The following is a 230686-nucleotide window of genomic DNA, read 5'->3' as shown; positions in this document are numbered from 1 at the left end:
CACGACCAATGGTTCTCTCACTGCGCTGTATTCAGAAGTTTCACAACTTGCTGCGCGGCACACGGCTGACTTGCTAGCGGTTCATCAGCAGATCGACAACCTAACGGATGTTGTCAGCGGCAACACTCAAGCCCTAAATGCGCTTAGCTTAGAGCTAGTAGCAAAAGCGCAGGAACTTAGCACGGCAATAGCCGACAACGCACTGGCAGTAGACGGACTCACCGCCGATTTAGCGCTGCTAAACGCGCAGGCAACGATGCTCAATCTTTCGCTCGTTAATGCGCAGCAATCAATAGCCTCCCTAGAAACGCGTGCATCTACCCACGAAGCTGACATCGCCGGACTGCTGCTTCGAGTGATGACGGTAGAAAGCGAAGTAGCCAACCACTCTCACGGCGAAGTAGATTTAACCGGCGTTGAACTTTCTTACGAATCTGAAGGCCGCGATGTTCATATCTTCAAAACCCCGCAAGCTGCAGTTTTAGCAGATTACACAGAATTCTGTGACGCTCGCGGCCTGCAATGGTGGGGACCAAAATCATCTGCTGATGCACAACTTTTATTAGATAATGCACGCGCCATAGACAACTACCACACTTGGGTACAGGTCTACGGCCTTGTTACTACCACGGGTAACCCCGCAACAATGAATGGGTTTCCCTTTGCGCCAGACAGCCCAAGCTGTGTCGCCGGTTCAAGCTCTGGCTGGGCGGCTGTTCGGGACTGGGGCTGCTCTTTGTGTGACCCTGATGCCGCTGGCAGTAACGGCAAAAGCCATTGCTGGGACACTAGCCATCAGTACGACTGGTTTGCCTGCGAAGCGAAATAATACGTTAGGTTAACTAAAATCCACGCTAATATTGGGCCGGCAATTGCCGGCCCTTGCCGTTTTTTAGGCCGGATAAAAAACCACAACCGGAATCTCTCTGTCGGTTGCGGCTTTATAGCTGGTATAGGGCGCAAAGTATTCTGCCATTAGCTTCCACAACCTTTCTCGCTCATCCCCACTAGTCACTTTAGCGACCGCTTTAAATTCATCATTGGCCACTTTTACTTGGATTTCTTGATTGGCCTGCAGATTTAAAAACCACGCGGGGTGCGCAGCTGCGCCGCCCTTTGAGGCAATCACACAAAAACCACCATCACCGCTGGGCCGGTAAATAAGCGGTATGATTAAGGTCTGACCTGATTTTCGCCCCTTCGTCGTCAGTAACAAGGTGGTTAGCATGCCCACGCCGCCGCCTAAACTGGCATCCCATAAATGAGCCGCTTCGCCATCGGCAAGATACGAATTCACATGGTCACTCATCCACGATGGCAGGTAATCTGGCAGTTTTATGTCGGTCATTGTGATACACCTCAATTGATTTACAGGTCGCTGGCAAAGCTGATTTTCGGTACTAGCAATATAGGCTACTTTACCTGCTCATACTCAGTGGGCAACACAGTTTGGGGCTTGCTGCGAGCGGTGCTGCCGCTCTAAGCGAGCTGTCTAACTAGCGCCTCACCGACTGCATGGGCGCTCGCTGGGTTTTGGCCAGTGATAACTCGGTCTGCCTCAATAACAAATACACCCCAGGGCTGCACCTTGCTGTAACGAGCTGAACTTCGTGCCAGTGATTCTTCCAGCAAAAAGGGAACATCCGCTATCGTGCCGTAATCAATCTCTTCTTCGCGAGTAAAACCGGTGACTGACTTACCGGCGAGTAACCGTTCGCCGGTGCTCAGGGTGATTGGCAGCAGAGCCGCTGGACCATGACACACCGCTGCCAACACCCCCCCATCTTCATAGTGCTTAGCACTGAGCTTGGCGAAGTCTGCATTTGTCGCTAAGTCAGACAATAAACCAAAGCCACCGGGATAAAACACCGCCGCGTAATCGTCGATGTTTACCTGCGAGACTGGCAAGGTGTTGTTAATGCGGTTTTGAAACTCTTCATTACTCAGAATCGCCTCGTTAACCGCATCGCCCTCAATATCGGTGCCATACAACGGCGCCTTACCGCCTTTGATCGAGGCAATATCGTAATCTAGCCCCGCCTCCAAAAACACATGAAGGGCATGGGTAAGTTCCGGCGAGTAGGTACCGTTGGCTTGGTCTGTTGCACCTAAAGTTGCGTGATTAGTCACTGGAATCAGTATTTTCTTCATCGCATTTTCTCCTGCCTTGAATGTGTTGTGCTGGCTTTTTTACACCATGGAGCCATCCTAGTAGACAGCGCTCTTGGCAACAATATGCTAAATTAGAAAACCACTATTGCTAATTAGCAACAATAAGGCAGCCATGGACAACTTTGAGGGCATCATCGAATTCGTAGCCGTAGCAGAAAGCCAAGGCTTCTCGGCTGCGGCTAAGCAAATGGACTGTAGCACCAGTCACGTGAGCAGACAGGTATCCCGGCTCGAAGCGCGGCTAGGTAGCGCATTGCTCGCCCGCACCACCCGCAGTGTAAGCCTTACCGAAGCCGGCCAAACTTATTACCGCCAGTGCCGAGACCTAGTAGACGGCCTGCAGCAAGCCAACGAGCAAATCAACGCCCAGCAAGTACAGCTCAATGGCACGCTACGCGTCAGCGCGGCGGGGCCATTTGCCGAGCGCTATGTTGTGCCAGCACTGATCCAGTTTGCCCAGCTACACCCAGAGCTAACCGTGGATATTGATTTTAATAGCCACAAAGTGAATCTTATTGAAGACGGTATCGACTTCGCCATTCGCTACGGCAAGTTAGAAGACTCCGGCTTAGTGGCACGGCGCTTACTACCGCGCCCCCTAATGGCCGTTGCCAGCCCCCAATACCTTGAACGAAATGGCTGCCCCACTCACCCCACGCAACTTAAAAATCACAACTGCATCATTTCCAACAACAACCACTGGCAATTTGAACACAAAGGCACGGCGCTTTACATAAAAGTGAATGGCCGCTGGAAAAGCAACAACGCCCACGCGGTGGTAAACGCCTGCGAACAACACCTTGGTATTGCCTATATGCCAAAGATCAATTTTTTACAGTCAATTAAAAACGGAAGCCTAAACCCTGTATTAGAACCCTACTGGAGCCAGGGCGCCGGCAGTTGGATTGTGTATCAAAATCGGCGATTTTTGCCCATGCGGGCGCGACTCGCCATTGATCATTTACTTAAGTATTTTCGAGATTGGGAGGAGTAGCAGATTAAATGCAGCCAAAGTAGCATCAGTGTTTATTAACAATAATTAGTCAAAATAAGATTAAAATGTTAATAACTCCTTCTTTAAATCACCGCTTTTATTGAAGCATTCGCACCCGCTAGGTCTCGCGTAAGCTGCCCTGCCAACACCGCCTTGCAGCCGCTAACATTCTGCCCGGCCCACAGCGGCGAAAAATCACCACTATCTTGGCTTTCTGCCTTGGCCCGGAGTGGCGCAATGGCTGTTGTTGCTAGGGGAAAATCTGGGGCTGCAGAGTTTATTGGCCCCAGCTCACGCATTAGCCGATTTACAATGCCCCGCGCTGGGCCGCCGCTGAACAGATTGGTAAGCGCAGTGACGCGGGCAGCGTCGCTTTGCAAGGCTGCGCGGTGTATTGAACTGGTGGTGGCTTCTGGGCAGAGCAAATAAGCGGTGCCGAGTTGAGCAGCAGTCGCGCCAAGGCCGATAGCGGCAGCAACGCCCTTGCTGTCGGCAATGCCACCGGCGGCAATAACGGGAACCTTCACAGCTTGCACCACCAGCGGCAACAAGGCGAAAGTACCGACCTGAGTGCTTATGTCGCGCACCAAGAAACTACCGCGATGCCCACCCGCCTCTAAGCCTTGCGCAATGATAGCATCCACACCACGCGCCTCTAGCCAAAGCGCTTCATCGACGCTTGTTGCGGTAGACATAATTTTTCCGCCCCAACCGCGTATACGCGCCATTAAATCGGCGGCAGGCAAGCCAAAGTGAAAACTCACTACCGGCGGTTTAAATTCTTCCAGCACGTCGGCGGCCTCATGACTGAAAGGTCTGCGACCAGCTTGCTCAGGAATATTATCTACATCTATACCAAGCTCAATATAGTATGGCGCAAGCGCCTGTCGCCACTGCCGTTCACGCTTGGGGTCTGGCACTGGAGGTACATGGCAGAAGAAATTCACGTTATATGGCATTGCTGTTTGCCGAGTAATCGCGCTCAACTCTTTTTGCAGCGCGTCTGAGCTTAACATAGCGCAGGGCAGCGAACCGAGACCACCAGCGTTTGATACTGCGACTGCCAAAGCGTGGTCTTGCACACCCGCCATTGGCGCCTGAATGATCGGCAGATCTATGCCGAGCAATTCTTTTAGATTCATAATCCATCTCTTATAAATACGCATAAACATAAGGCCGTGCGATCGGCCCGCAGCATTGCAGAATGAAGAGAGACTAGCAGATTTGCACGACACGAACCTGCTTAGTCAGCAGAGTTAAAGAAAGATCAGCGAAGTAAAGCAGCCATGACACAGCGCAATGTTAGTGCTTACTTACTGGCCGTACTTAAGCTGCTCCGGCCGTTCACAATACACTCGTTAAGGCCGCGCCCAGTTCCTTATATTTGAACTTAAAACCTGCAGCCTCCAGTTTCACTGGTCGCACTTGTTTGCCCGCCAGCAATAGCTCAGTGCCCATTTCACCCATTAGGGCTTTTATTGCGAGAGACGGCACTGGCAATACAGCTGGGCGCTTTAGGCATTTCCCCAGGGCCTTGGTAAAGTCTTGATTGCTCACCGGCTGTGGCGCGGTGCAGTTGATAGGGCCATGCACGCTATTATCACTAATGCAGTAGTCGATAATAGCTATTAGGTCGTGCAGATGTATCCACGACATCCATTGTGTTCCAGTGCCTATTCTACCGCCTAAGCCCAGCCTAAACGGCGGGATCATTTTTTGTAAGGCACCGCCGCCACAACCTAAAACAATGCCAATACGCAGCAAGCAAGTACGAATACCAAGCACCTCGGCCGCGAGCGCGCTGGCCTCCCATTTTGCACACAGAGTACTAGAGAAACTATCGTCACCAGCACCAAATTCGTCGATTACCGCATCTGTAGCCCCAGTGCCGTAATAGCCTATTGCCGAACCACTGATCAACACTGCTGGCTTTGTTTTAGCGTTCTTTAAAAAAGCGATAATTTCTTCAGTAGTATCTAGGCGGCTATCTACTATTTTCTGTTTTTGCACGGCAGACCAGCGCTTATTTGCAATCGGCTCACCAGCAAGATTAATAACAACATCAAAGCGTTGGTCAGGGCTAACCTCGCTTAAGCTTGTAACGCCCGTCATCTCAAGGCCTAACGATTCCGGGTAACGCGTTTTAACAACAATATGATGCCTTTGTTGGCACAGATGAGCACACAGTGCACTGCCAATAAAGCCGGTGCCACCGGTAATAAGAAAGTTCATAAACGCCCTTGTACATTATGAGTCGTCAATAACATGCGACTTCCGAGCACTAAGAATAGCCCAAGAAAACAATAATTCCTGTTAGGTATACGCCATGCCAGGCCAAGTAGATTATGTTTTCTGGCATCGCTGTGCGGCAGCGCCACATCGCGAAACTCCCTCCCACTATCAGCGCCGCGTATGAAATCTACTAAAGGCCAATAAGATATCAAGGTATTTATTGCCGCCAAACTGGGTGGCTACCCATTGGTCGAATTTGTAACCATAATCGTGAAGCTTGTGGGATGCTGCGGGGCTATGCAGCCAAGCCAACAGACTAAGGTTTAATAATAAGCTTATGGTAAATACCACGCGGAAACTAACTTTCTTGGTTTTATGACGAAGTCTTTGCTGCGCAATAATCGCTCCCGGCCAACCGCACAATAATGCCGATATGTGTAAGGTGCTCTCTTGCACCCGCCATGCTCCTTTCACAGCCGCCCTTTTGTCTTTGGCATATAAGCTGTAAGCAATAACACTGCCGACAAAATAGATCAAAGCTATTAGCGGCGGCGTATAGCCAAGCCAGTAGGAGTAAGCCAAACCGGCGGCTAACAATACTATGGGTAGATACCAAATTTTCATTTTTCCGCCAATTCACGAGTATATTACCGCCACCAGAAGAAACACATATTTACCGTATAGTTGGCAGAACTATAAGTAATTCAAGTACTAAGCATCTTGACCGGCTGGATTTGCCACACCGCTAGGAGTTTCCCCTAAAAGAGACCCAGTGTTGTATAATTCACGCCACCGCAGTACAAGAGAATATGGCTACCATGAAGCAAGATGAAATAAGCACTACCGCCAAGCCCAAGTCTCTCAGCGTCTTAGCAACGTTTAAGCAGGGTATTTCGCTACTGTTTGCGCTTCAAAATAAATCCGGCCGCAAGCAGCTGATGGACTCAGCAGAAACCAACCCTCTGCCAATATTGTTCGCGGGGCTGTCAGCGATGGCTATTTTCTTCCTAATCTGCTTTATCACATCACAACTGGCTATTAAGCTGATTAATTAGCATAGCTGGCTATAAAAAACGGCCGCGTTCGAAAGCACGGCCGTTGCTAATCAAGATTAGTAATTAGGCCTCATAAGTATCAAGCACTTCGCGCGCCACGCGCATAGCAGACAAGGCCGCCGGATAACCACAATACGCGGCTGCATGCATGATTATTTCGCGAAGCTCTTCTGGGCTAACGCCGTTATTGAGCGCACCACGCACATGGCCTTTTAGCTCGCCATGCGCTTGCTGCGCAATGAGAATTGAAACTGTAACGATGCTACGGGTTTTACGGTCTATGCCACCGCGAGTCCATACCCCACCCCAAGCGTGCTCCATTGCCGCTTCTTGCAGTGGCATATCAAATTCAGTGGCGTTGCCCAAAGAGGCATCAACATGGGCGCTGCCCATCACTTCGCGACGAATTACTTCGCCGGCTTGTTGGTCTTCAATACTCATCAATATCCACCCATAACAAGTTGATCTTAAAAAATTTTACTGATTATTGCCGCGTTAGAGCATCGCTAGCACTCCCCGGCTGCAGCCCACATTGAAAATGCTATTCAGGCACACATCAATCGCTCTTGCGCGCCTTAATATTAACGATCGCCTGAAAGCCATCTTGGTTATCGGTAATGGAAACCCCTGACACCGAATACTTTGAATCACTTATTACCAAACCCACACCAGCTCTAACCCTAACTTTGCTGGTTATTGGCTTGGCTTGCTTGGCGAAATCTTGAGATTTAATTTCATAATCATCGGCAATATCTACGCCGGTACTGCTTGCCACCCCAGAGATCACCTCCGACAGCGCTTCTGAGTCGATGTATTGCGAGGAGAGGTCTTTGATTTCGGCGATAGAGGTAATTTCAGAGGAGTTTATTTTCTCTGTTATCTTCTCGTTCAATTCAGCTATTTCTTGGGAGTCTTCTATTTTTGAGCTAATGCCTTTTAATATAGAACCGCATATTTTGGCATAGGATTTAGATGTTGCGCGTGGCGACACTTTTAAAAAAGACTCTATCCAGTACTTGGTTTTTTGGCCAAGATTATCAACCACAAAAACGCCTTGAGAATTCGGTAAAATCAATGCGCCTTTTTGTATCTTATTGAGTGAAATACCGCTGCGCTGAATCACATCGAAAGAGTTTTCGGACTCGGCTATTTCAAGAAAATCGTCTTTGTTCTCTATTTTAAGAACAGCAAGAGCGCGCAATTCCTCGTCGTCTATCTTAACGCCAGAGAAAAGCAGAAATACCAAATCTCCAGCAGCAATGTTCTGATGCGTTGAGGTTGCATATAAATGTTTTGCCACCGCTTGACTGCTTTTCAAAAATTCGCTTGGTTCATCGAATATCTTTCCCGCAATATTCGCTATGGTGTTTAATGACAAATCTGACTCATGAAAAAAATCATATATTTCTTTCTGCTTAGAGAGCGGCAGCAAGTAATGCTTTAAGAGCAGCTCGCCCAATGACTCGCTGGCACTCGATTCATTATCTGCGAGACGCATGCCCTCTTCGCGCGCCTTGTTGCCTACTCGGTGTACTGCAACATTTGTTAGTCGCGCAGAACTTACATCTATCATTATTTACTCCACTCAAAATAAAAATTGATGCCGACCCAGGTTTGAATCAACATCGCAATTGTTAGGCTTATTAGTACTCGACCGCGCTTACTGCCAACAGCCGGATATTTTCGAGGAAATACCAACTCAGGTCACACGATTTTTACTGTCAAAAGGGTAACCAAGGGGAAAACCAGCCTCAAAAGCAGGGTTAACTGCCCTACGGTATGAGTACTTGCGCTATTGTAACGTTACCTGCATACCGAGACAGCAATATGCTCAACATCTGGACTTACACGCCACCAGACCGCCCTCAAGTTGCTTATATTACTAGGCCACCTGCAAAACTTTCCTGAAGAGTATTGGCCATCGCTTGGCATGCCGCCGACAACGGGTAGCTGCGATGCGTAATTAGCCCCACCTGCTGGCGTATAAGCGGCTTAAGTAATGGCCGGCAATGCGCACCAAGCTCATACATCTGCTTTTGGCAAAGCGACGGCACCACGCTCACCCCAAGGCCATTGGCCACCATACGGCCAATCGTGGCCAGTTGATGGGTTTCATAGGCCGGAATGATCGACAGCCCTCGGCTGGCAAACTCTCTGAATATCACTTTGCGAACAACAGACGGCGCTTGTAGGCTGATAAAGTCTGACTTGAGCAGTTCCTCAGCACTCAGCTGCGTCTGCTCTAGCAAGGCGTGCTCAGGGGGCAGCACCGCCACAAAACAGTCATCAAACAGCGGTGTAAATATGAGATCTTCATTGCCTTGGCGCTTGCCGTCGCCGGGGTCAAAACTAATGCCTAGCTCGACCCGCCCGCTGCGAACCATGGCCACAACCTCTTCAGCAATAACATCGTTTAGGGTTATTTGGACCTCTGGGTAATTGTTTTTAAAGCGGCGAATGGCCATCGGCAATTGATTGCTCGCAAAAGCGGGCATCGCGGCTATGCTGATTTTCCCCTCGCGGAGCGCAAAGCGCTTGTGTAAATCATTCAAAGCGCCATCCCAATCGGCGATTAAACGCAGCGCCACTGGATAAAACCCCTCGCCTTCTGGTGTTAGCGCGAAAGTACGTGTGGTGCGAACCAGTAGCTGCCCGCCAATTGTGCTCTCCAGCACTTGTATTGCGCTACTCAAAGCCGGTTGTGACAAGTGCAGAACAACGGCGGCTTCAGCGAAGCTGCGTGACTGCACTACCGCTACAAAGGCGCGCAGCTGCTTTAAGGTAACGTTAATGAGGATGACCTTTTAGTTATTCAATAAATCTATCAATCAATAAAATATATCCATTTGATAAATATATACAGACACGCCATTGTTAGCAAGATAGCGGGCTTAGCCCCTCAACAGAGTTCTTATTTCAGGAGCCCTAGGCCCAGGAATTCCGCCTTAATATTAGGAGCGCGTGGCAATGGCTGGTTTTAATAAAATAGTGGGTAGTTATAGCGAGGCCATGGCTGGTCTAGAAGACGGCATGACCATCATCGCTGGCGGTTTCGGTCTTTGTGGCATTCCTGAGAACCTAATAAGCGAAATCAAACGCAAAGGCTGTCGCGACCTGACCATTGTCTCCAACAACTGTGGAGTAGATGGCTTTGGCTTGGGCATCCTGCTGGAAGACAAGCAAATCAAAAAAATGGTGTCGTCATACGTGGGCGAGAACAAGCTTTTTGAGCAACAGCTATTGGCGGGTGAACTCGAAGTTGAGCTAACCCCCCAAGGCACACTAGCCGAAAAAATGCGCGCTGGTGGCGCTGGCATTCCCGCCTTTTACACAGCGACAGGCTACGGCACGCCTATTGGCGAAGGCAAAGAAGTACGAGAATTTAATGGCCGCAACTATATTATGGAAGAGGCCATTACTGGTGACTTTGCCATCGTTAAAGCTTGGAAAGCAGATTGCTACGGAAACCTAGTATTTCGCCACACCGCGCAAAACTTCAATCCGATGGCGGCTACCGCAGGCAAAATCACCGTTGTAGAAGTTGAAGAGATCGTCGAATTAGGTTCCCTAGATCCAGCCCACATCCACACCCCGGGAATATATGTGGACCGGCTGATTCTAGGCAGTTTCGAAAAACGCATTGAACAACGCACCGTACGCAGCGCATAAGGAGAATCACCATGGCATTAACTCGTGAACAACTGGCGCAACGTGTGGCACGTGAACTACAAGACGGATATTACGTAAATCTGGGCATTGGCATTCCAACCCTAGTCGCCAACTACGTGCCTAAGGGCATCGAGGTGATGCTGCAGTCGGAGAATGGACTGCTGGGTATGGGCCCCTTCCCAACAGAAGATGAAATCGACGCCGATATGATCAACGCCGGCAAGCAAACCGTTACCGCAGCCAAAGGCGCATCGATTTTCTCGTCAGCTGAATCCTTTGCTATGATTCGTGGCGGTCATGTCGACTTAACCGTACTAGGCGCTTTTGAAGTTGACGTAGCGGGCAACATTGCCAGCTGGATGATCCCAGGCAAGTTGATCAAGGGCATGGGGGGCGCGATGGATCTAGTCGCCGGCGCCGATAATATTATCGTCACCATGACCCACGCCAGCAAGCATGGCGAATCTAAGCTACTAAACAAATGCAGCCTCCCCCTCACTGGCGCTGGCTGTATTAAAAAGGTGGTCACCGACCTAGCCTATATCGAAATTGCCGACAATAAGTTTTGGTTAAAAGAGCGTGCGCCCGGCGTTAGTGTCGACGACATTATTCGGCTCACTGAAGGCGAGCTGGTGGTGCCAGAAGTAGTGCCAGAGATGAGCTTTTAAGCTCAACACATCAACATTATTAAGCGTTAAACACCGGAGAAGTAATATGACTGCAGGCCCAGAACGTAAAGTCGTCATTGTTGAGGCAGCTCGCACTGCAATAGGCAATTTCAATGGGGCATTGTCAGCCGTCCCCGCCCATATTCTTGGCGCCACGGTAATTAAAGCGCTGCTTAGCCGCTCAGGTATTAGTGCCGAGCAGATTGACGAAGTTATTTTAGGCCAAGTGTTAACCGCCGGAGCGGGCCAGAACCCTGCCCGGCAAGCCGTTATTGCCGCAGGCCTTCCAGAAACCTGCCCAGCGATGACCATAAACAAAGTCTGTGGCAGTGGCTTAAAGGCAGTGCATCTCGCCGCCCAAGCGATCCTCTGCGGCGACGCCGACATTATTATTGCCGGCGGCCAAGAAAATATGAGCCTATCGCCGCATGTATTGCCTAAATCCCGCGACGGCCAAAAAATGGGCAACTGGGTTTTAAAAGACAGCATGATCGAAGACGGGTTATGGGACGCCTTTAACGATTACCATATGGGCGTTACCGCAGAAAATGTCGCTAAAAAATACGCTATTAGCCGCGAGCAACAAGACCAGTTTGCTGCCGCCTCTCAAGAAAAAGCGCAACAGGCAATCGCCCACAACAAATTTGACGATGAGATAGTGGCCGTCGAAATCCCCCAGCGCCGCGGCGACCCTATCCGCTTTGCAGAAGATGAATTTCCGCGTAAAGGTACCACCGCTGAATCCCTAAGCAAGCTACGCCCAGCCTTTCAAAAGGATGGCAGTGTAACCGCGGGTAATGCATCAGGTCTTAATGATGGCGCTGCGGCACTATTAATCATGAGCGAGCAAAAAGCGAAGGAGCTCGGACTAACCCCCCTCGCCACTATTGCAGGCTATGCAAGCGCTGGCGTCGACCCTGCGATTATGGGCACTGGCCCCGTGCCCGCTTCAAAAAAATGCCTAGCCAAAGCCGGCTGGGATATTAGTGAGCTCGACTTAGTGGAATCCAATGAAGCCTTCTCCGCGCAATCATTGGGGGTGAACTGCGAACTAGGATGGGATACCAGCATCATTAATGTTAATGGTGGCGCAATTGCCCTAGGCCACCCGATTGGCGCTTCTGGAGCACGGGTCTTAGTTACCCTGCTCCATGAAATGAAACGCCGAGGCGCAAAAAAAGGTCTTGCGACATTGTGTATTGGTGGTGGCCAGGGTGTAGCCATCGCGATTGCGCGGTAAATTATTAATACAGAGGTAATAATAAGCTAGATCAATCACAAGCTTTTTATTAAACCCAACAGCCAACACCGGCACATGGACACCCACACCGTGGTGTCCATGTACTCTCCGCGCCAGAACGCTACTCTTTAGCTGTGAGTTGGACCATCATTTTTGTGTAGCCTTTAACAAAGTTTGATTGCACATACTCAGGCTCACCAAGCACTTGAATATTATCAAAGCGTTTCAGTAACTCTTCCCAAAGGATACGAAGTTGCATCTCCGCTAGGCGATTACCCATGCAGCGGTGCACACCAAAGCCAAAGGAAAGGTGGTTACGCGCATTTTTACGATCAATAAGAAATTGATCAGGCTGGTCGATAACGCGCTCATCACGGTTGCCAGAGGCATACCACATCACTACCTTGTCGCCCTTTCTTATGATTTGACCATTCAGCTCAACGTCTTCTTTGGCTACTCGGCGCATATAAGCTAAGGGGGTCTGCCAACGAATAATTTCAGAAACCATATTCGGAATCAGTTCCGGATTACATTTAAGTTTTATAAATTCATCTGGAAACTGACTCAAAGCGTAAACACCGCCAGTCATGGAATTACGGGTTGTGTCATTACCGCCAACAATTAGCAGCGATAGATTTCCCAGAAACTCCATTGGCCTATTTATCATGTCCTTAGTTTCTTCATTGGCGAGCAACATGCTGATTAGATCAAACCCCATGGTTTCACCTGCTGCCTTTTTAGCCGCTTTCTCATGCCACAGCGCCGAGAATGCTTTTCCCGCCTCAGCTGCAGCGGTAAAAGCGGTGTCTGTTACGACATCCCCGCCGGTCAGCTCCACGTTCCCGCCGATAATATCCGACCAGTCGGCGAGTTTACGGCGCTGCTCATAAGGAAAATCAAACAAGGTAGCGAGCATCCGCGCGGTGAGCTCTACCGATACCCGCTCGACCCAATCGAAGGGTTCATCAATGGGAAGATTATCTAAAACATCTTCAGCGCGGCTGCGAATAAGACCTTCCATTTCCTTAAGGTTTTGCGGCGCCACAACACCCTGCACAGCTCGGCGCTGCACATCGTGTTTAGGCGGATCCATGGCAATGAAAGTGTCTGCATGGAGACCACTAGGACGGTCGCCAAGCATAATAATCGGCTCGGCAGAAAATAACTCGTGGTGTTTATCGACAAACATAATGTCTTCATAGCGAGTCACTGACCAGAACGGACCAAATGGGCTGCGCTTTTGATAATGTACAGGCCGTTCATCGCGCAAGCGCTTAAAGTAGGATTCCCAACGCTTCTGCTTAAAAAGAAATGGGTTGCTAACATCAATATCCTGCAGCGCTAACGTTGTTACATCAGGAATCTCAGTTTCTACAAACGACGGAAATTCCTTTTTGTTAAATACTTTTTGCTTGGCTTTCTGAAGTAAATGCGCGCCCCTAATCTGAACATGAATCGGAACAACAGACACAGTTTTCTCAAGCGCTAGCGTACTCTGTTTTAATAAAGTGGCTTTGATACTCATTGGCTTCTCGTTAGACATATTATTGTAATCAGCTATAACGTGATTGTTTCCCTGCTAAAAGCGGAAATTACATTTGAAATTCTGGAAGGCGAACTACCATGCCATCCATTGCCATGGAGGTTTGTACCTGGCAAGACAAGCGCGAAACATCTGATTTTTCTGGCGTCATATCCAGCATCAGCGCCTCCTCCTCACTAGCCGCACCAATGCTTGTAATCCACCGAGGGGTGAGAAAAACATGGCAGGTGCCGCATGCACATGAGCCGCCACAATCCGCATCAATGCCAGGCACAGAATTATCAATGGCAGTTTGCATCAGGGATTTACCCTCTTCAATGTCAACAATGTGTTGGCTACCGTCATGCTCTACAAACGTAATCTTGCCCATTTAATCCTCGCGAAATAGATATTTGATATCGACGTGAGCGCGCGTGTCCAGCACGCCAGCCTCACCCAGCACTCCTGTCAAAATTAATCTACTAACAGGTAGGTTAATTGTCAAGCCACACTAATACTGCTAACCTGAGCGCTTGTATTGCGCAATTTTTGAGCGCGAACACCTACCCATCAGTAGTTAAAGAGATCAAAATGGCACGCCCCCGAAAAATTGATGCCCCAGAAACACGTGAAAAAATATTGCAGGCTGCACGCCTCGAATTTGCGGAACAAGGCATTGCCGCGCCACTAGAAGCGATCGCGGCTCGATGCGGTATTAAGCGCCCGTCATTGCTTCACCACTTCCCCTCCAAGCAAGTACTCATCGCAGCGGTTACCGACGATATACTGCGCATGACCAGAGAGCGCTTGCTTTGCACTATCTCCAACCGCGATGCCGACTACGCTACTACAATGCAGAAAATATTCGGCGTACTGCGGGAACTAGAAACAGAAGAAAAAGGTGTGGGAGGAGTATTGATTCACGCCATGCTAGCGGAAGATGAGAACGGCCCGGTAACAACTAAAATGGCTGAGTTCATAGACATTATCTATGCATCCTCAGTCATGGCCGGCCGCCAACAAAACCACAACCCAGAAGAGTTCAGGGCAGCTATAGCCCACTTGGTTATTGGCGAGGCAACACGTGTTGCATTGGGTAATCGTGCGAACGTCCTATGGGGCACAGGCGATGGTTTAACGCCTTTATTTAGCAGTTACTTTCTAAAGCAAGAAGGCGAGCAATAACCGAGAAAAATAATGCCCTTAGCATCCGCCCAAAATAGTTCTACTTAGCTCAACATTGCACTGAGCGATGTTTCGGGCGAAAAATGCGTGGCGCATTGCGCTTGAAGTAATTCGCCGCAGGCTACGGCATCGGTCAAGGCATTGTGTTGTCGATAATAAGGCAAGTGATAGCGCGCTCGACTGTCTGGCAAGCGAATGGAGCTAGGTTGGCGCGCCATAAGGCTAGCCCAGAGTGTTTTACGTATGGTGCGAGAGAACTGTGCCTCAATAGCCATAGTATCGATGACTGGAAATTCTATTCCCTCTTGGATATGACGCTTAAGCGCAGCATCCAAAAAACGCCGCTCAATCGGACTGTGGTGCACAACCACAATCTTGCCCTGTAAGTGCTCAAGTAGCTTATCGATAATACTGGAAAAATCTGGGGCACCGGCAACCTCTGCATGGGTAATACCATGAACCACAACCGAGCTTGTATGTAAGCGCGTCTCCGGTTTTACTATCCAATGTCTAGCCCCATTACAGCGTATACGATGAAAAGTCATAGGCACTAAACCAATACTGACGATACTGTCGCGATCCGGATCTAAACCTGTGGTTTCAAAGTCGAGCGCGACCATAGGCACTGCAGAAATTGGCGTCGAAGCGGCAATAACGCCCTGTTGATAGAAGTTTTTTAACGCTGGGTATTTACTCGTGTTAGCGAGCAACGCGAAACGACGGGACCAGTCTAACGGTTTAACTCGCGACGCTTTTAAGATTTTGCCAACACGTTGAATTTTAGCCAGATTAAACACACTCGCTCCTCAACTTACCCTCCCAGATTGATACCTGAACTTCAGATATCGCTGAGCACTGCTTAATATTTGAAACGCTTCTTTAAGGTTTTTACGTTCAAAATCGGATAAATGCTCTGGTTCAATATTATTATCTGGCTCGCGCTTTAGCTCAATATCGAAGGCTTGATGGCGAATTCTAACCATCGCAATAAATTCCAGCGCGTCGCGCAAATCCAGCCCTCTGCCCGGCGGTAATATACCTGCCTCGATAATATCTTCTAAGCGCTCAAAAGTGTTGCGCGCTGATGAACCCACAACTAGCGCATGTATACGCACAAGATCGGCAATGGGAGCGGTGCCGCGACGCTTCATATTGATCGAATTAGTCTGACGACCATCCGTTTCCATCACAAAATCCTTAAAGAAGCCAAGTGGCGGCGTTCTAAGCAGGGCATTACGGGCCATACACGCTAAAAATCGAGCATTTTTAGCGGCTTTTTGGCGAATCAATTGATTAAGTTCTTCTGCCCACGGGGTTTGACCCCACACACCCTCTAGGTCGAAGAAAATAGCGCTATGGAGTAAAGCCTCCGCGCTCGGGCGCTCAATCCATTCGCTAAAGTACTGTTGCCAAACTGACAGCGGCTGGCGCCACCGCGTATTGCTTGCCATTATATTCCCGGTGCAATAGCTGTAACCACAGCGCGCCAGACCATCGCTTACAAAAGCTGCCAGTGCACTAAAGTAAGCATCATGTAGCGCAGGCACAAAGCTATTATCAAGAATAAGCGCATTGTCTTGATCAGTTACGATCAATTGCTCACCTCGTGCCATAGACCCCAATGCCAAAAAACAATACGGCACTGGCGGCACCCCTAACTGGGCTTCGGCAAGCTCACACAAACGCTGTTTAAAACTGCGACCAACTACTGCCATCGCACTGCCAATCATTTGCGAGTTGGCGTCTTGGTGGACCATACGTGCAAAGCAGCCCTGGACCTCGGGTGTAAGCGCCGCTAACTCATCGACACTCTGGGCATTAAAAATACTTTTCACTACAAACAAGCTGTTTTGAGATTCGTAACGCAAAATATCAAGATGGCTAATCAAACCAATGGGCTGCTGCTTTTTCAACACCGGCAGGTGCTGCACATTGTGTTTGAGCATTAACATCATGGCGTCAAACACAAACTGATGGCTTTGCACACAGATCAATTCGGTGGTCATTATATCTGCTACAGAAATGTCACTACTTAGACCTTTTGCAACTAGGCGCTCTCTAATATCCAAGTCAGTTACTATGCCGATAACTTGATTGTCTTGGCCTGTATGGACTTTAGCGTGGTCAGAATCGGTAATTAATACCGACGATACGTTTTCTTCAGTCATCCGTATCGCAGCTTGATGTACAGTAGTCGCGCTGGATACGATGACAGGTAAGGCGGTGATTAAGGTACTTACTTTTGCCGTCAGCAAGACATCCTCGTCGTCCTGCTTAGACATGGATTGCCGCAGACGGGTTTGGTCTTCAACTTCGACAAAATCAGCAAAATGCTCAAAATTATCAAACAGGTAATTGAAGGTTGCCTCGCTAACTAGATATACCAAGGTGTCTTCAAGAGCGGTAACAGGAAACCGGACAGGGCGATTAAGCATTAGGCTTTGCTCACCAAAAAAATCACCCGCTCCTAAGCGATTATACAATTTCCCGTCGCGGCGAAAAACCTCGACTGCGCCACTGCGAATCACATACCACTGATGATTATCTTGGCCTAGCGCCAATATCTCTGACTGTGCTCGGTAGTAAGCAATTTCGATATTATTGGCAACACTGGCCAAAACCTCCTCAGGTAAATTTGAGAGAGGAAGGTAACGCCGAAAAAAATCCAGCACTTCGGATTGATCAGCCTGCATTTATTCTGCTCCGAAACTTACTAGTAAGGCCCGCTCCAAGCCATTATTCCCTTAAGAGCGGGCACCTGCCAGCACCCGATTATCTAGGCTCTGACATCAAACCTTTAACCGTGGAGAATGCAGCTACTAACAGCACCAAGGTGAACGGTAAACCAGTAGACACCGCCATAGCTTGTAAGGCAACTAACCCGCCTCCCACAATAAGCGACGCGGCAACCAAACCTTCTACCACACACCAAAATATCCGCTGCGGTGTTGGTACATCCACCTTGCCTCCCGCAGAAATAATATCAATTACCAATGACCCTGAATCAGACGAGGTCACAAAAAATACGATCACCAGCACAATGGCTATAAACGAGGTGATACTAGACAAGGGCAATGCATCGAGCATCATAAATAGCTGTAATGGTAAGTCAGTGTTAACCACTGATTGATAACCGTCCACCACCACTTGCTTGATGGCCGTACCACCAAACGCAGTCATCCAAAATACAGAGGCGATCGAGGGTATCAACATTACTGAAATAATGAATTCCCGTACTGTGCGACCCCGCGAGACCCGGGCTATAAACATACCCACAAAAGGACTCCAGGATATCCACCAGGCCCAATAAAACGCTGTCCAGCCTGAAGAAAAATTACTGTCTTCGCGACCGACAGGGTTAGCAAGTTCTGGCAAATATCGGAAATAGGCTAGGATATTTTCGACAAAACCGGTGGCGATAAGCAGTGTAGGCCCCACGACTACCACAAAAGCCAATAGCAGCACTGCTAAGACCATATTGACTTCAGATAGCCTTTTGACCCCAGCATCCAAACCCTTCACCACTGAAATTGTGGCCAAAGAGGTAACGCCGATCACTATCAGGATTTGGGTGGTTTCCCCTAAAGGGATGCCAAACAAATAGTGCAGGCCGGACGCCGCTTGCGATGCCCCCAAACCCAAAGACGTAGCCAAACCAAAGAGGGTAGCCAATACCGCCAGAATATCGATGATATGACCTGGCCATCCCCAAATTCGCTCCCCCAAGATAGGATAAAATACCGAGCGGATAGTGAGCGGCAAACCTTTATTAAATGAAAACAGCGCCAAGCCCAAGGCCATCACCGCGTAAATAGCCCAAGGGTGCAGCGCCCAGTGATAAATAGTAGCAGCCATAGCCAGGCGTTCCGCCGCCTCCGCATCGCCTGTCGCGCCGCCTAGAGGCGCCCAGTCTGTGCGCACACCGCTTTCCACTCCGGTGTCGGCAAAAGAAGTCGCAAAATGCGTTAAAGGCTCGGAGACACCATAAAACATTAAGCCAATACCCATGCCTGCAGCAAACAGCATCGAGAACCAACCCATATAAGTATAATCAGGCCTCGCCTCGGTGCCTCCCAAGCGCACTCGCCCCAGGGGCGAAACCACAAGTACCAAGCATATCAATACAAAAACATTTGCTGCACTAATGAAAAACCAGTCCAGATTGGAGGTTAACCAGTTTCGCGCCCCACTAAACATCGGCTCAGCTTGTTCCTGAAAAAGCAGGGTAAGTGCGACAAAAGCAATTATCGCAATAGCAGAAATAGCAAAGACTCGATTGTGTATATCTAAGCCAAATGGTCCGATATTAAGCACAATATTGTCTTGGCCTACATGATAGTCGGTATCAATTGGAGTGACCTGTCCATCAGGAACCATAGGATCCTTTTTATCTATCATCTGATTATCCTTGCTTACTGCGTGTATTAATAAAAAAATATCGCGCTAATTGGCTTAAAAGTAGTAACCTATATTGATGTTAAAACGCTGTTCATAATCGCCGCTGCCACCTGCTCCACTGCCGCCCACAAATGGCTGATTTTTAGCATGTACCCAGTCAAAATAAGTAAACAGGCCACCAGCCGCGACCGACACCCCGGTAACATTCATAACGGTATTTGAACTGGCGTCCGACTTATCGTAAACAACACCGTAATTATTATAAAATTGCAGCCCCGTTACCGCGCCAAAGTTTACCGCCAAATCATAAGCTACATTGAGCGTGGTCGAGGTCGCTTCGGCGGCAATGGAGTCATAGAACGAGTAGGCACCTACTGCAATCCGGTCAACTTGATCAATATCATATCGATACTCGCTGTGTTGCAGTTGCAGATGCCAATTTCGATATTGGCTATTAACATGCAACGCCCACGCCTGATAATCGCCCGCGCGATGCACCCCGTCGTGCAAACCGCCACTTAGCGCAGATACACCAAGCTCTGCGGCTAATTCGCCCTGCTTAAAATGATAGGCATAACGGCCACTAAACGTATTATATTCAGCCAACGCCTGAGCTGGCTCATCGTATATCCCCTCGCCTAGCGCGCGAGCCCCAACGATATCGTAGGAATAACGATCGGAGCGATTGTCGACGTAACCGTCGATACCGCCAAGCTCATCATTTTTAAAGAAGCCCAAATCAAGCTGCCAATTATCGGCAACACTACGTTTGAACACGACACCCAAATCAAAATCATCTTCTAAGCCTAGATAATAATTTGTACTGAAAAAATAATTTTGCGAATTATAAGGGCTGTTACCAAAGGGCACTTTCGTAATACCTGCATTCACTTGCCAATTCTGATTAAACCGATAACCCACGTAAGCATATTTAATCGCCGTCATATAATCGAAGAAACGAATTTCGCCATTTAGCGAGACATCCCCAATATCCCCGCGAAGATTCAGCCTAAAAATATCAAAATCAAAATCCCCACCCCGGTCTTTATTACCTTCACTGTATGAGGTATGACTGTAATTGGTGCGAATAGCACCGCCTACCGTAATGCCATCTTCCGGCTCTGCAACAGGAGCAGTTTCAACGGTTTCCTGCGCAGCGAGGGTTTGGGAATGAACAACTACAGTCGAAGTAATCGCATCCGTTTGCTCTTCAATCTCCGCCAGTTTGGCTTTCAACTCGGATATTTGAGCTTTTAACTGAGCCAACTCAGCAGCCGATACTACTGACGACTCAGATTGCGCGTATACCGGACCAGCAAAGCTACTGGCGAGCACAATAGATAATAAATGATGCTTATTCATGACTTTTTCCTGTGACGAAAGATTAGACTAAAACGCCCCATCACTGTAGATACTTCGCATGACTATAATCAGCCATCGTAAAATAATATCGATCAACGTCGAAAAGTTACTAAGCGAATTCCCAAGGTCACAGGTAATGACGAATTAGAATATTCGAGAAAGGAGATGTGCTAACACATTCGAGTGCGCATAGAGAGGTACCGCATTTTTAAAAATTCTAAAAATGCACAAAAACAAGCATGCATTAAATCATCAGAAGTTGCCAGCTTTTTAGAAAACAAAAGCATCCCGCTAACAATTAGAAAAACTTTTATAGAATCGATACCGCGAAACAAACCTAAAAAATCAACTATTATTATTTAAACCAAGCAATACAAGGAGCAACAGCATCATTAACCTAAATAAAATTTACTTATAAATTTCCAGGCCAGTAGCTCCTTACATTAAAAAACCAAAACTCGAAAAATAACTTAACGAGCACTAAAGCCCGACATTGTTCTTTTGCAAAACCTGCTCAGCACGATAACTAGAACGCACAAACACACCGGACACCACCTCTAAAAACCCTTTACTCAAACCTAGCTGGCGGTAATTTTCGAACTCCTCAGGCGTGACATATCGCTCGATTGGCAAATGATTAACCGTTGGCTGTAAATATTGGCCCAAAGTCAAAATATCGACATTTGCAGCGCGCAAATCGTCCATTGTCTCGAGGATTTCCTGATCAGTTTCACCCAAACCGAGCATCAAGCTAGTTTTGGTTAACACTTCAGGCTTATATAACTTCGCGTGGGCTAAAACATCAATGGTCTGCTGGTAACCAGCGCGAGGATCGCGTACTGGATGAGTTAAGCGCTTAACAGTTTCAATATTTTGCGCAAACACTTCAATTCCAGAATCAATCACCGCTTCAACATCGCTTAACACCCCCTCAAAATCAGGGGTCAATGCTTCAACAGCGGTGTCAGGGTTGACTTCTTTCACCCGCTTCACACAGGCGGCATAGTGACCTGCACCACCATCCGCTAGATCATCGCGATTAACCGATGTTAGCACCAAGTACTTTAGCTTCATCAGCTCAACTGAGCGCGCAGTACGCTCTGGCTCATCGGCATCCAATACGCCCTTAGGGTTACCAGTGTTTACAGAGCAAAAACGACAGGCACGGGTACAAACATCCCCCATCAACATGATCGTTGCGGTACCGGCACTCCAGCACTCACTCAGATTTGGGCATTTAGCCTCTTCGCACACCGTAGCTAACTTATGATCAGAAACAATTGAGGCGACTTTCTTATAAGCCTCACTAGACTGGACCTTAATACGCAACCAATCAGGCTTAGCTAAACGCTCTTGAACTTTATTAGTCGCCTTGACACCATCTTTAATGGCCCTTACGCCGCGCTCATTAGTGAATTTTTTACCACTATGGACTTGTACAACCGGTATAAGCTTACTATCTGACATTAGAATGTGACTCTTAAAGAATAATAGGGCGGAACTAAAAACTTATAACGCCAAAGTATACCAGAAACAGGCCTACTTCGAGGTAGAGCTAAGCCAATAATAGCAAGTCCGCTTCCCTCTACCCCACTGGCGCTAGGCTCTGAAACCACTATCATTTTTATTGACTGGCGAGGAGGCAGCGATAATACACAGCTGCAAAATCTGTATTTCAAGTTGCATCGTAATAAGCGTAAAGCCAAATCTAATCTATGCGCCTACGGAGTAATTTATGATTAACCCTATTATGCTTGCCGAGCGCGGCCTCGTACCTGACCCACTGCTGCGCAGAGGTATACGCCGAGAATTAGCAGACCGCCTAGTACAGGAATTTAGCGGCGATTTACAAAGCAATGAGGCCCGCCGACGCCAATTTCGTCGCGAACTTAAGGATTCTGCCATCGCCATCAATACTGGCGATGCAAATGAGCAGCACTACGAAGTCCCTGCCGCCTTGTTCAAACTGATGCTCGGACCTTGCCTTAAATACAGTAGCTGCTGGTGGGACGAAAACTGCCAAAACCTAGCGAATGCCGAGCAAGCCATGCTAGCCATGTACGCCGAAAGAGCACAGCTCGAAGATGGTCTAAAGATACTGGACTTAGGGTGTGGCTGGGGAAGCTTCACCCTTTGGGCTGCAGCACGCTACCCCCACTCGCAAATTACGGCGGTATCTAACTCTAGCGGTCAGCGGGAATTTATTGAGGCACAAGCGGCGTCGCGAGGCTTGAGTAACGTAAAAGTGATTACCTGCAATGTAGGCGACTTAACCCTGACCGAGCGCTTTGACCGGGTCGTAACGGTGGAAATGCTTGAGCATGTTCGCAATTACCGAGAATTACTCGCCAATGTCGCCGGCTGGCTAGAACCAAACGGCCTAATGTTCGTGCACATCTTCTGCCACGCCTACTTACACTACCCCTTTGATGGCGGCTGGATGACCGACAACTTCTTCAGCGGGGGGCAAATGCCCGCCTTCGATACCTTGATGCACTTCTCAGAGCACATGCGCATGGTCGATAGCTGGCGGGTAAATGGCGAGCACTACTCCAAAACTCTCGAAGCATGGCTCGATAAACTCGACGACAATAAGGCTGAGGCCCTAAAAATACTCAAAGATACCCCCAACCCCAAAGTGCAATTCCAGCGCTGGCGTATGTTTATGCTGGCTTGCTCTGAGCTATTTGCCTACCGAGACGGCCAAGAATGGTTTGTTGGCCATTACTTGCTAACCCCAGGCCAGCTAGCGGATTAAGTTTTCTTACAAAAAACGGCCTTTTGGGCTGTATTTCTCCCCATGATTCATGTTAACCACACAGCGTAATGCTGTTAAATATCAATATCTTGGACATTTTTTGAGCAACAAGCATTAAATTCATATTTATTTCATGAAGTCGTTGACAGGGGGGGGCGACATCCATATAGTACGCAGCCTGAAGCGCCCGTAGCTCAGCTGGATAGAGTACCTGGCTACGAACCAGGCGGTCGCACGTTCGAATCGTGCCGGGCGCACCAAACATAAGTCTTTGACTTATATAAAAAAACCTAGACCTTTGGTCTGGGTTTTTTTATGCCTGAAATTTGGCTGTGACGCCCCAGTGACAAATCTGTGACAAAACTCGTTTCAAAGAGTGTCAAATTTGACCATCTAGCTGCAGCCGTTGTCACCGGGAGAAAGTGGTCGTTGACCTCTTGGTATTCAAAGTTTCTAAAACCTGTAATTTCCAAATTGGCCGAAAAGCTTGCCAAACAATACGTAGTGGCCAATGTCTCACCGAGCCATTCCCGCCAGAATCCGCCGTGAGAAATATTCAATGAACAACTTTTAGAGTGATTTCACGGTCACCGGAGCTGCGTAGCCAAACCACGTAACAAAAAGTCTGCCTGAGTTTACGTTCAGGGCAATGCTCTTACTTATAGAAAAATGAGGACCACAATGAAAAAAGGAATCAGTGCCTTTTCCACCCTATTGCCATTAAGTTTACTTGGCAGCCTTGCACATGCGGCACCAATGCTCGAAGAAGTTGTGGTTACCGCCCAACTACGTTCGCAAAGCCTGCAGGATGTGCCGGTTTCCGTTAGCGCCATCGGTGGGGAAAAAATGATGGAGGCGGGTATTGCCAAGATCGAAGATCTGCAGGCCTATGTACCCAACTTCACTATGTCGGAATCCGGCATTGGCACTGATATTTATATTCGCGGCATCGGCTCAGGTGAAAACCAAGGCTTTGAGCAATCGGTGGGTATGTACGTTGATGGTATTGCCTACGGTCGCGCTCAGTTGGCGCGTGCGCCGTTTCTTGATTTGTCTCGAGTAGAAGTTCTCCGCGGCCCACAGAACATTCTGCTGGGCAAGAACAGTATTGCTGGCGCCATCAGCATCCAAACTGCGAACCCAAGCGAATACGCCGAAGGCAGCGTCCAAGTTACCTATGAGCCTGAACAGAACGAGCGTATTATCGATTTGGTTGCCAGCGGCCCGATCAATGATCGCCTAGGCTACCGTTTTGCGGTGCGCAAGCGCGAGCTAGACGGCTTTATGGAAAACCTTGTGCTGGATCGTGACGAAGCTCAACGCGCCGAAGAAACCTTCCGCATCAAACTCAGCTGGGATGTCAGCGACAGCGTCACGGCCAAGTTTAAAATTGAGGCGGGCAGCTTTGATGTTGTCGGTCGTAACTCTGAAATCATTACCAATTACGCTTCTGACTCCGATGTCTTCTTGTTCCAAGGTCGCACCTACGGTGAGATCATGGATCGCACAACATTTCCAGACGCCGGTGGCTTAGCGGCATTGACCGGCTTGCTGCCGGCACCAGTGTTAAATTTTCTACAGGTTCAGCCCAACGGCGCGATTATCGATATCGACTCCGACGAGGGCGTGCTGAACAATACCGCTGATCGCAAGCGCCACAGCAACGGCGACTACAGCAATAACGACACCTATAACTTTACAGCCAATGTCGACTGGTATCGCGACGATCATCAATTCACCTCGATCACCGGCATTATGGGTTATGAGTACGATGAAGACTGCGACTGCGACTTCACCGGTGCACCACTGTTCCAAGTTGAGTTTCAAGAAGAGTACCAGCAGTTCAGCCAAGAACTCCGCTGGATTTCCCCAGCAGGCGAAGCTTTTGAGTATATTGCGGGTGCCTATTTTCAATATAGCAAACTGGATTTTTTCGACTCGCTATATCTGCCCTCCGACCTTGTTCCACAACTGGTTAACGCAGCAGACTTACTCGAAGGCGGCGCTCGTGGTGATACTGACCCCGGCGCTGACGGCTCCACTGGCTTTGAGCTGCTAGGTATTGGTGACGCCGGTAACGCGCTTCGCGGCATTCGCACACCGCGTGACTTCAATAGCGAGTCAACCATCGCCTCAACCTTTATGCAGGCAACGTGGAATATGGCGGATACCTTGCGCTTAACCCTCGGTGGTCGCCTGACGTGGGAAAATAAAAAAGGTGCGCGTAAACTCGAGTTTGGCTTCGACGACGGGACAATTCAGCCGCTGGGTGAAGTCGATACCGCTGCTGCGGTCAGTTTTGCTGCCGAGCGTCACGACCTAAAGGGCGAGCGCGACGAAGTGCAGTTCGCGCCACTGGTAAACTTGCAGTGGGATGCCACGGATGACTTAATGGCCTATTTCTCTGCCAGCCGAGGTTATAAATCAGGCGGTTTTGACGCGCGTTCCAACTCGTCACCTAGCGCAGACCCTACTCCGCTTAACCCCAATGCACCTGCAGGCACTAATCAGCAAGTGTTGATCGGTAGCTTTGAGTTTGAGGAAGAGGAAGCGCTTAGCTTTGAGTTGGGTATGAAGACCAGCCTTCTCGAAGGCGCCGCCGAGCTAAATGCCGCTCTGTTCCGCACCGAGTTCGACAACCTTCAGGTCAGTGTCTTCGACGGCACCCTAGGTTTTAATGTGGGCAATGCTGCCAGCGCTGTTTCTCAGGGTATTGAGCTAGACGGTCGGATGGCCTTGACCGAAAACCTGATGTTGGCCGGCGGCCTAGCCTTCCTCGACTTCGAGTTTCAGGACCACCAGTTTGGCACCTGCATCCAAGATCAGGCACCTGACAATGCCAATGGCATTAGCTGCGACTACAGCGGCAAGACTAACCAATATGTTGCTGACTACTCCGGAAATTTGATGTTGGCCTACGAGCGCCCGCTGGGTAACTCACTGATGCTACGCGCCAATATTGATGTGATATTTACCGACGACTATCACCCCTCGCCAAACTTGGATGATCGCATCAAGCAGGACGCCTACCAAACCTTCAATGGTCGACTTGCCCTCTCGTCAATAGACGGCGAGTGGGAAGTGGCATTACTGGGTAAAAACCTTAGCGATGAGTTGGTTATACTCTACGGCGTCGATGCGCCGACCGCGAAAACCATCACCGGGGCGACGACCCACCACGGTCTGGTCAATAACCCACGTACTTTTGCACTGCAAGCCAGCTACCGCTGGTAGCCCTGCGCCCCGGTACAGCGGCTTATCGCTGCACCGGGGTAAGTATTAAGCACCGACTCTACGATTCTTTTTGGTCACGGGCGGGCTACCTTTTACCAATTCACTGCTCCAAAAAGTCCAGCCATAGCGTGATGGTGTTGGTAAACCCGACCTACAATCTCGGACCATCCGCAGTGAGCGCGGAGCTCTTCATCGCCGCCTTACTTAAAACTACCGCTCGATTTACGCCCCACTCAATATTTAGCCCTGCCCCCTACCATTAACGAGCACTACTTGATTTCACCGTGACGGCGTTTTCCGCCAGCGCTGGCTGGAGCACTGGATGAATAATTTTTAGTAATTGCGTGGCTAATCCGCTGGTGAATTCAAAGCCGGTTGATTGGCTTCCGCCTACATGGGCGAGTATCACACCAAAATAGCGATCACCGATATAAAAGGTGAAAATTGCATTCCGATTCACTGCTTCGCTGCCAATAAGGCGTCCGCCGGCGCCGTAAGATTTAATGCGATGGTCACCAGTACCGGTTTTTCCGCCCACCTGAATGGGGGCGCCAGTGGCGTCGACAAAAAGCCCTTTCAGGCGTCTTGCGGTGCCGTTCTCCACCACCCCAGCAAGGGCGTTCCGCACGGTGGTACTGACTTCAGATGACAGCACTCTCGCTCCCACTGCGGGGGTATATTCAAACTTGGTTTCGTAGGGTGTGCCTTTGGCGAAATGCAGGCTATCGATTTGTCGAAACGGGATTCTCATACCGTCATTGATAATAATGCCCATCAACTCGGCGAGTGCAGTGGGCCGGTCTGCCGATGCACCAATGGCCGTAGCATAGGATGGTACCAAGCTACTAAACGGGAAACCCACGCGCTGCCACTGCTGATGGATGGCCACAAACGCATCGCGCTCTAACAGTATGCGAATACTCCGATCCTGAGCGCGTTGCTTGCGGGACTTCGTCAGCCAGGTGTAGGCATCTTGACGGAGTGGCGCACTTTCCGCAGCAATTCGCTCATAGCTAATCTCGGTATTCTCGAGAAGATATTTAACCAGCCACAGCTCCAGCGGGTGCATATGCGCCAGATAAGCACGGTCATTGCTGTTAAAACGCTCAGGGTCGAATTGACGGTAGAGTTTGCCAACGTCAATTTCAGCAAAGGTTTCCACTGCTAGGCGTGAACGCAGGAATTCAGTCAAGGCGGCCTCATCGGCTTCCGGAAGAACTGAGCGGAATGCCATCGTTAAACGACCAGGGAATGGCTTGGTGCGACTCGCTAGGCGCTCGATAATTTCCTGGCGATTTAACTTACGATATTTGCTGTAAAACTGATTGAGATAAATCTTACCTTCTAGATCCGCAAATCGGCTCAGATAGTCTTTGCGACGAGGATCTGTTCTGTCGAGCAAAAGCTCACGTGAACCGGGTATCTCCATGGAGTAGTAGCGGGTTACGTCGCGCATCATGCGAATGAACACGAGGTTAACAGAGCGGTTTAAGGCTTCCGCTACGGTGAGTACGCGAGAGTTGTCCTGTTTGTCGAAATTATTGAAGGTATGCAGTCCACCGCCGGTGAAAAATGACTCCGCGGGGCTGGCGGAATAGCTTCTCTGCATCGCCGCGTCCAGCACCGTTTGTAAGGGCGTGCTGGGATCGGCGATAAGGCGGTCTAGGGTCCACTGGCGCAGCGGGTCTTCAGCTATGCTTCGAGCAAATGCGAGGTCCTTTGGCGGTAGCTCTCGGTACTTTAGGTATACCTTTTCAATGATGTCTAAATAGGTGATCAAGGTCCGTAATTTAGCGGTTGAACCTAGATCCAGCTTCGAACCGGCATTCATGTCGAAGGGCAGGTCTAGGTTGTCGGTCTGTACCCGTAGTACGTTACCTGTCGGTGTGCGTTCGTAAAGCAGTACACTGTAATTAAGTGCGCTAAGCTGACCTTCGCGTAGCAGTTTTTCACCGAGTAAACCGGATTGTTTGGCGTAGTCTAGGTCAGTTGCCTGCTTGAGTAATTGGGCGATTTGCACTTGGGTGTCGCCAGCAATCGTAGATTGCACGGTGAGATCGAGTCGATCGAGAGTGTACAAGCTGCGAACACCCAGCAATGTCATTAGTTCGTTACGTACATTGTTAACAGCTTTTTTTGAAATAAATGATGTCGCGAGCTGGCCTTTTTCTCGCTCGACGAAGTTCAGTTTCTGAGCCAGCGCGGCGTCTCGGAGCCTCTCGCTAATCACGCCATTGCTGGTCAGTATTCGCAGGTAACTAGTGGTGAGTGCTTCCAGTTCATCGCGGCCGTCCAGTAGATAAAAAGAGGGGCGCCGTTGCGATAACAACAAACTTAAGGCTGCTTTAAACACCCGCGCTCGCTCTTCGATGCTAACGGCATCGTTTGAAGGCGACAGTGCGTAATTGGCGTAGGTAAAGTCAATTCCATACCATTGCTTAAGGCCATCGCCAATGCCATGAATTTCACCGTGGCCCGCGCGGCCAGAAAGCGGTGTCGAATTAAGGTAGCTAAGCGCGATAGCCTTTCTCGCATCGCGCCCGCTTAGCCCTGAGTGGTAATGGCGTACACTGGCGGAAACGATTTGCTTAAGCTTGTCACTGTGATCCGTGGTCATGCCCTTAGGTGAATAACGGTATTTTTCCATTTGGGTAGCAAGGGTGCTGCCTCCAGGGCCGCCCTCACCGGGGTGGAGCAGCCGTGAAAGCGCTGCTTGGGCAAGCCGATCCCATTCCACGACAGGATTTTTACTCGGGTGTTGGTCAACGAGTAATTCGCGGTTTTCAATGAATAGCAGCGGCTTTAGCAGCAGTGCCGGAATGTCTTTAAACTCCGCATACACATTCTCTGGCTCCCGCGAGGAAAACAGCGAGACATTGTTACTGCCTATAATGTTCAGCCCGGTTTGAGCACTCTCGCGATAAGGCGGGTTGCCGCCCCAGCGACTGTACTGGATAAGTCGGTCTGAGAAATTTGCCTGGCGGCTAATGCGATAACCTTTTGCCTGTAATTGCTCGCTAAACGCTGGTAGACGCGTATAGCCATTTTGGATGTTGTATGGGCCGTGATTTGGATGCCAGCTCGCCTCAGCGGGCCCGTCTTTAACTTCAAAGTTGAGAGTAGCCGCCAGTTTGGCGAAGTATCGCGACTGGAAATAGGAGGTGTGATATTCAAAAATACCGACAGCGGCAACCACCACTAGGGTGGTGAGGGCGAGGTACAAAATAGCTTTGCTTAGACGCGTTCGGATAATCACAATATTAAAGCCAGTTTATGTCAGGTTAAGTCGTACTTGATTTTATAGTAGCCTCGCTAAGTCACAGGGATCTAACAAGGGTAATTGCGCGGAGCATAATGCAGCGCCAAACTCTACGATAGGGTTTTCGGAGGTTTATTTTTACGGATGGGCATAGCCTAGTCTCCCGTCAGGTATTGTGTGCCGCTTGGCGATTGGTTTTTATGTGCATCGAACTATCTCCCCCCGCCTGCCCTAGCACTCTAGCGCGAATGTGCTGCATTATCGAACCTTGTAAATTGGCGCCACTTGAGGATAGAACCATCGCTGAACGCTTGTTTTTAACCATGGCGATCAATGCCGTTTGTGTGGTGATTTACACCTAAAACAGCCCCAGACTTTTCGCTCGCTTATAACTCAGTGGCCAGCGTATTTCCTATTCCAAATAAAATACTTGCCGCACGAAAACTAGGGCCATTTACTGAACGAATAATTGGCTGTGCATGATCATAATCCGAGACATTCAATACTCAGGCCTTGCTCAAAGCTCAACAACTTTACAGCGGACTATTCGTTTAGCCTCAAGGTCACGTCTGCGCACGACTCTTTCTGGATGGCCACGGGAACTCCCCAGTGAATTGCTCGTCGTAAAACCAGTTTAATCACTGCTGGCGTCCCCATTAATGATCAAGAGCCTCATCGGCTCCTGTAAAACTTTACGAGACAAAGTTACAATGCGATCAGGCATCGGCTTTCCAGCCCTTACGTGATCCTCCTGAACAACATTTGAGCCGCCAATTAATGTCGAGCCAGCAACTACCCTCCCTGAACTTAATTCGAGTTTTCGAAGTGGCTGCACGTCGAATGAGCTTCAAAGAAGCAGCCGACGAACTATTTGTCTCGCCACCGGCGGTCAGCCACCAGATCAAAATTTTAGAAGAATACCTGGGAGTCGCGCTGTTCAAACGGGAAAACCGAAAAATATCACTAACGGCAGACGGAAAGCGCTATTACCTGCACGTAAAGCGCGGACTGGATTTAATAGACAGCGCAACCCTAGCAGTGCGCCGAGAAAAGAAGAAACAACGCTTCGTTGTAAACACCCTACCCAATATTGCAAGCCTGTTACTGTTTCCCAATATTCATGAATTTCAAGCCGAACACCCAGAGTTGAATATTCAGATCGATTCTGACGTAGCCAGAATTGATTTGGCGAACTCAGAGACCACAGTAGCTATTCGGCATGAATGCGGCAATGAGCCAGAGTTGACCTATCACCCGCTGGTAAAAATTGCCTTAACACCGATTTGTAGCCACGCCTATCTGGAGCAGCACCCGGGTTTGCGCGAAGGCGATTTCAGCAATTGCCGACTCATCAGAATTTCCAGCGACACCTATCAATGGCCGCGTTGGCAGACGCAATGGAACCTGCTCCCTGAAACGCCGAACGAGCTAGTTGTCAGCACCGTGCAAGCTAGTATCGAGGCAGTGAAAAACAATATTGGTATCGCCATGGGCTATCTGCCCACTTCATACCAATTCATGAAAAATGACAGTGCGCTTGTATTGCCTATGCCTAGCAAAGTAACTCCCCACGGCGAATGTTTTCTGACTTACTGCAATAGCAAGGCCGGAGACAAGGTCATAAAGGCCTTCCATGACTGGATGGTAAATATCATTTCTCAAGAGTGGTCAGATAAGAATAACTAAATCGAAACAAGGTATTTTTTCATTTGTCAGCCCCGTGCTAGAGGGGGAAGATACTTGGCAATCACAACGGAAAAGTGAATCCCAAATGCCTTTAAATAGCGCTAAGCAACAATTGATGCACACCGAGCCTCTGCCTCTCACACCACGCGAACAACAAGTGCTCAGGGAGCTTGCGCACGGCAACAGCAATAAGATAATTGCAAAACTCTTATCTATCAGCACGCACACCGTTGATGGTTACGTGAAGGATATTTATCGAAAGTTAGGCGTCCGCAACCGGTCGATGGCGGCCGTTATCGCTCTCCATCACGGAATACTGGACATGAATTCGCCAGCATTGCTCGGCAATCGAAATAATCACGCGTAAACCAAGTCTTACTATTCAAACAACAAAAAAGGGCCCTCCCGGGCCCTTTTAAGTAAATACCAAACCTTGCACTTAACTTAAAACACCTTCAGCACGCAGACTGGCCAAGCTCGCGGCATCGTAACCCGCTAGCTCGCTTAGTACCGATTCAGTATCGCTGCCGGGACGAGGAGCGCCTTTTAGAACTTGCGGCTCAGTGCGACTAAATTTAGGCGCTGGCCCTGGCTGTATTTGGCCTCCTACTTCAATAAAGGATTTTCGGGCGACATTGTGCGGATGTTTTGGCGCTTCAGTCATCGACAGTATTGGCGCAAAACAAGCGTCTGAACCTTCAAATACCTCGCACCATTGATCGCGGGTTTTAGTCAAAAATATTGCTGTAAGCTTCTGCTTCAACTCAGGCCAGCGCGAGGTATCCATTTGCGCGCCGAAGCTGTCTTCGTCTAGGCCCAGCTTTTCTTTAAGAATATGGTAAAACTGGGGCTCGATAGGACCGATCGACACGTGCTTAGCGTCACTGGTTTCGTAGGTCTCATAAAAATGCGCGCCGGTATCCAGTAAATTAACACCGCGTTCGTCTTTCCAAAGATTTTGGTTATAGAAGCAGTACACCATATGCATCAGTGCAGCAGAGCCCTCTACCATTGAGGTATCCACCACCTGACCTTTACCGCTGCGACTGGCCTCTAAAATCGCCGACACCACACCAAAAGCCAAAAACATACCGCCACCACCAAAATCGCCGACCAAATTAGCGGGGGGTACCGGCTTGTCGCCAGCGCGGCCCATGGCATGCAACGCCCCAGACAGCGAAATGTAGTTAATGTCATGGCCAGCGGCCTGCGCCATCGGGCCAGTCTGGCCCCAACCGGTCATGCGGCCAAAAACTAACTTAGGATTGCGAGCTAAGCACTGCTCTGGGCCAATTCCCAAGCGCTCAGCCACACCGGGCCGGAAACCTTCTATCAGCGCATCGGCCGATTCACACAGTTTCAAAACCGCTTCCACTCCGCGAGGATCTTTCAAGTTCAGGGCGATGGATTTCTTGCCTCGCTCACTAATAATATTGGCTACTGGAGCGTCGGCAGCGGCAGATTTGCGGGTAATCGAAATTACCTCCGCGCCCATATCTGCGAACATCATGCCAGCAAAGGGCGCAGGTCCTAACCCTTCTAGTTCAATAATACGTATTCCGCTAAGGGGTCCCATAATCGTTTCCTGTCTGTGCGTTAAGTAGTGAGTGCGCCCGCGATGGGCTTTATTTCGGATTAACCCGATTATTATTGAGCAGCCATAATTAGCCATTAGCCGCCAAGCCGGCTATTTTGCACCGCCCACCCAAATTAGGCAAAACACAGGTCATTTAAAATGGCGTCCAGGACCAATATTTGAGTCTCCAGCGACTTTTTTTACACATATCCACGCAAACAACTGCGACACCAGACAGGCCTCGACAAAAATGCCATGATAAGCCGCGAATAAAATATAAAACCTGAGGCATTCATGACGTCAATGACGCAGATTCAAATCGACCGCCGCCCACCGCTGCTGTGGGTCACGATTAATCGTCCCCTAGCGCGCAATGCTGTCGACGGTAAAACCGCACACGAGCTCGCGGAAGCCTTCCAAGCCTTTGATAGCGACCCAGAACTATCTGTCGCCATCCTCTGCGGCGCCGAAAACAATTTTTGTGCAGGCGCAGACCTAAAGGCAGTGGCCAGCGACGACCCTGCGCGATGCAACCCGCTCAACACAGAGGGAATTGGCCCCATGGGGCCGAGCCGAATGGAGCTTAGTAAACCAGTTATTGCCGCCATTGACGGCTACTGTGTGGCTGGCGGTCTCGAGTTAGCCCTGTGGTGCGATATGCGCATTGCCACCGAACGCGCCATTTTCGGCGTGTTTTGCCGACGCTTTGGCGTGCCGCTTATCGACGGCGGCACCGTGCGCCTGCCGAGGTTAATAGGCATGAGCCGAGCCATGGATATGATTCTAACTGGTCGCGCCGTCGACGCCGCAGAAGCCCATGGATTTGGGTTAATTAACCGAGTAGTGAGTGTTCACAATCTCCGCGATAGCGCCGAGCAACTCGCTCTGCAAATTGCCGCTTTTCCCCAGCAATGTTTGCGCAACGACCGGCTCAGCGCGCGCCAGCAATGGGGTGTGGATGAGGAACAAGCAATTCGCAATGAGTTTGCCCTAGGTATGACCACCCTCGCTTCCGGTGAAACCCTTGCTGGCGCGCAAAGCTTTAGCCAAGGTCGGGGCCGCCACGGCGAAACAGAGAGTTAATGCCGGCGGGCTAACCGCCATGCTGTTAAGCTAAAGCCGCAATCAAAGCGCGGCTTTAGGGTCAAACTCAGGGCCAAAGGGTTTAGTGATTAATAATAATGCGGGCATAAATAGCATATCAGCCAATAGCGCCACACTAATTGCCACACACAGCAATACCCCGAAGCTAGAAATAATAGCCATATTCGACAGCAAATAGCAGGAGAAAGCGCCGATCAGTATCACGGTAGTAATCACCAGCGCGGGGCCCACATCACGCATGGCGTCTTCAAGCGCACGGCGATAATTACCGGTTTGCAAAAAACAGCGCCGAAAGCGAATTACCAGATGCAGGGTGTCGTCCACAGCGATACCAATGGCAATGGTCGCCAACAATAACTTCATATAGTCGAGGTGAATGCCCAGCCAACCCATCAGCCCTAACACCACAACCACCGGTGCCAAATTGGGAATCATCGCCAACATACCCACTTTTACTGAACCAAAGGCCACACACAAAAATCCAGCAACCATAATAAATATAAGGCTATAACCATAGAGCTGAGTCTCGGCAATATACTCACCCATCTTCACCCACATTAGGCCAATACCAGTTTTACGCACTTGGGCGTTAGGCAATGGGTTTGCCGCGATATAGTCATCGATGGTTTTTAGCAGTTCGGTAATTGCCGCCGAGCCGGTCATCTCTACCCGCAACTCCATCACCGTGCGGCTATAATCCTGTGACACAAATTCCTGCAACTCTTCGCCACCCGAAATCTCGTAAACCAAGAAATATTGCGCGATTAAATCCCGCGCTTCCGGCAGTCGGTACCAAGCGGGGTCGTCGCCGTGAAAACTGCGATTGAGGTCTTTTTGTATATCCACTACCGAGTAAGCTTTTTTAACCAGCGGCTGCGACTCGGCAAAGTTTTGCACACTTTCAATAGCCTTTAATAAATCAGGGCGTTTAACACCTTCGGCGTCATTGGTGTCGATGATATAAGTCACATTTAGAATGCCACCCATAACACTTTCGGCCACTTCGGTATCTTGGCGCCACTCAACGTGGGGCTTAAAGTCTTCTAAGAAGTTGAAATCCACTTTGATCTGGGCCAAACCAATCAAGGACACCAGTAGCACCGCACCGCCCAGCATCAACAACATCATTGGTCGCTTGAGATTGACCGCAATACAGGCTTCAACAAAACTCAGCACCGCAGGTAATACGGCCGGCTTGTCGCTATGAGTTGGCGCTGACTCACCCCCAGATCTAGCGCCAGACTTACCCGAGGCAAGCACCACCACCAGCAAGGTCATTGACAATACAAAGGTAAAAATCACGCCAGACGCCGCGTACAAGGCCATTTCACTCAAGACCTTGAGCTGCGAAACCGTCATTACCAAAAAGCCAACTGCGGTGGTAATTGAGGCTAGCAAGCAGGCGCCCCCTACCTTGGCTATAGCGGCCTTGACTGAAGCCTTGCGATCACCGGTTTCGCCGTAGGCGCGCTGAAACTCCAATAAAATATGCACCGCTTGCGCAACACCAACTGCGCAAATCAAGGTTGGAACAATGCCAAAAAACAAACCCAGCACCCAGCCAAAGGCGCCCATCATGCCCATCACCATGACAATACTTAGGACCACTACCGCCAGCGGGCCAAACAGCGCCACTAAGCTCACCCTAAACAAAAGCGAAGACAATATCGCCAACACCACGAGCGTTACTAAAGTGCCAATGGCGGCGTCTTCCATAAATACATGGTTATAGGCCGAGTTCATCGGTACATCGCCGGTCACAAAAAAGTCGATACCCGCGTACTCTGGCCGCGCCAATATTTCGCGTATTTTATTGTCGCTGACCTGTGGGTAGAGATTCTCTAGTTGATTACCCAGGGCCTCGTCGTAAATAATCTTTTCCAGCGGGTCAACGCTGCTGCGTTCCATTTCTAAAATAATAGCGGCGTAGTCCGCCTTGGCGTTAATCAGGTAATTGACATACAGGGGGCGATTTAAGACCTCTTTGCGCAGCTCCAGTAGTTCAGACTGGCTCTCAGGAAAATCCAACATCAGCTCATCAACGCTAATCGAGTCGCCATCGGCACGAATAAACTCCACGGTCGGCAAGCTAATCACATCACGCACATAGGGAACCTCGTCAGCGAAGGCCTGACTTAGCTGGGCAACCTGGCGCATGGCATCAATATTAAAAGGGCCGTGGGTACGCTCTGGCACCTTATAGACAATATAAGTGACTTCGTCCGACAGGAACTCATCCAAATATTCACTGTAGGCGATATAGGCCGGATCACTTTTATCAAAATAAGCATCAAGGCTATTGTCACTCTTCACCATACTAGCGAAATACAAACCCGCGCTTAAAAACAGCAGGGACAACAGTAAAACGATCGCGCGATGGTTAACCGCCCACTCGGCTAAATGGCCAAATAGCTGATCCACTTTGTCGACAAATTTATTACCCTGAATAGCCATACTCGGCAGCAACTCCCCTGTTTATTATTATCGCCTAGCGTGAGTCCAGTGAAGGCCACTGCGCCATACAAACTAAGCAAATTTGATTTATGGCCCGATTATGCTTTAAGTTCACCCGTCCATACAAATGTATAATTGCTAAACCCCTGTCGCTCCGGAGCTTGCCACGTGACCATAACAAAACCGCTAGCACTTAGTATTAGTCTCGCTTTCAGCCTATTACTAGCACTTCCCAGTACCGCGCAAGAATCATTATCTGCAGACACTCAACAGCTTTCTCCACAAGCCAAAGGCCTCACCATTGCCAAAGAGATGAAAGCCCGCGACCGCGGCTGGCAAGACAGTAGCGCCGACATGGAAATGGTATTGCACATTGGCAAGCGCGAAAGCCGCCGAGAGATGCGCATACTCGCCTTGGAAGTTGCCGATGATGGCGATAAGTCAATGACCATCTTCGACAGCCCCAACGACGTTAAGGGCACAGCATTTCTCAGTTTCACCCACACCAATGCCATGGATGACCAATGGTTGTACTTGCCCGCGCTTAAGCGAGTTAAGCGCATCTCGTCCAAAAATAAGTCCGGACCGTTTATGGGCAGCGAATTTGCCTACGAAGATCTGAACTCCTTTGAAGTAGAACAATACGACTACCGCTGGCTGCGCGACGAAACGGTGGATGGTCAAGACTGCTTTGTTATTGAATCCACTCCCCGCGACCAGTACTCCGGCTACAGCAAACAAGTAGCTTGGGTAGATAAGACCCACTATCGCGTCCTAAAAATTGATTTCTACGATCGCAAGGACACCCTGCTTAAAACCCTCACCCTGTCGGACTATAAATTACATCTCAATAAATTCTGGCGCCCCACCACTCAAAGCATGGTTAATCACAAAAACCAGCGGCGCACCGAGGTATTTTTGCGCAACTACCAGTTTGGCACGGGTCTCGACGAGAGCGACTTTACCGAAAACAGTCTGAAACGGGCGCGCTAAGGGCGAGTTTATGAAGTATTGCCTCACTACCTTACAAGCTCTTAGCTTAGCTACAATCACGCTGCTGCCCTTATGCGCACACAGCGAATTACTCGGCTATATCGGTTTACAAGGCCGCACTTACCCGATGTCGGCCGCCGAGTCGGCGCAAGGTTCCGAAACCCTCTCCGTGGTGATTGCACCCGAGTGGTTTAGCCAGTGGAATGACGGCGACGACAGTTTTAATATCAAGGCATTTTACCGCTACGACTCCCTAGACGAGGAGCGCAGCCACGGCGATCTGCGGGAATTTTACTGGCAGCACGTCGGCGCCGACTGGGAGCTGAGCGTGGGTATTAACACCGTATTCTGGGGCGTTACGGAATCCCAGCACTTGGTCGACATTATTAACCAGACCGATTTTGTCGAGTCCGCCGATGGCGAAGACAAGCTCGGCCAGCCCATGATTCACTTCGCCAGTATTAAAGATTGGGGTGTGATCGATGTTTTTATACTGCCCCAGTTTCGGCCCCGGCAGTTTGCGGGCGAAGCGGGCCGCCTCCGCTCTACCCCCCTCACTATCAATAATCAAGAGGTTTACCAAAGTAGCAAAGAGGAGAGCCATATCGACTACGCCCTGCGCTGGAGTCATTATTTGGGCGACTGGAATTTGGGGCTATCCTGGTTTCAAGGCACCTCGCGGGAACCCCTCTACCAAGCAATAAGCTATAAGGACGGCATCGCCCTAGCGGCCTATTACCCACTAATTGAACAAAGCGGCATCGACGCCCAATACATCAGCGGCGATTGGCTGTGGAAGCTAGAAGCCATTCATCGCCGTGGTATTGGTCACTCTCCGACCGAAGATCTTAGCGCCAGTACAGCCGGTTTTGAATATACCTTCACCGGCATTAATAGCCGCTTCTGGGATTTAGGCCTGCTGCTAGAGTATTCTTGGGACAGCCGCGGCACAGCACAGGCGGGGATTTTCCAAAATGATCTATTCACCGGTGGCCGCCTCAGTTTGAATGACATTGCCTCCAGTGAAGTTTTATTTGGCCTGAGCCAAGACCTCGACGACGCTCAAAGCCGTTCAGCCGTCATCGAAGCCAGCACCCGTATTGGCGACACCATGCGCCTAGTTGGCGAGCTATATCACTTCCACAGCACGCGTAGCGATGACCCACTGTATATTATTCGCCGCGATAGCTATCTTGAATTAGGCTTGGAGTTTTATTTCTAACGCGTGATCTCAAGACAAACGGCAAGCACGGTAGCAAGCACCCATTTTATTGATTATTATTGCCATTCACTGCATTTATATCGTGCATTGATGTGGCAGACACGGAATGTCCGACACATGAAATTAAAATTGGCACTCAACATCGAGACGGACCCCGATGCAAATAATTCATAATTTTCTCAAATATTACTTAATCGACCCGTGGCTACCCAACACCAGCGATCTGAGTAAGTATCAGCGCTATCGAAATCGCTTTGTCGTCAGAATCCTATGGGGAACGCTGCTCTACATTGCGGCAGTGGTACTCATCAGTCAATTTACGGTAGAAATCGAGTTTGAAAGCCGCAATTTGTTGAGCGTATTTTCTTTAACAGCTATTGGCGGCATCACCATCGCACTACTTACCATCCGATTCGCCGGCCGCTTGTTTCTCGCTGTGAATATATTCATCACAACCCTCGGTTGCGGACTACTCTATGTTGTTCTAAAAACTGGCGGCCTTTACTCCCCCATCGCGCCCTGCATAGTAATTATCCCCGCCTTGGCAACACTTAGTATCAGCGCAGTTGCGGGAATTATATGGAGCCTTATTGTACTCATCACCAGCGCGGCGCTTTACGTCGCAGCACAAAACAATGTGATTGGAGCTTCGCTTCTTGCGCCACAAACTGAAATGCTTGCCGAATTTGTTGGTATGTTCACCGCCACCACATTTATTATATTCATTACTGTGCACTACGACTTATCAACCCGTAAACTGCGCAAACTTGTCGACGCTGAACACCGCAATGTTATTCACTTAGCACATCATGACAGCCTCACGAACTTAGCCAATCGTCGTCATTTTATTAATGAAATCGAGCGCGCAATATTTCACGCTAAGCTTAACGACAGCGTCTTCTGTGTTTTGTATTTTGATTTAAATAATTTTAAAAAAATTAATGACACCCTAGGCCATCACTGTGGCGACATTATACTGATTGAGTTCGGCAGACGTTTACGAGCCCAAAGTCGCAGCAGCGACATTGTTGCTCGGCTTGGCGGCGATGAGTTTTGCATGCTATTACCGAGCCTTGGCGACAGTGACACAATCACAAATAAAATACTGTCATACTCCAAAGCCCTAGCGGAGCCCTTACTATTAGAAAACGTCTCTTACCAAATTTCCGCTAGCATCGGTTATGCAGTTTATCCTCACCACGGCAAGGATTACGAATCCTTGCTGCAAGTGGCCGATCGCAGAATGTACGAAGTAAAACGCGGCAACACCGGGCTGGCCCCAAGTGCAAGCCAATCCTAATAATGTAAGTCTTATAGGCTCCCCGCTACCGCTTGTACAATTATGGGTGAATCCCCGGCTGACACCCATACCGCCAAAACACTCTGCTGCTGGCCTCGTTCAGGGATATTGGCCGGTTTAAATCGCGCGTGATGTCTATCAGAGCTATCGACGGAAAGCAGCTGACGCTCGAGGCTCAACACCACAAAGTCGTGGGCCAAGGTTCTACCACTATTTTCACCGCGCTGTACTCGTGTTGTTAAGCCCATACCCAATACCGCAATATTTGCCCACAGCGGCTTATCTGCTAACACCTGAGGCTTAAAATCCACCGTAATGAAATCGTCTGGGCTTTCCCATAGCGCCGTTAGCACGCCTGCGTCTCGGTTTTGATTCACAAGCTGCGCCGCCGACGGCTTACTGCCGCGTTTAAACCACCCCCGCCATTCTGCGTTGTTCACCACAAAACCTGGGGTATACACCTGCGACAACACATCGTGAGCCTGCATTTGTCGCTGGCGAGCAGAGTAAGCCGCTGCGGAAAAACGATCTCGCCAACCCAGCTGATTCCAGTAGTCGACATGAAAGGCCATGGGAATAAAGCGCGTAAATAATTGGGGATCGTTTTTAAGGGAAGACAACCACGCATCGGCTGGCGGACAACTGCTACACCCCTCAGAGGTGTATAGCTCGATAGTTGCCGTCGCCATTGCAGCGCTGCGCAGCTCTAGAGAATGCGCACTGGCTGTCGCCAGCACACATAAAAGACTCGTTATCGCACCTCGTGTTTTCATCGCACAAACTCCACCGTACAAACAGAGTACAAGGTCAGCAAGCATTGGCTGGACTTGGATATGCAATTGAGACGAAGTGCGTTAGGCCTTGTTACAAAAAAACAAAGACTACAAAACCAATTTACTTATTAATAGCACGCAGCATCCACGCGGTTTTCTCATGTATCCGCATGCGGTCAGACACCAGCGAAGCGGTAGACTCATCATCACCCTGCTGAGCCACTTTTAAGGCCACTCGGCAGGTTTTTACAACTTGCTCGTGGCCACGGGTAAGAATGTCGACCATGTCTTCGGCAGAGGGCACACCGTCGATCTCTTCAATCGAGCTTAACCGCGCAAATTCCTTATAGGTACCAGGCGCAGCAACGTCAAGCGTACGAATACGTTCGGCAATATCATCAACCGCCACCGCCAATTCAGTGTAATGCTCTTCAAACATCAAATGCAGATCGCGAAAGCGCGGGCCGGTCACATTCCAATGAAAATTGTGAGTTTGTAGGTACAAGGTGTAAGAATCAGCTAACAATGCCTTTAGACCACCCGCGATCTCTTCACGGTTTGCTTCGCTAATACCAATATCGATGTTTTCCATGACATACTCCTGTGAATTTCTAAGTCTTGGTGCCAGACTAGCAAAAGCCTATCCATATCTAAAATTTTTAATTACGATAGATACGATAGCTGTTTACTATGATGTCTTTTTAAACTCAGGGTTCCCTAGCCTTACCTGATATTTCTTAACAACGCACAACAATGGACCGACCGATGCCGTCAATTAACTACCTACGCGCTGCAAAACTAAGCTTATTATTACTAGTCGCGGGAGCCTTACTCAGCGCCTGTGCCAGCTCTAAACCGGCAAGCGATACTGCTGTGGTCGAGGGTTTTAAAACTTGCGAAGCGCCTCGCCCAGAAATGTGTACCAGAGAATACAAACCCGTCTGCGGTCATGTTGACACCGGAATTCGCTGCGTAACAACGCCCTGCCCGTCAAAGCGCCACCAAACCTACGGCAATGCCTGTAGCGCCTGTGCAGACGAAAAAGTAATGGGCTTTGAGCTAGGTGATTGTGCTAGCTATGGAAAATAATTAGCCGCAGAAAACAAAAAAGGCCAGCTTCTTTAAGCTGGCCTTTTATTTAAAACGCGAAAGCCTCCCCAAAGAGGCGCAGCGAACTTAACGCTCAATAATCGCTGTTACGCCCTGACCGCCCGCTGCACAGATCGAAATCAAGCCGCGACCGCTGCCCTTCTCTTCAAGCATTTTTGCCAAGGTCGCTACAATACGACCTCCTGTAGCCGCAAAGGGATGACCTGCCGCCAAGGAACTGCCATTCACATTCAATTTGCTGCGATCAATACTACCAAGTGCTTTGTCTAGCCCTAACTTTTCTTTACAGAATGACTCATCTTCCCATGCCTTCATTGTTGCCAAGACCTGAGCAGCAAAGGCTTCATGAATTTCATAATAGTCAAAATCCTGCAAGCTCAAACCCGCTTTAGCCAGCATCCGTGGCACAGCGTAGGCTGGAGCCAGAAGTAATCCTTCTTTCTCAGAGGCGCCATCTTTACCGAAAAAATCCACCGCCGCGGTTTCGACAAAGCTCAAATATGCGCGAACTGGCAAGTTATGCTCAGCAGCCCACTCTTCACTGGCCAATAACACCACGGAAGCGCCGTCGGTTAGGGTAGATGAGTTGCCAGCAGTTAACGTGCCCTGCCCGCTTTCTTTGTCAAAAGCTGGCTTTAAGCCGGCTAACTTTTCTGCGGTGGTATCGGGGCGCAGAATATTGTCTTTGTTCACGCCATTGAACGGCGTAATCAAGTCGCTGAAAAAGCCGCGATCGTAAGCTGCAGCTAAGTTCTGGTGACTTGCCGCCGCCAACTCGTCTTGCTGGTCGCGGGGAATTTGCCACGCCTTGGCGGTAATTTCGGTGTGACCGCCCATCGACAAGCGGGTGCGCGGCTCAGCATTCGCGGGAATCAACACACCCACGTCTTTAGCGCGCAGCTGCAGGAAGGGCTTAACACGGTCGCCGAAAGAGCGCGCTTTATTTACTTGCAACAAAATTTTACGCAGACCTTCGCTAACGCCAATCGGCGCGTCAGAGGTGGTATCAACACCACCGGCAATACCGGCATCAATCTGACCGAGGGCGATTTTGTTGGCCACCAAATTAATGGCCTGCAAGCCAGTGCCACAGGCTTGCTGAATATCAAAACACGGGGTGTTAGCGTGCAGCGAGGTGCCCAATACCGATTCCCGAGTTAAGTTAAAATCGCGGCTGTGCTTCATCACTGCACCAGCGGCCACTTCACCCAGACACTCGCCCTGCAAATTATAGCGCTGCACCAAGCCTTCTATAGCCGCAGTGAGCATTGTCTGGTTGCTGACGCCAAAATACGCAGTGTTAGAGCGAGTAAAGGGAATACGGTTACCGCCAATAATTGCAACGCGCTTGATAGCCTGTGTCATATCTGGACCTCAGTATTAAAAATAAGGGTATTGAGTAAAGCCTAAAGTGCGCGCAGTGTAACAAGCCTGAATCCCCCAGCATTGGCTGAAGCGACGGCCTGCAGGCGCGCCACTGTCAATCATGTTGGCTTAGAGAGTCGTTACAATGCCCTCCACAACACAGTAAGCGAGAAATTGTCGGGCCGGCATCAGCAAAAAATACCCCTCGGTCTAGGCAATGTAAACTGAATTCAGACAATAGTCCTGTAGGGCTGCGGAGCACAGAGCATGAGCGACAAAATCGAAAACTTGATCAATTCCAGCGCCGGCAAAAAAATCATGGGCGCGCTCGGTGTTACCGTACCCACCGAGTTATTGCGCTACCACGCTGAGCAAAATAATTTTTTCTCGGGCGCCCTGCTGTTCGGCGCAGGCAGTAATGCCCAGCTGGTTGACGCCACCTTGCGCAATCTTAAAGACAGCGACGCCAGCCTAGCCCTTACCACCGAGTGCGCCGCTCAGGCCAGCGAGGCCCCGGAAACGGTGGTCGCTGAGCGCTATCAAGCTCTGGTTTTTGACGGCAGTGGTTTTACCGACGGACTGCAATTAATTCAAGCTTACCGCTTCTTTAACGCCAATATTCGCAAATTACGCCCCAGCGGCCGCATTGTTATTCTGGGCCGGCCGCACATGGAGTGCGCCACCCCCGAAGCTGCCGCTACCCAGCGCGCCTTAGAGGGATTGAGCCGTTCACTGGCCAAAGAAGTTGGCAGCAAGGGCGCAACCGCCCAACTAATTACCGTCGCCGAGGGCGCCGAAGCCAATCTCGACAGCAGCCTGCGCTTTGTACTGTCACCCAAGTCTGCCTACATTAGTGGCCAGGTCATAAAAGTGCGCAGCGCCGTAGTAAACGAAACCGCCGATTGGCACAAACCTTTGGCAGGCAAAATCGCCCTCGTCACTGGTGCCTCGCGGGGCATTGGCGAAGCCATTGCCGAAACCCTCGCCCGTGACGGCGCCACCGTTGTCGGTGTCGATGTAGTGCAAATGGAAAAAGAACTCGCATTGGTCATGACTCGCCTTAAAGGCCAGCCAGTTATTGCCGACATTACCAGCAGCGATGCCCCCGCAAAAATAGCCGCAGCCCTTAAAGCTTTGGGCGGCGCCGACATTGTAGTTCACAACGCCGGTGTAACCCGCGACAAAACCATTGCCAATATGTCTGAGCAGTTCTGGCAGATGACTTTAGACATCAACCTAGCTGCCGCTCAACGCATTACCAACGAGCTGCTTAGCAGCGGCGCGCTTAACGATGGCGGCAGCATCATTGGTGTTTCTTCTATGAACGGCATCGGCGGTCAGCGCGGCCAAACCAACTACGCAGCATCTAAAGCCGGTGTTATTGGCTATGTCGATTTTATGGCCAAATCAGAAGAGCTGGCGGCGCGCAATATCACTGTTAACGCCGTGGCGCCGGGCTTTATCGAAACCGCCATGACCGCCGCCATTCCCCTATTCACCCGCATGTTTGGCCGTCGCTTAAACTCCCTATCCCAAGGCGGTTTACCAGTAGACGTTGCTGAAACTATTGCCTTCTTCGGCAATCCTGCTTCACGCGGTGTTAGCGGCAATACTGTGCGTGTTTGCGGCCAATCCTGGTTTGGTGCGTAAGCTTTATTTTTAAATTAAGTTTAGCGCCACAAAAAAAGCCCCGCAGCTGCTTAAGCTGCGGGGCTTTTTTATTGCCAAACAACAATATTGGCAGCCAAGCTCGTCTAACAATACGGCGGCAAAACAGCTATCTTGTAGTTAAAACACCCCTAACAAGGCCTAGCATTGAATATCGAAAACCAGATTCCCTTGCTCGAGAGTATTCTCACTGACTGGAAAGACATCATTGGCAGTGAGTATGACGGCTACCGCAACCATGTTTATCGCATGATTCATTGCTGCCTCGCACTTCGAGACTGCACACCAGAAGAGCGGGATAAAATCATTATTGCTGGGGCATTTCACGACATCGGAATTTGGATTGACGACACCATTGATTATTTACCCCCATCAATTCCGCCAGCATTGGCGTATTTAGAGGCGCACAATCTAGCGGCATGGACGGAAGAGATTAGCTTAATGATCACTGAGCATCACAAGCTTCGCGAGTATAAAAACGAATCCTATCCACTGGTTGAACTATTCCGACAAGGTGACTTAGTTGATTTCTCTTTAGGCTTAGCAAAGTTTGGCCTAACAAAGCCCTACATTAAGCGCCTTAAGGCCGCATTCCCCAATGCGAATTTCCACAAAAACTTAGCGAAACGAGCCGCCCGCTGGTTTTTCAAGAACCCGCTAAACCCCGTGCCAATGATGAAATGGTAATATTGAGCGGGCCGAATTGGAGGACTAAATATGGCGAGCAACTTCACAAAAAAAATTACTCCCCATGTTCAAGCAGAGTTAAAGCTGGCTGAACACGCCCGCACTAATAGCGATATTGCAACGGAGTTTAGCCATTTAGAGAACGCTCATGTAATCGGCCAAGAATCAACCTATTGGCACGTAAATGTACATTGGCAAATGCTGAAATGGGCCGTTAGAAACAGCGGTGGCAAAGAATTTCTTGGTCAAGTCCTTCGCCTAGTTGGCGCGGCGGCATTAACCGCGTTTGGCCTGATACCTCAAGGCAATACTGGCGGCGCCAATGTCAGTCCCTTTAGCGTTATGCCAATTAAAGCTGAGCATCAAACCATTATTAGCAAAGCCAAACGCTAACGTTCATTTCAAGCAGCGGGCACCGGCAATGAAAGCTACAACCACAATAAAAACCGGAGCCTCGCTGAACAATTGGTTCTCTAAAAACCTCGGTGACGCAATGCTGGTATCTGAGGCCATTCCATCCCTCGAAAATCATTTTTTGACTCGATACACCGACGCCAAGCAGCCCAAAGATATGGCAATTTTTATGCGGCATGAATCGGAAGGGCGACTGCATTGCGAAGTAAAGGTCTACTTCTCCCCTGCCGCAGCAGATATTGCAAAAGAACTCAATGCTGAGCCATGCCAAAAACCCTACCCCAACGGCTGAAGCCTGCTCGCTGGTGCAGAAGAGGCTTGGCAAACACTCTTCCCCTTAGCTGAGCCGAGGCTGCCATAAAAATCGGTATCAACAACGCATTATTAACAATGCTTAAATTGGCTCTACTATTGAGCCAATATCTCCCGACTTGGCCAAGGTTAAAAACGCCTCACCCAGCTCTAGGCTCCGTTTCGCAGAATCCCACCACAGGCGTTTGCGCAGCGGATCGTCGCCCTGCATACGCAAGAAATCGCGACGATCAGGAATGCGGCCTAATTCAGTGGAAGCCAAGAAGGATTCCGACGGGCTGATTAACACCACTTTATCAAGCAGGGCTTTGGGGGTTTTGCGCCAAAAAAAGTATTTATCAAACCAGCCAGAAGTAACTTCTGAGTAAAAATGTGGGTAGAGCACCAAGCCATCCCCCTGCCACACGTTACCTGGCACGGGGTGATAATCGAGCAAGCCGCCGTCACGATGCATACCCGCCGGCGCGCCGAGAATGTCCTTCACGCCGTGCATCACCACCGGAATCGAGCCAGAGCCAGTTATCGCAGCACGTAAATTGTCGCGGTTTAACACAACTCTATGGCTCGTGTAGGCGTCGCGACCCGCTAGGGTGCCATCGGCTCTGGCGTCTGCAAATATCACCCGCTGCATGATCTTTGTGTGTATATTGCGGCCAAAACCATTCAATGCGAAGGCCAACGCCATTGCATATTTTTGTTGGCTAACAGAGCTTTGTGCTAGCCAACCTTTGGCCAGCACGGTGCCGCAGTGATAACGAAATACTGGGTGACTGAGAATTTCATCAAGTCCCGCCGCATCAACAACAGAATCTAATAATTTTTGAGTTTCTATGTCGATAAGGTCAGCACTGAAGCCATTGGGGTAAGATTGTTCAATATAAGCGTGTGCCAATTCATCCAGCGCTTTGGCAGAATCCTGCCGGCACGCCCCCGCCAATTTAAAGGCGCCTACCGAGGTACCAAACAGATTTATCGGCTGGTGAGCATCAACCAACCACTCTGAAAATATGGCACGATCCAAACCGTATATTGCCAGCCATTTCGCAGCGCCAGAGGCACCGAACACCGCACTAATATCAGACGGGCTCAGCCCCTTGCTTTGAATATGCTCAAGTGCAGATTTTCCTGCACGGATTCGTAGTAAACTCATTACACCCTATTGAAAGTTATCTGCACCTTGGTGCGCTACATATTACACCACTAGGCACCGAAGCAGATAAGCGCTACAGGGCTGTAGAAATACCACACACTGCTAAATCTCGAAACTATGTACCTAGACTTTGACCACTGCCGCAGTCTTACTTATTACAATACTGGTTTTAAGCGGCCTGATGCTGCCAGCTCTGCGCCACGCTCGCGACTGGCGCGCCACGGTCACACCCTTAGCGTCCATAATCGGTAGCGGTTTTTTGGTGGTCGCGCCGCTCCTCACCTCAAGCTTTGGCAACTATGCCGTGCTCGCAATGCTACTTATTGTCACTACCGCCTATGGCTTGGGTGATGCGATACGTTACAACATATTGCATGTTGAGCCCCTGCTAATAAAACAAACCCCACCGCTTGGCCTAGCTCAGCGCGAACAATTATCCCGAGTAGTGCTCGCTTTTGCCTATGTAGTATCGGTATCGTTTTATTTGCAGTTATTGGCTGCATTTGTGCTTGAAGCGCTACCGGCTAACGTCGTTTTATCGTCTAAATCGATTACCGGCGGTATTTTGTTGGTGATTGGTGTATTGGGTATTTGGCGCGGCTTGCAGATGCTTGAGTCGCTAGAAAAATATGCGGTCTCGGTCAAACTGGCAATTATAGCTGGGCTGTTGGCGGGACTGTTAAGCTACGACATATCGCTGCTAAGTAAGCCCGCGTTAGCCGCCTTCCCAAGCCTGCCAGTATTCAATGGCGATAGCGTGCGCAGCCTGCTGGGCATGTTGATTATTGTACAGGGCTTTGAAACCTCGCGCTATTTGGGGGATGAATACAGCGCCGAAACCCGTGTTAGCAGTATGCGCCGCGCGCAGCGACTATCCTCGCTGATCTACCTACTCTTCATCGTCTTAATCTTACCCGTGGCCGGACTCCAGGATGGCGTAAGCGAGACTGCAATTATTCAATTTGGCGCACAGATCAGCTGGGTGCTGCCGCCATTATTAATTATTGCCGCGTTAATGAGCCAATTCAGCGCAGCGGTTGCCGACACCATTGGCGGTGGCGGTTTATTCAGCGAGGCCACGCACAGCAAAATACCACCGCGCCGCGCCTATTTGCTGGTTACCGCACTCGCCCTAGCAATTACCCTACTCACTAATATTTTTGAGGTTATTAGTCTTGCCTCCCGAGCGTTTGCTCTCTATTACCTATTGCAGTGCATAGACTCAGTGCTGATAGCACATCACCGCAAAGACCGGCGCCGTAGTGTTATTTACGGGTTGCTCGCGCTGATTATGCTAGCGGTTGCTCTATTTGGAATTCCAGCTGAATAAGCCAACGTAATACCACAAAACCTCAATAAAAAAGGCATTATTTGTTATTACGCACTACCGTGGCCAAGTCGATCGCGCGCGCAGCTCAGTGATCGGTTTAGGTTTATCAATGTGGTAACCCTGAACCAGATCCACACCGATGTCGGCAAGGGTGTCCATTATTTCTTTAGACTCGACGAATTCGGCTATGGTGGTGAGGTTCATCAAGTGCCCAACATTATTAATGGTCTCGACCAGCGCCTTGTCGATAGGGTCGTTAAGAATATCCCGCACAAAAATGCCGTCTATTTTTAGGTAGTCCACTGGCAGGCTTTTGAGGTAGCCGAAAGACGAGAGGCCGCTACCAAAATCATCTAGGGCAAATTGACAACCCATCTCCTTAAGCTCGGTGATAAAAACCCGCGCCTTGGCGAGGTCGGCAATGGCGGCAGTTTCGGTGATTTCAAAACACACCCACTCTGGCTTAACCTTGTAGCGCGTAATACAGGCTTTAATTTCGGCAAGGAAGTCGGCATTGGTTATCGACGAGCCCGACAAGTTAATTGCATAGCAAGCTGGCTCGCAGGGCTTGCTGCCGATAAACGCCAAGGTATTGCGCACCACCCAGCGATCAATAGCTACCATTAGGTCGTAGCGTTCCGCCGCGGGAATAAACGAACCTGGCGATACAATTTCATTGTTTTCATCAAGCATGCGCACAAATATTTCGTAGTGGGCGACCGCAGCTTGTGTAGCTTTATCTGCCGGCACAATAGACTGGTAGTAAAGGCGCAGCCGGTCTTCATCTATAGCTTGCTGAATTCGCGCCGCCCAGTGCATTTCGCCGCGGCGCGCGAGTATTTCGGCATCGTCATGCTGATGAATGTGTACGCGATTACGACCGCCGTCTTTGGCCATAAAGCAGGCGGTATCAGCCATACCCATTACCTCTTCCGCGCTCTCTACCTCCTTGGTAATTGCCACCACGCCAAGGCTGCCGCCCACTGAGAAAATCCCCTCGCCCCACTTAAAACGGTAGCGCTCAATTTCCGCGCGAATATTCTCGGCCAATACAGCGCCCTGCTCTAGCGAACAATTTCCGAATATCACACCAAACTCATCACCCCCTAAACGGCCAACGGTATCGCTGCCCCGCACACTCTCGGTAAATACATTGCCGAGCTGGCGCAGGAGTTCGTCGCCCGCATGGTGCCCGCAAGTATCGTTAACAATCTTAAATTGGTCGAGATCGATATAGCAGAGCACATGGCAACTATCATCAATCTTGGCAAGGTGCAGGGCTTCGCGCAGGCGATGCTCAAACTCGCGGCGGTTAATCAAGCCGGTCACCACGTCGTGAGCAGCTTGATAACTCAGTTTCTGCTCCAGCTCGCGCTCCTGCGACACATCCTGAAACACAATAACAGTGCCTACCGGCTCAAAGTGACGATTGCGAATCGGTGACGAAGTGCATTTTACCGTCACCTCGGTGCCGTCTTTTTTACGCCGCAGGGTAAGCGCATTGTGGCGCTCAACTCGCAAGTGAGTGCGCGACAGACGGCCAACTTCTATCGGTTCGCCTGACTGCTCATCTATACACTCAAAGCAATCTGCCAAACGTTTAGGTAGAGCATCGGTTTTTGCTAAGCCTATAATTTTTTGCGCCACCGCATTTAGGTAGGTAACTTCACCGTCGGGGTCAGTGGTAATAACACCCTCGCCCAAAGACTCCAAGGTCACCTGAGCCATTTCCTTTTCGCCAAATAATTGATCCTCAAAACCTCGGCGCTCAGAAATATCACGGATTAGCGCAGTGAACGTGTCCGGCGCGTCATTGCCGTCAATGCGGGTATTAAAGGAAGTAAATTCTAGGACCAGTTCACTACGGCCTTCACTTAACCGCGTTGCCTCGCGCATTACTGGCTCCAAATCAAAGCCTTTAGCGTTACTGCGCGCAGGGTTTAATCGCCGCTGGCAGAGGGTCTCAACAAATTCTGACTCGGTGGTGAATCCAGCATTTTCAAGCACCCCGACTAGGGACTTACCAATCGCGTAGCGGCCCTCTTGGCCAAGTAGTTTTTCGGCGCCAGGGTTTAAGCTCGTAAGCACCCCTTCGCGGGTAAACGTAATAATACCGTCGCGAATATCACGCAAGACCTGCCGAGTTTTTTCATTGGCAGACTCCAAGGCTTCCATTACCCGATTGTAACGGCCGGCAATCTGGCCAACTTCGGTAAACGGCTCAACCGGCACACGCGCACTCAAGTCGCCGCTGGTGCGCTGCAGCTCCATTGCATCGAGCAAATCTAGCATTGGCGTTCTGGCGCCGTGCTCAGCCACATTCAAGCCAATATCCTCGGCTTCGGCGCTAACCCGCAAAGGCCTGCGCCTAGCGCGAATTTTAAGTGCGCAGTAAGTCAATACAAAGGCCAACAGCCCGCAGCTCACAATGCCCTCTAACTGCACTTGCAGTTGCGCCATTCGCGACAGCCCGGTACCGAGTATTTCTAGGTCACCAAATAATGCGACCGCAACCGTACCCCAGATTCCGGCAAATAAGTGTACAGGGATTGCGCCAATGGGGTCGTCAATTTGGTTTTTAAGCAATAAGCGCTCGCCAAGTAACATCACCACCGCCCCGCCCATGCCAATCATCGCCGCCTGCCCCGCGTGAACTGCGTGACAACTGGCAGTGATTGCCACCAAACCGGCAAGCGCGCCGTTAATCAATGCCGTAGGCCCGTCAGTGTCTGGAGACAACCGCGTGCGCAGCATAGCCGCAGTAATCGAACCCACACAGGCCGCAAGAATGGTATTCATGACGATGCCCGGAATCGCCATCGACATTCCTAAAGTGCTACCGCCGTTAAAACCAATCCAGCCAAAGATAAACAACACCAAGCCCAGCATACACAGCGGCAAATTAGAGGCCGGCATTTGCTGGGGTTTACCATCGACAAAGCGGCCGCGACGGGGGCCTATTAGCAATACCGCTGCCAGTGCTATCCAGCCACCAACACTGTGCACGACCGTTGAACCGGCAAAATCGACAAATCCGCTGGCGGCAAGCCAACCCGGAGCACCCACCAGCACACCGCCCCATGCCCAGTGGCCAAACAAAGGGTAAATTACCGCGCTGGCAAGCACAGTGAGAAAAATATAGGTATCAAACCGCGTGCGCTCTGCCACCGCGCCCGAAACTATGGTGGCGGCGGTTGCGCAAAACATCGCTTGGAATAGAAAGAATACCGCTTCCCAAGGGTCAAAACCCGACGACCCAGAGAGAAAATTGGAGAACCCGAACCAGCCGTTAACGCTTTCGCCGAACATAATGCCAAAGCCAAGCACCCAGAACAGAATTACCGCAACGACGAAGTCGACCACGTTTTTCATTGCGACATTAATCGCGTTCTTGGTTCGAGTAAGACCACTTTCTACACACAGAAACGCCGCTTGCATTAGCAGTACCATTCCCGCCGCAACCAGCAGCCACAAAATATCGATATGGTCTTTACCGCTCAAGGACACACCCTCATTCCATATATTCAGCATCCTGCAAAGGTCGCCGCCTTAAACCAATACTGTTTTATCAACAGCAGCGGGTAGTTAAGAAAGCGATAAATTTCAGCAGCTCAACGAATCAGTAAGGAACGCTGGGTAGACGCGACACACATCTGCAAAGTCCAATTTCACACAAGATGCCCTCCACAAACCCAGAGTAGGACAAGGTGGCAAGAAACGTCGATAGGGGATTATCCTTAAGCCTCGCCGCCGTAACGCTGCGGCGCAAAAACTAACGAAATCAAGGAGCGATTCGTTATGCTAGCCAAGCAAGGCGTACTATTGCTTTTGTTGCTCACTGTACTCTGCGGTAACGCAGAACAAGGCCGTGTAGTAACACCAGATTCACACCCAGACAAACCCGCACTGATGCTAGCAAAAGCCTATCGCAGTGATATCAAGCTTAGCGATTACTGGATTAGTGAAAAACTCGACGGCGTTCGCGCCTACTGGAATGGCCGCCAACTTATTTCTCGACAGGGAAACACCTTCGCCGCGCCACAGTGGTTTATAGCCGGTTTTCCAAACAAGCCACTAGACGGAGAACTGTGGATGGGACGCGAAAATTTCGCTGAGGTTTCCGGCGCAGTACGGCGCCAAATGCCCAATCCAGACCAATGGCAAAAAATTCGCTTTATGGTGTTTGACGCCCCCAGTGAATTGGGTGACTTCGACCAGCGGTTGCAGGGCCTCAAGACTTTGTTCCACACTTTCAACTCCCCCTATATTTCATTAATAGAGCAGTATAAGGTCGATGACGAAGCAGCACTGATGCAGGAACTCGACACAGTCATTGCCGGCGGCGGCGAAGGGCTGATGCTGCATTTAGGCAGTGCGCCCTATCGCGGTATACGCAGTGATGATTTATTGAAGTTAAAACGCTTTAGCGATGCTGAGGCGATTGTTATTGGCTACGTACCTGGCAAAGGAAAATTCAATGGCATGCTGGGGGCCTTAATCGTAAAAACCCCAGCGGGGCGCGAATTTAAAATAGGCTCAGGCTTTAGTGATGAACAGCGCCGCCAGCCACCCGCTATAGGCAGCACCATAAGCTATAAACACCAAGGCTATACAAGGACTGGACTGCCGCGCTTTGCGAGCTTTTTTCGGGAGCGAAATGACTTGTAAAACCAGACCAGCGAAGACTATTCAGCCTCGCTGACGCCATTCTGCGCCGCCTTCTTTTGCTGGCGGTATTCGATGGGGGTTAATTCGGTCCAACGTTTAAACGCGCGATAAAATGTACTGGGTTCCGAAAAGCCAGTGAGGTAAACCACGTCGGCGATGCTCTCATCCGTTCTGGCCAACAGGCGTTTGGCCAATACGCAGCGATAGTCGGCCAGCACCTGATTAAAGCTGGTGCCCGCCTCGGTTAATCTGGCCCGCAGCACACGTTCGTTCATATCTAAGCGGGTCGCCACACTCTCCAAGCTCGGCTGACCGAGCTCAAGCATTTCGGCAATGATTTGGCGCACATCGCCTACCACATCTTGGCGCGACAAACGCTCTAATTGCTTACTGGCCAGCTTCTCATGTAAACGCAGTAAATCTGGCTCCGCGTGGGTAGAAGGTGTTGCCAAGATACTAGTGGCAAAAACCAGCGAGGCCTCTTCCTGCTTAAAGTTTACCGGACAGCCCATCACCTTGGCGTACTCGGCCGCATCGCCCACCGCGTCGTGACTCAAATTCACTTCGTCGGCAGTAAAAGCGCCTTCCGTCACAGCTTGAAAATAGCGAATCAAAAAGCGGGTAAAACACTCGTTGCGATGACGAAAACTTTGGTCATCATCACCAGCAAAAGCCAATACCAGTTTGGACTGCTGCTCCCCCAGCTGAAGCTCGAACTGCATAGCATCCGTTACTAAGCGCTGGTAATTCTGGGCGCGTTTAAGGCCCTCCCCAAAATTTGGGCTGCTCAAAAATAAATATTCGAGCACCTGGCCCCTATACACTTGCACAGCATCGGCAAGGTGTAGACCTATATGCAAGTCAGCACTTACCTCCTCTAAAACCCGCCAGAATTGCTGCTGGGCGGCATGAGGGAAGCGCGAACTGCGGTCTTGCAACAAGGTCGGCGATATCCGACACTCGCTCACAATACGCTCTACATCTAAGCCCATCGCCTGCATGGCAGGGTAGACCAGCTGAATTAAAAAACTGGAGTCACTGAGGTCAGAGAGATTTTTCGGCATTGCGTCAGTCATTCAGCATCATTTCTGTTGTTATATAGGTAAACGGAGTTAATTCTACAGTTATTGGCCGAACTGCCAGTAAACAGAGCATAGTCGGGCTAATTAATGCCAGACAGTTTTTCATTATACTGCAAGCTCACGCACCACTGGAATTTTCCCAGTATGGAGATAGAGTTGTATGACCGCAAGTCATGAGTTGAGACTGAAACGCCTCCCCAGCACGCTGCCAATGCTATTAAAAGCGGCGATTACCCGCAAGAAGCCCAGCTCAGCCCCCAAGTTCCCCAGCTACACACTGGAGGTAGATAAAGTCGTCTGCGCCAACAGTCAGTTGCAACGCTACCGCAAAGCCTGTGGATTCAGTACCGACAACACTATTCTGCCCATCAGCTTCTTACACGTTCAGGCCTTTCGCCTGCATATGAAGTTGATGCTAGATAAGCAATTCCCAGTGTCACCCATGGGTTGCGTACACCTAAGCAATAGCATCACCCAACTGCGGCCGATAAATGCCAAAACCCCGATCCGCCTAACTTGCCGTGTTGCTGGCCATCAGGTCACCGACAAAGGCATCGAATTTAGCTTTCACTGTAGCGCTTTTGTCGACAATGAAAAGGTTTGGGAAGACACTAGCCGCTACCTGTCGCGCTGTAAAACCGACGTTGCCGCCGCCCCCAAAGCCGCGCGCAGCAGCCCCCGCGTTTATAGCCACAACCGCAGCATTGCCATTGGCCGCCAAGATGCGCGCAGCTACGCGCGGGCTTCAGGTGATTTCAATCCAATTCATTTGCACGACATCAGCGCCAAGGTCTTGGGCTTTAAGCGCATGGTCATTCACGGCATGTGGAGTAAGGCAGCGTGCCTTGCGGCGTTGAGTTCAGAAATTAACAGCGCGAGCTATTCCTGCGATGTTGATTTCAAGACCCCAATTTTTTTACCAACAAATGTGCAATTGCACTACGACAAGCTTGCAGACGGCGTCGATTTTGAGCTCCGTGATAAATCGGGCGAAAAACCCCACCTCATTGGCAGAATTAGAGCTACTGGTAAGTAACGACGGGTATTTTTAGAGCAGGCGGCACATGCAAAGCAAGGTGCCGCCTAATTTGGCAGGCTTTATTTAAGACTTACAGGTAACTTTGTAACTCGCGCAACCAATCTTGCAGTTTCTTCATATTGTCTGGCCCTAGGCGCCACATCCATTTACTCAGCGGATCGGCATTCTCCAGCACGGGATCAACATATTCATATAAAACTTTCGGCCGCTTAAAAGCGGCATTCTCTGGAATAGGCTCAACCATTAATAAGTGCTCAATCATGGTTCGCAGCTGATTATCAAAGGACTGGGGATTACCCAACTCATTGTAGGTTCCCTCTAAGAACGGCGACCACTTCTTGTAAAAAATTGCCAAGCTCTTGGGTTCAGCGGCGGTTACCGTCGAAATCATACCGTCCCAGCGCTTGTAATTACCCGGATCGTTAACCAAACCCTCTTCCGTTTTGATCACCAAAAAAGGTTCTTTGCTGTACACAATCGGTAAATGCTTAGTGGGCAAGCGGTAAGTAGCTAACTGATCAATGGCCGACACCCATTTACGCACCTGCTCTGCAGGTTGTAACCAACCGGCTAAAGGCGCAGACAATTTCGCCGCGGCAGCGCGCAACTGCTCATCACTACCATTAACCGCAGCTGGAGGCTCGGGCACCTCAGCCGCTTTTTCACTGTAATCGGCTTCGGATTCAACCGCCAAGGTTTCCTTTACGGTCTTTTCAGGTTTTGCAGAGTCGTCCGTCACCGTAGCCATAACTTCATCGTTAAATTCGCTAGTGGCAGAACGATCCAACACAAACCATACGAAGGCCGCAATTCCGACGATGACCGCAACCGCAGACAAGGCTTTCCAGTTCATTACAAAATCCTGTTATTAAATGGGGCTAATATTGCTGTGCCTGTAGTTCAGGCCAGTGGCAGACACCTACCGTAACGCTCAGGGCAACTGCATGCAAATACCCTTATGTTACAGCGATGGTATTACTGCGACAGAAATTCAGCAAGCCGAAGCGCAATGTGACGAGATATAAATGAAAAACGCCACAAATTGTGGCGTTTTGCTGATGAACTTTGTGCTCGCCCCACGGTTGAAAGGCGCAACACATAACTAAAGGTCGAAATCGTCCAACAAATCCAGTTCATCCATCAGGCGTTTGCGCTCTAAGCGCTCCTCGATTTTACGGCGGATACTGCTGTCGCGCCCCCCCATATCACGACGCTCGTCAAAGTCAGCGCCCGAGGAATCGTCGTCAACGATATCGTCGATATCATCATCTGCTAGGTCACTTGCCATTGCTTGCCCACTCCAGTACTACGTCGATACAGAATGAACACCTCGGCTAACCGTGGTGATTCAGGGCACTATTTATGATGATCTCGCGTATCTGTCAATAAAAATTTTCGACTATTTCATTGCGCCAATTTTTAGCTTTCGTCAAAGCCAAAACTCCTACAGCAATATCGCCAACAATCTCTCGCGGCAAGCGCTAGCAGCCACTAACTTTAGACAACCGGTGGTAGGTATATGTCACCACCGGCATTTATGCGATCACAGGCGGTTAAGGCCATTCAAAGCGGCAGTGCGGTAAGCCTCGGCCATGGTCGGATAATTAAATGTGGTCGTCACGAAATAGCGCAGCGTATTACCGCCATTTTCTTGTTTCATTATTGCCTGACCAATGTGGATGATTTCAGCCGCCTCGGCACCAAAGCAGTGAATGCCAAGAATCTCCAAAGTATCAACATGGAATAGCAATTTGAGCATTCCCACGGTCTCGCCGCTGATCTGGCCGCGGGCGGTGTCTTTAAAAAACGCACGCCCCACTTCATAAGGCACTTTGGCCTCGGTGAGCTCACGCTCGGTCAAACCCACTGAACTGATTTCTGGCAAGGTATAAATACCGGTCGGCACATCGTCAACAAATCGGCAGCTCTCTTTACCCCGCGCCGACGCAGCCGCTGAGCGACCTTGATCGTAGGCCGCGCTAGCCAAGCTGGGCCAACCAATAACATCGCCCGCCGCGTAAATATTTGGCACGGTGGTTTGATAGTGCTCGTTCACCACCAACTGACCGCGATGATCAGTTTCCAAGCCAATAGTTTCTAACCCCAAACCGTCGGTGTTGCCGCTGCGGCCATTACACCAAAGTAGCGCATCGGCATGCAAACGCTTACCAGATTCCAAGTGCAGCACCACTTCCTTGTCACTCACCTCTACCGACTTATACACTTCGCGGTGACGAATCATTACCCCGGTATTGCGCAGCTGGTAGCTCAGAGCATCGGAAATTTCATCGTCCAAAAACTCTAATAGGCGATCACGGCTATTGATGAGTTCGACCTTCATGCCTATACCAGAAAATATCGACGCGTATTCACAGCCAATCACCCCCGCGCCATACACAATAATTTTCTTGGGGGTATTATTCATTTTTAAAATGCTGTCGCTGTCGTAAACCCGCGGATGCTTAAAGTCGATATTGGCAGGTTGATATGGCCGCGAGCCGGTGGCAATAACCATCGTCGCTGCCGTAATGACGTCTTCTTGGCCATCTTCGCCCCGCACTGCAACAGTGTGCGCGTCTATAAAGCGACCAACTCCGTAAAGTAACGGAATTTGATTGCGGTGATAGAAGCGGCTACGCATTGCTACCTGGCGAGAAATAACCTCATTAGCATGACTCAGTAGGCGCGGATAAGTGAGGGTTCGAGGATCACCAATTTCGCGAAAAATAGGGGTTTGATTAAAGCGAATGGCCTGCCTAACCATATGGCGCAGGGCTTTAGAAGGCAAAGTGCCCTGGTGAGTGCAAGCGCCACCGACGGTCTCTTGCGCTTCAATCACCACCACACTACTGCCGTGTTTCACCGCATTAAGTGCGGCGCTTTCACCCGCAGGACCACTGCCCAATACCAACATATCGTAATCAAACTTTTTCACCACGGTCCTTCCTCGTATTTCGTAACACACCCAATACTGAGTCAGCGCTGTGCGATAAAACCAGCGCACCAACTCCTTCCGTATAAAATTGCGAGCATGAGCAAAATTACTCGCCAGCTTTGTATTCAAACCATAAAATGCACGCCACACTTAGCGCCAAGCAGGAGATTCTCCATGTCTGCCCCCACCCCCCACAGCCAGCAGTTTTATGGCGTTACCAGCTTGCTAGCCGCCCATCCCGATATGCGCAGACTCAAACGGCGCACCGCGGCTACCCATTTGCATGGCAATAAACTATGGGGCAGTGCCTATCTGTTGATGGACTATTTGCAAGAAAATCCTTTGCCGCTGGGGAGCCGCGTGCTAGAGCTAGGCTGCGGCTGGGGTTTAGCTAGCATATATTGCGCCAAGTACCAGCAGGCGGCAGTAACAGCGCTTGATGCCGACCCTGCGGTGTTTCCGTATCTGTCCCTATTAGCAGAGCATAATCAGGTGACGATCAACACCTTAACAGCTGATTTTACCGCGTTTAGCACTGAAGAACTCGGCGCTTACGACATTATTATCGCCAGTGATATTTGCTTCTGGGACGAGATGAGCGAAACCCTGTTTAATTTAATTGACCGCGCGGTGAATGCTGGGGTTAAACAAATCATCATTGCCGACCCCCACCGCCCGCCATTCATCGACGTGGCCGAAGCCTGTATAGACGAATTTTTTGCCGAACTTCTGCCCAGAGAAGTAACAACCAATCGCCGCCATCGCGGCAGTATCTTGCTAATAGAAAACGCCTAAACGCCTTGTTAAAAAAGCCCACTTTGTCTTAAAAGTGACATAGCACAGTCACACAAATGCAAACAGCGAGGCGTATGGTCTTAAGTGTGAGGACCATACTATGCGCTTAATACAGTCGATAAATCAGTTCGATGTGAGAATGTTTCTGGCCTGCGTAAATACTCGCCACCAGCAACATTTATCTCGTGTAGCCCGCAGTGTATCAAAAACTGGCGACGGCTACGCTCAACTCGGCCTTCCTATCTTGGTGTACGCCACAGGAGTGCAGCAGGGCTTAGCCTATTTTAGCGCAGTGCTAATCAGCTTTGCCGCGTGGTTGCCCGCTTATTGGGTATTAAAAAACACCTGCCGAAGACGGCGCCCACCGGCGGCCATTCCCGCCTTTAGCGCCGCCATCATCGCCTCAGATGAATTCAGTTTTCCGTCGGGCCACACCGCCGCCGCCTTTCTACTGGCAACAATGACCGTGCTGTTTTTTGGCATTATCGGCGCGCCGCTATTCATTTGGGCCACGGCCGTTGGTGCATCCCGCGTCATTTTGGGAGTTCACTTCCCCACCGACACCTTGGCCGGCGCCAGCCTCGGCATTGCCATCGCACATTTAGGCCACAGTATTGCGACCGTCTGACTGCCAGCGCCTGCGCCCAACATCAGCGCTCGCGCATTTTATTTACCCAGTAAGAGAATCTCTATGAAATTGCTTTACGGTGTGCAGGGAACCGGCAACGGCCATATCTCGCGCGCCAGAATGATGGCTCACCACTTTAGCCAACGCGGCATTGAGGTCCAATATTTATTCAGCGGCCGCCCGCCCGAACAGTATTTCGACATGGCCGCCTTTGGTAATTATCAGGTTTATGCGGGACTGACCTTTGTTACCGACAAGGGCCGTATCAGCAATTTAAAAACCGTACTCCAAGCGCAGCCTGTGCAATTTATTCGCGACCTGCGCAGCCTCGACCTCAGCAGCTACGACGCCATCATCACCGATTTTGAGCCCTTAACCGCTTGGGCTGGCCGCCTGCAAAACAAGCCAGTAATCGGCATTGGCCACCAGTACGCCTTTGGCAATGCCGCCGTACCAGAAAGCGGTGTAGACCTGCGCAACCGGCTAATTATGCGTTATTTTGCACCGGCAAAATTTCGCCTTGGCCTCCACTGGGATCGGTTTAACGCCGCCATCGTGCCGCCGATTATAAACCCCGCCGAACAACGCCAAACGGTGGCGGAACATGTTTTGGTCTACCTGCCTTTTGAAGACCAAGCAATTGTAAGCGCCGCGCTGCAAAATATTAGCGGCCAACATTTCATTCAATACGCGCCGCAGCTCAGCCATGCCGAACTAGGCAATGTTAGTCAGCGCCCCACCAGCTTGCACGGTTTTAAAAAGGACCTGTGCAGCGCCAAGGCGGTTATTTGCAATGCGGGCTTTGAATTAATTAGCGAATGCCTGCACATGGGCATACCGGCGCTGGCCAAGCCGGTGGCCGGCCAATCTGAGCAACTCGGCAATGCCGCCGCACTCCAGCAACTCAAATTAGCCACCGTGATGCCCGAGTTTAGCCAAAGCGATATTGAACGCTGGCTTAAGGCCATTCCCGCGCAAGCGCCCCAATACTACCCCGACGTAGCCGAGGCCATTTGCGACTGGCTACTGAGTAAGCAATGGCATAATAGCGACGCACTGGTCGCGCAATTGTGGCAGAGCAGCGGCGCTATTCGCGAGACCTACCCAGCCGCTGTGGCTGGCTAAACGATGCCGCAAAGCCAAATTTATACTGATTTTGACGCCACCAGCGACACCCCTGCCGAAGAGCCCGTCGGCCCCGCGCTGCCCGATCTCACCACCGTTATGGACGCCTGCCGTGGCCGCCTGCATCGGCGCCTGTCTGAGCTGCTGTCGCTGGAGCAGCTCTGCCGCCAAGCCGGCGCGCTGATCAGCAGCCGCACTGAAGCCCTGATTGAGGTTGACGAATTCACCCTGCCACTCACGTCGCTGGTCATAGGTAATCCAGACACCGCCAAGCACTGCCTATTGCTCATTGCCGGCATTCACGGCGTGGAACGTATTGGCACCCAAGTTTTGCTAGCGTGGCTAGAGAGCGTCATTGAGCGCTGTCGCTGGGACAGCCACTGGCGCCGCCAATTCGACGAAGAAATCTGTATTGTCGCCCTGCCCATCGTCAACCCCGGTGGCATGCTCAGGGATTCGCGCTGCAACCCCAATGGAATAGACATCAATCGCCACGCCCCCATCGACGCCGAAGACAAAGTACCCTTCCTCGTTGGCGGCCAACGCCTGTCGCGAAAAATACCTTGGTATCGAGGCCGGCGCGAAGACGACTTTGAACCCGAATTTGTTGCGCTGCAAAATGTAATTGGGCGGCACTGCCGTGTCGGCCGTCCGACGATTGCCATAGACTTTCACTCTGGCTTTGGCTTTCAAGACCATATTTGGATCCCCTACGCCTACCGTCGCCAACCCATCGCCGACATCGGCAGCTACGTGGCGCTAAAGCTATTGTGGGAGCGCAACTTTCCCCACCACAATTATATTTTTGGGCCCCAGGCCATGCACTACCTCAGCCACGGCGACATCTGGGACTACTTTCACCAGCGCTGCCGCAGCGAGGGCATTAGCCTACTGCCGCTAACCTTAGAAATGGGCTCTTGGCTGTGGATTAAAAAACACCCTCAGCAATTATTCAGCTTTGCTGGTTTATTTAACCCCACCGTACCCCACCGCCACGCCCGCGTATTGCGCGGCCACTTACTGCTTATCGATTTTATCCTAGCGGCCGCCCGCAATATTGAGCACTGGCAGCCCCACGGCGAACAGGCCCGAGAAATGCAGCAAATGGCGCAAAGCCTCTGGTACCGACAGCTTTAACATGGCAAACCACATTCAAAGCACTATTGAAGCACCGATTAAAGACTGGGTATTTTTGCGCGGTTTAAGTCGCGAGCACGCTCACTGGGGAGATTTTCTCAGCCGTTGCGAGGCAGAGTTGGACTGGAATTGCCACGCTATTGACCTACCCGGCTTTGGCAGCGAGTACCAGCGGCAATCGCCACGCAATATCAGCGCTATTCGTCGCGACGTGCAAACGCGGCTCCCCCACCCCCTTCAAAACAGCACCAAGCCATTTGGCATAATCGCCCTCTCGCTGGGCGGCATGGTCGCACTAGACTGGCTGGCGAATAGCCCAGAGCAGATCGCCAAAATAATTTTCATCAATACCAGTACCGGCGACTGCCCCTTGTTTCAACGCCTACAGATCAAATCGTTAGGCCCCGCCCTCGGCGCACTGCTCGCGCCCAGCCTTATTAAACGCGAGCGCGCCGCCTTAGCCATGGTGAGTAATTGCCATTCCAATGACCCAGAGCTGTTAAAAGATTGGTGCCAAATAAGTACTGCGCGGCCAATAACAAAAGCAAATGTGCTACGCCAGCTATTCGCCGCCGCCCGCTATCAGGCTCCCGCGACAATATCCGGCGCACCGCAGTTACTCATTAGCAGCCGCGCCGACCATATGGTTTCTTATCACTGCAGTGAATACTTGGCGGCAAAATACCGCTGGCCACTTGTATTGCATAATAACGCTGGCCACGACCTGCCAATTGATGATCCGGCGTGGTTGATTGAAGTGTTTAAGAGGAATGCTTAATGCTGGACGGGAGATGGGAGACGCTTAAATGCGCGCCGGATGTCTGACGTCGGACGCCAGTCCACGGAAGGTATAATACTCAACGGGATGCGGAAAATACAAAATCCACGCGTCCCATATATTAGCGCTTTCCGTCTCCCGTCAAGCGTCTCCAGCGTTGTCAGACTTCAGACGCCTGACGTCCGACGTCGTCCCCCAAATACCGTTTCCGCCTTGCCGCTTTCATTTTCGTAATATCCACCAACACCAAGCCATCAATACAATCAGCAAAGTCGGGATCAACATTAAACGCTGCAAAGCTTACGCCGCCGGGTTCGCACAGCTCCGTGTATTGTTTAAACAAGGTGGGTACCGAGCACGACAGGTCTGCGAGCTCTTGTTTTAGCTGCGTAAACTCTTCGCGGTAATCCTCGCCGGTAAAATTGATATTCGCGGTCTCTGGACGGTAGGGGCTTTTAGCATTGGCCCATACCTGCGTTGTGGGAAAGTGGGTTTGATAAAAGGGTATCAACAGGTCTTTCGCCGCGCGGGGCAAACTGTCGCTTAAGCTCACCGGCCCAAACAAATAGCGCACTTCTGGGTAGCGCTGCAAATAGGTGCCCAGCCCCTGCCATAAATAGTCTAGGCCGTTACGGCCCCAGTAGCGCGGCTGCACAAAGCTGCGACCAAGCTCGGCGCCATGTTCAAAATACTCTTCGGCGTAGGGAATCTGATAATCGAATAAGGATTCGCTGTACAAAGTTTGGCCATCATCAAGACTGGCAATGCGCTTTAGCCGGTAGGCACCCACTAGCTCTAATTGGTTTTCGTCCCAGAGCACAATGTGGTCGTAGTAGGCATCGAAGCCATCAACGTCGCGGCGGCGACCGGTGCCTTCGCCAACAGCGCGAAAACTCACTTCGCGCAGGCGGCCAATTTCGCGCATCACGGTGCAGTCGCCGCTGTATTGATAGCAGTAAATTTCCATACCGTCGCGGGTGCTGCCTAAATGGTCGCAGCGGCGAATCGCAGTGCGCAGCTCCTGTCGGTCTTCTGGGTGAGCCACCGCCTGCGCCACTGGCATAAAGCAGGGTTCGCCACCGCGCTTACGCCGACCGAGCTTATACAAATGTTTCTTGAATAAGCGTGCCTTAGCTGGCGCGGTCACGGGTAAATTTTGATATACCTCATACTCAACTGCCGAGCCAATAGTAACTCGCACCGTGCGGTTATTTTGTTTGAACATTTCGCGAATCAACCACAGGGTCGACAAGGGCTTGGCCAGCAGCGAAAGCGCATAGAAAAACACCGAATTACGGGCGTTAATATGCACAGGTAAAATGGGGGCTTTTGCCTTAGCGGCAAACTTAATAAAACCATTGCGCCAGCGGCCGTCGCGCACTCCTGAGGGGCTAAACCGAGAGACCTCGCCAGCGGGGAAAATAATCACTGCGCCTTCGTCATTTAAATGGCCGTGAATAGCCTGCAAGTTTTCTTTGCGGTTACGCTTGCCACTCATATTATCAACCGGCAGTAATAAGCTGCGCAGTGGTTTTATGGCATAAAGCAATTCATTGGCAACCACCTTTACGTCTGAGCGCACTTCAGACACCAATTTCAAGAGCGCTAATCCATCTAAACTGCCAATAGGATGATTGGAGATAATCACCACACGGCCAGTCACCGGAATGCGCTCTTTATCTAGTGCGCTTACCGCGTAACCAAAATCAAAAAATTCTAAACCCTTTTCAACAAAGTCGAGCCCCTGCAGGTAGGGGTAGTCGCGCTCAAACTGTTTAAATTCGGCCTCGTGAAATAGGTATTTAAGCAAGGCCGCTAAGGTTTTTTTAATGCGCGGGCTACCCTTAGATATCCGGGGAAACTGCTCATCAATGACTGAATCAACCGATATCATATTATTAACTCCTATTGATTAACCGACGCGACGCATAGGCAGAACATCGGCGGTTGCCCGGCCGCCATTGCCGGTCATGCTCTGCAGCAGGGTTTGATGTTCTGTCCACTGCAGTAACTCCAAAGTGCCATCATAGGTCTCACCTAGCAGGGTGCAGTTTTCGATCCAGTCGCCGTCATTGCAGTACAGCAAACCCTTCACTTTCTTAAGCGCCGGCTGATGAATATGGCCACACACCACTCCGTCTAGTCCGCGCCGAGAGGCTTCCCGAATAGCTGCTTCTTCAAACACGCTAATCACTTGGCGGGCGTTGGGAATGCGCTGTTTTATATAGGTAGCCAAAGACCAGTAATTGCGCCCAAAGCGGCGACGTCCAAAATTGGCCCAGCGATTGAGAAACAGCAGTAAATCGTAGGCGGCATCGCCAACTAGATCTTCCCACTTACTTAAACGCATGTGCTCGTCGAGGCAGTCGCCGTGAAACATCAGCAATCGCTTACCGGCAACCGTGGTATGAATAGCTTCGCGTTTAATTTCGATGGGACCGAGAATATGGCCAACATAGTCCCGCAGGGGCTCGTCGTGATTGCCAGGGATGTACACAACTCGAGTGCCCGTGCTGGCTTTTTTGAATAAGCTGCGAACCACCTCATAGTGACTTTTTGGCCAGTACAAGCTGCGCTTTAGTGCCCAAAGATCGACAACATCGCCAACCAAGTACAAGGTTTCGCACTCTGTTTTGGCTAAAAAATCGAGAAGATAGTCCGCTCGGCAATCTTTAAAGCCGAGGTGAATATCAGATAACCAAACAGTTTTATAACGCTGTCTTAGCTCCACCCGTATACATCCTCTTTGCCTATTTAGGGCAAGACTAGGGCTTTACTGTGACAATAGCGGGACTAAAAAAGGACAGTTTTATGACAGAAAGCTCGAGTCACACTGAACTCAAACATTCGTAATAGAGGAGTAATCGTGAGATAGAGGCGATTTACGTTTTCATCACCTGAGGGTAATGCGCCGCGAGTACTTCTTCCAACTTTTTCTCAGTTAGCGGTTTACTTGAAAAGGCTTTAACCTCTACTTTACTCTCTGCCAACAATGCATCGTCGGGGTTTAATGATGTAGTCAGCATTACCACTACCACACCAGCTTGCTGCGCTGTAGATAGAGCGGCGTATTTTTCCAAAAACTGCCAGCCATTCATCACAGGCATATTAATATCTAAAAAAACCAACTCTGGCTTGGGGTAGTAGCCATCCACTTCGGTGGTTAAATAATCTAGAGCCAAACGGCCATTGGTGACGTCTACAACACTCTCGGCGCAGCCGTATTTCTCAATCACTAAGCGATGAATGTAATTTGTTGCCTTACAGTCATCTATAAGCAACACCCGTTTAAGCTTGTTCATTGCAATTTTCCCTGAGCGTAAAATAGAACACAGTGCCCACATTAGGCTCTGATTCTACCCAAATTTCTCCACCGTGTAACTCCACCACTTTTTTACAGTGGGCCAAGCCAATACCACTACCTTCAAATTCATCACGGCCATGCAGACGCTGAAAAATCATAAATATGTGCTGAAAGTGCTCTGCTTCTATGCCAATACCATTATCGCTAACACTGAACTGCCAAGCCTCTGCGCTATGTTCGGCGGTAATGGTTATTACCGGCGGCACACCCTCTCGACTAAATTTGAGACCATTGCTAATCAAGTTTTGAAACAATAAGCGCAATTCCGTTTTCTTGCCTACAATCGTCGGCAAATTATGGTACTCAATGCGCCCCCCTACGTCGTCAATCCGCAACCCCAAATCCACACAGACCGCCGCCACTAATTCTTGGCAATCTACTTCACTCACTGCCGACTCACCACCTAAGCGGCCGTAGTCCAGCAAACCGCGAATCAACTCGGTCATCCGCGCGGTGGATTCATTGATAAAACCTAGAAAGGTCAACCCCTGTTCATCCATCTTGTCGCGGTAGTTCTCTTCAAACAACTCAACGAGGCTTTGCACCGTGCACAGCGGTTCCTGTAAATCGTGCGACGCAATATAAGTAAACTGCTCCAGCTCCTTATAGGCAGCAGACAATTTTTGGTTATTCATCCGCAGTTCAAACTCAGCTGCTTTGCGTTCATTCACCTCGGCGGCCAATAATTTTTGTTTCTGTGATAGTTCTCCCAACAAGTTATCAAAAGCGCGTGCCAATTCGCCCAACTCTCCGCCGTCGTGAATCGGTAAATCTCCGCTCTCAGTTGCCAAACCATTATTATTAAGGGTATTACGCATGGCAACAATCGGTCCCGCGACGCGACGCGACACGTAGATTGCAAGAACCCCAGACATCAATAAGACAAAAATCAAAAACAGGTAAATCTTACTCAATACTTGACTTTTTATCGCCAAGGCTTCTTCAAAATCATGACTAGTAGCAACTATTATGCGATCGGCATTGTTTTCTGGATTGTAGGCAATACTGCGCATGGAATAGATAAATTCATGATCTTTAGAGCGCCCTTTGCCGTTTAGCACTTCAAGCTGAGGGCTAGCTATTAAACGCTGCGCAGCGGGGAAATCATCTAGCACATTGCTGCTACGCCCATATTCGAATGCGAAGCTGCGCTCTGGATTGGGGTGGAGTAAATAGTCACCAGCGCCATTGGTGATCACAAATTGATGTTCATCTCCAGATAAGGACTTTAGCGCATCAAACGTGTCCTGAAGATTGTGGTTAATAATAACTATGCCGAACAAGTCGCCTTCATCGCTATAGATTGGCATAGCTGCGCGAATAACCGGTTGCAAAGGCAGTACAATCTCGCCAAATTCGCGATTTAACTCGATATCAGACAAGTACACGCTGCCACGACTTAAACCAATAGTTTCAATAAAATAGCGGGTCTGACTTTTGTCCTGTAACTCGGGCTGAGCAACAGTGCGAATACTGCCATTGGGACCAAAGCGGTCCACCCGAACCTGCTCAAGTCCGTTGGCACGAATGAAACGAATTTGTAATTTGGGCTTAGCTTTGAGCATCTCGGTAAATATAACTCCCAGCCGCGACACCCACTCCTGAAAAGTCGATCCGTCGCGAGGGTCTATACCTCCATTTCTTTCTGCTCGAATCAGGCCTTGTATAGGCGGGGTGCCCGCAATAAACCGCAAATCTCTAACCAGCTCCAACATATTGGCGCGAAACTGCACCGCCTGTAACTCAGACTCATTAATTAGATTCTGTTCAGTAGCATCGAGCAATTGCTGATCTAATTGGCTCATAATAATGGAGATAATTACCGCATTACTGAGCACAATAAGCGCAACCAGTGGAAACAGGATGCGCCGTGTGATGCTTTTTCGTTTGCCAAGTATCGGCATATGCTCGGAAGCAGGCATATAAAAGCTCGTAATGTAAGATTACCTAACGAGGTAATTGATGGCGGGGCAGAATAATAATTACTCAACAATCCCATTGCTTTACTATAGGCAATATGAACGTCGATAGCTATTACTCACAAGCTAAATTAAATAGGTAGTTATCGCTATAAAAGCGAAATAAATACCCCGACAACCAATCCCAATCGCTGGGGCACAGCTACTAAAAGTGGTAAGCCAATGTCCCCCGATAAGTACGAGGCTCCATTGGGTGCGAGTGGCGGTCAAGCTGGGGCTCAATACCGGCGTTGCGCTCGGATAAAGTCCGTGAGGCATAGTAATAAGTGATATCGTCATCACGTTCATCCAAGGCATTAATGACCTCAAGCCCCAGCGATATACCACTTTTAAAGCGATAGCCAATATTGGCATTAACACTCTTCGAGGCCGCCGATTCAACATCACCGCCTTCGGTAAGCTTGCGAGGGCCGAAATAGCGCAGTCTAAGCCCCCCGTACACGCCGTTATCTAAATCGATACTCGCGCCCATAGCAAAGACCTGTTCAACGCTGTCGGGCACATATTTGCCCAATACCTGCCCCTCGTCGACCTGCAGTTGCTTAAACTCGGTTTCCGACGAGGCAACATCCATATCCAATACAAACCAGTCCACCGGCTGATAAAATACGCTCACCTCAAGGCCTTGGCGACGGCTGGCATCCCGAGGTTCGGTTGTCGACTCATCGCCAACAAACACCAACTCTGAATCTAAATCTAAACGAAACGCCACCACCGACAGCTGAATATCATTGGCCAGCAAGCTGCGCATCCCCAATTCATAGCCGACCGACGAAGATATCAGCGGCACTGCACTTTCCCTTCTCACTACACCCCGCGCATCATTGCTGTGAAAGCCCTCGCCATAATTAATGAAGAACTCCGTGGTCGCGAATGGGCCAAAGCGCAGTGATAATTTGGGCGACAACAAGGCCTCGCGGTCGCTGCCACCCGCCGTCGCGTCAAGCTTATCGGCTACCGCCACATCAATGGTTTGGTAGCGCAAACCCGCGATTGAGGCAAACCACGCCGTCCATTGGCTGTGTACGCTGCTGTATACACCGAGCGCCTGCTCTTCCACCGCCGCGCTGGCAAACAGATCGTATATTAGGCCTCGCTGGCTAAAGCCCACACCCACGTCGTTAATATCGTCCAGTCGCCATTCACCGCCGTAGCGCAATTCATGTACCGCGCTTAGGGCCTGCGTAAAATCTAGCTGGCCGCCGAGAGTCAGGCGATTATCGAATTGGGTAAATTGGTCACCGCGCACCTCGGGGTCGTCACTGTTATCGCGGGAGTAATAACTCGCGTTAGAGCTTAAACGCAGCGCATAATCCACCACGTAAAATTGACTTTGCAGATTCAGACCATCGTTCAATACCGACCAAATTTCAGCCGACAGGCTATAGCGGTGGGTGTCGCCACCCGTGCTGTCATCTAGGGAACCATAGCGATCCACGCTGCCCTCAGCCACTAGGCGCTGGGGAATCTGATCTGTCGAGGTCCAATCCGCTTCATAGGCCATGGCCGTCAGCGAATAACCTTGCTTGCGATCACCACCGCTGTATTTCAATACACCATTGGCTTTATCAAAGCCCTCTGGCAGCTGCCATGGGCCGTCGTTTTGCTGAGACTCAAAAGCATAAACCAGCTGGCCATCTGCCGCCGCCACTCCGCCAAAGGCCAAGAGACGCGCATAATCGTTTTCGCCCGCGGTAAGTTTCACGGTCTGATTTGCCATAGCCCGCGCATAAGATGTTCGCGCTGTACCCGCCGAGGAAAAATCCCCCGCCTCGGCATAATAGGGACCTTTGCGATAAACAATGCGGTCGACCAATTCGGGAATTAAAAAATTAAGATCGGTATAACCTTGGCCATGACCGTGACTCACCATATTGATGGGCATGCCGTCGACATAATTAGCAAAGTCGCTGCCGTGATCCAAATTAAAGCCCCGCAAAAAATATTGATTCGCCTTGCCGTCACCGCTGTGCTGGGTCACCACCATACCCGGTATGGTTTCTAATAACTCGGCGGGACGCAGCGCTGGGCGGTGCGCAATTTGCGCTGCCAGAACCGTACCTACCGAAGCAGCCTCAGCGTCGGCTAGCCCCCTATTGGCGAGCGAGCTACCTGTAACCTGCACTTCTTCAAGCTGACCAGCGCTGCGCTCGCTCACACCACTCAAGCCAGCCGCGTATGCTGGACATGCAAAGACAAAACAACTTATTACTAGCGGATTAAATATCGAATTTTTCAAAGGAATCGCCTCTTGATTGCAACAATCTCAATGGCGGCGGGAAATTAACGAGGAAATAGCAGAAGCCACAGAAATGACTCTGATTATACTCGCCTGATTGCACACCCCGACCATCAGGTAAATGCATATCAGGCAGGTCTACTGGCTCACGACTTCATTCTACGCGTTTAAGAAAACGCCAGAAAATGCGCTAATCGCCTTCCCAAGTTCAGTGACAACACCTTACTCAGTGGCCGTGATTAGCACTCATCGCATACAGTTGCGGGGACAGCTTCAATTAATCTCGCAAAACCGAAAGTCAATTTTACGCACTGAATTCCCTATTAATCGCTACGGTGAAAATATCACCTTGGAACCTAAAAATGCGCAGCGACTTTAACCTAAGTAATATTTAAATTCATCAAAAAAAACTATTTAAAAAAGTTACTTTAAACCGCCAAAAATAAATGAAACAATATGGTATCGAAACCCAAAAACCGAATTAAATGCCTGTAAATAAAAACTATTTTTACCTAAAAAGCACAACACGCAACAATCCAACCGCTCTCAAAACAAAAACTAAAGACGACACAAATCCCTCCAACAATATGGAGCCATTCAAGTACAAATCTATTAAAAAATTAATTTATTTACGCGCCATCAACAAACTTAATCCCTCAATGCTAATCAGTTACATCAATCCTTTTACTTCAATCACTTCTACGCAATGGACACCCGCATGACGAATTTAGAAAACCTGCCCAACAATTGCGGCTTACTTATCTGTGGTCACGGCAGCCGCGCCAAAATCGCTGAGCAGGAATTTAGCCTACTCGCTAAAAACCTGCGCCAGCGCTACCCCAAACTCAAAATCGAATACGGCTTTTTAGAGTATTCCGCGCCCAATATTCACATGGCCCTCGACGCGCTTCGCGAGCAAGGTGTAAAAACCATTTACGCCGTTCCCGGTATGCTGTTTGCCGCCACCCACGCCCAGAACGATATTCCCTCGGTACTCACCAGTTACCAGCAAAAGCACCCAGATCTGCATATTCACTACGGCCGTGAACTGGGCCTACACAGCAATATGATTGCCGCCTTTCAGCAGCGCATTCTCAATTCTCTTGGCCACACTGAGATTCCCGCCCCCGGCGCCCTCTACGACACCATGCTGGTGGTCGTCGGTCGCGGCACCTCGGTCGTTAATGCCAATGCCGACGCCGCCAAGCTCTGCCGTATCGCCGCCGAGAGCCTGGGCTTCGGCTGGTCCGAGACGGTCTACTCTGGCGTCACCTTTCCCTCGGTTGGCCGGGGCTTAGAAATGGCCTGCAAGCTCGGCTTTAAAAAAATTGTTGTCGCTCCTTACTTCTTGTTTGGCGGCCGGCTTATTGACCGCATTCACAGCTATATTGATAAAGTCGCCGCCGAACAGCCCGAGGTGCAGTTCATCAAAGCCGATTATCTCCGCGACCACCCCAAAGTCATCGATACCTTTGTGGCCCGCTTTGCCGAAACCATGAACGGCAGCCAACAACAAACCGGTCTACTCGCCGACTTTAGCGCTCGGCTCGCCCGAGGCGAAGTTGACTTACATCACCACCACGCCGAATACCAAGAACCCAATGCAGCGTATCAGCACAGTCACGATCACGATCACCCCCACAGTCATTCACATGAGCACGAGCATTCCCATGAATATGAAAAGCAACATGAACATGGCCATAGCCATGCCCGCTACCAACATATCGCCCATCCCCACGGCCCCCGCACCATGATTAACGACAATGTCTGCTGCTGTTTTATGAGCCAATTCCCAGCAGAACTCATTGCCGAAGAGCAGGCGCGCAAGCCCGCCCTAGACGGTATACCTGCCTGCAAGAAGCGGTCTGCTTAACACCATTCGGCCCATTCCAAACTTAAAGCACCGGCTGTTTTAAGCTGGGATGGGCGGCGCTGCTATTCACATCGCGCAGACGAGCGGGCTTAACTTTGGGGCGATACACATGGGCCTTATCGTGGTCGTATAAATACGAGTCGCTAAAGTCTTCACTGGCCAAAACCCAGCCCACTAAAATCAAACTGGTGCGGGTAAATTTCTTGTCGCGCACCTTGGCAACAATATCGCTTAAGGTGCCAACAACTTTATCTTGATCCGGCCAGGAGGTGCGGTAGCAAACTGCCACTGGGCAGTCGGCGCCGTAGTGGGGAATTAGCTCCTCCACAATTTTATGAATACGGGTCACCCCCAAATGAATCGCCAAAGTCGCGCCGCTGGCGGCCAAGGCAGGCAGTCGCTCGCGCTCGGGAAATGGGGTTTTGCCTTCGTAGCGGGTGTGAATAATGGTTTGCGACACCCCAGATAGGGTTAACTCCTTGCCGAGCCACGCCGCCGAGGCCGAGGTTGCGGTCACGCCGGGAATAATCTCATAGTCAATATTTAGGGCCTGCAAGCGGCGGATTTGCTCGCCGATGGCGCCGTAAACCGAGGGGTCGCCGGAGTGAATCCGCGCCACATCATGGCCCTCCTCACTGGCCCAAGAAATATGTGCCATGATTTCATCAAGGTCTAAAGACGCGGTATCGACAATCCGCAGGGCATCGCCTTGCCGTCCAGCAAAAATATCGGTGGGCACCAATGAACCAGCGTAAAGCAACACCGGACAGGCACTGATTAAGCGCTGGCCTTTTACCGTGATTAACTCTGGGTCGCCGGGGCCGGCGCCTATAAAAAATACTTTCACAGCGTTTCCTTTTTAAAAATCTTTAAGCAAGCCAGTCGTAAAATTTACGCTTTGCTGGCATAACCGCGAGGCGTGTAAATCCATTCTTTACGGCCGTTAACAATATGACGGGTTTCGCGATTGCCCACCGACACCAAGGTGAACATATCAACGTCGCCGGCCTTAAGATCGCCCAAGCACGTAAAACGAATATCTTCGTCGCTGCGCGTGAGCTGGCGGCCGATTACCACGGGCGTACTTGCAGGGCGGTACTGCAATAAAATGTCGCGGGCAGTATTCAGCTGCCAGTCCCGTTTTTTAGATACCGGATTATAAAAAGACACCACAAAATCGCCGCTGCCAGCGCCGTGTAAACGTTGTTCAATCACTTGCCAAGGCGTGAGTAAATCAGAGAGCGAGATTGTGCAAAAATCGTGGCCTAACATGGCGCCAACACGGCTCGCCGCGGCCTGCATGGCCGAAATACCTGGCACCACTTCAATATCGACCGCCAGCCATTCGGGGTGATGCTCTGCGCCGTTAAGCTGCTGATCTAATAGCTCAAACACCAAGGTGGCCATGGCGTAAATACCAATATCACCACTGGACACCAGCGCCGTGGCCTTGCCACTGGCGGCAAGATCTAGCGCCAAACGCGCCCGACCAATCTCCTCGCCCAAGGGCAAATCATGGCAGCGTTTACCGGTGGTCATGTCTGCCAGCAAATCCAAATACAAGCCGTAGGCCACCACGTCGCTACACTGGGCGATAACGGCGCTAGCCAGCGGCGTAATCAAGCGCTCGTCGCCTGGGCCCATACCTACTAAATATAATTTACTCACAATCGCTCAATGTCCTTTTTGTGCTTCTATCGAATTCAACTTGGGGTAGGCTCGCGCTATCGCGCAGGTCGCCTTGGCATTTTTCTGTTTGCTTAGCAGTAATTCTGGGTTGTCACCGGCGCAATCTTGGGCCGCGTACAAGGCGGCGGATTCGGCCACGCCGTATACACCCACCGCTGCAAACACATAATCCGAGCGCTGGCTAAGCAGACCTTCTACTGTCGCGAGTTGCGGCACCGACCAAGTTTGAAACGGCAGGCTGTGCTTTGCGGCCAAACTGATTAAACCTATTTCGTCGGCCTTAATATCAATGCTGTTCAGGCTGTGAATATCGGCCATCGACAAGCCCGCTTGCTGCAGGCAGCTCGCCAGCAACTCTGTCAAGACGTCTTCGGGGCAATGCCGCTCGCAGCCCATGCCCACGGTATAAATTGGCTTGAGATAGGGTTTGGCAGTGGTTTGCACACATTGCGCGCCAAGCAGCTGCGCCACGTCAAAGCCCCAATCATTGGCGCCGCCCTCGTGACCAGACAATAGCGGAATCACAAACTCGCCCTGCTCATCTAACACCAGTACCGCGGGGTCTTGATGTTTGCTCACCAGCACCGGCGCCAAGCAGCGCACCGCAATACCGGTCGCACAAATTAAAATTAAACGCTCGCCGCGCATAAAGGCCTGCTGCACAGTGCTAGCGAAATTATCGGGACGATAGCTCAGCACAGACAATGGCAGCAGCGACAGTAAGTGCTCACCTAAACACTTTCCCGCTGGCGTTAAGGCAAAAACTCGAATCATGCCCTAGCCCCGCTACGGCTCACCAAAAACAGCGAGAAATACGGCCCCGGCACTGCTTCCAACTGCCTAATATCCTCGACAACCCGCTCATTGGGCCGCCCCACAAATTCAAGATAGCGGGCATCGGCTTGCCGCCCCGTCTCCCTCAGCGCAGCGAGAATTTGCGGCCGCGCCTGCCCCGCTTTTAAAATAACCACCGTATCGTGGCGCTCAAGGGCCGCGCGTAATTCATCTGGGGCGTGGCGACCGCTAAGCACCGCAAACGACTCGGCAAGCATGGCGAGTGGTGTTTTACTGCGAGCAGCGGCGGCATTAATCGAGCTAATGCCGGGCACCACTTCGCAGTGAAATCCCTCAGCCAAACGCGCCATTAAATACGCAAAGGAACCAAAGAACAGCGGGTCGCCCTCACACAAAAACACCACATTACGGCCCGCACTTAGCTGCTCGCTAATCCGCTGCGCCGCATCGTCATAGGCAGCATTTGCCAGCGCGCGGTCGCGGTTCATGGGCATGTAAATGGGCATATAAATAGGCATGTAAATGGGGAGTCGTGAGCCTACAGCCGCCTGAATAGACGCCTCCGCTATCTCAGCCGCCTGCGAGTGACCGTCGGCATTCTCCAAAAAAGCAATTACATCGGCTTGGGCAATTAAGCGATGGGCTTTTAAGGTCAGTAGCTCTGGGTCGCCTGGCCCCACCCCCACCCCGTAAAAAATACCTTTTTCTGGGGCTCGGGCTGGAGCTGGAATTCGAGTGGGAATTTGCGTTAGCGGCAAATGCTCAGACATTATCGATAACCTCGCTGCGCGCCGCTGTTTTTTCAAAACGGTACAAATACACCGGCAATAGCGGTCTAAAGCAGGGTTCACCGGCCAGTTCACCACGGCGACTCACCGCAATTTGCAGGGCTTCGCTGCGATATTGGCCAGCCACTAATTGCTGTTCAAAACGGCGTAACAACTGCTGACTGGTCTCGGTAACCGCGCTCACGACCACGCAGCCCCCACGCGGAATACCCGACCACACTTGCTGTAAAATCTGAGTAAGCTCACCACCACTGCCGCCGATAAACACCTTAGTCGCTGGCGGCAACTCAGCCAAGGCCGCAGGCGCGCGCCCCGCAATAATATGCAGGTGATCTGGCACCCCAAAGTAATCCCGATTTTGCTGCAAACACGCTAGGCGCTGCGCATTAGATTCCACCGCATACACCTGCGCCCCGCCGCCCCAGCGCGCCAACTCTACCGCCACGCCACCGCAGCCTGCGCCTATATCCCACACCACATCGCTGGGCTTAACTTGCATTAGCGACAATATGTTCAAACGCACTTCGCGCTTAGTGAGCATGCCCTGACCACTGGCGCCGTCGGTAAAAAGCTGCGCGTCGGCAATACCAGGAAATACCGGTAAGACGCCACCGCCCGCACCCGCGTGAATCACCGAGACATGGAGCGCAGCAAACTCGCGATGCTGCCCGCTCCCCACCGCCAGCAATTCAGTGACAGTCCAATGGCTGATCGCTTCCTGCGGGTAGCCCAAGTTCTCGCACACGCTGATTCGCGCTCGGCTAAAACCGCACTCCACACAGAGCTGGGCCAGCTGGCGGGGATGACTGTGTTTGTCGGTCAATATCATTAAGCTCGCGCCAGCGCGTAAATAACGCCGTAAAACTGAAACCGGACGGCCATGCAAACTCAGTACGTCTACATCCTGCAGCGACAAAGCCAAGCGATGACAAGCCGCCTGAATACTGGATACCCCTGCGTGGAAGCGCAGCGCATCAGCGCCAAAGTGGGCGATCAAACAGCGACCAATGCCGTAGTACAGCGGATCGCCCGAGGCCAGAACCACCACCCGCTTATCCGGCATTGCTTCAAGCTGGGCGAGTAATTCTGGAATTTTCGGCAGCAGACGCGCTCGCTGCTCAGCAACCCACGGCGCAACCAGCGCCAATTGCCGCGCACTGCCGATAACCCAATCTGCAGCGCCCAGTGCCGCTTGCGCGGTGGCGCTTAAATGCAATTCCTCGCCAGCTGAATTACCCACGCCCAAGCCAATGACATCCACGGGGAAAAGCCGCGTTCGGCTTAATGACGGCATCGCCTTATCTAGCGGCATCAATACAGCTCCCCGCGATTACAGCGCAGCAGGGCATTGCACACCGACGCGGCAATAGCGCTGCCACCTTGACGGCCCAATAGGGTAATACACTCTATACCGAGTGTTTGATGGCAATCCCACAGCGCCTGCTTGGATTCCGCCGCGCCAACAAAACCCACCGGAATACCAATCACCAGTGCTGGGCAGCCCAAACTCGGATCGCTCGCCAGCATTTCTAACAAACGAAATAAGGCCGTGGGGGCATTGCCAATAATCACCACGCTACCCGCTAAGTGTGGCCGCCAAAACTCCAGTGCCGCCATACTGCGGGTTTCGCCCCGCGCTTGGGCTATAGCACTTACGCCCTCGGCATTTAAAAAGCACTGGGCTGGGCGCGCCAACATGCGCCTGGTCAGCCCCTGCTTAAGCATTTCCACATCGCAGAGTATTGGCGCCTGCGCGGCCAAGGCCCGCCGCCCAGCATCGCAAGCGCCCACACTAAAGCGCAGCTGCGCTGCCAATGCGGGATCACCCGCGCTATGAATTACCCGCATTGCGACTTGTGTTTGCTCAGCGTCAAAGGCCGACAAATCAGCCAATTCGCGAATCATCGCAAAGCTATTGCGCTCTATTGCTTGCGGGTCTATTTCGTAATCGAATGTCATTTTAAAACCACGTCCAAAAACTATTCATTAGGGCTATTCGCCAAATAACTTTGTTTAAGCGCTAAAACCAAGGCCTGCTCAGTACAAAATTCTGTGCACCATCTTTCATCACCCGGCACAGGCTCTGGCCGCCGCTGCATATACACCGGCAGGGATAATTGCCGCGCCGCCGCCAATTTTGCTGCCACTGCGGCGCCGCCACTGTTTTTGCAGACGATGGCCTCAATGGCGTAATTGCGCAGCAGCGCAAGTTCGCCCGCCACAGAAAACGGCCCCACCGCCTGCACCCAAAACGCGTTATTTGTTAGCCCGCCTTGCAGCGGAATAGCGCTGCGAATAAGCAGCAACTGGCGATCTTTAAACAGCGCCAATTCTTCGCTATCGAGCTTGCCTAGGCTCATAAACATACGCTGTGGGCTTGTCTGAGCACTGGCCTTAAACAAGCTCGGCAACTCCGCCAAGTTATTAAACTCATGCCAATTATCATTCGGCCCCGCCAGCCACAGCGGGCGCGTAAAGCGCCAACAGGGAATACCTAGTTCGGTACTCGCGGCGCTGGCACTGGCGCGTATTCTGCTGGCAAAGGGGTGGGTGGCATCGACAATGCCCTGCACCCCGCGCCGCTGACACCACGCGGCCAAGCCGCCGTATTGGCTGAAGCCGCCACTAATGACCTCGCAGGGCAAGACTGACTGACGCACGATGCCAGCAAGACTATAAATCAGCGGTCGGCCAAGATTGCCTAACTGCTGGCAAATGGCCTTGGCCTCGCTGGTACCGCCCAATATTAAAATCGTCATTGCGCTAGTGCCGTAGTGTTCGCCGAGAAATCACTGGCATGGCCGACGACTTCACCACGACGATTTATTGCCCAAACTTCTAATTCAGTGGTGTGCGGCACAATGCGCCGCGCTTGAATAAGGGCTTGATTGCAGACAATGGCAGCGAGATCTAGCCCTGCTGCATGGCAGAGGTTTAGCGCCTCTATACTGGTGTTAGCAGTTTTTACTTGGCTGCAAAGCGCGTCATTGGCCCCTGCTTGCGCAGCCCAGTCGGCCAATTGCATAAAGTCGATGCTTGAGGCGCGGCTGTGTAAATCTAAATGCCCCGCCGCCAATTTACTGATTTTGCCAAAGCCGCCGCAGAGACTTAATTTGGCGGTGGGCTTACGGCGCAAGTACTTTAAAACCGCGCCAACAAAGTCACCCATTTCGATGAGCGCCATATCGTCCAGCTGATAATGGCGGCGAATAAAATCTTCGCTTTGGTTACCGGTACTGGCGGCGATATGCCCGTAGCCATTGCTCGCCGCCACATCAATACCTTGGTGAATAGAGGCAATATAGGCGCTACAGGAAAACGGCCGCACAATGCCGCTGGTGCCTAGTACCGACAAACCACCAAGAATCCCCAAACGCGGATTCATGGTTTTTAAGGCGAGGGCTTCGCCGTTTTCTATGCCAATACCAATATCAAAACCGCCGTGATAATCCGCTCCCGCCGCAATACCTTGCAAATGCTGGCTAATCATTTGCCGTGGCACTGGATTAATCGCTGGCTCGCCCACCGCCAAAGCCAAGCCACTACGAGTCACCGTGCCCACGCCGCGCTCGGCACGAAAATGCATGCCGCTGTTGGCGCTTAAAGCGAGATGAACAAACACCGTGGCGCCGTGGGTAACGTCGGGGTCATCACCTGCATCTTTGATGGTTTTGGCCAGTACCCCTGCGCCTGCGGGGGCCAAATACACAATGGGCAAGTCCACTACTTTGCCCTTGGGCAAGGTAATGCTGGCGCAGCTAATCGACTCATTGAAAAACAACTTTCTCGCTGCCGCTACCGCACAGGCTGTGGCGCAGCTACCCGTGGTTAAGCCGCTGCGCAGCGGCGTAACTGGGCTAGCGTTTTGGCTGGCATCTGCGCTCTCTGGCCACATAATTTATAGCGCCTGCACAAACCACACCGCGCCAAACACCACCGTGGCCGCGCCTAAGGCCTGCCTGAACAAATCAAATAAATTGCTGTGGCGTTGGGCCAAATACGATTGCACACTGCCAAGGCCCAAGCCGAACACCACCATACCCAATAACACCGAGCAGGAGAAAACCAAGACATAAAGCAGCGCCGATAATAGCGCCATATCATTAATCAACGGCACCAAGGCCAAGGCTGGCGCGCTGCCCGCCAAGCCGTGCAGTGCGCCAACCATAACTGGGGTATGGGCTTTGGCCGCAGGCATTGCGCTGTGTTTTGTAGAGTTTGAGGAATTGGGACAGGCATCATCCACTGTACTGCTTTTTACTAAGTGAACATGCTCCAGCTCGCCATGCTCGTGCTGGTGCTTATGACGTAACACCACCACCCGCTCCCGTCGTAATTGCCACAACAGCGAGCCGCCAATTACGACCAACACCACGCCCACTGCCAATTCGGCAAAGTGACCTAGGCTCGCAGGCAAGCTCAGCCCCAATCCAAACACCACGCCTGCGCTCAATAGCAATACCGCGCCATGACCCAATGCCCAATGACTACAGTGGCGCAAGGTCAGCGCTAAATTGGCCGCTATGCCGCGCTTTTTGCCATTGTCGCGATGGCGATTACTCAAGGCCGACACCGCCATAACATGATCTGCATCCATGGCGTGAACAAAGCCCAGCGAGAAACCCAAGGCGAGAATTGAAAGACTAATCCCTGACACAATCTGCATCCTTTATTTGGGTATGTGGCAAAAACACCTTGGCGATTACCTCGGGTGCCGAGGGAAAGAACAAGTGCAAATACGAGGCGGTTAAACCCCGCTGCCGGTATATGGACTCGCCCGGTGCGGGGTGCTTTGGCCGCCTGCCGTAGCCAATTGGTTCTGGGGTGTTTTCTGACTGGGAGCGATGATGGGCGTGGGCGCGCAGCTCGCCCTCGGGCAATACCGCGCTCTGCATACCTTGGCAACCGCCACGGCCACGCATGGCCGCTTGACCAGCCAACAGCCCCAACATGGTGTGGCGAATGCCAGCTAAATCCTTGAGGTTTTCTAGGCAATACATAAAGCCGCCACACTCGGCCAAAATCCCTTTGCCGCTTTGGTAAAACTGCTGAATTTCCCTGTGCATTGCGGTATTCGCCGCCAGCGCCTCTGCGTGTAATTCTGGGTAGCCACCGGGCAACCACAGGGCGTCGGCCTCGGGCAATTCAGCATCGTGAATTGGCGAGAAAAATAACAATTCGGCGCCCATCGCGGTTAACAACTGGGTATTGGCGGGGTAAATAAAACTAAAGGCTTCATCCTGCGCAATCGCAATGCTTACCCCCGCCAGCAAGCGCGGCGGTGGCGCAATTGACTGGGCAGAAAATTTCACCGGCGGCGGCAGGCTCGCCAAGCTACTGGCAGCAACCAGCTCGGCGGCGGCATTAAAGCAGGCCTCTAACTCCTCGCGCACTTCACAGGCCTGCACCAAGCCGAGATGACGTTCCGGCAGGCGAATATTCGGCGTATTGGCAAAACTCGCCAGCAAGGGCAGGCTCGCAGGCAGGGCGTCGGCAATCAGTTGCCGATGACGCTCAGAAGCGCAGTGATTGACAATTAAACCCGTCACCGCAACGTCGTCGCGGTAATTGGCTAGGCCACAGGCCAGCGCCGCCGCCGTTTGCGCCATGCCCTTCACGTCCATAATCAGCACAATGGGAATGCCAAAGGTGCGCGCCAAATCTGCACTCGAGGGATCGCCGTCGAACATGCCCATGGCGCCTTCCACCAAAATCAAATCGGCGGTTTGCGCAGCGCGGTAAAACTGATCTCGGCAATAGGCCTCCCCCGCCATCCACAGATCGAGCTGGGCCACGGGGTGGCCAGAGGCCTGCTCTAGAATTTGCGGGTCTAAATAATCGGGGCCCATTTTAAAAATGCGCACCTCGCGGCCCTGCAAGCGATGGTAGCGGGCAATAGCCGCAGTAATCGTGGTTTTACCTTGGCCCGAGGCGGGCGCAGCCAAAAACACCGCCGGACATAAAATATCAGCAGGCATACATCAACCCATCCTTTATTAAACGAGAACGCGCAATAGCCCGCATTTGGGCGTGCAAACGCAGTGTCATTTCCTACTCCTTTAGAAATTCTGAATGTACTTATATCGCCGTTAAATTAACGACGACGCGATACCATAAAACTCAGAACAAACGCGGGGTGTAGAATAAGACCGGCAAACGGAATAGCTTAGTAACGCGAACTACACGCGTTATGAAAAACGAGGGAATATGCGGAATAGCGGCAATAAAGCCGAATTCCAGCGCTGGAAATTGCGCAGAAAACCGAGAGTACATGAAATCTCCTCGCACCCGCCGTGCGATGTTCTGTGAATGAAACCAATGGCCGGTCTTCGGGCTTATAAGCGGATTTCTCCTCGGCTCACCCCTTCCCATGCCGTGGCACAGTGGTTATGGCGAACCTAGCTTAATTACCGATGCGGGGGCAGCGCTGGATTTAAATACACACCAGACTTCCCGATTATCTCTTTACAGAGCACCTTTGGTGGGGCGATTGTAGCGACTTTAGGCAGGCAGGCAAAGGACTAAATGGCAACAAAGGCTCGGCGCATCAAGATTTAACTTGGGCTTGCAATACCCCCATACATGCGCAGAATGATAGCTATGTATTCGGCTAGCGGACTAAATCATGCAGCGCCTATTTGTCCAAAAATCCCCAAAAGAGTCTACAAACTTTGGTTTAAACCACAATTTACTCAAAAAGTGCAGAGACTTAAAAACCAATCTCTCGGCAACACTTGAGCAAGCCCTTAGCGACAAATTAGCAAAGTTAAATTCTGAGAAATGGGCCGATGAAAACAAGAACGCCATACAAGACTACAATCAATTTATAGATGAACATGGCTGTTTTGGTGACGAATTCAGGGAGTTTGATTGCCTTACAGTACGACAATTCGTTCACGCTTTTTTCTAAATGGCTTCATACCCATACAGAGCGATATTAGAAATCACGCCATTGCTCACCCCCGTTGACGACGCCGCCATGCTGTACTTGACCCAACATCTAGTGTGGTGGCCGTGAATCACTCCCGTAGCCTTAGATTCTGAATCAAGTTCAGAGTGAGGCGGCTAGAGGTAATTGCAATAACACACCTCCAGCGATGGCATAACACGAACCCAGTTAGACGTTAGCTCGCTAATTGCGGGCTAGCTGCTATTGAGAAAACCAACAAGCTTCACACCAAGCCAACCCTAAGCAGTCTGTGCCAATTTCGCCGTAAGATGCTGTTTAACTCCCAGCCATTCATTACTGATAATGGTGAACACCACGGAGTCGCGCACGCGTCCGTCGGCCATTACCATGTGGTTGCGCAGAATGCCTTCTTGCTTGGCGCCTAGGCGCAAAATGGCGCTGCGGGAGTTATGGTTGAGGAAGTCGGTAACAAACTCGACGCGATTTACTTTTAGGTTTTCAAAGGCGTGTTCCAGCATCAAGAGTTTGGCTTCGGTATTGATGTGGGTTTTTTGGTGGGATTTGGCAATGAAGCTAAAGCCGATTTCTACGCGTTTATTTGGCGGGCTGGCGCGCATATAGCGACTGGAGCCAACTACCTTGCCACTGCGTTTATCGATAATGGAGAAAACAAGGCCGTCGCCCTCTTCTAGCGCATAGTAGGCGTTGCCGATAAATTCATCGAGGTCGTCAGGGTGAGGGACTTTGGTAACAAAAATATTCCACAGTTCGCCGTCGGATATCGCTTCGCTCAAGCCGTCTTTGTGACTGATTGACATTGGCTCCAGGCGCACTCGTGGACCTTCCAAAATTACTTTATCGAAGACCTTATCAAACACCATAACGTTTCTCGCTTTAATCCATTAATAACGATAGAAAAGCAAAGCTGATGCCAATACTTGGGACGCAAAACATTAGGCACCGAGTTAATTAGCTCGATGCCTATTTAAACAGCTTAGCCCGCAAAGGCTACCATCGCGCTGCCAATAAGACTTCCGAAAACCAGGATAATGGTGGCCAAGCCGCCGATGCCAAAACCTAGGCTGCGTTTTTCGGCCGCAGCCATATATCCTTTGCAATAAAACGCGCGGCCAATCACAAACAGGCCGCCCAAACCAGCAGCCACCGGCGCACTTACATACATGGCAAACAACCACATGGCAGGAATAACTAACACCAGCTGCTCCAAGGTATTTAACTGCACGCGCAGCATGCGCTCTAATTTTGGGTCGCCGGTCATGGCCGGGGCTTGAATGCCGGTTTTACCCCTAGTTACGCCAACCAGCATCACAAACACAAAATACTCAATTAAAATTAAACTCATTACCACCGCGACTAAAGCCATTATGCGTTCCTTATTGTGACGTTATTTATGATTAATTTTATTACTCAGCGTCTGCGCCGCTATTAATAGCCTGTTTGCGAATCAGCTGCTGCATGCTCTGCTGTACGTCTGGCCCTAGTAGAGCCACCCAACGCTTAGATAAAGCCTCTAGACGTTTATCAACGCGCAACAACTGCTGATCGTCGCGCTCTTCTACTAGTAACAAGCCCTGTTGGATGAGGGTGTCCATATAAACACGGAACAAGTTTTTGTCGAAGTATTCTGGCGCCTCGCGGCCACTTAGGATGGCCAAGCGCTGAGCCATTTCAATGGTGTGCTGTTCTATATCCATGCGCGGCGCGGGGGTATCTGAAATTTCTTGCACCAGCAGCAAGCTGGTTACGGTGTAACGCTCAAAGGTTTCTCGCAATATTCGGCCGAGGCCGGTGAGCACCGCATAGGTTTCGGTGCCGACGTTGGCGCGAGTCAGCGTGCCATCTTGCTCATTGCGGCTAAGTAAGTTTAAGGCGATTAAATTATCGATTTGCGCCTTAACATCAGCGGCGCAATCTTCTAGACGCACTCGCAAAAACAACTCTTGCTTCACAAAGGGGTACAGGAGCACGCAGGCCTCAATTAACTCGGCCTCGTTAACGGTTTGGCTGTGCCGAAAGAAGCGCGCAATCAAGCTAGGCAGCGCTAAAACATGCATTACCGAGTTGCGGTAATAGGTCAGCATTACCGCTTCTTTGCCAGTCGCGGTGATGATTGGCCCCCAGGGATGTTCGATTCGCGACAGGCCAGCGGTGCGTGCCGCTTGTTCAAAAATCTCTGCGGCGCCACCTTCCGGCAGGGTTACGTCTGGGCTGTAGGGCAGGCGTTTTAACAGCGCCACAAAATGATCGATTTGCAGTAGCAATTCGTCTTCGGCCATGGCCCGCTGGGGGCTAGACAGCAGGATCATCGATACCAAGCCAATCGGATTGACCACCGCCGCGGCATTGATCCGCTCCATGTTTTCTTGGGCGATGTAATCAATAACCGCGGGCACAAAGCTGCGATCTCCCGCCTGTGCCAATTTCCGCCAGTTGGGCTCAATGAGACTAAAGCACTCATCTAAGCTCAGCGGGTCGCCAAAGGCGACATGGGGGCTGCCGTAGGATGATTTAAAGATTTTGCGCGCTTTTAGCAGGCCGCCAGCGGACTCGCTCTGCTTACTTGCACCACGCAATTCCTTAACATAGGAGGCGCTCTCTACCAGCTTGTCATAGCACACATAAATCGGCACCATCGCCACCGAGCGCCCCGGCTGCTGAAGAAAACTCTCCACCGTCATTTTTAGCACGCCTTTTTTGGGCGGCAATAAACGGCCTGTGCGGCTGCGGCCACCCTCGGGGAAAAACTCCATGGGATAACCACGACTCAGAATTACATCTAAATACGATTTAAATACTGCTGAATAGAGGGGCTGACCGCCAAAGCTACGGCGAATATAAAACGCACCGCCGCGCCGTAGCAAGCCACCCACCGGCCAGAAATTAAGATTTACGCCGGCCGCAATATGCGGTGCCACCAAGCCTTGCACATATAGGGTGTAAGAAATTAGCAAATAGTCGAAATGACTGCGGTGCGACGGCATGTAAATAAGTTGGCGGCTATTGGCGGTCTCGCGCAGGCGATCGATATGATAAATATTGAGGCCGGCAAATATCTTACGAAACACCCAGCTGAGAATCAGTTCCAGCGCCCTAATCATGCGGTCATCGTAGTTTGCCGCTATTTCCTCGGCCATCTTACGGGCCTTTTTATTAACCGCCGCGGCGTTTTCGTCCGGTGACTCCAACGCGCTCGCGATGGCATCACGCACTGATTGTCGACGCAGCACCACGTCTACAATCCGCTGCCGAGACAATAAATGCGGCCCCAAGGTTGCGGTGGCACGCCGCGAAAAATAGAAAGACATCAAGCGCGCCAGCATGGCCGCCGCAGCGGCGGGGTCTTGCTTGCGCTCTACAAACTTGTCAAAGGTTAAGGGCTGGGCAATATGCACTAGAACATTGCGCCGCTGCGCAATAATAATAAGCAGTTTGCGCAGTGCGCCGGCGCGTTCGCCGTCACCTAATAACAACTTAAAAAATGAGGTTTCACTACCGGGGTTGCGACCCCAAAAAATTGACACCGGCACAATCTGAAGGGGGTAGTCGCCCTGTGCAGCTTGCTGAATAAGCCCTGCCATGGTTTGCTGGCCGCGTGAACCGCCGCGCTGACCCGCCAACACTGGCAAATACAGGCAGCCCGCGCGTTCGGTGTCTGGCAGTTTACCCGGCGACGCCCGCAATAGGGGCAGGTTGTGGGCCTTAAAGATGCGCTCTAGCAAGAAACGGTCTGTCCAGCTGTGCAAGCGCAGTACGTAGCACACCGGCTTGCCCTGTAGTTCGTCGTGCAAGGCCTCGTCAAATTGCAGTAATTTGGGCTTTACCCCAGCGAGGAATGGCGCCGACAACAGTCGACACAGCACAAAAAACAAACGGGTAAACCACGGCATGATGCTCAAATCCTTAGTTATATAGGGCGCTCAATTATGCGTTTAGTTTTATCCTTGGGGCAGCGCCTAAATTGGCCCGTTTTAGGCCACTGGCGGCGATTTTACTTGGTCTGGACGCTCCCGTCGCGTATTTCACTCATCTTGCTAACAACTGCCTCAGCGGCCAAGACCAGCAGTACCATTGCAGGAAATACAACACTATTAAGGTACAATCCCCTCCACTGCACCGGCACTTACACTCTACACCCGCCGTTTTACCGTTTTTATACAGGCCAATGTCATGACGCCATCATCCAGCCCTGAATTTGACAATAGCTACGCTGAGCTTCCCGAGCGCTTTTACAGCAAGCAAGCACCCACCAGCGTCGCCAACCCAGACCTAATTCGAATCAACACCAAATTAGCCAAGCAGCTCAATATTTCGCCTGAATGGCTGACCTCGCCCGAAGGCATTGCCACTATGGCAGGCAATCACGTACCTGCCGGTGCCCAAAGCCTAGCAGCGGTCTATGCTGGCCACCAGTTTGGCGGCTGGAATCCCCAGCTTGGCGACGGCCGCGCGGTATTACTCGGCGAACTAATGGCCCGCGACGGCATACGCTACGACTGGCAGCTAAAAGGTTCGGGGCGTACCCCTTACTCTCGGGGCGGCGACGGCAAATCACCGCTCGGGCCGGTAATCCGCGAATATATTCTCTGCGAAGCTATGGCTGCGCTAAATATCCCAACCACCCGCGCCCTTGGTGCAGTGACCACTGGCGAGATGGTATTTCGCGACCAAGGTTTGCCCGGCGCCGTTTTTAGCCGCGTGGCCCAGAGCCATATCCGCGTTGGCACCATGCAATTCTTTGCTGCCCGCCGCGACACCGAAGCATTGCAAATACTGAGCGACTATTTAATAGCGCGACACTTCCCGGCGGCAGCGCAAACCAGCAAACCAGTGTTAAGCATGCTCAATGCGATTATTGACCGCCAAGCCAAACTCATCGCCCAGTGGCAATCTGTAGGTTTTATTCACGGCGTAATGAACACCGATAATATGTTGCTGTGCGGCGAGACCATCGACTACGGCCCCTGCGCGTTTATGGAAAGCTTTGATCCTGCAACCGTATTTAGCTCGATCGACCACAACGGCCGTTACGCCTACGGCAACCAGCCGGCGATTGCTCATTGGAACCTTATGCAGCTCGCCCAAGCGCTGCTGCCTATCTTAGACCCGAGCCCCGAGGCCGATGAAAACACTGCTGTCGCCATCGCCCAAGCAGCCATTGACGGGTTTCAAAACCTCTTTTTGGTGGCTTACCAAGATATTATCAAAGACAAACTTGGCGTGAGCAGCTTCACCGCCGACGACGACAGCCTTTATCAAGACCTGCTGATCTTGATGAAAAAAGAGCGTGCCGACTTTACCCTGTGCTTTCGCCGCCTCAGCGAGTTAGCCAATGAAGGCGCCTGCATCAACACCAGCATTCGTGAAATATTTGAATTTAGCGACGCCTTTACGCCTTGGCTGCAACAGTGGCGCCAGCGCCTAAGTGACGACCCGCAAACTGCTGAACAGCGCCAAGCGCAAATGTTTAAGGCTAATCCGGTGTTTATTCCCCGTAATCATTTAGTGCAAGAAGCCATAACAGCCGCCGAGCGCAATGGCGATTTTAGCTTTTTTAATCAATTGGTCGAGGTGCTCGCCAAGCCCCACGATCTTGACCCACAAAAGCTGCGCTACGCCATGCCCGCCAAAAGCAACGAGCAAGTACTGCAAACCTTTTGTGGAACGTAAGTTTTACAATTCAGAAAATTAACACTCATATCAGGAATACATAATGCGAATTTGTGGTGTAGAACTCAGCGGCAATGATGCCGTTATTTGTTTGCTTAATTTAGAGAAGCAGCAATTTAATATTCCCGATTGCAGAGCTCGCAAATTAAGCCTAGCTAAAGAACATGGCCGCGAAGAACTTGTGCAATTTCAAGCGGCCTTTGCAAAGTTAATGAGCGATTACAGCGTAGACAAAGTAGTTATAAAAGGCCGTTTAACAAAAGGAAAATTTGCCGGTGGCGCCGTCAGTTTTAAACTCGAAGCCGCTATTCAGTTAATTGCCAATCTCGACGTGCAGGTGCTAAACACCAGTCAACTCAAAGCCGCCATTGCCGAGAATCCCTGCCCTATCCAGTTTGCCGATACCGGATTAAAGCAGTTTCAAGAAGCCGCATTTACCGTTGCTTACGCGGCACACGCAGCGTAATTAAGGGCAGGCGACTATGACTGTGAGTGATCTCAATTTAAAATACTTGCAAGCCTACCCTGAGCATTTACAAAACCAAGTGCGCAAACTCATCACTGAGCAGCGCATTGACGCCTACCTAGAGCAGCGCTACGGGCAACGCCACGACATTCAAAGTGACAAAGCCCTATATCGCTATGTCACAGAATTGAAGCAGAAAAACCTGCGCAACACCCCGCAAATCGACAAAGTCTTATTCGACAACCGCCTCGACCTAACCCACCGCGCACTCGGCTTACACACTGCGGTATCGCGAGTGCAGGGCGGAAAGTTAAAAGCCAAGAAAGAAATTCGTGTCGCCTCGCTATTTAAAGCAGCGCCCCCCGAATTCTTAGAAATGATAGTGGTCCATGAACTCGCTCACCTGAAAGAGCACGATCACAACAAAGCCTTCTATAAACTCTGCGAATACATGCTGCCCCACTACCACCAGTTGGAGTTTGATTTGCGGATTTACCTCACCGCACGCGAGCTTTAAAACAACGATTAGGGGCTATTCATCTCACAATCAATGGTTTCAAAATATGAATCTAAAATGGCGTCTTATTCAATTCCACATAAATAATAAAGCCGCAAACCTAAGTATCAACACATTTATCTCCGCGCGCGCTACTAGACAAGCACTACTAATATCTGCCAATATTCTGGCAATTGAATTACCTAAGCTTTGCTGGGCACGGTAATTAAGTACCACGGATTGGTACGATATTTTAGATCAGTGCATTAAGTGTTCTGCAATGATGCAACTGCATAGCAGTAAAGCATTCACGCTTTTTCACTGTAGTTCGATAGTCGCAAATGGAATTTGCCATGACAAAATCTCAGCGCTCCGCAGGCTACAGCCTAATCGAAGTATTGGTCGCCCTTTTAGTGACAGCCACTGGTGTAATGGGCAGCGTCGCTACCCATCTTAACGCCATCAAGTTCAATCAAACTGCCGATGTGCGCTCCCACGCCACCCTACTGGCCTATGAAATAGTCGATCGCATGCGCGCCAATCGCAATGCGGCTTTAGCGGGCGATTACACAATTTCCCTCAGTGCCGAGGCACCCAGCATAACGCCGAACACTATCGCCCAAATAGATCTTCAAGACTGGTTTACCGCTATTGGGTCACGCTTAACGGCGGGCGACGGCGCCATTGCCAAAAAGGGCAATATTTTTACAGTTACCGTGCAGTGGGATGAAAGCCGTATTAGCCGTAGCCGCGAGGCCAATGCTGACGGTGGGAACATGCAGGCTTTTATCTTTTCTACCGAGCTGTGAGGTGGCCGCTATGAAGCTGCGTGCTCAAATTGGTTTTGGCATTGTTGAACTAATGATTGCCATGAGCCTTGGCCTCTTACTCAGCGCCGCCGTAATCCAAGTTACCCTTGCCAGCCAGCGCAGCCAACGAGTACTCGAAGCCGCCGCGCGATTGCAGGAGAGCGGTCGCTTCGCCGCTAGCTTTCTCAGCAGGGATTTGCGGATGTCTGGTTATATGGGCTGCGCAAACCTACAGCGCATTCCGGTAAATATTATTGCCAAGAATCCACCAGATGATTTGAATTTTATTAGCACTGGCGTGTTGGTGGGCGAAGACAATGTCGGAGCCGACAACGACTACGACGCTGTAGAAAATACCGACATGGTGTTTATTCAACGCGCAGTCACCCCAGCCGCCTCGCTTACCGGCAATATGGGAGCTAACAACGCCAACATCCAAATTAACAGCAACCCTGCCGGTATAGGCGCCGACGACTTCGTTTTTATTACTGACTGCATTACCGCCGATCTCTTCAGCGCAACGACGGTATCGAATAGCAATGGCAATAGCGGCCATATCACCATCGCTCACGCCAGTAACAACAATATCACTAACAGGCTAAGCAAGGTTTACGGTAGCGATGCTGAGATTATGGGCTTTCAATCTCTCGTCTATTTTGTGCGCGACACCGGCCGCAACACCCCAGCGGGCAATCCCATTCACTCGCTGTGGGTGCAGGCCCGCAATCTTGGCAGCGGCGCAACACCAGTTGCCACCGAGCTGGTGGAAGGGGTTGAAGATATGCAAGTAAGCTACGGTGAAGACACTAACGACGACCGCAATATTGATGTTTACCGCAGCGCCGCCGAGGTCAGTAATTGGGCTGCGGTACTGAGTGTTCGCGTTGAATTACTCATGCACAGCACCGATGACAACATCGTCGGCGCTGCGGGGGAGTTCGTACAAAATAATCTTATTTTCAACGGTGCGGCTGTGCCCAGTGATCAGCGCTTGCGTCAGGTATATAGCACCGCGGTGGCCATTCGCAATCGTCTGCCGTGAGGACTTATTGTATGGTTTTAAACAAGCGGTCCCAGCATGGCGCGGTACTTCTTATCAGCCTGGTCTTTATGCTGATCCTCACCGCTATTTGCGCCAGCGCCCTGCAATCTACTACCTTACAGGAGCGTATGGCGGGCAATGCCCGCGACACTAACACCGCATTTCAAGCCGCCGAGGCTGCGCTCCGCGCCGGTGAATTGGTATTGCAAGGCGCTTCGGTAGGACCCTTCGACGGCAGCAATGGCATGTACCAGCAATGCAGCGGCACGGGACAAGAATGCACTCCGCCAAACTGGCGCGAGCCTGCTTCCACTGGCTGGCGCACCGCCAACGCCATTGATGACACATCTAGCGCACCGCAATTTTATATCGAAGAACTTAAACAAGTTGACGATGCTAAAGCACCGCTTGATGCCGGTACCGCAGTACAAATAATCACCAATTATCGTGTTACTGCCAGAGGCTTTGGGCTTAGCGACCGCGCCATGGTAGTGCTGCGCACTATATATCGCCGCGAATAAAACAATGGGGACCGAGTATGAACGGGAATGCCGCCTTGCGCTGGACACAGCGAACACTCGGCCCAGTGTTACTCGCTATTAGTTCAGCGTATAGCCTGGCCGAGATCGATATTGCCGACACCCCTTTGTCGCTGGCCACCGGCGTTAGGCCGAATATTATTATCGCTATTGATGACTCGGGCAGTATGGACGCTGAGCTGCTCATGCCCACTAACGATGGCGCCTTGTGGTGGCACACTGGCAATAAAAGTTTTGTCGGCTTAGATAAAAACGATGCCGGTGCGGCTGGCGTCCTCAATTTCAATAAGGTCGGCGGCGCCGACGGCACTTGGAAAAAATATATTTATCTTTTCCCCAATGGCACCGGTGCTGGCAAACGCGTTTATGGGGATGACAACAATGACCACTACGCAGTTCCACCCACGGCGCAATTTGCCTTCGCACGCTCGCCAGATTACAACAAGGCCTATTTTAATCCAGATGACAGCTACCTACCTTGGCCCAGTGTTGGCACCAATATCTTCGCCAACATCACTCCTGCCAGTGCGCCAAGTGATCCCAGCGTAGGCGATTTCACTTTTAATCTCCTACCAAACATAAACATCGCCACCGGAAGTTTCTATTTTCAAACTGGCATGTTATTGAGTAACGGCAACGTAGCAACAAGTGCTGGCAGCCAAATAATTAACTATTACCCCGCTACCTTTTATTTAAAAGAGCCGCTAGCCAGCGACTATGGCTATACCGGCACCACATTAACAGGCTATACCCCAGACGGCGCAAGCGCGCTTTATGGCTATGAAATTAAATCTGCGAATTTCTCAACGTCGGCGGCCTATACCGCGATGGCCCAGAACTTTGCCAATTGGTTTTCCTATTATCGCAAACGTCATTTAGCGACTCGCGCTGGTGTCGCGCTGTCGTTCTTTGACGTGAATAATGTGCGGCTTGGCGAATTCACCATTAATAACCTCCGCGATGTCAGCATGAAAACACTCGCTAATAGTGCCGACCGTAACAGCTTTTACGACACTCTTTACACCCGCGGCGGCAATAGCGGCGGCACCCCAAATCGCGAAGCCCTCAATCATGCCGGCAGCCAGTTTCAGCGCAGCGATAGCGCTGCGCCTATTACCCACGCCTGCCAAGCCAATGCCGCCATCCTCTTTACCGATGGCTATAGCAACGTCAGTAGCATCAGCGGTGTCGGCAATGAAGACGCAGGTAAAGGTGCGCCCTACGAAGACACCGCTAGCTCGACCATGGCCGACATCGCCATGAAATATTACGACAATCCGCTGCGCTTAAATTTCGCCACTGGGCAAGTGCCAATGGCGGCGGCCTGTAACCGTAAGAATCCACCTCCTGCCCTAGACTGCAAAACCGATTTACACATGCTCAGCTATGCAGTCACCTTGGGCACTGGCGGTATTTTATATGACCCCGACAACCCAGCTGATCCCTATACAAGCCCACCAAGCTGGCATACCTCCTTTGAGAATCGCAGCCCCACCGCCATCGACGATTTGTGGCACGCCACTATCAATGGTCGTGGCGCACTGCTGATTGCCAGCAAACCCGTTGAAATCGCCGAGAAATTAAAGTCTGCAATCACCCAAATTCTGCAATCAATTAGCTCATCGGCCTCTATTGCGACTAATTCCACCCGTTTAGATTCCGACACCATAATATTCCAGGCCCGTTACGATAGTCGCGATTGGTCTGGGCAAATACAGGCCTACGAAGTAGACAGCGATGGGGACTTAGCGACTGAGCAATGGGATACTAATTCCAATGGCGGCATCCCCCCGCACGCCAACCGCAATATACTAACGTGGATAAGCCCAATCTCAGGCCCAGGAACTGCCGTAGACTTCAGCTGGGACAATTTATCTGTAACCGAACAGCTGGCGCTCACGGTCGACCTCAATGCTGCCGATATATCAATTGCGGGACCGCAGCGCGTAAATTGGTTACGTGGCGATCAAAGCTTAGAAGGGCTGAACGCCAATTACCGTATTCGCTCGCACCTGCTTGGCGATATCATCAACTCCAACCCCTATTTTCACTGGCAGCAAAACTACGGTTTTAAGCGCTTGCCTGGCAGCGCCGGCAGCAGCTATGAAGCCTACCTAAGTGCAAAAAAAACCAAACCACCCATGCTCTATGTTGGCGCCAACGACGGTATGTTGCATGCTTTAAACGCAACAAGTGGCACCGAGGAATTTGCCTATATACCGGCTAGCGCCTACCCGAATTTAGCATCGCTGAGCAAACCCGATTACAGCCACAAATATTTCGTAGACGGCTCACCCCTCGTGTTAGATGCCTATTGGAATGACTCATGGCACTCGATATTGGTGGGCAGCAGCGGCGCCGGAGGCGGTTCAGTATTTGCAATTGATGTCAGTGACCCCAGCAACGTCGACAGCAGCGATATACTGTGGGATTTCCACACTAGCGCCAGCGACAGCCATAAACTCGGTATGAGTATGAGTAATCCTGTGCTCACGCGGCTGGCAAGTGGCGACTGGGTCGCAATATTTGGCAACGGCTATAACAGCGGCGACACCGTAAAATTATTATTAGTTAATCTTCAAACTGGGGAATTAATCAAAGCAATCGACACCGAGGTCGCCGGCAGCAATAACGGTCTAGGCGATATTTTGGCAGTAGATAGCGACAGCGACCGTATTACCGATTATGTCTACGCCGGCGACCTCAATGGCAATGTATGGAAGTTTGACTTAAGCAGCAACAATAGCAGCCAATGGAAAGTTGCTTTTAAATCGGGGAACACACCAAAGCCATTCTTTGTCGCCAAAGCACCAGACGGCAGCGCGCAAGCTATCACCGCAGGAATGACCTCTGGACGCCATCCCGACGGCGGCATCATGATTTATTTCGGCACCGGCAAATATTTTGAAAACGGCGATTCCCTCGTCACTAGCTCACCACAACTACAAAGCTTTTACGGCCTTCGCGACAACGGCAGCCAAATCCTAGCGCGCAGTAATTTACAGCAGCAGACAATTAGCTATGAGGGCACACCCACGCTGCGCGGTGGCAGTGCCGAATTTGCTGTTCGAGTGGTATCAAATACCACGGTTGATTACGGCGCAAAAGCAGGTTGGTACGTAGATTTAACAAGCCCTTCTGCCGCCAATGGCGCCGGTGAGCGAGTCATCGACCAAGCCATTTTGCGTAATGGCCGCGTGATCTTTGCCACCCTCATTCCCTCGGCCGATCCCTGCAATTTCGGTGGCACTGGCTGGCTGATGGAGATTGACAGCATTAATGGCGGTCGCCTCCCCGACACCGTGATCGACATCAATGGCGACGGTTTAATTAACGACGATGATATGACGAATCTCAGCGACGAATTTTTTCCATCCAGCGCTAAAAAATTTGATCAATTACTCACCCGCCCAGGTATCATTGGCGCCGGCGAAAAGGAGTATAAATACACCTCGGGCTCGCGAGGCGGTATTGGCATTACGCTAGAAAGGGGCTCCGGCCATGAGCTGGGCCGACAGGCATGGTGGCAGCTACAATGATTCGATGACCAAATCCACCTCAAGATTCTTGCACTTTCACTGCCGCAGATAGCCCCGCCACGGTTTATACCGTCACCAAGTGTTGGTGGCGCTAATGAGTAATCGGATGACTATACCCTAAGCAAATTTTTGCTGCCTGCGGTCAATTATTAGCTTATAAAAAAGCCCCACTTTATAAAAAGCGGGGCTTCTGACGAAGACTTAGCTTGGCCTTACAAGCGCAGCTGTAAACGCACAAAGGCGCCTTCTTCAAACTCAAATTTCTTACCGGTGTCGGCATCAAAATCCATACTGCCATAACCGATTTGAATAGCGGAATTTTGGAAGAGGCTAAATTCAGCGCTAACAGACCATTCGTCATAGCCCTCAATATCGCCAAAACCAGTGGCTTCTGGCGCGTAATACAAGCCAGCACGTAAGCGCACAATTTCATTTAAGGGCAAGCTTACGTCGCCGCCAAACGCGACCGCGCCGCCATTAACATCGGCGTCGTCACCTTCAAGACCAATCGCTTTAGCCCCTACGCGACCACTCACTGCGCCGCGCTGGCCATTGGCATACAAACCCAAAGCGACCATATCGGCATCATCATCGTGATGTAGCCAGTCCAGTTGTGCACTGCTTTCTGGGCTCATATCGCCGGCCACTGACACACCAAAGCTGTCTGAGCCAAAGCGAAACGCGACGCCGCCGGCCATTACCGAACTGCTCGCGCTAGCCAATAGTAAAGCTGCAATAAATGGGGCTTTCATGCTACTGATTCTCCTGTTTACAAAAATCTAAAAATAAAATCGCTACCATACACGTTCCTAACCGAAACTGCCTATATGATCGGGATTTTTACTACTACCCCTGAAACCGCACCGGCTCCTTGGCCTTGTCGCTAATGACCACCGTACCAGCAATCTTGTCATGCCAGCCCTGCTTGCGACGATCCAAGCCAACCCAAATAAAACCCAGCATCATTACGAAGGTCGAAAGATAATAGCCAAAATAACGAATCAACCACTGTGACGCGGAGGGCTTGCCGCCAGTTTTGGCATCAACAATACGGAGCTTCAGCAATATCTTGCCCGGCGTAGCCGACTTGTAAAACCAAAACACCATAACGGCCACCGCGGGCAGAACATAGTTTAATAATATTCCCAAACCACTGCTCATCCCCATTGCTTGGAAGGACATTGTTGAGGCGTGCATACCGTCACGCTCCATACTCGACCACTGGGCATCGCCCATGGTGAGGGCAAAAATAGGAATTAGCAGCAGGCCAAACAACATGGTGTCGATAATGGAAGCCAGCACCCGTATCCAAAAACCCGCGTATTCTAATTTATCTGGCTCTGATAACTGCGGTATATCGTCCATAGCTACTCCACTGTGGTGAATTAAGTTTTCTACTGGGGGTATGAATTATTAAAGATAGACAGCGATGATTGGGCTTTGTTTTCGCCAATACACCAGACAGCTACGGCAAGGAATCATAACAAGGGCACATTACAGCATCTACAAATTAGCAGCACGCCCGCCGACATTAACATCTATGGACGCCCCATTTTGTGCAAGTAAAATATTGAAACAATTTGGTTGTGCAGCCATCTGTTCGGACTTTAATTGAAGCACTGCCTCTGTCCCTAATGAATTCCGCTGATCTGGCTCTAAACATTTGAATCGTTCTCGAAGAACAAAGTTAAGATCAGATTTACCAGACCACGGTGCAACCGTCTTGCCATCAATACTATTTCACCTACGCACAAACTGACGTCATCCTTGTTTACATTGCAGTAACGAGATACTGCTCCTCATATCGACGCTGATGGAATAGCAGCGCCCAAGCTATGCGCGCCAACTTATTCGCCAGCGCAACAATTACTACATTACGATGCCGCCGTCTCGACAACGAGTCTAACCACGGCGTGACACTACGTTTCGGGTTCATGTGCCGGAGTACAGCTCTGGCTCCATGAATTAACATTCGCCTCAAATAGGCATCACCGCGCTTACTTATCCCTAGCAGCCGCTGCTTTCCGCCGCTCGAATACTGTCGTGGCACCAGCCCTAGCCACGCCGCAAATTCTCTTCCGTTTTTAAATGATCGCGCATTGCCTACTGAGGCCCGAAGCGCTGAAGCCGTTAATCTTCCGATACCAGGCACTTCCTCCAGTCGACGACATGCCTCATCACTTTGACTCTCAGCATCAATTTCCTCATCAAGTGCCGCTATCGAGCCTTCAAGACTCCGTAGACGCTGCAGTAAGCGCTGGGTATGCCGCTGCAAAATACTTGGTAAGGCTGCCTCGTGGCGGGAATATTCATCCCTGAACCACACTTTTAATTTATTAGGCCCTTTCGGAATAATGACCCCAAACTCACTCAGTGTGCCTCTAATCCGATTTATGAGTGATGTTCGCTCCCTCGTTAACCCTTCACGCTCTCTGTGCAGCAACAAAACTGATTGCTGATCTGCATTTTTTATATCAACGAAGCGCATGCCCAGTCTGGTCACCGCTTCGGCGATCGCTTCTGCATCGGCAGAATCATTTTTGTTGGTCTTAACATAAGCCTTAACATATTGCGGTGCCATGAGCTTAACCTCATGGCCTAAAGCTCTGATTTCTCTTGCCCAATAATGCGAGCTACCACAGGCCTCCATACCAACCAAACATGGCGGCAATTGATTTAGTGCCGACAATAACTTACTTCTTCGAACTTGCTTATTGAGAAGCTTATTTCCAAATTCATCTGCAAAATGTATCTGGAAAACCTGCTTCGCCAGATCGATACCTACTACCGCTACTGTGTTCATAATGGCCCTCCGATTTCCAAAAGTAACTTCGGTACTCACAGTATAGAAGGGGCGTCCATTTCATTATTTATATTGGCGTTTGCGCTGCTTCGTGCACCAGCATAGCTTGCTTGCGCTGGGCACCCCAGCGATATTGACTGAATTCGCCGGTACTACGAATTACGCGGTGACAGGGAATAAGGTAGGCGACGTGATTGCGAGCAATAGCACTGGCCACCGCGCGCACCGACGACGGAATCCCCATCGCCCCAGCTATTTGCTGGTAAGAACACAGTTCACCGTGGGGAATAGCCATTAGCGCCTCCCAGACTTTAAGCTGAAATTCGCTGCCCTTGAGCAATATCCGCAACTGCGCCGAGGGATCACCCCGACCTGAAAACACCTGTGTAAAAACGCCCGCGACGGCCTGCTGATCCCGCTGCAAATCCGCCGCTGGCCACTCTTGCTGCAGTTCGTGCAGTACCGCACCCTCTTCGCCAAGGTCGTCAAAAAAGGCCATTTTGCAGATCCCGCGCTGAGTACTGGCAATAAGGCAGTAGCCAAAAAGCGAAGCTTGAATCCCATAGACAATCTGCAAGCCTGCCCCCAAACTACGGTATTCGCCCGGTGTCATACACTCGGCTTTGATCATTAAATCATGTAAGCGACCGCTACCGCTCAAGCCACAGGCGAGCGCCGCCTCGAGCACGCTGGCTTTACGCAGCTGCTGTTTAGCCCGCTCCTTGGTCAAGAACTGCAAAAACTGCTTGGGCGAGATGCCCGCCCACTCCGAAAATACGCGCTGCAGATGGAACTCGCTCAAGCCAACATGGTTGGCCAGCTCAGCCAAGCTCGGTTGCGCCGCCTGTCGCTCACTGAGATAGTGAATTGCCTTCGCCACCCGCTGATAATTTATATGCTGCTCTGTCATAGCGCCCCAGCCACTACTAGTTGAATAGATCTCAGTGTGACCACCACATCATGATCTTGCCACCCGATTCTTGCGTAATGCTGAGCATCATACCAATGGCACAGCGATTGCTGCACACTTGGCTATACTTAGAGCCCTTACGCTGGCCGACACCAAGCTGCGAACTAATAAGCGGCGATCTGTCAAACCAATACAGCTATTAACATGTGGCGCGCTAAGCTGCTACGACCGCTATACATGGAGAGATAAATGTCCCGCGCAATAAAATACACGCTTATCGGACTGGTCAGTATTGTCATTCTGGCCGGCAGCGCCCTCGCCGCCTTAGCATTTTGGCTAGACCCCAATATTTTCAAAGGTGAAATCGAAAAGCTCGCCGCCGATCAAGGCTTGGTTTTACATCTTGATGGCGATTTATCTTGGCAGATTTTTCCCGACATCCAGATCGCCGTTGGTGCCGCCAGCTTAGCAATACCTGACTCCACCACCACGGCCGACTCAAATACAGGAAAAAGCACTGAGATTATGCGCTTTGAGCAAGCTCAACTCGCCGTAGCCCTCAAACCCTTGCTGCAAAAAAACATTGTTATTAAAGGCGTCACGCTTAAGGGCCTGAATGCCAATTTAGTTGTCGACGACCAAGGCATTGGCAATTGGACCAAGATAGGAAAACAGGCTGCGGCCACCGAAAAAACACCAACAAATGAAGGTAATAAAGCCCAGCAGCTGGGTATTCAAAAATTTCAGCTCGCAAACAGCACTGTGCATTACCGCAACGCCCAAACCGGACAAAACATCAGCCTCGACCAACTCAATTTAAGCGGCGAAAACATTCAGTTGAATAACGAGGCCTTCCCTCTTGAATTAAACGCTGCGCTCCGATTCAAAGATCCTCAACAAAGCTTAGCTGCAGATTTTAGCCTCAACGCCACAATACAAATCAACGACACCTTAGACAATATTATTGTTAATGATGGCGACATCAGCCTCAGCGCCGAACACCAAAGTAAAGAGGCACAGCTCTCTGCAAAAACGCGACTCAAGCTGGCGGCTACCGCCAATTTTAAAGACGCCTTGGTTTGGTCACTGTCAGAACTCGCAGTGCAAGATACCAGTATGCAATACCAGGCCAAAGACGGCACTTTGCTGGAATTAAAATCCCTTGATGTCAGCGGGGCTATTCAGCCTGGCGGCGACGCAAAGCCTTTGCGCTTGGAGTCGGCGCTCAACTACAGCGCAGCGCATCAAACTCCCATTAGTACTAAAATCAAACTCGACACCCTACTGAAAGTTGATGCGGCACTAAACAGCTTCACTGCAAATAACACAGTATTGGCCGCCGATATTGGTAGTGACACGCTAACCCTAAAAGGCGAGGCCAACGCGAGCATTAGTCCTTTGGCATATCAGGCCAGCCTGCAGCTCAGCCCAGCAAATTTCCGCAATATTGCTAAAACCTTGGCCATTAGCCTTCCCGAGATGGCCGAAGCCAGTAGTTTCAGCAAGGTGGGCTTAAAAGCCAAGATCAACGGCGACGACAAGCTTATTGCCATTTCCGATCTCAACGCCGTTTTAGACACAAGCACAATTAGCGGTGAAGTAAGCCTGCCTATGAATAAAGACCAGGCCACCAGATTGAGTTTTGTTGTTGATAAAATTAATCTCGACCATTATTTACCTCCTAAGCCAGCTGCGGACGCAAGTAAGGCCAACGATAAAGCTCCGCCACCAAGCGCCCCGAGCAGCGATGAGCTCGGCCTGCCCAGAGAGCTGTTAAATAGCCTAAACCTTGATGCCAGCCTTAAAGTTGGTGAGCTAGTGGTAAGCGAATTACCCTTTAAAAATCTCAATATCAAACTTGCTGCCAAGCAAGGGCTTAGCCGTATTAGTCCGTTTAGCGGCCTTGTTTACGATAGCCCCTTTAAAATTGAAACCGAACTGGACTCCCGCGCCAGCGCAGCCAAAATTCGCTTCAAGGCCGACAGCGAACAACTGCCGCTAGGTAAGGTCTTAACCGCCTTAGAGATTAGCCAAGAACTGTCTGGGCTCAGCAATGTTAATCTCGACCTCAACACCAGCGGCAGCACTATTAGCAGCCTTAAAAAGAACCTCGACGGTAATATCGCACTAAGCGCACAGAAACTACGTTTAACCAATATGAATATCGAGCGCGCTTTCTGCCAGCTGGTAACTCGCCTGCAGCAGGAAACCTTCGATCCTAATAATTGGCCCTTGTATAGTGACCTGCAAGACACCACCACCAAGATTGTGATCACCAAAGGCGTGGCAAAAATCGAACAGCTAAGCGCTGGGGTAAGCAAGCTGGCCCTGCGTGGCAGCGGTAAAGTTGATTTAACCGAAGACAGCTTTGACGTGGTATTGAATAGCCGTCTCGCCCAAGCCGACCAAGCGGCTATGGCCTGCAAAATAAATAATGAAAAGTTATTGAATCGCGATATTCCTATTCGCTGCAAAGCGAGCTTTGACAAGGTTGGCGCCACCAGTTGCCTGCCGGACTTCCGTGTCATTGAGGACATTGCCAAGGAAAAAGCCAAGAATAAAATCGAGGAGAAAACCCAGGAGTTAATCGACCGTAAAATGGGCGGCGAGAATGGGGAAGCAGCCAAGCAATTATTCAATCAGTTTTTCAAAAAATAAATGCGTTTGAATAGTCTTAACAACCGAGCAAGGAACGAAGGTTAGCGGTGTAGCAGTCTAGAATTGGACGTCTACACCGCCGCTTTTGACCCGCTACTCAGTTAGCCAATCAAAGGATTTACTATCGCAAAGCGCGGCGTGGTTGCTCACTCAAGCACCGCGCTCCAAGGCTTAGATTCCCGCTGCTGAGCGCCAGCAACCGCGGGGCAGGTCAATATTCCCCGCGCCACGCTAAGACCGGCAGCTAAGCCAGGATTAGCACGTAAGCAATCTCGCAAACCACTGCCCGCCAGTTTTTGCACATAGGGCAAGTTCGCCTGACTGAGTGCTTGGGTGGCCGTACGCGCCACCGCGCTGGGGATATTCGCGACGCAATAATGGACAATCCCCGCCTCGACAAAGGTTGGGGCCGAGTGGGTGGTGGGCCGAGTGGTGGCGAAGCATCCGCCTTGATCAACGGCAATGTCAACCAATACGGAACCAACTGCCAAGTACTTGAGGTCCTCGGCGCTTAACAGTTTAGGCGCCGCTGCCCCTGGCACCAATGCGGCGCCAACAACCATATCGACTTCGGCCAGTAGCGCCGACACATCGAGCTCCTCACTGCCAATTGCGGTAAAGCGATCGCTTGTAAATTGGCTGCGCAAACTCTGGCGACGTGGCGCAAAAGGTTCAATTAAAGTAACTTTGGCGCCCATGCCCAACGCCACATCGGCGGCATTACTACCGACGACACCGCCGCCAAAAATTAAAACATGACCAGGATCTAAGCCCGCTACCGAACCCAGCAAAACCCCCGAACCACCTTGGGCTTTTTCCAAGCAGTGAGCGCCCGCCTGAGTGGCTAAGCGCCCAGCAATTTCGCTCATGGGTTTGAGCAGCGGGAGGCGCCCCTGCTCATCGGTAATCGTTTCGTAGGCAATACAGTGGGCACCACTGCCTATAAGGGCATCGGTCAGTATGCGATTCGGGGCAAGGTGCAAAAAACAAAACAAAATTTGCCCTGCGCGCAGCCGCGCTACTTCTTCGGCCTGTGGTTCTTTTACTTTCACAATCAGTTCGGCTTGCCGGTATAGATCGCCCACCCTAGCGACGATGTGAGCACCGCTGGTTTGGTATTCCTCGTCACCGTAACCCGAGCCTAAACCGGCCCCAGCCTCCAATAAAACCTGATGCTCGCACTGCGTGAGCGCTAAGACCGCCGACGGAGTTAAGCCAACACGATACTCCTGAGCTTTGATTTCTTTGGGTACACCGATACGCATACAAACCCCTTTCCATCGTTGCTTAAATCTAGAAAAATATCCTCTCTACTTACAATCTACACCAGCTCCCACTGGCCCTCGTGTTGGCGAGCGCTAGACTCCTTCTCTAATTTAAGCAGATGCGCCCATAAAGACAATTTTGCGATGGGATGAATACTGACATCTACATCGCGATACGCCACCGCCACCAAGTCGTCGAGATCGCCTTTGACGACTTCTTTGAAGGCGGCGACAATTTTCGCTTCCCGTCCCTGACGATGAGCAATCAAGGCCTCGACCTCCGCGCGGGGGTTAGCGATTAAACTGCCGTGGCCCGGCGCCAAATAGTGCATGGGGTAATCGAGTAGCAGGCGAAGCGAGTCAACATAGTCGGCCATATCCCCGGCTGGCGGAATAATCACCACGGTCGAGCCCTGCATAATATGGTCGCCAGTAAATACGGTACCGGTGGCTTCATGTAAAAAACAAAAATGATTAGCAACGTGGCCAGGGGTATAAATTGCACGCAGCGAGCTGTCCTCAATGACAAAACAATCGTCGTGGGCAAGGCCCTGGGTGGGCGCAAAACTCTGATCTTGATGGCCGTCATCAACAATCTGCGCGCCAATCACCGGCACACCGGAATAATGACCCTGTAAGGTGGCGGCGCCCGGCGAGTGGTCTGAGTGGGTGTGGGTGGTCACAATGCGCTCCACCTCGCCCCCCAAACTTGCCACGGCTGCCACAATGGCATCGGTATGCGCTGGCATATCTGGGCCTGGGTCTAAAATAGTAATTGCCTTATTACCCAGTAAATAGGTGTTCGTACCCGGCCCCGTTAACACACTGGGGTTAGGCGCTACCAAGCGGTGAACACCCGGAAGAATTGTCTCCAATACGCCTGCTTGCATCATAAAGCCCATCTCACCTCTAAACTTATCGCGTAATTGACCATAAAGCCTTAGCTAGCAGAGTAAGAGCCTCACTGACCGATAGCAAGCTATGAGTCCAAAACTAAGCTAGCAGGCTAATGTGGCAAGTTATGAGGTCAAAAAACAGCCAGCAAATACTCGTTTATGGTATATTGTGCAAATAGCGCTAACACTGATTAGTGCAACTAGTCTTACCACTGGTTTTCGGGCCGGTAGCGGTCAAAGCAGAGAAACTCGTGACACGCTTATTCTATCTACTGTTCAACACTGACATACCCGAGATTGGCGAACACTATCGGCGACTCGCCAATGCATTGGTGATTGCCTTTGCCCTCAGTTACAGCATCGGATTTTTACAGCTCCTGCACCTAGGCGCGTATCTCGGCCCCGGCCTTGGCGACTTAGTCAGTTTTCAACCCCTACTCAATAGCTTGCAACAGCTGCGCAATGAACAGCCCTCGCTGTGGTATGGCGCTCTTTGCTTATTGGCATTCACCACCCTATTCAGGCTTGTCATGATACTGGCTGGTTATTTTTTATTTAAGCGCGAACAGGGTAAGACCTACCCCATTCAGTGGCTGTCGGTTTTTCTGCTTACCAATATACTCGCCACCGCCGCCATCCCCTTAATACTGCTGGTCATTGCCGTACTTGGCAGTTTATCTGGTTTAGATTTTAGCGTGGGCTGGCATTGGATAAATCTCAATGTAAGTCTTGCTCATCAGCTAGTGATGCAGAATGTTCCGACCCTTTTCAATGCGCCAGCGCCCTTAGCGGTCATTATCATTGCAGTGCTAACGGGATTTTTCCATTACTGGTTCCATCGCCTTGGCCACAGCCAACGGCTGCTATGGCTATTGTTTCATCGTCCTCACCACATGCCACCGGCACTGATCCAGCCCACCACTCTCGCAGTGTTTAGCGCCCTGCCCTTATTTGTGTTTTTAGTCCTGCCCTACAATTTAGTGATGGGCGCCTGCACCAAGCTATTCAGCACTGATCCTCTATATACCGAAGTGATTATTTATAATTGCCTCATTTTGATTCCGGAGATTTTTGGTCATCAGACGGCCTTATATCGCTGGGCATCCCGCAGCCGAATCATTCGCGTGGCGAGTTTTATCTCGGGCGGTGGCGTATATCACTATATGCACCACTCCTCAGAGCCCGAGCACTGCGGGCGCAGCGGCGCAGTGAATCTGGTCAATATTGGCGGTGGCCCACTGTATATTTGGGATATTATTTTTGGCACCTACTGCCCGCTCAGCAACACTACGCCCCGCGTTGGTCTCAGTGGCCAGCCAACTTTACACATGAATCCACTGCGCCTAACCCTAGCGGGCGTGATGCAATTGGGTAATGAGTTACTGGCCAACCCCAGCTGGGCGGTAAAATGGCGTGTAATGAGCGGTAATTCAGACTATAAACCACGTATCAGTCACGATTTTGCTATTCGCAGTAATAAATCGGTTACAGCGCAAGTAATACCCAGCCCGCTCTTTGCGCCATCGCAGCATTATTCACCCGTAAGCACCAAGCCTAGTGCAAGGGCTGGCGTAATCGCCAACGCAGGCGCAGGCCAAGTAATACCGCGGCAGAGCTAAGCCCCGCAAACAAACCCAACCAAAAGCCACTGGGGCCCATCGCCGGCACCGCTAAATCGGTCATGGCGAGTATATAGCCGAGTGGCAGGCCAACACCCCAGTAGGCGAACAAGGTCAATACCATCGGGATAGTAGTGTCTTCAAAGCCCCGTAAACAGCCGTTTGCCGTTACCTGAATAGCATCAGAGATTTGATATAGGGCGGCAAAGAGTAAAAGGTAGCTCGCCAAGCTAATCACCGCGGCGTTATCGGTATAAATTAACGGTATCCAAGCTCTGGTCAGCACCAGTAAGGCCGCAGCCGTGCCGCCGATACAGAGGGTAATTTTAAACGCGATTTTCACTGCGCGGCGCAGCCCCTCGGGGTCATTGCCACCGCGGGCAAGGCCGACCCGCGTGGTCGCCGCCAATGCAAAACTTAGGGGCAGCATAAACACCAGCGAAGTAAAATTAAGCGCCAGCTGATGCCCCGCAACAATTTCTGCCCCCGCCTGGCTGATAAACAGCGCGATAATGCAAAACACACTCACTTCAAAAAAGATGGTCATGCCAACAGGCAGGCCCAGCTTAAGTAAATAAGCGATGGTGCGTGGCTCCCAGTGCCAAGGCTTAAAGCTTAAACGAACCTCTCGATAAACCCGGTGGCGATATACATAGACCAGCATCATTATAGCCATCAGCCACATCACAATTGCTGTAGCCCAACCGCAACCAACGCCGCCCATCGCGGGAACGCCCAGCTTGCCGTAGATCAAAACGTAATTGATAGGGATATTGGCAAGCAGCCCGACAACACTAATGATTAACACTGGGCGGGTGTGGCTCAAGGCCTCGGTATAGCTGCGCAGCGCCAACACCAGTGCTACCGCCGGCATTCCCCAGCTCAAGCCGAACAGGTACTCCAGCACCAGCGGACGCATGGCGGGATCAACATCCATAAACTCGAGTAGCGGCGCGGTATTGCACAACAATACCATGGCGATAAGCCCCACCCCAATCGCGATAGTGGTCACCTGATGCATCAGCGGGTTGATACGCTGCAATTGCTTGCCACCAACGTGGCGAGCCAACACCGAGGTGGCGCTCATCAACATACCGGTCATAAACAAGAACACCGGCACCCAAATACTGGCACCCACCCCCACTGCCGCCAAATCCAAGGCGGACACGCGGCCAGACATCACCGTGTCGACAAAGCCATTGGCCGACTGGGCGAGTTGGCCACCAAAAATTGGCAGCGCCAATTTTAACTGGGCACTCAATTCCTGACGGGATAATTGACGAGACATTAAAGACATGGAAATTCCGACGCAAAAAGCCGCCACACTCTAGCTCAGCGCGGGCCTTGCCGCAAATGCTACGGGCATAAAAAAAGGAAGCCGCAGCTTCCTTTTTAAACAAACAGGGCCAAAATTAGACCATGTTTTTAATCGCTACTTCTGGATTAACATCAGCGTCGTAATCTACGCCATCAATTTCAAAGCCAAACAAGCGCAGGAATTCACGTTTGTAGCCGCTAAAATCAGTTGTCTCGTGAAGGTTTTCAGTAGTCACGGCTTCCCACATTTTGGCAACCGCATCTTGTACTTCTGGCCGCATTTCCAAGCCATCGGCGCGCAAACGCCCCTCGTCATCCCGAATTGGCTCGCTGCCATACAGGCTATTTTTGAACAGGCCGTAAACTTGTTCAATACAGCCTTCATGGCTGCCATCGCCTTTCATGACTTTAAACAGCAGCGCCAAATACAGAGGCATAACCGGAATTGCCGAGCTAGCTTGAGTAACTACCGCCTTAAGGACCGACACCCGCGCGTCACCACCTTTGGCCGCGAGGCGTTCGCGAATATTAATCACGCGCTTGTCCAGGTCTTTCTTGGCTGCGCCAATCGTGCCGTGCCAATAGATATCCCAGGTTAGACGGTCACCTAAATAGGTGTAAGCAGTAGTTTTGGCGCCGTCGGCTAGGACACCGGCGTCGTCCAGTGCATCAATCCACATTTGCCAATCTTCACCACCCATTACCGCAACAGTGTTGCTTATCTCTTCGTCGCTGGCCGCAGCCAAGGTAAAGTTTTCGATGGTTTCTTTATCGGTATTCACGCCGCGCTGGGTAACATCTTTACCAATCGGTTTTAAGGTAGAGTTGTACACCACACCGGTTTTAGGGTGCTGGCGACGCGGCGAGGCCAAGCTATACACGACTAAGTCGACTTGACCAAGATCGGCTTTAATCTGCGCAATGGTCTTTTCTTTAATGGCATCAGAAAACGCGTCGCCATTGATGCTCTTAGCATACAGGCCTTCGGCCTCGGCGAATTTATGAAAACCTGCCGAGTTATACCAACCAGCGGTGCCAGGCTTTCTTTCAATCCCTTCTTTCTCAAAGAAAATACCCAAGGTGGCCGCGCCAGCGCCAAAAGCCGCAGTAATACGTGAAGCAAGGCCGTATCCCGTGGACGCACCAATTACCAGCACCCGCTTAGGACCATCTACAATTGGCCCCTGCGCTTTAACATAATCGATTTGCTGACTAACATTGGCCTCACAACCCTTGGGGTGAGTTGTTACACACATAAAACCACGCACACGAGGCTTGATGATCATAAAGGGTCCCTGCTCCGAATAAATGAATAAAACTTTTAGCGTGGGGGCATTATAACCACCCTTGCCCGCTCGCACTAATACTCAGCGTCAACATCGAGCGCGCATTAAGCGACGCACACGATCAACTATGACCATCACCGCTCACGCCTAACATGCAGATAAATATTACCCAGAATAGCCACTAAGCACTGACTAATTTAGTAATTGTACCTACTTACAGCCAATTATCGCCTACGTCCAGTAGCAGAGCCCCGCGTAGCTACCTATACTGGTGCATAAACTTAAGGTGTGCTGGCGGTTATCAGGATTAAAATTGAACACAACCTTTTACAACCGCGCCCACACGCTATGAGTAAGCCGCCGCCACTAACAAGACTGGTGGAAAGTAATTCCTAAAAGTTATTTGTCCACACTATGACTGAACAGCAAATACCAGAACAGGATCAGGGCGCCATTCTCACTGAGCAGCAAGCTTTAGAAAAGGCTGGCGGCCTGCACTGGGTACACTGGCTAGTGGTGAGCTTATCACTCCTGCTAACCCTTGTCGTATGGCAGTACTCCCGCTATCAAGTGCAAGATAAAATTGAGAACCGCTTTAACCGGGAAGCTGATCAAAGCATTACTCTGATTTCGGAGCGCCTGCAAAAATACGAAGACGCCCTGTGGGCGGGTGTCGCAACCATCCAGTCCCACGATGGCGAAATGAGCCATCACCAGTGGCGAGAGTTCGCCAGCGCCTTGCACCTGCCTCAAAAGTACAAAGGCATAAATGGCATTGGCGTAATTTACAGAGTTAGCCAAAACAATTTAGATCGCTACTACACAGAACAGCGTAGGAACCGAGCCAATTATGAGATACATCCTCAGCACAGCAATGGCTATTTGCTCCCTATCACCTATATTGAACCAGAAAAAGACAACTTGGCCGCAATTGGCTTAGATGTGGCTCATGAAACCAATCGCTTAACGGCAGCGCTCAAGGCCCGCGATACCGGCCAAGCCCAGATTACCGGTCCTATTGTTTTAGTACAGGACGCAGAGAAAACACCAGGCTTTTTATTTTACGCACCGTTCTACCGTGACGCCCCGTCTAATAACAGCCCAATGAACCTAGAAAGCAGGCGTGCGCTATTTGGCGGTATGGTCTATGCCCCATTCGTCACTCATAAACTGATGCGCGGTACACTGGAAAAGAGCCGCCGCCAAATAGGCATAAGCATCAGCGATCAAGGCGAGTCGTTATACGATGAAAACAACAGCGATGAGGCCGATTTTGACGCCGAGCCGCTGTTCAAAAAAACGTATACCTTAGAGGTTTATGGCCGAGAATGGCGGGTCGATGCATGGTCGACTAAAGCCTTTCGTACTGAAACCCAAAACACTCAGCCCATGTTGATACTCATTGGCGGCATTTTCATCGACACCATGTTGCTGAGCCTGTTTCTATTACTATCGCGAGCCAATCGCCGCGCGTTGCAATTTGCACAGCGCATGTCGGAAGGTTACCAAGTCAAAGCGCAGGAACTTCAAAAATCTGTTGTGCGCCTAGAAGCCTCAAATGAAGAGTTAGCTCAGTTTGCCTTTGCCGCATCTCACGACCTTCAGGAACCCCTGCGCACCCTCAGTAATTTCAGCGAATTGCTGCGTGAAGAGATAGTGGATAGCGAAAACAATGAGCGGGTTTTAATGTCAGTTAACTTTATTAGTGAAGCCGCAGAAAGAATGCGCAATTTAGTGTTCGGACTTATGTCTTACAGCCGGATAGGCAGAGCCCCTGAACTCAGCGGGGTTGACTGCGTAGCGCTAATTACGGAGGTCATTGCCGACTTAGACGCCAGCATTGACCAAGCCACCACCCAAATCAATATTGGCAGCTTACCGGCGATAACCGCGTACAGAACCGAATTGCGCATGCTCTTCCAAAATCTAATTAGCAATGCGTTAAAGTTCAAAAAAGCAGACACCCCACTACAAATTGACATTAGCTGCGTAGATAAATCAAATGCTTGGTGCTTTACTGTCAGCGACAACGGCATTGGCGTTGAAGTAGAGTATCTTGACCAGATTTTTATGATCTTTAAACGCCTACACAGTCAAGATGACTATCCGGGCAGCGGCATTGGCTTAGCTAATTGCAAAAAAGTAGTCAACTTGCACGGCGGCAAAATTTGGGTAGAGTCTAAATTAAACCACGGCAGCCGCTTTAGCTTTACTATTCCCAAGGTGATCTCGATATGACCGCTAAGCTCGAAAATATTATCTTGATTGATGACAGTAGCGCCGACAATTACTATCACCAAATGATTATAGAAAAGGCGCGAGCCTGCAAAACCGTCACCAGCTACACCCACGCAGCCGTGGCCTTAACCGCCCTTGATAACGCAGTTAAACAACAGCAGCGACTTCCTGAACTTATTTTTTTAGACATTAATATGCCCGCCATTGATGCCTGGGGGTTTCTTGATCGCTATGAAGGCATTGTTCCACAAGATTTACGTCAGCCAGTGATTATTATTTTATCCACCTCAGCTAATCCCAGTGATCATGAACGCGCAGAATCGCATCCAGCAGTGTCTGCGTATTGCAGCAAGCCCCTGTCCGCTGACAAACTACACGACGTTATCGAGCAATATTTTAATTAGCGGCTAATTCCAAGACATAAAAAAGCCCGCGCATGCGCGGGCTTGATCAAAATAAAATAAACGTAATTTAAAATAACTTACCCAGATTCAATAACTGTGTTTCGCCGTTGCTATCATCAACGCCGTCATTGTCGTTCACCATTAGTAAATCGCCGTTGTCCAGCAGTGCTAAGCCTTCGATTTTTTCGACAACCAGACCACCCGTCGCCTTCATATCTGCAAGTACATCGCGCACGAGGATTTTACTTACCGTGGCACCATCAGCGAGGCCAGTCGTGTCGAACTTATACAAACGCTTGATCACCGCGTCTGGTCCACCCTGATTGTCCCGCTCGATAACCACGAACTCACCATTATCCAAAGCAGTAATTTCCGACAAGCCTACCCAACCACCGTTCTGAGATTCTGGGGCATCTAGCGTATAAAACAAGAAGCTCCAGCTTTGCGCATTAATGTCGTAAATACCAATCCGCACCTTATCTTCTGTCTGCCAAGCACGCTGAAAAGCGACATAGAGTTTACCATCATACTCAGCAAGCCCTTCAAAGCCATTATTGCGCTGCAGTAAATTAACCTCTGTGGGCAAGGTTACCGCCTGCTGAATCACACCATTTGCATCGGTTTCAATCAGCACATTCATACTTGTAACGGGGCCATCAATCAAGCTGCCCTTACCTTCAGAGGCGATCCAAAAACTGCCGTCGGCCAGTTTGGCAATACCTTCGGGATCGATGTTAACTGTCTTGTCTTCATTCACCGTGCCCTCAGGCAAGGTTCCCAACGGCAAGCTAGCAAGCACACCGTCAGTGTCGACAATACGGGTTTCCGCAGTGATTACTGCTGGCTGCGCGCCAACATCTAAGGTAAAAATACGATTTTTCTTGTAGTAACTATCGTCTACCGCGTAAATCAACTTGCTGTCAGATGGATCGGCAGACAAGCCCGACAAGGCGCTCCACGAGATTGGTGAGCCATCCTCGCGATCGTTAGACACGATGGTCGGGTAGCTAGCCGCCGCAGTACTATATTGGTATATATTTAAGCCCGAGCGAATTACATCGCCACGGCTATCTTCCTCGCTAGCCGCAATCAACAGATTGCGCGAGGGGATAGCCAAGGCACCCTCTGGACCCACGCCAGCGGGAAGCACTTGCTTGAATACCGGCTTGGTGTAGTCAGCCACGTCGTACACAAACACAACACTGGCGCGCTCGGAGTTTACAAACAGCAACTGATCATCACCAAATACGCCGTATTCTGCATTTTCTGGCTCATTACCTTTATTTTCAGAGCGCGACTCAGGATAGTGCCCAATGCGGGCGGTGAGCTGATCTAAAGTATTACCTGCCTCATAAACCACTTCTCCAGATGTATTAAAAACACTAAAGCTGCGGCTACCACCGTCGAGGTCACCTTCGTTGGCAGTGACAAAGTATTCAGTAGACAGCCAGCTCACACCATCGGGTTCACGCAGTACGTCGTCGAGCGATTCATTCTGGGTAATAACATCATCTTCATTAGCATCAACTCCTGTCAGGTCGACACTACCGGCGCTGAAATCATTAACGATGCTACCGTCAGAAAGATCGACTAAAACAATGTGATTGTTTTCCTGCATTGAAACAACAGCAATATTATCGGCGTTTATATCAACAAACTCAGGCTCCGGGTCGGTGGGGTACAAATCGGCCAAACCAGTGAGCTCGACGGCATTAGTCGTCCAATCCGCGGGTTCGCCACTTAAGGTAACAATAACCAGTTTGCCTGCTGGCATTTGCGGTAAAGCGCCATCATTAAGGTCTTCGTCACGCTCATTTTCAATGACTACCGCTGCGTAACTACCGTCTGGGCTAACCGCCACCGAGTCTGGCTGACCACTCACATCAATAGAATGCACTATGCTGCGGGTGGCAATATCTACAACAACCAGTAAACCGGAAACACTCACAAAATCACTGCTGGTATTAACGCCCACAAGCGCGTAATTGCCCTTAACGGCCACCGAGGTTGGTTCACCGGCCAGCGGCAATACACCTAGGCCCGCCGGCGTTGCTGGATTGGTGATATCGACAAAACCCAGTTGCTCTTTGGGGCTGTCGGTATAAATAAGGGTCATACCGTCGGTGCTGGCAGCAACAATTTCGGCGGCCGTAGCGTCATCGCTATTACATGTGGGATCCGCTTGCATGCATACCGGATATACCGCAATGCGGTTAAAGCTTTTCGCTTCACTGCTTTGCACCGCGTGAGTTTTGTTGTCATCGCCACCGCAGGCGGCCAAAAACAGAGGCGTTGCCAGTGCAATCCCCCAAGATAATGCTGTTTTCTTAAATTGCATGCTTCCTCCAGAATTACTGCGAAAATAATAATCGCTAAAGACTACGGGGGAATTGCGACAAAACACTGACAGTTTTATGTCAGAAATAAGGCGATTTTATGAAAGCAGCACGCTCAAGAAGTTAACGTAACGCGGAGAAATGTTATTGCCGCTACGCCGCTACGATGTTTATTATGGATCTATCCCAAACGGCTGCGAGCGCATTACCACCGCGCGCTGGCGGTAGCGCGTAGCAAGGTCTTATATGAAGTCTCTTTATAAAACATTTTTAGAACGAGCAATTGTTCAACACGGTAGTATCGCGGCGATTGAAGATCTTCTGCCCAGCAGCCTGAATACTGAAGAATTAAACGCTGTTCCCGATCATCGCTACTTAGCCGAGATGGCCGCCTGTGTGTTTCGCGCGGGTTTTGTATGGCGGGTTATTTCCAATAAGTGGCCTGGCTTTGAGGAGGTGTTTAATGGCTTTCTGCCGATTTGGGTTGCATCTCGCTCTCCCGAACAAATTGAAACCATGGCCAGCGACCGGCGCATTGTACGCAATTTAACCAAAGTTAAATCTGTGCAAGACAACGCCCTGTTTATTCTCGACATTCAACGAGAGCACGGCAGCTTTGGCCAGTTTTTAGCAAGCTGGCCCAGCGAGGACCTTGTCGGTTTGTGGGCCTACCTTAAAAAACACGGCAGTCGTCTAGGCGGCAATAGTGGGCAATATTTTTTGCGTTTCAGCGGCAAAGACACCTTTATTTTAAGCCAGGATGTATGCACTGCACTGATTAGCGTCGGGCTAATTGATAAAACCCAGCTTACTGCGCAGCGCGATTTAAAAATCGCACAACATGCCTTTAATGAAATGCAACAGGAAAGCGGTCGCTCTATGGCGGAATTAAGCATGATTTTGGCCCTGTCGATAGGGCCTCACTAACAACCTGAGGACAAAAAACGAGTAAGAGCAGCTACGCTGCCCTTATGCTTGCTAAGCTTAAGCTAATGCTCCTCAGTGAGCGTGCGCTACCACACCAACCTGGGGCATATTTGCCAAACCGATATCGCGAGCATGCTCTTCGAAATCTTTGTTCTTCCAAAAGAAGGCGCCCGGCATAGTTGTAGGTATAACCAGTACATAGAAGAGGCAGCGTCCTATTATCGCCGTTGCTAATATAGAACCACACAATACCGCGCCACCAATTAAATTCAACACCCCAAGCTCGGAGCCACTGAGCAGCGCCGCCGCCAGAATCAGATTGCCCAGTAATAGTAGGTTACGCAGGGCATAGCTTTTGCCAAACAAGGTGCATTGAATATAGTGCGACACACTACCTTCATTATTACCCTTATCCATCGCCACCCCATGACGCCACAATCCAAAGGCTTCTAAAGCAATACCAATCACCATGACGGCAAGGCACAATTTCAACATTGCTAGGCCGTCGGCGCCAATTAACATCAAGGTTGGCACACCAACGGCGCCCAGCACGACACTGCCCAAGCTAAGCGATGTACCTAAGAATGCGCTACCGGTCTGCCAGTGATTCCAAAACGGCCGCGCGGGGATACGGTAGCAGCGATACATATAGTAAAGCCCCACCGCGCCGGCGATTAGCGCCAAATAACCGCTAGTGATTGCCACACCGCTGAACGTTCCCCAAGTACCAAACAGAGAAATAAACACGGCATTTTCAGGTAGCATCGCTAATAAATGTATTCCAGCAAAGACCATATACAGCAGCATACCCAAGCCTTCACGACACACAGGAGAATGACGCAAATTATTAAAGCCCCGATAAAAACGCCAAGGTTTACCAAGGTGAGTCGCCGACATCAGCATACCCAGCCCAGCTAGACTCACTGTTGCCGCCATAAAGGGGATGTACATCACTGAGTCACGCAGGGCGATAATGCTGTCGATACCTAGCTGCGCGCCAAGGAAGCTCAATAAAAATGCCCCTAGCGAGGTTTGGCTAACCAAGGTAAAAATCACCAGCGGATTTTCGCGAGAGCTAAGTTTGCCGAGACTCCACTTCTTCTCAACGCCTTTCTTCTGATCCACCACAGGGCGGTATTGGCCATCGTCGCCCTTATGATATTTCACCGACATACCATCGGTACGAGTCACCTCATCAGGCATATTCTGAATTTGCTGGAAGCGGATATTAGGGTGAGTGATTTCTGGATCGGGGAAGCCAGGAATGCTCGTTTTACCCTGTTCGCGGTTTTCCGGCAAATCATCGACCACGCCAAAGTTAAGGGCGTTACCCAAGCAGGCTGAAACACAGGCGGGCTTTAGATTTACCTCAAGACGATCTACGCACATATTGCACTTAGAGACCTGACCTTTGATCGGGTCCAGCTGAGGCGCATTATAAGGGCAGACCCAAGTGCAGTAGCCGCAGCCGAAACAGGTTTCCGGATCCTGCAGCACCGCCCCATACTCCACATGTTTGGTGTATGCGCGGGTCGGACAGCCTTTTAAACACACCGGATCGTCACAGTGATTACAGGCCATTGAGATATTCATACGCTTGAAGTCGGGGTAGGTGCCGCCTTCAACATAGCCTACAGAGCGGAAACTGATATGCGCAGGATTGTCGTTTTTCTCACTACAAGCCGCTTCGCAGGCGTGACAACCTATGCAATTATCGGCAGTAAAATGAAATGCATGCTGTTTATTACGATTGGGGTTATTACCCACGCCAGGCTCTTCATTAATAAACATTTCTCGGCCAGCGGGTAAAGCCCCGCCAGTACGCGCAATAAGATCGATGGGCGCCTCGTAATAATTTACCTCAGGAGCCGTAGGCTCTTTGAGAAAGGCGTAACTGGGTTCATCGTCTCTAACTTTCCACATATTTAAGACCCTTTGTCGAACGTATTAGCGCTAAAGCCACAATCGCTCTAAAAACCATATGACAAACTACAAGATGTTCTGCGCGGGCAGCGCCCGCACCAGTCAGTAGGCGCGACGCTCAACGTTTAGTCGCCCAGCTTCTTTTTGATCAATCTGCTCTATGCGCACCGCACACTGCTTAAAGGCAGGTTGCCGTGAATAGGGGTCGAGTAAACCCAGTGACAAGCGGTTGACACAATCGTGGTAATGCATGGGAATAAACACCATATTGTGAGGCACTCGCTGCGTGAGCTGAACCATCACCACTGCATCGCCACGCTTAGATACCAGCCGCACATAACTCTGGTGCTTAACCCCCTGCTCGCGGGCAGAGTCTGGGTTCATTTCCATATAGGGCGTCGGGCTAAACTTATTCAAATTACCAATTTTGCCGGTCTTGGTACGCGTATGAAAATGCTCAACCACTCGGCCGCTATTCAGCCAGAAGGGGTAGCTATCGCTGGGCACTTCGTTGTCTTCGATATAATCCATCGCCAGCAAATTCGCCTTGCCATTCGGGCTGGGGAATATACCGTCGCTATATAAGCGCGGATCGCCGGTTTCTGCACCTTCGCGCATTGGCCATTGAATACCGCGCTGAGCCTCGATTAGGTCGTGGCTCATGCCGGATATATCTAGATTACGGCCGTCACCCTTAGACAGCTGTTTCATCTCGTCAAAAATTTCAGAGGTAGTCTCAGGGAAGACCATAGCTCGACCCTGCTCAAAACGCTTTGCCAACTCACTGAATATCCAGTGATCTGGCTTTGACTGTCCCGGCGGCTCAACAAATTTGCGTACCAAATTAACCCGACGCTCGGTATTGGTCTGCACCCCTTCTTTTTCACCCCAAAGCGCGCCAGGCAAATACACATGAGCAAAGTTTACCGTCTCACAATCTTTATAACCGTCCTGCACCACCATAAACTCGAGTTTTTCCAGTGCCTTCTTAATTCGCGGTTGGTTCGGCATCGACGTTAGTGGATTAGTGGCCACTATCCACAAAGCCTTAATTTCTCCGGACTCAATTGCCGGAAAGATATCTGTTTGCTGCAGGCCACGCTTAGCTGGGAAGAAACTTTCGTCAACGCCCCAGAACTTAGCAACCTCATCGCGGTGCTCTTGCTTCTCGAGGGCACGATAGCCAGGCAAGCCCGAGCATGACGACCACTCCCGCGTGCCCATGGCATTGCACTGGCCAGTGATCGACAGACTGGTACCGCCGGGAATACCGATATTACCGGTGATTAAATTGAGATTATTAATACCGCAAACACCGTCTGTGCCATGAGTACTCTGATTAATACCCATGGTCCAAATACTCATCGCCGATGGCGCTTTGGCGTATATTCTGGCCACATTTTTAATCATGTCGGCATCGATACCACAAATCCGTGAGGCACTGACCGGATCGTATTTCGCCACCGTCGCTTTCAGCTCTTCAAAACCATTACAGTGGGCTTCGATATAAGCCTGATCTTGAAGCCCTTCCGCTAAGATCACGTGAGCTAGGGCATTCAATAGCACTAGGTCTGTGCCAGGGGTAATCGGTAAATGAATATCTGCAAACTGAGCAAACATGGTGACGCGTGGGTCGACCACGATCAGTGGGAATTTACGTTTTTCCAGCGCTTCCTTTAAACGCCAATAAATAATGGGGTGCTGCTCTGGCAGATTAGAGCCAAAGGCCATTAAACAGTGGGTGCTTTCAAAATCGTCGTAGCAACCTGGCGGACCATCTGCGCCAAAAGAGCGTTTGTAGCCCGATACCGCAGAGGCCATGCACAGAGTGGTATTACCATCATAATTATTGGTGCCAATGACCCCACGCACCAACTTACCTAGGGTATAAAATTCTTCTGTAAGCAGCTGCCCAGTGGAAACAACAGCAATACTGTCACGCCCGTATTTCTCTTGAATACGCTTAAACTCTGCAGCGGTTTTATCCAGTGCAGTATCCCAACTCGCGGGCTGAAACTGATCGTATATCTTATTGCGCATCAACGGCTCGGTGCCGCGACCCGGAGTAACACTCAACTCGTGTTCAAAGATACCTTTGATGCAAAGCTTACCTTGATTGACCGGCGCATTCCCTTTTCCACGACTGGCCACAGGCTTGCCTTCGGCATTCAAACCCACCTCAATAGAACAGCCAGTTGAGCAGTAACCACATACTGCGTATTTCCAATCGACAACTTTTTTATCAACGATGGTGATTGGCTTGCGGTGTTTTCGGCCAAAGATCATTTATGTCTCCCCAACATCATGGCGCACCACTAAAGAGCATCCATATAAATACAAGCCACCAATAAGCGCACCATAATGGTGAATCTAGCTCGGTTTATGGCTATCACTACAGGAGATCTACAAGATCCATGCCAGCTGCATCGAATGAGTCAAAAGAGCCAAAATAAGAGGTATTCAAGGGGAGGTAAGGAAAGATCTTCAGCCTATAGAAGGCAGTACAAACTCATTAACAGCGCTTTTTTAGGCACAAAAAAAGGGGCCTAAACAGGCCCCTTTTTTCTTCAGCTTACGGAAGCTTATTCAGCAACTTCAGCCTGCATCACCGCGATAACACGGCGGTTAGCACGACGGCCATCCGCAGTTTTGTTATCTGCAATTGGACGCTCTTCACCGTAACCCACTGCACTTAAACGATTCTCCGCAATATTGTAATCGCGAATCAAAGCATTGCGCACTGCGTCAGCACGGCGCTGTGACAGCTGTTTGTTGTACGCCGCTGCGCCATTGCTATCGGCGTGGCCTTCTACAACCGCTTTAATACCACCAAACTTAGACATAAAGTCAGCAACTTTTTTCAGTTCAACTGAATAGGCAACTGGGATAGCGTCTGAGTTATTGGGGAAGTTAATTTCCAACTTGATGCTTTCGGTGTGCTTAAGTACAAATTTACAACCGAATTTATCAACCTGGCGACCTGCTGGGGTGTTTGGACACTTGTCACGGTAGTTAGGTACGCCGTCACCGTCTTTATCCAATGCACAACCTTTAGCATCGACTGCAACACCGGCTGGTGTACCCGGGCACTGATCAATACCATCTTCTACGCCATCGGCATCCGAGTCATTAGATACAGGCATCGGAGTAGGCGCTGGTGCAGGTGAACCACCAAAGTTATAGCTCAAACCAATAGATACATTGCCATCTTGAGTTTCATGATCAGTACCATAAACCATGCGTGCATCACCACGAACAGACCACTGGTCGTCAATAGTGTAACGAACACCACCACCAGCGTTCAGCTGGGTTTGGCTGTCGTAGCGGCCGTTGTCGTAATCAGCTTCAATTACACCCATACCACCAGCGAGGTATGGAGTGAACTTACTGTCAGTGCTGAAATAACGCAGCATATCTACGCTGCTGCCAAGAATTTTTTGATCTAGCGCTTTAATATTGCGATCACTTGCCGCGACGCTGTACAAACCACGTAGTTCTACACCCCAGTCTTTGCTTAGCACATATTCAGCACCAAACAGTGCTACTTCAGTGCTGGTCAAGTCTCGAGAACCGTCAAAGAAATACTGGCCGATGGCTGGGTTCAAATACCAAGTACCCTCCTCCGCTGCAGAGACCAGAGTTGGCAGCATGCAACTAGCCACTGCTGCACTCAATAGAATTTTACGCATAACTCTCCCCTTCATTTTTTTAGAAACTTCCTTTGCTATGCCGTGAAAGCACGCCATGAGCCCAGAATAACATGGGCATTGACGCTTGCACGCCTGATTTTGTGTAATTTTACCACGCAAGCCCCGATTTTTCCCCCTGCCACTCTAGCGGAAAGAAGCACTCCGAACACCTATTAATAAGCAAGTTCCCATGCTTATGCTAAAAATAGCCGCAATTGTACGTATTACCAGTTTTCCGGTAAAAAATACTCACCAGCCCATCGCCTTTTTTATAAATGGAATAGTGAATTTGCGCTGCTCAGCCAAACTGAGCCGATCCAGAGTATTCAATATTCCAAATAAACTCGCAAGGTCGCGCTGACAACGCATGTAAATATATTCGGCAACAGCATCAGAAATAGTAATACCTCGCAGACTCGCCCGAAACTGAAACGCCGCCAGCCTCGCCGCCTCATCAGAATTGCGCAAAAAATAGCCACTAAAGCTCTGCAAACGCGAACGTAAATCGGGTAACTCAACTGTCTGCTGACTTAGTGGCTTCGCGGATGCTATCAGCATCCGCGATTCCGTAGTTAACATCTGGTTATAGCAATTAAACAGTGCCCGCTCCCAATTAGCGCGTCCCGCAACCGCTTCTAGGTCATCTAAACACAATAGATCTAGGTACTCGGAACCCTCTAATAATGCCTCGGGCTCATAATCCACTACCTCTGCCAACGGGATGTAACGAGCATACAAACCGCGTCCCTCAGCCAAATGACAGCAAGCCTGCAGCAAATGACTACGGCCAGCGCCGCCGCCCAAATAAACCCACTTTTCACCTTCCCCTGAAGCCTGCAGGCGCAGTTGGTTTACCACTAGGCGATGCTCTTCAACCAAGTAGAAATTATCAAAGGTTGCTTCATTATCTAGCTTCAACGCCAATGGCAGCTGCTGACTTGCCATCAATCCCCAAGCTCCTGCTCGTCAGTCAGCGCAGTAACTGCGCCATAGAAACCACTCTGTTTATAATAGTCATGCAAATGATTAATCATTACCTTGATCACGGCCGCGACCGGTAGCGCTAACAAAACGCCGACGAAACCAAACAGCTGACCGCCAGCAAGAATCGCAAAAATCACCACAACTGGGTGCAGTCCTATTTTCTCGCCAACTAGCATCGGGGTTAACACCATCGATTCCAACAATTGCCCCACCCCAAATACCGCCGCCACACCTGCGAGAGGCCAAAGGCTATCAAACTGAAAAAATGCAGCCGTACCGGCGGCGCCGATACCCACAATAACACCCAAGTAAGGCACAATACTCGCCAAACCCGCCGCCAAACCAAGCACCAGCGCCAGATCTAAGCCTACAAGCCACAAACCAACGGTATACACTGCCGCCAGCGCCAACATCACAAGAAGCTGACCTCTGGCAAACGCACCAAGGATCTCATCACACTGGCTGGCAATAAGTACCGTGCGCAACTCCACTGACCTAGGCAGTAAATTGCGAATCGCAGCCATCAACACATCCCAGTCGCGCAACAAATAAAACGTCACTACTGGCACTAGCGTAACGTTTGCCAGCCAAGCGAGCAGCGCAAGGCTTGAACCACTGATCTTGCCCCAGAGATAAAAAAGTATTCCCCCGGCACTGTCCCAATGTTTACTTATCGCATCACGCGCCGCGTCCATGGGCTGAGTTTGCTCAGGTAAATCCAGATATTGGCGCAGTGCGGGTAAGGCAGTGGCCTGCAACCAACGCAAGCCATCATATAAACGCTCCACTAACAACTGCAGCTGCTCAATAAGCAGCGGCACCGTAATCAACAGCATCAACAACCCGCCAAGACTCAGGGTGGAAAACACCGTCACCACCGCCCAAGTCCGACTCATGCCCTTGGCTTCCAGCCTATCTGCTAGCGGGTCACCCATATACGCCAATACCGCCGCAATTAAAAACGGCATTAAAATTGGCCCTAGCAAATGGATTACCAATACTAAAATAGCAAGGCCGATTAGCGCCCATATTGGCTTTGGCAGACTGTTCACAGGCCAGAGCCCGACCAACGATAATACGCCGCCACCGCTTGCGGCGCTTTTGCCTGCATCATCCCAGGCGACTCCTCCAGCAAACGACCATCTAAACTAAGGAAGCGCTTTACCTTTTCCATATCGCCATTAAGCACCAGCTCAAGAATTAACTCATTGCTGGACAACCACACCGTATTAGCGTGCTGAACCACCGCCAAGCCTTCCAAATAGGTAACCATGTCAGCGTAGGCCGCAAAATCCTTAACCCCGCTAATATAAATTAAGCTATTAGCGCTACTGCTCCCAGCACCCGCTACCACGGAGTACTTTGACGCCTGCAAGTTCGCTAGTGCATCTACCGGTACCGCCAATAAATCCCGTCCGTCCAAACCTTCGCTGTCTAGCCGCACGACGTCGTCGCCCTGCAAAACAGCCCAGCTAGCCACCCACTGGCCAGTCGAAAACTGTGAAGCCCGCCCCATCAATACAAAAGGTGCCGAGTAGCGCATTGACGCGGCGCGCACATCATCCACCGACATTTGCCATAATTCATCCGAACTCAAATTGGTCGAATCAGCCAAATCAAACAGCGGCAGTTGCAATACCAAACCTCGGCGCTGGGCAACGTCCCGCAAATCGCGCAGCAATTCAGCCTTGCTGTCGGTCCCTACAAATTGACGGCCATCCGCGGTATCGGCCAGCAACCACACCAATACCGCCGGACGGTTGGCAGACCATACCGGCAAACCCGCCGATTCCAGCTCGGAATTGACCTGCCGCGGCGAGAAGCTGAGGCTTAGCTGCAACACATCAGCGCCTTCGTCATCTTTACTGCGCTGGTAGCGGTACTGGGTAATAAAAGGCTCTGGCTGGGCCAAGGCGGCGGCAAGAGATGGGCTACCACCAACATCTCGGCGCCCCGAAACCCGCACGAAAACCCGCTCGAGGGCCTCGGCAGCCGCTGCTTTTAAGACTTCGCGCGACTGAGATTCCACCACCAGTTGCTCGTCGTATAAATTAGCAACAATACCTGCCATTACATGGCCACTTCCGACCATTACCCACAGGTAGAAAATGACCGACACCCGAATTATTTGCTTCACTTTATTTATGCCCTTTTCCCTGTCGCGAGCGGCTATTGTAGCAAGCCGCCGCGACATCGTCGTGAGTAGTGGCAAAAAGTCGCGTTTTTGCTGCTGAATTAAACTCACAATCAAGCTAGAATGGCGCCCTCTTAGAGGACAGCCAACGACTATGACTGACACCAGTAAGCCCAGCTTAAGCTATAAAGATGCCGGCGTTGATATCGACGCCGGTGATGCGCTAGTAGAACGCATTAAAGATGTTGCCAAACGCACCCGTCGCCCCGAGGTCATGAGTGGCCTTGGCGGCTTCGGCGCCCTGTGCCAAATCCCAACTGGCTATAAAGAGCCGGTACTGGTTTCAGGCACCGACGGCGTAGGCACCAAACTCAAACTTGCTATGGACGTGGGCATCCACGACACCATCGGTATCGATTTGGTCGCCATGTGCGTCAATGACCTACTGGTAACCGGTGCCGAGCCGCTTTTCTTCCTCGACTACTACGCCACTGGCGCATTGAATGTCGACATTGCCGCCAACGTCGTTAGCGGCATTGGCGCAGGCTGCGAGCAAGCGGGCTGCGCACTGGTCGGCGGCGAAACTGCTGAAATGCCCGGCATGTATGAAGGTGACGACTACGATTTAGCGGGATTCTGCGTTGGCGTGGTGGAAAAAGCCAACATCATCGACGGCAGCTCAGTCAAAATCGGCGACAAGTTGATTGGTATTAATTCGTCTGGCCCGCACTCCAATGGTTACTCACTGGTGCGCAAGATTATTGAGCACAGCGGCGCCACCTTAGATCAAGCCTTCGGCGACAGCACCTTAGGGGAAACCCTGCTGGCACCCACGCGGATCTACATCAAACCCGTACTGCGCGTTATTAAGCAATATCGAGTCAATGCCCTCGCCCACATTACTGGCGGCGGTTTGCTAGACAATATCCCCCGTGTTCTGCCCCGCAACACTAAAGCGGTTATCGACAGCAGCACCTGGCAGCGCCCAGCTATTTTCGACTGGCTGCAAGAGCAGGGCAATGTTGAAGCGCGGGAAATGTACCGCACCTTCAACTGCGGTATCGGTATGGTGATGGCGGTTGCCGCCGATGACGCAGAAGCCGTTATCGACATGCTCACCCAGCAGGGTGAAGTGGCACAGGTGATCGGCAGCATCGACGCAGCAGGGGAAGACGAGCCGCAAGTCAATATTGCAGGCATGTAATTCATGCCCTGCAAACTTGTCATACTGCTCTCGGGTAGCGGCTCCAATCTACAGGCATTTATCGATGCCAGTAGCGACGGCCGACTGCCCAACGTGGAAATTTGTGCGGTAATCAGCAATAAGGCGCAAGCCTTTGGCCTAGAGCGCGCCAAGCAAGCTGGTATTGCTACCGCCTGCATCGACCACACCCAATTCGCCAGTCGAGAAGCCTTCGATGCCGAGCTGCAAGCCTGCATCGACAGCTACCACGCCGACTTGGTGGTGCTCGCAGGCTTTATGCGGATACTCACGCCTGGCTTTGTTCGCCACTATTTAGGGCGACTAATTAATATCCACCCCTCCCTACTGCCCAAATACCCAGGCTTACACACTCATCAGCGCGCACTAGACGCGGGTGACAGTGAAGCCGGCGCCACTGTGCACTTTGTAACCGAAGAGCTCGACGGTGGCCCAGCCATTATTCAGGCAAAAATACCGGTATTTGCCGGCGACGATGCTGCAGCACTTGCCGCTCGAGTACTGTCCAAAGAGCATACAATATATCCCCTTGCCGCAAGCTGGTTTGCCGAGGGAAGATTGGTTTTGCAGAACTCAAAGGCGGTATTTGATGAGCAAGTATTACCCGAAGCTGGCATTCTTTTTCAGCCGGACTAGCGCAGCAATCTTAACAATTGGCTGCTTAATGAACGTGGCAAGCGCAGCTGAAACCGCTGAAACTAAGCCGCAGATCCTGCCCTACACTGCAGAATATCGCATTAGCAGCAATAGCCTGACCACCACGGCTACTCGCAGCTTGAGTAAGCGAGGCGACAATTGGCAGCTATCCCAACACGCCAAACTGATGTTTATCAAAGTCAGCGAAGAAAGCATTATTGAAGACGGCGCCATGGGTCTACGCCCATTGCGCTATGAATACAGTAACAATTTCAGCAGCAGACAAGACCAGAAAATCAACTTCGATTGGAAACACGCGCTCGCCAGCGATAAAAAATACCGCAAGCCGTGGTCAGCACCCTTAACAGCAGGCACCTATGATCAGCTCAGCGCCCAATTGCAAATGCGCCAAGCCCTGATTTGCGGTCGATTCGACACTGCCATGGTGCAAACCGTGGTCAACCGCGGCAAACACAAGACCTATGAAATTGAAAAAATCGGCGAAGAAATCATCGACAGTCCCGTCGGTAAATTAAATACCGTCAAACTGCGTCGCGGCCGCGAAGGCAGCGACAGTGAAACCATCGTGTGGCTGGCGAAAGACTGGAATTACTTGATTGTTCGGCTTGAACAAACCGACGAAGACGACACCTACTCATTGGAATTACTCAACGCCACCCTTAACGGTAAAAAAGTTAAGGGCTAGCAGCTTAAGCCGTATCGCCCTTGCGCAGCAGGGGCCTGCTAGCGTATACCGTCCCCCACCAAGCGTTTCGCGCCCGCCCTCAAGTCTTAGGTAGGGTCACGCCAGTTTGCCCCTGATACTTACCGCCGCGATCCTTATAACTCACCTCACAGACTTCATCTGATTCAAAAAACAGCATCTGCGCCACGCCTTCATTGGCATAAATTTTCGCGGGTAGCGTTGTGGTATTGGAAAATTCCAAGGTCACATGGCCTTCCCACTCTGGCTCCAGCGGGGTGACATTCACAATAATACCGCAGCGCGCGTAGGTCGACTTACCCAAACACATGGTTAGCACACTGCGGGGAATCCGAAAATACTCCACGGTGCGCGCCAGCGCGAAAGAGTTGGGGGGGATTATGCAGTAGTCGCCTTTAATATCGACAAAACTCTTTTCATCAAAGGCCTTTGGGTCGACGGTTGCCGAATAGATATTCGTAAACACCTTAAATTCATTGGCGCAGCGCACATCGTAACCATAGCTTGACGTGCCATACGAAATAATCTTGGCGCCGCCCTGCGCCCGCACTTGCTCCGGCTCAAAGGGCTCAATCATGCCCTCGTTTTCAGCCATGCGGCGAATCCACTTATCCGACTTGATACTCATTGTGTCCCCTTGTTTTTTAACAACTGCAATAGTCTAAGCCGCTGTTTAATAAAAATGAATTAATCGTCACTGATGGAAATATTGGGGAAGGCGTTGCTCTGCACCCGCTGCCGCTTCGCCAGCTCGGCAGTCATACCAATAGCCACACCGCGGTACAAGGCAGCTGCATCACCCGACGGGTCTGCCACCATTACCGGCTTGCCGCAATCGGCCTGACTTCGAATTTGCATAGACAACGGCAGCGAACCCAGCATCGGCACCTGGTAATTACTCGCCATCCGCGCACCGCCACCCTCACCAAACACATGCTCATGATGACCGCACTCGCTACAGATATGCACCGCCATATTCTCAACAATACCTAATACCGGCACTGAGACTTTGCGGAACATCTCGATGCCTTTTTTAGCGTCGAGCAAGGCAATATCCTGTGGCGTGGTGACCACAATGGCACCCGACACCGGCACTTTTTGCGACAGGGTCAACTGAATATCGCCAGTTCCCGGCGGCATATCGATAACCAGATAATCCAAATCCTGCCAATAGGTTTGATTCAATAGCTGCTGCAGCGCGCCGGTCGCCATTGGCCCTCTCCACACCATGGGCGTGTCTTCAGTGACCAAATACCCCATCGACATCGACTGCACACCGTGCGCTTCTATCGGCAACAAATAATGAGTGCCGTAGGGTTTGGGACGCACACCATCGGCAACGCCCAGCATCATCTGCACGCTGGGGCCGTAAATATCAGCATCCAACAGGCCAACGCGTGCGCCCTCAGCCACCAGCGCCAAGGCTAAATTCACCGCTGTGGTAGACTTGCCCACGCCGCCTTTACCTGAGGCCACCGCGATAATATTGCGGACATTTTCCATGCTTTTAATATTTTGTTGAGCAGCGTATGCCGCAATTTTCCAAGTGACGCGCACGGTCGCATCGACAACACCATCGACACCCTTTAACGCAGCGCTCAACGCTTGCTCATAGGATTGCTGAGCGCTGCGCGCCGCAAAACCCAGCTCCACAACCGCGTCAACGCGACCATCCTTTACAGCAAGAGATAGAATGTCAGCAAACGCGGCAAGCGGCGCCGACAAACCAGGCAAAACCACTGCTAACAATGCTTCGCGAATGCGAGATTCCAATTCTGTTGCCATTTCCAGTCCCTACTCAAATAAACCTTTTAATCAGCGGGCGAGTATACGCGGCGGACTGACATCGAACAACGCCACAGCAGATGCACCAGAGACCCAAAAACGCTATAGTATGGCGCCTCGGAATCCACCCGCGCCGCCAGTCACACTAACTGTCGCCGCCACGTTCACAACAAGGACACTCATGTCGCGCCAGATCCTCGTTACCAGCGCTCTGCCCTATGCCAACGGCCCACTCCATCTCGGCCATTTGCTGGAATCCATCCAAACCGATATTTGGGTGCGTTTTCAAAAACAGCGCGGCAATGACTGTATCTATTTATGCGCCGACGATGCTCACGGCACCGCCATTATGCTCACTGCCGAAAAACTCGGCATTACGCCAGAGGAGCAAATTGCCCGAGTAAAAGCCGAGCACGAGCGGGATTTGGCGGGATTTTTAATCCGCTTCGACAACTACCACTCCACTCATTCCCCAGAGTGCAAACACTACTCTGAGGAAATTTATCGCCGCCTCGACGCCAATGGCCATATTGAGCGCAAGGACGTTACCCAGCTCTTTGACCCTGAAAAACAACTATTCCTAGCCGACCGCTACATTAAGGGCACCTGCCCCAAGTGCAAGGCCGACGACCAATACGGCGACAACTGCGAAGCTTGCGGCGCCACCTACACCCCAGCAGAGCTGATTAATCCCCGCTCGGCAATTTCCGGCGCCACGCCAATCGAGAAAAGCTCCACCCACTTTTTCTTTAAACTCGGCGACTTTGAAAACCTACTACGTCAGTGGACCAGCAGCGACGCCCTGCAGCCGCAAATCGCCAACAAACTGCGCGAATGGTTGGATGCGGGTTTACACAGCTGGGACATCTCTCGCGATGCGCCCTACTTCGGCTTTGAAATTCCCGGCGCGCCAGGCAAGTTCTTCTATGTTTGGCTAGACGCCCCCATCGGCTACATGGCCAGCTGCGCCAACTGGTGCGACGCCAATGGCCGCGACTTTAATGAATTTTGGGGGGTGGATTCAAAAGCCGAGCTTTACCACTTCATCGGTAAAGACATTATCAACTTCCACGGCTTATTCTGGCCTGCGATGCTCGATTCGGCAGGCTTCCGCCAGCCCACCGCGATTTATGCCCACGGTTTCTTAACCGTTAATGGCAAGAAAATGTCGAAGTCTCGCGGCACCTTTATAAAGGCCGAAACCTATCTTGAGCATCTTCCAGCGGAATACCTGCGCTATTACTTTGCGGCTAAATTATCCGGTGCGGTAGACGACATTGATTTAAACCTCGAAGACTTTATCAACCGAGTTAACTCAGACCTCGTTGGCAAGCTAGTCAATATCGCCAGCCGCAGCGCCAAATTCGTACACAAGGGCAATGCTGGCAAACTGGCTAGCAAGCAGCACAACGTCGAGCTGTGGAAGCGCGTCACTGGCGCCAGCGATGCGATTGCCGAACTTTACGAGCAACGTGAATACAGCAAAGCCGTGCGCGAGATCATGGCTTTGGCCGATGCCACCAATGAATACTTTGACTCCTGCGAACCGTGGAAACTGGCAAAAAGCGAAGACACCGCAGGCCAAGCCGCTGACGTTGCCTCCCAGTGCATCGATATATTCCGCGTGCTAATGACCTATTTAACACCAGTACTACCCGAGCTCGCCGTGCAAGCGGAAGCCTTCTTAAACTGTAAATTGACTTGGCAGGGTGAGTTCAGCCCGCTGCAAGACCACGCCATTGAGCCGTTTAAGGCAATGATGAATCGCGTTGACGCCGACAAAGTCGCAGCCATGGTCGCCGCTAGCAGCGACAGTAGCACCGCCGCGGCGCCAGCAGCACCAGTAAAAACCAAAGCGAAAAAGGCAGCAAAAGACAAAGACACGGGTATCGCAGACACAATAGCCTACCCCGATTTTGCTAAGATCGATTTGCGCGTAGCAGAAATCATCGCTGCCGAAGCGGTCGAGGGCGCCGACAAATTACTGCGGCTAACCTTAAGCCTTGGCGAATATGGCGAGCGGCAAGTTTTTGCAGGGATTAAAACCGCTTACACCGCAGAGCAATTGGTGGGTAAACTCACGGTAATGGTGGCCAACCTCGAAGCCCGTAAAATGCGCTTTGGCCTATCCGAAGGCATGGTGCTGGCCGCAGGCCCTGGCGATCAAGAAATTTGGTTACTCAGCCCCGACAGTGGCGCCAAAGCAGGCATGAAGATCCAGTAATTCAAGTCAAAAACACTCTCGCCAGAATGCCTAACAGCCATACTGGCAATTTGAAGGCTTGATTGAAATAAACTAAGATCCGGCCCGCCACAAGGGTCAGCCAGCGGCGTATGCTGGTCACAGCGCACTTTTTACGGATTGCCGCATCAAGCTAGCGGGAAACAAAATGAGGCTACAATTGTGTTAGCAGACTATTCAATACTGTTAATCGGCGCCATTCTGGTTAACAACTTTGTACTGGTGCAGTTTTTGGGCCTGTGTCCATTTATGGGGGTTTCCAATAAATTGGAAACCGCCATTGGCATGTCCAGTGCAACTACCTTTGTACTGACCCTCGCCTCGATTTGCAGCTGGCTGACCTATGAGTGGCTATTGGTTCCACTCGGTCTCGAATACCTACGCACCATTACCTTCATCTTGGTCATAGCCGTTGTCGTGCAGTTCACCGAAATGGTGGTACGTAAATCTAGCCCTATGCTCTACAAGGTGCTTGGCGTATTCCTGCCCCTGATCACCACCAATTGCGCGGTACTCGGTGTTGCCCTGCTCAACATCAATAAAGACCACAGCTTTGTTGAATCAGCCCTGTATGGCTTTGGCGCCGCCGCTGGCTTTTCCATGGTTTTGGTATTGTTTGCCGCCATGCGCGAACGCATTACCGCCGCCGATGTGCCCCAACCCTTTAAGGGCCCTGCCGTTGGTATGATTACCGCCGGACTCATGTCACTGGCCTTTATGGGCTTCGCCGGTTTGGTATAACGATGATTGAATTAATTGCCCAAAACCCGTTTATCGCATCCCTGCTGGCACTGGTCAGCCTCGGCGTGGTGTTCGGCGCCCTACTCGGTTTTGCTGCAGTAAAATTTAAAACCGAGGGCGACCCAATCGCCGACCAAGTTGAGGCATTGCTGCCCCAAACCCAGTGCGGTCAGTGCGGCTATCCCGGCTGCCGCCCTTACGCCCAAGCCATTGCCGACGGCGACGACATTAACAAATGCCCACCCGGCGGCGAAGCCACTATTGCCGCACTTGCCGATTTATTGGGTGTAGAAGCCAAACCCCTAGACGCGGTAGAAGAGTCCGTGCCCTCGGTGGCCTATATTCGCGAAGACGAATGCATCGGCTGCACCAAATGTATTCAAGCCTGCCCCGTCGACGCCATTTTGGGCTCGGCTAAACACATGCACACCGTCATCGCCAGTGAATGTACCGGCTGCGATCTTTGCGTTGAACCCTGCCCTGTTGACTGTATAGAAATGCGCCCCATTGAAACCAGCTTGCAAACCTGGGCCTGGGACAAACCCAAGCCGCCAGAAGATCTGATCGCCACCGACCGCAGCGGGGCCAGCGCATGAGCCAGCCAAGCAGAAAGGTGTGGGATATTCACGGCGGTATTCACCCCGCAGAAAACAAACAGCAGTCTCTGCAATCGCCCATTAAAGCGGCTGGTATACCCCCGCAATTAATACTACCGCTCGCTCAGCACATTGGCGCCCCCGCCAGTCCGATCATTAGCGTCGGCGACCGCGTTTTAAAAGGCCAAATGATTGCCGAAGCCAAGGGCTTTGTTAGCGCCCCCGTACACGCGCCAACATCTGGCACGGTAGTGGCCATTGAATCGCGCTTAATCCCTCACCCCTCTGGCATGAGCGGTGCCTGTATTGTGATCGACACCGACGGCCAAGACGAGTGGGCTAAGCATAGCGGCGTCGAAGACTTTCGCAGCTTAAGCAAAATGGATTTAATTGACCGCGTTCGCCAAGCCGGTATTGCCGGCATGGGCGGTGCGGGCTTTCCGTCCGCAGTAAAACTCAGTACCCGCGACGACAAACCCATTGAGACCTTAATTCTCAACGGCACCGAGTGCGAACCCTATATCACTGCCGACGATATTTTAATGCGCGAGCGCGCCGCCGAAATTATTGCCGGTGCAGAAATTCTTCGTCATTTAATCAAGCCCAGCAAAGAAACCCTGATCGGCGTTGAAGACAATAAACCCGAGGGCATTGCCGCGCTGCAAAAAGCCGCGCAAGGCACCGGTATCGAAATTGTGCCCTTCCCCACCAAATACCCCTCTGGTGGCGAAAAACAATTGATTCAAATATTAACCGGCAAAGAAGTACCCGCTGGCGGCCTGCCTGCTGATATCGGCATTGTCTGCCAAAACATCGGCACCGCCACCGCAATCTACCGCGCCATATGCTTAGGTGAGCCGCTCATCTCACGCATTACGACCATTACCGGTGAAGCCTGCAGCCAGCCCCGCAATTACGAAGTACTACTCGGCACGCCAGTGCAATTTCTGCTGGACCAAAGCGGCTTTAAAAAAGACGACTGCATTCGCTTGGTCATGGGCGGCCCCATGATGGGCTATACCCTGCAAGACACCGCAGTACCAATCGTGAAAACCAGCAACTGTGTACTCGCGCCCACTGCGGCCGAACTGCCGCCACCACCGCCAGCACAAGCTTGTATCCGCTGCGGCATGTGCGCCGAGGCCTGCCCAGTGTCGCTGTTGCCCCAGCAAATGTACTGGTTTTCCCGAGCGCAGGAACACGAAAAACTTGAAGATCACAAACTTTTCGACTGCATAGAGTGCGGCGCCTGTTCCTATGTGTGCCCCAGCAATATTCCATTGGTGCAGTACTACCGCGCATCAAAAGCCGAGATTCGCCAAGCCCAGCAAGACAAGATAAAAGCCGAGCGCTCCAAAGAACGTTTTGAAGCCCGCACCGCCAGACTCGAACAAGAAGAAGCCGAAAAAGAAGCTAAACGCGCGGCGCGGCTGCAAGCAGCAAAAGATAAAGCCGCTGCCGCTGTGAGCAACCCCGACAGCAGCAAAACTGATCTTATTCAAGCGGCCATTGAGCGCAGCAAGGCTAAAAAGGCCGATGCTGCCGACCCTGCCCACGACGCCATTGCTCGCGCACAGGCCAAACGCGACGGCAAAGTTGAGGAAGAAACCCCCGCAGCAAAAACTGAGCGTCTGCAATTACTCATTGCCAGCGCGGAGCGCAGACTCACCAGCGCCCGCGAAAAGCTCGCCCTAGCCAAAGAACAGGGCGGCGAAAACGTCGAGGCCTTTGCTACTGCGGTAATCAAAACCGAAGACAAGCTTACCGCCTTGCAAAAAGAACTCGCAGAGCACCAAGCCCGCTCGACGAGTGCGCCCGCAGACACCGGCGCCACCGATCCCGCGCAAGCCGCCATCGCCCGCGCGATGGCCAAACGCGCCGGTGCCAGCGCCGACGAAAGCGACGAAGACAAAACTCAACGTTTGCAAAACCTGGTCGCCACCACCGAAAAACGCCTCGCTGCCGCCCAGCAAAAGCTGAGTATTGCCCAAGAGCAAAACGACGCCAATGTCGCCGCCTTTGCCACTGGTGCTGAGAAAACCCAAAGCAAACTCGACAGCGCAAAACAAGAATTGGCAGAACACCTTGCCAAAGTTTCGGCAAAGGCCATCACCAAAGAAGCCGTATCAGCAGAGCAAGCGAGCAGCGACGATCCAGTGCAGGCCGCAATAGAACGCGCCAAAGCCGCGCGCGCCGCCCAGGCTGATATGAGCGAGGACGACAAACTCAAGCAAAGCATTGCGTCTTTAGAAAACCGCATCGCTCGCACGCAAGAAAAACTAAGCGCCGCCCAAGAAAGCGGCGACGACAAGGCCGAGATTCTCGCCGACTCAATCGCGAAGCTACAAGACAAACTGGCTAGCGCTAAAGAGAAGTTGGGCTAAACTTTTATACAGAGCACAAAGCAGACTATGGGATTTTTAAAAGTCAGTTCACCCCACGCTCACGGGCCGATGAGCACCGCCAGCGTCATGCGCCTTGTGCTTATGGCAACCCTGCCCGGCATGCTGGCACTGACCTGGTTCTTTGGTTTTGGCACCATCGTCAACGTACTGTGGGCCAGTATTACCGCCTTAGCGTTTGAAGCCTTGGCGCTGCGCTGGCGCAAGCGCCCTATTGGTTTTTATCTCAATGATTACAGCGCCCTTGTCACCGCATTTTTGCTTGGCATTGCCCTGCCACCTGCCGCGCCATTTTGGCTGATTATGATCGGTACTGGCTTCGCTATTTTAATCTGCAAACAACTCTATGGCGGCATGGGCTACAACCCCTTCAACCCCGCCATGGCCGCCTACGTCATGCTGCTGATTTCCTTCCCCGTGGAAATGACCACGTGGATGGCCCCCAAGGGCAGTTTTGCCGGCGACCTACTCGGCCCCATTGAGGCCCTGCGTTACTGCTTTGGTTTTGGTCGCGAAGCCATTGACGCAATTACCATGGCCACGCCGCTGGATGTGCTCAAACAAAATAACGCATTACTGGTCGACGATCTCTGGTCCCAGTCAGCCCAATTCGGCCAAATTGCGGGTAAAGGTTGGGAATGGGCAAACGCCGGTTTTTTATTGGGCGGCGCCTACCTAATATACCGCCGCATTTTTACCTGGCACGCGCCACTGAGCATGCTCGCCGCCTTAACGCTTATGTCACTGTTCTTCTATGACGGCGGCAGTTCTGCCTCTGGCGGCTCGCCGTTCTTCCACTTGTTCAGCGGCGCTACCATGCTCGGTGCCTTTTTTATTGTTACCGATCCTGTCACCTCGGCGGTGTCCAATCGCGGCCGCCTGATTTACGGCGCCTTGATCGGCTTGTTAATTTATATTATCCGGGTCTGGGGCAATTACCCCGACGCAGTGGCCTTCTCCGTGCTATTAATGAATTTTGCGGCACCCTTTATTGACCACTTCACTCAGCCCCGCACTTATGGACACAACACCGGAGCCGAAAAATGAATATTCTCGGCCAATCCATTAGTAAAAACAGCTTACTCCTCGGCCTGTTTGCAGTACTCACCACGGGTGTTATTGCGGGCACTTACCTGTCGACCCGGGGTTTAATTCAAGAAAATATCCGTCACGCCGAAGAACGTGCCTTACTGCAAATTATTCCTAAATCCAGGCACGATAACTCTATGCTCGACGATGTCGACACCGTCGCCGACAGCGAATTATTGGGCCTGCGCGAAACCAAGAAATTTTATCGCGCCACCCAAAACGGCGAGTTTGTCGGCGCTATTTTGCCCGCGACCGCCCGCGACGGTTATACCGGCGATATCGATATGATCGTTGGCATCAATGGCGACGGCAGCATTGCTGGCGTACGGGTTTTATCCCACAGAGAAACCCCTGGCCTTGGCGATCAGGTAGACTATAAAAAGAGCCACTGGGTCGACGGCTTTATCGGCAAGAGCCTGAACAACCCAGACGAAAGCAAATGGGCCGTAAAAAAAGACAAGGGCGTGTTTGACCAATTTACGGGTGCAACCATCACTCCCCGCGCCGTGACTGCCGCAGTACACCGCGCCCTACTTTACTTTGATGCCAATCGCACGACGATTACGGGCATCGAGTCCGATCAGGAGCACAGCCATGAGTGATATTAGCTATCGTGACATTTCCCTAAATGGCCTGTGGAAAAATAACCCCGCCATTGTCCAGTTACTCGGATTATGTCCTCTGCTCGCCGTGACTGGCTCGGTGATTAACGCACTCGGTATGGGCTTAGCGACCATGCTGGTGCTCACGATATCCAATACCTGCGTATCAATGATTCGCAGCTTTGCCTCAGACGCCATTCGCCTGCCCGCCTTTGTAATGATTATTGCGGCGGCCGTAACCTGCATCGAATTACTAATGCAGGCCTTCGCCTATGAGCTATTCCAAATTCTGGGTATTTTTCTGCCGCTGATCACCACCAACTGCGTGATCCTTGGCCGCGCTGATGCATTTGCCTGCAAAAATAAAGTACTGCCCGCCATGTACGACGGTTTTATTATGGGGATGGGCTTCGCGGTTATATTGATGATGCTCGGTGCAGTCCGAGAAATTATCGGTACTGGCGCAATTTTCGCAAATATGGATTTATTGTTTGGCGAGGGGGCCAAGACCTGGAAGATTGTACTGGTAGAGGATTACACCGCCGTGCTGGTGGCAATTTTACCGCCGGGCGCGTTTATTTTTACGGGAATGATTATCGCGCTGAAGAACATCATCGACGATGGTATTAAGAAACGCGAAGCCGCAAAAACCATAGAATCTGCGCCCACCAGCCGCCGAGTTCGGGTTACCGGTAATATTAGCTAAGGCAACACTGTGGTTTTAAAAATGCGATGAGGACAGGGTGACGCGAAAGCATCACCCTGTTTTGTTCTAAATGCTTATTCTACTTCGCTGCCAAACTCTTCCTCGACCTCAGCATCGCTTCGGTATTTGCGCTGCAAACCTTTTAGGAAGTTACGCAGAATCTGATCTTTACACTCGCGATAATGCTTGTGATCGGTTTTGCGGAAAAACGCGCTTAGCTCGTGCTTGCTGATAATCACATCTGCCAAAGCCAAAATTGCCATAACGTCCTCGGCCTTGAGGTTAAGGGCAATTTTCAACTTCATAAAAATCATATTATTGCTTAAGCGCTTTTCATTCTCAGGCTTAGGGCCTTCGCGCTTACCGCGTTTATCGCTAATCAAACCGTTGAGAAAAGCCGCGAGATGCAAATCACCGAGGGGCTGATAAGTCGGATCGCCTTCGCGCTTCAACCAATCACTCACTTCTTCTCGACTCACCAAATGATCCGCCAAACCAAAAACCGATATCATTTTTGCGTCATTAAAATCGAAGATGTAGCGCACCCGGCGCAGAACATCATTATTATCCATGCTTACTTCCCAATTGATTAAACGCTATTTGGTGGGCGACGTTTGCCATTTTAGCCAATCGCCATCACCTAGGGCCTGTGCCTTGCCGGCCATAAACCCGCGGCTATTATGCCATACTTACGCTCGCAGTGATGAAGCGAAGCATCTCAGCCCGCATTCCAGAGCACAAAATTCAAAGCAGACTAGACCTCACCATGTCAAAACCGTCCATTATCCGCGCCACAAACTGATCTTTCGGCCGAAAACTACCACTGCGTTTCTCCTTAAAATCCTGCTGTAAATGATCCAGCATCTTCATTAAACGGCGACGGTGTAAGCCCATAAATGCCTGCACAGGGTCGGTTATCACCCCGGAGAACGCAGCGAAGGCCGCCAGCAAAGCCATAATGCTAGCCAGCATCGCCAAGGTTAAGCTCAAGTTCGGCTCTGGTGGAAACACGCCGTAATACCAGCGCCCCAAGGTTTCCCCAAACACAAAGTTGCGACTCGCCAGCTCAGTCGCCAGCAATGAGGCCAACAACGCGGCCACGCCAATACCACCGGGGGTGAATTTTTGAAACGCGAATGCGCCAAGCACAGTGCAAGAAAGGCTATTAGTAATATCGGCCGAGGCAGTTCGAGTAAGCTGATATTGCGTTAATGCATCGTCGAGCAAGGGCTCGATAATCTGAGCAAAACGCTGTTCGCTGCTCGCCTCGTGATTATGGCGGAGGTAGACCTGCTGCAAGGATGCCAGTAAATGCCGCTCTAAGGCATTGTCATCACCGCCGCAATTAAGCAATTCATCCATCACCAATGCGCTAATTTGCGCCTGAACCTTGGTAGCAAATCCGGCGGGAACTCGGGCCAGTAACCGACTGACTCCAGCTAACCGCACTTGCTTCGCGCAGACGTAGTGCAGCAGGGAAATAAGGCTATACAAGGGCGCCCAAAACAAATTGAGTGGTGCGCGCAGCATATCCCAACCCAGGGCAACTCGGTTTAAGGCAACGGCGCCAGGGTAAGTAAAATGGCGGCGAACAAAGCTCGGCACCCGCTGACGGCACTCATCAAAATAACGCGCCGCAGCCTGCGATACCGCCTCTTCAATCTCGGTTTGTAGCTGCGCAATATCAAGACTGAGGCTTGAGCTCGACTGGGCGCTTGATTGACTCGTCTCATCGGCTAAAGACATGGGTGATATTTACTTTGCTTTACGAGGCTTCGTCGCTTTTGGTGGCCGCGAGCCGCGCGGAGCTCGTTTAGCGTTATTCGCCTCTTGCTCTGCCAGTTCGCTCTCACTAGGATTGCGCGAACCCGCCTTAAAGCGGCGCTTACGTTCAGCCGCATCCGCTTCTTTCTTCGCTTGGGCCTCAGCAATCGCAATTTTTTCCTGCACCACCATTTCAGGGGTCTCTAAACTAATACGGCCAACTGTGCCGGCACGCAGCTCATTAATCAGCAATTCACATATTTTGTGTAAGTTAATACGCCCGCCGGCACTCAGCGCGCCCCGCCGCAACGCGGCCACTTCCAAAAATGCGAGCTCAGTATCAGGAATACTCTCCAGCTGAAAGCGCTCTTTTAAGAGTTCGGGATAAGCCTTAATCAAATAATCTGCCGCGTAAAAACCCACATCATCGTATTCCATGGCGGTGCTTTTAATTGCACCGGTCACCGCAAGGCGGTAGCTACTATTGGGATTGTCTATTTTAGGCCACAAAATACCGGGGGTATCAAACAGTACAATGCCGCTACCCAGGTTTATACGTTGCTGACTTTTAGTAACCGCCGGCTCATTGCCCGTCTTGGCAATAATGCGATCGGCTAGAGTATTAATAATGGTGGACTTGCCCACATTTGGAATACCAACAATCATTGCATTGATGGTTTTAACCCCAGCATCCTTTGCTGGAAACATACGCCGACACAGTTCCAACAACTGTTTAATTTTAGCGGGCTCATCGGTCGTGGTAGGAAATGTCTTTACCCCGCGCTGCTGCTCTAAATGCACCTGCCACGCGGCCGTCACCGCAGGGTCGGCAAGATCCGATTTACTCAGAATTTTGATACAGGGTTTGTCGCCGCGAATTTTCTCAATAGCGGGGTTTTCACTGGAATACGGGATGCGGGCATCCAGCACCTCGATCAATAAATCAACCTGGGGCAATAGCTCCCTGATGTCCTTCTGGGCCTTGTGCATATGCCCCGGATACCACTGAATTGCCATGAAATACGCCCTACTCGAGATAAAGCCGGTATTGTACGTGATGGTCGGGGGTTTAGCTAAAATGATGCTATGACACCCACATATTGGCTTTTACCGACAATCACTACAAAAGCCATAGGCTGATATCTTGCCGTTAGGCCGGCTAACTTCGACTTCGCCCACGCGGCTCGTCACCCTCATAGAGCACAATATCGGAGTGCAGGAATTCTGCTGCTTCTGCAGAGCCTTCTACTTTGATGGCACTGCGCGCCAACATCTCCGCTTCAAATTCAGTTAGTACACTTGCCCTGACACCAACTTCCCGCCACTGAGATCCAGACCAACAGCCCTTTGAAATACCCCGCGCCAGAGCCAAAGCATCGAGCAGCGCTTGGTTCGCCCCCTGGCCTTTGAAAGGACTCATAGGGTGAGCCGCATCACCAATCAAGGTCACCTTAGCGCCTTTCTCCAATAGCTCTGCCGTAAGCAATTCCCGATCATACACTGGGTAGCCAGACACCTGTGCGAGCTGAGTTGCGGCTAAAATTTGGGGAATAGGCTCGTGCCATTGGGTTCGTCGACAAGCTTCATCTTTAAGTGCTTGAGCACCTTTGGCACTTAAAGCCTTGGCTTCGTTTTCAGAGATTGGGAAACTGAGTTGCCACATCACGGAGTCTGCCGCGTAAGGCATAATGTAGATTCGCTCATTGCCATTGGCGGTTTGAAACACCGTCGCTGAGTCCAACAAATCGCTTTCAATACCGTCAAGATCCGCCAAAGGGCAAATCCCCAAAATCACAATACAACCGAGGTAACGTAAAGGGGTGTCCTCCCCAATCAGCAGGCGACGCACCGCACTTCGAATACCATCAGCCCCCACCACGAGGTTCGCTCTGGCCTGCTTTATTTCACCGTTTACTTGAAATCTAAGATCAACACCGGCACCGCCGCAATCTTTTAACTCGACTAACTGATGGCCCCACTGCACAGCGTCGCCGCCACCGAGCTGCTCAAGGAGGCTTAAGCGCAGCGACTGCCGTGCGATATGCACATTGGTACGCTTGGGCGATTTTTTGCTACCAGAATGCACCCACTTTCGCATACCCCATTCAGCGACCACTTTCCCAGCCGTGGTATGCACCACGTGCCGCGTCGAAATTACGCCTTTTTTTAAGCCGAAAATGCCCAAACCCTCGATCGCCTTACTCGCTTGCTGCAAAGTAAGTCCATAACCTTGGGAGCGAGCATCAAAGCCGCTGTCGCGCTCATAAAGCGTAAATGGAATACCGCGGTGCAAACACGCCACAGCCAGAGCAACGCCGCCAATACCGCCACCAATAATGGCAACGTGAGGGTAGCTTTCGTCAAGCTCCATAGCACCAGCGGCAGGAATCAAACCAGAACCAGCACAATTTAAGCAAGATTCTAAATGGCCCTTAGGCCGAACTGGCGCAGGCCCCTCCCTTTTCAGTCTCTCGAACTCATCCAACTGCTGCAAATACTGCAGTCGCACTTTTTTGCGAATCCTTCTGCTGCGTTTTCCGCGGCCCTGACAATCCGGACAAATAACCCAACTACCCTCTTCATTTTTCACTTGTTTTATTTCTACTGTAATTGAACGGATAGCACCTTAGAGATGTACGTGCTTGTTTGATCCAAAAAGCACATACACTCAAGAGGGAGAAAGTAGCGCCTACCCGAAATTACTCGGCATCTTTAAGGACAATCTGCCCATTAGAAAGCGCAATGCAGGTATAAAAATCAAGATAATCATCCTTGCTAAGCTGCCCTTCAGACAAATCAATAGGGACTGACAAGCTTTGGCTGGTCAAATGACGCAGTTCAATAGCTTGTAATCTGCCATTGGCATAGCCGCGAAAATCATCATCCAATGATTCATTGGCGGCAAGGCCGCTATAATAGCTGCGCAGCGCATTCACTGCCGCCTCGCCCCACAATACAAAGTATTTACCAACGGCGACTGCTTTATCGGGAAACTCTTTCTGCAAACGCCGACGATTTTGATTTATCGCATTATCCTCATCGGGGCTACAGTTATACACCGAGAAAAAATAGCGATGAAAACGCTCGTCGCTGCCATCTAATTCCCGTTCCAGGGCCACTGTTGACGAAAACACAAATTCGGACATAGAAAATCCTTATAAAATTAAGTGCAATACCCCAGTAGGGCACTGGGCATGTAATAAATGAGATATCAGAAGGCAAGCAAACAGGAGCAATTTCCAGACTTTTCTAGATCTCGCCACTGTCCTTTAACCAATCAATAGCCTCACGCTTACTTTTAAAAATTCGGATATTAGTCAAAAAATCTTTTTCAATAATATTGCGCTGAATAATATTATTAACAACCACAGCAGTAGCCCGACAGCCGTGTTCCTCACACCAAAGATAGTAGGCTTTGACATAATCGAACACCAAAGGCGAGCCTAATGTGTCCATATCCCAGACCTCAAGCCTTACCCAGCTCTCGATATTTTCACTTAGTACGGCGCGTTTCAGGCTAGCAATTACCTCCCGCACCCCTTCTTCATTAAAGGGGCCATACGCATACATTGTGAACAATTGACCGTCCCACTCTAGGGAGATTTCACCATGACTTTGCATATTATCACCTAGGTAAATACCGGCGCGCTAACCGCCCACCCATGACTACACCGAGAAGCTTGAGCCTACTAAGTCTAGCCCATTGTTAGGCGGTCAACACTGAATTGAGCCAACTTGCCTATCGGGATGGCAGCAACCCAGAAATTTACGCCAAGCACCCCCTGCGGTTAACGGAGAGTAGGCTGCGCTAAAGTAATTCCGACTGCTGGCGTGAGCCGCTATGGAATGCGGCAACAAGGGAAAAGCGCATAAAGCCGGTACAGGTGGTGAGATAGTCCCGCAGCCCATGTTTAACAATGTCTGTAAATGACTCCCCCTGATACTGCCACTGATTGGACGCCGAGAGTTCGGCAATGGCGGTGTTCATCGCCGACATATCACATTGCACTCGGTGCTTGGCGTCACGGCTTTTACTGTCGTCGGTGACCACTGCGGTCAAGATCGATGTTGCCGCCTCCCATTCGAATAGCAGGTAGAGAGAATCGTCATCGACATTCTGGTCCAGCAGCGCTGCAGCGCGCTCCACACACTCCGCGAGCACTTGGTTTATTTCTAGGGTGGCCGACGCTGCGATTACTGCACGGTGGAGAATACATTCGCTACCGTTTAGCTCGGTTGCGGACTCAGTCCATTGCACTGCCATATCATTTAACCTTGTTGTGTAAGCCCGCCTTTAAGATTGAGAAACGGGGAAACTGAAATAAAAAAAGCCGCCCCACATCGCGGGGCGGCCCATAACTGCATGCATAGCTAGTAAGGCATGTTAAGCACTGCGGCCTTAGCGAATACTCGCGGTAGCGCGACTAGCCAAATGCGTCGCGATCTTACGCTTTTGGTATTCTTTTGCAGCACTGGCTACCGAGCCGCCATTGCCAGAAGCCAACCAGCGCTTGATACGACCAGCGTCGCCCATAGGGCTGGTTTTCCCAAATGAATCGAGCATCACAATCACTAAATCTTTGCCGTCGACATTGGCCTTCATTACCAAGCAGCGGCCGGCTTCGTTTAGGTAGCCAGTTTTACTCATGGCTACGTCCCAGCGCTGGTAGCGAACCAGCGGATTGGTGTTTACATAATCGAGGCGGTAGCGCGGACGGCTAAAATTGGCGGTGTAAATTGGGGTAGTTGAATAATTAGTAATCTCTTTATATTTAGCAGCGGCGGCAACTAACTTAGCCAAATCCGCAGCGGTAGAGACGTTTTCGTGCGACAGGCCACTGCTATCGACATAATGGGTGTTTTTCATACCCAAAGCGCGGGCCTTCGCGTTCATTTTAGCAACGAAGGCTGGAAGGCCGCCTGGGAAATTGCGCCCCAAAGCCGCTGCCGCCAAATTTTCAGATGACATTAGCGCCAAACGCAGCACTTCGCCACGAGCTAGCTCTGAGTCAACCCGAATACGCGAATGATAGTAATTGATGGCCTTGCGGTCGTCTTGGCTAAAACGGATGGCTTCATTCAATGGCAATTTGGCGTCTAACACCACCATCGCGGTCATCACCTTGGTCAGTGACGCCATTGGCTTCACCATATTGGCGTATTTCTGATAGAGCACTTCACCGCTATTCGCGTCCATGACCACGGCACTTACCGAGGCCAGCTGTAAATTGGCAGGATTATGAGCATCGTTATTACCCGCAGCCATTACCGGCGCGATAAATAGGGCAATAAATAGGCTAATCATTATTCTTGTCATTTCAATACCATTTGCCAAATAGGCTCTAACACAAAGATTAAGCTGAGATTATCACAGCCAAAACGGCCAAAATGCCGACTCTGTTCAATTTTCATACAAAAAAGCCAGCGGTTAATACTTAGGCTTGTTCACTGTCTTTGAGGCGTAGCGTGTCCAATATTTGGTCTACCGCTGCGCGATCCATATCGCGGTCATCTTCTGCGCAGGCGTAGCTGATAAGTAACAAATGATCGCCAGCGTGTAAAAACCATTCACGAATATAATCGCCTTCCTCGACAGTTTCAAACTCCCAGCCTTGGTAATCGTCGCCGATTTTGCAGGATTTGCCGTCTTCAAGGCGCATACCCACTTCTTTTATCAGCTCGCGAACGTCGTCTGCGGTGGTCGGTTTACCGTGTTTGGCCTGTAAGCTGCTCAAGCTGATACAGCCCAGCTCGTCTTGGTCGAAGATCAAAATACTGTCTTCATCCTGCTCGGTCTGCCATTCCTCCGGCAGCCCGATAAACCACCAATCGGATTCAACTTCCTGCATTTCAATGTCTGACATTGGCTATAACCCGCGTAATTTGCATTGATATTATTTGTTACTCAAGCCCGGGGGCCGATACAGCAGCGCGCTATCCACCCAATGGTAGATCTGCCGACATTAAAACCGCATGTTCAAAGCCATCGCCAAGGGGATAGTAGTTCTTGCGAATTCCGTCTTCAGCAAAACCAAGCGCACTATATAAAGAGCGGGCTACTGTATTGGATAGTCGCACCTCAAGTAAACAGCGCGCGCCACCAAATTGCTGCATCCACTCCAAGCCTTCGGTCAGTAGGCGTCGGCCTACACCCTGGCCGCGACTGTCGGCATCGACCACAATGTTTAACAAACTAACCTCGTCCAGCACTAGGCAGTAACAGCTGATGGCCAATAGCTCGGTGCCCTCCCACAAACCTAAGCAGTGGTCGTCGCGCAAACTGCGCAACCAATTATCCCGCCCCCAAGGATGAGGATCTGAACGAGTTTCGAGTATTAGGCATTGTTCTAGGTGCTTAATGCCGAGCATGGCGACGCGCTTCATGAAGTGAATAACACCTTGCGTAAATTCTGCCACAACGGGGCTTTTAAGCTGCCATCGCTGAGCATTGCCGCTGGTTCAGCCGCATAGAGTAGTTGCACTCCCGCTTGCTGCAAAATTGCCACGTCGATAAATGGCTGCAAGCTACTGCCAAACAAAATAGCGCAGTGAGCGTGCTGGCGCTCGGCCTGCGCCATGATATTCGCTTGCAGCGCCTCTTTCGCGGCGTCGCGGCCCAATGATAGGCCCGGCGTTTTTAATACCGGCCATTTAAAACGCGACGTAGCAAATTCCGGCGCCTTGGCGAGCTTGTGATGACGGCTTACCGCCACCGCAATATTGGCCATTAGACGTTTTTCTGCCGGACTCGGCGGCCCAGCGGTGGTGTCGACGATCATTAATAAGCCGATCCCAGTGGCCACCAACTCCACGCTAAACTCGGGGTTGGCCGCAAGCCCTTGCGCGCCCTCCCCAGCAATTTGCTCTGCTGCGGGGTTATGGCCGGCCGGTACAGGACTCGCGAAGCCCAGCTCCTGCATTGTTGACGCGATCCGCGAGCCCGCACTGAGGGGGGCGCTTGGCGCCTCGCGATCTTTGCGCTCAGCCGCCTCAGCCATCTGCTGGTATTCGGCATCGCTGTCAAAGTGCCCTGCCTCGGCGACGCGCTCATCACGCGTCGCTTCGTCGTCGTAATTATTGCTTGGAGCATTAACAGCCACATCGGCGAGCACGACACTCAAGTCGCAGAGCGGCGACGGCGCGGCGCCGTCTAATTCAAAGCGCGGCACATAACTGTCCACACCCATCGCATGGAGATAATCCAAGCGCAGCGCTTCGTTCACCTTATACGCCCTCGTGCTGAGGATGTGCTTTTTGCACCCCAGCGTCTAACAAATTCAGCGCGTCCAGATAGGCTTTTACGGAGGCCACAATAATATCGGTGTCAGCGCCATTGCCATTCACAATGCTGCCATTTTTTTCTAAGCGCACCTGTACTTCGCCCTGAGAGTCGGTGCCTTTGGTAATGGCATTTACAGAGTAAAGCAGTAAATTGGCGCCGCTATTAAGCAATTGTTCCACCGCTTTAAATGCCGCGTCGACTGGACCATCGCCTTCGGCGGCAGCCTGCTTGGCCTCACCGTCAACAAGCAATTGAACATCGGCTCGAGGCTTAAAGCCGCTGCGCGACACCGCTTCCATTGCCACATAGCTGTAGCGGTTATTGCGCTCACTAGGCTGAACATCGCTCATTAATGCCTGTAAATCTTCATCAAAGATTTCATGCTTTTTATCAGCTAGCTCTTTAAAACGGGTGAAGGCCAAATCGACTGCGGCTTGGTGAGCGAGGGTAATACCCAAATCAGCCAGACGCGCCTTAAATGCCGCACGGCCAGAGTGTTTGCCCAACACCAATTTATTGGCGTTCCAGCCGACATCTTCGGCGCGCATAATTTCGTATGTTTCACGGTATTTCAGCACGCCGTCTTGATGAATACCCGACTCATGCGCAAAGGCGTTGGCACCAACAATGGCTTTATTGGGCTGTACCGGAAAACCAGTAATAGAAGACACCAAGCGTGAGGTCGGCACTATTTGGGTGGTATCGACACTAACTTCCACAGGAAAGATATCACTGCGGGTGCGAATGGCCATTACCAGCTCTTCCAGCGAGGCATTACCCGCCCGCTCGCCCAAGCCATTAATCGTACACTCTACCTGCCGCGCGCCGTTCATCACCGCCGACAGAGAATTGGCCACCGCAAGACCGAGGTCATTATGACAGTGAACAGAGAAAATCGCCTGATCGGCATTGGGCACACCATTCATAATCCGCGCGACCATCGCGCCATATTCACCTGGCTCACCGTAACCTACGGTATCGGGCAAATTAATAGTGCGGGCACCAGCTTTAATAACCTGCTCGATAATACGGCACATAAAGTCGTATTCAGACCGCGAGGCATCTTCGCAGGAGAACTCAACGTCGCCGACTAAATTACGAGCGTGCTTAACCGCCGCCACCGCGCGATCCAGCACATTGTCTGGAGCCATGCGCAACTTGTATTCCATGTGTATAGGCGAGGTCGCTATAAAAGTGTGAATACGGCCAGCGGCGGCGGGCTTAAGTGCCTCGGCAGCGCGGTCTATATCTTCGGCGCCAGTTCTGGCCAAACTGCACACCGTGCTGTCTTTCACCGCTTCTGCCACGGCCCGCACCGACTCAAAGTCGCCAACGCTGGCAATCGCAAAGCCGGCTTCGATAACATCCACGCCCATTTTCTCGAGCATTTTAGCGATACGAACTTTTTCATCGCGAGTCATGGACGCGCCGGGGCTCTGCTCGCCATCGCGCAGGGTAGTATCAAAAATAATCAGGCGATCTTTGGCCATGACAAACTCCTAATTTATCGTTATCGGGGCAACAATGCTGGTGCTGCCAAACTCTGTCAGCAATTATAGTCGGACGCGCCCCAGACTTCTTGGCTCTTTTATCGCCAAAGACGCTGATTTTACGCAAAAAAGCCTTTAACAGTCGCGGTGATTGGCAAAAATGCCAGCCCGCAGAACTGAACTTCGCCATCGTATACCGTCAAAGCCCCAGCAAGCTAAATAGAATTTGGGGCAATTGCCAAGTTTAGAGCGTTTCTATTGGTGAATTTGTATACAATTTGGCCCAATTCAACTTATTGTCCAAATACTGCGTCGTCGCCCACTGGCCGATGCGAATACTCAAGGGAGCAAGCCGCATTATTATGCGAAGCACTTTCGTTTTTAGCCTAGCGCTCAGCCTGTTGTGTTTAATTAACCCAGCCATGGCCAATGAGCAAAGCCCCGCGTCGCTTGATGAGTCAAGCACTGTCGATGCCGACCCCACGTTCACCCCAAGCCGGCGCCGCAACGCGGCACTCAACATCGACTTTGACAAAAATGGCAGTGCCGCTGGCAACACCGAAGTCGCTTTAACCCTGCTCGGCCAGGATGTGCTGCGCGGCAGCTTTGAGCGTCTGTACTGGACCGCCGGTCAAGCCGTAGCAGGCTTGGCCATGCCAACCCCTATTTTGGTCGCCGCCGGCACCAAGCCCGGCCCAACACTTTGCCTAACCGCCGCCGTACACGGCGACGAACTCAATGGCGTAGAAACCATTCGCAGAGTTATGTTCAGCCTAGAGAGCGACAAACTCAACGGCGTGGTGATTGGCGTACCGATTGTAAATATGCATGGCTTTCGCCGCACCTCACGCTATTTACCGGACCGCCGCGACCTAAACCGCTACTTCCCTGGCGACCCCAAGGGCAGCTCTGCGGGCCGTATTGCCTACAGTTTTTTTAATGAAGTCATTTCGCACTGCGACCGCCTAATCGACATTCACACCGGCTCTTTCCACCGCACCAACCTCACCCAGCTGCGCGGTAATTTGGGCAAAGAAAGCGTGCTGCAGTTTAGCCGCATGTTCCACGATGTAACGGTACTTGACGGTGGCGGCGCGCCCGGCACCCTGCGCCGCGCAGCGGTAGATGCGGGCATTCCGGCCGTCACTTTAGAAGCTGGCGAACCTCTTCGCCTACAGCTAAAAGAAGTAAAACAAAGCGTTAACGGCATTAAAGCGGTGATGCATCACCTCAAGATGATTGACCAAAAGCCTCTGCGTGCGCCCAAGCAAAACGTATTTTATAAATCGACCTGGCTGCGCGCAGACCAAAGCGGCGTTTTCTTAACGGAAGCCAAGCTCGGTCACACCGTGAAAAAAGGCGATATTCTTGGCTCGGTTACCGACCCCATCACCAATCGCAGTTCAGTAATTCGCTCCAATGTAGACGGTCAAATTATTGGCTTGGCGCTAAATCAAATGGTTATGCCCGGCTTTGCCGCCTACCACGTCGGTATTGCCGCCAATGTGAAAGAAGTCACCGCCGACAAAGTCGCCGACAGCGTGGTTGCCGAAGCGCTAGAACCAGTGGCTGAAAACATGAAAGAAGTGGCCAGAGAAGCGGCGCAAAAAGCAGCAAAAACCAGCAATGACCCAGCAACGGTAGATGCCGCGGTGCGCAAGGCAATTAAAGACAATGCCAAAAATGCCTCGCAGTTAGTCGACGAGCCGCCAAAAGAAAATGTACCTGGTGACCACAGCAATACCGGCAGCAGCTCTACACCGGCGGTTTCCAACCGGCCTAATGACGAGCTAGAAGAGCACCCCGAATAGCATTTATTTAAAACCTTCCGACAGCCCCGCATATCCTGCGGGGCTTTGCATTTTGGCTTTGCAATTTAACAGGTAAAGCCAAGCTCTCGCTCTAGCTGCGCCGCCAAATTGAACAAGGTTTCCTCATTGCCCATGCGGCCAGTAAACTGCATGCCAATCGGCAGGCCGCTACTGCTAAGATGCAAAGGCACCGACATAGCCGGTAAACCGGTGACGTTGCCCATAATAGTAAATGCCATTTTCGCCAATATCGGCCCGGCCATTTGCTCGACTAAGCCAGTGTTAAACAGCAGTTTACCGATATTTATGCGATGGCTAGCCAGCATCAGCAACTCTTCAAACTGGGTATTGGGAAGTACGCCGTGAGGCTCTGCCGGCGTGGGCACAGTGGGACAGAGCATCACATCAAAATTTACCAATAAGCGCCCCATCGCCAGCTGCACATCGTGCCAGCCACGCTTGGCGCTCACCACGTCGGCAGCGCTAAAGGAGCGGCCCAACATCGCCATATTTTTGGTCGCCGGTTCAAACTTAGCAACACAGGCGGCGCCGTACTCGCAACGATAGCGCTCGACCATACTCGCTACCTCGGCGCAGACCACCACAAAGAAGTCTCGCCAAAATTGCTCAATATTAATTTCTGGCTCGGCCTCCTCGACATGATGACCAAGCTTTTCCAGCGCCAGCGCAGTGTTATCCAACGCCGCCAGCACTTCTGCATCTACCACAGTATTAACCAAGGGTTTGCGGCTTAGGGCAATCCGTAACGGCGGGGCGTCACGCTGTGTGGCCGCCAAAAAGCTATTGTTCGGCGGGGCGATATTATAAGGCGCACCTATTTCATGGCCGCCGCTGCAATCCAACATTGCCGCGCTGTCGCGCACACTGCGAGTGAGCACATGCTCGGCCACCGCGCCCTGCCAGTCCTCACCATTGTCTGGCCCTAGGGGGTTGCGACCGCGTGATGGTTTTAAGCCAAACACGCCACACCACGAGGAGGGAAAACGAATTGAGCCACCCCCGTCACCACCGTGGGCCATTGGCACAATACCCGCCGCTACCGCCGCCGCACTGCCGCCCGAGGAGCCGCCCGTGCTGTAGCCGTGTTTATGGGGATTGTGCGTAGGGCCAAAGGATTTAGGCTCAGTGGTGATAATCAGGCCAAACTCAGGAGTATTGGTTTTGGCAAAAATATTCACACCACTGGCTTTGTAGCGCCGCACCAGTTCACTGTCGTAGTCTGGTGTAACGCATATACCGCGACTGCCCATGCGCAGAGGCTCGCCGGCAAAGCACGCAAGCAAATCTTTTAAAACAAAGGGCACACCTTTAAACGGGCCATCCGGCAGCCCCTGTTCAATATGCCGATAGGCGCGCTCGTCAAAGCGATGGATGAGGGCATTTATTGCTGGGTTACGCTCATTGGCAACGGCCAAAGCCGCATCGAGTAACTCCTTTGGGCTCAGCTCCCCGCGGCTGATTAACTCGCCTAAACCAAGGGCATCGTATTCATCGTACTCTTTAAACATTCACTGGTTCCCCTTTTTATTTTCTTGCGAATAGTAACAGAGCTGTTACCTAAACCAATGAATATCCAATCCAGCAAAATTGCCTTTGGCAGCATGACGCAATACGCGCTACAGTAGCGAACAAACGCTAACGCACTGTTGGCTGGCAACATCCTCAATTCATAACAATATAAGGTTGCAGATATGCCGCTATCGAAAGACATTCTTGACGAAATTCGCGTATTAACTCAATTCAACCCCGCCTCTGCACTCGAAGGCATTAAAGTCCACCACACCGCCGACCCAGCGACCATTGCGGCCACCAAGCGGCTGTTTTCTAAAGAACTCATCACCCAGGCTGACGGCGGCTATCTCACCAATAGTGGCTTGGAAGTTATTCGCCACCTCGACAGCTTAATGACCGTATTAAACTGCAAAGACCAAGAACCGGCTTAACCACTAACAAGGCAATATGGATCCACTCACCCAAGGCCTGCTCGGTGCAACCGCTGTCGCCAATAGCCGAATGGGCAAAGCGCCCCGTGGCACGGCACTGGGTCTTGGCTTTCTGGGCGGTATGGCCGCCGACTTAGATGTGTTGATTCGCTCTACCAGCGACCCACTGCTGTTTTTAGAGTTTCATCGCCAGTTCACTCATTCTCTTATTTTCATTCCCTTTGGCGGCCTGCTCTGCGGCCTGGTCTTGCACGCCCTGTTTGCCAGTCGCAAAGGCATTAGCCGCTGGCAGAGTATTTTATTTTGCACCCTCGGCTACGCCACCCACGCCCTGCTCGATGCCTGCACTACTTACGGCACTCAGCTGTACTGGCCGTTTAGCAATGAGAGAGTGGCGTGGAATGTTATTTCAATTATCGACCCGTTCTACACCCTGCCCATTGCGCTGCTGCTCGCCCTTAGCCTGTCGCCACAACGCCGCTGGCTAGCGCGCTTTGCCTTAGCGTGGGTGGTCGCATACCCCGCGCTGGGCTGGTGGCAGCGCGGCCGCGCAGAGCATGTCGCACACCAATTAGCGGCAAGTCGGCAGCATCAAATTATTAGCCTGAGCGCGAAGCCGTCATTTGCTAATTTACTGCTGTGGAAGGTGATTTATCGCACCCCAGACTACTTTTATGTGGATGCTATTAGGGTGGGAGTGGAGCCAACCGTGATCGCCGGCACTGCAGTTGCACCGCTGAACATCCAGCGCGATTTACCCTGGCTGCAAGCCGGCTCCCAGCAAGCGCTGGATCTTGAGCGTTTCCGCTGGTTTTCCCAAGATTATATTGCGCTGGCGAGCGACAATTCTCTGCAGGTTATTGATTTGCGCTACTCGCTACTGCCCAATGAAATTGAACCGCTATGGGGAATTGAATTGTCGCCAAGCAATAGTGAACAGCACGTTCGCTATATAACCAAGCGGGGCGACAGCCGTGCCAAATCAGCGGAACTGTGGCGGATGTTATTAAATTCGCAGCTCACGCCTTAGGCCACACCCTAAAAATAGTAACCAAAGTTTAAGCGCACACCGCGAATATCCTCAGCCTGAACCACGCCCACACCCAAGCGTAAAAAGCTCAACTGCGCCATGTGGCGGCGAGTGCTACCAACGCTCACCGCCAGCTCATTTTGGCTGCGGGTATAAGTTTCTGTGCCTTTAAATATTGTATTCACAAAACTTACTTCAACGCTGAGCAGATCATCGGCTATCGCAAGTGGCATCGAATACAAAAGCCCATTTCTAAGCACCGTATTGGCAATATTTGGATCAAACTCCTCACCGGCCAGCTTCACTTTTAGGGTTTTGTAATACCCAATTAGATTACCGATATAAATCGAGTTATTCGTTGTTCCCAGCGGAATACGGTATGCGCTAGACACCGACACCCCCGCCTGTTCAGCCTCCTGATCTAAATCATCGGATTTAACATAACCCACATTAAAACCCGGCGTAACAGCCCAATTAGCCGTAATGGGTAAGCGCAGGGCTAAGCCGGGTTGGATTGAATACGTTTTAGCCCCATCTACCTCCCCTTGCGAAAGCGGCACACTAACAATCCATTGCCGCCCCAAAATTTGTTGGGAGCGAAAGGTATACGACAACGGCAGAGTCACATAGCTGGTTTTCACCCCATTCGCTTCAAACTCGCCAACGGTAAAGCTAAAACCAAATAAATTAGGAATACCGCCAAGCTCGTCAAAAACCATATCAACAGTGCCAAGAGTGTCGCCCAGCACTGTGGCAAAAGCATTTTCGACAGCTTGGGTTTGCAGCGACGCAGGATTGCCCGCCAATAAACTCGACACGCTGTCTGCCAGTACATCGCCCAAACCAACCACGGCTTGCAGCTCATCGCCAAGATCCAGCAGCGGCTCTGCCGCCAAGGCATGCGGCGCCGCAACAGCGATGTATAGTATTAACATTCCAATTGCAGGCTTTAGCATGCCCATTGCGTCCCCGAAGCCATTTTTTGCTCATTGCACTAGCATACATCTGTCTATTTTCAGCCAAGCGCAATTCCCAGCAAGATCACTTTATATAGCCTAGCCCAGCCAATTTGGCCAATATTGACTAGCCCATCAGTGAACGCCACCGCATGCTAACGCTATTGAAATCTCTGGGCTGCGCCCCAACTCTTTATAGATCGCCCCCACAGGATATCCCATGACTAAGCTCTCCGTGCTCGACCTATCGCCCATCACTGCCGAAGGCTGCGCCGGCGACTCCCTGCGCAACACGCTAGACCTCGCGCAGCACGTCGAACAGTGGGGCTATAACCGCTACTGGTTGGCCGAACACCACAATATGAGCGGTATCGCCAGCGCCGCCACCGCGGTGGTTATTGGCCATGTTGCTGCGGGAACCAAAACCATTCGCGTAGGCGCTGGCGGCGTTATGCTGCCCAATCACTCCCCCTTAGTTATTGCCGAGCAATTTGGCACCTTAGAGGCACTATTCCCCGGCCGCATAGACCTAGGACTGGGCCGCGCCCCCGGCAGCGACCAAGCCACTGCCTACGCCCTGCGCCGCAACCTCGATGCCGACGTCGACCAGTTCCCCCAAGATGTTGTGGAACTGATGAACTACTTTGGTGAACCCCAACCTAGCCAGCGTATCCACGCTTTTCCCGGCAGCGGCCTGAACGTACCGATCTGGATCTTGGGCTCGAGTTTATTCGGCGCTCAGCTCGCCGCCTCGCTGGGCCTGCCCTATGCCTTTGCCTCCCACTTTGCACCTGGGCAAATGCTCGACGCCATTAAACTCTACCGCCAACGCTTCCGACCTTCCGCCCAATTAGACAAGCCCTATGTGATGCTTGGTTACAATGTATTTGCCGCCGACAGTGACGCCCAAGGTGAGTATTTATCTAGCTCTATGCAGCACACCTTTGTTAATTTGCGCAAAGGCAACCCCGGCAAACTTCAGCCGCCGGTCGACAACTATCTGCAAACGCTAGGCCCTAGCGAGCAAATGCTGCTGCAACAGGTTATGTCGTGCAGCGCCATTGGCAGCCCCGACACCGTGGTCAGAAAAATGCAGGAATTTATTGCCCTAACCCAAGCCGACGAGCTAATGATTACCTCGCAAATTTACTCCCACCCCGCTCGCCTGCGCTCATACGAAATTCTTGCTGGGCTGCGCGAGCAATTAACATAGCCCAGCGCTAAAACGGCCAATTAAAATCAGGGATTAGAGCGCGCGAATTTAATACTTGGGTCGGGCAGTTGATTAGGATAAAACTCGCGCAAATAACGCAGCCGGTAGCGGCGCATAATTAAGCCGCGTGCCAGTTTAAAAACATGCCAGCGCAGCACCGTTTTCCGTGACGGTTTCATACTTCCCCAGGGTTTGGCGATCGACGACGGTCGCTGGCGCTCGGCGATAACATGGGGCTCAATGCCGTAGCAGCGGATGCCGGTTTCCCAGTAACAATCATAAAAACCATCAATCGGCTGGCTCATGCAACTGGCGTGACGAATAAATTTTTCCATACCGCTGCGGTTAATAATATAGCCCTGGGTGCCACACCAGCCGCGCAAGGGCCTAACCAACTGCCAGCGCTCAGCAATACTCGCCACCACCTTGCGGCGACGGCGCTTTAAGCCCATCAAGCGTACCATCTCTGCCTCGGCAGGCAGCGCCAAAATGGCTTCTGCCACCTCGGCCAGTCCGTCGCGAATTTCAACATCGTCTTCTAACAACAGCAAATGTTGCGCGCCCTTGGCGTAGGCCTCGCGAATCGCTCGAGCGTGCGACAGAAAACACCCCACCTCGGCATTCGACAAAATCGCCCGCCGGCGCAATAAAGAACTCGCTTGATCAACAGACTCCCCAGCGCGTAATACCGGCATTGCAGAGCGGCCATCAACGGCCGCAAATAACTGGGGCTTAAAACCCAAAGCCGCCAATTTACGCAGCAAGTCACGAACGTCGGCAGTGTCGGGCTCCAGAGATATAACAAGAGTTGGCAATTGCGCCAGTGCAGACATAACAAACCTTAGATGAAAAAACTGCGCCTGCGCTATCCAATACAGCGCATACCGAGCAATCCACCATTTAAATCAAGGCCTGTGACAATAAGGTGACGACAGACTAATTTTTAGGATTTGCACTGCGTTTAAAAAGCGTCATTTTCACTAAACACCTGCACTCGCGGTAACTCGTCTTCATCAATGGCCACACTCACCACCATTGGCCGGCAGCACACCTCACAATCTTCGGTATATTGCTGCTCCCCCTCAGAGGTATCCACCAGCAACTCCACGCGCTCACCGCAATACGGGCAGCGCGCCACCACAGACTCTAGTGCATTCATATCGCACCTACTTTGTAAATTAAGTTCGTAGACGCTACACCTTTGCCGTGCCTGCGCCAAGGAAATTTCTCATTTTACCCTCGGCGACAGGTGCATCCGTGACAGACGCCATGTAGCTATAAATAACATTGGAAAGCTGCACCTTAATCAGTTTGAGCTTTTACTTGATTACGTATAGCGCCAAGCTAAATGGACCGAAAATTCACAGGCTTTTTGTATCCATTTGAGCGCCTTGTCAGATGACTTTTATGGTCCAATCCATCTGCCATAACTAATTGCATATTGACGCAATCTTGCAGCACGCTGCTGAGGATGGCCATACACCTGCCAATTTGGGCTACTGCCACCATTTAAAAATAAGTAGTAAGCAGATAGTATTTCTTGAGGGTGCGCATTCGCTGCAGCCCATTCATCTGCTTGTGCTTCTCTTTGAGCAGGATAAGCACCTGGATGCATAAATTGATGACCCAGTGTTACATGACCATATTCATGTGCACGAAAAAAACCACATGCAGCTCCAATTTGGAAGCAGGTATTGGGGTTATATATGATCACTGCCCCATATTGCTGATGCGGTTGAACTATAGCAATATCATTCAAGTTTGGGTCGGCAATTTCAGGAACTTGCGCCAACGAAATAAAAGGCGCAAACATAATAATTAATAAAGCACTGCTATATAAAGATTTCATATGACCTCCAATTACCATCTAACGCCCACGACAGGGACAGACAAAGTGGAGCACATTTTTGTGCCAAAATAAGCGGAGCGTTTGCATAAAAAGGTGCGGAGCTTTGACTGTCCCGCCGCGCTTTTCAGCGGCATACTGCTCGTACTTGTTAGGATTCAAAAACTCTTTCCAAACCATCCCAAGTTGAACCAACTGGGGGAAAGTCTCTAGGATCATACAAATCCAGTTCTTCGAGCGTGTAATTCCATTTGCCATAGTTGCAAGCGGCGCATGTGATAACTACGTTATCCAGATCGTTTGTTCCGCCGCTTGAGTGAGGAACAACGTGGTCATACTGTAGCCACATACATTGAAAGGCCGCATGCTGAGACTTATTCGTACGTTCCCAACCAACTGCTTCAGGGTATATTTCCTTAAAATACTTTCTAACTTCAGCTCGAATAACCGGCATACCGCAAAATCTACAGTGATAGCCATCTCTAGCTCTCAGCTCCTCCATTTGGGCTTTATTTGGCATCCGAACTTTTTCTTTTTCCGCAGTATGAAGTTTTGGATTTTTATTTATGACAACATACTTACTAGCTTTACCCCAGATCGAATCTGTCCATTCCCACACAACTGGGTTATTTGCCAAATTGAAGAGTTCTTCTGCCAATTTGGTGTATCCATTCAAATGAGCTGAGACTGCCGCATCTAAATACCTTGCGGAATCATAAATCTCGGGTATTGGTTCTCTAAAGCATCTTTTTGGCACTACTTCTCTCCTTGATGTACCTAAATCCTAACGCCCGCCTTCATCCGCCCGCTTGGAACGAATGACCGAAGGGAAGTAGCGGAAAGTGGGTCGGCTGCAAGGCATTGTTATACCGCAATTTTATACGACGCCTCAGAAGGCAAGCCGAGAACCAGCAGCATTTTCTCCCTTCGGACTTCGATACGAAAAGAAGGCCCCTAGTTTCTCAACCCATCCTCTCTCATAAGATGTGGCTTCCGATGCGTAATAGGCTTGGCATGCCCAGTACGGATCAGATGAATTCTGAATTTCATTGAGAATATGATTTAGCTTTGACCAGTCTGCAACCGAAGTTCCATCAGGCACTTTAGTAGAAAGTTTTACCGGGGCCGCGTTTGATGCGGCTTCCAGAGAGCGGATAATGTTAGAGATGTAGCTGCCACGTGTGTACTCAGTATAATTCTTTTCGTCAAGGCGCCAGTCAGATCTATTTGATTCACAAACTTCTAAAAATGCTGGCCAATTAGTTTCTTCGATATTTGCGCCTGCAACGCGGAATGAACTGCGGTCATCTCCAACGTCCATCAGCACAATTTGCGGGGGATAGTCGAGAGCTGAGCCAATGTTCAACTCTGAAACACTAAGGCCTCTAAAGTTATGGGAAATTAATTCTGCAGAAGTGTGTGCGTGACCAGATACGTAACGTGTGGAGTGCTGAGCCAACCACTCTTGATCTTTTTCCGGCAAGTCCTTAAATGGGTGGTGTCCGGCAGAGATCACCGCCCCTCGATCTACGCCACCAAATAGAAATTCTTGTCTATTTCTTTGTGCGGCTGAAAGAGAGCCCTTTAATCCTACGTTTTTCAAGGTAGGACTCTCATAGTAAGATGTATCTATGAGAACTAAGCGGGTTTTACCAAGCTCGATTTTCTGAATTATGAAGCTGGCGTATGGGCCAACCCAAGTACTCTTTCCGGAAACTTGTGTTCTTGGGCAGATTCTGGAAATGGATTCAAACTTTTCGGTTGGAAGCGAGATTTTTTCGACTGAGCACGTCACTTCGCTTGTTGTATTTCTAAACGCTATCACCTCACTCGGGAGCGCAGTAACTACTGCCCCCGCGCGAGATTTTAACCGGTTAGTATATAACCTGATTGCGTCACCCTTAGTAAGAATATTTGCTCTCTCAGGGTCTGCATAATTTTCTGGTGATATGCATGCGTTAACCCATGCTCGTGTAACAGATTTCAAGCCTTCAATGGGAGGAGTTACATGTATGCTCGATCTATTCTCAAAATTGTGTTGTGGTTGATAGTTTGAATATGTACCTGCCAATAAGCCATCATGATTTCCCATTGCTATAAACCACTGCCCCGGCGCATTTTGATCAAGTGTGTCAAAAGTCTTTGTAAGTTCGTCGGGGCACGAAATATCTGAAGCATCTCCAAGGTGAACAGTTAAAGTTGAATCTTGTGATGCGCCAAATTTCAACTCAGATCGAAATAGATTTAATCCGCCAATGTTCGCAAGCGGAGAACGAATAGCAACGGAGGTTACGGTGTTTTCTGTTAACCAACTCATTGAGCGGAGAGGCTTGCCGAGAAGCATGTGCTCTTGGTTGTCCGCGATAAACAAAACTCTTTCTTTCGCGGTGTTTTGTATCTGCCCATCAGGTACAGACTCTAAATGACTTGGTGCGCCTATCAGACTTGCACATGACGCCAAGGTCAACACTATCATCGGGACTAAGAACATCGTGAAGATTTTCATTGGATTTTTTCCTTGGGGTGTCTGGGTACCATTGCGGTACAACGCTTTGCTAAGGAACAATCGAAACGTAGTTTAGGTTGTCCCGCGTAGGCCGCGTCTTTTGCGGCCGAAGTGATCTTGAGCAACTTGTTATGTGCTTACGCTCTTTCACCTTTCACCTTTCACCTTTTTGCTAGACAAATCTTCCTTGAGGAGAACCGCTAGTTCTGAGTGCTTTTTCCAACATTCAGGCATGTGCTCACCTGCTTTTTTATCACGCTCAACCTCCCATTCTTTCCTCTTCTGAAGTCGCCACTTCTTTTCATGGTCTTCTTCAAATTTTGGAATAAACTCTTCTGGTGGTGGAGGCAACTCACCCACCATGAGAGATATTGAACTTCTTACTTCTTTAAAGACTTTCCGAATTTCTTCTGTTGAATGAAGCCTGAGCTTAATTTCTAGCTTGTAGAATTTCTCTAGTTGATCCTCAGTGTCTCGCCCCTTGTTACGAATAAGGCGGTCACTTATATGAAGAACATCTTCGTAGAGCATTGAAAGATCATTTAGCTCTTTTTCAAGAAGTCGCCTAGCGTCAGCCTGATTTTGTCGATCACGTTCATTTTTTGAGGAAATAATTGCATTTAGAAGCATAGCGCCACCAGCAATGAGTGCCCCCAAGACCGTTCCAATTATTGTTTCCATCTACTCAGCACTCACTTAAGCACATAACGTCGCCAGCACTCGCTGGTTTTTTGAGCGAAGCGAGAAAAACCAGTCGTGTGGCTGGCCTTGTTATGTGAGTTCACCTGCACGGATTATCGCCTCAATTTTAGACAGTTCTGAAAGTAGTTCCGATGTCGCCACCTTAGCGTGCTTACTTATCTTTTTATAATCCCAGTAGTGGATTACGCACGCATTTTCATCGTTTACGGGCACAAGCCAAAGCTGCCACTTTTTCTCGTTAATATCTAAGATATCTGCCGACCTAACATCCTCACCTTTATATTCTCGCTGAATGAATATATCGGATGAGCTAGCCCATGCATTAAATGAATTATCTACTTTAGTGAAATCCATGCTATTTACACATAACGCCTAAATATGCGGCTCGCGTGTAGCGGAGCGGAACGCGAGTCCGAGCCTGCGTTTTTTGCAGGCGACATAATTTTCTTGTTAGGCAATTTCATTCACTCCAGTTGGTTTTAATGTGCTTGCCTGAGCCTTTTTTCAGGCTCTTTCGATCAACCATTTTTGCTTTGAACTCGAAATCTTCGCTGATCTTCACGATAAGAAGTTTGCTGAAATTGCCAGCACGCTTTACTTGCACGGTATTGTTGGACTTAAGTGGACTAATCGTTTTTATTTCGACGAAGTCGTTACCCAATTTTCCATCGGAACCTTGTGTAAACGGCTTATGCCTTTTGATACCATACTTAGCTTCTCCGTAAAGCTCGCCAAGTTCTCCAAAAACTGGCAGATGCCGCCCCGTTACTTCGACGTAATTTCGGGCGGTTTCAACCAATTCATCTAGTAACTCCCAAAGCTCAAGAGTCGAGGGGTTCTTTGGCTCATTGTCAGAATCCCAGCCCCCTTCATCTTCAACGAATTGCTCCCAAGGGTTATATCCGCAGGCAGCCGCATCCGCTATTTGCTCCGGGCTATAGCCTTCATTATTCATATCGTGGAGAAAGTCCCAGTCGCTCATGTTTTACCTTTGCCTAACGCTGCCAGAAACTGCCGGAGTAAGATGGCTGGTTTTTTGCGTTTGTTTGCAAAAAAGAAGACAGCTTGCGGAGGTCAGATTTGCTGGCCTTGTTACGTCTTTTAGTCATGGAAGTGCTCCAATCCGTTTTTTGTAATATAGGATGAAAGAGCTTCCACAGCTCCATTGTTTTTATGCCAGATAATATATGTGTAATCCCATTCTTCGCTAATTACACAGCCTAATTCAGGTAAAACTAATTTTGTGAATAAGGAAGAGTCCTTGTTCATACTTACTTCGTAGCTTGATAAAACTGATTCTACATCAGCCACCCTAGTAATTGACTGCTTTTCACAGTCCACTAGCTCAATAGTGAAATCTTGAGCCAGATGCTTAATCCATTTATTGAAGTGCGCCCAATCATCTTCAGTAACTTCGTCAAGCTTGTGAATATTTTCTTTTCCAAGCCAGTTGGACCAAAGAGAGACGAACTCCTTTTTGTATTCGGGCTTCACTTCCCATTCTTCAAAATATGTACTGAACATCATTTCCTTGTGACACGTAACAGTTTTGTTATAACGACTCGCGCCTTATATCACTTTGGCCCCCTTATCTAAAAATGGGCTTCAGCATCGATTTATAAAACTCAGGGGATTCAGTGGGATAGTGGCATCGTCAAAAACACGCGCCGGATAAACGGAGACCAATTCCCTTTATTTCTGTGAAACATCCCTGTTCCCTGATCATATCCCGTTTTATATAAATTTCAATGCCTTAAATAGCGCGCCGCGATGTTAATGGGAATGGCTCTACTGTTCACCGCTCATAATGACGCAGAATCAGGGGTTATACGAGCAAGGTGGTGTTTGTTGGTTTAGTGGCATTGGATTCTGAATCAAGTTCAGAATGACGGGGGGTGCGTTCAGAATGACGACGCGTGGTGCCATAATGACGCAGAATCAGGGGGTATACGAGTAAGGTGGTGTTTGTTGGTTTGTTGGTTTGTTGGTTTGTTGGTTTGTTGGTTTAGTGGCATTGGATTCTGAATCAAGTTCAGAATGACGGGGGGGTTGCGTTCAGAATAGCAGCGCGTGACGCTCTGAGAGACGACCTAGAAAATTCAAAATAATAGTTTGGGTGAGAGGATGTGTGAGGTGTGGCAGTTAGTGTGGCTACCCGCCTACATAGCAGGCGGATAGTAGATTCAAAAATAATTGCGATCTATTTTGATGCCAAATATGCTCGCCAAGCGCCGAAATGGCTAATGTCTTCTGCGCCCGCCAAGCCAGAGGCTTCGCAGATAAACCCACTCACTTGACTACCATCTGTCAGCGCGACCTTACCAATTCCCAAGGGTGCAGGAATGCCCGCGACAAAGCTGCCGAATTCGCTGGCGGGTAGCGACCACACTTCTACTTCAATTGCTTGGCCTTCACCCGCTGGCGCCACCACCATACCTGGCCTAAATGGCGGGCCACCAGCCAGCGCATAGAGTTTGTAATTTGGCGCCGAGGTGGTTTTTTCAAGCAGGTAGCCACCGCGCTCGGTGAGCTGCCAATTTAGTGGCTGACCTTGTAAGTGAGCGCCGCACACTGCCACGGCTATGCGCTGCTGGTTAGCAACAGGGCTCGCCGCAGTCGGCTGGAAGGCGCCCTGATCTTTGCCCAGCGGCAATTGGAAATACTGCTGTATGCGATTGGCAATCGACAGCAGACGGCGATCGGTAAAGGCCTCGCCAATTAGGGTTACACCAAAGGGGAAACCGCTCGCCGTGAAACCGGTCGGCACTGCCACCCCCGCCAGATCGAAGAGGTTCATGTAATTGGTGTAGTAGCCAAGATTGCTATTTAACTTAATGGGGTCGGCGTTTACGGCGTCGATGCTATAGGGCCGACCTGCGGTTGGGCTTAATAAACAATCTACCGACGCCAACACCGAGGTTGCGGCTTTGCGCAGGGCTTTTAAACGGTACTGAGCTTGAAAAGCGTCTACCGCCGAACTCTTGGCGCCGCCACCGATAATGGTTTGAATAACCGGCAGCATGGCCTCGGGATTGTCTTGAATCATCGGCGTGGTCGCAATATAGCGCTCTGCGACCCACGGCCCTTCGTAGAGTAGCCGCGCCGCTTCTATAAAGGGCGCAAAGTCCACTTCGATAATTTTTACACCTTGTTCTTTTAAGGCGGTGATCGTTTCCTCGTAGCTAGCTTGATAATCGCTGTGACCAAAAAAGGCGAGCTGATCTGCTGGCAATACGCCGATTCGCAGCGGCCCCTGCCACGCGCCGTAATGCCGCGCCTGGTTGGCAAAAGGATTCACACGGCTATAGGCATCGCTGGCGTCTTCGCCCTCGGCAACCGCCAACAGTGTATTGGCATCGTCGCAGTGCAGGGCAAAAATGGTGATGCAATCCAAAGAGCGGCAAGCGGGCAACATGCCGCTGGCCGACAGCAAACCAATGCTGGGTTTGACCCCAACTAAATTATTGAAGCAGGCGGGTACTCGACCTGAGCCAGCGGTATCTGTGCCCAATGAAAAGCTGGCCATGCCCAAGGCAACCGAAACCGCCGAACCGGCACTGGAGCCACCGCTGACCATGCTCGGATCAAAGCTGTTTTTACAGGCGCCATAGGGCGAACGCACGCCAACCAAGCCAGTCGCAAATTGATCAAGATTACTTTTGCCCACCGGAATCGCGCCAGCATCAATTAAGCGCTGCACCACAAAGGCGGAACGTTCTGGTATATAGCTGAATTCTGGGCAGGCTGCCGTCGTCGGTACCCCCGCCATATCGATATTATCTTTAATGGCGAAGGGAATTCCGTATAGCGGCAGCGCGCGTATATCCGCCTGCTCCAGCTTTGAAAAATAAGGTTCTAACTCGGCCGCCGTTAGGGCGTGAATCCAAATATTGTGTTCGCGATACTGTTCGATGCGCTCGCCAATGGTCGCAAATACCTCACGCGGCGTGAGACTGCCGCTCAAATATTGGACGCGGAGATCCGTCAAACTCAAAGAAGAAGTAGTACTCATTATAATGCCTCCAAAATCAGCAGAGATTGGCCAGCACTTACGCGGGCACCTTCACGCAATAATTGTTTTTTAACACGACCGGCCTCGGGAGCAAGTATCGCAATTTCCATTTTCATGGATTCCAAGAGCAGCAGCGGCTGCCCTTCTTTAACAATATCGCCCTCTGCTACCAACAGCTGCCAGACACTGCCTGCCACCGAGCTGTCGACGGGAATTTCGCCCTCGGCCAAGGTCACGATATCAACATTGTCGACAATCTCCGGCGCTTGGTAATGAAATTGGCCATCGGCATGCCAGCGCGCTAACTCCTCGGCAAAGGCCTGCTCGCGCTTCGCGTTGTTGCTGGCAATCTCATCGCCATTTTCTTGCAACATGGTTTGATAGTCAGCAAGCGAGAATTCACCCTCTTCAATCCGCAGGGGGTATTTACCCAGCGGGAAGTCATTACGAATTTGCAGCAGCTCGTCTTGCTCAACCTCGTAAAAACGAATTTGATCAAAGAAGCGCAGCAAGTAAGGTTCGGTAAATTCGGCGGTGCGCCGGTAGCGATTCCACATTTGCAGGGTACGGCCAATAAATTGGTAGCCGCCAGGACCTTCCATACCGTATACACAGAGATAGGAACCGCCGATACCCACCGAGTTTTCGGCAGTCCAGGTGCGTGCTGGATTGTATTTGGTGGTAACCAGACGATGGCGCGGATCAACCGGCGTTGCCACTGGCGCGCCTAAATACACATCGCCCAAGCCCATTACCAAATACGCCGCGTTAAAGACAATATCCTTCACCGCTGCGATATCGTCGAGGCCGTTTATGCGACGAATAAACTCTAAATTGCTTGGGCACCACGGTGCATTTTCACGCACCGATTGCTGGTATTTTTCAATGGCCAATTGGCAGGCGGCATCGTCCCAGCTCAGCGGCAAATACACGGTGCGCGACGGCACATTGAGGTGTTCCAGTTGCTTAGACAAATACGCTTCTGCCGCCACTAATTTATCTAGCACGGCAGCCAAACTAATTTTCATGGAATCGTAGTGCAGTTGCAGCGAGCGTATGCCAGGTGTGAGTTCGATTACGCCCGCAATCGGGTTTTGCTGCAAATACTGCATTAAGGCGTGGGCGCGAAAGCGCAGGCGAATATCCAGTTCTTGGGCGCCGTATTCCACCAGCAAAAAATGATCACCAGCAACGCGGTAAACCACATCATCGCCAACCTCGTCGGCACTTAGCTGCCGCACTATCGGCGACGGCAAAGTCGTCAAGGGGTAGGCATCGGGGCCAGGTGGCGACATATCGCTTAAGGTCAGGCGCTGAAATTTCTCGGCGGCCACCGCGTCGTTCACACTCACCGCCACAAAACGGATTTTGTCACCGGCACGGAGCTGGCCGAGCTTCCAGAGATCGGCGGTAATTACCGTGGCGGGGCAAACAAAGCCTCCCAAAGACGGGCCGTCGGGACCGAGAATAACCGGCATATCACCGGTAAAATCGACGGTACCAAAGGCATAGGCATTATCGTGAATATTCGACGGGTGCATGCCGGCTTCGCCGCCGCTGCTCCGCGCCCAGCTTGGCTTGGGGCCAATCAAACGCACGCCAGTGCGACTTGAGTTGTAGTGCACTTCCCAGCTCGCCGCAAAAAATTCGCTAATATCGTCATCGGTAAAAAAGTCTGGCGCGCCGTGGGGGCCGTAAATCACCCGCAATTCCCAGTCGTTACCAATCGCTGGTTTAAGAACATTTGGCAATGGCCGCGATGCAACGCTATTGCTTGGCGCCGCTTCACACAGCGATAACACATCGCCAACCCGCAGTGCGCGACCACTGTGACCACCAAACTGACCCAAGGTGAAGGTAGACCGCGAGCCCAAATACTCGGGGCATTGAATTCCCCCCGCCACCGCCAAATAGGCGCGCGCACCGGCCACAATGCGACCCAAGGCCAAGGTTTGCCCCGCTTTAATATTAATAACTTGCCACAGCGCCGAGGCTGATTCGCCCTTAGGATCTATGACGTGGGTATCTGCACAAAAATGCTGGCAGCTAAGGGGCTGACCATCAATTGTTACCGGAATTTCGGCGCCGCCAATCACCACCTGAGTATCCACACTAAATAATAAGCTTGGGCCCTGCAGGGTGATTTCCAAACCCGCTGCGCGAGGATCATTGCCCAAGACACAATTGGCCATACGGAAGGAATAGCTGTCGAAGGGGCCAGACGGCGGCACACCCACATTCCAGTAGCCCAGCCTTGCGGGGTAGTCCTGCACGGTGGTTTGGGTGCCCGCTTGCACCACATCTATACGCCGTGGCTGCCAGCTAAAATCATTTAAATAGCGAGTAGTGAGCTGGCCGCTGATTAGCACGCTGTCGTTGAGCAAGGCGCGCAAATAATCGCGGTTAGTGACAATGCCGTAGAGTTCGGTGTCGGCCAGCGCGGTGCGCAAGCCCGCAAGCGCCGCTTCGCGGTTGTCGCCATGGAAAATAACTTTGGCCAGCATGGGGTCAAAATACGGCGAAACTTCTAAGCCGCTGTCTAGCCAATGGTCAATACGCAAACCGTCAGCCACCGGAAACGCGACTTTGCTCAGCAGCCCTGCGCAAGGTTGAAACTGCTTGTAAGGGTCTTCTGCATACACCCGCACTTGCACGGCGTGACCCGTGGCAGATAAGCCGCTGCGCAGCTGATCTAACTCGGGTAAATCGCCGCTGGCTTGCATCAGCATCCACTTAACTAAGTCTACGCCCCACACCGCTTCGGTCACGCCGTGCTCTACTTGCAGGCGGGTATTCACTTCTAAAAAGTAAAATTGCTCGGTGTCGGGGTCGTAAATAAATTCTACGGTGCCCGCATTGCGGTAACTCACCGCGGCCAATAATTTTTCGGAAAGCGCATACAGGCGCTGACGCACGCTGTCGGGTAAATTCGGCGCGGGGCATTCTTCTACCACTTTTTGGTTGCGGCGCTGGGCAGAGCAATCCCGCTCGCCGATGGCCACCACCTGACCTTCGCCGTCGCCAAAAACCTGCACTTCGATATGCCGCGCGCGGGCAATAAATTTCTCTAGAAACACACTGTCGTCGGCAAAATTATTGCTGCCGAGTTTTTTTACTTTATCAAAACTGCCGCGCAGCTCGGCTTCGCTATGGCAGATCTGCATACCAATACCGCCGCCGCCTGCGGTGCTCTTAAGAATAATGGGGTAGCCAATGGCCGCCGCTTCGCTAACTGCCGTTTCAAGATCGGCCAATAAGCCGGTGCCTGGCGGTAGTGGTACACCCACGCCTTCGGCAATATCCCGCGCGCGGTGCTTTAGGCCAAAGCTTTGCATTTGCTCGGCAGTTGGGCCAATAAAGGCGATATTGGCGGCTTCGCAGCCCGCGACAAAACCGGCATTTTCGCTGAGAAATCCGTAGCCAGGATGAATAGCCTCGGCGCCACAGGCTTTGGCAATGGCTAAAATTTTAGCGGCGTCGAGATACGTTTCGGCGGCGCCACCCTCGCCAAGGCTATAGGCTTCATCGGCATTGCGCACATGCATGCTGCGCGCATCGGCTTCGGCATACACCGCCACCGCAATAACATCGAGCTCTTTAAGGCTGCGAATAATCCGTGTGGCAATCGCGCCGCGATTGGCAATCAAGACTTTAGTGAACATAGCAATCCTTTACGGGCCGTCCCGTGGCACTTTACGACAGTGGCCGTCCACTGAAGTTGGTTAAAACGAGTCTGACGTCGGGGGTCGGACGTCAGACGTATTCGCTAACATCATCCCAAACTAAGTACTGGATTGGCGTTGGGTTGTAGGCGTTGCAGGGGTTGTTTAATTGCGGGCAGTTGGAGATCAGCACGTAGATATCCATCAGTGCTTTTAGCTCCACGTATTTACCTGGCGCAGAAATACCGTCGGCAAAGCTCAGTCCGCCCGCTTCGGTTACCGGCACATTCATAAAGAAATTAATGTTATGACTGATGTCGCGTTTGCTCAGACCGTACTCGGGCTTTTCGGCAATGGCGAGCATCCAGCTGTCGCGGCAGGCGTGCATGCAGCGCTTTTCTAAATCGTAGCGCACGGTATTGCTCTCGGTGGCGCAGGCGCCGCCCAAGGTGTCGTGGCGCCCGCAGGTGTCGGCGACAATTTCGAGCATGGCGCGGTTTTCATTGCTGCGTAAAATTGAACCAGCAGTGAGGTAGACATTGCCCTGTTCACGAATGGTATCGGTTGCGCTATAGCGCTCACTGGGATTCGCCGCGCTATAAAATAAGGTGTCTGCGGCTTGGTTGCCTTCTAAATCTAAAATCCGAAAAGTTTGTCCGGCGCTGACTTTGCCAAGATAGTAATCGCCCGCGCCGACGGTCATCGAAAATACGGCGGTGTCGGCCTGTAATTGACTTGTTTTAATCATCTTCAATCCTCCGCCTTAGGCGCCCAAGTAATACAGGGCGTTATTGGCAAAACCCCGCGCATTTTCTGGGCAGTGGTTTAGGCATTCGTCATCCTCGGCAACGGCGGCGGCCAAACCAAGTTCGATACCAATGCGGTGTTTGGGATATGTCTCTGCCTTGCTATAGGGATGGGGGCAGCTATGCAGTAGCACCAAGGTATCCATTTCAAAGCGCAGCGTGACCGTGTCGCCAATATTGCTGCCCGACGGCGCCAAGGCCATATTGCCCTCGGCGTCGGTCATCACTTTGCTAAACCAATTGAGATTAGCCGCCATGTCTGCCGCGCCTAAACCGTATTTGGCCAGCTCGACCAAAAAGGCATCGTAGCCATTTTGGTGCCAGTCGTTGCGGTCAGTTTGGTAGTCCCGCGCGCCCCATTTCTCGGCAATATGACTGGCGTGGCTATTGCCACATACCGTGTCGTGCCAGCCAAAACTGTCTGAGGTAATTGATGCAAAAATTCGGCCCATATCCGAGTACAGGCAATGGCCCTGAGTTAATTTAAAGGTGTGCTGGCACTTGAGTGTGTCGGGTGCGTTATAGCGCTCCAGTAAATTGCGGGGGTTGTAAAACAACATTCCTACATTGCTAGCACCGCTTAAATCCCGCAGGGTCAGTTGCGTACCCCGCCGCAGCTCCAGTGACCAGTGGCCACCTGGCGCTAATTCTGTTGTGTAATTTTGCATTGCTATATTTCCTCCGCCTGCTTATTGGCAGACAGACTCCCGTCTATTTCTTCAAGTAATTCTGGTTCGCAGGCGCCGACCGGCAGGTCGTAGGTAATACCTGCGCCATAGGCATTGGGGGCCTGTGGGTCGACCCGCAGTTTGTCGAATACCCACAGACGGGTGCCAAGGTGAAAGCCTTCTTTTAGATCGTGGGTGACCATAAACACGGTGAGTTTGTGTTTGCGCCACAAATTTAAAACCAGCTCGTGCATATCGGCGCGAATACCGGGGTCGAGGGCACCAAAGGGTTCGTCCAATAATAAAATGCGCGGCTTTAAAATAAGGGCTTGAGCAATGGCCAAGCGCTGACGCATGCCCCCAGACAGTTCATCTGGGTAGCGATGCAACATGTGACTTAAGCCAACAATATTGAGTAAGTCTGCCGCCTCTTCCCGCGCGGCTTTCTTCGCTGCGCCCCATAAAAAGCCCAGCCTGCTGCGTTCAAAGGCGCGGGCGATCACCACGTTTTCTAATACTGTTAAGTGCGGGAAAACCGAATACTGCTGAAATACCACACCCCGACCCGAATCGGGTTCGCTCGGTATTGCTTTGCCGTCCAGCAAAATACTGCCTTGCGACGGCGAATCGGTGCCCAGTAGCATTCGTAAAAAAGTGCTTTTACCACAGCCCGAGGCACCAACCAGGGTAACGAACTCACCTTCTTTTACCGTGGCCGAAATATTTTCCAAGATAACGTTGTCGTCGAAGCGTTTCCAAACATTGCGAATTTCAATCATGACTTGCCCTCCTGCTGGGCATGCCAGGGGAAGGCAACGGCGCTGAGTTTGGCGAGGGCGTAATCGATAATAAATGCCAGCAAGGCAACCCACGCCACATAGGGCAGAATCACATCCATAGATAAATAGCGCCGCACTAAAAACACGCGGTAGCCCAAGCCGTCAGTCGAGGCGATGGCCTCAGCGGCAATTAGGAATAACCACGCCGAGCCCAAGGACAAGCGCACTGCATCTATCAAGCGCGGCAGCAATTGCGGAATTAACACACGCACAATAATTTGCCAGCTATTGGCACCCAAGGTTTGGGCTTTGACGAGTTGCTCGCGAGGAATTTCTAAACTGCGCTTTTGAATATCGCGGGCGATAAACGGGGTAATACCAATGGCGATCAAGGCAACTTTAGACACCTCGCCCAAGCCGAACACAATAAACAATACTGGCAACAAGGCCATTGGCGGCACCAGCGACACCACGGTAAGCAGCGGCGCAAAGCTGGCATTGACGACCGGCAAGGCGCCGGTCAGCAAACCGAATAACATACCCAGAGACGCGGCTATCGCCATACCAATGCCCAAACGACGCAAACTGCTTAGGGTGTCTTGCCAAAATAAATAGTCGCCACTGCGCTTGCTCGGCTCAAAGGCCAAGCGATTAATAGCATCGCCCATTTGGGTGAAGCTCGGCAGTAATTTGTCTTGGGGGTTTTCAGCAAGCCGCGCGTCAGATGCCGAGATATACAGCAGTAAAATCACTGCAAAAGGCAGTAGGGCTAGACCAATCCGCCATACTCGACTGGGTCGTACATTGATCAGTCGTTTCATAAATTTGCTAAACCCGAGTGCATACGCTGTTGGCAAAGCGAAAGGTGATTGAAGGTAGGCGCATCCCTGCGCCTGATTGTTGTTACCCGTAATCTACAGGCTTAGTCTCCCCCAGTTTCCTGTGGGTGGTATCTCGTCAAACGCGAGACTTATAGTTTTCCTTCTGCCGCCATTTGCATATAGCTAGGGTCGAAACGGAATTTGATATTGGCTTTGTTACCGTAAACCCCTGCTGGGGTTTCAATGCCGATAAAGCCAGCGTCGGGTGCACCGTCACCAAGTAGACCGTGGGCAAAGGAGAATTCCGCCACATTCTTCATGGTGGTTTTCAAGGCCGCACTCTTGGTAAAGGCAACTGCTTCTGCAGGCGTGTAAAACATTTGGGTACTCGCCAACTGGGCTTCGTAACCGGCTAAATCGGTGCCCGATGCCACACCCATGGTGGTACGCGCAGCAATTCCGGTTTTGTCTTTGGCACTCATGGTGGCCATGATTTCATACCATGCGCCGGTCAGTGCTTTGCCCAATTTCGGATTGGCTTTCAAGACCTCGGTGTTAATAACCATTAAGTCGATTATTTCACCCGGAATTTGCGAGGAATCAAAAACCTTATTCGCTCCTGGCATACTGGTAATTTCGCTAAGCAGTGGATTCCACGTTGCCACCGACGTAACCCCATCGGTGGGGAATACCGCGACCATATCTGCGTCGGAGGTGTTTACCACGGTAACGTCTGACTCGCTCATGCCCACGCTCTCTAAACCGCGAGCGAGCAGGTAGTGAGAAACGCTAAGCTCAACCAAATTTACGCGCTGACCTTTAATGTCTTTGAGTTTGTCGGAGCCTTTTAAGACCACACCGTCATTGCCGTTAGAGAAGTCGCCAACAATCAGGGCCGTGCTATCGACGCCGCCAGCAGCGGGAATGGTCAGGGCATCCATATTGGTCATGGCGCAGGCGGCAAATTCACCCGTGGTATATTGGTTAATGGATTCGATGTAATCGTTGATTTGTACTACCTCAATATCGAGGTCGTACTTTTTGGCCCACTTATCCATGATCTTCTGCTCGGCGGCATAGCCCCAAGGCATCCAACCAACATAAATTGACCAACACACCTTAAAGCTATCGGTAGCTGCAGCAGAAAACGAAGAGAATGTGAGTGTAAGCAGTAAAGCGGAAAGTCGCTTCATCGTTGAACCTCCAGAGGTTTCACACGGTTTCATAGAGCACTCCTGGCGCATATCGCCGTTCGTCTCCCGGGCTTTTGTCCCGCCGTGTAACCTTCTTGCAGCCTAGCTACGTACTCTGAAGGTCGAAAGCTCTCGGACCAGTCGTTGCTTTAACTATATAAATAGTGGCAACCGGAACCCTAGCCTTCCATTTTGTTGTATCACGTCCAATATCACCAAGAGTGCGGACACACAACACTATACACATAGCGTGCCAAACCCCGCAAACCTAGCTAACTCAATGATTTAAGAATTAACCGCATATATTAAGCCCGAACACAGAGCCCTAAACAAGGGCCTGTAGTGCACCAAAAAAATCAGCACGCACCAAAATAAAGCCGGCCGAGCATGTCGAGCTCGCTGTCATATTTTTGTCGTCATACCGACACTATACCGTCCCTATTCTGTAACACCGCCTCCCTAGACTGTCCTCGCAATTACAACGCTGGCGCTGCATAGAACAGCCCTGCAACCCAATATCTGAGGAGAGACTATGAACAAGAAATTACTAAGCGTATCCATCGCTAGTATTCTCGCCCTAGGCCTTAGCGCCTGTGGTGGTGATGACGGCGACAATGGCGCTACGGGCCCCCAAGGTAATGCAGGCCAAAACGGCGCACCAGGCAGCCCCGGTTCACCCGGCGCGCCTGGCACGCCCGGCGCCAATGGCGAAGACGGCAACGGCGGCGCTTCTTTAAAACGTTTGGCCTCAGCCCCACTTGGCGCCGAATTCACCGGTATATTCCTCAATAGCGACGGCGTAGTATTCAGCAATATTCAGCACCCCAGTTCATCTAACACGACCACCGACGTTGATGGCAAAGTAATTAACAAAGGCACCATTGGCGCGTTTGTTGGTGTCGATTTCAATAACCTAGGCAACGTCGCCGCAATGGATATGCCCATTACCGAAGCCGACAAAGAGCGCGTATTAAGCGCTGTTGGCAACTATATGGTACTGGCGCAACAGAGCGATGCCCTGGTAAGCGGCAAGGAAATGGGCGACATTATTGCCGCGGATGGCAGCACTTTATTAAAAAGCTCAAACGACCCCGATTTTAATGCCGCGGTTTCTGATGGTGGCACCGGCTACTTCCTGTACTCCAACTGGGAAGATCGCCCAGGCGGCATGAGTCGTATTGCACTCACTAGCAGCTATGGTGTAACCCAAGAGGGAATGATCGATTTCTCATCCGTAAAAGGCACCTGGGTAAACTGCTTTGGTACCTTGAGTCCTTGGGGAACACCACTCACCTCTGAAGAGCTGTATTTTGACAATACCGCCGACTGGTACAACATCAATAATAATGAAGCCAAATCTATTGCCGAATACCTTGGCCTGCCCACCGACGGCAGCGGCGCTTGGGGCAACCCCTATAACTACGGCTACATTATGGAAATTGGTACTGAAGGCACGGTAGCCGCAGCCAATGTCGCGGATGTTAAAGTTAATAAACTGGAATTGCTGGGCCGCTTCTCTCACGAGAATGCGATCGTTATGCCAGACCTACGCACGGTGTTCCTCAGCGATGACGGCGGCAATACGGTGTTCTTTAAATTTGTAGCCGACACCGCCAGCGATCTCAGTGCCGGTAAACTTTACGCCGCCAAAGTCACCCAGAGCGCGGGAGTGAGCGACCCCGCCGAAGCCGCCTTTGCCGTTGAATGGGTACTTATTGCTACTGGCACCGAAGCAGCAATTGAAGCAGCGATCGCGAGCTTTGACGGCACGGTTGGTGAAGCTAAGCAAATTACCGCACAACAGATCAACGATTACGCCGAAGCCAAACTCAATCAAGATTTGGACACCAGCGGCACCATTGCTAGCAACCCCTTTGCCGATGACCGCATCGGTTTCTTAGAGAGCCGCAAAGCAGCTGCCGCTTTAGGCGCAACTGCTGAGTTTAATAAAATGGAAGGCGTTAACATCAACCGTGGCTTAGCTGATGCGTGGTGGAGCAACGGCGCAGCCAACGGTGCCCAAGCCTATATGTATATGGCAATGTCGGACACAACCGGCGCAATGTCGGACGGCGCCGGCGCTATTCAACTAGATGGCACCAATGGCAAATGCGGCGCGGTATACCGCATGAAGCTTGTGAAAAATAGCGCTGGCCTAGTGGACGTTACCACTCTGGCACCCGCGGTTGTTGGCGGCCCCTACTACGGTAGCCGCAGCACCAATCGCTGTAACACAAATAACATCTCCAACCCCGATAATCTGATCATTCTCGACGATGGTCGCGTGCTTATCGGTGAAGACACCGGCAACCACCAAAACAATATTATTTGGTTGTTTGAAGATCCCGCTTTGTAATTTAACAAAGTACAAGAAGCAGTTTAGAGGGCGGATTTATCCGCCCTCTTTTATTTACGGTAGAGACCATGAAATATTTTATAAGCCTTATTCTAATTATGCTGAGCGCCTGCGATAGCAGCACATCCATCAGCGAAATTACAGAACCGACAACTCAGCAATCCAGCGACGATGCCCAAATACTCGCCAGCTTAAAATTTCCGAGTTCGCCGGCGCGCAGCGGCCGTGCCGTACTCCGCCAAGCGCATGCCGAAAATATTTACAACGCCGAAGCGGTGATTCCCCCGCAGTGTTACACCAAGCACGACGGCGAATACAATCCCTGCATGACCTGCCACCAGAGCTATGATTACCGCAGCCGCCCCAACACCATGAGCGACGGCGGCCTTCAGCACGTTTACGCTTTCTCTGATCTCGGCACTCATAATCATTGGCAAAATCTGTTTGAAGACCGTCGGCCACGCATTGCCAAAATTAGCGATCAGGCCGTAATCGATTATATTTACACCGACAATTACAGCCCATTAATTGAGCAGCTAAAAAGCACAGCAGACTGGCAGGGGCCAATCCCCGAAATCAAGAACCTGCATCTTGGCGCCGCGGCCTTCGACGAGCACGGCATGGCCAAAGACGGTAGTCATTGGGTGGCATTTAACTACAAGCCACTACCGAGCACCTTCTGGCCCACCAACGGTTCTAGCGACGACGTTATGATCCGTCTGCCTGCCAAATTTCGCCAAACTAGCTGCAAAAACAAGGATTACTCCCGCGACACTTATCTTGCCAATTTAGGCATTCTGGAAGCGGCAATCAAAGACCTTAGCCGCATTAGCGTACCGGCAATCGACGAAAACGCCTTTTGTGAAGATCTTAACCAAGATGGCAAACTCAGCGTTATTAGCGAGATTATTCGCCCCACCCACTATGTGGGCCAAGCCGGCGACGAAGCAGTGACGGTAATGCTGTATCCCATCCACACCGAGTTTTTACACAGCGTGCGCTATGTTGGTATAAGCAAAGATGGCGACATCGGCCTGCCGCCACGCATGAAAGAACTGCGCTATATGAATAAATTCGCCTTCTTTCCGCCTACTCATTTGGTATCGCAGTACGGCAATGAAAACCAAGAAAAAATCGAAGGTCTGCTGCCACAATTTATTAACCGCGGCGACAAAGGCACCGACAACTCCTTTGGCTGGATGCTGCTCGGCTTTATAGAAGACCAGCAAGGCCAATTGCGCATGCAAAGCGAAGAGGAGAATTTGTTTTGCATGGGTTGCCACACCACCATCGGCAGCACAATTGACCAGACCTTTGCCTTTGCCCGCAAACTCGACGGCGCGCCAGGCTGGTCTTACATCAATTTAAAAGGCATGCCCGACGCCCCCTATGTAAACGCAGCTAACACTAAAAATGACAGCGAGGGCGAAATCGCTCACTACCTAAAAACAGTTGGTGGCGGCAATGAGTTTCGCGAAAACGACGAAATTCGTGAGCGCTTTTTCCACGCCGACGGCAGCCTAAACGTCGCCGCCATTAACGGCTTAGACGTATACCAATTAATAACTCCGTCACTGCGCCGCGCGCTCGATCTCAACAAGGCTTATATGACCATTGTTGCCGATCAAGATTTTATTCACGGTCGCGATGCCAATCTGCAACCCGTGCGCAATGTCTATTCAGAAATTGATCCAGAGAGCACACCCGTGCTGCCTGGCGACAAAAAAGTGCAGTGGGACATTCGTTTGCGGTGGCCCAATAGCAGCCTAAATTCTGTGGAAACGGCACTTCCCTTAAGCGCAAAATAAACGGATAGTGGCCTCTCAAATTAGGCTAGGAGGCCAAACATGGCTAGCTGCACATACACCCGCCCACCGCTGCGCGCCCTTGGCCTCAGCCTCAGTATTGGATTATGTGTAGCCGCCAGTTTATCGGCCTGCAGCCGCAATGCCCCACCCATTGCCGACCAGCAAGAAAATCAACTTCGCAACTTGAAATCTGCGCCGCTGATCGCAAATACCCTCAACAACGCTTGGTATCGCGACGCAGAAACCGCCCTCACCAATAAACCTCTTGGCGAGATTGAGCGCGGCAAAGCGCGCAATATTATTTTGTTTTTAGGCGACGGCATGAGCATCGCCACCATTACCGCTGCGCGCATTCTTGCCGGTCAGCGCCTTGGTCAAAGCGGCGAAGAGTACGCCTTGAGCTTTGAGCACTTCCCCTACTCTGGCCTATCAAAAACCTATAACGTTGATTCACAAACCCCTGACTCTGCCGGCACCATGACCGCGATAATGTCTGGGCTAAAAACCGATGCCGGCGCGCTTGGCGCCGATGAAAACGTTATCGTTGGCGACTGCCAAAGCCTTGCTGGCCATGAAGTGATTAGCGCACTGGAGTTAGCCGCGCTAGCAGGCAAAGCAACAGGAATCATCTCCACTGCGCGCATAACCCATGCCACCCCTGCGGCGACCTATGCCAAATCGGCAGATCGCGACTGGGAGGACGACAGTAGCCTGCCCGCCGCAGCCAAAGCCGCAGGCTGCCAGGATATTGCTAGCCAATTAATCGATTTTGAAAAAAACGTGGAAGCCCGTATTTCCGGCGCCGACGTCGACGGCATCGACGTAATCATGGGTGGCGGCCGTCGCGGCTTTATTAGTAACACCGACCCCAGTGGCGAAGGCCGACGCTTAGACGAGCGCAACTTAATCAGCCAGTGGCAGCAGCAGTATCCCGACGGCAAATACCTTCAAACTACTGGCGACTTACAGGCCATCAATCCAAAGACTGCAAGCAAGATTTTTGGCCTGTTCAACCCCTCGCATATGCGCTACGAAGCAGATCGCGACACCAGCAATAACGGCGAACCCTCTTTAAAAGCAATGACCGCCACGGCAATTACTAGGCTTAGCCAAAATTCAAACGGTTATTTCCTGATGGTGGAAGGCGGCCGTATCGATCACGCCCACCACGCGGGCAATGCCTTTAATGCCTTAAACGAAACTATTGCCTTTGCCGACGCCGTTGCAACTGCGGTGTCATTGAGCCAACGCGACGACACCCTTATCATTGTTACCGCCGACCATGGCCACGCCTTTAGTATTAGTGGCTACCCCAAGCGCGGCAATCCTATTTTAGGCAAGGTTATTGAAGTGGGCAGCACTGTTCCCGCACAAGCCAGCGACGGCATGCCCTACACCACCCTAGGCTATCGCAACGGCCGCGGCTTTCAAAATTTAGGCAGCGACAACAACGCCGATACCGCGTATCAGCAAGAAATACAGGCCGGCCGCCATAACCTAGATGAGGTAGACACGCAGAGCAGTGGTTTTCATCAAGAGGCCTTAATTCCGCTAGCCGCCGAAACCCACTCTGGCGAAGACGTGGCCATTTATGCCATTGGCCCAGGCGCAGCCCTCGTCAGTGGCAGCAATGAACAGAACCTGATATTCCACGTTATGAATTACGCCGCGCAGCTGCTTGACGTCACTCCACCGGCCCACGCTAAGTAATGTTCCCTATAGGGGATAGGAGCGCTAGCACTTACAGTTGAAGAAACCGTATTAGGCCGAAATTTTATGTCGCTGATTCAACTGATTTATACCAGCACCGTATCCGAAACCTTTGAGGAAAAGGATTTAACCGCAATTTTAGCAAGTGCGAAAAAAGCGAATGCTGAAGCCAATATTACTGGCCTATTGTGCTTTGACGGCAATTTTTTTATGCAATGCCTTGAAGGCGACCGCAGCCAGATCAATGCTACCTACGCCAAGATCCTCAGCGATAAACGTCACCAAGCCCTAGAGCTATTGGCATACAGCACTATCGATAAGCGCAGCTACTCTCAATGGGAAATGGGACTGGTACCAAAAGCCGCACTCTCGCGCCCCTTAAACCTGCTTTACACCGCATCGGGCCTGTTCGAGCCCTATTCGATGAGCGCTGCAAGTGCCGCCCAGTTTTTACGGGCGTTACGTAATGCTATGCCTTTGCTCTAAACAATAAAAAAAGGCGCATTGCCATTACAGCAACACGCCCAAAAAAGACCTACTGGGTGGGTAAAAATTTACTTCGCTGAAACCAACATCTGGTTGTGATGACGAACCAGAGTATTGTAGTGCTCAGCGGTTTGCTCTAAACGCGTTACCGCTATGTTGTGATGGAAGCTATCTGAAAATCTTCCGCAGTCATTTAAACGCTGAGCACCGAGATCTAAATACGCTTCAACGGTTATCTTAAGATTGGCAAGATCTTCACTTTGACTAGACTCAATGTCAGGCAAATACGGCGCATTTTTCACGGCAGAAAAGGCGCAATTGGCATAACTGTTTACCGACGTTAAGCCCAAAATTGACAATACGCTTACTACTATTAGTTTCTTCATCAGATACATCTCGTGCTTTAGCGCACAAACTCTAACTAGGTGAAACTATGATACCAAAATACACACAACTAGAAACACAAAAAGTAACAAAAGCGCAAAAAATTCAATACAAAAACAAAATAAGCATATATTTCAACAAGATATATAATGCTAAAGGTCAATAATATTGGTTACCAATTTATCCCGCATATGCAGTAGCTATTGAAACACGTAAAAATCGGATAAACCGGCCGCCAACTACAAACCCATTGCCCAGATGCAAAAAAGGCGTATTGCCATTACAGCAACACGCCAAAAAAAAAGACCTACTGGGCGGGTAAAAATTTACTTCGCTGAAACCAACATCTGGTTGTGATGACGAACCAAGGCATTGTAGTGCTCAGCGGTTTTCTCCAAACGCGTCACCGCTGCATTGTAGAAGAAATCTTCTGAATACCCGCCACAGCTCTCTAAGTTTTGGGTGGCGCGCTCTAAATACATATCGACTGTCGCCTTTAGCGCAGCAACCTCCTGGCTTTGGCTAGCTTCAAGCGCAGGCAGTCGCGGAAAATCCTTCACTGCGGCCAAAGCACAATTGGCGTAACTATTAAGCGAAGTTAACGCCAAAGCCGAAAATACACTTACTGCTATCAATTTTTTCATCAGATACACCATGCACTAAACAGTACAAACTCCAATCAAGGCGCAAATGATACCAAAATACACACATATGTCTATAAAAAATTACAATCATTCATTTATAAAATATAGAAATAAAAAAATCCATATAATTCAACGGACTACAACCAACAAATTCAACAGAAAAAACGTTACCGATAAGCGCATTTCGTTACTAAATACCGCTATTCGATAACTCTGGCGTCAAAAACCACCAAATACAGAGCACAGCAGCAAGCCAAAAACCGTACGAATAGGGAATTGTAAAAACAGTGAAATGATCAGCGCCCAGATCAAACCAAGCACCGATATAAAAAACCAATTAGGAATAAACCCGCCGCAAGAAAGGCGGCGTATTAGAGCGAGCTAGCGAGCCCTGGAGATAAATCAATAAATCGATCAACCAAAATATCTGGCTTTGCATCCGCCACTGACGCGCCATGATTGTAACCATAGCTTACACACGCAACCGGCATATTCGCCGCCCTGGCGGCAGCAACATCATTCACTGAGTCGCCGACCATTACGGTATTGGCAACCGCCACGCCGAGCTGCTCGCAGGCCAGCAGCAAGGGCGCCGGATCGGGCTTACGCACCGCAAGTGTATCGCCACCGACCAAAACCGGCATAAGCTCCTGTAAACCAAAATGCGCAAGAATGGGCTCGCTAAACCGCGCGGGCTTATTGGTAACGCAAGCCATTTTAATGCCTTGGGTATGCCAGTGCGTTAGAGCCTCACGCACCCCCGGATAAAGCACGGTTTGCTCGCAGGTCTGCTCTCCATAGTGTTCAAAAAACACCGCGAGCAACTGGTCGATTAAACTTGGATCCAGCGATTTTTCAGGTACTTCGAGCGCAAAGGCCAAGCCGCGCTGCACGAGCTTGCGGGCACCATTACCGACCCAGCCCCGCACCCGATTAACACCGGCGGGCACATAATTAAGCTGTTCCAAACTTGCATCTAGCGCCGCCGCTAGATCTGGCACGCTATCGATAAGAGTGCCATCCAAATCAAATAAGATGGCCTCTAGCTCGCGACCGCTTAGTAGATCTTGCAATAACTTCATACGCCGGCTAATTCGTTCCGCATTTTTTCAATCGTTTCACTGTAGTCGCCGCCATTAAAAATCGCCGAACCAGCCACAAAGGTATCTGCCCCCGCAGCCGCCACTTCAGCAATATTTTTAGCAGAGATACCGCCATCCACTTCAAGGCGAATATCCCGACCCGAGGCGTCGATCAAAGCCCGCACTTCTTTAATTTTGTCGAGGGTCGAGGGAATAAAGCTCTGACCACCAAAGCCAGGGTTCACGGACATCAGCAAAATCATATCGAGCTTATCCATGACGTATTTCAATACATCGGGACCAACCGCAGGATTTAATACCAATCCCGCCTTACAACCGGCGTCGCGAATCATTTGCAGCGAGCGGTCAACATGGATTGTGGCATCTGGGTGGAAGGTAATAATACTGGCGCCCGCCTCAGCGAAATCGGCAATCATGCGATCCACCGGCGAAACCATCAAATGCACGTCGATTGGCGCTTTTACGCCGTGTTTGCGCAAGGCTTTGCAGACCATCGGTCCAATAGTCAGATTAGGAACGTAGTGATTATCCATTACATCAAAGTGAACAATATCAGCGCCAGCCTCGAGCACGGCGTCGACTTCCGCCCCTAAACAGGCGAAGTTTGCCGATAATATCGATGGGGCTATCCAGTAATCTGCCATTTTAGTTTCCTGCAAAATTGAGGCGCTAGTTTAATGCGCAAACCATTACGGTATCTATAAGTACAAAGTCGGTATTTTACGGCACTTTCGGCGTTGAATCAGCAGCCTGCGGCGACGCACTTAAAAAGTCGTCGAGATCAGCCAAACGCTGGGGCGTGCCAATGTCCCACCAGTGCCCCGTAAATAATTCACCACTGAGGCCGCCACTGGCAATCGCGCTCTGCATTAGTGGTTTTAGCGCGCGCGGCCCATGGGCCAAACCGCGAAACATCGAGGGTCGCCAAACACTAATACCCGAAAAGGTATAGCGCGACCCAAGGTCGTCCTCCGTCACCAAACCGGCTTCTGTCAGCGAAAAATCACCGCTAGGATGGTGCGGCGGGTTGGCAATCAGAACAAGATGAGCCGCTTGCGGCTGGCAGTTTAATAGCTGACTAAAATCAATATCTGTCCAGACATCGCCATTGACCAATAAAAATGGCGCGTCGTCGCCACTGTCTAAATAAGGCAGGGCTTGCACTATGCCCCCCGCCGTTTCCAGCGGCTGCTCTTCTCGGGATAAATGAATATCAAGCCCATAACAGTTGGCCGAACTAAGATAACTTTGAACTTGCTCGGCCAGCCACGAGCAATTCACCACCACCTCACTCACACCAGCGGCGGCAAGCTTGGCTAAATGGAAATCGATAAGCGGGCGACCGCCAGCCCGCAACAGCGGCTTAGGGCAGTGATCGGTCAGGGGCCGCATCCGCGTACCCAGCCCTGCAGCCAAGATCATCGCTTTCACTCGTCGTCCTTAAACCAGCTCTGCTGACAGATTAGCGGCATTAATTTACGGTCAAACCAACTGAGAAATTCATCAAATTCGGGGTAGCGGCTAGCAATACTCAAGGTGTATTCCAGCACCAAAGGTAGATCCGCCATATAAGCCGTTTTGCCATCGCGCAAATTTAAGCGAGCAAAAATACCCAGCACCTTAATATGGCGCTGCAAGCCCATCCAATCCACATCTTGACGAAACCCCTCAGCACTCACCGCCTTTAATACGCCCGCTCGCATTGCCATGAGGCGATAGACCTCTATCCAGTCATCGACCTGCTCCTCTGGCCAACTAACATAACAATCGCGAATCAATGACACCAAATCGTAGCTAACTGGCCCCACTACCGCGTCTTGAAAATCAATCATGCCCAAACGTTCATCCGCCAGCACCATCAAGTTGCGGCTATGAAAATCGCGATGCACCAAGACTTGCGACTGCGCGACTGCGCGGGTAGACAACAAGCCAAACACGCCGCGCAGCATCACCAGCTCATCAGCGTCAAATTGATAACCTAGCAGGCCACTCACAAACCACTCGGAAAATAAATTCATTTCTGCGCTAAGGCGCGCTTCGTCGTACTCGGGCAAGCTGTGCTGATCATTAGGAATGCGCTGCATCGCCAGCATTACGCCAAAGGCTTGGCGATAATAGTGATCTGCCGCGGCACTATTTACCAACAAAGGCCATAGCAGCTGATCGCCAAAATCTTCCTGCAGTAAAAAGCCCCGCGGCTTATCCCAGCCCAGCAGAGCAGGCACCCGCGCGCCGTGCTTGTGCAGCAGTGCCTGCACAGTGGTAAAGGCCCGATTATCCTCTTTATCTGGTGGCGCGTGCACGGCAATCACACTACCGCCCGCCGCAAGCGGCAAGCGATAATAGCTGCGAAAACTGGCATCGCCAGACACCACGACCAACTCGCTCGCCGCGTCAGCCGCATCGAGCGACAGCTGCTGCAAACACCAACTGTGGAGTTCTTTTAGTATGTGATCCATTTTTGCTTCCGTTAAAAGCCAGAATTTTGGCCTTTTATACACACAGGCGGGCATCCTAGCAGAGAATGCTTTATTATCCACCTTCGCCAATATCGGCTCCATCGCCAAAATAAAATCACTAACTGATGCCAGTGTTTCGCCAACTTACTTTATGCTTTCTTGCCGCCGCTGCTAGCCACGCCAGCCTAGCGCAAGCCGCCGCACCAGAAAACTGCAGCGACACCATCATTTCGCCACTAAGCGCCGACATCAGTGATTTGCCAGCCTACTACCAGCACTGGCACTGGGTGCCCAATAGCCATTTAAGTGAAGCGGCGCGCTGCGGCCTCACACCAGGCTGCCAAGGGCGATTTATTGAGCCCAGCAGAGATTGGGAAGGCGCGGGCAGCAAGCCGCTTAGCGCACCGCTAAATGTCTCTGCCGACACAATCGAATCCGTCGGCGCCAAAGCAACCATGACCGGCGATGTGCAGCTGCGCAAAGGCGACCTCAGCCTCGACGCCGGCTACGCCCAATACAACCGCAGCAACAGCACCGTCTTGCTGCGCGACAACGTGATTTTGCGCCAGCCTGGCATATTACTGCGCGGCCAATTTGCACAAATTGACACCAATCGCGGCCTTGGCGAGCTCCAGCAAGCCGAAATATTAAGCTTTCAAACCGGCGCCCGTGGCACCGCTGAACGGATCTCTCGACCAGACTACAGCCGCTTTGAAATGGACGGCGCTAGCTATACCCAGTGCACCCCCGACAATGAAACTTGGTCCTTACACGCTGACAGTATCGTTTTAGATTACAATAGCGGCCGCGGTGTAGCGCGGGGCACCAGCATTCGGGTATACGATATTCCGGTATTTTACAGCCCCTACCTAAACTTCCCGGTTGATGACCGTCGCGCCACTGGTTTTTTATTCCCGTCCATTGGCTTAGCGAATAATAGCCTCGACATTTCTACGCCTATTTACCTAAATCTGGCCCCCAATTACGACGCTATTGTCGCGCCCCGCTATATTGAAAAGCGTGGCGAAGCACTGGAAACCGAGCTGCGCTACTTAAACCCCTATAGCGAATGGGCGGTCAGCAGCAGTTATTTGCCCAATGACCAAAGCGAGAACATCGACCGCTGGTTGATTGATGTAAAAGAACAGGGTTTTGTAAATGATCAGTGGAGCACAGAGGTTGATTACACCAAGGTCAGCGACGTTGATTACTTCACTGATCTAGGTTTAGCCAATTTAGCGGTAAAGCGCAGCACCCACTTAAATCAACAGGGCGCATTAAACTACAACTCAGACAACTGGACTGGCCGCGTCGAGGTTCAGCGCTATCAGACCATTGCGGCCGTTGAAGACCCTTATCAAAAATTGCCGCAACTGCGTTTAGACTATCAGTCGCCGGCCAAAAACTTTCAGCTAGAACCCAGCATCGAACTTGAATACACCCAGTTTGACCACCGCGACAAACTGCGTGACGGCGGCAGCAAAATCACTGGCGAGCGCCTCTACGCCACTGCTGGCGCCAGCTTCCCTATGCGCTGGCGCTGGGGCTTTATTGAGCCAGCCTTAAAAAGCCGCACCGTAAACTACCAACTTGAAGATGCCCAGCTCGCCGGCATCGACGCCAGCCCCAGCGCCAGCAGCGCCTTATTGAGCGTCGACAGCGGACTGTACTTTGAACGCGAGCTCACAATCAGCGAGCAAGACTGGACTCAAACCTTAGAGCCTCGACTGTTTTATCGCTATTCCGAATACGAAGACCAAAGCGATCAGCCCGATTTTGACAGCGCCGCACTGACCTTTACTTATCAGCAGCTGTTCCGCGACACCCGCTTTACCGGCCACGACCGCCTCGACGACGCCAATCAAATTGCCATTGGCATGAGTAGCCGCTTCATTAATAACGCAGCTGGCCGCGAAGTGCTCACCGCCAGCATTGGCCAACTCCATTATTTTGACGATGGCCGCGTGCAATTGCCCGGTGACGAGATCCGCAAAAGCAGCAACTCCGATTTTGCCGCGCAATTCCGCCTGCTGCCCGACGACAACCGTTGGTTCAGCGTCGATCTTCTGTATGATGCACGTCAAGGGGTGCTTAATCAGAGCAATCTGGGCTACCATCAGCGCAGCGATAATGGCGCACTGTTTAATATTGGCTATACCTTCCGCCGCGAAGGCAATGAATTTGGCGGTTTGGAAAACAACGTTAAGCAGGGTGATGCCTCCGTGAGTCTGCCGCTAAACAGCCAGTGGAAGCTGTTTGCCAAGACCCAATACGATTTTGAAGACAACCGCCCTGTTGAAAACTTGATTGGCGCCGAGTATCAAAATTGTTGCTGGCTGAGCAGAGTGGTTTATCAACGCGCGCTGGAACCAGACGACAATAGTGGGTCTAACACCAGTGGCACCGACAACAACTCGGCGCTGCTCATTGAATTTCAATTGAAAGGGCTGGGTGGACTTGGCACCGCAGTAACCAGTGTTCTTAAGGAAAGTATTTTTGGCTACCTATCTGATGAATAATATGCGTTTACTCAAAGTATTAACCGCCACCTTGCTGATTGTGCTGGCACCACTAGCACAAGCTGAGACTAAGTGGCTCGATAAAGTTGTCGCCATTGTCGATGACGATATCATTTTGGCCAGCGAACTCGATTCCCGTATTGAGAGCATCATGACCAATATCGAGCGCTCTGGTAAAGAAGCGCCACCACCAGAACAGCTCCGCAAAGAAGTGCTCGATCTATTGGTTTTGGAAAACATCCAGCTGCAAATTGCCAATCGTTACGGCGTGCGCATTGAAGACGAAGAGCTCAATGCAGCGGTCGCGCGGATTGCCGGCAATAACAATATGAGCCTAGCGCAATTCCAACAGGCATTAACCGCCAGCGGTGCATCCTATCTCGCCGTGCGCGAGCAGATTGCCAAGGAAATGGTTTTGCAGCGCGTGCAAATGGGCAATGTGAACCAGCGCATTCAGATCAGCGACCAAGAAATTCAGAGTTTCCTCAAGTCTGAGGAAGGCCGCCAGCGCACCGCACCGGAATATCACTTCTCACACGTATTAATTCCCGTGGATTCCGATGCCAGCCCAGCCCAGCGTCAGCAAGCAGAAGCCAAAGCTAAAGCCCTAAGCGCAAAAATGCGCGACGGAAAAAGCGTGGACAACGCCAACGACGCCATTAGCATCAGCGATTTAGGCTGGCGTAAAAGTACTGAACTACCGTCATTGTTTACCGAAGTTGCGGCCAAAATGAGCGACTTTGACGTGTCAGAGCCAATTCAAAGCGCCAGCGGTTTCCACATCATTAAACTGCTGGAAAGTCGCGGTGTTAAGCAAATGGTCAAACAGACCCGCGCCAGCCACATCCTGCTCAAGCCCTCAGCGATTCGCAGCGAAGCCCAGACAATAGCACTTGCGAAAGAGCTTCGTCAGCGCGCCCTCAAAGGTGAATCCTTCCGCGATCTCGCCAAAGAGTATTCCGAAGATATCGGTTCAGCCCAAGAAGGCGGCGACCTCGGCTGGACCACTCCCGGCCAGCTCGTTCCCCAGTTCCAAAAAGCTATGGACGAAACGTCGCCCGGCGAAATTCACGAGCCAGTTGCCTCTGACTACGGCTGGCATGTTATTAAAGTCATTGAGCGTCGCAACCAAGACGTGACCAAAGACATGCGCAAACAGATTGCTCGCAATATTATCCACGAACGCAAATATGCCGACGAACTGGACATCTGGCTGCGCAAAATTCGCAGCGAGGCCTTTGTCGACATCAAAATTTGATGCCAAGCCGCATTGCGATCACCCCCGGCGAGCCTGCCGGGGTAGGCCCAGAACTCCTCGTTAAGCTTGCACAAGATAACTACGACGTCGAACTGGTGGCCTTTGCCGATCCGGAACTGCTTATGCAGCGCGCCGCCGCCATTGGCCTGCCCCTGCACTGCCTACCCTGCGACTTTTCTACACCTGCTCAGCCCCACCGCAGTGGCCAGCTGCGGGTCGTCGACATTGCCCTGCGCAGCCCCGCGCAGCCCGGTCAGCTCGACACTGCAAATGCCGCCTATGTGCTCGACACCTTGCGCCAAGCCACCGATGCCTGCCTAGCAGATCAATGCCAAGCACTGGTCACCGGCCCCGTGCAAAAATCCGTTATCAATGACGCAGGCATCGCCTTTAGCGGTCACACTGAGTTTCTCGCTGAGCGCTGCGCGGTCGACAAAGTGGTAATGATGCTGGCGACCGAGGAGCTGAGGGTGGCACTGGTGACCACTCACCTGCCCCTGAGCGCCGTGCCTACCGCCATCACCACTGCTACCCTGCAGCGCGTTACCGAAATACTGCACGGCGCCCTGCAAAGCCAATTTGGCTGCGAGCGCCCGCGCATATTGGTATTGGGCCTCAACCCCCACGCCGGCGAAGGTGGTCATATGGGCCGCGAAGAAATCGACACCATCATTCCCTGCCTCGACACTCTGCGCCAGCGGGGCTGGCAGCTCGAGGGGCCAATGCCCGCCGACACCGCCTTCACTCCTCGCCATCTCGCAAAGTGCGATGCGGTATTGGCGATGTACCACGACCAGGGCCTGCCGGTACTAAAATACCAAGGCTTTGGCCGCGCGGTGAACATTACCCTCGGCTTGCCGATTATTCGCAGCTCAGTAGACCACGGCACCGCCCTTGATTTAGCTGGGAGCGGCACCGCCGATTCCGGCAGTTTTGAAGCTGCACTGCGCAGCGCCATTGCCATGACTAGGCACAGTAGGAAACATCTTTAATGCAATCCCCAGCTCCACACCGCGCGCGCAAGCGCTTCGGTCAAAACTTTCTTCACGACCAAGGCATCATTCGCGGCATTGTACGCGCGGTCTCCCCTCTAGCGGGCCAACGTTTACTGGAAATCGGCCCCGGCCAAGGGGCAATTACTGCCTCGATTCTCGACACCGATTGCCAGCTTGACGTAATCGAGATCGACCGCGATCTCGTGCAAATTTTGGCGGATAAATTTTCTAGTCGCGACAATTTCCGCATTCACGAAGGCGACGCCCTAAAATTTAATATTGGCGCACTAGCGGGCACGGAGAAACTACGGGTGGTCGGCAATCTGCCCTACAACATATCCACGCCCCTAATATTCCACCTGCTCAGCGCCCACGACTGCATCAGCGACATGCATTTTATGCTGCAAAAAGAAGTAGTAGACCGCCTTGCCGCAGGACCTGGCAGCAAAACCTACGGCCGCCTCAGCATCATGGCCCAGTATTACTGCGCGATAGAATCGCTATTTGATGTGCCGCCCGAAGCCTTTTCACCCCAACCTAAGGTACAATCCGCTATTGTTCGGCTAACGCCCTACACTGAGCTTCCCTACCCAGCCAACGACGTTAAACTATTGCAGAGAGTGGTTCGCGACGCCTTTAACCAGCGCCGCAAGACCTTGCGCAATACGCTCAAGGGCTTAATTAGCAGCGAGGGCTTGGAAGCACTGGGCTTAGACCCGGGCATTAGACCAGAAAACGTTAGCCTAGAAAGCTATGTAGCGATTGCCAACGCCGTTGGCGACGCACAAGAAAATGATATTGCGGAGTAAGAAATGCCAGATTCAGCCCCTGTCGACATTCAGGTAGAGAGCCAATTTCTGCCAGACCAATCGGTGCCGGAAGAACAGCGTTTTGCCTTCGCCTACACCATCACCATCCGCAATACCGGTGAAGAAGCAGTGCGCCTGATCAACCGCCACTGGATAATTACTGACGGCGCCAATCAGGTTCAAGAAGTCCAGGGCGAAGGCGTTATTGGCAAACAACCGCTAATTGAACCAGGCCAATCTTTCAGCTACACCTCTGGCGCGGTAATAGAAACCGCCGTCGGCACCATGGAAGGCAGTTACGAAATGATCAGCGCCTCTGGCCGCCCCTTTATTGCGCCCATTGGTATCTTTTCGTTAGCTCGACCCTCTGCTCTGCACTAATACCGAGACTTAACACCGCCACCAAACCAAGAGGCAAATATCGTGAGCAGATACGCAGTGGGTGATTTACAAGGCTGCTTAAAACCCCTGCAATGCCTGCTCGCCGATGTTGATTTCAAGCCTGAGCAAGACCAACTGTGGCTGGTCGGCGACCTTGTTAACCGCGGCCCAGATTCGCTCGAAACCCTACGCTACCTCTATAGCATTCGCGATAGCCTGCGCATTACTCTCGGCAATCACGACCTACACTGCCTCGCCCTCGCCCGCGGTGCTACCGACCGCGGCCGCCACCCCACTCTCGAAGCGCTACTTAATGCCCCTGACTGCGGCGAACTCATGGACTGGCTGCAACAACAAGCGCTGGTACTGCGCTCCGACGACGGCCGCTACCTAATGAGCCACGCCGGTATTCCCGCTGCGTGGAGCAGCGAACAAGCCCTGAGCTTGAGCCGTGAAATTGAAGCCGTGCTACAAAGCCCCCAGGCTGACGATTTTTTAAAAGACATGTACGGCGACCAACCAAGCCGCTGGGACGATAGCCTAACCGGCCTTCCCCGCCTGCGCGCCATCACCAACCACCTAACCCGTATGCGCGCCAGCAATGCCGACGGCAAATTGGAATTAACATTTAAAGGCGCCCTCGCCGACATCCCCCCAGGCTACCGCCCGTGGTTCGAATGGCAAAAACCCCATGCCCGCAGTGAAACTCTGATCTTCGGCCACTGGGCGGCACTGGAATGCCAAACCGGTCGCGACGATATTATCGCCCTAGACAGCGGCTGCGTGTGGGGGCGGGAAATGACGATATTGGATATGGATAGTAGGGAATTGCATCGGTGCACATGCACAGGTGACGCATAATGCTGGACGGAAAACGGGAGACGCCTAAAGGCATTCGCTTCGCTCACAAATACCCACTTTCGCAGCTATGACCACAATAGCGCGAGAGATATTTTTTGCGTTTACCATCTCCCGTCAAGCGTCTCCCACTATTTGCTATACTCCCCCCAAACCCAACACAGACCCCAAAAGCAATGAAAACCTACCTCGTCGGCGGCGCAGTGCGCGACCAATTACTCGACTACCCTTATCACGAGCGTGACTGGGTGGTAGTGGGTGCCCACCCCGAAGATTTGCTGGCACTCGGCTACCAGCAAGTGGGCAAGGATTTCCCGGTGTTCCTGCACCCAAAATCTAAAGAAGAATACGCTCTCGCCCGCACCGAGCGTAAAAGCGGGCCGGGCTATCACGGTTTTGTCTGCGATTTCAGCCCAGACATCACCTTAGAGGAAGACCTCAGCCGTCGCGATCTGACGATTAATGCCATAGCCCAAGACGAAGATAAGGCGATTATTGACCCCTACCACGGCCAGCGCGACATTGCCGCCAAGTTGCTACGCCACGTCGCCCCCGCCTTTGCCGAAGACCCCCTGCGCATTTTACGAGTAGCGCGATTCGCAGCGCGCTACACCCACCTCGGCTTTACCGTAGCCGATGAAACCATGGCGCTAATGCGCAGCATGAGTCGCAACGGCGAACTGGCGACCATCGCCCCAGAACGAATTTGGGTAGAGCTAAGTAAGGCCCTGGGAGAACAAAATCCTGCGAGTTTTTTCGAGGTGCTACTCAATTGCGACGCCCTCGCCGCACTCTTTCCTGAATGGGCAGCATCGTTCACACCGGCGTTATTAACCTTGGTCGATACCGCCGCCGCGCAGGCGCTGTCACTAGACCAGCGCTTTGCCATTAGCTGCAGCAATCTCGATGCCAGCAGCTGCAAAACCCTGTGCCAAAATTTGCGCGCCAGCAATAGCGCAAGCTGGCTAGCGGAACGCTGCGCGGCAAACACCCCACTCCCTGCGATGGAGTCGGCGGAAGAATGGCTAAAGGTTTTGGAACAATTTGACTACGCTCGCCGCCCCGAACAGCTTGCCAATTTTATCGCCATTGCCCAGCTACTCCAGCCCAGCGAGACCCGACTCGCAATATTAGCGGATGCCGGCGAGCAATTAAGCGCCATTAGTGCTGGGGAATTAATGAGCCAAGGCTACAAGGGGGCGGAACTCGGCGCTGCTCTGCGCGAGCAACGATTGGCGGCATTGCGGGCAATTACCGGCGTAAACTAGCGGGGGGCTTTAACGCCCAAATCAGCCACGCGCTTTTTGCGTCGACTGCATTTGCTTGCTCAACGTTGATTGCTCTAAACGTTCAGCAAGCCATACTTTAATAATGGACTGACGAGTAACCCCTAGGCGCGAAGCCTCTTTATCAAGTGACTCAATCATCCAGGTGGGAAAATCTACGTTAACCCGTTTCTGCATTTGATTGGGACGCTTGATAGATGAAAGATCAAGCTCATCGATAACATCCGATTGATTATCATCGAACTTCTTATCCAGCGATTTAGCTTTCATAAAGTGCCACCTCAGAATTTCGGGACCGCCGAACGGAGATGATCCTAATCCTGTCCGTACGGTAAGTAATAATGGCAGACCAATGCTTCCCGTCGATCATGCCGACTACCAAAGCTCTTCGCTCATCATCTGATTTAGCCATAATTTCAATAAAATCAGTATCCTGCCAGATAGCTTGGGCATCAACAAAGTCAATGCCATGCTTCTCGAAGTTGGATTTGCTCTTCTTTGGGTCAAATTCGAATGAATACATAGGTATAAAAAATATACCTTTTTAGCAATTTTGGCAAGGTGGTCGCTGAGGCTTTTAACAGGGATTTCTAGCCAAAGTTTATGACGACCAGCAAAACTCGACCGGCCACAATTTCTGCTCACTAACATAGCCCGCCCATAATTCGCGATAGGTTTTGCCGCTCACTGGGTGACAGTGATCCGGCGCCAATTCGCTCAGTGGCCGCAGCACAAAGGCGTTGTAGGTCACTTCGTCGCGGGGCAGTTCAATGCCAGCAAAATTACCGCAGAGATTATCGTAGCTGAGAATATCAATGTCTAAGGTGCGAGGGCTGAACTTAGGCGCGCCGGGCACACGACCGAGGCGAACTTCGATCTCGCGCAGCAAGTCAATCAAGGGCGCTAAGGCCATCTCGGTATTAAACGCCACCACCATATTTAGAAACACACTGCCGCGAAAACCGACCGACTCACTCTCGTACACCCGCGACAAACGCAGCGGCGCAAAGTGTTCGCTCAGCGCATCCAGTGCACTCGTCATATGGCGATAGCGCTGAATATTACTGCCTAGCCCTAGGAATACCTCAGCCATTACTTATCACTAGCATCAACAGCTGCGCCAATCACCAGCGGCGTACCGCGTTCGATTACTACACCGACTTCGTTTGCCTGACGCATTGCACCGGGTTTGGCGATGCTCAGACGCAGCCAGGGCACCTCGAACTCCGTCATGATCAAGGCCGCACAACGCTCCGCGAGGGTCTCTATTAACAAAAACTCACTGCTGCGCACAAAGGCAAATACCGCTTCTGTCACCGCTTTGTAATTCAGGGTTTTGCTAATATCGTCTGTCGCTGCCGCCGCGCGAATATCGGTGCCCAGCTCTAAATTCATCACCACCGTTTGCCGGTGCGCGCGCTCCCAATCGAAGATACCAATAACGGTATCAACGCTTAACTCTCGTATATAAACAATATCCATGGTGTTTCCCGCTACGCCTGCGCGCTACAACTAATACTAAAATTTACAATATTAAACGGCATCTAACTCGGTCATTGGCCAGCGCGGGCGAATCGTCACCCCGAGTTCCTCGTGTTGCCCCACCGCTAAGCGGCAGTGACCTGCATAGGCAATCATTGCGCCATTATCAGTACAGAACTCGGGACGGGGGTAGTACACGCGGCCGCCGGTTTTCGCCAATTTTTCAGCCAAGCGCGCCCGCAGCACGGTATTGGCGCTAACGCCGCCCGCAATAACCAAGGTATTCAGGTTTTCTTGCACCAGCGCGCGATGGCATTTAATCACTAGGGTCGCGACCACAGCCTCTTGAAATGCGGCGGCGATATCGGCCTGATCCTGCGCATCATAAGTACCCGCAGCACGGCTGGCAGTGACGGTATTCAAAGTGAAGGTTTTTAAACCACTAAAACTAAAATCTAAACCAGGCCGATTCACCATGGGGCGGGGAAAGGTGTAATGCCCCTCGCGGCCGCGCTCGGCTGCCTTAGCCACCTGCGGCCCACCGGGGTAGCCCAGCTCCAACATTTTAGCGGCCTTATCAAAGGCTTCACCGGCAGCATCGTCTAAAGATTCGCCTAATAAGGTATAGCGACCAATGCCGTCTACTCTTACCAACTGGGTATGGCCGCCAGATACTAACAGGGCAATAAAAGGAAAAGCGGGGGCGTCTGCCTCTAGCATCGGCGCCAGCAGGTGACCTTCCATGTGATGTACGCCTATGGCGGGCACCCCCCAGCCATAGGCCATGGCGCGCCCCGCACAGGCGCCAACCATGAGCGCACCCGCGAGGCCAGGGCCTTTAGTAAATGCCACACCGTCGAGTTCAGAGCCCTGCATATTAGCTTTGGCGAGTACTTCGCGAATCAAGGGCAATAATTTGCGCACATGGTCGCGCGAGGCCAACTCGGGCACCACGCCGCCGTATTCCGCGTGCAAGGCAATTTGACTATAAAGAGCCTCGGCCACCAAGCCCTGCTCAGTGTCATATATTGCCACCCCTGTTTCATCACAGGAGGTTTCCAGTCCTAAAACCCGCACAATTGCTCACTTCCTACGCTAAATAAGCGCGCATGATACTGACTTCAGCTTATTCGCACCAGTTATCAGCGCAATCGCTTTGCTTTTTGCGGCAACTGAGTATAGAATTCAGCGCCCTTGGAGTGCCGCTTTTAATTAATGCGGTATAGACAGCAAATTCTTGCAAAAAAAATCAGGACAGGTTTAACGGATGCCTTCAGTCAAACTCAAAGAAAACGAACCATTTGATATCGCCCTGCGCCGTTTCAAGCGCTCTTGCGAAAAAGCCGGCGTTTTAGCCGAGGTTCGCCGTCGCGAATTCTATGAAAAGCCCACTTCTGTACGCAAGCGTCAAGCAGCTGCTGCAGTAAAGCGCCACGCGAAAAAAGTGTCTCGCGACACTAAAAAGCAGCAACGCCTCTACTAAGACCCACGTCTAGTAGGGCTTTGCCCGCTAAAGACCCAATCCTCTTAACAGGGAGTCTCTGCGCATTATGGCAGACCAAACGCTGAAGCAAGCGCTTAGTGACGCGATGAAAACCGCGATGCGAGCCAAAGATAAAGCGCGACTCTCTGCCGTGCGGCTTATTCTCGCCGACATTAAGCGCATTGAAGTTGACGAACGCATTGACGTTGACGATGCACGGGTTCTTGCCGTGCTCGACAAAATGCTAAAGCAACGCCGCGACTCGATAAGCCAGTACGATGGCGCTGGTCGTGTCGATCTTGCCGATCAAGAACGCTTCGAAATGGACGTTATTCAGTCTTTTCTGCCCACGCCACTGAGCGATGCGGAACTAGACGCACTGATTAGCGCTGCCATTGCCAGCACTGGCGCCGACTCCATTAAAAACATGGGGCAAGTCGTTGCCATTCTCAAACCGCAGGTTCAAGGCCGCGCGGATATGGGCATGGTCAGCCAAAAGGTTAAATCGCAGCTTCAGTAGCGCTGGCAATTTTACGCTATAGTGAATTATTGTCCTGCGTAGCCTTAATAACTACGCACTTCTACCTTCGCTTTTGGATACGCTGACGTGGCCGCAAAAGGACGCATTCCGCAATCTTTTATCGACGAGTTACTATCTCGAGTCGACATTGTTGACGTTATCAACCGCCGCGTTGCGCTCAAGAAAACCGGCAAGAATTACAGCGCGCGCTGCCCTTTTCACGACGAAAAAACCCCCTCGTTCAGCGTAAACCCTGACAAACAGTTCTATTACTGCTTTGGCTGCGGCGCGGGCGGCAATGCCATCGGCTTTATTATGGACTACGACCGTCAGGATTTTCCTGGTGCGGTCGATAATCTTTCCAGCCTCGCCGGCCTCGAAGTGCCTCGCGAAGAGATCAGCCCCCAGCAGCAAATAAAACAAGAGCGCCGCAAAACCATTTACGACCTAATGGAAAAAGTGGCCAGCTATTACCAACAACAACTTAGAGAGCACCCCCAAGCCCAGCGCGCCGTCGATTATTTAAAGCAACGCGGCCTGAGCGGCCGAATCGCTCGCGACTTTGACATCGGCTTTGCGCCACCGGGCTGGGACAATCTGTTAAAAACCCTCGGCGACAGCGAGGAGCACCGCCAGCAATTGATTGACGGCGGCATGCTCATAGAAAAAGACGACGGCAAACTCTACGACCGTTTTCGCGATCGCATCATGTTCCCTATTCGTGACAATCGCGGACGGGTTATTGCCTTTGGCGGCAGGGTGCTGGGCGACGACAAACCCAAATACCTCAACTCGCCCGAGACCGATATATTCCACAAGGGCAAAGAACTTTACGGTCTTTACCAAGCCCGCCAGAACAACCGCCACCTCGAACAACTGCTGGTGGTCGAAGGCTATATGGACGTGGTAGCCCTAGCCCAGCATGGCATTATGACTGGCATCGCCACCCTCGGCACCGCCAGCAATACCGAGCACCTGCGCACCGCCTTCCGCTATGCCAGCGAACTGATTTTTTGTTTTGACGGCGACGCCGCCGGCCGCAAAGCCGCCGAGCGCGCCCTTGAAAACGCCCTACCAACCATGGAAGACGGTCGCCGCATCCGGTTTTTGTTTTTACCCGAAGGCGACGATCCAGACAGCGTTGTGAACCGCGATGGCGCGGCGGGCTTCCAAAAACTCCTCGCCCAAGCTCAACCACTGGAACGCTATTTTTTCGAGTCTTTCCACAGCCAAACCGACCCCAGCACCCTCGAAGGTAAGGCGCGACTAAGCAAACTTGCCCTACCCATGCTGCAATTACTGCCGCCTGGGGTTTTTCGGCAGCTGATGCTCGACTCACTAGCCGAGCGCACCGGCCTTAGTCGCCACGCCCTAGACCAGCTCATTGACGACATTCCTGCGGCGAGCGATACCGACAGCGCGCCACAAATCGCTCAAGCTACACCAAACCCACGCAATAGCACCAAAAAACTGGCTGCGAATCTGCCCAGCTCAAGTCGCGACCCCCTGCTATTTGCACTGGCAATGGTGTTATTCAATCCGCGCGGCGCCACCAATCAAAGCCTAACACTCAGCACAGACGACACCTCGCCAGCCGCGGCCCTGCTCAGCGCCATTTTAGAGTTACTCAATAAGCGGCCTGGCTCAAGCACCGCCATGCTGCTCGGTCACTGGTACGGCCAAGCCGAGTATGACATTATGATCGAGGCCCTAAAGACCATTGCACTTCTCGGGCCTGAACTTGACGACGAAAAAGCGCAACTCGCATTTTTAGACACCCTCGGCCACCTCGACAACCTTAAATCTAGGCAACGCATCAGCCAACAAGTTGAGCAATTGCGCAGCAGCCATCACCTCGACAAACCAGCAAGTGACAACTACGCTGGACTTAGTGACGAAGCCAAACAGCAACTCTTGGCCATTCAACAGCTGCTCAATCACAAACATCAGCGCTAATACTTTGACCATTCCCTGAACACAGCCGGAATTTACTGGTCGTATAGGGTCTAAATAGAGTATAATTTGCGGCTAATTTTTCACCTGCACCTAGCGAGTAATTTGAAAGAATGAGTGACTCTAAGCATCAATCGCGACTCAAGCAACTCATTGCCAAAGGCAAGGAGCAGGGTTATCTAACGTACTCTGAGGTCAACGACCACCTTCCGGAAGATATTTCTGATCCGGATCAGGTCGAAGAAATCATTCAAATGATCAATGACATGGGTATCCAGGTGTTTGAACACGCACCTGATGAAGATACCCTGATCATGGCCGGCAGCGATTCACCGGATGATATCGCTGCGGCTGAAGCTGCCGCAGCACTGGCCGCAGTAGAAACCGAAACTGGTCGCACCACTGACCCCGTGCGTATGTATATGCGCGAGATGGGTACAGTAGAACTGCTGACCCGCGAAGGCGAAATTGTTATCGCCAAACGCATCGAAGAAGGTATTCGGGAAGTCATGGCTGCACTGGCCTACTACCCAGGTGTTGTTACCGGCATCTTGGCCCAGTACGACAAAGTGGCCACCGAAGAGCGCCGCCTTGGCGACATTATGAGCGGCTACTTGAACCCCGCTGAAAATGTGCAGTCGCCCCAGCAACAAGCCGCCGCTGCTGCTGAAGCCGCCGAAGCAAACAATACCACTGCCGACGACACCGACGAAGACGAAGCCGTATCTGGCCCAGATCCAGAAGAAGCGCGAATTCGTTTTGCTGCCCTGCAAGAGCAATCTGACAAAGTCGAGGCGTCTATTGCCGCCAACGGCCGCTACAGCAAGCAGACCGCCAAAGAATTGAACGAGCTGGGTGAAATTTTCAAATATTTTAAACTCACCCCTGCAACCTTCGACCCGCTTATTGAAGAAGTGCGCACCACTCTGAGCTCGATTCGCTCAATGGAACGCGAGATCATGACGATCTGCGTTAAAAACGTTGGCATCGACCGCAAAGAGTTTATTCGCAGCTTCCAAGGCAATGAAGCCAATTTAAAGTGGGCTGATGAGCTTCTTAAGAAGCATCCAAAGCTGACCGACTACAACGACATCATTCGCCGCATTCAAAACAAGATTGCCTATATCGAAGAGCGTCAAGACCTGACCATTTCCGATATTAAAGAAATCAATCGCCGCGTTTCCATCGGTGAGGCTCGCGCCCGCCGCGCCAAGAAAGAAATGGTAGAGGCTAACCTACGTCTGGTTATTTCGATCGCCAAAAAGTACACCAACCGCGGCCTGCAGTTCCTCGACCTGATCCAAGAAGGCAACATCGGCCTGATGAAAGCGGTCGATAAGTTTGAATACCGCCGCGGCTATAAATTCTCTACCTATGCAACGTGGTGGATACGTCAGGCCATTACCCGCTCGATTGCCGACCAAGCGCGGACCATTCGTATTCCGGTACACATGATCGAAACGATCAACAAGCTCAATCGAATTTCACGCCAAATGCTTCAAGAAATGGGCCGCGAGCCCACGCCAGAAGAATTGGGTGAGCGCATGGAAATGCCAGAAGACAAGGTTCGCAAGGTACTTAAAATTGCCAAAGAACCGATCTCTATGGAAACCCCAATTGGTGATGACGAAGATTCGCACCTAGGCGACTTCATCGAAGACAGCACCATCTCTTCGCCGATTGAATCAGCGACCGGAGAAGGCCTGCGCGAAGCGACAAAGGATGTACTGGCCGGCCTAACCGCTCGCGAAGCAAAAGTACTCAGAATGCGTTTTGGTATTGATATGAATACCGATCACACTCTGGAAGAGGTTGGCAAGCAGTTTGACGTTACCCGCGAGCGGATTCGCCAAATTGAAGCCAAGGCGCTGCGTAAACTGCGTCACCCAACTCGCTCAGATCACCTGCGCAGCTTCCTCGACGAGTAATACTGATTGTGCAACGGCTAATTTAGCTTAGCCGTTGCCTACTCTCGACACCCAGTGCTTTGCCCTAAAGCCTACGGACAGCTGATCCATGCCACGACACCTCCCCACGCTTACCCTGCTCAGCAGCCTTGCTTTGAGCGCCTGCCAAAGCCCCGCCAATAACGCGCCGGCATCAAACAATGAGCAAGCCGAATTACTCAGCAGCTTAGTGTTTCTTGAAAGCAAGCAATACCAAACGGCAGAGCCACAGCTACAAAACTTACTCAACAGCAGAAGCGAACTTGTTCACCAACAAGCCCTGGCCGCACTGTGCCTACTCTATTTACAGAATCAGGAATTGAACAAGGCCACCACCAAACTAGACGAACTCTATCAGCGCGCGCTGCGCGAGCCGCAAATCGATGCCAACCTCAAAATGCTGCGCCTCAGCCTGCAAATCGGTTTAGAAAACGCCCTGCGATTCAACATAGAGAACCAAGCCCGACAAGTTGCCGAAGCCCAGCAATTGAAGCTGCGCAACGAGTCTCAGGCACTGCAGCGCGCAATAGAAAAGCTACGACATTTAAGCCTGCAGTAACATTCGCCAGCGCTGCTCTGCCCTCCTGATTAAACCTACACGCAACAGGGCGCGCAGGTTTAAGCGCGCCTTAAGTACGCCCCCAACTGATCACTCAAACTCTGGATTTCCGCCTCAGTTTGCGCCAGCATAATCGGCACTTTACGGCCGTAGTCTTTGCTCAAATAAGCCAATAAATCAGCCACCGCCGCCTTATCGCTGTGCGGCCCCATCACTATGAGCTGCAAAGGCAGGTCTTTAAGCAAAGTCGTCACCTCTGCCACTTCGCTACAGCGATAAATCTGCCAGTACTCGGCGCCGGGCAATAAGGCGATGGCTTTCGCCAGGCTATCGCCCTGCTCAAGCAACAGTAAATTTCCCACCGCCGTGGCCGGCAATAGCTCGTGCACAACGGCGGTTAAGGTTGCGCTATCCACTGGTTTCACCAAATACTCATTGGCGCCCAGCAATAAGCTCAGATCGCGCTCATTGAGCATCGACAACATCAATACTGGCACATCAAACAAACTCGGATCGGTGCGCAAATTATGTAAAACCTGCCAACCGTCCATGCCCGGCATCATTACATCCAGCAATACCACATCTGGCCGCCGCTGCTGGGCCATACGCAAGCCCTCCGCACCGGAGTCGGCCAAATGCACTCGGTAGCCAGCCTTGCTCAAGGTTCTACTGCACAAGTCTAATGCCGCGGGGTCATCGTCGATCACCAGCACATCACCGATAGCAACACCGTCAAACTCAGTTCTCAGCCCAAGCTCTTGAGTACCCAGCGGCAACTTCAATTCAAATCGCGAACCCACACCAGGCTCACTTTCAGCGCTAATCGAGCCGCCTAATAATTCAGCAAATTTGCGTGAAATCGTTAAACCTAAACCGGAGCCGCCATACTGCTTGGTCGTTGAGAGATCGGCCTGCACAAAGGCGTCAAACACCCGCCCCAACTGCTCGGCACTCATACCAATGCCGCTATCTTTAACTTCGGCTATCAAATAACTCTGTCCTGCGATTTGCTGTTCAGACACCCGCAAACTCACCTCACCCTCGCGGGTAAACTTGGCAGCATTACTCAGTAGGTTTAACAGTATCTGTCGCAAGCGTGTTACATCAGTGCGAATCAATTCACTCTGCAACTCAAAATGACAGTGCAGGGTATTACCATTTTTGGCCATCAAGGGCGCCATGGTCACTTCAACGTCACGCAAAATACTCTCTAGCGCAACATCCTCCCAATACACCGCCATGCGCCCCGATTCGATTTTAGAAATATCCAGCACGTCGTTGATCAGGGTGAGCAAATGTTTTCCGGCCAGCTGTATTTTGGCCAAATCTGGCCGTAAATCTTTGGCGCTAACCTCCGGCTCATCATCAATTTCCTCAATCAACATCTCCGAGTAGCCAATAATAGCGTTCATCGGCGTGCGCAATTCGTGGCTCATATTGGCCATAAATCCGCTTTTTGCCTGATTCGCGGCATCAGCGCGACGGCTGGCCTCGCGCACCCGCGCCATGGCCTCGCGCAGATTGGCGGCCATATCATCAAAGGAATGGGCCAATTGCCCAAATTCGTCATGACCCATATCGCCAATGCTATAGTCGAAATTGCCGCTGCCCCACTCGGCAGTACCTTTTTGCAGCTGACGAATCGAGCGCCGGGTATACCGGGTCATGTAATAGCCCAAAATAAACGTAGTGATCAACGCCAGTAAAAAAACACCCAGCGCGACCTTATTGGTCATACTTACTACGTTACGCAGGCCCACGTTTATTTCGTCGGAGCGCGTCAACAGAAACCACTCATTCGCACTAATACGGCCACTCAAGGCCTCGTATTCCCGCAACACAAAGCTACTGTCGAGAGTGCCGCCCTCCTCTAAAAATCGCCGCCACTGACTCAGCAGTATCTTCGCTTCTAAATATTGGTAACGCCCCGCCTCCAAATACTCCTGCAAGTCACCATTGAGCTCCGCCTCTAGGGCCATCAGCGCGTCGATTGTGCTTAGCAGCTCTTGCCGCTCCTGTGCGGTGATACGATTTTGAACCCCCGAGTCAGACAGGGCATCAACCACCAAAATTTTACGGTGGGTGCTGTACATGCGCTGGCTAAAATCATTGAGTTCAGACTGAGTGCGAATCACATGCTGCAGCAACCACACATTGCGGCGGCGGGTATCATTACCCCATATTTGAATTAGCACGCTGCCCAGTGACAGCAGCAATATCGCCACAAAAGAGAAGGTTAAACGGCGGGTAAAACTCATTCAGCAGGTCCCAACAAACACTCTATTTTGGCTAACAAGCGCGGCAGATCGACGGGCTTGGTATCGTAATCGTCGCAGCCAGCCTGCAGTGCGCGCTGGCGGTCGTCTGCCATCGCATGCGCAGTCAGGGCAATGATTGGAATATTACAAAGCCCACTGTCGGCCTTCATTTCCCTAGCCACCTGCCAGCCGTCCTTCACCGGCAAGCTCATGTCTAACAACACTAAATTAGGCATTTCGGCTCGACACAGGTCAATGCCCTGTTGGCCGTCGACCGCCAGCAACACCTCATAGCCTTTGCGCTGCAAGCGCCGGCTTAACATATCGCGATTCATTTCATTGTCTTCAACCAGTAGTACTGTCGGCATCAACTTCTCGCTTAATTTAGGTGTGTCGGTAAATTGCTTAGCACTGCGCGCAGCGCCTCGGTTGCCGAGGTCAGCGTTAAGGTATACGTCTCGCCCTCGCCCTCGGTCACTTTTGCGTAACAGCTTTCGATCAAGCCCTCCAAGCGCACATCCGCTAATAGCGGCAGCGATGCGGCACTCGTCAGCCGCAGCTGGTCACCCGCCACCGCCACTAGGCGTACCGGTAATTGCTGCCCCGCCAGTTGCTTGCCACTCATTAAACTCAGCTGTAACTCAGGGGGTGATGAGATCGCCTGCCACTGCGACTGAACGCCTTCTAGCAATAAATCGTAGGGCAAACCCACCCCCAAAATCTCGGCCAAATCCACCGGCTCTGCCATACCTTTTAAAGACACGCCAACACCCTTGCCGGTGAGCACCTCCACCGACGCGGCGGCCACCGTCGCCGGTGAAGCCAATATTTGCCCGCCCACAGTACAAGACTCAATACGGCCAGTAAGATTCACATTGTGTCCGACTACGCCGTATTTGGAGCGCAGCTCAGAACCGATATTTCCCGCCACCACATCGCCGGTATTCAAACCAATACCAATCGCTATTTCGGGCAAGTTATCGGCACGGTTGCGGGCATTCACTTCTTTTATTGCCAATTGCATGGCTAGCGCGCAGGCCAACGCGCGGTCACAGTCATCTTTATCGCTCACCGGCGCACCAAATATCGCCAGAATTCCATCGCCAACAAACTCATCAACCGTGCCACGATAGCGCTGAATAATTTCAGTCATCACCCCAAGGTAATTATTCAGCAGCTGCACGCACTGCTCAGGCGCCAATTGTTCGCTGATCGCTGAAAACCCGCGAATGTCCGCCATTAAGATAGTTACCGTGCGGCGCTCGCCACCCATACTCAAACCATTATTGTCATCCAACAGACGTTGAACGATTTCGTCTGACAAATAGCGGCCAAATACTTTGCGAATAAAGCGCTGGCTCTTCTCCAGCTCTGCCAAATACTCGCGCTCGCGGTCTTGCCAGCGCTTGGTCTCTAATAACGCGCCAATTCGCGCGCGCAACAAGGTCGCGTTTACTGGCTTAAGTAAGTAGTCACTCGCGCCAGCATCTATGCAGCGCACCGCCCCCTCTTCATCCTGCATGCCGCTAACGACAATCACCGGAATACGGCGCAGGGCTTCATCGCTGCGAATCACCTGTAGCACTTCGTAGCCGTTCATATCGGGCATAACCAAATCGAGCAGTACCAAATCTGGATTGGCGCTGCGCATCACCTCTAAACAGCGCTCGCCGCTGGCGGCCTCGATAACCATATGATCTTGACGCTGCAACTGATGGGCTAATAAATCGCGGCTGCTGTCGTTGTCATCCACCACCAAAATACTGCCGGTAAGATGATCTTGATCGTCGCGGATAATGCCCCGCTTAAAGCTTTGAAACATCGCGGCAATGGGATCGACTTTTGAAGACTCTGTAGGTTGTAACGAGAAGCCGTCTAGGCGCTCTTGAAACAAGCGCGACTGGTGCCGAATTTGAGCGAGAAATGCCTGCGCCTCCGCCGCGCCGCAATCCTCCATCAGCATCTCGCTGTAACCATCAACCAAGCCAATGGCATTGCGCAAATCGTGGCGCAAACGGGAGATTTCGGTCTGCGACGTCACACTGAGCGTCGAAACCACCTGCAGCACATCAAGAATTTCAGCCGCCGCTCGAGCAATGCGCTGGGCATCGGCCAACAGCGCTCCGTCACCCGCAATAGCAGGTAGCTCCAGCAACGACTCGGTATACGCCGCCACCGACGCCAGCGGCGCCTGCAGCGACTGACGCTTATCATCAAGATACGCTTTAAAAATCCGCTCTTTGTCGTCCAAAGTCATTTCCTTCTACCAGACCATGTCTACTAGATTATTGCACTTAAACTCCACATAAGCACAAAAATACCATGGCTCCTCAATGACTTCCGGCAAACAAGGGATTAAGGAAGCACTGGCCAACAGGCACTGGCAGCATTATAATGCGCGCTGTTTTTCCGGTGTACACGCCACGGCGTGGGGTTAAACCACCGCAGCTGAACTGATTGGCGTAACTAAATCGACGATTTAGCCCACACCAACAGCACCCAGCACAAGAAAAATGGGCCTTTAGCTCAGTTGGTTAGAGCATCCGACTCATAATCGGCAGGTCCCCAGTTCAAGTCTGGGAAGGCCCACCATTTTTCTTACTCAATAAACTCCTGTTCGTGGAAGTATAGATTGGCATCACTCGCTGATGCGCCAGCCGCTGCCTATTCGTCTATTAATCCAAGCCAATATAAGCTCGCCCCTCGACCTCGCACACATCATAATTTTAATGTCGGCATATTCACACGCGATAAAGCGATGACAGCATTCACTAGCATCCACTATCGAATAATGATTTACAGAGCGCTTTCCAATCGAGGGTAAGCGCTATAGCAAACTGAAATTATCGGATTAATTATTCTTATATGAGAAACGTTTTTGCTATCAACTTTGGGGAACAGGAAGGAAATAAACAAAAGCCCCTTATATTGCATTCAATATAAGGGGCTTTAAATACAGCTACGATTCATCGATACAGCGTAAAAACTAGTCTGCCGCCTCCAAATGCTTACTGATTCGCAGCGCCAACAAGGTACAGAGCGCGCCGGAGATCAAATACAAACTCACTGCCATCAGCCCAAAATGCACTGATAGACCAAGGGCAATTAACGGCGCGAACGCAGCGCCAAACAGCCATGCAAAATCTGAAGTTAATGCCGCACCAGCGTAACGGAAGCGGCGTTCAAAGTTGGCTGTTAAGGTGCCCGAGGCCTGGCCGTATGAGACGCCGAGCAGCGCAAATCCTAGCAGTATAAAGGTGTCTTGCATTACTGGAGTACCGCTCATCAGCATTGGTGTAAACAATGCAAAAATGCCAATAAGCACCGCCATCAATGACACGGTGGTGCGTTTGCCAATGCGGTCAGCAATGACGCCTGAGGCTATGGTCGCAATGATACCAATGCAAGCGCCGAACACCTGAACAATTAACACATTGCCAATTAATTGCGACTCACCCAAAGCGATCCACGACAGCGGAAAGATGGTCACAATATGAAACAAAGCATAGCTAGCGAGTGCGGCGAAGGCACCGAGGAAAATATTCGGGCCTTGCTTCTCTAACATTTCACTGGTGCTAATTGGCTCCAACTCACTCTCTTCCAATGCAGCGGTATACTCCTCGGTAAGCACCAAGCGCAGCCGCGCAAACAGTGCAACCACATTAATCGCAAAGGCCACAAAGAAAGGGTAACGCCATGCCCAGGCCTGGAAGTCTTCAGCACTAACACTACGAATCAGGTAGTAAAATAATAAATTGGCAACAAGGAAGCCGATTGGGGCACCGAGCTGACCGATCATTGCATACCAGCTGCGTTTGGCTCGCGGCGCATTGAGCACCAACAGCGACGGCAGTCCATCCCACGAGCCGCCAAGAGCAAAGCCCTGTAAAATACGGAACATAGCGAGGAAGAATATTGAGGCGCCACCAATAGAGTTATACCCCGGTAAAAAAGCGATGCCAGCGGTTGCGGTGCCCAATAAAAACAGCGAGCTACTTAACTTAACGCTACGACCCCAGCGGCGCTGTATATTCATAAACAGCGCGGTACCGAAGGGTCTCGCGACAAATGCCATAGAAAAAATAGCAAAACCGTAAAGCATGCCCTCTAAGGTACTGGCAAAGGGGAAAAATACGCTCGGAAACACCAATACGCAGGCCATGCCAAACACAAAAAAGTCGAAATGTTCTGAGGCGCGGCCAATAACCACGCCAATGGCAATTTCGCCGGGGGCGACCGGCGAGTGGCCCGCTGGAGTCTGCATATCAGCTGCGAGAGAAGAGTTTGTTGTACTGGCCATGGTGCGGCGCTCATCCGTAGGTTTTATGAATTATTGAAAGACTACTCCGTTTCCCCCATGCCAGCCATAGGACAAATTGTCCAATTCTTTCCCAAGCCCAATTCGCTTAAAGTCTGCGTCCTCTTATTAACATCTGGACTTGCGAGTGGCGATGTCGATTTCTAAAACTTTGCGCACTATATTCGTTTCCGTTATCGGAATGGCCCTGCTGTCTGGCTGTGACACCGTGGTTATGTCGCCGTCGGGCGATATTGCGGCGCAACAGGCCAAGCTAATTGTATGGGCGACGATTCTCATGTTGATCGTCGTGGTTCCGGTCATTGTGCTGACCCTGCTGTTTGCCTGGCGCTATCGGGCATCCAATAAAGAGGCCACCTACACGCCAGACTGGGACCACTCCACTAACCTGGAGCTGGTCATCTGGGCTGCACCGCTGGCCATTATTATCGCCTTGGGCGCACTAACCTGGGTGAGCACCCATCAGCTCGACCCCTACCGCCCCCTTGATCGCATTGACGAAGGTCGCCCCGTTCCAGAGGGTGTTGAGCCGCTTATTGTTGAAGTGGTCGCGATGGACTGGAAATGGCTGTTCTTTTACCCCGAGCAAGGTATTGCCGTAGTCAATCAATTGGCGGCCCCCGTGGACCGGCCAATAAAGTTCAAAATCACTGCTACCACCATGATGAACTCCTTTTATATTCCGGCCCTGGCGGGACAAATCTACGCCATGGGCGGCATGGAAACCCAGCTGCACGCGGTTATCAATGAAGCCGGTAGCTACGACGGTTTCTCTGCCAATTACTCTGGTGCGGGCTTTAACGGCATGCGTTTTAAATTCTTAGGCATGCCAGAGATCGAGTTTGACGAGTGGGTGAGCAAGGTCAAAACCGACGGCGACATCCTCAGCCGTAGCGTATACACCGAACTCGCTGAGCCTAGCGAGTACAACCCCGTGCAATACTATCGCGAAGTGGCGCCCGAACTGTACGACGCTATTCTCAACCGCTGCGTTGAGCCTGGCACCCTTTGCATGAAGGATATGATGAAGCACCACGGCAGCCACAAAACTGACGCCGCAGCGCCAAGCTCAGCAAATTCAACAGCCAAAACACATGACGAGGGTCACCATGCCCACTAGCTATTTTTGTGCAATTACCGTGGTCGCAATGCGTCCGTCCCATTCACTTTTAGCGCGTCAGGGCGCCGGTAACTCTCATGTCTGATCTCAGTACCCTTATATTCGGGCGCCTAAGCCTCGACTCCATCCCCTTCCACGATCCGATTTTGATCGCGACCTTTGTCGTGGCTGCAATTGGCGGAATAGCACTGCTCGCCACACTGACTTATTACAAAGTGTGGGGCTATCTGTGGAGTGAATGGTTCACCAGCATCGATCACAAACGGATCGGCGTGATGTATATGATTCTGGGTTTAATCATGCTACTGCGCGGCTTTGCCGACGCCATCATGATGCGGATTCACCAAGCCATGGCCTTTGGTGAAGCTACCGGCTACCTGCCGCCAGATCACTACGACCAAATATTTACCGCCCACGGCGTGATCATGATTTTCTTTGTGGCCATGCCCTTTGTGGTTGGCTTGATGAATTACATTGTGCCCCTGCAAATCGGCGCGCGTGACGTAGCCTTCCCATTCTTAAACAACCTCAGCTTTTGGATGACCAGTGCCGGTGCGGCGCTCATCATGATCTCACTGTTTATCGGTGAATTCGCCAAATCCGGCTGGCTGGCCTACCCGCCATTAACCGGAATACTGCAAAGTCCCGGGGTCGGGGTGGATTACTATATTTGGTCCCTACAGATTGCTGGGGTCGGCACATTGCTGTCGGGCATCAACTTTGTCGTGACCATTGTCAAAATGCGCGCGCCCGGCATGAACATGATGAAAATGCCGATTTTCACATGGACCGCGCTGTGTACTAACATCTTGATTGTGGCGGCTTTCCCCGTATTAACAGCGGTAATGACCTTGCTGTCCTTAGACCGCTATTTGGACATGAACTTCTTCACCAACGATCTTGGCGGCAACGCCATGATGTACGTAAACCTGATTTGGATCTGGGGTCACCCAGAGGTTTACATACTGATTCTACCGATCTTTGGTGTGTTCTCAGAAATCGTCTCTACCTACAGTGGTAAGCGCCTATTCGGTTACTCGTCCATGGTCTACGCGACCTTGGTCATCACCATTCTGTCTTACCTCGTGTGGCTGCACCATTTCTTTACGATGGGATCTGGCGCAACGGTGAATAGCTTCTTTGGTATCACCACCATGATTATTTCTATTCCCACTGGCGCGAAAATCTTCAACTGGTTGTTCACCATGTACCGTGGTCGCATACAGTTTGAAGTCCCGATGCTGTGGACCATCGGCTTTATGATCACCTTCGTAATTGGCGGCATGACCGGCGTGTTACTGGCTGTGCCACCTGCTGACTTTGTGCTGCACAACAGCCTGTTTTTGATTGCTCACTTCCACAACGTCATTATCGGTGGCGTGGTGTTCGGCACCTTCGCGGCGATTACCTTCTGGTATCCCAAAGTTACCGGGTACAAGCTGGAACCGTTCTGGGGCAAGGTCTCGTTCTGGTGCTGGTTTATCGGTTTCTACCTCGCCTTTATGCCGCTGTACATGTTGGGCTTTATGGGCGTCACCCGCCGCATGAGTCACTTCGACGATCCATCGCTGCAGATTTGGTTCCAGATCGCCCTAGGTGGCGCGGTGTTAATCGGCGCAGGTATCATCGCCTTCTTGGTTCAGCTCTATGTGAGCTATAAGCGCCGCGACTCGCTGCGCGACGAAACTGGCGATCCGTGGGGTGGCCGCACCCTAGAGTGGTCGACCTCGTCGCCACCACCCAAATACAACTTCGCCTTTACCCCACGGGTATACGATCTTGACGCGTGGTGGCATATGAAGAGCAATGGCTTTAAACGCGCAACTGATGGCTTTATGCCCATCCATATGCCAAAAAACACCGCTGCCGGCATGGTGATCTCAGGCCTCAGCGCAGCATTCGGTTTCGCCATGGTTTGGCATATGTGGTTAATCGGCGGCCTAGCGTTTGCGGCGCTAATGATCGCCATTATTGCGCACACTTTTAATTACAAGCGCGACTACTACATACCGGCTGAAGAGGTCGCGTTAGTCGAAGCCCAACGTACCGAGGTAGCTGCCTAAGATGTCTCACTCTACTGCTATGCCGGCTACTGAGCCCGGTCAATTCGACTTCCTTGTTAAGGGCGAGCATCACGTCGCCAACGGCACGCTGCTGGGCTTCTGGCTGTATTTGATGAGCGACTGCCTCATCTTCGCGGCGCTGTTTGCCACCTACGGCGTATTGAGCCAAAACTATGCGGGTGGGCCATCGGGCGCAGATTTATTTGATCTGCCGCTAGTCGCCTTAAACACCAGTTTTCTGCTGTTTTCGTCGATCACCTACGGCTTTGCCATGCTGCAAATGCAGCAGCGCAAACTCAAGGGCACCATAATTTGGCTGGCTATTACCGGCGTATTCGGCGCGGGCTTTCTGGGCTTAGAACTCTATGAGTTCTACCACCTTTTACACCAAGGTGCTGGTCCCCAGCGCAGTGCGTTCTTGTCGGCCTTTTTCACCCTTGTCGGCACCCACGGCCTGCACGTGTGCATCGGGATTATTTGGTTAGTAACGCTGCTATTTCAACTCCGCAAGCATGGCCTAACCACCGCTAACCGTCGTCGTTTATTCTGCCTGTCTATGTTTTGGCACTTTCTTGACGTGGTTTGGATCGGCGTATTCACAATTGTTTATTTGATGGGGTCTCTGTCATGAGCGAGCTTTCACACAACCACGACGAGCATCACGACCACCACGAAGAAGAAGGCCCGCACAGCAGCTTCAGCGGTTATATGCTTGGCTTTATGGCCTCGGTGTTTCTTACCGCCATCCCCTTTTGGCTAGTAATGGGTGATGTATTCAGCTCACGAAACACCACTGTGCTGATCATTCTCGCCTTTGCCCTAGTGCAAATTCTGGTGCACATGGTTTATTTTCTGCACATGAATTTTCAGTCTGAAGGTGGCTGGACCATGCTGTCGCTCATTTTCACTGTAGTACTCTTGTTCATTACCTTAGCCGGTTCGCTGTGGGTGATGTACCACATGAACGTGAATATGATGCCCTCAATGATGTCTGGCGGCAGCTAAACCGTGCCACTTCGCCGCATAGTTAGCTTATCGTTAATCAGCCTATGCGGCCTGCTCCTCTTTGTGGGCTTTATTGCCCTCGGCAATTGGCAATTAGAACGCCGCTTGTGGAAGTTAGATTTAATTGAAAAAGTCGAAACCCGCGTTCACGCGCCCGCTGAAGCAGCGCCAGGTATTCGCGACTGGTCATCGGTTAACAAAGCTGACGACGAATATCGCCACGTTGTTTTAAACGGCCAATTCCTAACAGACAAAGACACCCTAGTGGTTGCCGCCACCGAGCTTGGCAGCGGCTATTGGGTACTCACTCCGTTTCAGCGCCACGATGGTAGCATCGTATTAGTCAATCGCGGTTATATCGGCCAAGGTGTCACGCCACAGGCGCCACCGCAGACCGACACAAGCCTCACCGGCCTGCTCCGGCTTAACGAGCCCAAGGGCAGTGTGCTGCGTGAAAATAGCCCAACTACCGGCCGCTGGTATTCACGGGACGTAAAGGCAATTGCCGACAACCTCGGTATTAGCGCTGCACCCTATTTTGTCGACGCCGACGCTACCCCCCCTCAAATACCAAGCGAGCAAACTCCGGTCGGCGGTCTCACCGTTATTAGCTTCAACAATAGCCATCTCGTGTACGCGATCACCTGGTACGGCCTCGCCTTTTCCGTGCTGCTAGCTAGCTTTATTGTGTTTCGAGAAAGTCGCCGCAAAGACTGACCGCGGCTGCGCGCTCAGTCCATCATGCGTATACTGGCTTGCGCGCGTAGAAAGCCAAGCACTAAAGCGCCTGAGCTAAATTAGGCCTGGGGAGAAATACAATAATGACCGACACCAGAGCGCTTGCCGCCGTAAATCAGCTGCTAAGACAAACAGAGTCTGACGATACCGACACCCTAGGCAAACATATGCGCCAACTTGTGCAGTTGCGCTGGATGGCGGTACTCGGCCAATTACTCACCATTCTCGTCACCCATTACTTGTTCGGAGTAGAGCTGCCTTTGCAGCTTATGTTGAGCGTGCTTGGCGGACTTATCGCCTTTAATGCCTTTAATGAACTGAGCTTACGCCTGCGCCGGCGGGTGCGCACTGCCGAGCTATTTATGGGTTTACTAGTCGACATGGGCACCCTCACTTTTCAGCTATTTCTCAGCGGCGGCGCGACCAACCCTTTCGTGTTTCTCTACTTGTTGCAGGTCGGACTCGCGGCGGTACTTTTGGCGCAAACCTACGCATGGATACTCCTCGGCGTCGCTACTATTTGTTTTCTGTGGCTAGCCGAAGCAGCCCGCCCCCTCGGCCTGCCCCAGGATTATCACCTTGGTATACGCAGCTATTACGTCGACGGCATGCTGATCTGCTTAGTACTCAATGCTGCGCTGTTGGTGGTTTTTATTAACCGCATCAACCGCACTCACCGCGAACACGATGCCCGCCTCGCCGAGTTGCGTCAGCGGGCCGCCGAGGAAGAACACATCTTGCGCATGGGCTTGCTCGCCTCCGGCGCGGCACACGAACTGGGCACTCCGCTGGCGACCATCGCGGTAATTCTCGGTGATTGGCGGCATATGCCCACCCTCAGTGCAGACCCAGACCTTTGCGAAGAAATCACCGAAATGCAAACTCAGGTGCAACGCTGTAAAACCATCGTTAGCGGCATTCTCATGTCTGCGGGTGAAACCCGCGGCGAGTCCTCTGGCGAAACCAGCGTGTGTGAGTTTTTCGACGAGCTACTTAACGAGTGGCAAAGCACCCGCAAAGTTCGCGAGTTCAGCTTTGACAATCAATTTGGCGAAGACCTAGATATAGCTTCCGACACAGTATTAAAACAAACGATCTGCAATCTGCTCGACAACGCGCTAGAAGCCTCACCAGAGTGGGTCGGTCTTTACGTTTCTCGCAAAGACGACAACTTGCTAATACGCGTTATCGACCGCGGCCCCGGATTTGCAAAAGAAGTATTCAACCACCTCGGCCAGCCCTATCAATCCACCAAGGGCCGACCAGGCAGCGGCTTGGGATTATTCCTTGTATTCAATGTGGCGCGAATTTTAGGGGGCCAAGTGCGCGCCCGCAATCGTCACAAAGGCGGCGCTGAAATCAGCCTGCGCCTGCCACTAGACGCACTCCGACTCAAGGAGGTTTAAGCACATGACAACCGATTCAAACGACACTGAAGCTAACATCGACGACAGCGCACCAACCCTATTACTGATCGAAGACGATGCCGCCTTTGCGCGCACCTTGGGCCGCTCCTTTGAGCGACGCGGCTACGCGGTGATTAGCACCAGCAGTCTCGACGGCGCCCTCACACTGCTAGAGAGCCACTCCCCTGGTTACGCGGTGGTCGACCTTAAATTGGATGGCGAAGCCTCTGGCCTAGCCTGCGTGCAGGCCCTGCACAAACACGATCCTGATATGCTGATCGTGGTGCTCACCGGTTACGCGAGTATTGCCACCGCAGTAGAGGCGGTAAAACTCGGCGCCTGTCACTATCTTGCCAAGCCTTCGAATACCGACGATATCGAAGCGGCATTTAATAGTGCCGAAGGCAATGTAGAAGTTGAAATTCGCGGCCGCGCCACCTCCATAAAAACCCTAGAGTGGGAGCGTATTCACGAAACCTTGGCCGAGACCGGATTTAATATTTCAGAAACCGCTAGGCGGCTTGGCATGCACCGGCGAACCCTAGCCCGCAAGCTCGCCAAGCAACAAGTAAAGTAACGCGGCCTACTCAAGGCCGCCAAGACACAAATATTTAATTTCGACATAATCGTCGATACCATATTTTGAACCCTCACGACCACTACCCGATTCTTTCACGCCGCCAAAGGGCGCCATTTCATTTGAAATCAGCCCTTCGTTAATCCCGACAATCCCGTATTCCAAGGCTTCGCCAAAGCGCCAAATGCGCGCATGGTCTTGGGTATAAAAATACGCCGCCAAGCCAAACTCGGTGTCGTTAGCCATCTCGATGGCTTCTTCCTCGGTATCAAACGCAAACAGCGGCGCCACGGGGCCAAAGATTTCTTCTTTAAAAACTCGCATCTCCCGCGTTGCACCGGTCAGTACTGTGGGCTCGTAAAAGCAGTCGCCCAGCGAAGAAGCTCGACCACCGGTTAAGGCCGTCGCGCCGTTGGCCAGCGCATCGTCCACCAGCGCAGTCACATCCCGCGCCGCCTTGCTATTCACCAGCGGCCCCATGGTTGTTTCCGCAGCGGCGCCATCACCTAACTGGAATTTGCGTACTTCTGCCGCTAGCTTTTCGGCAAACTCATCGTAAATACCGCGCTGCACCAATATGCGATTGGTACACACGCAGGTTTGCCCCGCATTGCGGTATTTTGAGGCCATCGCACCGGCAATTGCGGCGTCGATATCGGCATCGTCAAACACAATAAATGGCGCGTTGCCGCCCAGCTCCATCGAGGTTTTCTTCACGGTGGCCGCGCATTGCTGCAACAGGGTTTTACCCACAGGGGTCGATCCGGTAAAGGTCAGCTTACGCACCAGCGGATTGCTGGTCATTTCACCGCCAATGGCGCTGGCAGAACTACCACACACCACATTAAACACCCCGGCGGGAATACCCGCCTCCTCGCCCAGCACGGCCATCGCCAAAGCCGACAGTGGCGTTTCTTTTGCCGGTTTACACACAAAGGCGCAGCCCGCCGCTAAAGCCGGAGCCACCTTGCGGGCAATCATCGCATTAGGGAAATTCCAAGGGGTAATCGACGCCACCACGCCCACCGCTTGCTTAATAACAAGGATGCGTTTATCCGCCGACGGCGGCGCAATAATGTCGCCATAAATACGCTTAGCCTCTTCGGCAAACCATTCAATATAATTGGCGCCGTAGGCAATTTCACCAGCGGCCTCAGCTAGGGTTTTACCCTGCTCCGCCGTTAAAATAGCCGCTAAATCCTGCTGATTGGCCATAATTAAGTTAAACCACTGCCGCAAAATATTAGCGCGCGCTTTGGCGGTTTTACGGGCCCATAATTTTTGCGCCTGCTCCGCGGCGGCAATCGCCCGGCGAGTTTCATCGACGCCGAGATCAGCAATACAGGCAATAACCACACCACTAGCAGGGTTTATTACCGCTAGTGTTTTGCCACTGTCGGCATCAAGCCACTCGCCGTTGATATAAGCCTGCGAGCGCAGCAAATCTGGGCGCTTTAGCTGCAAGTTAGTTGCGGGCGTCATTTCCATAAAGTCACCTGTAAATAAAGAGTTCGAAGCCTCTGCAGCGCATTTGTTCCAATTTTATTCGATGTTCGATTTAGCGCGCTTTCGCATCAATGTAAGCAGTGCCAACAGCCACTAAGTCTTTAGCATTCTCTATAGCTTTGCAAGCCAACAGAGTAGAAACTGGTTTGCCCAAACAACTGGAATAAGTAACGCGGCAGGCCTTGACGCCGCGGTGCCAAAGAACCCGTTATTGTGTAATTTGACAATAAGGTCGACGCAGCCATATAGTGCTGGAGATCAATAAAATGCCTTTCAATAAACATAATAAATCGCGATGTAATCGAACTGACTGAATACAGCGGTGTTGCGCGCGCAGGAAAATAGCCATGAGCGAAACGGTTACCTACACCCACTGCAATATCTGCGTGGCGGGCTGCGGTCTTAAAGTGACTGCCAAAGACAATCAGATCGTGAATATTGAGCCAGACAAAGACGCTGCCGTGTGGCGAGATTTTTGCGTGCGCGGCGCCGAAGCCCACCACGCGCTAAACCATCCCCAGCGCATTACTCATCCCATGAAACGGGTTGGCGACGGCTATGTGCCCGTGCCGTATAAACAGGCCATTAAAGAAATCGCCCAGCAACTCAAGACCATTCTCGACCGCGACGGCGCCAATGCACTTGGCGCGTATACCGGCAATCCCGGCGCCAGTAATTTTGGCGGCTTTGCTTTTCTTGGTCTGTTGCTCGATGCCGTGGGCACCGACAATCGCTACTTTGTTGGCTCCCTAGACGAAAACGCCCACCACTATGTGTGCGATGCCATGTACCACCAGCCGTGGACCATGTTGCAAGCCGATATTGAAAACACCGATTTTCTGCTACTCGTTGGCGCTAATCCGGCCATTAGTGAGTTTGCTTGGTTTTTTGCGGTTAGCGAGGGCTGGAAAAAAGCCCAAGCTATGCAGGCCCGTGGCGGTCAAATTGTGGTGGTCGATCCGCGCCGCAGCGAGTCGGCACAAAAAGCCAAGTTGCACTTAGCGCCGCTACCAGACAGCGACTGGGCGCTGCTGCTGGCCTTGCTGCATATCATCGCCAGCAATGATTGGTACGACAAAAACGCTGCCAAAGATTGCGACGACTTTGAAGGTTTACTAACCCTGCTGCGTAATCAAGACCTGCAAGCCCTTAGCCAGCGCTGCGATATCGCTAGCGGTATATTGGAGCAAGTGGCAAGAGACTTTAGTCGTGGCAGCGCCATGTGCTTGGCTCACACTGGGGTGGGCCAAAGCGTGAATGGCGCGGTTGGTATGTGGCTAGCGCATTTACTAAACCTAATCACCGGCAATATGCGTCGCAAAGGCGGCCTGTATCACAACCGTGGTGCCTTGGATTTACTGCGCACGGGTGCTGAATTATTTCCCGAAGCCAAGCGCAGCAGCCGCGTTAATAAGGCGCCTTCTGTTGCCGGATATCTACCGGTCAATGAAATGGCTACCGATATCGCCACCCCAGGGCCTGGCCAAATCAAAGCCTTTATTATTCAAGGCGGCAACCCGGTGATCTCAGGGCCTGAGGGCGACAACCTAGACAAGGCCTTTGCCGAATTAGAATTATTAATTGCTGTAGACAGCTTTCAGCGCGACAGCCACCGTCACGCCCACTGGCTAATACCTGCGCCCTCTTTTCTGGAAATTGAAGAACTCTCGGCACTCATTCAAGAAATTGGCGCCGAGTCTAATATTCAGATGTTGCGCGCAACCGTGAAAAAGCCAGATAGCATGCCCTATGAATGGGAGTTCTTTCGCGATCTCGTATTGGCAATGGACAAACCCCTGCTACTGGGCAAGCCAGCGCTTAACTGGGTGGTAAAGGGCTTTAATTTATATGGCAAGCTGACCGGCAAACCCTACGATGGCTTCAGTCCCAAATCAATTGGCAAAGAGCTACTCAAAAAAGGCGGTATTGTTAGTTATAAAGACGTAGACAAAGCAGAACATGGCCTGCGTTTAAACCAGCCGCGCGACTACAACTACTTTTTGGATTCGGTCGCGACCGCGACTGGCAAAGTCGCCGTTATGCCAAGCGCCTTAACCGAGAGATTGCAGCAGTTATTAGCCGAGCCCCACTTGCACAACAAAAGCGCTGAGTTTCCACTGCAATTAATCAGTCGCCGTCGCAAGCATATGATGAACTCGTGGCTAACCCATGGCGCCATGAAAAAAATGAAGCGGCCCGAAGGCGACGTTATTGAAATCAACGACATGGACGCCCAGCGCTGGGCGCTAAATGATGGCAGCCAAGTGCGAGTGCGCTCGCGGGTTGGCGCCATAGACGCCAAGCTCAAGGTCAGTGACCGCGTGCGCAGCGGTGTCGCCGTAATGAGCCACGGCTGGGGCGGCCAAACCTATTCACCCAAAAATGGCAGTGCCAGCGAAGCGGTGGGTGGGGTTAATCGCAATTTATTGGTTGCCGCCGACGATGTCGATCCGCTGTCTCGCGTGCCAAGGCTTAACGGCACGGCAGTTTGCGTGGAAGGACTTTAGCTGCAATGCGAGGTTTAGCACTATCGGCGTTTATACGCGGAATAAATTAATTCTAAGACAAAAATAATCACTGCCGACGCAGCACCTGCGAGGTGGGCTTCTATTGCCACCCGCAGGCCAATCAACTCCTCCGTCGCTGCGCGCGGATATAAATCAAATTGCTCCAATAGCAATTTCCCCAACAATACCGCCACACCCGCGTAGGCAAGCATGGGTTTATCGCGCCGCATCGACAGTAAAATCAGCAGTAGATAGCCGTGTAAAACCCCAGACAAACCGAGGTAATAGTCCAGCGCTGGGCAGAACAAATACACCATGGCGCCGCACAAACCAGACAAGGCGACAAACTCGGCAGCTTTGCGCCGAGCAGCGCGATGATCCAATAAGCTTAAGCAGCTAAAAACGACGCTATTACTAACAAAGTGGTAGACATTGCTGTGCACCCACTGCCCGCTCAACAATCGCCACCACTGACCGCGACTGATATCAGCGCGGATCAAGGCAAGGTCGGCAATATAAACATGGCAAAGCTGAGCAACCGCCAATAGCAGTAACATCAGCAATAGGTAATAACTCGGTTTTAGTGACGATAGCACCCGTTCACCACTGCAATGATTTTAGAGCCAGCTATCTTAGCCTATTCACGATCACAACCGTTTATTCGCTTACCGCAGGCTCAAAAAATGGCATCCACACATCTTCGCGCTGCTCAAAGCGCACCTTGACTCGATCACCTATCGCCACGCTTTCTGGCTCTACTCCCGGCATTGCCGAAGTCAGCCGCAGCCCAGCTTGTTCGTCGAGCTCAACAATGACCAAGATATAAGGAATTTTCAAACCCGGTATCCACGGCATACGATTTACGGTAATTGCCGCCACGGTGCCGGTGCCAGACATTGGTTTAGCCGCAATGCCCTCACCCAAGCATTTTCGACAGCAAACACTGGGCGGATGTTGCCAATACTGACAGTCTTCACAATATTGCATACGCAGCTTGCCGTCGGCGCCGGAGGTCCAGAAAAAGCTGTTCAGCTCATCTAGCTCGGGCACTGGGCCTACAGTCTTTTCTGTCGCACTTTCTTTACTAGAAATAGTTTCAGTCATTTAATTCATCCATCTAATCGGCTGAATGTCACTGTTATAGATACAGAGAGCACTCATTATAGGCTTGTGTCATTCGCGCTATTTAGTCACTGCGCAACAGGGCTGCGCCAGAGAGATTACCGCCGCCATTGCTAACCACCGCCAATTTTCTATCGCCGCTTAATTGGTGATTGCCGGCTTCACCGCGCATTTGTTTTACCGCCTCGTGAAAATAGCCCAAGCCGTGGGTGCGCCCCGCCGACAACTGACCGCCATGACTCGCCAGAGGCAGTTCTCCGTCACGACCAATACGCTGACCACCCTCGACAAAGGCCGCCGCTTCACCACGTCCGCAAAAACCCAAACCCTCTAACCACAACAGCGTTAAGAAGCTAAAGCCATCGTATAGTTCGGCAAAGTCGACATCTTTGGGTTTAAAGTCGGTGCGCGACCACAGCATTTTACCAGCGTCTTCGGCGCCAAAACGCGTAAGATCATCTTGCTGATCCCAGGTATCCCGACCGTAAAGCGGGCCGCCAATGGCCTCGATATGAATCGCCTTAGACTTTAGATCTGGAGCACAGTCTTTGTGAGAAATAATAATAACCGTAGAGCCGTCGATGGGCACATCGCAATCAAACAAACACAACGGATCTGAAATCATCCGCGAGGCCAAATAATCGTCCATGCTGAGCGGGTCGCGATACACCGCGCGCTCGTTCAGCATCGCATTGCTGCGCGCATTCAAGGCAATTTGAGCAAGCTGCTCCCGTGTTGCGCCAAACTCATGCATATAGCGCGACGCCACCATCGCCACCCAGCTGCTCGCCGACAAAGCGCCAAAGGGCAGCTGCCACTGAAACGGCCCGCTAATGCGCTGACTGCCCGTGCCCTGCACACTAGAGCGAGTACCTTTCGCCATAGCACTGGCTTCGGTCATAGTGCGAAAACAAATAACGTGGCGGGCTTGGCCGCTGGCCACTGCCATACAGGCATTAATAATGGCCGACATTTGGGTAGACTCAATACCGGCGTTATACCAGCTGAGTTTTAAATCCATTGCCTCGCGCAGATCGGTAATCGACACCGGCGAAAAACCCGGTGCGGCGTGTTGCATTTGCCCCGGCCAGCTCGACACACCGTCGATATCACTGCGTGATAGACCCGCATCATCAAGGGCTTGCTTTACGGCATCGACCGTTAATTGCAAGCCGTTGCGAGGCAGGCGACGGCCAATTTCAGACTGACCAACGCCGGATATAACACACTGCTTTTCTGAAAAAATATTCGCCATAAATCAGCTCAGCTCTTTAAACGGTTTATTTTTATCTGGGCGATAATCCTGAGGCAAGCCCAGTACCCGCTCGGCGATGGTATTTAATAACACTTCATCTGTGCCGCCAGCGATACGACCAGCGGGATCAATCCACGACCAGGCAAAGTCAGTGCGGAAGTCACCCTGAGGGCTCATCTCAATGCCATCGGGGCCGATTAAATCCAGCGCTAGTGCACCTAAGCGCTGACGCGCACGTCCCATAATTAATTTACGGATACCGGCTTCTGGGCCAGGCTCTTTGCCGCGACCCACTGCCGCCATGCCACGGCGGTATATAGAACGCAGACCTTGCCGCTCAATATAGGCTTCTAATAATGTGGCGCGAATTTCACCGTCGGCAATGGCCGGTGCGTCCGCAATTTGGCAGTGCTGGGCATGCTCAAACAAGCTATTGAGGGACATGCCACCAATACTTTCATCATACACACCGGCAACACGCTCAATCATTAACATTTCCATGGCCACCGCAAAGCCGCGACCCTCATCGCCAAGGCGCTGAGTATCGGGCACAAACACATTATCGAAGAACACCTCGTTAACATCATCGTGACCGGCCATACGACGAATCGGACGGACGCTAATACCCTTGCTGTGCATATCCGCATAGAAACACGTTATACCCGCATGCTTGGGACCATCACTATTGGTACGCGCCACGATAAAGCCCCAGTCGGCAACCTGCGCCCAGCTGGTCCACAACTTTTGACCGTTGAGCAGCCAGCCATCAACGCCGTCTTTGCTGTGACGCTCAGCCTTTAAACGCACTGCAGCAAGATCGGAACCGGCGCCCGGCTCAGAGAACATCTGACACCAGATCTGTTCGCCGCGAATTGCTTTTGGCCCCAGCTCGCGGCGGGCTTCTTCCGGCGCATAGCGCAGAAAAATCGCCATTAACTGCGCAGTGCTAATCACAAAGTATTCGGTGGGTAGTAAGTATTTAAGCTCTTCTTCGCCAAATACAATTTTATGCAACTCGGTAAGGCCAGCGCCGCCGTATTCGGCTGACAAATTTATACAGGCAAAACCGCCTTCCACTTTTTTGGCCTGCCATTGGCGACCAAGGGCAAGGTCTTCGGCAAAGCTTAAACCCTGACGGACCTCGCCAGAAAACGCGGGCGCATTTTCAGCCAACCATTGGCGGGCTTGTTGGCGATAGACACCTAGCTCGGGCAGCGCCTCAATGGGTTCGCGGGCATTGTCTTGATCGGCAAGACGATAGCTAAAAAAGCGCTCCCGCCACTCCAAACGACTACCCAATTCCAGCGCCAATACCCGCGAGCGCCGGTAGTGATGCTGGGGCAAACCCTCCCAGGTTGAGCCCAAACCACCAAAGGTTTGCATACTCTCTTTGGCACTAAATTCGTAAGCTTCGATGGCCGCAACCCGCGACGCCGCCGCCAGCTCGCGCCAACTGTCATCACCGGCCTCATAGGCCAGTAGCGCGTCATCGACACAGCCCCGCGCCAGCTCTATACGCCAGTACATATCGGCAATTTTATGTTTAATCGCCTGTAGTGCGCCCAATGTTTGGCCAAACACCTTGCGCTCTAAAGCGTAGTCCCGCGCCAATAACATCGCCGCTTCGGCACCTGCGCTCTGCTCCACCGCTGTTAACAAGGCGGCAACAGCAAGTGCGTCGGCATGGATTTGCTCGGCATTATCGGTGACGAGTACCGTCACCTCGGCATCAGCAAAGTTTAGCCGCGCCTGAGCGCGAGCTTGGTCAATGGCCGGAACAGCTTCTTTTGTCACCGCCGCATCGGCCAGATTAACCAAAACTAATTTTTTCTGGCCGCTGTCGTCGGCCAAGGCAATGGCGTAATCCGCCACTGCCGCAAATGGCGTGGCCACTGTTCGACCCTGCAATTTGCCCTGTACCAAAGCAAGTGGACTAGCGCAAACAAAGCAGGCAATTGCATTGCCTGCCATTAGACTTTCTAGCACCGCAACTGCGTCGTTCTCAGTATTTGTGACCTTAAGAATTTTCGCCAACTGATACACGGCCAACAAGGGCAGCGATACCGTAGTGCGACCCATTTCCTGAGCGAGCACTGCCAAACCGCGCAAACCTAGGCCTAGGCCGCCTTGCGCTTCGTCTACCGCCAGCATCGGCCAACCCATTTCGGCCGTGCTGCCCCAGCTTTCGCTGTCGAAGGAAGCGGGCTTGTCTAATAGGGTTTTCAGGTATTCGGGATCGGCCCGCTCAGTCAAAAAGCGCGCTGCCTGATCTTGAATAGCCTGTAAATCTTCGTTAATTGCAATCACGTCGTTTGCCGCCTAAATTTCGCTTATTCATTGTTAGCCTTACAGGCTATTAGCATCTTTTCCACAAACCTTTTCAGGCCGGATCAAACTCAGCATAGCCGTTGTTTAGTACCAACAACTCCCGTTCTACCACAAATGTGCGGAAGGCCGCCGTGCCGTCACCCTCATTCCAAATTTCGGTGCGCAGGGTTTCACCCGGAAATACCGGGCTAGCAAAGCGCAGATTAAACTTTCGCAAGCGCGCAGGATTGCCGTCGCAAACCGCCGAAATCACCGCTCGGGCAGCAAACCCATAGGTACACAGTCCATGTAAAATCGGTTTTGGAAAACCGCCCATCGCCGCAAATTTGGGGTCGATATGCAGAGGATTGGTGTCGCCCGTTAAGCGGTAAAGCGCTGCCTGCTCTTCACGACTAATGGAGTCTATCACCACATCGGGAGCGCGTTCGGGAATAGGTTGTGGCACCGGCTGACCGCTCGTGGGACCGCCGCAGCCGCCATTGCCACGCAAGAATACCGCCGAGGTACAGGTGGCCAGTAATTCACCGCTGTCGGCATCACTAATTTCCCGCGCCAGCATCATTACCGAGCCTTTCTCAACGCCCTTATCGTAAATCTCTTGTACATAGCTGCGGCTCTTCACCTTGGCTTCGCTGGGCAGGGGCTTGTGTATAGTGAGGTATTGCTCGCCGTGAAGGAGCTTGCTCAGATCGATACCCGTTTTGGGGTCTGCTACCCACATTGTGCCCTGAGAAGCCATGGTAACCGCCATCGTCGGCAACACTTCTAGCTTCTTCTCGTAGATCAAGTTTAAATCTGCAGCGGGATCGCCAGCCCCAGCGCCAACACTGAGCGCATATAAAATACAGTCATTCGCAGAGTAGTCCTGATGCCCCTCTGGAATTGGCCAGTTTTTAATTTTCTCGTATTCAAAACCCACGCGATACACTCCAAGCTGGTAAGGAAATCTGCAGCGGCTAAGCGCTGCAGTAATAGGCTCGTCACAAGGACAGCAGCAAGCCCCCAAATTTATATTAAAAACTAACACATAATCAGCTACCGTTCAACACGCACAAGACTGCCTACAGCCTCACACCAGACTCTGTTTTACTGAAAAAATGCATAACTGCTATAACTACACAGCAAGAACAGCTAACATAAATGACACATAATCACTAAATTTAACAACAATCATCACCGCCGTGACACGAGCGATTAATGTGTAGCTACAGGCGGGAAATTCCATAACAATATTCAAATCGGTGGCCCATGAAACTCACTCATAATGCTTCATCTGCACTCGCTACTAGCCTAGGCAATGCCCTAGCCCAATGCGCAACTAGCGACACCGCTTTTTACTTCAAAGACCGCGAGTATCGCTGGCAAGACGTTAGGAATACCATTAGCATCCTAGACCAGCTGTTACGCAAGCAGCCACTTGGCGACTCACCCCGCGTAGCCTTTATTGCCCGCAGCCGCCCTATGCATATTAGCTGCCTGTGGGGACTGCTCATTAGCGATCGCTGCGCTTCAATGATCCACTGCTACCAATCCACCGCCAAAATCATTAACGATATTCGCAAGGAGGGCTATCGCGCCCTGATTGCCGACCAGCAAGATTGGAATGAGGACTTACTCGCGGCAGTGCAAGACATGGGCTGCCTCGGCATTGCCATTACCGAGCACAGCGTCAAACTGCGCCATTGCCCGGAGCAAGACGCCGCAACACCAGCAGATGTCAAAGGCAGTACAGCCCCGCAAGACGATTCCGCCACCGCCATCGAAACCCTGAGCAGCGGCACCACTGGCGCCCCCAAGCGCATTCAGCTAAGCCGTCGCAACCTCGCCGCTAGCACAGCGGCCGCCAAGCAAGCACTCACCCAAATGAACGCCAGCGCCAGCCAACCAGCTCCCATTATCTCAGTGTTGCCGCTCAGCAATATCAGCGGTGTGTACGCCAGCACACCAGCACTGGCCATGGGTATGCCGATGGCGATCTTAGAGAAATTCCAATTGGACGACTGGCTGGCCATTGTGCAACGCTTCAAACCCGTGGCTGCAGATATTCCGCCTGCGGCCATGGCCGCCCTGCACCAACGCCAGCTACCCAAAGAGGTGTTTAGCAGCATTAAGGTCGTTCGCACTGGCGCCGCGCCGCTAGACCGCGAAGTGCAGGCTTATTTTCAAAACGAGCTGGGTATCCCGGTGAATTTAAGTTATGGCGCCAGCGAATTCTGTGGGGTTATCACCAGCTGGTCGATGGCCGAGTTAGCGGAGTACTCAGCCAGTAAAATGGGCAGCTGCGGCCGCGCCCTACCCGGTGTTGAATTACGGATTAGCGACCCAGACACTGGCGCAGTACTAGCGGCAAACGCGGTAGGAAGATTAGAGGCAAAGGTCAATCGCGTCGGCCCTGACTGGATAGCCACCTCAGACCAAGCTCGTATCGATGAAGATGGTTTTATGTGGTTTGAAGGACGGCTAGAAGAAACTATTTTTCGCGGCGGCTTTAAATTATCGCCACTGCTAATCGCCGAACAGTTCCGGCGCCACCCCGCCCTAGCCGACGCTGCGGTTATTGGCGTAGATGAACCTCGTTTGGGGCAGATTCCGGTTGCGGTACTGGTACTTAAAGCAGGCCACAGCCAACCGGACAATGACGAACTCAACCGCTTTGCCCGCGACCACCTCAGCGCACCCGAAATCCCGAGTGCCTATTATTTTGTTGATGAATTGCCACGTACCGCAAGCTATAAAATAAGCTTACTAGAGCTCAAAAACCTTATTTCAGAACTGCATAAAACACCAAAATAGACAGTTAATAAGGGCAAGCCCTACATCACTTTAAATCAGGAATCACTGGCAAAATAATTTCCGAGGCCAAGCCACCGCCAGTGTGCAAGGTTAAGGTAGTACCTAACATGCTGGTTTGCAGATCAAACGGCAAGACGTATTTGCTCTCGTGAAACGCAACGCGCAGGCGAATAAAGCTACCAGCGGGGATGCGGTGCGCAGCGGGCATAAAGCTTAGCGGGTAGCGATATACGCCATCAATGACTTGCCGCGCCTCCACAGTTAATTTATGGCGTGGATGCAGGAGCTGACCGTACTCATCGTATAAACTATTCTGTTCATCCAAGGCCCGATCTCTTGCACGAATCTGAGCGTCGCTAATCAGGTTCTCAGTACCATCTGCGTCAACAAAAAATAAGCCCACAGAAAACGCAGAATCGGCGCGATCTGCATCAATATTTAAAAACCCACTGACCGCCCCAGCCAAGGTCATCGCTTCATCCAATATTGGCGCATCAAACACCAACGACGGCCCTGACACACTCGGTGCGCAGGGCAAACAAACTAAAGTCTGCTGCGCTGCGGCCGGTGCAGATTCCAGCAATTTGCCGTCGCTGTTTAGATAAAAACGGGTAAATTGGGTTTGCTCAGCAGGGATTGCCGAAGACTGTACCGTCCACGTCTCTGCGCCCTCGGGAAACACATTGAATTTTGGCAAACGGGCAACACCGTTGTCGCGGCTCTTCAGCCAATGATCAAACCAGGCCTTCACCAAACTCGCCTTGCTGTCATTTGCCTTACCTGCATACTGAAATTTGTCCCAGCCACCCTGAGCGCAGTGACCACCCGGCGAAAGAAAGAAGGATACGTGGGGCGATTTTTCCAAACGCTGGGCGTAGTCAAAAGACGTGAGCGACAGCTGCCAAAGATCATCAATAGCCGCGGTCATGGCCACCGGAATATCTATTTCTGATGCCATAGGTACAAAATTAATCGTTCGCCAAAAGTCATCATAAGAAGAGGTTCCAGCGGTGGTTTCTGATAATTTAGCGAGAATCGGCTGATTGGGCTGCAAACTCGGATTTGCTGGATCAGAGCTCAATGAGGAAGCGCCTATTAAACCTACTATTGAGTAGGCTGCTGGTGATGTACTGGCGCTGCCAGCCCCCACCACGGCGCGATATACGTCGGGGAAAAAGCTCTCAGCCCAAATGGCGTAAACCGCTCGAGGCTTGCCCTCAGTCATACGAATTTGGTCCGCAGTTGCGGCAACAATAGTGGAACCACCTAAGTTGGAGCAACCGGTTACGCCCACTTGATTATTTGACCATGACTGCTGCTGAATCCAGTCAAGCATATCTTCGTGGTCGGTACGCCAGCTTTCGGTATACCAATCCCCCGGGCCGCTTTTGCCGGTGCCCCGCCAATCTACACTAATAACAATATAGCCATACTTGGCAAGCCCGATAGTTTCTGGGGATCCAGGATCCAGACAACCGCCACTCAGATCAGGCAATTCACTTGCCGTAGCCACCCCGCCGCCCCCAACCAAATCTTTGCCATAAGGGGTGGTGGTCAATAATACGGGAAACTGGCCGTCTACATCGGGCCGACTGATATTTGCCGACAAAACGATGCCATCGCGCATCGGTATTTTTACGTCGCATTCTAAGCGGCTTTGGTAATTCTCTTCAACAAGCGGTTCTTCTCCGCCGCCGTTATTATTCGGCGCGGGTGTGCCGCGACGCTTGCTATCATTGCAGCCCCCAAGCAGCAAAGACAACAACACCAACGCAAGTAGCGATACATTTAAGGCAATACGATTCCGGAGGAATTTCATTATTATTGTCCATTTTATTTTGACCTACGAACTTATCGGCAAGCCATACTTACCGATCCCTTAGTCCGGTCTTGCGCTTACCAGTAGCCGTCACGCAAAGCTTTTTTATGTAGCTTACCGTTATCCATGCGCGGCAGAGCCGGATCAAAATCGATGCTGCGCGGGCATTTAATGGCAGAAAGTTGGGCGCGACAATAGGCCATTAATTCCGCTGCCAAGTCATCGCCAGCCTCGCTCCAATTTAATGGTTGAATGACGGCTTTGACTTCTTCGCCAAACTCGGCATTGGGTACGCCAAACACGGCAACGTCCATTACTTTGGGATGCACAGTTAAGATATTTTCTATTTCTTGGGGATAAATATTTACGCCACCGGAGATGATCATAAAGCTCTTGCGATCAGTTAAGAATAAGTAACCGTCTTCATCAACGTAGCCAATGTCGCCCAGCGTCGACCAGCTAGGGTGCTTGGGATTGCGGGCATCTTTGGTTTTAGCCTCATCGTTTTTATATTTAAAATCAAAGCCACCCTCAAAATACACCGTGCCCTGTTCGCCTGCGGGCAGCTCCTCGCCGTCGTCGTCGCAGATATGCAAAATACCCCACTGAGCACGGCCCACCGAGCCCCGTTTTTTCAGCCATTCTTCGGAGGTTATATACGTGGCGCCATTACCCTCTGAACCGCCGTAGTATTCATAGAGGATGGGGCCCCACCAATCAATCATCTGCTGCTTAATGGGCACCGGACACGGCGCTGCGGCGTGAATAACACACTCTAAACTAGAGCAATCGATACCGCTGCGCTGTGACTCGGGCAATTTTAATAGGCGCACAAACATAGTCGGCACCATTTGCATATGCGTTACTTTGAAGCGCTCAATTGCTTGTAGCAGCGCCACCGGCTCAAACTTCTCACAGATCACCACGCAGCCGCCAATACTTTGGGTCGTCATGCTGAACACCAGCGGCGCTGCGTGATAAAGCGGTGCTGGCGACAAATAAATACTACGTTCCGACACGCCGTACTGCTCCCGCTGCATGGCAACAAAGGGCAGCGGCTGATCAGCTGGGGCGCCGCTTAGCGGCAGCTGTACGCCTTTGGGTCTACCGGTGGTACCCGACGAATAGACCATATACTGACCGGCGGTTTCATCGCTAATACGCTCAGCGGGCTGCTCGGCAATAGCCTGCGGCCAGCTCGGCAGCGTCGCTGATTCACTGTCTACAAAGAAATTAAATTGCTCACCAAACTCAGCGGCGGCACCTTTGGCTATCAGCTCTTTAACGCCGGGCAAGTCTGACGATGCCACCAACAAAGATGCGCCGCAGTCTTTAATAATATACGCCGCTTCAGCCAAGGTTAGGTGACTAGAAATAGGGGTGAAATACAGGCCCGAGCGCTGAGCTGCCCAGCTAATCTCAAGGAAACTCGATGAGTTGTGCATCCAAATGGCAATACCATCGCCGGGCTTTAAGCCCAGCGCACGAAATTGCTGGGCGCCTTGATTGGAACGGCTCTCTAGCTGTTCATACGTAGTGACTTCACCACTGCCCGCCATGATGATTGCAGGGGTATTGGGTCGTTCCTTGGCGTGAATACTCGGGTGCATATAGGCACTCCTTTTCAATTTTATGCGTGGGCGAGGGAGCAATTTTGAATATCATATAACTGACTGATTGTCATTTTATGATTTATAGACAATACTACATATATTCAAATAATAAACACAAGAACTATTGCCCAATAGTCGATAAGCATCAATAAAAGCTAACAAGTAAACACTTATATAGGGATATATTATGTCGAACTTTAAAAAAGTTGCGCCTGCGCTCGCACTAGCCCTGACCCAAGCCAGCACAATGCTACACGCTGACGAGTCATCGCTAATGATCGAAGAAGTACTCGTTACGGCCCAAAAGCGCAGTTCCAGCCTACAAGACGCCTTAATGTCGGTAAGTGCCATTAGTGGCGAAGACATGTCATTTCGTGCCCAAAGCAGTGTTGAAGACCTCCAAAGCTCAGTTCCCGGTCTCAATATCAGCAATACCGGTGGTGCGGTATTAATCAGTATGCGAGGCATAGGCACCAATGTTTTCTCCGGAGCCACCGAGCCGGGCGTTGCTTTACATATCGATGGGGTATACCAACCTCGGCCCTCAATTGGTCCGCTGGGCTTCTCTGACCTCGCGCGAGTTGAGCTACTCCGCGGCCCCCAGGGTACGCTTTACGGGCGCAACTCCAGCGGTGGGGTAATCAATTTTATTCTCAACAAGCCCAGTGAAGAGTTTGAGGCCAGCGGACTTGTTCGCGCCGCCAATTACGAAACCTTAGGCGCTGTCGCCAAAATTTCCGGCCCAATCAGCGAGCATTTCCGTGCTCGCCTAGTATTAGAGGGCGAGCAAACCGATGGCTATATCAAAGAACAGCCGGGCAATCGCAACTCCAATGAGTCCAATGGCTACGGCAGCAGAGTTGCGCTGAGCTATGTCAGCGACGGCATTTTCAGCGCCGACCTTTCCTACCTCTATCGCTATGATAACGGCGCAGGTATGAGTTCCAATGCCGTTAATCGAATATCCCCCGACCCCCAGCGGGAATTAACCGGCTTTGTGTTTTTACCGATTGCCACCTCCCAGCCCGATGACGCCATTACCGACGAACCGTGGCAGCGTAAATTAAATTATCACCCCGATGGCGAACGCCGCACCGTGAACGTGAGCACCAAGCTCAATTGGAGCTGGGACGCGCTGGACTTGAGTTACACCGGCGGCTATCAAGACCATTTCCGCACCGAGTTTTTCGATGCCGACTACACCGCCAATGATATTTATTATATTCCCGGTCGCCACGATAGCTCTGAATCATTTGGGCATGAACTGAACATCTCTGGCGATACCGAGAAATTACAATGGCTTGCTGGGCTTTATTATTTTGAAGAAGAGTTCAGCCCCTATCTACCCGCCGACGTACCCCAAGCTGGCGGCGGCGCGGGAATTTTTGTGCGCCCTAAGACGGTCGAAGACATTGAAGCCATTGCTGTATTCAGCGACATTACCTACGCTTTCACCGATCAATTAGAACTCAATCTAGGGGTGCGCGCCCTGCAAGATGAGAAAAATGCGGTTCAAAATATCGCCTTTTATACCGCCGGTGGCGCACCGATTCCCAGTGTACCCGGCACCTTAGAGAGCTGCGAAAATTTAGAACTTAAAACCGAAGCCAGCAAGGTCACCCCTAAAGTCGGCCTGCGCTACGCTTTCAGCGACAGCTTCTCGGTTTATGGCAGCCGCAGCGTAGGCTATAAATCTGGTGGCAGTAACTTTACTTCCTGCGGTGACACCTACGACCCCGAGGAAGTTGTTTCCGCCGAGATTGGCATACGCAGTACTTGGCTGAATCGCCGCGTTATCGCCAATATGTCGATTTACGACAGCCAGTACAAAAACTTTCAAACCCTAAAACTCAATGGCCTGCGCGGCGATATCATCAACGCCAAGGCGGCGCGAATTACCGGCGGCGAAATCGAAGCCCAGTTTCTATTAACACAGACACTCACCCTGAGCAGTAATATTTCGGTAATGGACGCCTACTACGAAGACTTTGCCGATGACGACTCCTCCAACCCCGATGCGGGCGAACAAGACCTTAGCGGCGTAGAGCTCACCCGCGCCCCAGATTACACCGTGAATATCGCCGCTGACTACCGCTGGCCTTTAGACCTAGCAAGCTTTGACGAAATGCGCTTTCGGCTAGAGCACTTCCGCAGCGCCGACGTCACCCTGCGCCCCTTTGACGGACCAGCAGATGTGCAAGAGGCCTATGGTTTTAGCAACGCGTTTTGGGCATTAAACGGTGCGAACTTATCTCTGCGACTCTTTATAAAAAATATTGAAAGCAGCGAATACTACCTCTTTGCCGCTGGCGACAGCACAGGCCGGGTTCACGGCTCAGCCGGCGCACCTAGGCAATACGGCGTAGAACTTAATTACCAATTGTAATAAGCTAAATAGCCACAAAAAAAACCGCTAAGCCAAAGGTTTAGCGGTTTTTTTATTACGCCACTATAGTTTATATGTTAGAAATACCAGCGTGGAACAATCGATTAGTCTGCCAGCAAGGCATTGATAGCTGAGTCGACATTTATCCAATCAAGCTTAATTTCGCGGTAATCAAATAGCCAATTGCCCGCATCGTCCAACGACATGTGATCAATATAGTAACCGGTATGATCGAGGCCAATATTGGAGTACACCGAGAAGCGCGTTTCAATGCGCGCAGAGCTGGTTTTAAGCTCCTGAATATCTGGCATTGCAAGATGATGTTTTAAACGCGGCGGCTTTGGACCGCCCGCATTTAACAAGGCGATAAACTCGCCCTGTAGATCCACAAAAAATTGCCGTACCCCCGCTGGGCCACGATAGGTATCGCGACCCGCCATGGGCAGGTATTGTGCATCGGCATGAAAGAGCGCCGATAAGTTTTGACTGTCACCTGCATCAACATAGCGGCAATAGCGCGACAGAGTCGCGCGAATCGCCTCGGCGGCGACACATTGCGCTAGCGATGCAGTGTCAGGCATTGGCTTACTCGCCAGACTTTTTGCCTTCAGAAACCATTTTCGCCACACCCTGGTTAACGATATCCCAAAACTCTTTGGTAGAAGAACTTACCGTGTGGGTGTCGAAGTGCGCGTTAAGCGAGTTGCGGTAGCCCTGAATATCGGCGGTGCGATTCAGCGAGCGCTTGAGCATGGCGGTAGCGTGTGGCGGCGCCTTGGCAATTTGCTGGGCCATTTTCATGGTGAAATCTTCCAGCTCGGCGCGGGGTACAACGTGGTTGACCATGCCCCACTCTTTGCCGTCTTGGGCGCTGATTTTGCCGCCAGTGAACAGCAGCTCTTTGGCTTTACGGGTGTTCAATACCCAAGGGTGGAGCAGCGCTTCTACCGCAGCAGCGCCCATTGAATGCAACACTGGATCAGAGAAGTAAGCGTCGTCGCTGGCAATCACCAAATCGCAGGAGTTCGCCACCATAAAACCACCGGCAATACAGGCACCGCTCACTTCAGCAATCGTAGGTTTGGGCAGATCCCAAATACGCATGGCATTGCCAAGGAAGTGTTCCTGTTCCCAATGCCAGTGCTGTTCAACAGTGTAATCACCGCGCAGCTTCATGCCGTCGGCCAGATCGTGACCGGCAGAAAAGTGCTTACCTTGACCACCAATAATAACCACGTGAACTTCGCTGTCGGCTTTGGCGCGGGCCAGCGCGTCGTCTAGCTCGGCGAGCAAGCGCGTTGACTGGGCATTGCCCTTGTCTGGACGGTTGTGGCAAACCCGCAGTACTGCGCCGGTTTTTTCATAAGTAATATCGTTATATTCCATGCTCATCTCCGTTATTGCTGGACGGGTGTTCAAGGTGGCCCGAGTCCAATCAGTGCAGCTGTTGAATTCAGCACTTCTTGGCCGTCCCAACAACTAACTATGTGTTAGCTTTCAAATTAGCACATGCGCGCCTCGCTGGCAATTCGCAGTGCTACGCTCTTTTGTCTATACGGCGCAATTACCTTATGCCGTCAGTGACGACCACAGTTGCTCTGAGCCAGCGGCCAAGACTTTATTGCCCAGCTGCTCTGACCAGTAGCGCTCATTGCCCGCCTCTGCCCGCCATTGCCACAGGCGGCGCGTGTAATAATGCAGCTCGTGCTCGTCGGTGATACCGATGGCACCAAATACTTGGTGGCCAATTCGGCTCACGTCTTTAGCGGCGACGCTGGCGGTGTATTTCGCCACGGCGGCGCCAGCCAAAAACTGATTATTATCCAGCTCGCGACAGGCGTATTTGCCAGCCATTTCCGCCGCTGCGGCGCGGCAACTGGCTTCTGCTAACTGGTGCTGCAGGGCCTGAAACTTGCCAATCGGCTTGCCAAACTGCTTGCGGGTATTGGCGTAGTCCACGGCCAATTCCACTACCTTGTCGCAGGCGCCACTGATCATTAGGGCGCGCATTACAGCCAAGCCACTGCGAATTTGGCTGGCATCGCTCATTGCCACCACTGCCAGTGGCGTGATGCCGCTGAAATCGACGGCGGATGTTGGCGCGCGTTCCAAGCTATCGCATTGTTCTAGGCGCGCCGCGACATCGCTAGCGGCAACACTAAACAAGAAAGCCTCATCACCGCGACGAGCAAGACCCAGCAATTGCGTAGCCCAGCTCGCCCAGCTGACCATGGCGGCTTCACCTTGCAAACAGCCCGTAGCATCAAGCTGAATATCGGCATTGGCACTGGGGTCAATGACCGCCAGTGGCCCTTCGGGTATGTCCAAGTTGGCTTGACTCATTAGACGACGAGCAAACAAGGTCTCTGCCAAAGGCAGCGGCGCAGCATGGCGACCCAGCACGCGAAACAACTCGGCGCAGTCCTGCCAGCCTAGACCGGCGTCGTCGGCGCCGGTGCGCATCACATCGGCCACACCCATTTCTTCAATTTCTTGCCACAGAGACAAATCTGCACCACCCGCTTCCAAGATGGCGAGGCTCTCGGCATTCACGCGCGCCGACAGCAGTTTTTCAAGCTGGTCGGCCAATAATTCGGCAATATTCATTTCGTTCATAACAGCACTTTTTCCGTTCTTTAAATAAGCGAATTAAAGGCCCATGCCACGCGCAATAATCATTTTCATGATCTCGTTGGTGCCGCCACGCAGAGAAAAACTCGGTTCAACTTGAATCAGATAGGCCAGCGCCTCGGACAAAGTGTCGCCAGCGCGACGGAGCGGTTGCGCCTCGACAATATCGGCGATCAAACCTGGCATACGCTGCTCTAAACCCGTGCCCAATAATTTGGTGATCGCCGCTTCTTGCAATGGGGTTTCGCCATTTTCCAGCTGATTTTGAATCGACAGCGACATTTGGCGCAGCACCGTAAGCTCGGCCA

Annotated in this window: 202 protein-coding genes, 2 tRNA genes and 3 riboswitches (1 of these 207 cut by a window edge); of the genes, 84 read left to right on the top strand and 120 right to left on the bottom strand. The window is 51.5% G+C overall.

Annotated features, from left to right (window positions below):
- Window positions 1-829, top strand: the 3' portion of a protein-coding gene (locus AB4876_RS05175; protein ID WP_368380582.1) for a hypothetical protein. 305 nt of this gene lie to the left of the window's left edge; only the last 829 of its 1134 coding nucleotides appear in the window; the start codon falls outside the window, past its left edge; the stop codon is at window positions 827-829.
- A gap of 63 nt (window positions 830-892) precedes the next feature.
- Here AB4876_RS05175 and AB4876_RS05170 read toward each other — a convergent pair whose 3' ends face one another.
- Together AB4876_RS05170 and AB4876_RS05165 are read right to left on the bottom strand one after the other, a co-directional pair.
- The gene (locus tag AB4876_RS05170) at window positions 893-1348 is read right to left on the bottom strand and encodes a nitroreductase/quinone reductase family protein (RefSeq protein ID WP_368380581.1); all 456 of its coding nucleotides are present in this window, start codon (window positions 1346-1348) and stop codon (window positions 893-895) included.
- Between the two features lie 131 nt (window positions 1349-1479).
- Window positions 1480-2151: a type 1 glutamine amidotransferase domain-containing protein gene (locus AB4876_RS05165; protein WP_368380580.1), complete on the bottom strand. Its 672-nt coding sequence runs from the start codon at window positions 2149-2151 to the stop codon at window positions 1480-1482.
- A 133-nt stretch (window positions 2152-2284) separates the two neighbouring features.
- Between AB4876_RS05165 and AB4876_RS05160 the strand changes: the two genes are divergently transcribed.
- Window positions 2285-3166 (top strand): LysR family transcriptional regulator, encoded by an 882-nt coding sequence (locus AB4876_RS05160; RefSeq protein ID WP_368380579.1) that lies wholly within the window; start codon window positions 2285-2287, stop codon window positions 3164-3166.
- A gap of 83 nt (window positions 3167-3249) precedes the next feature.
- Here the strand turns inward: AB4876_RS05160 and AB4876_RS05155 are convergent, their stop codons facing one another.
- The 3 genes from AB4876_RS05155 to AB4876_RS05145 all read right to left on the bottom strand — a co-directional run bounded on the left by AB4876_RS05155 (window position 3250) and on the right by AB4876_RS05145 (window position 6022).
- A complete protein-coding gene (locus tag AB4876_RS05155; RefSeq protein ID WP_368380578.1) occupies window positions 3250-4308 on the bottom strand; it encodes an NAD(P)H-dependent flavin oxidoreductase in 1059 nt (352 codons plus the stop codon).
- A 202-nt stretch (window positions 4309-4510) separates the two neighbouring features.
- A complete protein-coding gene (locus AB4876_RS05150; RefSeq protein ID WP_368380577.1) occupies window positions 4511-5398 on the bottom strand; it encodes a TIGR01777 family oxidoreductase in 888 nt (295 codons plus the stop codon).
- Window positions 5399-5566: 168 nt separating this feature from the next.
- Window positions 5567-6022 (bottom strand): DUF1294 domain-containing protein, encoded by a 456-nt coding sequence (locus tag AB4876_RS05145; protein WP_368380576.1) that lies wholly within the window; start codon window positions 6020-6022, stop codon window positions 5567-5569.
- A 185-nt stretch (window positions 6023-6207) separates the two neighbouring features.
- Here AB4876_RS05145 and AB4876_RS05140 point away from each other — a divergent pair, with 185 nt between their 5' ends.
- Window positions 6208-6453, top strand: a complete 246-nt coding sequence (locus tag AB4876_RS05140; protein WP_368380575.1) for a hypothetical protein — start codon at window positions 6208-6210, stop codon at window positions 6451-6453.
- A 63-nt stretch (window positions 6454-6516) separates the two neighbouring features.
- On the opposite strand, the gene AB4876_RS05135 is transcribed toward AB4876_RS05140, so the two are convergent.
- From AB4876_RS05135 to AB4876_RS05125, 3 genes are all read right to left on the bottom strand, one after another.
- A complete protein-coding gene (locus tag AB4876_RS05135) occupies window positions 6517-6894 on the bottom strand; it encodes a carboxymuconolactone decarboxylase family protein (protein ID WP_368380574.1) in 378 nt (125 codons plus the stop codon).
- Window positions 6895-7009: 115 nt separating this feature from the next.
- On the bottom strand, window positions 7010-8026 hold the full coding sequence (locus AB4876_RS05130; protein WP_368380573.1) for a nucleoid-associated protein: 1017 nt from the start codon (window positions 8024-8026) through the stop codon (window positions 7010-7012).
- Window positions 8027-8327: 301 nt separating this feature from the next.
- The gene (locus AB4876_RS05125) at window positions 8328-9224 is read right to left on the bottom strand and encodes a LysR family transcriptional regulator (RefSeq protein WP_368380633.1); all 897 of its coding nucleotides are present in this window, start codon (window positions 9222-9224) and stop codon (window positions 8328-8330) included.
- A 196-nt stretch (window positions 9225-9420) separates the two neighbouring features.
- Between AB4876_RS05125 and AB4876_RS05120 the strand changes: the two genes are divergently transcribed.
- The 3 genes from AB4876_RS05120 to AB4876_RS05110 are packed head-to-tail and all read left to right on the top strand — an operon-like array spanning window position 9421 to window position 12030.
- Window positions 9421-10122 carry a CoA transferase subunit A gene (locus AB4876_RS05120; RefSeq protein ID WP_368380572.1) on the top strand — a complete coding sequence of 234 codons (702 nt, stop codon included), beginning with the start codon at window positions 9421-9423 and terminating at the stop codon, window positions 10120-10122.
- Between the two features lie 11 nt (window positions 10123-10133).
- Window positions 10134-10790 carry a CoA transferase subunit B gene (locus AB4876_RS05115; RefSeq protein ID WP_368380571.1) on the top strand — a complete coding sequence of 219 codons (657 nt, stop codon included), beginning with the start codon at window positions 10134-10136 and terminating at the stop codon, window positions 10788-10790.
- A gap of 46 nt (window positions 10791-10836) precedes the next feature.
- Window positions 10837-12030 carry an acetyl-CoA C-acetyltransferase gene (locus AB4876_RS05110; RefSeq protein WP_368380570.1) on the top strand — a complete coding sequence of 398 codons (1194 nt, stop codon included), beginning with the start codon at window positions 10837-10839 and terminating at the stop codon, window positions 12028-12030.
- 121 nt (window positions 12031-12151) lie between these two features.
- Here the strand turns inward: AB4876_RS05110 and AB4876_RS05105 are convergent, their stop codons facing one another.
- Both AB4876_RS05105 and AB4876_RS05100 read right to left on the bottom strand, forming a co-directional pair.
- A complete protein-coding gene (locus AB4876_RS05105; RefSeq protein ID WP_368380569.1) occupies window positions 12152-13555 on the bottom strand; it encodes a cytochrome P450 in 1404 nt (467 codons plus the stop codon).
- 67 nt (window positions 13556-13622) lie between these two features.
- Complete coding sequence (locus tag AB4876_RS05100) at window positions 13623-13943, bottom strand: 2Fe-2S iron-sulfur cluster-binding protein (RefSeq protein WP_368380568.1); 321 nt, start codon at window positions 13941-13943, stop codon at window positions 13623-13625.
- Window positions 13944-14143: 200 nt separating this feature from the next.
- On the opposite strand from AB4876_RS05100, the gene AB4876_RS05095 reads away from it, so the two are divergent.
- Window positions 14144-14737, top strand: a complete 594-nt coding sequence (locus AB4876_RS05095; protein ID WP_368380567.1) for a TetR/AcrR family transcriptional regulator — start codon at window positions 14144-14146, stop codon at window positions 14735-14737.
- A gap of 44 nt (window positions 14738-14781) precedes the next feature.
- On the opposite strand, the gene AB4876_RS05090 is transcribed toward AB4876_RS05095, so the two are convergent.
- The 5 genes from AB4876_RS05090 to lipA all read right to left on the bottom strand — a co-directional run bounded on the left by AB4876_RS05090 (window position 14782) and on the right by lipA (window position 21964).
- Complete coding sequence (locus tag AB4876_RS05090; protein ID WP_368380566.1) at window positions 14782-15534, bottom strand: 3'-5' exonuclease; 753 nt, start codon at window positions 15532-15534, stop codon at window positions 14782-14784.
- Between the two features lie 9 nt (window positions 15535-15543).
- Window positions 15544-17430 (bottom strand): DUF294 nucleotidyltransferase-like domain-containing protein, encoded by a 1887-nt coding sequence (locus AB4876_RS05085; RefSeq protein WP_368380565.1) that lies wholly within the window; start codon window positions 17428-17430, stop codon window positions 15544-15546.
- A gap of 79 nt (window positions 17431-17509) precedes the next feature.
- Entirely contained in the window at window positions 17510-19135 is a 1626-nt protein-coding gene (locus AB4876_RS05080) for a BCCT family transporter (RefSeq protein ID WP_368380564.1), read from the bottom strand.
- Window positions 19136-19189: 54 nt separating this feature from the next.
- Window positions 19190-20497, bottom strand: a complete 1308-nt coding sequence (locus AB4876_RS05075) for a porin (protein WP_368380563.1) — start codon at window positions 20495-20497, stop codon at window positions 19190-19192.
- A gap of 480 nt (window positions 20498-20977) precedes the next feature.
- Window positions 20978-21964 (bottom strand): lipoyl synthase, encoded by a 987-nt coding sequence (gene lipA / locus AB4876_RS05070; RefSeq protein ID WP_368380562.1) that lies wholly within the window; start codon window positions 21962-21964, stop codon window positions 20978-20980.
- Between the two features lie 268 nt (window positions 21965-22232).
- Here lipA and AB4876_RS05065 point away from each other — a divergent pair, with 268 nt between their 5' ends.
- The 3 genes from AB4876_RS05065 to AB4876_RS05055 all read left to right on the top strand — a co-directional run bounded on the left by AB4876_RS05065 (window position 22233) and on the right by AB4876_RS05055 (window position 26489).
- Window positions 22233-23255 (top strand): SAM-dependent methyltransferase, encoded by a 1023-nt coding sequence (locus tag AB4876_RS05065; protein WP_368380561.1) that lies wholly within the window; start codon window positions 22233-22235, stop codon window positions 23253-23255.
- A 183-nt stretch (window positions 23256-23438) separates the two neighbouring features.
- Window positions 23439-23515, top strand: a tRNA-Arg gene (locus AB4876_RS05060).
- Between the two features lie 421 nt (window positions 23516-23936).
- The gene (locus tag AB4876_RS05055; protein ID WP_368380560.1) at window positions 23937-26489 is read left to right on the top strand and encodes a TonB-dependent receptor; all 2553 of its coding nucleotides are present in this window, start codon (window positions 23937-23939) and stop codon (window positions 26487-26489) included.
- A gap of 259 nt (window positions 26490-26748) precedes the next feature.
- On the opposite strand, the gene AB4876_RS05050 is transcribed toward AB4876_RS05055, so the two are convergent.
- The gene (locus AB4876_RS05050; protein WP_368380559.1) at window positions 26749-29745 is read right to left on the bottom strand and encodes a transglycosylase domain-containing protein; all 2997 of its coding nucleotides are present in this window, start codon (window positions 29743-29745) and stop codon (window positions 26749-26751) included.
- A 780-nt stretch (window positions 29746-30525) separates the two neighbouring features.
- On the opposite strand from AB4876_RS05050, the gene AB4876_RS05045 reads away from it, so the two are divergent.
- Together AB4876_RS05045 and AB4876_RS05040 are read left to right on the top strand one after the other, a co-directional pair.
- Window positions 30526-31434 (top strand): LysR family transcriptional regulator, encoded by a 909-nt coding sequence (locus AB4876_RS05045; RefSeq protein WP_368380558.1) that lies wholly within the window; start codon window positions 30526-30528, stop codon window positions 31432-31434.
- Between the two features lie 85 nt (window positions 31435-31519).
- Entirely contained in the window at window positions 31520-31801 is a 282-nt protein-coding gene (locus tag AB4876_RS05040; protein ID WP_368380557.1) for a response regulator transcription factor, read from the top strand.
- Between the two features lie 72 nt (window positions 31802-31873).
- Here the strand turns inward: AB4876_RS05040 and AB4876_RS05035 are convergent, their stop codons facing one another.
- The gene (locus AB4876_RS05035; protein WP_368380556.1) at window positions 31874-33010 is read right to left on the bottom strand and encodes a CaiB/BaiF CoA transferase family protein; all 1137 of its coding nucleotides are present in this window, start codon (window positions 33008-33010) and stop codon (window positions 31874-31876) included.
- A 303-nt stretch (window positions 33011-33313) separates the two neighbouring features.
- On the opposite strand from AB4876_RS05035, the gene AB4876_RS05030 reads away from it, so the two are divergent.
- Window positions 33314-34093: a crotonase/enoyl-CoA hydratase family protein gene (locus AB4876_RS05030; protein ID WP_368380555.1), complete on the top strand. Its 780-nt coding sequence runs from the start codon at window positions 33314-33316 to the stop codon at window positions 34091-34093.
- Between the two features lie 42 nt (window positions 34094-34135).
- Here AB4876_RS05030 and AB4876_RS05025 read toward each other — a convergent pair whose 3' ends face one another.
- Entirely contained in the window at window positions 34136-36568 is a 2433-nt protein-coding gene (locus AB4876_RS05025; RefSeq protein WP_368380554.1) for an efflux RND transporter permease subunit, read from the bottom strand.
- 168 nt (window positions 36569-36736) lie between these two features.
- On the opposite strand from AB4876_RS05025, the gene AB4876_RS05020 reads away from it, so the two are divergent.
- The 3 genes from AB4876_RS05020 (at window position 36737) to AB4876_RS05010 (ending at window position 40083) form a co-directional block, all read left to right on the top strand.
- Entirely contained in the window at window positions 36737-37561 is an 825-nt protein-coding gene (locus tag AB4876_RS05020) for an outer membrane lipoprotein-sorting protein (RefSeq protein ID WP_368380553.1), read from the top strand.
- A gap of 10 nt (window positions 37562-37571) precedes the next feature.
- Complete coding sequence (locus tag AB4876_RS05015; protein WP_368380552.1) at window positions 37572-38783, top strand: hypothetical protein; 1212 nt, start codon at window positions 37572-37574, stop codon at window positions 38781-38783.
- Window positions 38784-38940: 157 nt separating this feature from the next.
- Window positions 38941-40083, top strand: a complete 1143-nt coding sequence (locus AB4876_RS05010; protein WP_368380551.1) for a diguanylate cyclase domain-containing protein — start codon at window positions 38941-38943, stop codon at window positions 40081-40083.
- Window positions 40084-40094: 11 nt separating this feature from the next.
- Here AB4876_RS05010 and AB4876_RS05005 read toward each other — a convergent pair whose 3' ends face one another.
- Both AB4876_RS05005 and AB4876_RS05000 read right to left on the bottom strand, forming a co-directional pair.
- Window positions 40095-40856: a DUF1223 domain-containing protein gene (locus tag AB4876_RS05005; protein ID WP_368380550.1), complete on the bottom strand. Its 762-nt coding sequence runs from the start codon at window positions 40854-40856 to the stop codon at window positions 40095-40097.
- Between the two features lie 121 nt (window positions 40857-40977).
- On the bottom strand, window positions 40978-41448 hold the full coding sequence (locus AB4876_RS05000) for a Dps family protein (protein WP_368380549.1): 471 nt from the start codon (window positions 41446-41448) through the stop codon (window positions 40978-40980).
- 173 nt (window positions 41449-41621) lie between these two features.
- On the opposite strand from AB4876_RS05000, the gene AB4876_RS04995 reads away from it, so the two are divergent.
- Window positions 41622-41945 (top strand): hypothetical protein, encoded by a 324-nt coding sequence (locus AB4876_RS04995; protein WP_368380548.1) that lies wholly within the window; start codon window positions 41622-41624, stop codon window positions 41943-41945.
- Window positions 41946-42032: 87 nt separating this feature from the next.
- Here the strand turns inward: AB4876_RS04995 and AB4876_RS04990 are convergent, their stop codons facing one another.
- Window positions 42033-43331 (bottom strand): acetyl-CoA C-acetyltransferase, encoded by a 1299-nt coding sequence (locus tag AB4876_RS04990; protein ID WP_368380547.1) that lies wholly within the window; start codon window positions 43329-43331, stop codon window positions 42033-42035.
- Window positions 43332-43598: 267 nt separating this feature from the next.
- On the opposite strand from AB4876_RS04990, the gene AB4876_RS04985 reads away from it, so the two are divergent.
- The 4 genes from AB4876_RS04985 to AB4876_RS04970 all read left to right on the top strand — a co-directional run bounded on the left by AB4876_RS04985 (window position 43599) and on the right by AB4876_RS04970 (window position 46392).
- Complete coding sequence (locus AB4876_RS04985) at window positions 43599-44981, top strand: 3-oxoacyl-ACP reductase (RefSeq protein ID WP_368380546.1); 1383 nt, start codon at window positions 43599-43601, stop codon at window positions 44979-44981.
- A gap of 165 nt (window positions 44982-45146) precedes the next feature.
- Window positions 45147-45686 carry a hypothetical protein gene (locus tag AB4876_RS04980; protein ID WP_368380545.1) on the top strand — a complete coding sequence of 180 codons (540 nt, stop codon included), beginning with the start codon at window positions 45147-45149 and terminating at the stop codon, window positions 45684-45686.
- 30 nt (window positions 45687-45716) lie between these two features.
- On the top strand, window positions 45717-46079 hold the full coding sequence (locus AB4876_RS04975; protein WP_368380544.1) for a DUF3703 domain-containing protein: 363 nt from the start codon (window positions 45717-45719) through the stop codon (window positions 46077-46079).
- Window positions 46080-46107: 28 nt separating this feature from the next.
- Window positions 46108-46392 (top strand): hypothetical protein, encoded by a 285-nt coding sequence (locus AB4876_RS04970; RefSeq protein WP_368380543.1) that lies wholly within the window; start codon window positions 46108-46110, stop codon window positions 46390-46392.
- Between the two features lie 102 nt (window positions 46393-46494).
- On the opposite strand, the gene AB4876_RS04965 is transcribed toward AB4876_RS04970, so the two are convergent.
- Window positions 46495-47562, bottom strand: a complete 1068-nt coding sequence (locus AB4876_RS04965; RefSeq protein WP_368380542.1) for a hypothetical protein — start codon at window positions 47560-47562, stop codon at window positions 46495-46497.
- 181 nt (window positions 47563-47743) lie between these two features.
- Here AB4876_RS04965 and AB4876_RS04960 point away from each other — a divergent pair, with 181 nt between their 5' ends.
- On the top strand, window positions 47744-48892 hold the full coding sequence (locus tag AB4876_RS04960; RefSeq protein ID WP_368380541.1) for an Aq_097 family APC-type transporter: 1149 nt from the start codon (window positions 47744-47746) through the stop codon (window positions 48890-48892).
- A gap of 54 nt (window positions 48893-48946) precedes the next feature.
- Here the strand turns inward: AB4876_RS04960 and amt are convergent, their stop codons facing one another.
- Window positions 48947-52423 (bottom strand): ammonium transporter, encoded by a 3477-nt coding sequence (gene amt / locus AB4876_RS04955; protein ID WP_368380540.1) that lies wholly within the window; start codon window positions 52421-52423, stop codon window positions 48947-48949.
- A 267-nt stretch (window positions 52424-52690) separates the two neighbouring features.
- On the opposite strand from amt, the gene AB4876_RS04950 reads away from it, so the two are divergent.
- Window positions 52691-53560, top strand: a complete 870-nt coding sequence (locus AB4876_RS04950; RefSeq protein ID WP_368380539.1) for a DNA ligase — start codon at window positions 52691-52693, stop codon at window positions 53558-53560.
- 17 nt (window positions 53561-53577) lie between these two features.
- Here the strand turns inward: AB4876_RS04950 and AB4876_RS04945 are convergent, their stop codons facing one another.
- The gene (locus AB4876_RS04945) at window positions 53578-54636 is read right to left on the bottom strand and encodes an AraC family transcriptional regulator (RefSeq protein WP_368380538.1); all 1059 of its coding nucleotides are present in this window, start codon (window positions 54634-54636) and stop codon (window positions 53578-53580) included.
- 166 nt (window positions 54637-54802) lie between these two features.
- On the opposite strand from AB4876_RS04945, the gene AB4876_RS04940 reads away from it, so the two are divergent.
- Window positions 54803-55678 carry a MaoC family dehydratase gene (locus AB4876_RS04940; protein ID WP_368380537.1) on the top strand — a complete coding sequence of 292 codons (876 nt, stop codon included), beginning with the start codon at window positions 54803-54805 and terminating at the stop codon, window positions 55676-55678.
- 73 nt (window positions 55679-55751) lie between these two features.
- Here AB4876_RS04940 and AB4876_RS04935 read toward each other — a convergent pair whose 3' ends face one another.
- The 3 genes from AB4876_RS04935 to sthA all read right to left on the bottom strand — a co-directional run bounded on the left by AB4876_RS04935 (window position 55752) and on the right by sthA (window position 58616).
- Window positions 55752-56534: a DUF3014 domain-containing protein gene (locus AB4876_RS04935; protein WP_368380536.1), complete on the bottom strand. Its 783-nt coding sequence runs from the start codon at window positions 56532-56534 to the stop codon at window positions 55752-55754.
- Window positions 56535-56783: 249 nt separating this feature from the next.
- Window positions 56784-56969, bottom strand: a complete 186-nt coding sequence (locus tag AB4876_RS04930) for a PA3496 family putative envelope integrity protein (protein ID WP_368380535.1) — start codon at window positions 56967-56969, stop codon at window positions 56784-56786.
- 255 nt (window positions 56970-57224) lie between these two features.
- A complete protein-coding gene (gene sthA, locus AB4876_RS04925; protein WP_368380534.1) occupies window positions 57225-58616 on the bottom strand; it encodes a Si-specific NAD(P)(+) transhydrogenase in 1392 nt (463 codons plus the stop codon).
- Between the two features lie 174 nt (window positions 58617-58790).
- Here sthA and AB4876_RS04920 point away from each other — a divergent pair, with 174 nt between their 5' ends.
- The 5 genes from AB4876_RS04920 to AB4876_RS04900 all read left to right on the top strand — a co-directional run bounded on the left by AB4876_RS04920 (window position 58791) and on the right by AB4876_RS04900 (window position 63079).
- The gene (locus AB4876_RS04920; protein WP_368380533.1) at window positions 58791-59411 is read left to right on the top strand and encodes a class I SAM-dependent methyltransferase; all 621 of its coding nucleotides are present in this window, start codon (window positions 58791-58793) and stop codon (window positions 59409-59411) included.
- 100 nt (window positions 59412-59511) lie between these two features.
- The gene (locus AB4876_RS04915; protein WP_368380532.1) at window positions 59512-60039 is read left to right on the top strand and encodes a phosphatase PAP2 family protein; all 528 of its coding nucleotides are present in this window, start codon (window positions 59512-59514) and stop codon (window positions 60037-60039) included.
- A 63-nt stretch (window positions 60040-60102) separates the two neighbouring features.
- Window positions 60103-61164 (top strand): MJ1255/VC2487 family glycosyltransferase, encoded by a 1062-nt coding sequence (locus AB4876_RS04910; protein ID WP_301027114.1) that lies wholly within the window; start codon window positions 60103-60105, stop codon window positions 61162-61164.
- A 3-nt stretch (window positions 61165-61167) separates the two neighbouring features.
- On the top strand, window positions 61168-62301 hold the full coding sequence (locus AB4876_RS04905; RefSeq protein WP_368380531.1) for a M14 family zinc carboxypeptidase: 1134 nt from the start codon (window positions 61168-61170) through the stop codon (window positions 62299-62301).
- 1 nt (window position 62302) lies between these two features.
- Window positions 62303-63079 (top strand): alpha/beta fold hydrolase, encoded by a 777-nt coding sequence (locus AB4876_RS04900; protein WP_368380530.1) that lies wholly within the window; start codon window positions 62303-62305, stop codon window positions 63077-63079.
- Between the two features lie 160 nt (window positions 63080-63239).
- On the opposite strand, the gene olsF is transcribed toward AB4876_RS04900, so the two are convergent.
- From olsF to AB4876_RS04875, 5 genes are all read right to left on the bottom strand, one after another.
- On the bottom strand, window positions 63240-64973 hold the full coding sequence (olsF, locus tag AB4876_RS04895) for a bifunctional ornithine lipid synthase OlsF (protein ID WP_368380529.1): 1734 nt from the start codon (window positions 64971-64973) through the stop codon (window positions 63240-63242).
- A gap of 18 nt (window positions 64974-64991) precedes the next feature.
- Entirely contained in the window at window positions 64992-65810 is an 819-nt protein-coding gene (locus tag AB4876_RS04890) for a UDP-2,3-diacylglucosamine diphosphatase (protein ID WP_368380528.1), read from the bottom strand.
- A gap of 151 nt (window positions 65811-65961) precedes the next feature.
- Window positions 65962-66381 carry a response regulator gene (locus tag AB4876_RS04885; RefSeq protein ID WP_368380527.1) on the bottom strand — a complete coding sequence of 140 codons (420 nt, stop codon included), beginning with the start codon at window positions 66379-66381 and terminating at the stop codon, window positions 65962-65964.
- The gene (locus tag AB4876_RS04880; protein WP_368380526.1) at window positions 66368-68365 is read right to left on the bottom strand and encodes a sensor histidine kinase; all 1998 of its coding nucleotides are present in this window, start codon (window positions 68363-68365) and stop codon (window positions 66368-66370) included. The genes AB4876_RS04885 and AB4876_RS04880 overlap by 14 nt, the downstream gene beginning before the upstream one ends.
- A gap of 202 nt (window positions 68366-68567) precedes the next feature.
- Window positions 68568-70580 carry a TonB-dependent receptor gene (locus AB4876_RS04875; RefSeq protein ID WP_368380525.1) on the bottom strand — a complete coding sequence of 671 codons (2013 nt, stop codon included), beginning with the start codon at window positions 70578-70580 and terminating at the stop codon, window positions 68568-68570.
- 196 nt (window positions 70581-70776) lie between these two features.
- Window positions 70777-71036, bottom strand: a riboswitch (cobalamin riboswitch).
- A gap of 343 nt (window positions 71037-71379) precedes the next feature.
- Here AB4876_RS04875 and AB4876_RS04870 point away from each other — a divergent pair.
- Window positions 71380-72534, top strand: coding sequence for a sirohydrochlorin chelatase (locus tag AB4876_RS04870; RefSeq protein WP_008246589.1), 1155 nt, complete (start codon window positions 71380-71382; stop codon window positions 72532-72534).
- A 22-nt stretch (window positions 72535-72556) separates the two neighbouring features.
- On the opposite strand, the gene cobM is transcribed toward AB4876_RS04870, so the two are convergent.
- The 11 genes from cobM to AB4876_RS04815 form a co-directional block, all read right to left on the bottom strand.
- On the bottom strand, window positions 72557-73381 hold the full coding sequence (cobM, locus tag AB4876_RS04865; protein WP_008246587.1) for a precorrin-4 C(11)-methyltransferase: 825 nt from the start codon (window positions 73379-73381) through the stop codon (window positions 72557-72559).
- Window positions 73382-73425: 44 nt separating this feature from the next.
- Window positions 73426-74202 carry a precorrin-3B C(17)-methyltransferase gene (gene cobJ, locus AB4876_RS04860; RefSeq protein WP_368380524.1) on the bottom strand — a complete coding sequence of 259 codons (777 nt, stop codon included), beginning with the start codon at window positions 74200-74202 and terminating at the stop codon, window positions 73426-73428.
- A gap of 6 nt (window positions 74203-74208) precedes the next feature.
- The gene (locus AB4876_RS04855; protein ID WP_368380523.1) at window positions 74209-74997 is read right to left on the bottom strand and encodes a cobalamin biosynthesis protein; all 789 of its coding nucleotides are present in this window, start codon (window positions 74995-74997) and stop codon (window positions 74209-74211) included.
- Window positions 74994-75788, bottom strand: coding sequence for a precorrin-2 C(20)-methyltransferase (cobI, locus tag AB4876_RS04850; protein ID WP_368380522.1), 795 nt, complete (start codon window positions 75786-75788; stop codon window positions 74994-74996). Before cobI ends, AB4876_RS04855 begins: the two co-directional genes overlap by 4 nt.
- Window positions 75781-77118 (bottom strand): precorrin-6y C5,15-methyltransferase (decarboxylating) subunit CbiE, encoded by a 1338-nt coding sequence (gene cbiE, locus AB4876_RS04845; protein ID WP_368380521.1) that lies wholly within the window; start codon window positions 77116-77118, stop codon window positions 75781-75783. The genes cobI and cbiE overlap by 8 nt, the downstream gene beginning before the upstream one ends.
- Window positions 77118-77765, bottom strand: a complete 648-nt coding sequence (locus tag AB4876_RS04840; protein ID WP_368380520.1) for a precorrin-8X methylmutase — start codon at window positions 77763-77765, stop codon at window positions 77118-77120. The genes cbiE and AB4876_RS04840 overlap by 1 nt, the downstream gene beginning before the upstream one ends.
- 20 nt (window positions 77766-77785) lie before the next feature.
- Window positions 77786-78565: a precorrin-6A/cobalt-precorrin-6A reductase gene (locus tag AB4876_RS04835; RefSeq protein WP_368380519.1), complete on the bottom strand. Its 780-nt coding sequence runs from the start codon at window positions 78563-78565 to the stop codon at window positions 77786-77788.
- Window positions 78562-79701 carry a cobalt-precorrin-5B (C(1))-methyltransferase gene (locus AB4876_RS04830; protein ID WP_368380518.1) on the bottom strand — a complete coding sequence of 380 codons (1140 nt, stop codon included), beginning with the start codon at window positions 79699-79701 and terminating at the stop codon, window positions 78562-78564. Before AB4876_RS04830 ends, AB4876_RS04835 begins: the two co-directional genes overlap by 4 nt.
- A 3-nt stretch (window positions 79702-79704) precedes the next feature.
- Window positions 79705-80463, bottom strand: a complete 759-nt coding sequence (locus AB4876_RS04825; protein WP_368380517.1) for a hypothetical protein — start codon at window positions 80461-80463, stop codon at window positions 79705-79707.
- Window positions 80450-81784, bottom strand: coding sequence for a cobyrinic acid a,c-diamide synthase CobB (locus tag AB4876_RS04820; protein ID WP_368380516.1), 1335 nt, complete (start codon window positions 81782-81784; stop codon window positions 80450-80452). The genes AB4876_RS04825 and AB4876_RS04820 overlap by 14 nt, the downstream gene beginning before the upstream one ends.
- 142 nt (window positions 81785-81926) lie before the next feature.
- Window positions 81927-82079: a hypothetical protein gene (locus tag AB4876_RS04815; RefSeq protein ID WP_368380515.1), complete on the bottom strand. Its 153-nt coding sequence runs from the start codon at window positions 82077-82079 to the stop codon at window positions 81927-81929.
- Window positions 82080-82109: 30 nt separating this feature from the next.
- Window positions 82110-82301, bottom strand: a riboswitch (cobalamin riboswitch).
- Between the two features lie 130 nt (window positions 82302-82431).
- Here AB4876_RS04815 and AB4876_RS04810 point away from each other — a divergent pair.
- A complete protein-coding gene (locus AB4876_RS04810) occupies window positions 82432-82716 on the top strand; it encodes a type II toxin-antitoxin system CcdA family antitoxin (protein ID WP_368380514.1) in 285 nt (94 codons plus the stop codon).
- Between the two features lie 278 nt (window positions 82717-82994).
- Here AB4876_RS04810 and AB4876_RS04805 read toward each other — a convergent pair whose 3' ends face one another.
- The 3 genes from AB4876_RS04805 to plsB all read right to left on the bottom strand — a co-directional run bounded on the left by AB4876_RS04805 (window position 82995) and on the right by plsB (window position 86624).
- Window positions 82995-83597, bottom strand: a complete 603-nt coding sequence (locus tag AB4876_RS04805) for a GNAT family N-acetyltransferase (RefSeq protein WP_368380513.1) — start codon at window positions 83595-83597, stop codon at window positions 82995-82997.
- 113 nt (window positions 83598-83710) lie between these two features.
- Complete coding sequence (locus tag AB4876_RS04800; RefSeq protein ID WP_368380512.1) at window positions 83711-84100, bottom strand: MAPEG family protein; 390 nt, start codon at window positions 84098-84100, stop codon at window positions 83711-83713.
- A 40-nt stretch (window positions 84101-84140) separates the two neighbouring features.
- The gene (gene plsB, locus AB4876_RS04795) at window positions 84141-86624 is read right to left on the bottom strand and encodes a glycerol-3-phosphate 1-O-acyltransferase PlsB (RefSeq protein ID WP_368380511.1); all 2484 of its coding nucleotides are present in this window, start codon (window positions 86622-86624) and stop codon (window positions 84141-84143) included.
- A 280-nt stretch (window positions 86625-86904) separates the two neighbouring features.
- On the opposite strand from plsB, the gene AB4876_RS04790 reads away from it, so the two are divergent.
- The 7 genes from AB4876_RS04790 to AB4876_RS04760 all read left to right on the top strand — a co-directional run bounded on the left by AB4876_RS04790 (window position 86905) and on the right by AB4876_RS04760 (window position 95295).
- Complete coding sequence (locus tag AB4876_RS04790) at window positions 86905-88404, top strand: protein adenylyltransferase SelO (RefSeq protein WP_368380510.1); 1500 nt, start codon at window positions 86905-86907, stop codon at window positions 88402-88404.
- 43 nt (window positions 88405-88447) lie between these two features.
- Window positions 88448-88870, top strand: a complete 423-nt coding sequence (locus AB4876_RS04785) for a DUF3010 family protein (protein WP_368380509.1) — start codon at window positions 88448-88450, stop codon at window positions 88868-88870.
- A gap of 22 nt (window positions 88871-88892) precedes the next feature.
- The gene (locus tag AB4876_RS04780; protein WP_438273399.1) at window positions 88893-89387 is read left to right on the top strand and encodes a M48 metallopeptidase family protein; all 495 of its coding nucleotides are present in this window, start codon (window positions 88893-88895) and stop codon (window positions 89385-89387) included.
- A 332-nt stretch (window positions 89388-89719) separates the two neighbouring features.
- Window positions 89720-90175 (top strand): type IV pilus modification protein PilV, encoded by a 456-nt coding sequence (gene pilV / locus AB4876_RS04775; RefSeq protein ID WP_368380507.1) that lies wholly within the window; start codon window positions 89720-89722, stop codon window positions 90173-90175.
- Window positions 90176-90185: 10 nt separating this feature from the next.
- Window positions 90186-91217, top strand: a complete 1032-nt coding sequence (locus AB4876_RS04770; RefSeq protein ID WP_368380506.1) for a PilW family protein — start codon at window positions 90186-90188, stop codon at window positions 91215-91217.
- 11 nt (window positions 91218-91228) lie between these two features.
- Window positions 91229-91738 (top strand): pilus assembly PilX family protein, encoded by a 510-nt coding sequence (locus AB4876_RS04765; RefSeq protein WP_368380505.1) that lies wholly within the window; start codon window positions 91229-91231, stop codon window positions 91736-91738.
- A gap of 17 nt (window positions 91739-91755) precedes the next feature.
- Window positions 91756-95295 (top strand): pilus assembly protein, encoded by a 3540-nt coding sequence (locus AB4876_RS04760; protein WP_368380504.1) that lies wholly within the window; start codon window positions 91756-91758, stop codon window positions 95293-95295.
- 212 nt (window positions 95296-95507) lie between these two features.
- On the opposite strand, the gene AB4876_RS04755 is transcribed toward AB4876_RS04760, so the two are convergent.
- From AB4876_RS04755 to AB4876_RS04740, 4 genes are all read right to left on the bottom strand, one after another.
- On the bottom strand, window positions 95508-96047 hold the full coding sequence (locus AB4876_RS04755; protein WP_368380503.1) for a YfaZ family outer membrane protein: 540 nt from the start codon (window positions 96045-96047) through the stop codon (window positions 95508-95510).
- 94 nt (window positions 96048-96141) lie between these two features.
- Complete coding sequence (locus tag AB4876_RS04750) at window positions 96142-96660, bottom strand: RDD family protein (RefSeq protein ID WP_368380502.1); 519 nt, start codon at window positions 96658-96660, stop codon at window positions 96142-96144.
- Window positions 96661-97066: 406 nt separating this feature from the next.
- The gene (locus AB4876_RS04745) at window positions 97067-98098 is read right to left on the bottom strand and encodes an IS110 family RNA-guided transposase (protein WP_368380501.1); all 1032 of its coding nucleotides are present in this window, start codon (window positions 98096-98098) and stop codon (window positions 97067-97069) included.
- A 67-nt stretch (window positions 98099-98165) separates the two neighbouring features.
- Window positions 98166-99008: a bifunctional transcriptional activator/DNA repair enzyme AdaA gene (locus AB4876_RS04740; protein WP_368380500.1), complete on the bottom strand. Its 843-nt coding sequence runs from the start codon at window positions 99006-99008 to the stop codon at window positions 98166-98168.
- A gap of 249 nt (window positions 99009-99257) precedes the next feature.
- Between AB4876_RS04740 and AB4876_RS04735 the strand changes: the two genes are divergently transcribed.
- Window positions 99258-101666, top strand: coding sequence for an AsmA family protein (locus tag AB4876_RS04735; RefSeq protein ID WP_368380499.1), 2409 nt, complete (start codon window positions 99258-99260; stop codon window positions 101664-101666).
- Window positions 101667-101812: 146 nt separating this feature from the next.
- Here AB4876_RS04735 and ald read toward each other — a convergent pair whose 3' ends face one another.
- Window positions 101813-102931: an alanine dehydrogenase gene (gene ald / locus AB4876_RS04730; protein ID WP_368380498.1), complete on the bottom strand. Its 1119-nt coding sequence runs from the start codon at window positions 102929-102931 to the stop codon at window positions 101813-101815.
- A gap of 56 nt (window positions 102932-102987) precedes the next feature.
- Window positions 102988-103824, bottom strand: a complete 837-nt coding sequence (locus AB4876_RS04725; RefSeq protein ID WP_368380497.1) for an MBL fold metallo-hydrolase — start codon at window positions 103822-103824, stop codon at window positions 102988-102990.
- Window positions 103825-104078: 254 nt separating this feature from the next.
- On the opposite strand from AB4876_RS04725, the gene AB4876_RS04720 reads away from it, so the two are divergent.
- Window positions 104079-105446: a sterol desaturase family protein gene (locus tag AB4876_RS04720; protein ID WP_368380496.1), complete on the top strand. Its 1368-nt coding sequence runs from the start codon at window positions 104079-104081 to the stop codon at window positions 105444-105446.
- On the opposite strand, the gene AB4876_RS04715 is transcribed toward AB4876_RS04720, so the two are convergent.
- Window positions 105382-106743, bottom strand: coding sequence for an MATE family efflux transporter (locus tag AB4876_RS04715; RefSeq protein WP_368380495.1), 1362 nt, complete (start codon window positions 106741-106743; stop codon window positions 105382-105384). The two genes, AB4876_RS04720 and AB4876_RS04715, sit on opposite strands and share 65 nt — an antisense overlap.
- A gap of 115 nt (window positions 106744-106858) precedes the next feature.
- A complete protein-coding gene (fabV, locus tag AB4876_RS04710) occupies window positions 106859-108049 on the bottom strand; it encodes an enoyl-ACP reductase FabV (protein WP_368380494.1) in 1191 nt (396 codons plus the stop codon).
- Between the two features lie 414 nt (window positions 108050-108463).
- Between fabV and AB4876_RS04705 the strand changes: the two genes are divergently transcribed.
- Window positions 108464-110287: a CHASE domain-containing protein gene (locus tag AB4876_RS04705; protein WP_368380493.1), complete on the top strand. Its 1824-nt coding sequence runs from the start codon at window positions 108464-108466 to the stop codon at window positions 110285-110287.
- Entirely contained in the window at window positions 110284-110691 is a 408-nt protein-coding gene (locus tag AB4876_RS04700; protein ID WP_368380492.1) for a response regulator, read from the top strand. The genes AB4876_RS04705 and AB4876_RS04700 overlap by 4 nt, the downstream gene beginning before the upstream one ends.
- A gap of 67 nt (window positions 110692-110758) precedes the next feature.
- Here AB4876_RS04700 and AB4876_RS04695 read toward each other — a convergent pair whose 3' ends face one another.
- Window positions 110759-113029 (bottom strand): esterase-like activity of phytase family protein, encoded by a 2271-nt coding sequence (locus tag AB4876_RS04695; protein WP_368380491.1) that lies wholly within the window; start codon window positions 113027-113029, stop codon window positions 110759-110761.
- A gap of 244 nt (window positions 113030-113273) precedes the next feature.
- On the opposite strand from AB4876_RS04695, the gene AB4876_RS04690 reads away from it, so the two are divergent.
- The gene (locus AB4876_RS04690) at window positions 113274-113954 is read left to right on the top strand and encodes a DNA-3-methyladenine glycosylase I (protein WP_368380490.1); all 681 of its coding nucleotides are present in this window, start codon (window positions 113274-113276) and stop codon (window positions 113952-113954) included.
- 72 nt (window positions 113955-114026) lie between these two features.
- Here the strand turns inward: AB4876_RS04690 and AB4876_RS04685 are convergent, their stop codons facing one another.
- The 6 genes from AB4876_RS04685 to AB4876_RS04660 form a co-directional block, all read right to left on the bottom strand.
- On the bottom strand, window positions 114027-115877 hold the full coding sequence (locus AB4876_RS04685) for a DmsC/YnfH family molybdoenzyme membrane anchor subunit (RefSeq protein WP_368380489.1): 1851 nt from the start codon (window positions 115875-115877) through the stop codon (window positions 114027-114029).
- A 102-nt stretch (window positions 115878-115979) separates the two neighbouring features.
- Entirely contained in the window at window positions 115980-118163 is a 2184-nt protein-coding gene (locus tag AB4876_RS04680; protein ID WP_368380488.1) for a molybdopterin oxidoreductase family protein, read from the bottom strand.
- A gap of 296 nt (window positions 118164-118459) precedes the next feature.
- Window positions 118460-119566: an OmpA family protein gene (locus tag AB4876_RS04675; RefSeq protein WP_368380487.1), complete on the bottom strand. Its 1107-nt coding sequence runs from the start codon at window positions 119564-119566 to the stop codon at window positions 118460-118462.
- Between the two features lie 249 nt (window positions 119567-119815).
- Complete coding sequence (gene hda / locus AB4876_RS04670; protein ID WP_368380486.1) at window positions 119816-120511, bottom strand: DnaA regulatory inactivator Hda; 696 nt, start codon at window positions 120509-120511, stop codon at window positions 119816-119818.
- Window positions 120511-121602 carry an AI-2E family transporter gene (locus AB4876_RS04665; protein ID WP_368380485.1) on the bottom strand — a complete coding sequence of 364 codons (1092 nt, stop codon included), beginning with the start codon at window positions 121600-121602 and terminating at the stop codon, window positions 120511-120513. The genes hda and AB4876_RS04665 overlap by 1 nt, the downstream gene beginning before the upstream one ends.
- On the bottom strand, window positions 121599-122687 hold the full coding sequence (locus tag AB4876_RS04660; RefSeq protein ID WP_368380484.1) for a DUF2066 domain-containing protein: 1089 nt from the start codon (window positions 122685-122687) through the stop codon (window positions 121599-121601). The genes AB4876_RS04665 and AB4876_RS04660 overlap by 4 nt, the downstream gene beginning before the upstream one ends.
- Before the next feature lie 151 nt (window positions 122688-122838).
- On the opposite strand from AB4876_RS04660, the gene purM reads away from it, so the two are divergent.
- From purM to AB4876_RS04645, 3 genes are read left to right on the top strand one after another with little or no spacing between them, the layout of a single operon-like run.
- Window positions 122839-123888 carry a phosphoribosylformylglycinamidine cyclo-ligase gene (gene purM, locus AB4876_RS04655; RefSeq protein WP_368380483.1) on the top strand — a complete coding sequence of 350 codons (1050 nt, stop codon included), beginning with the start codon at window positions 122839-122841 and terminating at the stop codon, window positions 123886-123888.
- Between the two features lie 3 nt (window positions 123889-123891).
- Window positions 123892-124542, top strand: coding sequence for a phosphoribosylglycinamide formyltransferase (gene purN / locus AB4876_RS04650; RefSeq protein WP_368380482.1), 651 nt, complete (start codon window positions 123892-123894; stop codon window positions 124540-124542).
- A gap of 28 nt (window positions 124543-124570) precedes the next feature.
- Window positions 124571-125248, top strand: a complete 678-nt coding sequence (locus tag AB4876_RS04645; RefSeq protein ID WP_368380481.1) for a DUF3108 domain-containing protein — start codon at window positions 124571-124573, stop codon at window positions 125246-125248.
- Between the two features lie 79 nt (window positions 125249-125327).
- Here AB4876_RS04645 and dcd read toward each other — a convergent pair whose 3' ends face one another.
- Together dcd and apbC are read right to left on the bottom strand one after the other, a co-directional pair.
- Complete coding sequence (gene dcd, locus AB4876_RS04640) at window positions 125328-125894, bottom strand: dCTP deaminase (RefSeq protein WP_368380480.1); 567 nt, start codon at window positions 125892-125894, stop codon at window positions 125328-125330.
- Between the two features lie 59 nt (window positions 125895-125953).
- Complete coding sequence (gene apbC, locus AB4876_RS04635; protein WP_368380479.1) at window positions 125954-127051, bottom strand: iron-sulfur cluster carrier protein ApbC; 1098 nt, start codon at window positions 127049-127051, stop codon at window positions 125954-125956.
- Window positions 127052-127232: 181 nt separating this feature from the next.
- Between apbC and metG the strand changes: the two genes are divergently transcribed.
- The 7 genes from metG (at window position 127233) to AB4876_RS04600 (ending at window position 135429) form a co-directional block, all read left to right on the top strand.
- Complete coding sequence (gene metG, locus AB4876_RS04630; protein WP_368380478.1) at window positions 127233-129275, top strand: methionine--tRNA ligase; 2043 nt, start codon at window positions 127233-127235, stop codon at window positions 129273-129275.
- 180 nt (window positions 129276-129455) lie between these two features.
- A complete protein-coding gene (gene rsxA / locus AB4876_RS04625) occupies window positions 129456-130034 on the top strand; it encodes an electron transport complex subunit RsxA (RefSeq protein WP_008246465.1) in 579 nt (192 codons plus the stop codon).
- Window positions 130035-130036: 2 nt separating this feature from the next.
- Window positions 130037-130630 carry an electron transport complex subunit RsxB gene (gene rsxB, locus AB4876_RS04620; RefSeq protein WP_008246464.1) on the top strand — a complete coding sequence of 198 codons (594 nt, stop codon included), beginning with the start codon at window positions 130037-130039 and terminating at the stop codon, window positions 130628-130630.
- Window positions 130627-133014 carry an electron transport complex subunit RsxC gene (gene rsxC, locus AB4876_RS04615; RefSeq protein ID WP_368380477.1) on the top strand — a complete coding sequence of 796 codons (2388 nt, stop codon included), beginning with the start codon at window positions 130627-130629 and terminating at the stop codon, window positions 133012-133014. Before rsxB ends, rsxC begins: the two co-directional genes overlap by 4 nt.
- Window positions 133015-133041: 27 nt before the next feature.
- Window positions 133042-134079 carry an electron transport complex subunit RsxD gene (rsxD, locus tag AB4876_RS04610; protein WP_368380476.1) on the top strand — a complete coding sequence of 346 codons (1038 nt, stop codon included), beginning with the start codon at window positions 133042-133044 and terminating at the stop codon, window positions 134077-134079.
- A 2-nt stretch (window positions 134080-134081) separates the two neighbouring features.
- A complete protein-coding gene (gene rsxG, locus AB4876_RS04605; RefSeq protein WP_143829309.1) occupies window positions 134082-134723 on the top strand; it encodes an electron transport complex subunit RsxG in 642 nt (213 codons plus the stop codon).
- Entirely contained in the window at window positions 134716-135429 is a 714-nt protein-coding gene (locus tag AB4876_RS04600; RefSeq protein WP_368380475.1) for an electron transport complex subunit E, read from the top strand. The genes rsxG and AB4876_RS04600 overlap by 8 nt, the downstream gene beginning before the upstream one ends.
- 74 nt (window positions 135430-135503) lie before the next feature.
- Here the strand turns inward: AB4876_RS04600 and AB4876_RS04595 are convergent, their stop codons facing one another.
- The 12 genes from AB4876_RS04595 to AB4876_RS04540 form a co-directional block, all read right to left on the bottom strand.
- Entirely contained in the window at window positions 135504-136001 is a 498-nt protein-coding gene (locus tag AB4876_RS04595; protein WP_368380474.1) for a YehS family protein, read from the bottom strand.
- Window positions 136002-136173: 172 nt separating this feature from the next.
- Window positions 136174-137175 carry a DUF6635 family protein gene (locus tag AB4876_RS04590; protein ID WP_368380473.1) on the bottom strand — a complete coding sequence of 334 codons (1002 nt, stop codon included), beginning with the start codon at window positions 137173-137175 and terminating at the stop codon, window positions 136174-136176.
- A 9-nt stretch (window positions 137176-137184) separates the two neighbouring features.
- Complete coding sequence (gene ylqF, locus AB4876_RS04585) at window positions 137185-138210, bottom strand: ribosome biogenesis GTPase YlqF (protein WP_368380472.1); 1026 nt, start codon at window positions 138208-138210, stop codon at window positions 137185-137187.
- Window positions 138211-138352: 142 nt separating this feature from the next.
- Window positions 138353-139783, bottom strand: coding sequence for an FAD-dependent oxidoreductase (locus tag AB4876_RS04580; protein WP_368380471.1), 1431 nt, complete (start codon window positions 139781-139783; stop codon window positions 138353-138355).
- Between the two features lie 109 nt (window positions 139784-139892).
- A complete protein-coding gene (locus AB4876_RS04575) occupies window positions 139893-140339 on the bottom strand; it encodes a hypothetical protein (RefSeq protein WP_368380470.1) in 447 nt (148 codons plus the stop codon).
- A 103-nt stretch (window positions 140340-140442) separates the two neighbouring features.
- A complete protein-coding gene (locus tag AB4876_RS04570) occupies window positions 140443-140814 on the bottom strand; it encodes a hypothetical protein (RefSeq protein ID WP_368380469.1) in 372 nt (123 codons plus the stop codon).
- Between the two features lie 187 nt (window positions 140815-141001).
- A complete protein-coding gene (locus AB4876_RS04565; RefSeq protein WP_368380468.1) occupies window positions 141002-141457 on the bottom strand; it encodes a hypothetical protein in 456 nt (151 codons plus the stop codon).
- A gap of 135 nt (window positions 141458-141592) precedes the next feature.
- Window positions 141593-142510, bottom strand: coding sequence for a D-alanyl-D-alanine endopeptidase (pbpG, locus tag AB4876_RS04560; protein ID WP_368380467.1), 918 nt, complete (start codon window positions 142508-142510; stop codon window positions 141593-141595).
- A 118-nt stretch (window positions 142511-142628) separates the two neighbouring features.
- Entirely contained in the window at window positions 142629-143057 is a 429-nt protein-coding gene (locus AB4876_RS04555) for a hypothetical protein (protein ID WP_368380466.1), read from the bottom strand.
- 70 nt (window positions 143058-143127) lie between these two features.
- Window positions 143128-143577 carry a GNAT family N-acetyltransferase gene (locus AB4876_RS04550; RefSeq protein ID WP_368380465.1) on the bottom strand — a complete coding sequence of 150 codons (450 nt, stop codon included), beginning with the start codon at window positions 143575-143577 and terminating at the stop codon, window positions 143128-143130.
- Window positions 143574-144416, bottom strand: coding sequence for a hypothetical protein (locus AB4876_RS04545; RefSeq protein WP_368380464.1), 843 nt, complete (start codon window positions 144414-144416; stop codon window positions 143574-143576). Before AB4876_RS04545 ends, AB4876_RS04550 begins: the two co-directional genes overlap by 4 nt.
- A 1-nt stretch (window position 144417) precedes the next feature.
- Entirely contained in the window at window positions 144418-145965 is a 1548-nt protein-coding gene (locus AB4876_RS04540; protein ID WP_368380463.1) for a 2-isopropylmalate synthase, read from the bottom strand.
- Window positions 145966-146327: 362 nt separating this feature from the next.
- Between AB4876_RS04540 and AB4876_RS04535 the strand changes: the two genes are divergently transcribed.
- Complete coding sequence (locus AB4876_RS04535) at window positions 146328-147776, top strand: succinylglutamate desuccinylase/aspartoacylase family protein (RefSeq protein ID WP_368380462.1); 1449 nt, start codon at window positions 146328-146330, stop codon at window positions 147774-147776.
- 65 nt (window positions 147777-147841) lie between these two features.
- Here the strand turns inward: AB4876_RS04535 and AB4876_RS04530 are convergent, their stop codons facing one another.
- Window positions 147842-149305 carry an amidase gene (locus AB4876_RS04530; RefSeq protein WP_368380461.1) on the bottom strand — a complete coding sequence of 488 codons (1464 nt, stop codon included), beginning with the start codon at window positions 149303-149305 and terminating at the stop codon, window positions 147842-147844.
- A gap of 183 nt (window positions 149306-149488) precedes the next feature.
- Between AB4876_RS04530 and AB4876_RS04525 the strand changes: the two genes are divergently transcribed.
- Together AB4876_RS04525 and AB4876_RS04520 are read left to right on the top strand one after the other, a co-directional pair.
- On the top strand, window positions 149489-149740 hold the full coding sequence (locus AB4876_RS04525; RefSeq protein ID WP_368380460.1) for a TIGR02647 family protein: 252 nt from the start codon (window positions 149489-149491) through the stop codon (window positions 149738-149740).
- Between the two features lie 16 nt (window positions 149741-149756).
- Window positions 149757-150770 carry a metal-dependent hydrolase gene (locus tag AB4876_RS04520; RefSeq protein ID WP_368380459.1) on the top strand — a complete coding sequence of 338 codons (1014 nt, stop codon included), beginning with the start codon at window positions 149757-149759 and terminating at the stop codon, window positions 150768-150770.
- A gap of 8 nt (window positions 150771-150778) precedes the next feature.
- Here AB4876_RS04520 and AB4876_RS04515 read toward each other — a convergent pair whose 3' ends face one another.
- Window positions 150779-151705, bottom strand: a complete 927-nt coding sequence (locus AB4876_RS04515) for a hypothetical protein (protein WP_368380458.1) — start codon at window positions 151703-151705, stop codon at window positions 150779-150781.
- A 241-nt stretch (window positions 151706-151946) separates the two neighbouring features.
- On the opposite strand from AB4876_RS04515, the gene AB4876_RS04510 reads away from it, so the two are divergent.
- Window positions 151947-152939, top strand: coding sequence for an LLM class flavin-dependent oxidoreductase (locus tag AB4876_RS04510; protein ID WP_368380457.1), 993 nt, complete (start codon window positions 151947-151949; stop codon window positions 152937-152939).
- Window positions 152940-152965: 26 nt separating this feature from the next.
- Here the strand turns inward: AB4876_RS04510 and AB4876_RS04505 are convergent, their stop codons facing one another.
- From AB4876_RS04505 to AB4876_RS04430, 16 genes are all read right to left on the bottom strand, one after another.
- Window positions 152966-153772, bottom strand: coding sequence for a glycosyltransferase family 25 protein (locus AB4876_RS04505; protein WP_368380456.1), 807 nt, complete (start codon window positions 153770-153772; stop codon window positions 152966-152968).
- A gap of 128 nt (window positions 153773-153900) precedes the next feature.
- The gene (locus AB4876_RS04500; protein WP_368380455.1) at window positions 153901-154098 is read right to left on the bottom strand and encodes a CPXCG motif-containing cysteine-rich protein; all 198 of its coding nucleotides are present in this window, start codon (window positions 154096-154098) and stop codon (window positions 153901-153903) included.
- A gap of 246 nt (window positions 154099-154344) precedes the next feature.
- Window positions 154345-154788, bottom strand: a complete 444-nt coding sequence (locus AB4876_RS04495) for a hypothetical protein (protein WP_368380454.1) — start codon at window positions 154786-154788, stop codon at window positions 154345-154347.
- A gap of 148 nt (window positions 154789-154936) precedes the next feature.
- On the bottom strand, window positions 154937-155542 hold the full coding sequence (locus AB4876_RS04490; RefSeq protein ID WP_368380453.1) for an HNH endonuclease: 606 nt from the start codon (window positions 155540-155542) through the stop codon (window positions 154937-154939).
- A 132-nt stretch (window positions 155543-155674) separates the two neighbouring features.
- Window positions 155675-157291: a hypothetical protein gene (locus tag AB4876_RS04485; RefSeq protein ID WP_368380452.1), complete on the bottom strand. Its 1617-nt coding sequence runs from the start codon at window positions 157289-157291 to the stop codon at window positions 155675-155677.
- Between the two features lie 147 nt (window positions 157292-157438).
- Complete coding sequence (locus AB4876_RS04480; RefSeq protein ID WP_368380451.1) at window positions 157439-157972, bottom strand: hypothetical protein; 534 nt, start codon at window positions 157970-157972, stop codon at window positions 157439-157441.
- Window positions 157973-158062: 90 nt separating this feature from the next.
- On the bottom strand, window positions 158063-158347 hold the full coding sequence (locus AB4876_RS04475; protein WP_368380450.1) for a hypothetical protein: 285 nt from the start codon (window positions 158345-158347) through the stop codon (window positions 158063-158065).
- A gap of 106 nt (window positions 158348-158453) precedes the next feature.
- On the bottom strand, window positions 158454-158975 hold the full coding sequence (locus AB4876_RS04470) for a hypothetical protein (RefSeq protein WP_368380449.1): 522 nt from the start codon (window positions 158973-158975) through the stop codon (window positions 158454-158456).
- Between the two features lie 119 nt (window positions 158976-159094).
- A complete protein-coding gene (locus AB4876_RS04465) occupies window positions 159095-159520 on the bottom strand; it encodes a hypothetical protein (protein WP_368380448.1) in 426 nt (141 codons plus the stop codon).
- Window positions 159521-160193: 673 nt separating this feature from the next.
- The gene (gene atzF / locus AB4876_RS04460) at window positions 160194-162005 is read right to left on the bottom strand and encodes an allophanate hydrolase (RefSeq protein WP_368380447.1); all 1812 of its coding nucleotides are present in this window, start codon (window positions 162003-162005) and stop codon (window positions 160194-160196) included.
- A complete protein-coding gene (gene uca, locus AB4876_RS04455; RefSeq protein WP_368380446.1) occupies window positions 162005-165667 on the bottom strand; it encodes an urea carboxylase in 3663 nt (1220 codons plus the stop codon). The genes atzF and uca overlap by 1 nt, the downstream gene beginning before the upstream one ends.
- 91 nt (window positions 165668-165758) lie before the next feature.
- Complete coding sequence (locus tag AB4876_RS04450; protein WP_368380445.1) at window positions 165759-166415, bottom strand: urea amidolyase associated protein UAAP2; 657 nt, start codon at window positions 166413-166415, stop codon at window positions 165759-165761.
- 15 nt (window positions 166416-166430) lie between these two features.
- On the bottom strand, window positions 166431-167141 hold the full coding sequence (locus AB4876_RS04445; RefSeq protein ID WP_008248482.1) for an urea amidolyase associated protein UAAP1: 711 nt from the start codon (window positions 167139-167141) through the stop codon (window positions 166431-166433).
- A 2-nt stretch (window positions 167142-167143) separates the two neighbouring features.
- Window positions 167144-167920, bottom strand: coding sequence for an ABC transporter ATP-binding protein (locus AB4876_RS04440; protein WP_368380444.1), 777 nt, complete (start codon window positions 167918-167920; stop codon window positions 167144-167146).
- Window positions 167917-168741 (bottom strand): ABC transporter permease, encoded by an 825-nt coding sequence (locus AB4876_RS04435; RefSeq protein ID WP_368380443.1) that lies wholly within the window; start codon window positions 168739-168741, stop codon window positions 167917-167919. The genes AB4876_RS04440 and AB4876_RS04435 overlap by 4 nt, the downstream gene beginning before the upstream one ends.
- A gap of 149 nt (window positions 168742-168890) precedes the next feature.
- Window positions 168891-169934 (bottom strand): putative urea ABC transporter substrate-binding protein, encoded by a 1044-nt coding sequence (locus tag AB4876_RS04430; protein ID WP_368380632.1) that lies wholly within the window; start codon window positions 169932-169934, stop codon window positions 168891-168893.
- Between the two features lie 61 nt (window positions 169935-169995).
- Window positions 169996-170128: riboswitch (guanidine-I (ykkC/yxkD leader) on the bottom strand.
- A gap of 338 nt (window positions 170129-170466) precedes the next feature.
- Between AB4876_RS04430 and AB4876_RS04425 the strand changes: the two genes are divergently transcribed.
- The 4 genes from AB4876_RS04425 to AB4876_RS04410 all read left to right on the top strand — a co-directional run bounded on the left by AB4876_RS04425 (window position 170467) and on the right by AB4876_RS04410 (window position 176294).
- Window positions 170467-172290: an alkaline phosphatase PhoX gene (locus AB4876_RS04425; RefSeq protein ID WP_368380442.1), complete on the top strand. Its 1824-nt coding sequence runs from the start codon at window positions 170467-170469 to the stop codon at window positions 172288-172290.
- Window positions 172291-172358: 68 nt separating this feature from the next.
- Window positions 172359-174098 carry an Aq_1262 family (lipo)protein gene (locus AB4876_RS04420; protein WP_368380441.1) on the top strand — a complete coding sequence of 580 codons (1740 nt, stop codon included), beginning with the start codon at window positions 172359-172361 and terminating at the stop codon, window positions 174096-174098.
- A gap of 39 nt (window positions 174099-174137) precedes the next feature.
- A complete protein-coding gene (locus tag AB4876_RS04415) occupies window positions 174138-175808 on the top strand; it encodes an alkaline phosphatase family protein (RefSeq protein ID WP_368380440.1) in 1671 nt (556 codons plus the stop codon).
- Between the two features lie 66 nt (window positions 175809-175874).
- The gene (locus tag AB4876_RS04410) at window positions 175875-176294 is read left to right on the top strand and encodes a BLUF domain-containing protein (protein ID WP_368380439.1); all 420 of its coding nucleotides are present in this window, start codon (window positions 175875-175877) and stop codon (window positions 176292-176294) included.
- 68 nt (window positions 176295-176362) lie between these two features.
- Here the strand turns inward: AB4876_RS04410 and AB4876_RS04405 are convergent, their stop codons facing one another.
- The 6 genes from AB4876_RS04405 to AB4876_RS04380 all read right to left on the bottom strand — a co-directional run bounded on the left by AB4876_RS04405 (window position 176363) and on the right by AB4876_RS04380 (window position 180884).
- On the bottom strand, window positions 176363-176680 hold the full coding sequence (locus tag AB4876_RS04405) for a hypothetical protein (RefSeq protein ID WP_368380438.1): 318 nt from the start codon (window positions 176678-176680) through the stop codon (window positions 176363-176365).
- A 324-nt stretch (window positions 176681-177004) separates the two neighbouring features.
- Window positions 177005-177322 (bottom strand): hypothetical protein, encoded by a 318-nt coding sequence (locus AB4876_RS04400; protein WP_368380437.1) that lies wholly within the window; start codon window positions 177320-177322, stop codon window positions 177005-177007.
- A 371-nt stretch (window positions 177323-177693) separates the two neighbouring features.
- Window positions 177694-178404 (bottom strand): phosphoglycolate phosphatase, encoded by a 711-nt coding sequence (locus AB4876_RS04395; RefSeq protein WP_368380436.1) that lies wholly within the window; start codon window positions 178402-178404, stop codon window positions 177694-177696.
- A complete protein-coding gene (gene rpe, locus AB4876_RS04390; RefSeq protein WP_368380435.1) occupies window positions 178401-179069 on the bottom strand; it encodes a ribulose-phosphate 3-epimerase in 669 nt (222 codons plus the stop codon). Before rpe ends, AB4876_RS04395 begins: the two co-directional genes overlap by 4 nt.
- Window positions 179070-179145: 76 nt before the next feature.
- Entirely contained in the window at window positions 179146-179847 is a 702-nt protein-coding gene (murU, locus tag AB4876_RS04385; protein ID WP_438273400.1) for an N-acetylmuramate alpha-1-phosphate uridylyltransferase MurU, read from the bottom strand.
- A 5-nt stretch (window positions 179848-179852) separates the two neighbouring features.
- Entirely contained in the window at window positions 179853-180884 is a 1032-nt protein-coding gene (locus tag AB4876_RS04380) for an aminoglycoside phosphotransferase family protein (RefSeq protein WP_368380433.1), read from the bottom strand.
- Window positions 180885-181009: 125 nt separating this feature from the next.
- Between AB4876_RS04380 and AB4876_RS04375 the strand changes: the two genes are divergently transcribed.
- From AB4876_RS04375 to AB4876_RS04345, 7 genes are all read left to right on the top strand, one after another.
- Entirely contained in the window at window positions 181010-183403 is a 2394-nt protein-coding gene (locus tag AB4876_RS04375; protein WP_368380432.1) for an LPS-assembly protein LptD, read from the top strand.
- Entirely contained in the window at window positions 183381-184661 is a 1281-nt protein-coding gene (locus AB4876_RS04370) for a peptidylprolyl isomerase (RefSeq protein ID WP_368380431.1), read from the top strand. Before AB4876_RS04375 ends, AB4876_RS04370 begins: the two co-directional genes overlap by 23 nt.
- Complete coding sequence (gene pdxA / locus AB4876_RS04365) at window positions 184661-185653, top strand: 4-hydroxythreonine-4-phosphate dehydrogenase PdxA (RefSeq protein WP_368380430.1); 993 nt, start codon at window positions 184661-184663, stop codon at window positions 185651-185653. The genes AB4876_RS04370 and pdxA overlap by 1 nt, the downstream gene beginning before the upstream one ends.
- Window positions 185653-186465 (top strand): 16S rRNA (adenine(1518)-N(6)/adenine(1519)-N(6))-dimethyltransferase RsmA, encoded by an 813-nt coding sequence (gene rsmA / locus AB4876_RS04360; RefSeq protein ID WP_368380429.1) that lies wholly within the window; start codon window positions 185653-185655, stop codon window positions 186463-186465. The genes pdxA and rsmA overlap by 1 nt, the downstream gene beginning before the upstream one ends.
- Before the next feature lie 3 nt (window positions 186466-186468).
- Complete coding sequence (apaG, locus tag AB4876_RS04355) at window positions 186469-186846, top strand: Co2+/Mg2+ efflux facilitator ApaG/CorD (protein ID WP_301027066.1); 378 nt, start codon at window positions 186469-186471, stop codon at window positions 186844-186846.
- Between the two features lie 42 nt (window positions 186847-186888).
- Window positions 186889-187707 carry a symmetrical bis(5'-nucleosyl)-tetraphosphatase gene (locus AB4876_RS04350; RefSeq protein WP_368380428.1) on the top strand — a complete coding sequence of 273 codons (819 nt, stop codon included), beginning with the start codon at window positions 186889-186891 and terminating at the stop codon, window positions 187705-187707.
- A 173-nt stretch (window positions 187708-187880) separates the two neighbouring features.
- Window positions 187881-188972 (top strand): tRNA nucleotidyltransferase/poly(A) polymerase-related protein, encoded by a 1092-nt coding sequence (locus AB4876_RS04345; RefSeq protein WP_368380427.1) that lies wholly within the window; start codon window positions 187881-187883, stop codon window positions 188970-188972.
- A gap of 21 nt (window positions 188973-188993) precedes the next feature.
- Here the strand turns inward: AB4876_RS04345 and brnA are convergent, their stop codons facing one another.
- The 5 genes from brnA to tsaD form a co-directional block, all read right to left on the bottom strand.
- Window positions 188994-189260: a type II toxin-antitoxin system BrnA family antitoxin gene (gene brnA, locus AB4876_RS04340; RefSeq protein WP_368380426.1), complete on the bottom strand. Its 267-nt coding sequence runs from the start codon at window positions 189258-189260 to the stop codon at window positions 188994-188996.
- The gene (locus AB4876_RS04335; RefSeq protein ID WP_368380425.1) at window positions 189250-189513 is read right to left on the bottom strand and encodes a BrnT family toxin; all 264 of its coding nucleotides are present in this window, start codon (window positions 189511-189513) and stop codon (window positions 189250-189252) included. Before AB4876_RS04335 ends, brnA begins: the two co-directional genes overlap by 11 nt.
- A gap of 78 nt (window positions 189514-189591) precedes the next feature.
- Window positions 189592-190083 (bottom strand): 2-amino-4-hydroxy-6-hydroxymethyldihydropteridine diphosphokinase, encoded by a 492-nt coding sequence (gene folK / locus AB4876_RS04330; RefSeq protein WP_368380424.1) that lies wholly within the window; start codon window positions 190081-190083, stop codon window positions 189592-189594.
- Window positions 190083-190472, bottom strand: coding sequence for a dihydroneopterin aldolase (gene folB / locus AB4876_RS04325; RefSeq protein ID WP_301027061.1), 390 nt, complete (start codon window positions 190470-190472; stop codon window positions 190083-190085). Before folB ends, folK begins: the two co-directional genes overlap by 1 nt.
- A 51-nt stretch (window positions 190473-190523) precedes the next feature.
- Complete coding sequence (tsaD, locus tag AB4876_RS04320; protein ID WP_368380423.1) at window positions 190524-191549, bottom strand: tRNA (adenosine(37)-N6)-threonylcarbamoyltransferase complex transferase subunit TsaD; 1026 nt, start codon at window positions 191547-191549, stop codon at window positions 190524-190526.
- Window positions 191550-191739: 190 nt separating this feature from the next.
- Between tsaD and rpsU the strand changes: the two genes are divergently transcribed.
- The 5 genes from rpsU (at window position 191740) to AB4876_RS04295 (ending at window position 196933) form a co-directional block, all read left to right on the top strand.
- Window positions 191740-191955 (top strand): 30S ribosomal protein S21, encoded by a 216-nt coding sequence (rpsU, locus tag AB4876_RS04315; RefSeq protein ID WP_008248432.1) that lies wholly within the window; start codon window positions 191740-191742, stop codon window positions 191953-191955.
- Window positions 191956-192022: 67 nt separating this feature from the next.
- On the top strand, window positions 192023-192475 hold the full coding sequence (locus tag AB4876_RS04310; RefSeq protein WP_368380421.1) for a GatB/YqeY domain-containing protein: 453 nt from the start codon (window positions 192023-192025) through the stop codon (window positions 192473-192475).
- 87 nt (window positions 192476-192562) lie between these two features.
- Complete coding sequence (dnaG, locus tag AB4876_RS04305) at window positions 192563-194431, top strand: DNA primase (protein WP_368380419.1); 1869 nt, start codon at window positions 192563-192565, stop codon at window positions 194429-194431.
- Window positions 194432-194541: 110 nt separating this feature from the next.
- Window positions 194542-196356 carry an RNA polymerase sigma factor RpoD gene (gene rpoD, locus AB4876_RS04300; protein ID WP_368380418.1) on the top strand — a complete coding sequence of 605 codons (1815 nt, stop codon included), beginning with the start codon at window positions 194542-194544 and terminating at the stop codon, window positions 196354-196356.
- Between the two features lie 88 nt (window positions 196357-196444).
- Window positions 196445-196933: a hypothetical protein gene (locus AB4876_RS04295; protein WP_368380416.1), complete on the top strand. Its 489-nt coding sequence runs from the start codon at window positions 196445-196447 to the stop codon at window positions 196931-196933.
- Between the two features lie 59 nt (window positions 196934-196992).
- Here the strand turns inward: AB4876_RS04295 and AB4876_RS04290 are convergent, their stop codons facing one another.
- From AB4876_RS04290 to AB4876_RS04280, 3 genes are read right to left on the bottom strand one after another with little or no spacing between them, the layout of a single operon-like run.
- Window positions 196993-199191, bottom strand: a complete 2199-nt coding sequence (locus AB4876_RS04290; protein WP_368380415.1) for an ATP-binding response regulator — start codon at window positions 199189-199191, stop codon at window positions 196993-196995.
- On the bottom strand, window positions 199188-199559 hold the full coding sequence (locus tag AB4876_RS04285) for a response regulator (protein WP_368380414.1): 372 nt from the start codon (window positions 199557-199559) through the stop codon (window positions 199188-199190). Before AB4876_RS04285 ends, AB4876_RS04290 begins: the two co-directional genes overlap by 4 nt.
- A gap of 11 nt (window positions 199560-199570) precedes the next feature.
- Window positions 199571-201442 (bottom strand): adenylate/guanylate cyclase domain-containing protein, encoded by a 1872-nt coding sequence (locus AB4876_RS04280; RefSeq protein ID WP_368380413.1) that lies wholly within the window; start codon window positions 201440-201442, stop codon window positions 199571-199573.
- Between the two features lie 264 nt (window positions 201443-201706).
- Here AB4876_RS04280 and AB4876_RS04275 point away from each other — a divergent pair.
- Window positions 201707-201783 (top strand) — tRNA-Ile (locus AB4876_RS04275).
- Between the two features lie 394 nt (window positions 201784-202177).
- Here the strand turns inward: AB4876_RS04275 and AB4876_RS04270 are convergent.
- Entirely contained in the window at window positions 202178-203491 is a 1314-nt protein-coding gene (locus AB4876_RS04270; RefSeq protein WP_368380412.1) for an MFS transporter, read from the bottom strand.
- A 151-nt stretch (window positions 203492-203642) separates the two neighbouring features.
- Here AB4876_RS04270 and cyoA point away from each other — a divergent pair, with 151 nt between their 5' ends.
- The 7 genes from cyoA (at window position 203643) to AB4876_RS04235 (ending at window position 210418) form a co-directional block, all read left to right on the top strand.
- On the top strand, window positions 203643-204629 hold the full coding sequence (gene cyoA, locus AB4876_RS04265) for a ubiquinol oxidase subunit II (RefSeq protein WP_368380411.1): 987 nt from the start codon (window positions 203643-203645) through the stop codon (window positions 204627-204629).
- A gap of 77 nt (window positions 204630-204706) precedes the next feature.
- Complete coding sequence (gene cyoB, locus AB4876_RS04260; RefSeq protein ID WP_368380409.1) at window positions 204707-206692, top strand: cytochrome o ubiquinol oxidase subunit I; 1986 nt, start codon at window positions 204707-204709, stop codon at window positions 206690-206692.
- Between the two features lies 1 nt (window position 206693).
- Entirely contained in the window at window positions 206694-207323 is a 630-nt protein-coding gene (gene cyoC / locus AB4876_RS04255; RefSeq protein ID WP_368380408.1) for a cytochrome o ubiquinol oxidase subunit III, read from the top strand.
- Window positions 207320-207697, top strand: a complete 378-nt coding sequence (gene cyoD / locus AB4876_RS04250) for a cytochrome o ubiquinol oxidase subunit IV (RefSeq protein WP_344936438.1) — start codon at window positions 207320-207322, stop codon at window positions 207695-207697. Before cyoC ends, cyoD begins: the two co-directional genes overlap by 4 nt.
- Before the next feature lie 3 nt (window positions 207698-207700).
- The gene (locus tag AB4876_RS04245) at window positions 207701-208414 is read left to right on the top strand and encodes an SURF1 family protein (RefSeq protein ID WP_368380407.1); all 714 of its coding nucleotides are present in this window, start codon (window positions 207701-207703) and stop codon (window positions 208412-208414) included.
- 104 nt (window positions 208415-208518) lie between these two features.
- Window positions 208519-209841, top strand: a complete 1323-nt coding sequence (locus tag AB4876_RS04240; protein ID WP_368380406.1) for an ATP-binding protein — start codon at window positions 208519-208521, stop codon at window positions 209839-209841.
- A gap of 4 nt (window positions 209842-209845) precedes the next feature.
- Window positions 209846-210418, top strand: coding sequence for a response regulator transcription factor (locus tag AB4876_RS04235; RefSeq protein WP_368380405.1), 573 nt, complete (start codon window positions 209846-209848; stop codon window positions 210416-210418).
- A gap of 6 nt (window positions 210419-210424) precedes the next feature.
- Here AB4876_RS04235 and AB4876_RS04230 read toward each other — a convergent pair whose 3' ends face one another.
- On the bottom strand, window positions 210425-211906 hold the full coding sequence (locus AB4876_RS04230; protein WP_368380404.1) for an NAD-dependent succinate-semialdehyde dehydrogenase: 1482 nt from the start codon (window positions 211904-211906) through the stop codon (window positions 210425-210427).
- A gap of 365 nt (window positions 211907-212271) precedes the next feature.
- Here AB4876_RS04230 and AB4876_RS04225 point away from each other — a divergent pair, with 365 nt between their 5' ends.
- Complete coding sequence (locus AB4876_RS04225; RefSeq protein WP_368380403.1) at window positions 212272-214431, top strand: molybdopterin-containing oxidoreductase family protein; 2160 nt, start codon at window positions 212272-212274, stop codon at window positions 214429-214431.
- Between the two features lie 20 nt (window positions 214432-214451).
- Here AB4876_RS04225 and rrtA read toward each other — a convergent pair whose 3' ends face one another.
- The 5 genes from rrtA to AB4876_RS04200 all read right to left on the bottom strand — a co-directional run bounded on the left by rrtA (window position 214452) and on the right by AB4876_RS04200 (window position 220055).
- Complete coding sequence (gene rrtA, locus AB4876_RS04220) at window positions 214452-215027, bottom strand: rhombosortase (protein ID WP_368380402.1); 576 nt, start codon at window positions 215025-215027, stop codon at window positions 214452-214454.
- A 61-nt stretch (window positions 215028-215088) separates the two neighbouring features.
- Window positions 215089-215535: a Zn-ribbon domain-containing OB-fold protein gene (locus tag AB4876_RS04215; RefSeq protein WP_368380401.1), complete on the bottom strand. Its 447-nt coding sequence runs from the start codon at window positions 215533-215535 to the stop codon at window positions 215089-215091.
- Between the two features lie 82 nt (window positions 215536-215617).
- Entirely contained in the window at window positions 215618-216808 is a 1191-nt protein-coding gene (locus AB4876_RS04210; RefSeq protein WP_368380400.1) for a thiolase family protein, read from the bottom strand.
- Window positions 216809-216811: 3 nt separating this feature from the next.
- Window positions 216812-219115: an acyl-CoA dehydrogenase family protein gene (locus AB4876_RS04205; RefSeq protein ID WP_368380399.1), complete on the bottom strand. Its 2304-nt coding sequence runs from the start codon at window positions 219113-219115 to the stop codon at window positions 216812-216814.
- 73 nt (window positions 219116-219188) lie between these two features.
- A complete protein-coding gene (locus tag AB4876_RS04200; protein ID WP_368380398.1) occupies window positions 219189-220055 on the bottom strand; it encodes a MaoC/PaaZ C-terminal domain-containing protein in 867 nt (288 codons plus the stop codon).
- 329 nt (window positions 220056-220384) lie between these two features.
- On the opposite strand from AB4876_RS04200, the gene AB4876_RS04195 reads away from it, so the two are divergent.
- Window positions 220385-221929: an ANL family adenylate-forming protein gene (locus AB4876_RS04195; RefSeq protein ID WP_368380397.1), complete on the top strand. Its 1545-nt coding sequence runs from the start codon at window positions 220385-220387 to the stop codon at window positions 221927-221929.
- A 25-nt stretch (window positions 221930-221954) separates the two neighbouring features.
- Here AB4876_RS04195 and AB4876_RS04190 read toward each other — a convergent pair whose 3' ends face one another.
- Entirely contained in the window at window positions 221955-223748 is a 1794-nt protein-coding gene (locus AB4876_RS04190; protein WP_368380396.1) for a CocE/NonD family hydrolase, read from the bottom strand.
- Window positions 223749-223825: 77 nt separating this feature from the next.
- The gene (locus tag AB4876_RS04185) at window positions 223826-225358 is read right to left on the bottom strand and encodes an acyl-CoA synthetase (RefSeq protein ID WP_368380394.1); all 1533 of its coding nucleotides are present in this window, start codon (window positions 225356-225358) and stop codon (window positions 223826-223828) included.
- A gap of 190 nt (window positions 225359-225548) precedes the next feature.
- Here AB4876_RS04185 and AB4876_RS04180 point away from each other — a divergent pair, with 190 nt between their 5' ends.
- Window positions 225549-227747, top strand: coding sequence for a TonB-dependent receptor (locus AB4876_RS04180; protein WP_368380393.1), 2199 nt, complete (start codon window positions 225549-225551; stop codon window positions 227745-227747).
- Between the two features lie 104 nt (window positions 227748-227851).
- Here the strand turns inward: AB4876_RS04180 and AB4876_RS04175 are convergent, their stop codons facing one another.
- From AB4876_RS04175 to AB4876_RS04160, 4 genes are all read right to left on the bottom strand, one after another.
- Window positions 227852-228328: a nuclear transport factor 2 family protein gene (locus AB4876_RS04175; protein WP_368380392.1), complete on the bottom strand. Its 477-nt coding sequence runs from the start codon at window positions 228326-228328 to the stop codon at window positions 227852-227854.
- Between the two features lie 4 nt (window positions 228329-228332).
- Complete coding sequence (locus AB4876_RS04170) at window positions 228333-229133, bottom strand: enoyl-CoA hydratase (protein ID WP_368380391.1); 801 nt, start codon at window positions 229131-229133, stop codon at window positions 228333-228335.
- A 183-nt stretch (window positions 229134-229316) separates the two neighbouring features.
- Window positions 229317-230363 carry an acyl-CoA dehydrogenase family protein gene (locus AB4876_RS04165; RefSeq protein WP_368380389.1) on the bottom strand — a complete coding sequence of 349 codons (1047 nt, stop codon included), beginning with the start codon at window positions 230361-230363 and terminating at the stop codon, window positions 229317-229319.
- Window positions 230364-230396: 33 nt separating this feature from the next.
- Window positions 230397-230686: acyl-CoA dehydrogenase family protein (locus AB4876_RS04160; RefSeq protein ID WP_368380388.1), on the bottom strand; the 290-nt coding region annotated here is incomplete at its 5' end.

This window comes from Zhongshania guokunii, from assembly GCF_040892635.1.
Taxonomy (GTDB): Bacteria; Pseudomonadota; Gammaproteobacteria; order Pseudomonadales; family Spongiibacteraceae; genus Spongiibacter; species Spongiibacter guokunii.
The sequence above is the reverse complement of the archived record's forward strand: the minus strand, read 5'-3'. Positions and strand labels throughout refer to the sequence as shown.

Coding starts and splice junctions, on each gene's coding strand:
- AB4876_RS05170 (WP_368380581.1), bottom strand. CDS start 1,348: ATGACCGACATAAAACTGCCAGATTACCTGCCATCGTGGATGAGTGAC.
- AB4876_RS05165 (WP_368380580.1), bottom strand. CDS start 2,151: ATGAAGAAAATACTGATTCCAGTGACTAATCACGCAACTTTAGGTGCA.
- AB4876_RS05160 (WP_368380579.1), top strand. CDS start 2,285: ATGGACAACTTTGAGGGCATCATCGAATTCGTAGCCGTAGCAGAAAGC.
- AB4876_RS05155 (WP_368380578.1), bottom strand. CDS start 4,308: ATGAATCTAAAAGAATTGCTCGGCATAGATCTGCCGATCATTCAGGCG.
- AB4876_RS05150 (WP_368380577.1), bottom strand. CDS start 5,398: ATGAACTTTCTTATTACCGGTGGCACCGGCTTTATTGGCAGTGCACTG.
- AB4876_RS05145 (WP_368380576.1), bottom strand. CDS start 6,022: ATGAAAATTTGGTATCTACCCATAGTATTGTTAGCCGCCGGTTTGGCT.
- AB4876_RS05140 (WP_368380575.1), top strand. CDS start 6,208: ATGGCTACCATGAAGCAAGATGAAATAAGCACTACCGCCAAGCCCAAG.
- AB4876_RS05135 (WP_368380574.1), bottom strand. CDS start 6,894: ATGAGTATTGAAGACCAACAAGCCGGCGAAGTAATTCGTCGCGAAGTG.
- AB4876_RS05130 (WP_368380573.1), bottom strand. CDS start 8,026: ATGATAGATGTAAGTTCTGCGCGACTAACAAATGTTGCAGTACACCGA.
- AB4876_RS05120 (WP_368380572.1), top strand. CDS start 9,421: ATGGCTGGTTTTAATAAAATAGTGGGTAGTTATAGCGAGGCCATGGCT.
- AB4876_RS05115 (WP_368380571.1), top strand. CDS start 10,134: ATGGCATTAACTCGTGAACAACTGGCGCAACGTGTGGCACGTGAACTA.
- AB4876_RS05110 (WP_368380570.1), top strand. CDS start 10,837: ATGACTGCAGGCCCAGAACGTAAAGTCGTCATTGTTGAGGCAGCTCGC.
- AB4876_RS05105 (WP_368380569.1), bottom strand. CDS start 13,555: ATGAGTATCAAAGCCACTTTATTAAAACAGAGTACGCTAGCGCTTGAG.
- AB4876_RS05100 (WP_368380568.1), bottom strand. CDS start 13,943: ATGGGCAAGATTACGTTTGTAGAGCATGACGGTAGCCAACACATTGTT.
- AB4876_RS05095 (WP_368380567.1), top strand. CDS start 14,144: ATGGCACGCCCCCGAAAAATTGATGCCCCAGAAACACGTGAAAAAATA.
- AB4876_RS05085 (WP_368380565.1), bottom strand. CDS start 17,430: ATGCAGGCTGATCAATCCGAAGTGCTGGATTTTTTTCGGCGTTACCTT.
- AB4876_RS05080 (WP_368380564.1), bottom strand. CDS start 19,135: ATGATAGATAAAAAGGATCCTATGGTTCCTGATGGACAGGTCACTCCA.
- AB4876_RS05075 (WP_368380563.1), bottom strand. CDS start 20,497: ATGAATAAGCATCATTTATTATCTATTGTGCTCGCCAGTAGCTTTGCT.
- lipA (WP_368380562.1), bottom strand. CDS start 21,964: ATGTCAGATAGTAAGCTTATACCGGTTGTACAAGTCCATAGTGGTAAA.
- AB4876_RS05065 (WP_368380561.1), top strand. CDS start 22,233: ATGATTAACCCTATTATGCTTGCCGAGCGCGGCCTCGTACCTGACCCA.
- AB4876_RS05055 (WP_368380560.1), top strand. CDS start 23,937: ATGAAAAAAGGAATCAGTGCCTTTTCCACCCTATTGCCATTAAGTTTA.
- AB4876_RS05045 (WP_368380558.1), top strand. CDS start 30,526: ATGTCGAGCCAGCAACTACCCTCCCTGAACTTAATTCGAGTTTTCGAA.
- AB4876_RS05040 (WP_368380557.1), top strand. CDS start 31,520: ATGCCTTTAAATAGCGCTAAGCAACAATTGATGCACACCGAGCCTCTG.
- AB4876_RS05035 (WP_368380556.1), bottom strand. CDS start 33,010: ATGGGACCCCTTAGCGGAATACGTATTATTGAACTAGAAGGGTTAGGA.
- AB4876_RS05030 (WP_368380555.1), top strand. CDS start 33,314: ATGACGCAGATTCAAATCGACCGCCGCCCACCGCTGCTGTGGGTCACG.
- AB4876_RS05025 (WP_368380554.1), bottom strand. CDS start 36,568: ATGGCTATTCAGGGTAATAAATTTGTCGACAAAGTGGATCAGCTATTT.
- AB4876_RS05015 (WP_368380552.1), top strand. CDS start 37,572: ATGAAGTATTGCCTCACTACCTTACAAGCTCTTAGCTTAGCTACAATC.
- AB4876_RS05010 (WP_368380551.1), top strand. CDS start 38,941: ATGCAAATAATTCATAATTTTCTCAAATATTACTTAATCGACCCGTGG.
- AB4876_RS05005 (WP_368380550.1), bottom strand. CDS start 40,856: ATGAAAACACGAGGTGCGATAACGAGTCTTTTATGTGTGCTGGCGACA.
- AB4876_RS05000 (WP_368380549.1), bottom strand. CDS start 41,448: ATGGAAAACATCGATATTGGTATTAGCGAAGCAAACCGTGAAGAGATC.
- AB4876_RS04995 (WP_368380548.1), top strand. CDS start 41,622: ATGCCGTCAATTAACTACCTACGCGCTGCAAAACTAAGCTTATTATTA.
- AB4876_RS04990 (WP_368380547.1), bottom strand. CDS start 43,331: ATGACACAGGCTATCAAGCGCGTTGCAATTATTGGCGGTAACCGTATT.
- AB4876_RS04985 (WP_368380546.1), top strand. CDS start 43,599: ATGAGCGACAAAATCGAAAACTTGATCAATTCCAGCGCCGGCAAAAAA.
- AB4876_RS04975 (WP_368380544.1), top strand. CDS start 45,717: ATGGCGAGCAACTTCACAAAAAAAATTACTCCCCATGTTCAAGCAGAG.
- AB4876_RS04970 (WP_368380543.1), top strand. CDS start 46,108: ATGAAAGCTACAACCACAATAAAAACCGGAGCCTCGCTGAACAATTGG.
- AB4876_RS04965 (WP_368380542.1), bottom strand. CDS start 47,562: ATGAGTTTACTACGAATCCGTGCAGGAAAATCTGCACTTGAGCATATT.
- AB4876_RS04960 (WP_368380541.1), top strand. CDS start 47,744: ATGCTGCCAGCTCTGCGCCACGCTCGCGACTGGCGCGCCACGGTCACA.
- amt (WP_368380540.1), bottom strand. CDS start 52,423: ATGCTGAATATATGGAATGAGGGTGTGTCCTTGAGCGGTAAAGACCAT.
- AB4876_RS04950 (WP_368380539.1), top strand. CDS start 52,691: ATGCTAGCCAAGCAAGGCGTACTATTGCTTTTGTTGCTCACTGTACTC.
- AB4876_RS04945 (WP_368380538.1), bottom strand. CDS start 54,636: ATGACTGACGCAATGCCGAAAAATCTCTCTGACCTCAGTGACTCCAGT.
- AB4876_RS04940 (WP_368380537.1), top strand. CDS start 54,803: ATGACCGCAAGTCATGAGTTGAGACTGAAACGCCTCCCCAGCACGCTG.
- AB4876_RS04935 (WP_368380536.1), bottom strand. CDS start 56,534: ATGAACTGGAAAGCCTTGTCTGCGGTTGCGGTCATCGTCGGAATTGCG.
- AB4876_RS04930 (WP_368380535.1), bottom strand. CDS start 56,969: ATGGCAAGTGACCTAGCAGATGATGATATCGACGATATCGTTGACGAC.
- AB4876_RS04920 (WP_368380533.1), top strand. CDS start 58,791: ATGTCTGCCCCCACCCCCCACAGCCAGCAGTTTTATGGCGTTACCAGC.
- AB4876_RS04915 (WP_368380532.1), top strand. CDS start 59,512: ATGCGCTTAATACAGTCGATAAATCAGTTCGATGTGAGAATGTTTCTG.
- AB4876_RS04910 (WP_301027114.1), top strand. CDS start 60,103: ATGAAATTGCTTTACGGTGTGCAGGGAACCGGCAACGGCCATATCTCG.
- AB4876_RS04905 (WP_368380531.1), top strand. CDS start 61,168: ATGCCGCAAAGCCAAATTTATACTGATTTTGACGCCACCAGCGACACC.
- AB4876_RS04900 (WP_368380530.1), top strand. CDS start 62,303: ATGGCAAACCACATTCAAAGCACTATTGAAGCACCGATTAAAGACTGG.
- olsF (WP_368380529.1), bottom strand. CDS start 64,973: ATGATATCGGTTGATTCAGTCATTGATGAGCAGTTTCCCCGGATATCT.
- AB4876_RS04885 (WP_368380527.1), bottom strand. CDS start 66,381: ATGAACAAGCTTAAACGGGTGTTGCTTATAGATGACTGTAAGGCAACA.
- AB4876_RS04880 (WP_368380526.1), bottom strand. CDS start 68,365: ATGCCTGCTTCCGAGCATATGCCGATACTTGGCAAACGAAAAAGCATC.
- AB4876_RS04870 (WP_008246589.1), top strand. CDS start 71,380: ATGACGAATTTAGAAAACCTGCCCAACAATTGCGGCTTACTTATCTGT.
- AB4876_RS04855 (WP_368380523.1), bottom strand. CDS start 74,997: ATGATTCGAGTTTTTGCCTTAACGCCAGCGGGAAAGTGTTTAGGTGAG.
- cobI (WP_368380522.1), bottom strand. CDS start 75,788: ATGTCTGAGCATTTGCCGCTAACGCAAATTCCCACTCGAATTCCAGCT.
- cbiE (WP_368380521.1), bottom strand. CDS start 77,118: ATGCCGCTAGATAAGGCGATGCCGTCATTAAGCCGAACGCGGCTTTTC.
- AB4876_RS04840 (WP_368380520.1), bottom strand. CDS start 77,765: ATGACATTCGATTACGAAATAGACCCGCAAGCAATAGAGCGCAATAGC.
- AB4876_RS04835 (WP_368380519.1), bottom strand. CDS start 78,565: ATGACGATTTTAATATTGGGCGGTACCAGCGAGGCCAAGGCCATTTGC.
- AB4876_RS04830 (WP_368380518.1), bottom strand. CDS start 79,701: ATGTGGCCAGAGAGCGCAGATGCCAGCCAAAACGCTAGCCCAGTTACG.
- AB4876_RS04820 (WP_368380516.1), bottom strand. CDS start 81,784: ATGCCTGCTGATATTTTATGTCCGGCGGTGTTTTTGGCTGCGCCCGCC.
- AB4876_RS04815 (WP_368380515.1), bottom strand. CDS start 82,079: ATGTACTCTCGGTTTTCTGCGCAATTTCCAGCGCTGGAATTCGGCTTT.
- AB4876_RS04810 (WP_368380514.1), top strand. CDS start 82,432: ATGCAGCGCCTATTTGTCCAAAAATCCCCAAAAGAGTCTACAAACTTT.
- AB4876_RS04805 (WP_368380513.1), bottom strand. CDS start 83,597: ATGGTGTTTGATAAGGTCTTCGATAAAGTAATTTTGGAAGGTCCACGA.
- AB4876_RS04800 (WP_368380512.1), bottom strand. CDS start 84,100: ATGGCTTTAGTCGCGGTGGTAATGAGTTTAATTTTAATTGAGTATTTT.
- plsB (WP_368380511.1), bottom strand. CDS start 86,624: ATGCCGTGGTTTACCCGTTTGTTTTTTGTGCTGTGTCGACTGTTGTCG.
- AB4876_RS04790 (WP_368380510.1), top strand. CDS start 86,905: ATGACGCCATCATCCAGCCCTGAATTTGACAATAGCTACGCTGAGCTT.
- AB4876_RS04785 (WP_368380509.1), top strand. CDS start 88,448: ATGCGAATTTGTGGTGTAGAACTCAGCGGCAATGATGCCGTTATTTGT.
- pilV (WP_368380507.1), top strand. CDS start 89,720: ATGACAAAATCTCAGCGCTCCGCAGGCTACAGCCTAATCGAAGTATTG.
- AB4876_RS04770 (WP_368380506.1), top strand. CDS start 90,186: ATGAAGCTGCGTGCTCAAATTGGTTTTGGCATTGTTGAACTAATGATT.
- AB4876_RS04765 (WP_368380505.1), top strand. CDS start 91,229: ATGGTTTTAAACAAGCGGTCCCAGCATGGCGCGGTACTTCTTATCAGC.
- AB4876_RS04760 (WP_368380504.1), top strand. CDS start 91,756: ATGAACGGGAATGCCGCCTTGCGCTGGACACAGCGAACACTCGGCCCA.
- AB4876_RS04755 (WP_368380503.1), bottom strand. CDS start 96,047: ATGAAAGCCCCATTTATTGCAGCTTTACTATTGGCTAGCGCGAGCAGT.
- AB4876_RS04750 (WP_368380502.1), bottom strand. CDS start 96,660: ATGGACGATATACCGCAGTTATCAGAGCCAGATAAATTAGAATACGCG.
- AB4876_RS04745 (WP_368380501.1), bottom strand. CDS start 98,098: ATGAACACAGTAGCGGTAGTAGGTATCGATCTGGCGAAGCAGGTTTTC.
- AB4876_RS04740 (WP_368380500.1), bottom strand. CDS start 99,008: ATGACAGAGCAGCATATAAATTATCAGCGGGTGGCGAAGGCAATTCAC.
- AB4876_RS04735 (WP_368380499.1), top strand. CDS start 99,258: ATGTCCCGCGCAATAAAATACACGCTTATCGGACTGGTCAGTATTGTC.
- ald (WP_368380498.1), bottom strand. CDS start 102,931: ATGCGTATCGGTGTACCCAAAGAAATCAAAGCTCAGGAGTATCGTGTT.
- AB4876_RS04725 (WP_368380497.1), bottom strand. CDS start 103,824: ATGATGCAAGCAGGCGTATTGGAGACAATTCTTCCGGGTGTTCACCGC.
- AB4876_RS04715 (WP_368380495.1), bottom strand. CDS start 106,743: ATGTCTTTAATGTCTCGTCAATTATCCCGTCAGGAATTGAGTGCCCAG.
- fabV (WP_368380494.1), bottom strand. CDS start 108,049: ATGATCATCAAGCCTCGTGTGCGTGGTTTTATGTGTGTAACAACTCAC.
- AB4876_RS04705 (WP_368380493.1), top strand. CDS start 108,464: ATGACTGAACAGCAAATACCAGAACAGGATCAGGGCGCCATTCTCACT.
- AB4876_RS04700 (WP_368380492.1), top strand. CDS start 110,284: ATGACCGCTAAGCTCGAAAATATTATCTTGATTGATGACAGTAGCGCC.
- AB4876_RS04695 (WP_368380491.1), bottom strand. CDS start 113,029: ATGCAATTTAAGAAAACAGCATTATCTTGGGGGATTGCACTGGCAACG.
- AB4876_RS04690 (WP_368380490.1), top strand. CDS start 113,274: ATGAAGTCTCTTTATAAAACATTTTTAGAACGAGCAATTGTTCAACAC.
- AB4876_RS04685 (WP_368380489.1), bottom strand. CDS start 115,877: ATGTGGAAAGTTAGAGACGATGAACCCAGTTACGCCTTTCTCAAAGAG.
- AB4876_RS04680 (WP_368380488.1), bottom strand. CDS start 118,163: ATGATCTTTGGCCGAAAACACCGCAAGCCAATCACCATCGTTGATAAA.
- AB4876_RS04675 (WP_368380487.1), bottom strand. CDS start 119,566: ATGCGTAAAATTCTATTGAGTGCAGCAGTGGCTAGTTGCATGCTGCCA.
- hda (WP_368380486.1), bottom strand. CDS start 120,511: ATGGCAAGTCAGCAGCTGCCATTGGCGTTGAAGCTAGATAATGAAGCA.
- purM (WP_368380483.1), top strand. CDS start 122,839: ATGACTGACACCAGTAAGCCCAGCTTAAGCTATAAAGATGCCGGCGTT.
- purN (WP_368380482.1), top strand. CDS start 123,892: ATGCCCTGCAAACTTGTCATACTGCTCTCGGGTAGCGGCTCCAATCTA.
- AB4876_RS04645 (WP_368380481.1), top strand. CDS start 124,571: ATGAACGTGGCAAGCGCAGCTGAAACCGCTGAAACTAAGCCGCAGATC.
- dcd (WP_368380480.1), bottom strand. CDS start 125,894: ATGAGTATCAAGTCGGATAAGTGGATTCGCCGCATGGCTGAAAACGAG.
- apbC (WP_368380479.1), bottom strand. CDS start 127,051: ATGGCAACAGAATTGGAATCTCGCATTCGCGAAGCATTGTTAGCAGTG.
- metG (WP_368380478.1), top strand. CDS start 127,233: ATGTCGCGCCAGATCCTCGTTACCAGCGCTCTGCCCTATGCCAACGGC.
- rsxB (WP_008246464.1), top strand. CDS start 130,037: ATGATTGAATTAATTGCCCAAAACCCGTTTATCGCATCCCTGCTGGCA.
- rsxC (WP_368380477.1), top strand. CDS start 130,627: ATGAGCCAGCCAAGCAGAAAGGTGTGGGATATTCACGGCGGTATTCAC.
- rsxD (WP_368380476.1), top strand. CDS start 133,042: ATGGGATTTTTAAAAGTCAGTTCACCCCACGCTCACGGGCCGATGAGC.
- AB4876_RS04600 (WP_368380475.1), top strand. CDS start 134,716: ATGAGTGATATTAGCTATCGTGACATTTCCCTAAATGGCCTGTGGAAA.
- AB4876_RS04595 (WP_368380474.1), bottom strand. CDS start 136,001: ATGGATAATAATGATGTTCTGCGCCGGGTGCGCTACATCTTCGATTTT.
- AB4876_RS04590 (WP_368380473.1), bottom strand. CDS start 137,175: ATGTCTTTAGCCGATGAGACGAGTCAATCAAGCGCCCAGTCGAGCTCA.
- ylqF (WP_368380472.1), bottom strand. CDS start 138,210: ATGGCAATTCAGTGGTATCCGGGGCATATGCACAAGGCCCAGAAGGAC.
- AB4876_RS04575 (WP_368380470.1), bottom strand. CDS start 140,339: ATGTCCGAATTTGTGTTTTCGTCAACAGTGGCCCTGGAACGGGAATTA.
- AB4876_RS04570 (WP_368380469.1), bottom strand. CDS start 140,814: ATGCAAAGTCATGGTGAAATCTCCCTAGAGTGGGACGGTCAATTGTTC.
- AB4876_RS04565 (WP_368380468.1), bottom strand. CDS start 141,457: ATGGCAGTGCAATGGACTGAGTCCGCAACCGAGCTAAACGGTAGCGAA.
- pbpG (WP_368380467.1), bottom strand. CDS start 142,510: ATGACAAGAATAATGATTAGCCTATTTATTGCCCTATTTATCGCGCCG.
- AB4876_RS04555 (WP_368380466.1), bottom strand. CDS start 143,057: ATGTCAGACATTGAAATGCAGGAAGTTGAATCCGATTGGTGGTTTATC.
- AB4876_RS04550 (WP_368380465.1), bottom strand. CDS start 143,577: ATGAAGCGCGTCGCCATGCTCGGCATTAAGCACCTAGAACAATGCCTA.
- AB4876_RS04540 (WP_368380463.1), bottom strand. CDS start 145,965: ATGGCCAAAGATCGCCTGATTATTTTTGATACTACCCTGCGCGATGGC.
- AB4876_RS04535 (WP_368380462.1), top strand. CDS start 146,328: ATGCGAAGCACTTTCGTTTTTAGCCTAGCGCTCAGCCTGTTGTGTTTA.
- AB4876_RS04530 (WP_368380461.1), bottom strand. CDS start 149,305: ATGTTTAAAGAGTACGATGAATACGATGCCCTTGGTTTAGGCGAGTTA.
- AB4876_RS04525 (WP_368380460.1), top strand. CDS start 149,489: ATGCCGCTATCGAAAGACATTCTTGACGAAATTCGCGTATTAACTCAA.
- AB4876_RS04520 (WP_368380459.1), top strand. CDS start 149,757: ATGGATCCACTCACCCAAGGCCTGCTCGGTGCAACCGCTGTCGCCAAT.
- AB4876_RS04515 (WP_368380458.1), bottom strand. CDS start 151,705: ATGTTAATACTATACATCGCTGTTGCGGCGCCGCATGCCTTGGCGGCA.
- AB4876_RS04510 (WP_368380457.1), top strand. CDS start 151,947: ATGACTAAGCTCTCCGTGCTCGACCTATCGCCCATCACTGCCGAAGGC.
- AB4876_RS04505 (WP_368380456.1), bottom strand. CDS start 153,772: ATGTCTGCACTGGCGCAATTGCCAACTCTTGTTATATCTCTGGAGCCC.
- AB4876_RS04500 (WP_368380455.1), bottom strand. CDS start 154,098: ATGAATGCACTAGAGTCTGTGGTGGCGCGCTGCCCGTATTGCGGTGAG.
- AB4876_RS04495 (WP_368380454.1), bottom strand. CDS start 154,788: ATGAAATCTTTATATAGCAGTGCTTTATTAATTATTATGTTTGCGCCT.
- AB4876_RS04485 (WP_368380452.1), bottom strand. CDS start 157,291: ATGAAAATCTTCACGATGTTCTTAGTCCCGATGATAGTGTTGACCTTG.
- AB4876_RS04480 (WP_368380451.1), bottom strand. CDS start 157,972: ATGGAAACAATAATTGGAACGGTCTTGGGGGCACTCATTGCTGGTGGC.
- AB4876_RS04475 (WP_368380450.1), bottom strand. CDS start 158,347: ATGGATTTCACTAAAGTAGATAATTCATTTAATGCATGGGCTAGCTCA.
- AB4876_RS04470 (WP_368380449.1), bottom strand. CDS start 158,975: ATGAGCGACTGGGACTTTCTCCACGATATGAATAATGAAGGCTATAGC.
- AB4876_RS04465 (WP_368380448.1), bottom strand. CDS start 159,520: ATGATGTTCAGTACATATTTTGAAGAATGGGAAGTGAAGCCCGAATAC.
- atzF (WP_368380447.1), bottom strand. CDS start 162,005: ATGAGTACTACTTCTTCTTTGAGTTTGACGGATCTCCGCGTCCAATAT.
- uca (WP_368380446.1), bottom strand. CDS start 165,667: ATGTTCACTAAAGTCTTGATTGCCAATCGCGGCGCGATTGCCACACGG.
- AB4876_RS04450 (WP_368380445.1), bottom strand. CDS start 166,415: ATGATTAAAACAAGTCAATTACAGGCCGACACCGCCGTATTTTCGATG.
- AB4876_RS04445 (WP_008248482.1), bottom strand. CDS start 167,141: ATGCAAAATTACACAACAGAATTAGCGCCAGGTGGCCACTGGTCACTG.
- AB4876_RS04440 (WP_368380444.1), bottom strand. CDS start 167,920: ATGATTGAAATTCGCAATGTTTGGAAACGCTTCGACGACAACGTTATC.
- AB4876_RS04435 (WP_368380443.1), bottom strand. CDS start 168,741: ATGAAACGACTGATCAATGTACGACCCAGTCGAGTATGGCGGATTGGT.
- AB4876_RS04430 (WP_368380632.1), bottom strand. CDS start 169,934: ATGAAGCGACTTTCCGCTTTACTGCTTACACTCACATTCTCTTCGTTT.
- AB4876_RS04425 (WP_368380442.1), top strand. CDS start 170,467: ATGAACAAGAAATTACTAAGCGTATCCATCGCTAGTATTCTCGCCCTA.
- AB4876_RS04420 (WP_368380441.1), top strand. CDS start 172,359: ATGAAATATTTTATAAGCCTTATTCTAATTATGCTGAGCGCCTGCGAT.
- AB4876_RS04415 (WP_368380440.1), top strand. CDS start 174,138: ATGGCTAGCTGCACATACACCCGCCCACCGCTGCGCGCCCTTGGCCTC.
- AB4876_RS04410 (WP_368380439.1), top strand. CDS start 175,875: ATGTCGCTGATTCAACTGATTTATACCAGCACCGTATCCGAAACCTTT.
- AB4876_RS04405 (WP_368380438.1), bottom strand. CDS start 176,680: ATGAAGAAACTAATAGTAGTAAGCGTATTGTCAATTTTGGGCTTAACG.
- AB4876_RS04400 (WP_368380437.1), bottom strand. CDS start 177,322: ATGAAAAAATTGATAGCAGTAAGTGTATTTTCGGCTTTGGCGTTAACT.
- AB4876_RS04395 (WP_368380436.1), bottom strand. CDS start 178,404: ATGAAGTTATTGCAAGATCTACTAAGCGGTCGCGAGCTAGAGGCCATC.
- rpe (WP_368380435.1), bottom strand. CDS start 179,069: ATGGCAGATTACTGGATAGCCCCATCGATATTATCGGCAAACTTCGCC.
- murU (WP_438273400.1), bottom strand. CDS start 179,847: ATGATCTTGGCTGCAGGGCTGGGTACGCGGATGCGGCCCCTGACCGAT.
- AB4876_RS04380 (WP_368380433.1), bottom strand. CDS start 180,884: ATGGATCACATACTAAAAGAACTCCACAGTTGGTGTTTGCAGCAGCTG.
- AB4876_RS04375 (WP_368380432.1), top strand. CDS start 181,010: ATGCCAGTGTTTCGCCAACTTACTTTATGCTTTCTTGCCGCCGCTGCT.
- pdxA (WP_368380430.1), top strand. CDS start 184,661: ATGCCAAGCCGCATTGCGATCACCCCCGGCGAGCCTGCCGGGGTAGGC.
- rsmA (WP_368380429.1), top strand. CDS start 185,653: ATGCAATCCCCAGCTCCACACCGCGCGCGCAAGCGCTTCGGTCAAAAC.
- apaG (WP_301027066.1), top strand. CDS start 186,469: ATGCCAGATTCAGCCCCTGTCGACATTCAGGTAGAGAGCCAATTTCTG.
- AB4876_RS04345 (WP_368380427.1), top strand. CDS start 187,881: ATGAAAACCTACCTCGTCGGCGGCGCAGTGCGCGACCAATTACTCGAC.
- brnA (WP_368380426.1), bottom strand. CDS start 189,260: ATGAAAGCTAAATCGCTGGATAAGAAGTTCGATGATAATCAATCGGAT.
- AB4876_RS04335 (WP_368380425.1), bottom strand. CDS start 189,513: ATGTATTCATTCGAATTTGACCCAAAGAAGAGCAAATCCAACTTCGAG.
- folK (WP_368380424.1), bottom strand. CDS start 190,083: ATGGCTGAGGTATTCCTAGGGCTAGGCAGTAATATTCAGCGCTATCGC.
- folB (WP_301027061.1), bottom strand. CDS start 190,472: ATGGATATTGTTTATATACGAGAGTTAAGCGTTGATACCGTTATTGGT.
- rpsU (WP_008248432.1), top strand. CDS start 191,740: ATGCCTTCAGTCAAACTCAAAGAAAACGAACCATTTGATATCGCCCTG.
- AB4876_RS04310 (WP_368380421.1), top strand. CDS start 192,023: ATGGCAGACCAAACGCTGAAGCAAGCGCTTAGTGACGCGATGAAAACC.
- rpoD (WP_368380418.1), top strand. CDS start 194,542: ATGAGTGACTCTAAGCATCAATCGCGACTCAAGCAACTCATTGCCAAA.
- AB4876_RS04295 (WP_368380416.1), top strand. CDS start 196,445: ATGCCACGACACCTCCCCACGCTTACCCTGCTCAGCAGCCTTGCTTTG.
- AB4876_RS04290 (WP_368380415.1), bottom strand. CDS start 199,191: ATGAGTTTTACCCGCCGTTTAACCTTCTCTTTTGTGGCGATATTGCTG.
- AB4876_RS04285 (WP_368380414.1), bottom strand. CDS start 199,559: ATGCCGACAGTACTACTGGTTGAAGACAATGAAATGAATCGCGATATG.
- AB4876_RS04270 (WP_368380412.1), bottom strand. CDS start 203,491: ATGGCCAGTACAACAAACTCTTCTCTCGCAGCTGATATGCAGACTCCA.
- cyoA (WP_368380411.1), top strand. CDS start 203,643: ATGTCGATTTCTAAAACTTTGCGCACTATATTCGTTTCCGTTATCGGA.
- cyoB (WP_368380409.1), top strand. CDS start 204,707: ATGTCTGATCTCAGTACCCTTATATTCGGGCGCCTAAGCCTCGACTCC.
- cyoC (WP_368380408.1), top strand. CDS start 206,694: ATGTCTCACTCTACTGCTATGCCGGCTACTGAGCCCGGTCAATTCGAC.
- cyoD (WP_344936438.1), top strand. CDS start 207,320: ATGAGCGAGCTTTCACACAACCACGACGAGCATCACGACCACCACGAA.
- AB4876_RS04240 (WP_368380406.1), top strand. CDS start 208,519: ATGACCGACACCAGAGCGCTTGCCGCCGTAAATCAGCTGCTAAGACAA.
- AB4876_RS04235 (WP_368380405.1), top strand. CDS start 209,846: ATGACAACCGATTCAAACGACACTGAAGCTAACATCGACGACAGCGCA.
- AB4876_RS04230 (WP_368380404.1), bottom strand. CDS start 211,906: ATGGAAATGACGCCCGCAACTAACTTGCAGCTAAAGCGCCCAGATTTG.
- AB4876_RS04225 (WP_368380403.1), top strand. CDS start 212,272: ATGAGCGAAACGGTTACCTACACCCACTGCAATATCTGCGTGGCGGGC.
- AB4876_RS04215 (WP_368380401.1), bottom strand. CDS start 215,535: ATGACTGAAACTATTTCTAGTAAAGAAAGTGCGACAGAAAAGACTGTA.
- AB4876_RS04210 (WP_368380400.1), bottom strand. CDS start 216,808: ATGGCGAATATTTTTTCAGAAAAGCAGTGTGTTATATCCGGCGTTGGT.
- AB4876_RS04195 (WP_368380397.1), top strand. CDS start 220,385: ATGAAACTCACTCATAATGCTTCATCTGCACTCGCTACTAGCCTAGGC.
- AB4876_RS04190 (WP_368380396.1), bottom strand. CDS start 223,748: ATGAAATTCCTCCGGAATCGTATTGCCTTAAATGTATCGCTACTTGCG.
- AB4876_RS04185 (WP_368380394.1), bottom strand. CDS start 225,358: ATGCACCCGAGTATTCACGCCAAGGAACGACCCAATACCCCTGCAATC.
- AB4876_RS04180 (WP_368380393.1), top strand. CDS start 225,549: ATGTCGAACTTTAAAAAAGTTGCGCCTGCGCTCGCACTAGCCCTGACC.
- AB4876_RS04175 (WP_368380392.1), bottom strand. CDS start 228,328: ATGCCTGACACTGCATCGCTAGCGCAATGTGTCGCCGCCGAGGCGATT.
- AB4876_RS04170 (WP_368380391.1), bottom strand. CDS start 229,133: ATGGAATATAACGATATTACTTATGAAAAAACCGGCGCAGTACTGCGG.
- AB4876_RS04165 (WP_368380389.1), bottom strand. CDS start 230,363: ATGAACGAAATGAATATTGCCGAATTATTGGCCGACCAGCTTGAAAAA.